This is a genomic window from Mesorhizobium sp. M0028 (genome assembly GCF_040323855.1).
Taxonomy (GTDB): domain Bacteria; phylum Pseudomonadota; class Alphaproteobacteria; order Rhizobiales; family Rhizobiaceae; genus Mesorhizobium.
This window is the reverse complement of sequence record NZ_JAMYVG010000006.1, coordinates 1-222816: the sequence shown is the minus strand read 5'-3', so window position 1 is coordinate 222816 and position 222816 is coordinate 1. Positions and strand designations below refer to the sequence as shown.

At 63.1% G+C, this 222816-nt stretch carries 229 protein-coding genes, 1 other RNA gene and 2 pseudogenes (1 of these 232 only partly in view); 80 read left to right on the top strand and 152 right to left on the bottom strand.

Annotated features, from left to right (window positions below):
• The 3 genes in view from NKJ93_RS15070 to NKJ93_RS15060 are tightly spaced (at most 56 nt apart) and all read right to left on the bottom strand, a layout consistent with a single transcriptional unit that may run on beyond the window.
• Window positions 1-1437, bottom strand: partial view of a sugar ABC transporter ATP-binding protein gene (locus NKJ93_RS15070; protein WP_352589909.1) — the 5' portion only. 90 nt of this gene lie to the left of the window's left edge; only the first 1437 of its 1527 coding nucleotides appear in the window; the start codon lies at window positions 1435-1437; the stop codon falls past the left edge of the window.
• A 56-nt stretch (window positions 1438-1493) separates the two neighbouring features.
• A complete protein-coding gene (locus NKJ93_RS15065; protein ID WP_352482899.1) occupies window positions 1494-2552 on the bottom strand; it encodes a sugar ABC transporter substrate-binding protein in 1059 nt (352 codons plus the stop codon).
• A gap of 41 nt (window positions 2553-2593) precedes the next feature.
• Window positions 2594-3583, bottom strand: a complete 990-nt coding sequence (locus NKJ93_RS15060; RefSeq protein ID WP_352482898.1) for a TIM barrel protein — start codon at window positions 3581-3583, stop codon at window positions 2594-2596.
• Window positions 3584-3874: 291 nt separating this feature from the next.
• Between NKJ93_RS15060 and NKJ93_RS15055 the strand changes: the two genes are divergently transcribed.
• On the top strand, window positions 3875-5308 hold the full coding sequence (locus NKJ93_RS15055) for an esterase-like activity of phytase family protein (protein WP_352589906.1): 1434 nt from the start codon (window positions 3875-3877) through the stop codon (window positions 5306-5308).
• Between the two features lie 147 nt (window positions 5309-5455).
• On the opposite strand, the gene NKJ93_RS15050 is transcribed toward NKJ93_RS15055, so the two are convergent.
• Complete coding sequence (locus tag NKJ93_RS15050) at window positions 5456-6244, bottom strand: L,D-transpeptidase (RefSeq protein ID WP_352481524.1); 789 nt, start codon at window positions 6242-6244, stop codon at window positions 5456-5458.
• A gap of 199 nt (window positions 6245-6443) precedes the next feature.
• Here NKJ93_RS15050 and NKJ93_RS15045 point away from each other — a divergent pair, with 199 nt between their 5' ends.
• Window positions 6444-7916, top strand: coding sequence for an MATE family efflux transporter (locus NKJ93_RS15045; RefSeq protein ID WP_352589903.1), 1473 nt, complete (start codon window positions 6444-6446; stop codon window positions 7914-7916).
• A 9-nt stretch (window positions 7917-7925) separates the two neighbouring features.
• Here NKJ93_RS15045 and NKJ93_RS15040 read toward each other — a convergent pair whose 3' ends face one another.
• Window positions 7926-9113 (bottom strand): MFS transporter, encoded by a 1188-nt coding sequence (locus NKJ93_RS15040; RefSeq protein WP_352589900.1) that lies wholly within the window; start codon window positions 9111-9113, stop codon window positions 7926-7928.
• Window positions 9114-9288: 175 nt separating this feature from the next.
• On the opposite strand from NKJ93_RS15040, the gene NKJ93_RS15035 reads away from it, so the two are divergent.
• Window positions 9289-9864, top strand: a complete 576-nt coding sequence (locus NKJ93_RS15035; protein WP_023721173.1) for a TMEM175 family protein — start codon at window positions 9289-9291, stop codon at window positions 9862-9864.
• Window positions 9865-9986: 122 nt separating this feature from the next.
• Here the strand turns inward: NKJ93_RS15035 and NKJ93_RS15030 are convergent, their stop codons facing one another.
• The gene (locus NKJ93_RS15030; protein WP_023721174.1) at window positions 9987-10268 is read right to left on the bottom strand and encodes a hypothetical protein; all 282 of its coding nucleotides are present in this window, start codon (window positions 10266-10268) and stop codon (window positions 9987-9989) included.
• 129 nt (window positions 10269-10397) lie between these two features.
• On the opposite strand from NKJ93_RS15030, the gene NKJ93_RS15025 reads away from it, so the two are divergent.
• A complete protein-coding gene (locus tag NKJ93_RS15025) occupies window positions 10398-11261 on the top strand; it encodes an SDR family NAD(P)-dependent oxidoreductase (RefSeq protein ID WP_352481527.1) in 864 nt (287 codons plus the stop codon).
• Window positions 11262-11301: 40 nt separating this feature from the next.
• Here NKJ93_RS15025 and NKJ93_RS15020 read toward each other — a convergent pair whose 3' ends face one another.
• From NKJ93_RS15020 to NKJ93_RS15010, 3 genes are all read right to left on the bottom strand, one after another.
• The gene (locus NKJ93_RS15020) at window positions 11302-11733 is read right to left on the bottom strand and encodes a low affinity iron permease family protein (RefSeq protein WP_031194582.1); all 432 of its coding nucleotides are present in this window, start codon (window positions 11731-11733) and stop codon (window positions 11302-11304) included.
• Window positions 11734-11820: 87 nt separating this feature from the next.
• Window positions 11821-12462, bottom strand: a complete 642-nt coding sequence (locus tag NKJ93_RS15015) for a DapH/DapD/GlmU-related protein (RefSeq protein ID WP_023721177.1) — start codon at window positions 12460-12462, stop codon at window positions 11821-11823.
• 96 nt (window positions 12463-12558) lie between these two features.
• On the bottom strand, window positions 12559-13047 hold the full coding sequence (locus NKJ93_RS15010) for a CreA family protein (RefSeq protein WP_023721178.1): 489 nt from the start codon (window positions 13045-13047) through the stop codon (window positions 12559-12561).
• 207 nt (window positions 13048-13254) lie between these two features.
• Between NKJ93_RS15010 and NKJ93_RS15005 the strand changes: the two genes are divergently transcribed.
• Window positions 13255-13833: an SCO family protein gene (locus NKJ93_RS15005; RefSeq protein ID WP_352589897.1), complete on the top strand. Its 579-nt coding sequence runs from the start codon at window positions 13255-13257 to the stop codon at window positions 13831-13833.
• 11 nt (window positions 13834-13844) lie between these two features.
• Window positions 13845-14717 (top strand): 50S ribosomal protein L11 methyltransferase, encoded by an 873-nt coding sequence (locus NKJ93_RS15000; protein ID WP_352589895.1) that lies wholly within the window; start codon window positions 13845-13847, stop codon window positions 14715-14717.
• 31 nt (window positions 14718-14748) lie between these two features.
• On the opposite strand, the gene NKJ93_RS14995 is transcribed toward NKJ93_RS15000, so the two are convergent.
• A complete protein-coding gene (locus NKJ93_RS14995) occupies window positions 14749-15093 on the bottom strand; it encodes a hypothetical protein (protein WP_348633244.1) in 345 nt (114 codons plus the stop codon).
• 36 nt (window positions 15094-15129) lie between these two features.
• On the opposite strand from NKJ93_RS14995, the gene NKJ93_RS14990 reads away from it, so the two are divergent.
• Window positions 15130-16974 (top strand): aminopeptidase P family protein, encoded by a 1845-nt coding sequence (locus NKJ93_RS14990; protein WP_352589893.1) that lies wholly within the window; start codon window positions 15130-15132, stop codon window positions 16972-16974.
• On the opposite strand, the gene NKJ93_RS14985 is transcribed toward NKJ93_RS14990, so the two are convergent.
• Entirely contained in the window at window positions 16964-17854 is an 891-nt protein-coding gene (locus tag NKJ93_RS14985) for a LysR family transcriptional regulator (protein WP_352589890.1), read from the bottom strand. The two genes, NKJ93_RS14990 and NKJ93_RS14985, sit on opposite strands and share 11 nt — an antisense overlap.
• A 114-nt stretch (window positions 17855-17968) precedes the next feature.
• On the opposite strand from NKJ93_RS14985, the gene NKJ93_RS14980 reads away from it, so the two are divergent.
• On the top strand, window positions 17969-18208 hold the full coding sequence (locus tag NKJ93_RS14980; protein ID WP_352481531.1) for a hypothetical protein: 240 nt from the start codon (window positions 17969-17971) through the stop codon (window positions 18206-18208).
• Between the two features lie 141 nt (window positions 18209-18349).
• Here the strand turns inward: NKJ93_RS14980 and NKJ93_RS14975 are convergent, their stop codons facing one another.
• The gene (locus NKJ93_RS14975; RefSeq protein WP_352589887.1) at window positions 18350-19867 is read right to left on the bottom strand and encodes a winged helix-turn-helix domain-containing tetratricopeptide repeat protein; all 1518 of its coding nucleotides are present in this window, start codon (window positions 19865-19867) and stop codon (window positions 18350-18352) included.
• 154 nt (window positions 19868-20021) lie between these two features.
• Here NKJ93_RS14975 and NKJ93_RS14970 point away from each other — a divergent pair, with 154 nt between their 5' ends.
• Window positions 20022-20468, top strand: a complete 447-nt coding sequence (locus NKJ93_RS14970; RefSeq protein WP_502904386.1) for a cupin domain-containing protein — start codon at window positions 20022-20024, stop codon at window positions 20466-20468.
• Between the two features lie 42 nt (window positions 20469-20510).
• Here NKJ93_RS14970 and NKJ93_RS14965 read toward each other — a convergent pair whose 3' ends face one another.
• Both NKJ93_RS14965 and NKJ93_RS14960 read right to left on the bottom strand, forming a co-directional pair.
• The gene (locus NKJ93_RS14965; RefSeq protein ID WP_023721187.1) at window positions 20511-20807 is read right to left on the bottom strand and encodes an AzlD family protein; all 297 of its coding nucleotides are present in this window, start codon (window positions 20805-20807) and stop codon (window positions 20511-20513) included.
• Window positions 20804-21532, bottom strand: a complete 729-nt coding sequence (locus NKJ93_RS14960; protein WP_352589884.1) for an AzlC family ABC transporter permease — start codon at window positions 21530-21532, stop codon at window positions 20804-20806. Before NKJ93_RS14960 ends, NKJ93_RS14965 begins: the two co-directional genes overlap by 4 nt.
• Window positions 21533-21774: 242 nt before the next feature.
• On the opposite strand from NKJ93_RS14960, the gene NKJ93_RS14955 reads away from it, so the two are divergent.
• Together NKJ93_RS14955 and NKJ93_RS14950 are read left to right on the top strand one after the other, a co-directional pair.
• Window positions 21775-22077 carry a hypothetical protein gene (locus tag NKJ93_RS14955; RefSeq protein WP_352589881.1) on the top strand — a complete coding sequence of 101 codons (303 nt, stop codon included), beginning with the start codon at window positions 21775-21777 and terminating at the stop codon, window positions 22075-22077.
• Window positions 22058-22573: a class I SAM-dependent methyltransferase gene (locus NKJ93_RS14950; RefSeq protein ID WP_352589878.1), complete on the top strand. Its 516-nt coding sequence runs from the start codon at window positions 22058-22060 to the stop codon at window positions 22571-22573. Before NKJ93_RS14955 ends, NKJ93_RS14950 begins: the two co-directional genes overlap by 20 nt.
• Before the next feature lie 16 nt (window positions 22574-22589).
• Here NKJ93_RS14950 and NKJ93_RS14945 read toward each other — a convergent pair whose 3' ends face one another.
• The 21 genes from NKJ93_RS14945 to mraZ form a co-directional block, all read right to left on the bottom strand.
• A complete protein-coding gene (locus tag NKJ93_RS14945; RefSeq protein ID WP_352589875.1) occupies window positions 22590-23282 on the bottom strand; it encodes a DUF2461 domain-containing protein in 693 nt (230 codons plus the stop codon).
• The gene (gene ligA, locus NKJ93_RS14940) at window positions 23282-25489 is read right to left on the bottom strand and encodes an NAD-dependent DNA ligase LigA (protein WP_023721191.1); all 2208 of its coding nucleotides are present in this window, start codon (window positions 25487-25489) and stop codon (window positions 23282-23284) included. Before ligA ends, NKJ93_RS14945 begins: the two co-directional genes overlap by 1 nt.
• A gap of 229 nt (window positions 25490-25718) precedes the next feature.
• Window positions 25719-27392, bottom strand: coding sequence for a DNA repair protein RecN (gene recN, locus NKJ93_RS14935; RefSeq protein ID WP_352589872.1), 1674 nt, complete (start codon window positions 27390-27392; stop codon window positions 25719-25721).
• A gap of 13 nt (window positions 27393-27405) precedes the next feature.
• Window positions 27406-28275, bottom strand: coding sequence for an outer membrane protein assembly factor BamD (locus NKJ93_RS14930; RefSeq protein WP_352456160.1), 870 nt, complete (start codon window positions 28273-28275; stop codon window positions 27406-27408).
• 204 nt (window positions 28276-28479) lie between these two features.
• Window positions 28480-29427 carry a UDP-3-O-acyl-N-acetylglucosamine deacetylase gene (lpxC, locus tag NKJ93_RS14925; protein ID WP_352481535.1) on the bottom strand — a complete coding sequence of 316 codons (948 nt, stop codon included), beginning with the start codon at window positions 29425-29427 and terminating at the stop codon, window positions 28480-28482.
• Window positions 29428-29706: 279 nt separating this feature from the next.
• On the bottom strand, window positions 29707-31377 hold the full coding sequence (ftsZ, locus tag NKJ93_RS14920) for a cell division protein FtsZ (RefSeq protein WP_023721195.1): 1671 nt from the start codon (window positions 31375-31377) through the stop codon (window positions 29707-29709).
• A gap of 67 nt (window positions 31378-31444) precedes the next feature.
• A complete protein-coding gene (gene ftsA / locus NKJ93_RS14915; protein WP_352589869.1) occupies window positions 31445-32752 on the bottom strand; it encodes a cell division protein FtsA in 1308 nt (435 codons plus the stop codon).
• The gene (locus NKJ93_RS14910) at window positions 32749-33690 is read right to left on the bottom strand and encodes a cell division protein FtsQ/DivIB (RefSeq protein WP_352589867.1); all 942 of its coding nucleotides are present in this window, start codon (window positions 33688-33690) and stop codon (window positions 32749-32751) included. Before NKJ93_RS14910 ends, ftsA begins: the two co-directional genes overlap by 4 nt.
• Window positions 33678-34604: a D-alanine--D-alanine ligase gene (locus NKJ93_RS14905; protein WP_023721198.1), complete on the bottom strand. Its 927-nt coding sequence runs from the start codon at window positions 34602-34604 to the stop codon at window positions 33678-33680. Before NKJ93_RS14905 ends, NKJ93_RS14910 begins: the two co-directional genes overlap by 13 nt.
• A gap of 314 nt (window positions 34605-34918) precedes the next feature.
• Window positions 34919-35884, bottom strand: a complete 966-nt coding sequence (gene murB, locus NKJ93_RS14900; RefSeq protein WP_352589864.1) for a UDP-N-acetylmuramate dehydrogenase — start codon at window positions 35882-35884, stop codon at window positions 34919-34921.
• Window positions 35881-37287, bottom strand: coding sequence for a UDP-N-acetylmuramate--L-alanine ligase (gene murC / locus NKJ93_RS14895; protein ID WP_292664387.1), 1407 nt, complete (start codon window positions 37285-37287; stop codon window positions 35881-35883). Before murC ends, murB begins: the two co-directional genes overlap by 4 nt.
• Window positions 37287-38411, bottom strand: coding sequence for an undecaprenyldiphospho-muramoylpentapeptide beta-N-acetylglucosaminyltransferase (murG, locus tag NKJ93_RS14890; protein ID WP_352589861.1), 1125 nt, complete (start codon window positions 38409-38411; stop codon window positions 37287-37289). The genes murC and murG overlap by 1 nt, the downstream gene beginning before the upstream one ends.
• Before the next feature lies 1 nt (window position 38412).
• A complete protein-coding gene (gene ftsW / locus NKJ93_RS14885) occupies window positions 38413-39564 on the bottom strand; it encodes a putative lipid II flippase FtsW (protein WP_023721202.1) in 1152 nt (383 codons plus the stop codon).
• Window positions 39564-40964: a UDP-N-acetylmuramoyl-L-alanine--D-glutamate ligase gene (gene murD, locus NKJ93_RS14880; protein ID WP_023721203.1), complete on the bottom strand. Its 1401-nt coding sequence runs from the start codon at window positions 40962-40964 to the stop codon at window positions 39564-39566. Before murD ends, ftsW begins: the two co-directional genes overlap by 1 nt.
• A gap of 8 nt (window positions 40965-40972) precedes the next feature.
• Entirely contained in the window at window positions 40973-42055 is a 1083-nt protein-coding gene (gene mraY / locus NKJ93_RS14875) for a phospho-N-acetylmuramoyl-pentapeptide-transferase (RefSeq protein ID WP_023721204.1), read from the bottom strand.
• A gap of 24 nt (window positions 42056-42079) precedes the next feature.
• On the bottom strand, window positions 42080-43513 hold the full coding sequence (locus tag NKJ93_RS14870) for a UDP-N-acetylmuramoylalanyl-D-glutamyl-2,6-diaminopimelate--D-alanyl-D-alanine ligase (protein ID WP_352495120.1): 1434 nt from the start codon (window positions 43511-43513) through the stop codon (window positions 42080-42082).
• Entirely contained in the window at window positions 43510-44964 is a 1455-nt protein-coding gene (locus NKJ93_RS14865) for a UDP-N-acetylmuramoyl-L-alanyl-D-glutamate--2,6-diaminopimelate ligase (RefSeq protein WP_023721206.1), read from the bottom strand. The genes NKJ93_RS14870 and NKJ93_RS14865 overlap by 4 nt, the downstream gene beginning before the upstream one ends.
• Window positions 44965-45018: 54 nt before the next feature.
• Window positions 45019-46746, bottom strand: a complete 1728-nt coding sequence (locus NKJ93_RS14860) for a peptidoglycan D,D-transpeptidase FtsI family protein (protein ID WP_352589858.1) — start codon at window positions 46744-46746, stop codon at window positions 45019-45021.
• A 14-nt stretch (window positions 46747-46760) separates the two neighbouring features.
• Entirely contained in the window at window positions 46761-47138 is a 378-nt protein-coding gene (ftsL, locus tag NKJ93_RS14855) for a cell division protein FtsL (RefSeq protein WP_023676771.1), read from the bottom strand.
• Between the two features lie 4 nt (window positions 47139-47142).
• The gene (gene rsmH / locus NKJ93_RS14850; protein WP_023721208.1) at window positions 47143-48174 is read right to left on the bottom strand and encodes a 16S rRNA (cytosine(1402)-N(4))-methyltransferase RsmH; all 1032 of its coding nucleotides are present in this window, start codon (window positions 48172-48174) and stop codon (window positions 47143-47145) included.
• Window positions 48171-48629: a division/cell wall cluster transcriptional repressor MraZ gene (mraZ, locus tag NKJ93_RS14845; protein WP_352481541.1), complete on the bottom strand. Its 459-nt coding sequence runs from the start codon at window positions 48627-48629 to the stop codon at window positions 48171-48173. Before mraZ ends, rsmH begins: the two co-directional genes overlap by 4 nt.
• Before the next feature lie 406 nt (window positions 48630-49035).
• Here mraZ and NKJ93_RS14840 point away from each other — a divergent pair, with 406 nt between their 5' ends.
• Window positions 49036-50151 (top strand): cystathionine gamma-lyase, encoded by a 1116-nt coding sequence (locus NKJ93_RS14840; protein WP_352495118.1) that lies wholly within the window; start codon window positions 49036-49038, stop codon window positions 50149-50151.
• Window positions 50152-50160: 9 nt separating this feature from the next.
• Here the strand turns inward: NKJ93_RS14840 and NKJ93_RS14835 are convergent.
• The 7 genes and pseudogenes from NKJ93_RS14835 to NKJ93_RS14805 form a co-directional block, all read right to left on the bottom strand.
• Window positions 50161-50453: pseudogene (locus NKJ93_RS14835) on the bottom strand (type II toxin-antitoxin system RelE/ParE family toxin).
• A complete protein-coding gene (locus tag NKJ93_RS14830) occupies window positions 50450-50734 on the bottom strand; it encodes a type II toxin-antitoxin system ParD family antitoxin (protein ID WP_352481543.1) in 285 nt (94 codons plus the stop codon). The pseudogene NKJ93_RS14835 and the gene NKJ93_RS14830 overlap by 4 nt, the downstream one beginning before the upstream one ends.
• Window positions 50735-50885: 151 nt before the next feature.
• Window positions 50886-51284, bottom strand: an RNA gene (rnpB, locus tag NKJ93_RS14825) — RNase P RNA component class A.
• 59 nt (window positions 51285-51343) lie between these two features.
• Window positions 51344-52087, bottom strand: a complete 744-nt coding sequence (locus NKJ93_RS14820; protein WP_352481544.1) for a lytic transglycosylase domain-containing protein — start codon at window positions 52085-52087, stop codon at window positions 51344-51346.
• Window positions 52088-52272: 185 nt separating this feature from the next.
• Window positions 52273-53040, bottom strand: coding sequence for an N-acetylmuramoyl-L-alanine amidase (locus tag NKJ93_RS14815; RefSeq protein WP_352481545.1), 768 nt, complete (start codon window positions 53038-53040; stop codon window positions 52273-52275).
• Entirely contained in the window at window positions 53037-53756 is a 720-nt protein-coding gene (locus NKJ93_RS14810) for a J domain-containing protein (RefSeq protein ID WP_023721214.1), read from the bottom strand. The genes NKJ93_RS14815 and NKJ93_RS14810 overlap by 4 nt, the downstream gene beginning before the upstream one ends.
• Window positions 53757-54037: 281 nt before the next feature.
• Window positions 54038-54244: a hypothetical protein gene (locus NKJ93_RS14805; protein ID WP_023721215.1), complete on the bottom strand. Its 207-nt coding sequence runs from the start codon at window positions 54242-54244 to the stop codon at window positions 54038-54040.
• Between the two features lie 172 nt (window positions 54245-54416).
• Between NKJ93_RS14805 and NKJ93_RS14800 the strand changes: the two genes are divergently transcribed.
• From NKJ93_RS14800 to NKJ93_RS14790, 3 genes are read left to right on the top strand one after another with little or no spacing between them, the layout of a single operon-like run.
• Entirely contained in the window at window positions 54417-58298 is a 3882-nt protein-coding gene (locus tag NKJ93_RS14800; protein ID WP_352589855.1) for a hydantoinase B/oxoprolinase family protein, read from the top strand.
• Between the two features lie 31 nt (window positions 58299-58329).
• Window positions 58330-59628, top strand: a complete 1299-nt coding sequence (locus NKJ93_RS14795; RefSeq protein ID WP_031194591.1) for a BtaA family protein — start codon at window positions 58330-58332, stop codon at window positions 59626-59628.
• Window positions 59625-60290: a class I SAM-dependent methyltransferase gene (locus NKJ93_RS14790; RefSeq protein WP_023721217.1), complete on the top strand. Its 666-nt coding sequence runs from the start codon at window positions 59625-59627 to the stop codon at window positions 60288-60290. The genes NKJ93_RS14795 and NKJ93_RS14790 overlap by 4 nt, the downstream gene beginning before the upstream one ends.
• 209 nt (window positions 60291-60499) lie before the next feature.
• Here NKJ93_RS14790 and NKJ93_RS14785 read toward each other — a convergent pair whose 3' ends face one another.
• Window positions 60500-61879 (bottom strand): serine hydrolase domain-containing protein, encoded by a 1380-nt coding sequence (locus NKJ93_RS14785; RefSeq protein ID WP_352481549.1) that lies wholly within the window; start codon window positions 61877-61879, stop codon window positions 60500-60502.
• Between the two features lie 318 nt (window positions 61880-62197).
• On the opposite strand from NKJ93_RS14785, the gene NKJ93_RS14780 reads away from it, so the two are divergent.
• The gene (locus NKJ93_RS14780; protein WP_352481550.1) at window positions 62198-62995 is read left to right on the top strand and encodes a glycoside hydrolase family 25 protein; all 798 of its coding nucleotides are present in this window, start codon (window positions 62198-62200) and stop codon (window positions 62993-62995) included.
• Between the two features lie 80 nt (window positions 62996-63075).
• Window positions 63076-64248, top strand: coding sequence for a lytic murein transglycosylase (locus NKJ93_RS14775; protein WP_352481551.1), 1173 nt, complete (start codon window positions 63076-63078; stop codon window positions 64246-64248).
• A gap of 87 nt (window positions 64249-64335) precedes the next feature.
• Here the strand turns inward: NKJ93_RS14775 and NKJ93_RS14770 are convergent, their stop codons facing one another.
• Window positions 64336-65229 (bottom strand): LysR family transcriptional regulator, encoded by an 894-nt coding sequence (locus NKJ93_RS14770; RefSeq protein WP_352481552.1) that lies wholly within the window; start codon window positions 65227-65229, stop codon window positions 64336-64338.
• A 123-nt stretch (window positions 65230-65352) separates the two neighbouring features.
• On the opposite strand from NKJ93_RS14770, the gene NKJ93_RS14765 reads away from it, so the two are divergent.
• Window positions 65353-66084 carry an SDR family oxidoreductase gene (locus NKJ93_RS14765; protein WP_352589852.1) on the top strand — a complete coding sequence of 244 codons (732 nt, stop codon included), beginning with the start codon at window positions 65353-65355 and terminating at the stop codon, window positions 66082-66084.
• Between the two features lie 136 nt (window positions 66085-66220).
• Here the strand turns inward: NKJ93_RS14765 and NKJ93_RS14760 are convergent, their stop codons facing one another.
• Window positions 66221-67441 carry an alanine racemase gene (locus NKJ93_RS14760; protein ID WP_023721223.1) on the bottom strand — a complete coding sequence of 407 codons (1221 nt, stop codon included), beginning with the start codon at window positions 67439-67441 and terminating at the stop codon, window positions 66221-66223.
• A gap of 224 nt (window positions 67442-67665) precedes the next feature.
• On the opposite strand from NKJ93_RS14760, the gene NKJ93_RS14755 reads away from it, so the two are divergent.
• Window positions 67666-68583 carry a DMT family transporter gene (locus NKJ93_RS14755; protein ID WP_352589850.1) on the top strand — a complete coding sequence of 306 codons (918 nt, stop codon included), beginning with the start codon at window positions 67666-67668 and terminating at the stop codon, window positions 68581-68583.
• An 8-nt stretch (window positions 68584-68591) separates the two neighbouring features.
• Here NKJ93_RS14755 and NKJ93_RS14750 read toward each other — a convergent pair whose 3' ends face one another.
• The 4 genes from NKJ93_RS14750 to NKJ93_RS14735 all read right to left on the bottom strand — a co-directional run bounded on the left by NKJ93_RS14750 (window position 68592) and on the right by NKJ93_RS14735 (window position 72242).
• Window positions 68592-69170, bottom strand: coding sequence for an RES family NAD+ phosphorylase (locus tag NKJ93_RS14750; RefSeq protein WP_352589847.1), 579 nt, complete (start codon window positions 69168-69170; stop codon window positions 68592-68594).
• 111 nt (window positions 69171-69281) lie between these two features.
• Window positions 69282-69719, bottom strand: coding sequence for an MbcA/ParS/Xre antitoxin family protein (locus tag NKJ93_RS14745; RefSeq protein ID WP_023676794.1), 438 nt, complete (start codon window positions 69717-69719; stop codon window positions 69282-69284).
• Between the two features lie 583 nt (window positions 69720-70302).
• Window positions 70303-71220 (bottom strand): methylenetetrahydrofolate reductase [NAD(P)H], encoded by a 918-nt coding sequence (metF, locus tag NKJ93_RS14740; RefSeq protein WP_023676795.1) that lies wholly within the window; start codon window positions 71218-71220, stop codon window positions 70303-70305.
• On the bottom strand, window positions 71220-72242 hold the full coding sequence (locus tag NKJ93_RS14735; protein WP_352495782.1) for an ArsR/SmtB family transcription factor: 1023 nt from the start codon (window positions 72240-72242) through the stop codon (window positions 71220-71222). Before NKJ93_RS14735 ends, metF begins: the two co-directional genes overlap by 1 nt.
• Before the next feature lie 139 nt (window positions 72243-72381).
• On the opposite strand from NKJ93_RS14735, the gene tsaA reads away from it, so the two are divergent.
• Both tsaA and NKJ93_RS14725 read left to right on the top strand, forming a co-directional pair.
• On the top strand, window positions 72382-72906 hold the full coding sequence (gene tsaA, locus NKJ93_RS14730; RefSeq protein WP_352589845.1) for a tRNA (N6-threonylcarbamoyladenosine(37)-N6)-methyltransferase TrmO: 525 nt from the start codon (window positions 72382-72384) through the stop codon (window positions 72904-72906).
• Window positions 72903-73214: a DUF2293 domain-containing protein gene (locus NKJ93_RS14725; protein ID WP_352481556.1), complete on the top strand. Its 312-nt coding sequence runs from the start codon at window positions 72903-72905 to the stop codon at window positions 73212-73214. Before tsaA ends, NKJ93_RS14725 begins: the two co-directional genes overlap by 4 nt.
• Window positions 73215-73322: 108 nt before the next feature.
• Here NKJ93_RS14725 and NKJ93_RS14720 read toward each other — a convergent pair whose 3' ends face one another.
• From NKJ93_RS14720 to NKJ93_RS14690, 7 genes are all read right to left on the bottom strand, one after another.
• Window positions 73323-73868 carry a gluconokinase gene (locus tag NKJ93_RS14720; protein WP_352495780.1) on the bottom strand — a complete coding sequence of 182 codons (546 nt, stop codon included), beginning with the start codon at window positions 73866-73868 and terminating at the stop codon, window positions 73323-73325.
• Between the two features lie 5 nt (window positions 73869-73873).
• Window positions 73874-74860, bottom strand: a complete 987-nt coding sequence (locus tag NKJ93_RS14715; protein WP_352495779.1) for an ABC transporter permease — start codon at window positions 74858-74860, stop codon at window positions 73874-73876.
• Window positions 74857-75837 carry an ABC transporter permease gene (locus NKJ93_RS14710; RefSeq protein WP_023721232.1) on the bottom strand — a complete coding sequence of 327 codons (981 nt, stop codon included), beginning with the start codon at window positions 75835-75837 and terminating at the stop codon, window positions 74857-74859. The genes NKJ93_RS14715 and NKJ93_RS14710 overlap by 4 nt, the downstream gene beginning before the upstream one ends.
• Complete coding sequence (locus tag NKJ93_RS14705) at window positions 75834-77375, bottom strand: sugar ABC transporter ATP-binding protein (RefSeq protein WP_352589842.1); 1542 nt, start codon at window positions 77373-77375, stop codon at window positions 75834-75836. Before NKJ93_RS14705 ends, NKJ93_RS14710 begins: the two co-directional genes overlap by 4 nt.
• An 80-nt stretch (window positions 77376-77455) precedes the next feature.
• Entirely contained in the window at window positions 77456-78580 is a 1125-nt protein-coding gene (locus tag NKJ93_RS14700; RefSeq protein ID WP_352589840.1) for a sugar ABC transporter substrate-binding protein, read from the bottom strand.
• 301 nt (window positions 78581-78881) lie between these two features.
• The gene (gntR, locus tag NKJ93_RS14695) at window positions 78882-79910 is read right to left on the bottom strand and encodes an HTH-type transcriptional regulator GntR (RefSeq protein ID WP_352589837.1); all 1029 of its coding nucleotides are present in this window, start codon (window positions 79908-79910) and stop codon (window positions 78882-78884) included.
• Between the two features lie 168 nt (window positions 79911-80078).
• Window positions 80079-81311, bottom strand: coding sequence for an MFS transporter (locus NKJ93_RS14690; RefSeq protein ID WP_352589834.1), 1233 nt, complete (start codon window positions 81309-81311; stop codon window positions 80079-80081).
• 176 nt (window positions 81312-81487) lie between these two features.
• On the opposite strand from NKJ93_RS14690, the gene NKJ93_RS14685 reads away from it, so the two are divergent.
• The 4 genes from NKJ93_RS14685 to mocR all read left to right on the top strand — a co-directional run bounded on the left by NKJ93_RS14685 (window position 81488) and on the right by mocR (window position 84683).
• Complete coding sequence (locus NKJ93_RS14685; protein WP_352481563.1) at window positions 81488-81775, top strand: DUF3175 domain-containing protein; 288 nt, start codon at window positions 81488-81490, stop codon at window positions 81773-81775.
• Window positions 81776-81893: 118 nt separating this feature from the next.
• Window positions 81894-82805, top strand: coding sequence for a myo-inosose-2 dehydratase (iolE, locus tag NKJ93_RS14680; RefSeq protein ID WP_352481564.1), 912 nt, complete (start codon window positions 81894-81896; stop codon window positions 82803-82805).
• 200 nt (window positions 82806-83005) lie between these two features.
• Entirely contained in the window at window positions 83006-83212 is a 207-nt protein-coding gene (locus NKJ93_RS14675) for a LacI family DNA-binding transcriptional regulator (RefSeq protein WP_352481565.1), read from the top strand.
• Between the two features lie 4 nt (window positions 83213-83216).
• Window positions 83217-84683: a rhizopine catabolism transcriptional regulator MocR gene (gene mocR / locus NKJ93_RS14670; protein WP_245274662.1), complete on the top strand. Its 1467-nt coding sequence runs from the start codon at window positions 83217-83219 to the stop codon at window positions 84681-84683.
• A 166-nt stretch (window positions 84684-84849) separates the two neighbouring features.
• Here the strand turns inward: mocR and NKJ93_RS14665 are convergent, their stop codons facing one another.
• The gene (locus NKJ93_RS14665) at window positions 84850-85293 is read right to left on the bottom strand and encodes an SRPBCC family protein (protein ID WP_352495776.1); all 444 of its coding nucleotides are present in this window, start codon (window positions 85291-85293) and stop codon (window positions 84850-84852) included.
• Between the two features lie 169 nt (window positions 85294-85462).
• Window positions 85463-86707 carry a DegT/DnrJ/EryC1/StrS family aminotransferase gene (locus tag NKJ93_RS14660; RefSeq protein ID WP_352589831.1) on the bottom strand — a complete coding sequence of 415 codons (1245 nt, stop codon included), beginning with the start codon at window positions 86705-86707 and terminating at the stop codon, window positions 85463-85465.
• 364 nt (window positions 86708-87071) lie between these two features.
• Between NKJ93_RS14660 and NKJ93_RS14655 the strand changes: the two genes are divergently transcribed.
• The 5 genes from NKJ93_RS14655 (at window position 87072) to NKJ93_RS14635 (ending at window position 92329) form a co-directional block, all read left to right on the top strand.
• Entirely contained in the window at window positions 87072-88046 is a 975-nt protein-coding gene (locus tag NKJ93_RS14655) for a polysaccharide deacetylase family protein (protein WP_352589828.1), read from the top strand.
• Between the two features lie 67 nt (window positions 88047-88113).
• Window positions 88114-89082 (top strand): rhizopine catabolism ABC transporter substrate-binding protein, encoded by a 969-nt coding sequence (locus tag NKJ93_RS14650; protein ID WP_023721243.1) that lies wholly within the window; start codon window positions 88114-88116, stop codon window positions 89080-89082.
• Between the two features lie 148 nt (window positions 89083-89230).
• Complete coding sequence (locus NKJ93_RS14645) at window positions 89231-90346, top strand: ABC transporter permease (RefSeq protein ID WP_352547088.1); 1116 nt, start codon at window positions 89231-89233, stop codon at window positions 90344-90346.
• Between the two features lie 32 nt (window positions 90347-90378).
• Entirely contained in the window at window positions 90379-91191 is an 813-nt protein-coding gene (locus tag NKJ93_RS14640; RefSeq protein WP_352589825.1) for an ATP-binding cassette domain-containing protein, read from the top strand.
• A 31-nt stretch (window positions 91192-91222) separates the two neighbouring features.
• Window positions 91223-92329 carry a Gfo/Idh/MocA family protein gene (locus NKJ93_RS14635; RefSeq protein ID WP_352589823.1) on the top strand — a complete coding sequence of 369 codons (1107 nt, stop codon included), beginning with the start codon at window positions 91223-91225 and terminating at the stop codon, window positions 92327-92329.
• 27 nt (window positions 92330-92356) lie between these two features.
• Here NKJ93_RS14635 and NKJ93_RS14630 read toward each other — a convergent pair whose 3' ends face one another.
• Entirely contained in the window at window positions 92357-93130 is a 774-nt protein-coding gene (locus NKJ93_RS14630) for a FadR/GntR family transcriptional regulator (protein WP_023721247.1), read from the bottom strand.
• Between the two features lie 30 nt (window positions 93131-93160).
• On the bottom strand, window positions 93161-94162 hold the full coding sequence (locus NKJ93_RS14625) for a LysR family transcriptional regulator (protein WP_023721248.1): 1002 nt from the start codon (window positions 94160-94162) through the stop codon (window positions 93161-93163).
• A gap of 110 nt (window positions 94163-94272) precedes the next feature.
• Here NKJ93_RS14625 and NKJ93_RS14620 point away from each other — a divergent pair, with 110 nt between their 5' ends.
• From NKJ93_RS14620 to NKJ93_RS14610, 3 genes are all read left to right on the top strand, one after another.
• Window positions 94273-94887, top strand: coding sequence for a nitroreductase family protein (locus tag NKJ93_RS14620; RefSeq protein ID WP_352481572.1), 615 nt, complete (start codon window positions 94273-94275; stop codon window positions 94885-94887).
• Window positions 94884-95741: an EamA family transporter gene (locus tag NKJ93_RS14615; RefSeq protein ID WP_023721250.1), complete on the top strand. Its 858-nt coding sequence runs from the start codon at window positions 94884-94886 to the stop codon at window positions 95739-95741. The genes NKJ93_RS14620 and NKJ93_RS14615 overlap by 4 nt, the downstream gene beginning before the upstream one ends.
• Window positions 95742-95910: 169 nt before the next feature.
• On the top strand, window positions 95911-96399 hold the full coding sequence (locus NKJ93_RS14610) for a nucleoside deaminase (protein ID WP_352589821.1): 489 nt from the start codon (window positions 95911-95913) through the stop codon (window positions 96397-96399).
• Between the two features lie 110 nt (window positions 96400-96509).
• On the opposite strand, the gene NKJ93_RS14605 is transcribed toward NKJ93_RS14610, so the two are convergent.
• The 4 genes from NKJ93_RS14605 to NKJ93_RS14590 form a co-directional block, all read right to left on the bottom strand.
• Complete coding sequence (locus NKJ93_RS14605) at window positions 96510-96989, bottom strand: hypothetical protein (protein ID WP_352589819.1); 480 nt, start codon at window positions 96987-96989, stop codon at window positions 96510-96512.
• Window positions 96986-97405 (bottom strand): helix-turn-helix domain-containing protein, encoded by a 420-nt coding sequence (locus NKJ93_RS14600; RefSeq protein ID WP_198030531.1) that lies wholly within the window; start codon window positions 97403-97405, stop codon window positions 96986-96988. The genes NKJ93_RS14605 and NKJ93_RS14600 overlap by 4 nt, the downstream gene beginning before the upstream one ends.
• The gene (locus NKJ93_RS14595; protein ID WP_156948174.1) at window positions 97392-97757 is read right to left on the bottom strand and encodes a hypothetical protein; all 366 of its coding nucleotides are present in this window, start codon (window positions 97755-97757) and stop codon (window positions 97392-97394) included. Before NKJ93_RS14595 ends, NKJ93_RS14600 begins: the two co-directional genes overlap by 14 nt.
• Window positions 97758-98088: 331 nt before the next feature.
• Window positions 98089-98985 carry an NAD-dependent epimerase/dehydratase family protein gene (locus tag NKJ93_RS14590; protein WP_352589816.1) on the bottom strand — a complete coding sequence of 299 codons (897 nt, stop codon included), beginning with the start codon at window positions 98983-98985 and terminating at the stop codon, window positions 98089-98091.
• A gap of 145 nt (window positions 98986-99130) precedes the next feature.
• On the opposite strand from NKJ93_RS14590, the gene NKJ93_RS14585 reads away from it, so the two are divergent.
• Window positions 99131-100069 carry an NAD(P)-dependent oxidoreductase gene (locus NKJ93_RS14585; protein ID WP_352589813.1) on the top strand — a complete coding sequence of 313 codons (939 nt, stop codon included), beginning with the start codon at window positions 99131-99133 and terminating at the stop codon, window positions 100067-100069.
• 668 nt (window positions 100070-100737) lie between these two features.
• Here the strand turns inward: NKJ93_RS14585 and NKJ93_RS14580 are convergent.
• Window positions 100738-101517, bottom strand: a complete 780-nt coding sequence (locus NKJ93_RS14580; RefSeq protein ID WP_023721256.1) for a FadR/GntR family transcriptional regulator — start codon at window positions 101515-101517, stop codon at window positions 100738-100740.
• A gap of 147 nt (window positions 101518-101664) precedes the next feature.
• Entirely contained in the window at window positions 101665-102654 is a 990-nt protein-coding gene (locus NKJ93_RS14575; RefSeq protein WP_023721257.1) for a sugar-binding protein, read from the bottom strand.
• Window positions 102655-103081: 427 nt separating this feature from the next.
• Here NKJ93_RS14575 and NKJ93_RS14570 point away from each other — a divergent pair, with 427 nt between their 5' ends.
• The 11 genes from NKJ93_RS14570 (at window position 103082) to NKJ93_RS14520 (ending at window position 113138) form a co-directional block, all read left to right on the top strand.
• Complete coding sequence (locus tag NKJ93_RS14570) at window positions 103082-103822, top strand: ATP-binding cassette domain-containing protein (RefSeq protein WP_023675804.1); 741 nt, start codon at window positions 103082-103084, stop codon at window positions 103820-103822.
• A gap of 34 nt (window positions 103823-103856) precedes the next feature.
• The gene (locus NKJ93_RS14565; RefSeq protein ID WP_023721258.1) at window positions 103857-104855 is read left to right on the top strand and encodes an ABC transporter permease; all 999 of its coding nucleotides are present in this window, start codon (window positions 103857-103859) and stop codon (window positions 104853-104855) included.
• 269 nt (window positions 104856-105124) lie between these two features.
• Window positions 105125-105952 carry an AraC family transcriptional regulator gene (locus NKJ93_RS14560; protein WP_352589810.1) on the top strand — a complete coding sequence of 276 codons (828 nt, stop codon included), beginning with the start codon at window positions 105125-105127 and terminating at the stop codon, window positions 105950-105952.
• 107 nt (window positions 105953-106059) lie between these two features.
• Window positions 106060-106512 (top strand): SRPBCC family protein, encoded by a 453-nt coding sequence (locus tag NKJ93_RS14555; RefSeq protein WP_023721260.1) that lies wholly within the window; start codon window positions 106060-106062, stop codon window positions 106510-106512.
• A 21-nt stretch (window positions 106513-106533) separates the two neighbouring features.
• Window positions 106534-107328, top strand: a complete 795-nt coding sequence (locus tag NKJ93_RS14550) for an FAD binding domain-containing protein (protein ID WP_352589807.1) — start codon at window positions 106534-106536, stop codon at window positions 107326-107328.
• A 32-nt stretch (window positions 107329-107360) separates the two neighbouring features.
• Window positions 107361-107843 carry a (2Fe-2S)-binding protein gene (locus NKJ93_RS14545; RefSeq protein ID WP_352481581.1) on the top strand — a complete coding sequence of 161 codons (483 nt, stop codon included), beginning with the start codon at window positions 107361-107363 and terminating at the stop codon, window positions 107841-107843.
• Window positions 107844-107856: 13 nt separating this feature from the next.
• Window positions 107857-109224, top strand: coding sequence for a xanthine dehydrogenase family protein molybdopterin-binding subunit (locus NKJ93_RS14540; protein ID WP_023721263.1), 1368 nt, complete (start codon window positions 107857-107859; stop codon window positions 109222-109224).
• A gap of 1 nt (window position 109225) precedes the next feature.
• Window positions 109226-110230: a xanthine dehydrogenase family protein molybdopterin-binding subunit gene (locus tag NKJ93_RS14535; protein ID WP_023721264.1), complete on the top strand. Its 1005-nt coding sequence runs from the start codon at window positions 109226-109228 to the stop codon at window positions 110228-110230.
• Between the two features lie 9 nt (window positions 110231-110239).
• Window positions 110240-111121, top strand: coding sequence for an AAA family ATPase (locus tag NKJ93_RS14530; protein ID WP_352589804.1), 882 nt, complete (start codon window positions 110240-110242; stop codon window positions 111119-111121).
• Window positions 111118-112251: a vWA domain-containing protein gene (locus NKJ93_RS14525; RefSeq protein ID WP_352495770.1), complete on the top strand. Its 1134-nt coding sequence runs from the start codon at window positions 111118-111120 to the stop codon at window positions 112249-112251. The genes NKJ93_RS14530 and NKJ93_RS14525 overlap by 4 nt, the downstream gene beginning before the upstream one ends.
• The gene (locus NKJ93_RS14520; RefSeq protein ID WP_352481707.1) at window positions 112251-113138 is read left to right on the top strand and encodes an amidohydrolase family protein; all 888 of its coding nucleotides are present in this window, start codon (window positions 112251-112253) and stop codon (window positions 113136-113138) included. The genes NKJ93_RS14525 and NKJ93_RS14520 overlap by 1 nt, the downstream gene beginning before the upstream one ends.
• 209 nt (window positions 113139-113347) lie before the next feature.
• Here the strand turns inward: NKJ93_RS14520 and NKJ93_RS14515 are convergent, their stop codons facing one another.
• From NKJ93_RS14515 to NKJ93_RS14415, 21 genes are all read right to left on the bottom strand, one after another.
• On the bottom strand, window positions 113348-113755 hold the full coding sequence (locus NKJ93_RS14515; protein ID WP_352481584.1) for a carboxymuconolactone decarboxylase family protein: 408 nt from the start codon (window positions 113753-113755) through the stop codon (window positions 113348-113350).
• 240 nt (window positions 113756-113995) lie between these two features.
• Window positions 113996-115492: a sugar ABC transporter ATP-binding protein gene (locus tag NKJ93_RS14510; protein ID WP_352589802.1), complete on the bottom strand. Its 1497-nt coding sequence runs from the start codon at window positions 115490-115492 to the stop codon at window positions 113996-113998.
• Entirely contained in the window at window positions 115492-116550 is a 1059-nt protein-coding gene (locus NKJ93_RS14505) for an SMP-30/gluconolactonase/LRE family protein (protein ID WP_023721269.1), read from the bottom strand. Before NKJ93_RS14505 ends, NKJ93_RS14510 begins: the two co-directional genes overlap by 1 nt.
• A complete protein-coding gene (locus NKJ93_RS14500; protein WP_352481586.1) occupies window positions 116547-118670 on the bottom strand; it encodes an ABC transporter permease in 2124 nt (707 codons plus the stop codon). Before NKJ93_RS14500 ends, NKJ93_RS14505 begins: the two co-directional genes overlap by 4 nt.
• 83 nt (window positions 118671-118753) lie before the next feature.
• A complete protein-coding gene (locus NKJ93_RS14495; RefSeq protein ID WP_352481587.1) occupies window positions 118754-119779 on the bottom strand; it encodes a sugar ABC transporter substrate-binding protein in 1026 nt (341 codons plus the stop codon).
• 59 nt (window positions 119780-119838) lie between these two features.
• Window positions 119839-120825: an ABC transporter permease gene (locus NKJ93_RS14490; protein WP_352589799.1), complete on the bottom strand. Its 987-nt coding sequence runs from the start codon at window positions 120823-120825 to the stop codon at window positions 119839-119841.
• Window positions 120826-121103: 278 nt separating this feature from the next.
• The gene (locus NKJ93_RS14485) at window positions 121104-122546 is read right to left on the bottom strand and encodes a DHA2 family efflux MFS transporter permease subunit (protein WP_352589797.1); all 1443 of its coding nucleotides are present in this window, start codon (window positions 122544-122546) and stop codon (window positions 121104-121106) included.
• Window positions 122547-122773: 227 nt separating this feature from the next.
• Window positions 122774-123574, bottom strand: a complete 801-nt coding sequence (locus tag NKJ93_RS14480) for a 3-methyl-2-oxobutanoate hydroxymethyltransferase (RefSeq protein WP_023675787.1) — start codon at window positions 123572-123574, stop codon at window positions 122774-122776.
• Window positions 123575-123611: 37 nt separating this feature from the next.
• Window positions 123612-123926, bottom strand: a complete 315-nt coding sequence (locus NKJ93_RS14475) for a MocE family 2Fe-2S type ferredoxin (protein ID WP_352481591.1) — start codon at window positions 123924-123926, stop codon at window positions 123612-123614.
• Window positions 123927-123968: 42 nt separating this feature from the next.
• On the bottom strand, window positions 123969-125057 hold the full coding sequence (locus NKJ93_RS14470; protein WP_023721275.1) for a fatty acid desaturase family protein: 1089 nt from the start codon (window positions 125055-125057) through the stop codon (window positions 123969-123971).
• A gap of 91 nt (window positions 125058-125148) precedes the next feature.
• Complete coding sequence (locus NKJ93_RS14465; RefSeq protein WP_023721276.1) at window positions 125149-126330, bottom strand: aldose 1-epimerase family protein; 1182 nt, start codon at window positions 126328-126330, stop codon at window positions 125149-125151.
• A gap of 34 nt (window positions 126331-126364) precedes the next feature.
• Window positions 126365-127147, bottom strand: a complete 783-nt coding sequence (locus NKJ93_RS14460; RefSeq protein ID WP_352481708.1) for an ATP-binding cassette domain-containing protein — start codon at window positions 127145-127147, stop codon at window positions 126365-126367.
• A complete protein-coding gene (locus NKJ93_RS14455) occupies window positions 127144-128148 on the bottom strand; it encodes an ABC transporter permease (RefSeq protein WP_352589794.1) in 1005 nt (334 codons plus the stop codon). The genes NKJ93_RS14460 and NKJ93_RS14455 overlap by 4 nt, the downstream gene beginning before the upstream one ends.
• Window positions 128149-128209: 61 nt before the next feature.
• Complete coding sequence (locus NKJ93_RS14450; RefSeq protein ID WP_352481596.1) at window positions 128210-129151, bottom strand: sugar ABC transporter substrate-binding protein; 942 nt, start codon at window positions 129149-129151, stop codon at window positions 128210-128212.
• Between the two features lie 37 nt (window positions 129152-129188).
• On the bottom strand, window positions 129189-130103 hold the full coding sequence (locus tag NKJ93_RS14445) for a sugar phosphate isomerase/epimerase family protein (RefSeq protein ID WP_352589791.1): 915 nt from the start codon (window positions 130101-130103) through the stop codon (window positions 129189-129191).
• Window positions 130104-130129: 26 nt separating this feature from the next.
• Window positions 130130-131233: a Gfo/Idh/MocA family protein gene (locus NKJ93_RS14440; protein ID WP_352589788.1), complete on the bottom strand. Its 1104-nt coding sequence runs from the start codon at window positions 131231-131233 to the stop codon at window positions 130130-130132.
• Between the two features lie 35 nt (window positions 131234-131268).
• Window positions 131269-132342 (bottom strand): ABC transporter ATP-binding protein, encoded by a 1074-nt coding sequence (locus NKJ93_RS14435; RefSeq protein ID WP_352481598.1) that lies wholly within the window; start codon window positions 132340-132342, stop codon window positions 131269-131271.
• Window position 132343: 1 nt separating this feature from the next.
• A complete protein-coding gene (locus tag NKJ93_RS14430; RefSeq protein WP_352481599.1) occupies window positions 132344-133435 on the bottom strand; it encodes an ABC transporter ATP-binding protein in 1092 nt (363 codons plus the stop codon).
• On the bottom strand, window positions 133432-134391 hold the full coding sequence (locus NKJ93_RS14425; protein WP_352481600.1) for a carbohydrate ABC transporter permease: 960 nt from the start codon (window positions 134389-134391) through the stop codon (window positions 133432-133434). Before NKJ93_RS14425 ends, NKJ93_RS14430 begins: the two co-directional genes overlap by 4 nt.
• Complete coding sequence (locus tag NKJ93_RS14420; protein WP_023721285.1) at window positions 134388-135248, bottom strand: carbohydrate ABC transporter permease; 861 nt, start codon at window positions 135246-135248, stop codon at window positions 134388-134390. Before NKJ93_RS14420 ends, NKJ93_RS14425 begins: the two co-directional genes overlap by 4 nt.
• Window positions 135249-135325: 77 nt before the next feature.
• Complete coding sequence (locus tag NKJ93_RS14415) at window positions 135326-136939, bottom strand: extracellular solute-binding protein (protein ID WP_352481602.1); 1614 nt, start codon at window positions 136937-136939, stop codon at window positions 135326-135328.
• Window positions 136940-137278: 339 nt separating this feature from the next.
• Here NKJ93_RS14415 and NKJ93_RS14410 point away from each other — a divergent pair, with 339 nt between their 5' ends.
• Entirely contained in the window at window positions 137279-138310 is a 1032-nt protein-coding gene (locus tag NKJ93_RS14410; RefSeq protein ID WP_023721287.1) for a LacI family DNA-binding transcriptional regulator, read from the top strand.
• Between the two features lie 63 nt (window positions 138311-138373).
• Here NKJ93_RS14410 and NKJ93_RS14405 read toward each other — a convergent pair whose 3' ends face one another.
• Both NKJ93_RS14405 and NKJ93_RS14400 read right to left on the bottom strand, forming a co-directional pair.
• Window positions 138374-138643, bottom strand: a complete 270-nt coding sequence (locus NKJ93_RS14405) for a hypothetical protein (RefSeq protein ID WP_352589785.1) — start codon at window positions 138641-138643, stop codon at window positions 138374-138376.
• Window positions 138634-139257, bottom strand: coding sequence for a heme/hemin ABC transporter substrate-binding protein (locus NKJ93_RS14400; protein ID WP_352589782.1), 624 nt, complete (start codon window positions 139255-139257; stop codon window positions 138634-138636). Before NKJ93_RS14400 ends, NKJ93_RS14405 begins: the two co-directional genes overlap by 10 nt.
• Window positions 139258-139507: 250 nt before the next feature.
• Here NKJ93_RS14400 and NKJ93_RS14395 point away from each other — a divergent pair, with 250 nt between their 5' ends.
• Together NKJ93_RS14395 and NKJ93_RS14390 are read left to right on the top strand one after the other, a co-directional pair.
• Window positions 139508-141640, top strand: a complete 2133-nt coding sequence (locus tag NKJ93_RS14395) for a TonB-dependent hemoglobin/transferrin/lactoferrin family receptor (protein WP_352589779.1) — start codon at window positions 139508-139510, stop codon at window positions 141638-141640.
• 2 nt (window positions 141641-141642) lie between these two features.
• The gene (locus tag NKJ93_RS14390; RefSeq protein ID WP_352496041.1) at window positions 141643-142725 is read left to right on the top strand and encodes an SIP domain-containing protein; all 1083 of its coding nucleotides are present in this window, start codon (window positions 141643-141645) and stop codon (window positions 142723-142725) included.
• On the opposite strand, the gene NKJ93_RS14385 is transcribed toward NKJ93_RS14390, so the two are convergent.
• The 10 genes from NKJ93_RS14385 to NKJ93_RS14340 all read right to left on the bottom strand — a co-directional run bounded on the left by NKJ93_RS14385 (window position 142722) and on the right by NKJ93_RS14340 (window position 151537).
• Window positions 142722-143144, bottom strand: coding sequence for an aconitase X swivel domain-containing protein (locus NKJ93_RS14385; protein ID WP_023721289.1), 423 nt, complete (start codon window positions 143142-143144; stop codon window positions 142722-142724). The genes NKJ93_RS14390 and NKJ93_RS14385 overlap by 4 nt on opposite strands.
• Entirely contained in the window at window positions 143141-144388 is a 1248-nt protein-coding gene (locus NKJ93_RS14380) for an aconitase X (RefSeq protein ID WP_352496039.1), read from the bottom strand. The genes NKJ93_RS14385 and NKJ93_RS14380 overlap by 4 nt, the downstream gene beginning before the upstream one ends.
• An 80-nt stretch (window positions 144389-144468) precedes the next feature.
• A complete protein-coding gene (locus NKJ93_RS14375) occupies window positions 144469-145536 on the bottom strand; it encodes an ABC transporter ATP-binding protein (RefSeq protein WP_023721291.1) in 1068 nt (355 codons plus the stop codon).
• Window positions 145536-146324 (bottom strand): ABC transporter permease, encoded by a 789-nt coding sequence (locus NKJ93_RS14370; RefSeq protein WP_031194613.1) that lies wholly within the window; start codon window positions 146322-146324, stop codon window positions 145536-145538. The genes NKJ93_RS14375 and NKJ93_RS14370 overlap by 1 nt, the downstream gene beginning before the upstream one ends.
• On the bottom strand, window positions 146324-147193 hold the full coding sequence (locus NKJ93_RS14365) for an ABC transporter permease (protein WP_352481611.1): 870 nt from the start codon (window positions 147191-147193) through the stop codon (window positions 146324-146326). Before NKJ93_RS14365 ends, NKJ93_RS14370 begins: the two co-directional genes overlap by 1 nt.
• Window positions 147194-147259: 66 nt before the next feature.
• Complete coding sequence (locus NKJ93_RS14360) at window positions 147260-148321, bottom strand: ABC transporter substrate-binding protein (protein WP_352481612.1); 1062 nt, start codon at window positions 148319-148321, stop codon at window positions 147260-147262.
• A gap of 53 nt (window positions 148322-148374) precedes the next feature.
• Complete coding sequence (locus NKJ93_RS14355) at window positions 148375-149349, bottom strand: PfkB family carbohydrate kinase (RefSeq protein ID WP_352589775.1); 975 nt, start codon at window positions 149347-149349, stop codon at window positions 148375-148377.
• Window positions 149346-150386 (bottom strand): ADP-ribosylglycohydrolase family protein, encoded by a 1041-nt coding sequence (locus NKJ93_RS14350; protein ID WP_023721296.1) that lies wholly within the window; start codon window positions 150384-150386, stop codon window positions 149346-149348. The genes NKJ93_RS14355 and NKJ93_RS14350 overlap by 4 nt, the downstream gene beginning before the upstream one ends.
• Before the next feature lie 3 nt (window positions 150387-150389).
• The gene (locus tag NKJ93_RS14345) at window positions 150390-151115 is read right to left on the bottom strand and encodes a GntR family transcriptional regulator (RefSeq protein WP_023721297.1); all 726 of its coding nucleotides are present in this window, start codon (window positions 151113-151115) and stop codon (window positions 150390-150392) included.
• 167 nt (window positions 151116-151282) lie between these two features.
• Window positions 151283-151537 (bottom strand): hypothetical protein, encoded by a 255-nt coding sequence (locus NKJ93_RS14340; protein ID WP_023721298.1) that lies wholly within the window; start codon window positions 151535-151537, stop codon window positions 151283-151285.
• Between the two features lie 204 nt (window positions 151538-151741).
• On the opposite strand from NKJ93_RS14340, the gene NKJ93_RS14335 reads away from it, so the two are divergent.
• The gene (locus tag NKJ93_RS14335) at window positions 151742-152143 is read left to right on the top strand and encodes a hypothetical protein (protein WP_352589772.1); all 402 of its coding nucleotides are present in this window, start codon (window positions 151742-151744) and stop codon (window positions 152141-152143) included.
• A 143-nt stretch (window positions 152144-152286) separates the two neighbouring features.
• Here the strand turns inward: NKJ93_RS14335 and NKJ93_RS14330 are convergent, their stop codons facing one another.
• Window positions 152287-152988, bottom strand: a complete 702-nt coding sequence (locus NKJ93_RS14330; RefSeq protein ID WP_352589769.1) for a hypothetical protein — start codon at window positions 152986-152988, stop codon at window positions 152287-152289.
• 276 nt (window positions 152989-153264) lie between these two features.
• On the opposite strand from NKJ93_RS14330, the gene NKJ93_RS14325 reads away from it, so the two are divergent.
• Complete coding sequence (locus NKJ93_RS14325; protein ID WP_023723028.1) at window positions 153265-153579, top strand: hypothetical protein; 315 nt, start codon at window positions 153265-153267, stop codon at window positions 153577-153579.
• A 124-nt stretch (window positions 153580-153703) separates the two neighbouring features.
• Here the strand turns inward: NKJ93_RS14325 and NKJ93_RS14320 are convergent, their stop codons facing one another.
• The 4 genes from NKJ93_RS14320 to NKJ93_RS14305 form a co-directional block, all read right to left on the bottom strand.
• On the bottom strand, window positions 153704-153934 hold the full coding sequence (locus NKJ93_RS14320; RefSeq protein ID WP_352589766.1) for a DUF2934 domain-containing protein: 231 nt from the start codon (window positions 153932-153934) through the stop codon (window positions 153704-153706).
• 83 nt (window positions 153935-154017) lie between these two features.
• Entirely contained in the window at window positions 154018-154230 is a 213-nt protein-coding gene (locus NKJ93_RS14315) for a hypothetical protein (RefSeq protein WP_352524156.1), read from the bottom strand.
• A gap of 123 nt (window positions 154231-154353) precedes the next feature.
• Window positions 154354-154659, bottom strand: a complete 306-nt coding sequence (locus tag NKJ93_RS14310) for a DUF1236 domain-containing protein (RefSeq protein WP_031195423.1) — start codon at window positions 154657-154659, stop codon at window positions 154354-154356.
• A 367-nt stretch (window positions 154660-155026) separates the two neighbouring features.
• Window positions 155027-155323 carry a hypothetical protein gene (locus NKJ93_RS14305; RefSeq protein WP_352589763.1) on the bottom strand — a complete coding sequence of 99 codons (297 nt, stop codon included), beginning with the start codon at window positions 155321-155323 and terminating at the stop codon, window positions 155027-155029.
• Between the two features lie 171 nt (window positions 155324-155494).
• Here NKJ93_RS14305 and NKJ93_RS14300 point away from each other — a divergent pair, with 171 nt between their 5' ends.
• The gene (locus tag NKJ93_RS14300) at window positions 155495-155770 is read left to right on the top strand and encodes a hypothetical protein (protein ID WP_023723033.1); all 276 of its coding nucleotides are present in this window, start codon (window positions 155495-155497) and stop codon (window positions 155768-155770) included.
• A 64-nt stretch (window positions 155771-155834) separates the two neighbouring features.
• Here NKJ93_RS14300 and NKJ93_RS14295 read toward each other — a convergent pair whose 3' ends face one another.
• From NKJ93_RS14295 to NKJ93_RS14270, 6 genes are all read right to left on the bottom strand, one after another.
• Window positions 155835-156134, bottom strand: coding sequence for a hypothetical protein (locus tag NKJ93_RS14295; RefSeq protein WP_023723034.1), 300 nt, complete (start codon window positions 156132-156134; stop codon window positions 155835-155837).
• A gap of 171 nt (window positions 156135-156305) precedes the next feature.
• The gene (locus tag NKJ93_RS14290) at window positions 156306-156629 is read right to left on the bottom strand and encodes a hypothetical protein (protein WP_036245970.1); all 324 of its coding nucleotides are present in this window, start codon (window positions 156627-156629) and stop codon (window positions 156306-156308) included.
• On the bottom strand, window positions 156629-156832 hold the full coding sequence (locus NKJ93_RS14285) for a hypothetical protein (protein ID WP_352589760.1): 204 nt from the start codon (window positions 156830-156832) through the stop codon (window positions 156629-156631). The genes NKJ93_RS14290 and NKJ93_RS14285 overlap by 1 nt, the downstream gene beginning before the upstream one ends.
• On the bottom strand, window positions 156817-157086 hold the full coding sequence (locus NKJ93_RS14280) for a hypothetical protein (protein ID WP_023723037.1): 270 nt from the start codon (window positions 157084-157086) through the stop codon (window positions 156817-156819). The genes NKJ93_RS14285 and NKJ93_RS14280 overlap by 16 nt, the downstream gene beginning before the upstream one ends.
• On the bottom strand, window positions 157086-157298 hold the full coding sequence (locus NKJ93_RS14275; RefSeq protein ID WP_023723038.1) for a hypothetical protein: 213 nt from the start codon (window positions 157296-157298) through the stop codon (window positions 157086-157088). The genes NKJ93_RS14280 and NKJ93_RS14275 overlap by 1 nt, the downstream gene beginning before the upstream one ends.
• A 1-nt stretch (window position 157299) precedes the next feature.
• A complete protein-coding gene (locus NKJ93_RS14270) occupies window positions 157300-158097 on the bottom strand; it encodes an N-acetylmuramidase family protein (protein ID WP_352589757.1) in 798 nt (265 codons plus the stop codon).
• Between the two features lie 87 nt (window positions 158098-158184).
• Between NKJ93_RS14270 and NKJ93_RS14265 the strand changes: the two genes are divergently transcribed.
• The 7 genes from NKJ93_RS14265 (at window position 158185) to NKJ93_RS14235 (ending at window position 164975) form a co-directional block, all read left to right on the top strand.
• Window positions 158185-160170, top strand: a complete 1986-nt coding sequence (locus tag NKJ93_RS14265) for an acyltransferase family protein (RefSeq protein WP_352589754.1) — start codon at window positions 158185-158187, stop codon at window positions 160168-160170.
• Window positions 160171-160264: 94 nt separating this feature from the next.
• Window positions 160265-160450 carry a hypothetical protein gene (locus NKJ93_RS14260; RefSeq protein WP_023723040.1) on the top strand — a complete coding sequence of 62 codons (186 nt, stop codon included), beginning with the start codon at window positions 160265-160267 and terminating at the stop codon, window positions 160448-160450.
• Window positions 160451-160942: 492 nt separating this feature from the next.
• Window positions 160943-161110 carry a hypothetical protein gene (locus tag NKJ93_RS14255; protein ID WP_352589751.1) on the top strand — a complete coding sequence of 56 codons (168 nt, stop codon included), beginning with the start codon at window positions 160943-160945 and terminating at the stop codon, window positions 161108-161110.
• A gap of 160 nt (window positions 161111-161270) precedes the next feature.
• Window positions 161271-161444 (top strand): hypothetical protein, encoded by a 174-nt coding sequence (locus tag NKJ93_RS14250; protein ID WP_023723043.1) that lies wholly within the window; start codon window positions 161271-161273, stop codon window positions 161442-161444.
• Window positions 161445-161948: 504 nt separating this feature from the next.
• Window positions 161949-162635 carry a GDSL-type esterase/lipase family protein gene (locus NKJ93_RS14245; RefSeq protein WP_352589749.1) on the top strand — a complete coding sequence of 229 codons (687 nt, stop codon included), beginning with the start codon at window positions 161949-161951 and terminating at the stop codon, window positions 162633-162635.
• Window positions 162636-162700: 65 nt separating this feature from the next.
• A complete protein-coding gene (locus tag NKJ93_RS14240; RefSeq protein WP_352589746.1) occupies window positions 162701-163747 on the top strand; it encodes an acyltransferase family protein in 1047 nt (348 codons plus the stop codon).
• A gap of 481 nt (window positions 163748-164228) precedes the next feature.
• Entirely contained in the window at window positions 164229-164975 is a 747-nt protein-coding gene (locus NKJ93_RS14235) for a hypothetical protein (protein WP_352589743.1), read from the top strand.
• A gap of 92 nt (window positions 164976-165067) precedes the next feature.
• On the opposite strand, the gene NKJ93_RS14230 is transcribed toward NKJ93_RS14235, so the two are convergent.
• From NKJ93_RS14230 to NKJ93_RS14170, 13 genes are all read right to left on the bottom strand, one after another.
• A complete protein-coding gene (locus NKJ93_RS14230; protein WP_352589740.1) occupies window positions 165068-165652 on the bottom strand; it encodes an acyltransferase in 585 nt (194 codons plus the stop codon).
• 41 nt (window positions 165653-165693) lie between these two features.
• Window positions 165694-168447 carry a phage head spike fiber domain-containing protein gene (locus NKJ93_RS14225; RefSeq protein ID WP_352589738.1) on the bottom strand — a complete coding sequence of 918 codons (2754 nt, stop codon included), beginning with the start codon at window positions 168445-168447 and terminating at the stop codon, window positions 165694-165696.
• A 153-nt stretch (window positions 168448-168600) separates the two neighbouring features.
• A complete protein-coding gene (locus NKJ93_RS14220; protein ID WP_352516071.1) occupies window positions 168601-168933 on the bottom strand; it encodes a hypothetical protein in 333 nt (110 codons plus the stop codon).
• Between the two features lie 1002 nt (window positions 168934-169935).
• Window positions 169936-170376 carry a hypothetical protein gene (locus NKJ93_RS14215; protein WP_023723056.1) on the bottom strand — a complete coding sequence of 147 codons (441 nt, stop codon included), beginning with the start codon at window positions 170374-170376 and terminating at the stop codon, window positions 169936-169938.
• Window positions 170376-172904, bottom strand: a complete 2529-nt coding sequence (locus tag NKJ93_RS14210) for a hypothetical protein (protein ID WP_352589736.1) — start codon at window positions 172902-172904, stop codon at window positions 170376-170378. Before NKJ93_RS14210 ends, NKJ93_RS14215 begins: the two co-directional genes overlap by 1 nt.
• Entirely contained in the window at window positions 172904-173395 is a 492-nt protein-coding gene (locus NKJ93_RS14205) for a hypothetical protein (protein ID WP_352589734.1), read from the bottom strand. Before NKJ93_RS14205 ends, NKJ93_RS14210 begins: the two co-directional genes overlap by 1 nt.
• A gap of 2 nt (window positions 173396-173397) precedes the next feature.
• Window positions 173398-174063, bottom strand: a complete 666-nt coding sequence (locus NKJ93_RS14200; RefSeq protein WP_352589731.1) for a hypothetical protein — start codon at window positions 174061-174063, stop codon at window positions 173398-173400.
• Between the two features lie 247 nt (window positions 174064-174310).
• Window positions 174311-176767 (bottom strand): phage tail protein, encoded by a 2457-nt coding sequence (locus NKJ93_RS14195; RefSeq protein WP_352589728.1) that lies wholly within the window; start codon window positions 176765-176767, stop codon window positions 174311-174313.
• A complete protein-coding gene (locus NKJ93_RS14190) occupies window positions 176764-177366 on the bottom strand; it encodes a phage connector family protein (RefSeq protein WP_352589725.1) in 603 nt (200 codons plus the stop codon). Before NKJ93_RS14190 ends, NKJ93_RS14195 begins: the two co-directional genes overlap by 4 nt.
• Before the next feature lie 286 nt (window positions 177367-177652).
• On the bottom strand, window positions 177653-177898 hold the full coding sequence (locus NKJ93_RS14185) for a hypothetical protein (protein WP_352589722.1): 246 nt from the start codon (window positions 177896-177898) through the stop codon (window positions 177653-177655).
• 213 nt (window positions 177899-178111) lie between these two features.
• Window positions 178112-179101, bottom strand: coding sequence for a hypothetical protein (locus tag NKJ93_RS14180; protein WP_023718156.1), 990 nt, complete (start codon window positions 179099-179101; stop codon window positions 178112-178114).
• Between the two features lie 87 nt (window positions 179102-179188).
• Window positions 179189-180097, bottom strand: a complete 909-nt coding sequence (locus NKJ93_RS14175; RefSeq protein WP_352589720.1) for a hypothetical protein — start codon at window positions 180095-180097, stop codon at window positions 179189-179191.
• Between the two features lie 280 nt (window positions 180098-180377).
• Window positions 180378-180950: a hypothetical protein gene (locus NKJ93_RS14170; protein WP_352589717.1), complete on the bottom strand. Its 573-nt coding sequence runs from the start codon at window positions 180948-180950 to the stop codon at window positions 180378-180380.
• 110 nt (window positions 180951-181060) lie between these two features.
• Here NKJ93_RS14170 and NKJ93_RS14165 point away from each other — a divergent pair, with 110 nt between their 5' ends.
• The 4 genes from NKJ93_RS14165 (at window position 181061) to NKJ93_RS14150 (ending at window position 182713) form a co-directional block, all read left to right on the top strand.
• On the top strand, window positions 181061-181249 hold the full coding sequence (locus NKJ93_RS14165; RefSeq protein ID WP_352496017.1) for a type II toxin-antitoxin system HicA family toxin: 189 nt from the start codon (window positions 181061-181063) through the stop codon (window positions 181247-181249).
• Between the two features lie 4 nt (window positions 181250-181253).
• A complete protein-coding gene (locus NKJ93_RS14160) occupies window positions 181254-181655 on the top strand; it encodes a type II toxin-antitoxin system HicB family antitoxin (protein ID WP_023718152.1) in 402 nt (133 codons plus the stop codon).
• Between the two features lie 194 nt (window positions 181656-181849).
• Entirely contained in the window at window positions 181850-182167 is a 318-nt protein-coding gene (locus NKJ93_RS14155) for a YMGG-like glycine zipper-containing protein (protein WP_023718151.1), read from the top strand.
• 243 nt (window positions 182168-182410) lie between these two features.
• Window positions 182411-182713, top strand: coding sequence for a hypothetical protein (locus NKJ93_RS14150; protein ID WP_352589714.1), 303 nt, complete (start codon window positions 182411-182413; stop codon window positions 182711-182713).
• 19 nt (window positions 182714-182732) lie between these two features.
• Here NKJ93_RS14150 and NKJ93_RS14145 read toward each other — a convergent pair whose 3' ends face one another.
• The 8 genes from NKJ93_RS14145 to NKJ93_RS14110 all read right to left on the bottom strand — a co-directional run bounded on the left by NKJ93_RS14145 (window position 182733) and on the right by NKJ93_RS14110 (window position 189604).
• Window positions 182733-183056: a Bbp19 family protein gene (locus NKJ93_RS14145; RefSeq protein WP_352589711.1), complete on the bottom strand. Its 324-nt coding sequence runs from the start codon at window positions 183054-183056 to the stop codon at window positions 182733-182735.
• Complete coding sequence (locus tag NKJ93_RS14140) at window positions 183053-184795, bottom strand: portal protein (protein WP_352589709.1); 1743 nt, start codon at window positions 184793-184795, stop codon at window positions 183053-183055. The genes NKJ93_RS14145 and NKJ93_RS14140 overlap by 4 nt, the downstream gene beginning before the upstream one ends.
• Before the next feature lie 270 nt (window positions 184796-185065).
• Window positions 185066-186217, bottom strand: a complete 1152-nt coding sequence (locus NKJ93_RS14135) for an acyltransferase family protein (RefSeq protein WP_352589706.1) — start codon at window positions 186215-186217, stop codon at window positions 185066-185068.
• A 320-nt stretch (window positions 186218-186537) separates the two neighbouring features.
• Entirely contained in the window at window positions 186538-187131 is a 594-nt protein-coding gene (locus NKJ93_RS14130; protein ID WP_352496074.1) for a hypothetical protein, read from the bottom strand.
• The gene (locus tag NKJ93_RS14125; RefSeq protein ID WP_352589703.1) at window positions 187128-187883 is read right to left on the bottom strand and encodes a phage terminase large subunit family protein; all 756 of its coding nucleotides are present in this window, start codon (window positions 187881-187883) and stop codon (window positions 187128-187130) included. Before NKJ93_RS14125 ends, NKJ93_RS14130 begins: the two co-directional genes overlap by 4 nt.
• 280 nt (window positions 187884-188163) lie before the next feature.
• A complete protein-coding gene (locus tag NKJ93_RS14120) occupies window positions 188164-188715 on the bottom strand; it encodes a terminase large subunit domain-containing protein (protein WP_352496073.1) in 552 nt (183 codons plus the stop codon).
• 79 nt (window positions 188716-188794) lie between these two features.
• Window positions 188795-189193, bottom strand: a complete 399-nt coding sequence (locus tag NKJ93_RS14115) for a hypothetical protein (protein ID WP_023718144.1) — start codon at window positions 189191-189193, stop codon at window positions 188795-188797.
• Between the two features lie 3 nt (window positions 189194-189196).
• A complete protein-coding gene (locus NKJ93_RS14110) occupies window positions 189197-189604 on the bottom strand; it encodes a hypothetical protein (protein ID WP_352481621.1) in 408 nt (135 codons plus the stop codon).
• A 399-nt stretch (window positions 189605-190003) separates the two neighbouring features.
• Here NKJ93_RS14110 and NKJ93_RS14105 point away from each other — a divergent pair, with 399 nt between their 5' ends.
• Entirely contained in the window at window positions 190004-190822 is an 819-nt protein-coding gene (locus NKJ93_RS14105) for a class I SAM-dependent methyltransferase (RefSeq protein ID WP_352589700.1), read from the top strand.
• Between the two features lie 214 nt (window positions 190823-191036).
• Entirely contained in the window at window positions 191037-191342 is a 306-nt protein-coding gene (locus NKJ93_RS14100) for a hypothetical protein (protein ID WP_023675713.1), read from the top strand.
• 76 nt (window positions 191343-191418) lie between these two features.
• On the opposite strand, the gene NKJ93_RS14095 is transcribed toward NKJ93_RS14100, so the two are convergent.
• The 3 genes from NKJ93_RS14095 to NKJ93_RS14085 all read right to left on the bottom strand — a co-directional run bounded on the left by NKJ93_RS14095 (window position 191419) and on the right by NKJ93_RS14085 (window position 193577).
• The gene (locus tag NKJ93_RS14095; RefSeq protein WP_023718140.1) at window positions 191419-191772 is read right to left on the bottom strand and encodes a hypothetical protein; all 354 of its coding nucleotides are present in this window, start codon (window positions 191770-191772) and stop codon (window positions 191419-191421) included.
• A 222-nt stretch (window positions 191773-191994) separates the two neighbouring features.
• A complete protein-coding gene (locus NKJ93_RS14090) occupies window positions 191995-192426 on the bottom strand; it encodes a DoxX family protein (RefSeq protein ID WP_352589697.1) in 432 nt (143 codons plus the stop codon).
• Between the two features lie 398 nt (window positions 192427-192824).
• On the bottom strand, window positions 192825-193577 hold the full coding sequence (locus tag NKJ93_RS14085; RefSeq protein ID WP_352481624.1) for a tryptophan 2,3-dioxygenase family protein: 753 nt from the start codon (window positions 193575-193577) through the stop codon (window positions 192825-192827).
• Between the two features lie 156 nt (window positions 193578-193733).
• On the opposite strand from NKJ93_RS14085, the gene NKJ93_RS14080 reads away from it, so the two are divergent.
• On the top strand, window positions 193734-194210 hold the full coding sequence (locus tag NKJ93_RS14080; protein ID WP_031193729.1) for an Lrp/AsnC family transcriptional regulator: 477 nt from the start codon (window positions 193734-193736) through the stop codon (window positions 194208-194210).
• 24 nt (window positions 194211-194234) lie between these two features.
• Here the strand turns inward: NKJ93_RS14080 and NKJ93_RS14075 are convergent, their stop codons facing one another.
• A complete protein-coding gene (locus tag NKJ93_RS14075) occupies window positions 194235-194708 on the bottom strand; it encodes an Lrp/AsnC family transcriptional regulator (RefSeq protein ID WP_352496077.1) in 474 nt (157 codons plus the stop codon).
• 111 nt (window positions 194709-194819) lie between these two features.
• On the opposite strand from NKJ93_RS14075, the gene NKJ93_RS14070 reads away from it, so the two are divergent.
• A complete protein-coding gene (locus tag NKJ93_RS14070) occupies window positions 194820-195386 on the top strand; it encodes an RBBP9/YdeN family alpha/beta hydrolase (RefSeq protein WP_352481625.1) in 567 nt (188 codons plus the stop codon).
• Between the two features lie 59 nt (window positions 195387-195445).
• Here NKJ93_RS14070 and NKJ93_RS14065 read toward each other — a convergent pair whose 3' ends face one another.
• The 5 genes from NKJ93_RS14065 to NKJ93_RS14045 all read right to left on the bottom strand — a co-directional run bounded on the left by NKJ93_RS14065 (window position 195446) and on the right by NKJ93_RS14045 (window position 198533).
• Window positions 195446-196399 (bottom strand): prohibitin family protein, encoded by a 954-nt coding sequence (locus tag NKJ93_RS14065; RefSeq protein WP_023718135.1) that lies wholly within the window; start codon window positions 196397-196399, stop codon window positions 195446-195448.
• Window positions 196400-196549: 150 nt separating this feature from the next.
• Window positions 196550-197257 (bottom strand): GIN domain-containing protein, encoded by a 708-nt coding sequence (locus tag NKJ93_RS14060; protein ID WP_352481626.1) that lies wholly within the window; start codon window positions 197255-197257, stop codon window positions 196550-196552.
• Window positions 197258-197303: 46 nt separating this feature from the next.
• Window positions 197304-197870 carry a DUF1700 domain-containing protein gene (locus tag NKJ93_RS14055; protein ID WP_023718133.1) on the bottom strand — a complete coding sequence of 189 codons (567 nt, stop codon included), beginning with the start codon at window positions 197868-197870 and terminating at the stop codon, window positions 197304-197306.
• On the bottom strand, window positions 197867-198193 hold the full coding sequence (locus NKJ93_RS14050; protein WP_023718132.1) for a PadR family transcriptional regulator: 327 nt from the start codon (window positions 198191-198193) through the stop codon (window positions 197867-197869). The genes NKJ93_RS14055 and NKJ93_RS14050 overlap by 4 nt, the downstream gene beginning before the upstream one ends.
• Window positions 198194-198362: 169 nt before the next feature.
• Complete coding sequence (locus tag NKJ93_RS14045; protein WP_023718131.1) at window positions 198363-198533, bottom strand: hypothetical protein; 171 nt, start codon at window positions 198531-198533, stop codon at window positions 198363-198365.
• 122 nt (window positions 198534-198655) lie between these two features.
• On the opposite strand from NKJ93_RS14045, the gene NKJ93_RS14040 reads away from it, so the two are divergent.
• From NKJ93_RS14040 to NKJ93_RS14020, 5 genes are all read left to right on the top strand, one after another.
• Window positions 198656-198910 carry a hypothetical protein gene (locus NKJ93_RS14040; protein WP_352589694.1) on the top strand — a complete coding sequence of 85 codons (255 nt, stop codon included), beginning with the start codon at window positions 198656-198658 and terminating at the stop codon, window positions 198908-198910.
• The gene (locus tag NKJ93_RS14035; protein ID WP_023675703.1) at window positions 198907-199215 is read left to right on the top strand and encodes a hypothetical protein; all 309 of its coding nucleotides are present in this window, start codon (window positions 198907-198909) and stop codon (window positions 199213-199215) included. Before NKJ93_RS14040 ends, NKJ93_RS14035 begins: the two co-directional genes overlap by 4 nt.
• A gap of 11 nt (window positions 199216-199226) precedes the next feature.
• A complete protein-coding gene (locus NKJ93_RS14030; protein WP_023675702.1) occupies window positions 199227-199409 on the top strand; it encodes a DUF3606 domain-containing protein in 183 nt (60 codons plus the stop codon).
• A gap of 209 nt (window positions 199410-199618) precedes the next feature.
• Complete coding sequence (locus NKJ93_RS14025) at window positions 199619-199816, top strand: hypothetical protein (protein ID WP_031193725.1); 198 nt, start codon at window positions 199619-199621, stop codon at window positions 199814-199816.
• A gap of 43 nt (window positions 199817-199859) precedes the next feature.
• The gene (locus NKJ93_RS14020; protein ID WP_023718128.1) at window positions 199860-200471 is read left to right on the top strand and encodes a hypothetical protein; all 612 of its coding nucleotides are present in this window, start codon (window positions 199860-199862) and stop codon (window positions 200469-200471) included.
• Window positions 200472-200486: 15 nt separating this feature from the next.
• On the opposite strand, the gene NKJ93_RS14015 is transcribed toward NKJ93_RS14020, so the two are convergent.
• The gene (locus NKJ93_RS14015) at window positions 200487-201392 is read right to left on the bottom strand and encodes a S1C family serine protease (protein ID WP_023718127.1); all 906 of its coding nucleotides are present in this window, start codon (window positions 201390-201392) and stop codon (window positions 200487-200489) included.
• A gap of 287 nt (window positions 201393-201679) precedes the next feature.
• Here NKJ93_RS14015 and yghU point away from each other — a divergent pair, with 287 nt between their 5' ends.
• The gene (yghU, locus tag NKJ93_RS14010) at window positions 201680-202567 is read left to right on the top strand and encodes a glutathione-dependent disulfide-bond oxidoreductase (protein WP_352589691.1); all 888 of its coding nucleotides are present in this window, start codon (window positions 201680-201682) and stop codon (window positions 202565-202567) included.
• Here yghU and NKJ93_RS14005 read toward each other — a convergent pair.
• Together NKJ93_RS14005 and NKJ93_RS14000 are read right to left on the bottom strand one after the other, a co-directional pair.
• Entirely contained in the window at window positions 202564-203358 is a 795-nt protein-coding gene (locus NKJ93_RS14005) for a hypothetical protein (RefSeq protein WP_352589688.1), read from the bottom strand. The genes yghU and NKJ93_RS14005 overlap by 4 nt on opposite strands.
• A 377-nt stretch (window positions 203359-203735) precedes the next feature.
• Window positions 203736-204890 (bottom strand): KamA family radical SAM protein, encoded by a 1155-nt coding sequence (locus tag NKJ93_RS14000; RefSeq protein WP_502895809.1) that lies wholly within the window; start codon window positions 204888-204890, stop codon window positions 203736-203738.
• Between the two features lie 424 nt (window positions 204891-205314).
• On the opposite strand from NKJ93_RS14000, the gene NKJ93_RS13995 reads away from it, so the two are divergent.
• The gene (locus tag NKJ93_RS13995) at window positions 205315-205746 is read left to right on the top strand and encodes an SAM-dependent methyltransferase (protein ID WP_352589686.1); all 432 of its coding nucleotides are present in this window, start codon (window positions 205315-205317) and stop codon (window positions 205744-205746) included.
• A 48-nt stretch (window positions 205747-205794) separates the two neighbouring features.
• Here the strand turns inward: NKJ93_RS13995 and NKJ93_RS13990 are convergent, their stop codons facing one another.
• The 3 genes and pseudogenes from NKJ93_RS13990 to NKJ93_RS13980 all read right to left on the bottom strand — a co-directional run bounded on the left by NKJ93_RS13990 (window position 205795) and on the right by NKJ93_RS13980 (window position 209195).
• Window positions 205795-207417, bottom strand: a complete 1623-nt coding sequence (locus NKJ93_RS13990) for an ABC-F family ATP-binding cassette domain-containing protein (RefSeq protein ID WP_352589683.1) — start codon at window positions 207415-207417, stop codon at window positions 205795-205797.
• A 162-nt stretch (window positions 207418-207579) separates the two neighbouring features.
• On the bottom strand, window positions 207580-208131 hold the full coding sequence (locus NKJ93_RS13985; protein WP_352481631.1) for an isochorismatase family protein: 552 nt from the start codon (window positions 208129-208131) through the stop codon (window positions 207580-207582).
• 159 nt (window positions 208132-208290) lie between these two features.
• A pseudogene (locus NKJ93_RS13980) lies at window positions 208291-209195 on the bottom strand (LysR family transcriptional regulator).
• A 102-nt stretch (window positions 209196-209297) separates the two neighbouring features.
• Here NKJ93_RS13980 and NKJ93_RS13975 point away from each other — a divergent pair.
• The 3 genes from NKJ93_RS13975 to NKJ93_RS13965 all read left to right on the top strand — a co-directional run bounded on the left by NKJ93_RS13975 (window position 209298) and on the right by NKJ93_RS13965 (window position 210838).
• Window positions 209298-210038: an SDR family oxidoreductase gene (locus NKJ93_RS13975; RefSeq protein ID WP_352589677.1), complete on the top strand. Its 741-nt coding sequence runs from the start codon at window positions 209298-209300 to the stop codon at window positions 210036-210038.
• 34 nt (window positions 210039-210072) lie between these two features.
• Window positions 210073-210276, top strand: coding sequence for a tautomerase family protein (locus NKJ93_RS13970; RefSeq protein WP_292656388.1), 204 nt, complete (start codon window positions 210073-210075; stop codon window positions 210274-210276).
• Window positions 210277-210373: 97 nt separating this feature from the next.
• On the top strand, window positions 210374-210838 hold the full coding sequence (locus tag NKJ93_RS13965; RefSeq protein ID WP_352481634.1) for a GFA family protein: 465 nt from the start codon (window positions 210374-210376) through the stop codon (window positions 210836-210838).
• Window positions 210839-210877: 39 nt separating this feature from the next.
• Here NKJ93_RS13965 and NKJ93_RS13960 read toward each other — a convergent pair whose 3' ends face one another.
• From NKJ93_RS13960 to NKJ93_RS13935, 6 genes are all read right to left on the bottom strand, one after another.
• Window positions 210878-211648 carry an exodeoxyribonuclease III gene (locus tag NKJ93_RS13960; RefSeq protein ID WP_352496062.1) on the bottom strand — a complete coding sequence of 257 codons (771 nt, stop codon included), beginning with the start codon at window positions 211646-211648 and terminating at the stop codon, window positions 210878-210880.
• Window positions 211649-211657: 9 nt separating this feature from the next.
• Window positions 211658-212302 carry an alpha/beta hydrolase family protein gene (locus NKJ93_RS13955; protein WP_352481635.1) on the bottom strand — a complete coding sequence of 215 codons (645 nt, stop codon included), beginning with the start codon at window positions 212300-212302 and terminating at the stop codon, window positions 211658-211660.
• 214 nt (window positions 212303-212516) lie between these two features.
• Complete coding sequence (locus NKJ93_RS13950) at window positions 212517-213611, bottom strand: tetratricopeptide repeat protein (RefSeq protein ID WP_352589674.1); 1095 nt, start codon at window positions 213609-213611, stop codon at window positions 212517-212519.
• Window positions 213608-214522 (bottom strand): non-homologous end joining protein Ku, encoded by a 915-nt coding sequence (gene ku / locus NKJ93_RS13945; RefSeq protein ID WP_023718114.1) that lies wholly within the window; start codon window positions 214520-214522, stop codon window positions 213608-213610. The genes NKJ93_RS13950 and ku overlap by 4 nt, the downstream gene beginning before the upstream one ends.
• Before the next feature lie 220 nt (window positions 214523-214742).
• Window positions 214743-217229, bottom strand: coding sequence for a DNA ligase D (gene ligD, locus NKJ93_RS13940; protein WP_352589671.1), 2487 nt, complete (start codon window positions 217227-217229; stop codon window positions 214743-214745).
• A 155-nt stretch (window positions 217230-217384) separates the two neighbouring features.
• Window positions 217385-217609, bottom strand: a complete 225-nt coding sequence (locus tag NKJ93_RS13935; protein WP_352589668.1) for a hypothetical protein — start codon at window positions 217607-217609, stop codon at window positions 217385-217387.
• Window positions 217610-217794: 185 nt separating this feature from the next.
• Between NKJ93_RS13935 and NKJ93_RS13930 the strand changes: the two genes are divergently transcribed.
• The 4 genes from NKJ93_RS13930 (at window position 217795) to NKJ93_RS13915 (ending at window position 222800) form a co-directional block, all read left to right on the top strand.
• Window positions 217795-218802, top strand: a complete 1008-nt coding sequence (locus NKJ93_RS13930; protein ID WP_352589665.1) for an aldo/keto reductase — start codon at window positions 217795-217797, stop codon at window positions 218800-218802.
• Between the two features lie 229 nt (window positions 218803-219031).
• The gene (locus NKJ93_RS13925; RefSeq protein ID WP_023718110.1) at window positions 219032-219982 is read left to right on the top strand and encodes a substrate-binding domain-containing protein; all 951 of its coding nucleotides are present in this window, start codon (window positions 219032-219034) and stop codon (window positions 219980-219982) included.
• A gap of 221 nt (window positions 219983-220203) precedes the next feature.
• A complete protein-coding gene (locus tag NKJ93_RS13920; protein ID WP_352589662.1) occupies window positions 220204-221787 on the top strand; it encodes a sugar ABC transporter ATP-binding protein in 1584 nt (527 codons plus the stop codon).
• Window positions 221784-222800, top strand: coding sequence for an ABC transporter permease (locus NKJ93_RS13915; RefSeq protein WP_023718108.1), 1017 nt, complete (start codon window positions 221784-221786; stop codon window positions 222798-222800). Before NKJ93_RS13920 ends, NKJ93_RS13915 begins: the two co-directional genes overlap by 4 nt.
• Window positions 222801-222816 lie beyond the last annotated feature (16 nt).

The window sequence follows — 222816 nt, the reverse complement described above, 5'->3', positions numbered from 1 at the left end:
TGCGCGGCCCAGTTCGGCGGCGACCGTGCCGTCGCGCATGACCAGCACCCGGTCGGCGAGCCGGATCACCTCGGGCAACTCGGACGAAACGACGATTGCCGAATGGCCTTCGGCGGCGAGCTCCTCGATCAGGTGGTAGATCTCCGCCTTGGCGCCGACATCGATGCCGCGCGTCGGCTCGTCGAACAGAAGGATCCGCGTTCCCGCCGCCAGCCAGCGGCCGATGATCGCCTTCTGCTGGTTGCCGCCGCTGAATAGGCGGATCGGCCGGTCGAGCAGGAACGGTCTGAGATTGACGCGTTTCATCTTCTCGGCTGCCACGCGCTTCAGCCGGCGGTGGTCGATGACGCCGCGCGGCGCGAACACGCCCATCGACGCCAGCGCCATGTTGCTGGAGATCGACCGCAACGGCACGATGCCTTCGCGCTTGCGCTCCTCCGGCACAAGGCCGATGCCGGCGGCGATGCCGCCGCGCGGACTGGAAAGTTTTATCGCCTTGCCGTCGATCTCCATTGTGCCTGATGACGCCCGGTCGGCGCCGGCCAGCAATCGCAGCAGCTCGGTGCGGCCCGAGCCGACCAGGCCGGCAATGCCCAGCACCTCGCCGCGATGCAGGTCGAACGAAACGTCATGGACCTTGGTCGCCGAGGCCAGGCCACGCACGCTCAGCCTGATCTCGCTGGAAGCATGCGAGCGGTGCTGTTCCTGCGCAAGTTCGCGGCCGACCATCATCGAAACGACGGCCTTTTCCGACACCTGCGCGAGATCAACGGTTTCGACCACGACACCGTCGCGCATGATGGTGGCGCGCTGGCAGATGCCGAACACCTCATCCAGCTTGTGCGAGACATAGACGACCGTGACACCGTCGCGCGCCAGGCCCGCAATCACTTCGGCCAGCCGTTCGAACTCGCTCGGCGTGAGGCTCGATGTCGGCTCGTCCATCGCCACGATCCTGGCGCGGTCGAGCAGCGCCCGGGCAATCTCGACGATTTGCCGCTGCGCCACCTTCAGCGAGCCAAGCGGGGCTGCCGGATCGATGGTCGGGTCGATGGCGGCCAGGGCTTCCGCAGCGCGGCGCTCCTGCTCGCGCCGTGCGACGAAGACGCCGCCGCGCGTCAGCGGATGGCCCAGGAACATGTTCTGGGCAACGCTGAGACGTGGCACCTGCTGTAATTCCTGATGGATCATCGCGACGCCCGCGGCCCGCGCCTGGACCGGGTTGTTCAGCGTCACCGGCCTGCCGTCGATGAAAACGCTTCCCGCTGTCGGCCGGTAGACGCCCGACAGGATGCGCAGCAGCGTCGACTTGCCGGCGCCGTTCTCGCCAAGCAGGCCATGGATTTCGCCGGCGCCGACCGAAAAGGACACGTCGCTCAGCGCCCGCACGGCCGGAAACAGCTTGGAAATGCCCTCGAATTGCAGCCGCGCTGACATTGCTTCGGTTCTCCAAGCAAGGGTGCCGACCCAAGGCCGGCACCCGCCGCCCTGCTCTATTGGCCTGCTGCCGCGTCCTCGAGCAGCGCTTTGCGCACGGCGTCGCCGCCGCCCGAGTAACGGTCGGCATTGTCCTTGGTGATCAGCGCCTGCGGGGTGGCAACAACACGCGGCAGCTTCTGCCCAGCCACCAGTCGCAGCGCCGATTCCAGCGCCACCTCGCCGGTCAGCACCGGGAAGCTGTCGACGGTACCGGTCAGCTCGCCGGCCCGGATCGAGGCATAAGCGTCGGAAATCCCGTCGGTGCCGAAGACGGCCACCTTGTCCTGCAGACCGGCCGCCTTGACCGCTTCGACGATGCCCAGCGCCATGCCGTCATTATTGGCATAGAAGCCGATCAGGTCGGGGTGCTGCTGCAGGATATTGGTGGCCGCGTCGTAGGAGGTCTGGCGATCCCAGTTGCCCGGCACGCTGGCGACGACCTCGAACTTGCCGCCTTCAGTGATCGTGCTCTTGAAGCCGTCGGTGCGCTGGACGGCGGCGTAGACGCCGGCCTGGCCTTCGACGATGGCAACCTTGCCGCCATCCGGCCGGTTCTTGATGAACCATTTGGCGACACGCACACCATTGTCGCGCTGGACATTGCCGACATAGTACTCGGCCTGCGGGATGACCGCGTCATTGACGTTGACCACCGGCACGTTGGCGGCCCTGGCCTGTTCCATGATCGGCTGCAAATTGGAGTCGGTCTGCGGTGAAACGAGCAGCACGTTGTAGCCTTGCGTGACCAGGCCTTCGGCGATGGTGAGCTGGCCGAGCTGGTCGCCCTCGCTCTGCGCCGCCTGGTAGACGACGGGCACGCCGATGCGGTCGCCGAACGACTTGTAGCCCTCACCCAGCGAGCGCCAGTATTCGTTGGTCAGCGTCTTGGAGACCGCACCCGCCTTGGTGCCCTCGGGCAGCTTGGGGAAAGCCCCGAACTTGGCCTCGAGCTGCGACCAGTCGATGCGATCCTTCTCGGTGTCGGAATTGAGCGGCGCGAGATCCGCGGAAAACACCGAGCCGATGGACAGCGTCATCAGGGCAGCGGTAGCGGTGACGAGCAGAAATTTCATGGTCTTTCCTCCCTTGTTGAAAAACGGTGATGGCGCCGGCCTCAGCTGTCCGGCCCGAGCATGGCTTCCTGGATGATGGCCTGCGACGCGACCGCGTCCTGACGATCGACGGCGGCTGACAGGCGGTTGTCCTTTTCCAGCCGCTCGACGACGCGCAGCATGCGCTTGACGGTGGCGATGTTGACTTCGCATTCGTGGACGGGATCGAGCCCGGTCATGTCGGGGAACGTGTCGAAGTAGATGGCCCCGGCATAGCCGTCGCGGCGGATCTGCCTGAGCAGCTCGATCGTCTGCAGCGTGTGCACGGCACCGACCATCAGGCCGTCGTCGCGCTTGGCGTAGCCGTCGTTGAGGTGCACGCCGAGCAGCTTGCTGTGCCGTGCTATGAGGGCGGCAGCGAAAGCCGGCTGCTCGTCGGCATAGAGCACGTGAGCGAAATCGAGCGTCACGCCGAGATTGGGCAGGCCGATCTCGCGGATCGCCAGCAATGTCGTCGCCGCATCGGGCATCAGGCTGTAGGAGCGCGGCTCGTTGGGTTTGTATTCAAGGCTAATCTGGCAGCCCGGATCATGCGCCGCTACTTCACGAATGCCATCGATTTCGTGTTGCCAGAGTGTTGCGTAGTCAGCCTGGAAGGCGTAGTCGAAGCCATCCTGCCCGAGCCACAATGTCATCAGGCTGGCGCCGGCCTCGCGCGCGGCGTCGATGCCGGCCTTGGTCAGGTCGATGGCCTCACGGCGAACGGAAGGATCCGGATTGGTGAAGGCGCCGAGCTTGAAGGCCGGATTAGAGTAGTAGCGCATGGCGAAGCCATTGATGGAAAGCCCGAGATCGCTGAGTTTGCGCGCCATTTCCGCAGGTTTTTCATCGACATGATCGGGGAAGTTGAGGTCGAGATCGGTCAATTCCGCAACCTTCGCCGCACGCGCCGCCATTTGCAGCATGGACGGTTTACCAACAAGATCAGGCCACTCGGCCTGTGGCCGCGAGGCAAAGGAATTGAGGCGGGTAGCGAAACGACAGACTGTCATCGGTGACCTTTCATTGTCATAACTTCACATAAGAATGATTATTTGTAAAGTTGTTAATTGCTCTCGGTGGCGACGGATTCGCCATGCCCGGGCTAGTTGCGACCACATGAGGCCCAGGCAAGCGCAGCACTGTCACGCAAGTATCATGTTCGCGTCCTAGATCGCTTCTCCGAAGGCTTTCGCGGCATTCTCGATGCGACGCGGCGCTTTTTCAGATCCCGGCTGTTTTGTCACAAAGAGGACTTCCATGAAAACCTGCACCGAAACGCGTCCCTCGCAGTCGCGCTGGCGATGTTCACCGCCTTGACTCCGGCCTTGGCTGAAAACGCAGCGACCGTCGGCGGCGTCAGCTTCGTCAACAAGGGCCTGGTCGGTGTCGGTCGCATCCCGGCCAGCCAAAGGGACAAGTTCGGCGAGACGTTTGGCTCCGGCTCGGGCATGGCGATCGACGCTGCCGGCTGGACGCATGGCGCCGATGGCTATAAGGGCTCGCTGTGGCTGCTGCCGGATCGTGGCTACAATGTCGTCGGCACCACCGATTACCGTCCGCGCATCAACACGATTGCCATCGAATTCGCCCCGATCGCACCGGGTGCGGCACCAGCCGCCGGCCAGGAACAGTCGGGCCTCAAGGCAACCCTTGCCGACACCATGCTTTTGACCGACGACAAGGGCGCCGACGCAACCGGCCTCGATCCGCTCAACGGCGTGCGCGCCGCGACCGACGACATGCCGATCCTGCCCGAAGCCAACGGCAAGCTCGCGCTCGATAACGAGGCGATCGTGCGGCTGCCCGACGGCACCATGTTCATCTCGGACGAATATGGTCCGAACATCTACCACTTCTCCGCCGATGGGCGTCTGATGTCGGTAACGCAGTCACCGGCGGCGCTTGTCCCGATGCGTCATGGAACGCCGAACTTCGCGTCCAACAATCCGGGACCGGGCGCGGCAGACCCAGATCCGACGGATCCCGAAACCGGCCGTCAGAACAACCAGGGCCTCGAAGGCATGGCACTGACGCCGGACGGGAAGTTCCTGATCGCTGTGCTGCAATCGGCCCCCAGACAGGATGGCGGCGATTCCGCTTCGACGCGCCAGAACACGCGCGCGCTGGTCTACGATGCCTCGGATCCGGCCCAACTCAAGCTTGCGCATGAATATGTTGTGCCGCTGCCGGTGTTCACCGATGCCAAGGGCAAGACCAAGATTGCCGCGCAGAGCGAAATCGTGGCTCTGTCGGACAAGACCTTCCTGATGCTGGCGCGCGACAGCGGCAACGGCCAGGGGGTGAAGGGCGACACCTCGCTCTATCGCGAGATCAGCGTCGTCGATGTGTCGGCGGCAACCGACATCGCCGGCACCGAGTTCGACAAGGACAAGCCGGTTGCGCCCAAAGGTGAGCTCGATCCCTCGGTGACGCCGGCCAAGCTGACGCCGTTCATCGACATCAACGACAAGACCGAGCTCGGCCGCTTCGGGCTGCACAATGGCGCGCCCAATGACCGCAACAACCTTTCGGAGAAGTGGGAGGCGATGTCGGTGGTGAGCGTCCTCGATCCAACACGGCCCGACGACTATTTCCTGTTCGTCGCCAACGACAATGACTTTCTCACCCAGGACGGCTTCCAGGTCGGCGCGGCCTACAAGGCCGAAGATGGCCCCGATATCGACACGATGTTCCTGGTCTATCAGGTCACGCTTCCAGGCCTCGCCGGGAAGTAGCGACACCCCCAGGCAGGCGGACGCGCCGAACGCGTCCGCCTGCCTGGCACGATCGAACGGTCGGGCCCTTCAGTTGCGGCTCGCCGGCACAAGGATTGTGTTCTAGTGGGTTTGCAAAACCTAAGACTGATGATCCGTCGAAGGCACTTACCTCAACATCTCCGCGTCCTTTGGCACGCCCGCATCGATCGGCTCGGCCGTCCTGTCCGACACGGCGGCGATCTTCCCGGCGGCCGACAGGTTCGGGCGCACGAAGACCGGCGCGACGCCGTCGACGCGGCTGTAGAGGTCGATAATGTCCTGATTCATGAAGCGCACACAGCCGGAGGAAGCGTTCTTCCCGATGGAGTCCCACTCCGGCGTGCCGTGCAGCCGGTACATCGTGTCCTTGCCGTCGCGGAAGAGATATAGCGCGCGTGCGCCCAGCGGGCTGTGGGGGCCGGGCGGCATGCCGTCCTTGTATTTCGCCAGTTCCGGCCGGCGCTGGATCATCTCCGGCGGCGGCGTCCAGACCGGCCACTTCTTCCTCGCCTGAACCACGGCGCTGCCGGTCCATCCGAAACCGGCCTTGCCGAGGCTGACGCCATAGCGAATTGCCTTGCCGCCGTCGCGCACCAGATAGAGGAAGTGCTCGGAGGTATCGACGACGATCGTGCCGGGTTTTTCTCCGGTCGGATCGGACACGATTTGGCGCACGAATTTCGGATCGACCTTGGCTACCGGGATTGCCGGCAGTTGATAGCCCTCGTCGACGCGCGCCGCATACATACTTGCGGCATCGCCGAAAGCCGGATCGCTTGGCGCCGCGGTCACTGGCGGCGCCGCTACGTCCGTCGTGGTGCACGCCGAAAGAGCCACGGAGGCCGCGCCCAAAGCGGATGCACCAAGAAACGCACGCCGGTTCAGGCGCTCAAAAAACAGCGGAATATCGGACATGAACCCCCGGCTTGCCCATGAGATCCAGGAAAGATGCGGCCCCACGCGTGCAGGATCAATATACGATTCCGGAAGCTTTGAGAACATGATTGGATCAAGGCACGCCAGGCGGAATTCGCAACGCTGCGTCGACCTGTCTCGTTAAATCGGCAATCATTGCGGACCGGACTCAAGATAAGCCTTCGCCGAGTTGCCTGCCATGGACGACAAGATGCCCGCGCGCCGGCGGACCAGCGACCTCACCAGTGGACCTATCCCGCGTACATTGCTGCTGTTCGCCCTGCCGGTGCTCGGCTCCAATGTTCTGCAGTCGCTCAACGGCTCAATCAATGCCGTCTGGGTCGGTCGTTTCCTCGGCGAAGCGGCGCTGACCGCCACGTCCAATGCCAACCTCGTGCTGTTTCTCATCCTCGGCACCGTCTTCGGCATCGGCATGGCGGCGACCATCCTGGTCGCGCAATCGGTCGGCGCCCGCGATATGCCCGAAGCCCGCCGCATCGTCGGCACCAGCGCCACCTTCTTCTTCCTTGTCTCGGTGGTGTTCGCGGTCTGCGGCTGGATCTGGGTCGATACAATCCTCAATGCGCTCGGCACCCCGGCCGATGCGTTGCCGCTGGCGCGCTCCTATCTGCGTATCATTTTTCTCGCCGTACCGATGATGAACCTGCTGTCCTTCGTCATGACGGTGCTGCGCGGCGCCGGCGATTCGCGCACGCCTTTCCTATTCATGGCGCTGGCCGTCGTGCTCGACGTCATTTTGAACCCGTTGCTTATTCTCGGCATCGGCCCGTTCCCCGAACTCGGCATCGCCGGCTCGGCCACCTCGACGCTGATCGGCCAGACGGTAAGCGTGCTTGCCATCCTGATCGTGCTTTATGCGCGCAAGCACCCGCTGCGGCTGGCCGGCGCCAATCTTGCTCTGCTGCGGCCGGACCCGGCGCTGCTGCGCATTGTCGTCTTCAAGGGCGTGCCGATGGGCCTGCAGATGATCGTCGTCTCGTCCGCGGCGCTGACTGTGATGGGCATGGTCAATGCCTACGGCTCGCAGGTCGCGGCTGCCTACGGCATAGCCGCCCAGCTCTGGACCTATATCCAGATGCCGGCGCTCGCCATCGGCGCCGCGGTCTCGTCCATGGCGGCGCAAAATGTCGGCGCCGGGCGCTGGGACCGGATCGGCCGCATCGCCGCGTCCGGCGTCGGCTTCAACCTTGTGCTTACCGGCGTGCTTGTCGCGCTGTTGTTCGTATTCGATCGCGCGGTGCTCAGCCTCTTCCTCAGCAGCGACAGTGCAGCGATCGACATCGCCACTCACATCAACAAGGTCGCATCCTGGTCCTTCATCCTGTTCGGCATCACCATCGTGCTCTTCGCCACTGTGCGTGCCACGGGCGCGGTGATGCCGCCGCTGATCATCCTGGTGATCTCGGTACTTCTGGTGCGCACCAGCTTCGCCTATTTCTTTCGAAGTGCGATCGGTGAGGAAGCGTTGTGGTGGAGCTTTCCGGCCGGCTCGATAACCTCGCTCGTGCTGGCCACGGCCTATTATCGCTTCGGCCGTTGGCGCAGCGTGCACATGATCGAGAGCCGGCCGGCTGCCGGCGAACCGCCGGATACCGGCCTCGGCGTGCCGCGCCAGCGCGCGCATCTTTCGCCCGAGACGCCGAACGGCTGAAAGGCCGGCTCAGCGCGCGTATTTCGCGCCAAACCCGAGCGCCACCAGGGAAAAGACGACAATCATGCCGGCAAAGACCAGGCTCGCCACGGTCGCGCTTGCCACGGTCGACAGGATGCCGATGCCGATGACCGGCAGCGCGTTGCCGCAAAAACAGCAGATGAAGAAGGCCGAGACCACTTCGGCACGCCGGTCCGCCGGCGCGATCTCGTTCACCACTTGCAAGCCGCCGCGATAGCCGAGCGCTGCCGACACGCCACACAGAGCACTTGCGGCGACCATGATGGCCATCGAGGCGAAGACCTGCGCCGCAACGATCAGTGCGACGCTGGGGATCATCAGCGCAAGTGCCGCAAACATCGCGGCCCGGCTCGAAAGACGCGTCGTCGCCACAATGGTGCCGGCCGCCACGATCGACAATTCAAAGAACAGAGCGCCGGCTACCGCATGGTTGGCTACCTGCAGTTGCTGCGCCAGGATGCTCGGCGCGAGTGCCGCATAAAAGCCGACGAGCGCCATCGCGCCAAAGCCGGTCACCGCCGGCGCAACGAAATTTGCGCGGATGTCATCAGGCACGGAAAGCCGCGGCCGCATCGAGACGTCAGCCAGTTTTCCCGGCCGCGAAACGGTTTCCTGCGTACGCCAGATCAGCAGGGTTACGATCGCTAGCATCGCCAGGTGGACGACGAATATCAGCCTGAGCGGCCAAGGTGCGTATTCTGCGAGCAACCCGGCCCCCAGCGCACCAATGCCGAGGCCGAGAAAATTGGTGCTGGTGGCAATCGTCGCCGCCTGTGACTTGTCGTTGGCCGAGAGCAATTCGGCGAGCCAGGCCGTCCCAGTCCCGGCGCCGACGCCAATTCCCAATCCGCTCAAAATCCGGGCGATGTCGAGCCACGCGACATTTTCTGCGAACAGGAAAAACACCGCGCTGACGACGGCCACCGCCATCCCGGCCAATGCCATCGGACGGCGCCCGATAACATCGGACACACGGCCCAACATCAGCAGCGCTGCCAGATTGCCGATGACATAGACGGCGTAGACCAGCGTCAAAGTGATCTGCGAGAAGCCGAAGACCTGCTTGTAGATGATGTAAAGCGGCGTCAGCGCCGTGCTGCCGGCGAAAAGAGCCGCGATCATGGCAGCCACGGCAGCCGCTGCGGCGCTGCCGCCGAGTTCGTGATCGCGCGTCATGACTTGAGCGTGAGCTGTCATTTTTCGACCTTTTGCTGTTCGGGATCTGACACCAAACGCCTTTTTCGCGTCAGCCGTTCCCCCTTCCCGACTTGCTCCTGACAAGTTTGGCAGCTTTGCCGATGGCGCTGAGCGAGATCCTCTTTTAACCTCAGCGGATTGTCAGGGGAGATTCATGGGCAAAGGACGGGTCGAGGCATTCACCGATGGCGTGGTCGCCATCATCATCACCATCATGGTGCTGGAATTGAAGGTGCCGCATGGCGAGGATTTTTCCGCGCTGGCACCACTCTGGCCGATATTCCTCAGCTATGTGCTGTCCTTTATCAATGTCGGCATCTACTGGAACAATTTGCACAACATGTTCCATACCGTGCAGCGGGTTGACGGCCGCGTGCTGTGGGCGAACCTCAACCTGCTGTTCTGGCTATCGCTGATGCCGGCGACGACAGCCTTCATGGGTGAGAACCATTTCGCGCCCGTGCCGGTCGCCGTCTATGGCGTCGACCTGGCGCTCTGCGCCATCGGCTTCAACATCCTCACCATGGCCCTGCATCGACTGCACAGCAGCGAAACCCTTTTCGCCAGGGCATTGGGCAATGACCTCAAGGGAAAGATCTCGCTGGCCCTCTATATCGCCGCCGTCGCACTGACCTTCGTCAATCACTGGATCGGTGTCTCGATCTATGTCCTGGTAGCGCTGATCTGGTTAGTGCCGGACAGGCGCTTCGAGCGGCTAATCGAGAAATAGACAGACCATGATCCCGAACCGAAGGACCGCGTCAGCGAAAAGTGGATGCCGGTTTTCGGAAAAGATCATGGTCCAACGAGAAGATAGAGCCCATCCCGAATTTTATCGGGATGGAACAGGCTCTAGCCTCGCATTTCCTTCAGCTTTTCCGCTACCGAGGCGGCAAGGTCGGCGTAGCGCTCCTCCAGCCGCTCGGCCGCCTTGATCACTGAAAAATCATGGCCGAACTTTTCCAGCGCCATACGCAGCTTTTCGACGAACTCCGCCTGTTTTTCGAGCGCCGAAAAAAGCGTTTTCACTTGCGCTTCGCTGATGTCGGGATTGGCAAGCATTTGCGGCACTTCGCGGCTCATCTGGTCGCCGGTTGCGGTCTGTTCTTTCAGGATCTCGATCCAGTCGGTCAATCGTCAGTCTCCTTTTTCGATATCAGCATGCGCAGCGCCCGCCGACGCGGTCAACCCGAAGATACCGGCATCGGCTTGCGCGAGCCTCGTTCCGCGCTAAGTTCGCCGCGGCCAGAACAGGAGAAAATCATGACCACCAACGCCGAGATCCAGACCGCCCTGCCCGCACTTGCCTCCGGTAATGTCGCCGTCATCACCGGCGCGGCCAGCGGCATCGGCCTTGCCGCGGCCAAACGACTAGCGGCGATGGGCATGAAGATCGTGCTGGCCGACATCGGCGGCGCACGCCTCGATGAGGCCCGACACGCCGTCGCCGCCATCGCCGGCGAGAGCGCCGTGCTTGCCGTTGCAACTGACGTCTCGAAAGCCGACGAGCTCGACCGACTGGCCGAACGGACATTCGGCGCCTTCGGCGACGTCTCGCTGCTGATGAACAATGCCGGCGTCGGCAACAACCCCGGCAAGCCCTGGGAGAACCGCGAGGCCTGGAAGCAGTTGCTGGACATCAATTTCTGGGGTGTCATCCATGGCGTCGAGGCCTTTGCGCAGCGCATGCTGGCGGCGGGAAAGCCGGGTCTAATCGTCAACACCGGCTCCAAGCAAGGCATCACCACGCCGCCCGGCAACCTCGCCTACAACGTCTCCAAGGCTGGCGTGAAGACCTATACCGAGGGCCTTGCACACGCGCTGCGCAACGAGCCCGGCGCCAATGTCGCGGCGCATTTGCTCATTCCCGGGTTTACCTTTACCGGCCTGACCGAAGGTGCGACCGAAAAGCCGGCCGGCGCCTGGACCGGCGAGCAGGTCATCGACTTCATGCTGGCCTCGGTGCTGCGTGGCGATTTCTACATCCTGTGTCCCGATAACGAGGCGACCCGGTCCATGGACGAAAAGCGCATGGCTTGGGCGATTGGCGACATCATCGAGAACCGCCCTGCCCTGTCGCGCTGGCACCCGGACTACAAGGAAGCCTTTGCAGCATTCATGAAATGATCCGGCGAACGTCGCGCAGGAACCCGGACAACAGGCTCCCTCACGCCGAAGCGTGCTTCTTCGCGTTGCGCTTCTTGGCCACGGCTTTGGGTGCGGCCATGTCGGCAACCTGTTCGTCGTGCCGCTTCGCCGCGCGTTCACATTTGGCCCGGATTTCCTCGACTTCGGATTCGGTCAGGTGCTCGATGCCGATAAAGGTATTCTTGGCTTTGCTGACGCGGATCAACTCGTCGAGCTTGGCCTGGATCGCTGCACTGTCGCGGTTCTGGGTGTTCTGGATGAGAAACACCATCAGGAAGGTGACGATCGTGGTGCCGGTATTGATGACGAGCTGCCACGTGTCGGAAAAGCCGAAGACCGGACCGCTTGCCGCCCAGACCACAATGATCAGGAAACAGACGGCAAACGTCGGCGGCAGACCGGCAAGATGGGCGATATGGTTGGCGATCCTGGTGAACAGCTTTTCGATCATGGCAGGGAGAAACAATCGGCAACTGCTTCGAGTTCCCTGCGAGGAGGAATTCACGGTCAAACAGCGCACGCGCCGCGCTCGCAACGATCAGGCGGCGTCGTTTTCCCAGCGGTCGAGGAAAGCCTCGATAGGCAAGGCCTGCATGTCGGGGACTGCCCTGGCCAGTTTCTCGACCGGCCAGTCCCACCAGGCAAGACGTTCGATCCGTGCCGCAGTTTCCGCGCTGAAGCGCTGGTACAATGGCTTGGCCGGAACGCCGGCGACGATTGCATAGGCCGGCACGTCGCGCGTCACCACCGCGTTGGCACCGACGATCGCGCCATTGCCGATCACTATGCCAGGCATGATCACCGCGCCATGGCCGATCCAGACATCATGGCCAATGCTGACGGCTTTCGCCCGCCGCCGGTCGCGGAACGCCTGATCGACACCCAGCCAGCGGAAGTACTCGTTGGGCCGGTAGCTGATCTTGTGTTGCGTCAGCCGCTCGACCGGATGCTCCAGCGCATTGATGCGGCTGTTGGCGGCGATCGAGCAGAACTTGCCGATCGTCGTGTAGATCGCCTCGGCGTGGCGCTCGAAGTAGGAGAAGTCGCCGACCACCACCTCGCGCAGGATGACCCGCTCGCCGATCGACGCATAGCGTCCAAGCTTGCAAGCCTTCAGCTCCGCCGTCGGATGGATGCGCGGCTCGGGATCTTTCAGGACAAGGTGTTCGGGACGGTCCATGCGCGCGCTTTACGCCGGCACGCATAGTCTCGCAAGCCGAGTGCAGCGCCGCGCATCCGTTTGGATGCGCCAAGGACCCTGTAGCACCTTCAGTCTCTATTTCGGCTTGCCGCTGGTCCACACCACGTTCTGGCCGTAGAGCGGCACGGTGGTGACCGACATTTTTGCCGAGCCATCCTGCACTTGGCGCGAATGCGAGAGGTAGATCAGCGTCTCGTTGGCCTTGTCGTAGATCCGGTTCACCACCTGCTTTTTCCAGATCAGGCTGATGCCTTGCTTGAACACCTCCTCGCCGGCCTCGCTCATGTCGATATCGCCAATGGTGATCGGCCCGGTCTGGCGGCAGGAGATCGAAGAATCGGACGGGTCCTCGAACCAGTTGCCTTTCTGCAGGCGGTCGATCATGCCACGGTCGAAATAGGAGACGTGGCAGGTCACGCCCTCGACCTTCGGATCCTTGATCGCCTCGACGATGATGTCGTTGCCGAGCCAATCGACGCCGACCTTGCCGACTTCCTCGGCGACGGCCGCGCCGGCACCAATGACCAGGCATGCGGCCAACGCGCCGCCAATCAATTTTCGCAAAGAGGCCTCCTGCGGTTCGAATTTTGCCGACCTCAGGTGGGACGAACGGCGGCGCTTTGCAAGCAGATCGCCTTCCCACAGCATTGCCGGTTGCGGCAACGCGACATCTTTGCGTCGGTGCGACTGAACCGCTAAGAGTGATCGCCAAGCTGGGGCCTTCACGGCGCCAATATGGCGGCCGATGGAAATCACGACGGACTTTCACTGATGATGCGTTCAATTCTGGTCGGCATTCTGGTCCTGATGGCCGCAGGCATCGGCTGGCTCACCTTCGACTGGTACCGCGGACATTATGGCGGCGAGCCGTTCGGAGCGCCGTTCACGCTGGTCGACCAGAAGGGCGCGCCGGTCACCGAAGCCGCCTTTCGCGGCCACCCCAGCGTCGTCTTCTTCGGCTTCACGCATTGTCCGGAAGTCTGCCCGACCACGCTTTTCGAGTTGGCCGGCTGGCTGAAGACGACGGGCGACGACGGCAAGAACCTGCGCGCCTATTTCGTTACGGTCGACCCGGAGCGCGACACGCCCGAAATCATGAACACCTATGTCAGCAATTTCTCCGATCGCATCCTCGGCATCACCGGCGATCCCGACAAGGTCCACGCCATGGCCAAGTCCTTCGGTATCTACTGGAAGAAAGTCGACACGAACGACGGCGACTACACGATGGACCACACCGCTTCGGTGCTGCTGCTCAATGCCAAGGGCGATTTCGCCGGCACCATTGCCTATGGCGAAAGCCCGGACGCCGCCATCGCCAAGCTCAAACGGCTGGTGGCGGAAGGTTGACATATCCGGTAATGACGCAGACGCGTTTGTATTTCACCGCGGGCAAGATCGAGGCTGATCGCATCTTCGCGGCGCTCGGTGCGGCGTTCGACGATGAGGGCCTGCCGGTTGCGGTGCTCGAGGTCGACGAGGACCGCGACATCCACGAAGTATCGCTCTATGCGGACGACAACGTCGATGCGGTCGAGGCGCGGCTTAGGGACATCCTTGCCGGACTGTCGCTGTCGAAATCGATAGAGCGCGAAGCGCTGCCCGACATCGACTGGGTGGCGCGCTCGCTGGAGGGGTTGAAGCCGGTGCGGGCCGGGCGCTTCTTCGTCCACGGCGCGCATGACCGCAGGAAGCGCCACAGCGGTGAGCTCACCATCGAGATCGAGGCCGGCCTTGCCTTCGGCACCGGCCATCACGGCACCACCGCCGGCTGCCTCGAAATGCTGGAGCAGGTCATAGAGCGCGAGCATCCGCGCAACGCGCTCGACCTTGGCACCGGCAGCGCGGTGCTCGCCATCGCGGTGGCCAAGCTCGCTCATATTCCAGTGCTGGCGACCGACATCGACCCGGTCGCCGTCAAGGTGGCCGCCGCCAATGCGCGGCTGAACCATGTCAAGGCGCTCATTGAAACGGTGGCTGCACCCGGTTTTCATCATCCGATCTTTGCCGCGCGTGCGCCCTTCGACCTGATAATTGCCAATATATTGGCGCGGCCGCTGATGCGGCTGGCGCCGCAAATGGCCGGGCATATCGCGCGCGGTGGCTCGATCGTTTTGTCAGGCATTCTCGAGCGCCAGCGCGACGCGGTGATCGCGGCCTATGTCGGCCAGAAATTCCGGCACGTCCGCACCTTGCACCGCGAAGGCTGGGTGACGATCCATCTCAAGCGCTGAGGCGCCGCGCCTTCAACGCATCCGCCCGGACCTAGCGAGAGTTCGCCGCTTTCTTCAGCTCTTCGCGATCGTAGCCGTGAGCTTTCAGCGTTTCGTCATCAAAGCCAAGCAAAACGCCGCTCACATACCGGCTCGCTTCGCGCTGGCGAGCTTCGATCAGCGCGTTCACAGCGCTTCTGAAAAATCCGCGTCTGGCTGAAATCGTGGACATGATGGTCTCCTTTGCAGGCAATAAGACACGTTCCTCCACGTTAAGAAGGTAAGCCTTGCTGACGCTTTTTGAAATCGCCGATTCTGCATGGCCTCCATGCGCAAAAAGAGGCTGTCGCGACCAGGCATGATCGTTCCGAAAATCGATTCCGATTTTCGAGGTCATGCGCTACGGTCGCGCCAGCATTCGAGGAGAGCCCACATGTTCCAGACCTTCGATTCCGCCGGCGATCCGGCCGTTGGCAAGCCGCGCGTGGCAATGCTACGCCAATGGTTGGCGGCGAATGGGCTGGACGGCTTCATCGTGCCCCGCGCCGATGAGCACCAGGGCGAATATGTCGCCGACCGCTCGGCACGGCTGAAATGGCTGACCGGCTTCAGCGGCTCGGCCGGCGTCGCCATTGTGCTTGGCAAGCGCGCCGCCATGTTTGTCGACGGGCGCTACACGCTGCAGGTGCGCCAGGAGGTTGATCTCGACATCTTTTCGATCGAGAGCCTTGTCGACAACCCGCCGGCCAACTGGATCAAGGACAATCTCGGCAAGGGCGTGCGGTTGGGCTTCGATCCATGGCTGCATACGATCAGCGACGTCAAGGCGCTGAGGGCCTCGGCCGTGAAGTCCGGCGCGATACTGGTGCCGCTCGAACAAAATCCGATCGACGCCATTTGGCAGGACCAGCCCGGGCCGCCACTGGCGCCGGTCGAGATCCACCCGATCGGCTTTGCCGGCGAACTGGCCAAGGACAAGCTGGTCCGGCTGGCGGCAGCCATCGAGAAGGACGGCGCCACCCATGCCGTATTGACCGACCCCTCCTCCATCGCCTGGACCTTCGACATCCGTGGCGGCGACGTACCGCACACACCGCTGGCGCTCGGCTTTGCCGTGCTCGCCGCCGACGGATCGCATCTGCTTTTCATGGACCAGCGCAAGTTCTCACGCATCGTCGCAGCCTATCTGACGCAGCTCGCCGAATTGCACGAACCCGGTGAATTCGAAACGGCGATCGTCACCTTGGCCAAGGGCGGTGCAAAAATCGCGCTGGACCCCGCTCTGGCGGCGGAGAAGCTCAGCATGCTGGTCGAGGACAATGGCGGCACCGTCACTGCCGCACCGGATCCGGCCCGCATCCCACGCGCAACGAAGAACAAAGCCGAGATCGCCGGCGCCCGCGCCGCGCATCGCCGTGACGGAGCCGCCGTCGCCAAGCTGCTGTGCTGGCTCGACCGTCAGGAACCCGGCACGCTCGACGAGATCACCGTTGTCACCAGGCTCGAGGAGACGCGCCGGCAAACCGGCGACGAAACACAGATGCCGCTGCGCGACGTCTCGTTCGACACAATCTCCGGCGCTGGTCCCAACGGCGCCATCATGCACTATCGCGTCTCCCGCGCCACCAATCGCAAACTGGAGCATGGCGAGCTGTTCCTGCTCGATTCCGGCGGACAGTACCAGGACGGCACCACCGACATCACCCGCACAGTGCCGATTGGCGCGCCGACGGAAGAGATGCGCGAGCGCTTCACGCTGGTGCTGAAAGGCATGATCGGCATATCCATGCTGCGCTTTCCACTGGGCACGCGCGGCTCCGAACTCGATGCCGTAGCGCGCCTGGCGCTATGGAGACACGGCTGCGATTTCGCCCATGGCACCGGGCACGGTGTCGGCTCCTATCTTGCCGTACATGAGGGCCCGCAGCGTATCGCCAAGACCGGCACCGAAAAGTTGCTGGCCGGCATGATCGTCTCCAATGAGCCCGGCTATTACAAGGAAGGTTCTTACGGCATCCGCATCGAAAATCTTGTCCTGGTCACTCCGGCTGAGATGGTCGAAGGCGGTGACATCGCCATGCATGGCTTCGAGACGCTGACGCTGGCGCCGATCGACAAGCGGCTGATCCGGTCGGATCTGTTGACGCGTGACGAGTTGCATTGGCTCGACGAATACCACGCGCGGGTGCTGGCCGAGATCGGACCGATGCTCGACGGCGAGACGCTGGCCTGGCTGGAAAAGGCAACCGCCCCGCTGCCGCACGACTTCAAGCAATAGCGGCGGCGGCAACGCCGGTTGACAGGCTTTGCTCCGCAAGCAGTTCTTGCAAAGCCGTGACGTTGGGAGAACCGGCTCCCTTGCGCCAGAACAACACCGTGACGGCGTTGTCTTCGTCAGAGGGCAGTTCGTGCAGCTTTAGCCAGCGGCTCTCCGGGAAACCCGAAAGCACACTTTTCGGCATCAGCGCTATGCCCATGCCAGCCACCACGCAACCAAGGATGGCATGGTATGAACCAAGCTCGATGGTTTTCTCGGCCATGAACCCTCTGCGCGCGTACCATTGTTCCAGCCGCTTGCGGTGCGGGCAGCCGTGCTCGAAGGCTATCATGGTTTTGGGCATGTCCAGGCGGTCGTCGATCGAAACGCGCGATGCCGCCGAGACAATGATCAGCTGCTCCTGGAATGCGGGCAGCTTTTCGAACGGAGCGTCGGCGATGGGCTCGGCGGCGAACGCCGCATCGAGCTCGCCGGCAAGCATGGCGGTCGCGAGAACCTGAGGATTGCCGGTGCGCAACTGGATTTCCACTTCGGGATAACGTGCGTGATAGTCGGCGAGCAGACTTGGAAGCCGGGCCGCGGCGGTGCTCTCCATGGCACCTAGGCGAAGCGTGCCGCGCGGGCGTGGATCGAGCATCGCCGTTCGCGCCTCCTCCGCAAGCGCCAGCAGCCGATCCGCATAGCCGACCAATTTGTGACCGGCCGGCGATACGTGCAGGCGCTTGCCCTCCCGGATAAACAGCTGCACGCCGAGATCCTCCTCGAGCTGCCGGATGCGTGTGGTCACGTTCGATTGCACGCGAAACAGTTTTTCCGCTGCCCTGGTGATTCCGCCCTCGCGCACCACCGTGCGGAAGATGCGCAGATCGGCCAAATCCATACATCTCTCCTGGAGAACGTAACGATCTTAATTATTCATTTTAGCTGATTAGCCCTTTCCCGTAAATCGTCGGTGTAGCTGCCTATCAAAACGGCAAACCAGGGGGAGATGGAAATGTCGCCCGAGCCCTTCGGCATCCAGCCGATCGATCTAAGCGCATTGACGCCAAAGCAGCGTGAAGCGCTCTATAGCGGCGCCGTGCGGCGCGCCCACCAGGAGAGAGCGGAGGCGATCCGGCTGAGCCTGTCGCAGGTCGCGTCGATATTCAAGAAACCTGCTGGCTGGGCAGGAGCTATTACATGGTTTGCAGCGCAGATGAGCGCTGCGGCGAAGCCGCACGATCAGAAGTGGTGATTTTCGCAATGGCGGTGGGTCGGCTATCGACCGGACCCCAGCATCACCCTGAGTGCGAAGCCGACCTGGCTTGTGCTGCCCAACAACTGCGTGACCGACATCACACAGACGACGCCAATCTGCAGGGGATTGACCGCAGCCTTACTGCTGCCAACCGGCTTTCTTCAACAGATCCGCCATCTGGTCTGCCCAATGTGGATTGCGCAGCCTGAGCGGCGCCAAGGCATCGCCTGTAGGGTTCTCCATCTCCCGCATCAGTTCGACGCAAGATCTTGCCTCCGGCAGACGGCCAAGCGAGACGTAGCAGCAGGCGAGTGTTTCATAGGTGGGTCGCCACGTGGGACCGACCTTGCGAGCCTCAATCGCCGCGACGAGCCCCTCGTTTGCCTGCCCCGCAAATAGATAAGCGAGCGCCAGGACATTAAACCAGACGAAGTTCTGCGGATCGTACCGGTTCAACATAAGGCCGTGTTCGAGCGGCGCTATCGCTTCGGATGCGCTGCCGCGGAAAAGCTGCCCCATTCCCATAGCCAGATGACCAAGGGCGAAACTTGGGCTGATCTCGATCGCTCTTTCCGCAGCAAGAACGGCTTGTTCCTGCGCATTGGCATAGATGCTGCAGATGGCGAGCGCATAATGCGAATAGGGATTTTTCTCGTCGAGCCGAACCGCCTTCAGGGCTGCATCCAGGCCTTCTCGGATATCCTGTGCCGGCTTGTCGCTCCAGACGTAAGCGACGATGCCGGCGCTCACCCGACCGAGCCAGAGATGGGCCTCTGCGAGTTCAGGATCGAGCTTGCACGCCAGCCGAAATAACTCGCGGCCACGCAAGTGAGTTTGACGGCCGACGTGGTGAAAATGCCAGGTACCTTGCCGCACCAGGTCCCAGGCCGTCGCATTTCCGCTGTTGCGTCCAACGGCTGGGAGCGACTCCGTCTTGAGCAGTTCGGGTTCGATCGCACCAGCCACCCGCTCGGCTATGGCATCCTGGACGGCGAACGCCTCCGTCAGTTCCATCTCGTATCGTTCGGCCCAGATCTGATTGGCCGAGGCGGCATCGACCAGTTGCGTCGAGACCCGGATCTGCTGGCCGGACCGGCGCACACTTCCTTCCAAGACATAACGGGCGCCAAGCTCGCGGGCCACCTGTTTGGAGTCGACCGACTTGTCCTTATAGACGAAGCTGGAATTGCGCCCGATCACCCGGAACCATCGGAACCTTGTCAGCGCGGTGATGATGTCCTCGGTGATGCCGTCAGCCAGATAGGCCTGTTCCCTGTCGCCGCTGACATTGGCGAACGGCAACACCGCAATGGACGCCCTTTCGGAGAGACCCGCCAGTTGGCTCGGAAGCGCATCGTCTGCAGCGGGGTCAAGCACATGAACACTGCCGGCGAAGCGATATCCGGTGCGGGGGACGGTGGCGATCCATTCGCTGCCGTCCGGCTGCGGGCCGAGTAGCTTGCGCAGGGCGGCAATCTGCACCGAAAGATTGCTTTCCTCGACGACGGCATCGGACCAGGCGGCCTCCATGAGGGCCGTCCTGCTCAGCGCCTGCGTCGGTGCCTCCACCAGGGCCTGAAGCAACGACAAGCCTTTTTGCCCGACCGCAACTGGCTTGCCCTCGCGAACAAGCGTCCCGCGCAGCAGGTCGAGCACGAACGGCCCGAACGCGAAGCGTCGCGGTGCTGAAGCATCTCGCTTTCCGGCTTCGGAAGAATTCGGAACTTTTCGCCTCCTGTTAAGGACTTCGGACGGGGGACTGATCATTCTGGCCGTCCTTCGCACAGACTAACACAAATGGAGGTTCAAGATGATGATGTTGAAACAGCCGGCCGCAATGGACAGTGCTGCGCCCAGCGAGGGAAAGGCTTTGGTTGTTAGGGGCGGCGAGGCTTATCGGGCCGAACAGGGGGCGGACTATCTGCCGGGAATAAGTGCTGAGACCGTCGGAGCGAAGGCCCTTTGGCTGGGCGTCGCCTCAATCCCGCCGGGCAAGCGGACCAAAGCCCATGTCCATGCGCGCCACGAAACAGCATTCTATATGCTGAGCGGAGACGAGTTGGAGATGTGGAGCGGGGACGAACTGCAGTTTCGCGACCTCGTGCATCCCGGCGACTATCTCTACATTCCCGCCAACGTGCTTCACGTTGCCGTGAACCGGGCAAGCACGCCGGCCACCTTTATTGGCGCCCGCAACGAACCGACCGCACAGGAGAGTGTCATTCTCTTCCCGAAGATGGACGGCAAAATACCATAGAGCGGCGATCTGGCAGGAAGACAGGCGTACTCCGTCGGTCCACTACCCGACGAGCTGCCGCGCAAGGATCAGCACGGCAGCACCCGCCAGGAACATCGCCATCAGCCCGCCGCGCAGCGAGACCAGGCCGGCAACAATCAAGGCTGCCCATTCCGCCGGTCCGGCGCTGAGCGCCGCCGGCGCCACCAGCGTGGTCAGCACCGCCGCCGGCACGGCGCTGAGCCCGGCCTCGACGCGCGGATGGATATGGTCGAAGCGTGAGATCACCAGATGACCGCCGATGCGGGTCAGATAGGTCGCGATCGAAGCGGCGACGATGATCCACAAGGTCGTGCTCATGGCCGTGTCTCCACGCCGCTGTGGCGGGGCGGCAGGATGATGGCGAGCAGCACGCCGGCCAGCGCACCTATGGAGACATGCCAGGGCGAGCCGACGGTTTTGTACGCAATGATGGAGGCGGCAGCGCTGGCGATGACCACCGGCAGCCACAGCGGCCGCTTGCGGAAGCTCATGACCAGGCCGAGAAAATAGATCGGCAGCAGGAAGTCGATGCCCAGCACATGGGTGTCGGGAATAAGCTTGCCGAACATCGCGCCGAGCGCGCTTTCGATGACCCAGAACACATAGACCGGCAGCCCAAGCCCCATATACCAGGTAAACCCGACGGTTTCGCCGGCCTCCGCCTTGCGCTCGGCCATCGCGAACTGCGGATCAGTGAGCACGAAATAGCCTATCGCCTGCTGGATCAGTGGCCAATGCGCGATGCGCCGGCCGATACCGGCCGAATAGAGCACGTGGCGAAAATTCACCGCGAAGATCGACAGCACGATCAGCCACGGCGCGACATGCTGGCCGAACAGCTCGATGCCGACCATCTGGCTGGCGCCGCCGAACACCGTTGCGCTCATCAGGAACGCTTCGAGCACGGAAAACCCGTTGTCGACTGCGAGCGCCCCGAACAGCAATGCAAACGGCGCCGATGCCACCACGACGGGCATGCTGAGCCGCACGCCGTCCCAGAAATCGCTTTTCGCACTGTTTTCGGAGATTGCTTCCGCCGACATCAATCGCCTCCTCGGGACGGTCGTATGTAGGGAGGGCCGCCCTGCTTGTCACACCAATTCGATTGAGGCAAATGATCAGCGGAAGTGATGGCTGAGGCGGGCGGCAAGGCGCTCCAGTGCCCAGTGGATAAAAATCAGACGCTTGGCACCTGGGAGGGCATATCCGTTTGCGCCCATCGGTCCTTGCCAAAAGTGGCGGCCACAGACCCAAGGCCAGAGGTGCTTCCCCAGAGGTGGTTGCAATGAGCGAATTTTTCATCGATCCAAAATTCGGCCGCCTGGCCTTCGGCGCCGATCCCGGCAGCTATCACGCGACGCGGCCTGGCTATCCTGATTGGGTATTCGAAATTCTATGTGAACGGTGCCGTCTCGCCCCTGGCACGGCGACGTTCGAGATTGGCGCAGGTACAGGAACTGCTACGCGCCGCTTACTCGAACTGGGCGCGAGCCCGATGCTCGCCATCGAGCCGGATTCTCGCCTCGCGACTTTCCTTTGCGAGACTTATTCAGGACAAGGCGCTCTCGGTGAGCGTCTCTGCGTTTGAGGATGCCGTCCTTGAGAAGGCCGGTTTTGATCTCGGCGTCAGCGCCACTGCCTTTCATTGGCTGGATGAGGACACCGCGCTGGTCAAGGTCGCCGAGCTGCTTCGGCCGGGCGGCTGGTGGGCAATGGTCTGGAATGTATTCGGCGACAACAGTCGCCCCGATCCCTTTCATGATGCGACGAAGGCACTGCTTGAAGGGCCTTCGAGCCCTTCGGCGGGCTCAAATGGTATTCCGTTCGCCCTTGATGCCGAGGCCCGCGTGGCGGCGCTGGAGCGAACCGGCGCGTTCGATTCCATCAAACATGGGACAAGTGTCTGGTCGCTCGTCCTCGATCCTGACCAGACGGTCGCCCTCTATGCCACTTTTTCCAACATCAACATCCGCAGCGACCGCGAAGCAATCCTGGCGGAGCTGGGTCGCATCGTCCGCGACGAGTTCCAAGGCTCCATAACCCGCAACATGACCACCAGCCTCTACACTGCGCGGCGCATTTGACTGTCTGATTTATCCGCTAGCGCGGCGAAGCCTTGCCTTCGATCGCCCTGCCCCAGTCGAGCAGCGGTTTTGCCCGCATGACGAAGTCGACGAATTCGTCGACCAATCCAGCTCCATAAATATCCGCCGGCTCGACTGCGTGCCGGACGGCAAAATGCCGATTGCGGATCGCGGCAGCGAGATCGGGCTCGGCGATATGCTCGAAGCCGCGCGGCGTGCGCTTCATGCAGCCGTCCGGGTCGAGCTCGAGGCCGTTCTTCTTCAGCGCCGCGACGAGGGTGCGGAATTCAGCCGGCCGCTTCGCGATCGCGTTGCGCAGCGCCAGCAATAGCTCCGGTCCGGGCTGCCACCAGGCAACGGCGGCAAAGCAGCGATCGAGCCCGATATGGACGTAAAACACGCCCTGTTCCATCTTGGTGCCGTCAGGCGAAAGGATCGCCGACAAATGCCGGTTATAAGGCCGTTTGTCCTTGGCGAAACGCACATCGCGATTAATCCGGAACAGCGACTTCTTGCGGTCGCCGCGCAGGCCGAGCCCCGCGGCCGTGAAGCGCTCGGAGAGCGTTTCGACCAGATCGCCGAAGGGGTCGCGCAGATCCCGTTCGAAAAGGTCGCGGTTTTCCAAAAACCACTCCCGGCTCTGATGAAAATCCAGCGCCTTGAGGAAGGGAATGGCCTTTTGCCCAAAACCGTTGAACGCAGCCGCCATCACGCGCCCTTGCCGATCCGCTGCAACCAGGTGTCCTCGTCGATCACCTCGATGCCGAATTTGGTCGCGTCCTTCAGCTTGGAACCGGCGCCCGGCCCCGCTACCAGGAGATCGGTCTTCGCAGAAACCGAGCCGGCGACCTTCGCGCCGAGACGTTCGGCCATCGCCTTGGCCTCGGGGCGCGTCATCTTTTCCAGCGTACCTGTAAACACGATTGTCTTGCCGGCGACCGCACTATCGGCTGAGACGTTCACGATGTATGGCTTCGGGTGGACCTGTGTGAGCAGCGCTTCAAGCACGGCGTCGTTGCGTTCATTGCCGAAGAAATCGCGAAGCGCACCTATCACCGTATCGCCGATGCCGTTGATCGAAGGAAAAACGGTGTGTGGATCGGCTGCCGCTGCTGTCTCCTTGCCAATGCGGATCAACTCCTCGATCGTCGAGAAGGTTCGGGCAAGCACAGCGGCCGTCGTTTCGCCGATATGGCGGATGCCCAGCGCAAAGATGAAGCGATCGAGTTCCGGTTCGCGGCGAGCGTCGATGGCAGCGAAGAGCTTGTCGAGGCCGTCGTAGTTGCGTTCCTCGACACTGCGTACATTCTTGCGCGTCTTGCCCGACGCGGCCTCACGCTGCCTGGCCTGCTCTTCCCGCCGCTCGGCCAGCGCCTTGGTAACGGCGGGACGACGATCCCTGAGCGTAAAGATATCGGCGGCTGTCTTGATCAACCCGGCGTTGAAGAACAGATCTATGTTTTCAGCGCCCAGGCCTTCGATATCCATGGCGCCGCGTGACACGAAATGGCGCAATCCTTCCACGGCCTGCGCAGGGCAGATCAGTTCGCCGGTGCAGCGGCGGCGGGAATCCTCCTTGCCGGTCTTCTCGTTGATCTCGCGCGTTGCGGGTGAGCCGCAGATCGGACATTTGTGCGGGAATTCGTAGGGCACGGCATCTGGCGGACGCTTATCGGCTACGACGCTGACGATCTGCGGAATGACGTCCCCTGCCCGCTGGATGACCACTGTGTCGCCGATACGCACGTCATAGCCGTCGCGGATCGGCTGGCCGTTGCTGTCCAGACCCTTGATGTAATCTTCGTTGTGAAGCGTGACGTTTTCGACCACTACGCCGCCGACCGTGACGGGTGCAAGCCGGGCAACGGGCGCCAGCGTACCGGTACGGCCCACCTGAATGTCGATCCTGAGCACGGTTGTCATCGCCTGTTCGGCCGGAAATTTGTGGGCGATGGCCCAGCGCGGTTCGCCAGTGACGAAACCCCATCTGCGCTGCAATTCCAGCTGGTCGACCTTGTAGACGACGCCGTCGATGTCGTAGCCCAGTGATGAGCGCTGGGTCTCGATCAGGTGATAATGCGCGACCAGTTCCTCGACCGATCTTGCCCGGACCATCAGCGGGCTGACCTTGAACCCCCACTCCGCGAATTTCTGCACGGAATCGTACTGGGTCGGAGCCGGATCCTTTGTGGTAAAGCCCCAGGCGTAGGCAAAGAACTTGAGGTTGCGGCTGGCGGTAATAGACGGGTCCTTCTGACGGAGCGACCCGGCCGCGGTATTGCGCGGATTGACGTAATCCTGGCCGCCGATCGCCGCCGAGCGCTGCTTCAACGCCTCGAATTCCGCGTAGGTCATATAGACCTCACCGCGTATTTCGATGACCTCGGGCCAGCCCGATCCCTTCAAGGTCTTGGGAATGTCGGCGATGGTCCTCAGATTGGCGGTGATGTCCTCGCCAACGGCGCCGTCGCCGCGCGTTGCCCCCTGCACGAACACACCACCTTCATAACGCAGCGAAGCCGACAGCCCGTCGATCTTCGGCTCAGCCGTGAAGGCGATGTCCAGATCCTTGTCGCGATCAAAGAACCGCCGGCCACGTACGATGAAATCGGCGACATCCTGGTCGGTATAGGCCTTGGCGAGGCTGAGCATCGGCACCGCATGACGCACCTTGGCAAAGCCTTCCGCCGGTGGCGCGCCGACCCTGCGTGAGGGGGAATCCTCACGCAGCAAAGCAGGGAAGCGCTGTTCGATGGCGAGATTGCGCCGCGTCAGCGCGTCATATTCCGCGTCCGTGATTATCGGCGCGTCCTCGCCATGGTAGCGCCGGTCGTGCTCGGCGATCTCCTGCGCCAACCGCTTCAACTCGCTTGCCGCCTCGCTTTCGCTGAGCGAATCGACTGGTTTTTCGTCCATACACTGCTCCCTCCACGGTGGCGCGACACAATAGAACAGGATTCTCTCATGAGGGAGAGATCAGACACGGAAATCATTCCTGAACAGCAGGATGGAGCCAGACCCTGACTCAGGTCACGAGCGCCGGAAACGAACTCGTCTAGAGCAATTCCAGGAAAAGTGTGAAACGGTTTTCCGTCCGGAATTGCGCAAAACAAAGAGGTAGAGCGGTTCGGCGTGATGAACCGCTCTACGCTGCCGCGATGTTCTCCCGCAGCAAGCGCTCGGCCGCCGCGCGCGCCTCGTCGGTGATGGTGGCGCCGGCGAGCATGCGCGCGATCTCCTCCTGCCGCGCCGCCCGGTCCATCTCGGCGATGCCGGTCGACACCCGGTCGGCCCCGCCTGACTTGGAGATCAGGAAATGCGTCGCGGCGCGCGCCGCCACTTGCGGCGCGTGCGTGACCGAAAGCACCTGCACGCGCTTTGCCAGCCGCGCCAGCCGCTGGCCGATGGCGTCGGCAACCGCGCCGCCTACCCCGGTGTCGATTTCGTCGAAGACCAGGGTCGGCGCCGAGCCGCGATCGGCCAGCGCCACCTTGAGTGCCAGCAGAAAGCGCGAAAGCTCGCCGCCGGAAGCGACCTTCATCATTGGGCCGGGCCGGGTGCCGGGGTTGGTGCGCACCCAGAACTCGACCTGGTCGATGCCTTCTTCCATGCGGCTCCCGGCATCGCTTGCGATCTCGACGATGAACTCAGCCCGTTCGAGCTTCAGCGCCGGCAGTTCGGCCATTACCGCCTTGGTCAGCCCTGCGGCCGCCGCATGGCGAAGCGACGACAGCTGGGCCGCCGTAATGTCATAGGCCTGACGCGCAGCTGCAGCCTGTCTCTCCAGCGCATGCAGGCGCTCTTCGCCAGCGTCGAGATCGGTAAGGTCGGCCGCCATGGTGTCGCGCAGTTGCGCCAGATCGTCGACAGCGACGCTGTGCTTGCGCGAGGCGGCACGCAGCGCAAACAGCCGCTCCTCGGCCTTCTCCAGCCGCTGCGGATCATATTCAGTGGCGCGAAGTGCTGCTTCCACGCCCGACTGCGCCGCGTCGAGCGACAGCATCGCCTCGTCGAGCGATTTGACGACCTCTTCAAGCAAGCCGGGCGCTTCCGTCACCTTGCGCTGCAGCCGCCTGAGCAGGCTGGCCAACTGCGGCAAGGGTGAGGACGGGCCCGAGAGCACATCCTGCGCATCGTGGATTTCCGAGGCGATCTTTTCGGCACGCATCATCGAGGCGCGCAGTTCGGCGAGCTCGGTCTCTTCACCCGGTTGCGGATCGAGCCTGGTCAATTCGGCGACCGCCGCACGCAGATAATCGGCCTCGCGGGAAGCCGCCTCGACTTTGGCCCGGTGCCGTGAAAATTCCTGCTCGCAGGCGCGCCAGTGCCGCCACGCCTCGCCTGTTGCACGCGCGGCGCCCAGATGACCGCCGAAGCTGTCCAGCAATTCCCGATGCGCACCGGGATCGACCAAAGCGCGCTCGTCGTGCTGGCCGTGGATCTCGACCAGCGCATGGCCGACGTCGCGCATCCGCGTCACGCTGGACGGCTGGTCGTTGACGAAAACGCGCGTGCGGCCGTCCGCCGTCTGGACGCGGCGCAGGATGATGTCGCCGTCGTCCTCGATGGCGTTCTCGGCGAGCAGCATACGGGCCGGGTGGTTGCGCGGCACGTCGAACACAGCGATGACCTGGCCTTGTGCCGCGCCATGCCGCACCAGCGAGGCGTCGCCGCGGGCGCCAAGCGCCAGCGACAAGGCGTCGAGCAGGATGGACTTTCCGGCGCCGGTTTCGCCGGTCAGCACCGAAAGGCCGGACGAGAAGTCGATGTCCAGCTTCTCGATCAGAACGATATCGCGGATCGACAGCCTGGAGAGCATGGTGACGCGCCGCTCAGGCGCCGGTGATCAGCTTCCCGGCCTTGGAGATCCACGATCCGGCATTCTCGCGCGGCTCGAGCCCACCACTCTGCAGGAGCTTATAGGAGTCCTTGTACCACTGGCTGTCGGGATAGTTGGTGCCGAGCACGGCCGCGGCGGTCTGCGCTTCCGACGTCAGCCCCATCGCGTAGTAGCTCTCGGTCAGACGCGCCAGCGCCTCCTCGACATGGCGTGTGTTGGAATAGTTCTCCACCACGTTGCGGAATCGTTTGACGGCTGCGATGTACTCGCGGCGCTCGAGATAATAGCGGCCGATCTGCATCTCTTTGCCGGCGAGCTGATCGTTGGCGAAGCGGATCTTCTCCTTGGCGTCGTCGGCATATTCGGACGTGGGCCAGCGCGTCACCAGGTCCTGCATCGTCTGCACGGTAAGACGCGCTTCCTTCTGGTCCTGGGTGACGTCCTTGATCTGGCGGTAGTAGCTCAGCCCGATAATATATTGGGCATAGGCTGCATCGTCGGTCGACGGGTAAAGGGTCAGGTAGCGCTTGGCCGAACCGATCGCCTCGTCGTAATTGCCCTGACGGTAGTCGGCAAAGGCGCCCATCACCATCGATTTGCGGGCGAATTCCGAATACGGATGCTGGCGGTCGACGGCATCGAATTTGCGGCTTGCCTCCTGCAGGCGCCCGGCATTCAGATTGGCGAGACCCTGATTATAGAGCACGTCGGCCGGCTCGGTCTGATCGACATAGGTCGATAGATCGACGTCCTTCTCGGACGACATGCAGGCCGACAGAAACAGCGATGGAACGACGACCGAAAGCGCCAGGAAAACAGCCCGCCGCGGCGCCTTCGATTGACCAACTCGCTTGAAAAACATGATTGGATTCCGCCCTTTCGGCGTCATTTCAGTCGACGGCAGCAGCCATAAACCATAACCGCCTTGCCCGGCAACGCTATCCCCGGCCAATCGCACATTTTTGTGGCGGTTTGGCGCCACCTGGAAAGCTGTGCGATTTGGCCGGCCAGTGATGCATCCTTGCAACACAGCTGATCGCAATAAGAGCCGCAAAAACGTTAAGAATCAGATCATCCAGGGCGCAAAGAGGGGGGCATTGACAGCGCTCATCTCGGCGGCACGGCCGCGCTCGCGGCGCGTCGTCTCGACGATCTCGAAAGCCGAACGGTCGGACAAGAGACGGCGCAGCGCCGCGGCGTTCAGCCTGTGGCCACCACGATAGGAGCGGAAGCAGCCGATAAACCGGGCACCGGCGAGCGCCAGGTCGCCCATTGCATCCATCGTCTTGTGCCGCGCGAACTCGTTGGGATAGCGCAGGCCTCCCATGTTGATCACGCGGTTGTCATCGCCGATCACCAGCGAGTTCTCCAGCGAGGAGCCGAGCGCGTAGCCAGCTGCCCATAGCCGCTCGACGTCCTTCATGAACCCGAAAGTGCGGGCCCGCGCGACGTCGCGGCGGAAAATGTCGGCATTCATATCGGATGCGAAAAGCTGGCGGCCGATCGCCGGGCTTTCGAAATCGATCTCGATCTCGAAGCGCGTGCCATCATAGGGCCTGAACTCCGCCCAGCAGGCGCCGTTCTCGATGCGAACCGGCTTGACCACCCTGATGTAGCGACGCTTGACCGGCAGCGTTTCGATGCCTGCCTGGTCCATGGCCTCGATGAACATGACCGCGCTGCCGTCGAGGATAGGCACCTCACGGCCGTCGATTTCAATGACGAGATTGTCGATCCCAAGCCCAAAGAGCGTCGCCATCAGATGCTCGACCGTGGCAATGTGCTCGCCTTGCGGATCGCCAAGCATGGTGCAGAGGTCGGTGGCACCGACCTCGGAAACGAGCGCGCGAAATTCGTGGCTTCCGCTTGCATTCGAAAGCTGGAAGACGATACCCGTATCGGCATCTGCCGGCAGGAAATGGACGGTGACCGGATTGCCGCTATGGACGCCGATACCAGTCAGCGTCGCACGCGATTTAAGTGTCGTCTGATAGTCGTGCAAAACAATCCCCATAGCCCGTACTGCCTAGGTCCGCTTCATCTGCCCTGAGGGCGCGGCTCTTGATTGATCGGCAGGCAGGGCCACTTCCCCGAGACTCCCAGCAAACCGACTTTGGTCGGTGGCGAAGATAATGGTCCCACAGGGAGACTCCAAATCACGGTTTCTTACTCTTTGTAACTGCGGTCCAGCGCGGGATTGCCCCATAAGTCCTTGTTTTAAAATCGCTTTTAATATTAACAGGCGAACAGTTTCCTGCTCGCCTGTTAACAACTGTTACGAACCGTCAACAGATCAATTGGCCTGCCGGCGCAGGAAGGCGGGAATCTCCAGCTGATCGTCTTCCTGGACAGCCCGGCTCTGCGGCGTCAGTCGGCCCTGCTCGTCCAGCTGGCCGCGGCGCGGCGCGTAAAGCTGCGGATCCTGGCTGGCTAGGCGGCGCACTTCCGCCGGCGCCTGGCGCAGTTTCGGTTCGCGCGGCTGCGCCGGCTGCAGCCGTGCAGGTTCCTCTTCGCGGCGGGTTAGGCCGTTGGTCAGGCGCTTGAGCAAGCCCATCGGGCCGCTGTTCTCGTGGTCGGCCGGGCGGGCCTTGGCTTCCACTTCAGCCTTCACCTGCGGCGGGAAATCCTCTACCCGCGGCATGCGCTGGGGTGCCGCGGCAATCGGCTGCGGCATTTCACGATGCGGAGCCGGCTGCATCGCTTGCTGAACCACTGGCTGCATCATCGGCTGCGGCTGAGCGGGAGGCGCCTGGAAGATCTTGCTCTGCGGACGGAAGTCTTCCGAATGCGCGACCGGTGCCGGGCGGGCCTGCGCCATCGCTGCCGCATTCGCCTCGGCGAGCTGAATGGCCTCGGCGACCGGATCGGCAGCACGTGGTTCATAGATCGGCTGCTGGACAGGCGCCGGGCGCATTTCCGTGACCTGAGCCGCCGGGCGGCTGACCGGCTTCGGCGGAGCCGTGCGGATGGCGATCGGCGCTGCAGCGATTTCGGCCGCCGATTTGTCGATGCCGGTGGCGACCACCGACACGCGGATAACGCCTTCGAGTTCCTCATCGAAGGTGGCGCCCAGAATGATGTTGGCGTCCTGGTCGACCTCTTCGCGAATGCGGGTTGCGGCCTCGTCGACTTCGAACAGTGTCAGGTCGCGGCCGCCGGTGATCGAGATCAGCAGGCCCTTGGCGCCCTTCATCGAGGTCTCGTCGAGCAGCGGGTTGGCGATGGCGGCTTCCGCGGCGGCCATTGCGCGGCCCTCGCCCGAAGCCTCGCCGGTTCCCATCATCGCCTTGCCCATTTCGCGCATGACCGAGCGGACGTCGGCGAAGTCGAGATTGATCAGGCCTTCCTTGACCATCAGGTCGGTGATGCAGGCGACACCCGAATAGAGCACCTGGTCGGCCATGGCGAAGGCGTCGGCGAAGGTCGTCTTGTCATTGGCCAGCCGGAACAGGTTCTGGTTGGGAATGACGATCAGCGTATCGACACATTTCTGCAGTTCCTCGATACCCATGTCGGCCGTCTTCATGCGGCGCTGGCCTTCGAAGTGGAACGGCTTGGTGACGACGCCGACGGTAAGGATGCCCTTTTCGCGGGCAGCGCGCGCGACCACGGGCGCCGCCCCGGTGCCGGTGCCGCCGCCCATGCCGGCGGTGACGAAGCACATATGCGTGTTCGAGAGATGATCGATGATCTCGTCGATGCACTCTTCCGCCGCCGCGCGCCCGACTTCAGGCTGCGATCCGGCGCCGAGACCCTCGGTGACATGCGCACCGAGCTGGATCAGCCGCTCGGCCTTCGACATCGTCAGTGCCTGCGCGTCGGTGTTGGCCACCACGAACTCGACGCCGCGCAAGCCGGCGGTGATCATGTTGTTGACGGCATTGCCGCCGCCGCCGCCGACACCAAACACGGTGATGCGCGGCTTGAGCTCGGTGATGTCCGGCTTCTGCAGATTGATGGTCATTGTCTTCGTCCTTTGCCTTTCCCGCCGCTTCGCCGCCGCGGCCGCCTATGGGGCTGTCCCCGTCAAATTAAAAACTGTCTCTCAACCACTGACTCATTCGATGCAGTTTTCCGCCTGTTCCGGTCATCCGAAGACCGGAAATTCCCTTCGCCGGGCGGCTCTCGAAGCTCGCCATCTGCGGGTAGATCAGAAGTCCGACCGGGGTCGAGAAAGCCGGCCCCTTGGCCGCCTCGGGCAGGCCTGCCACGCCGAGCGGGCGGCCAATGCGCACATTGCGGCCGAGAATGCGGCGTGCGGCTTCGGGCAGGCCGGCAAGCTGGCTGGCGCCGCCGGTCAGCACCACCCGCTTGCCGACGGCATTGCCGTAGCCGGACTTGTTCAGCCGGTCGCGCAGCAGTTCCAGCGTCTCGTCGATGCGGGCGCGGATGATGCGCGTCATCACCGAGCGCGGGATCTGCAACGGCACCTCGCCGTCTTCGCCGATCGGATGGATCGAGACCAGGTCGCGGTCGTCGGCGCTTCCTGGCAGCGCCGAGCCATGCATCACTTTCAGCCTTTCAGCGGCATCGAGCGAGGTCGACAGGCATTTGGCCATATCCAGCGTGACGTGGTTGCCGCCAATCGCGATGGCGTCGCCGTGGACGAACTTGCCTTCCGAAAATACCGAGATCGTCGTCGTGCCGCCGCCCATGTCGATGCAGGCCGCGCCCATTTCGAGCTCGTCGTCGACCAGGGCGGCTAGCCCGCTGGCATAGGGTGTCGCCACCATGCGCTCGACCGAGAGATGCGAGCGGTTGATGCAGAGCTCCAGATTGCGCAGAGGCGCCGCGTCGCCTGTCAGCACGTGCATGTCGACGCCAAGCTGGTCGCCAACCATGCCGCGCGGATCGCGCACACCGCGCTCGGCATCCAGCGAAAAGGCCACGGGAAGCGAATGGATCACCTCGCGCTCAGCCCGCAGCGCCTGCTTGGCGCCGGCGGCAAGCACGCGTTTGATGTCGGCCTCGTCTGCTTCATGACCGCCGAGATTGATGGTGGCCGAAAAAGCCTCGCTCTTCAGCCGGCCGGCGGTCATGTTGACGATCAGCGAATCGACCGTCAGTCCCGCCATGCGTTCGGCGGCGTCGACGGCAAGACGGATGGCGTGCTCGGCACGGTCGAGATCGATGACGACGCCCGATTTCACGCCTTGCGATTTCTGGTGGCCGATGCCGATCACCTGGATGCGATGCGAGCGTCCGCGCAGCAGCTTGCCATCGTCGCGCGGCTTGAGCTTGGCCACCACGCAGCAGACCTTGCTGGAACCGACATCCAGCACCGTCAGGATGCCGGACCGGCGCGACGAGGCATCGCTGTTGCCGCCAAGCCAGCTCATATCTTCGTCTCCGGCTTGCGCTTCAGCATCTTGGGCTTTTCGTTAAGCGCAGCCTCGCGCTGCGTCGCCGCTTCCGGCGTCAACTGGACGACCAGACGGTCGGAAAGGCGCATGTCGACGGCTGCGATGTCGCGCGTCAAAAGCCCGTTCTCGTGGTCCATCCTGACCAGGTCGGCAATCGCCTGGTCCTCACCGTCTTCGGGAAGCTTGACGGTGATGCCATTCTCAAGCTTGAGATCCCAGCGCCGTTCGCCGATGCGGATATAGCCTTTGATCCGCGCGGCAAGCTCCGGATAATTCTTGATCCTGGCCAGGAAATCCGGCGCCTTGGCCGGTGCGCCGGTGCCGATGATCAGCGGCAGCAATATCTGCTTGCCGCCGGAGAACGGCGCGATCACGGTGCCGGATTTCTCGATGACCGAAAGCGCGCTCCCTTGCTGCCACAGCGCGAACGGCTCGCGCTCCTCGACGCGCACTTCCAGCGTATGCGGGTAGACTTTGCGCACTGCCGCGGCTTCGACCCAGGGCAGCGTGGTGATGCGTTCGCGCGCAGCTTCGGCATCGAAGCCGATCAGCGAGGTCCAGCCGTCGAGTTCCAGCCTGTCGAGAATATCGATCTCGGAGGTTTCGCGGTTGCCGACGACCTTGACCTGGTCGACGGCAAAACCGGTGCGGGCGGTGACACTCTGGACGATGGCGTCGGCATGCCCGCCGAGATAGGCGCCATAGGCGCTGCTCGAAATAAGCAGTGCCGCCGACAGGATGGCAGCGCAATAGGGCTGCGCTTCGAAATCGCCCTCGCCGAGGCGCGCCAGCACACGCACCGGCCGGCGGAGCAGGCGTGGCAGCACGAAATGGTCGAACGACAACGGCATGCCGAACAGCACCGGCCCGGCCGCGCCCTTCCCCTTGCCCTGTCCCCACTTCAACGCAGACACGAAGCGTCCTCCACCATCCAACTCAACAAATCGCCGAACGAGTGTCCCGCTTGCGCGGCGATTTCCGGCACCAAAGACGTCGGCGTCATACCCGGCTGGGTGTTGACCTCGAGCCAGACAATTTCACCGTTTTCGGAGTGACGATCGTCATAACGGAAGTCCGACCGGGAAACCCCCCGACAGCCGATAGCTTGGTGAGCCTTGAGCGTCAGTGTCTGTATTTTTTGGTAAATATTCGGTGAAAGTTTTGCCGGGCATTCGTGTTTTGATCCGCCCGCGACGTATTTTGAATCATAGTCGTAGAAGGAATGGCCGGTCGGGATGATCTCGCAGACACCGAGCGCCACATCGCCCATCACCGCGCACGTCAATTCTCGCCCGTGCACATAACGCTCGACCATCACCGTATCGCCATATCTCCACTCGGACGAGCCGATGATCTGCGGTGGATGCGACTGGCCTTCATGCACGATGACGACGCCGAAGCTCGATCCTTCGTTGACCGGCTTGACCACATAGGGCGGCTTCATCGGGTGCTTGTTCTGGATGGCGAAGCGATTGGCCACCTTCGATTCCGCTACCGGAATGCCGGCCGCTTTGGCGACCTTCTTGGCCTGTTCCTTGTTCATCGCGAGCGCCGAGGCAAGCACGCCGGAATGGGTGTACGGAATGGCCAGATACTCGAGGATGCCCTGGATGGTGCCGTCCTCGCCGAAGGGGCCGTGCAGCGCGTTGAAGACGACGTCGGGCTTGAGCTCGACGAGCACCGAGCTGATGTCGCGCGAGACGTCGACCCGGGTGACCTGGTAGCCCTCCCCCTCGAGTGTATCGGCGCAGGCTTTGCCCGACGACAGGGACACGGGCCGCTCGGACGAGAATCCCCCCAGAAGGACGGCCACGTGCTTGCTTGTCATTCCCCGTCATTTCCTCTCACAGCAGGCCTGCACCATCGTGCATGGCCCGAAAAGCATCGCGCGCACTCAAATACGCCGAGCAGCTTTGCTCCCGTGTTTCCGCAACATTGAGTCCGAGTCTCCCGGCAGGTTGCCCCCCAGACGGAAACGCGAGTAACGCGTCGAAACGACTCAAATCAGGAAACGCTTCAGGGCAGAGAATCAGAGAGTTGATTCGCTGGCAAGTGCTTACGATTCCGATGGATTCACTTTCCGCAAAAACGGCAGCAAAATGTGAATTCATGAGGTCCGGAGGCAACGGTCTTCGGCTTGCGCTAAAGCAGCTGCCCGAGAAATTCCTGGACGGCATGGCCCGGCCGAAAATTGCCGATGCGCTTGATCTCCCACTGCAGCCGGATGCCCGATCTTTCGAGCACGCGCGCACGCACCGTCTCACCGAGATATTCAAGCTCGTAGCCTGTGGCGGTCCCGGTGTTGATCATGAAGTTGCAATGCATCGGCGACATCTGTGCCCCGCCGACCATCAGGCCGCGGCAGCCGGCCTTGTCGATTTCCTTCCAGGCCGAGGTGCCCTCGGGATTCTTGAAGGTCGAGCCACCGGTCTTTTCGCGGATCGGCTGCACGGTCTCGCGATGGTTCTGGACAGCATCCATCGCGGCCTTGATCGCCGCCTTGTCCTCCGGAACGCCTTCGAACAGCGCCGACGTGAAGATCAGCCCGGACGGCGCAGCTGAATGGCGATAGGCATAGCCCATGTCGGCGTTGCTCAGCACATGCACATTGCCCTTGCGGTCGAGCGCCCGCATCTCGACCACGCGCTCGCGCGTCTCGACACCGTTGGCGCCGGCGTTCATCCTCAGCGCTCCGCCGATGGCGCCGGGAATGCCGTGGTAGAAATGAAAGCCGCCGATGCCGGCCTCGTAGGCAACGGCCGCAACGCGCTTGTCGGGTGTCGCGGCCCCCGCCTTGATCGTGGTCGGCGCTATCACTTCGGTCTCGCCAAAGCCTTTGGCCGAAAGCCGGATGACGAAGCCCGCAATGCCGCCGTCACGGACAAGCAGGTTTGAGCCGACGCCGACGATGGTCAGCGGTATTTCCTCGGGCACCGCCTTCAGGAACGCGGCAAGATCGTCCTCGTCGGCCGGCTGGAACAATGCCTCCGCGAGCCCGCCGGCTCGAAACCAGGTGATCTTGTCCATCTCGGCATTGGGCGTGATGCGGCCGCGCAGTCCGGCAAGCCGGTCGCCAAGCTTGTCGATCAACGCCTGGCCGCGCATCATGAGATAGTCCCGCCGAGTTCTTTGGGCAGCGCATAGGCCCATTGGGTGATGTTGCCAGCGCCGAGGAAGACGACGAAATCGCCCGGCTTCGCCACCTCGCGCACGATCGGCGCAATCGCCGCCGGACCTTCGATGTAGCGTGCGTCGCGATGGCCGCCGGAGCGGATGCGCGACACCAGTGCGTCGGACGTAACGCCGTCGATCGGTTCCTCGCCGGCCGCATAGACGGGCGCCACCATTACCGTATCGGCGTCGTTGAAGCAGACGGAAAACTCGTCGAACAGATCGCGCAGCCGAGTGAAGCGATGCGGTTGGGTAACGGCGATGATGCGGCCCTTGGTGGCGCTGCGCGCGGCCTTCAGTACCGCCGTGATCTCGACCGGATGATGACCGTAATCGTCGAACACATCGACACCGTTCCACGAACCGGTATGGGTGAAGCGCCGCTTGACGCCGGCGAAGGACGACAGACCCTTCTTGATTGCCTCAGCCGAAAGGCCGAGCTCATGCGCGACGGCAATCGCCGCCGTCGCATTGGAGACATTGTGGCGCCCGGGCATGGGTAGCCGCAGACCTGATATCGTTATCTGGCCGTGCGTCTTGCGGTCGCGGATCACCACGTCGAATTCCGAGGTCGGGCCGTCCATGCGGTGATTGGTGAAGCGCACGTCGGCCTGCGCATTTTCGCCATAGGTGATGACGCGCCGGTCCTCGATGCGGCCGACCAGCGCCTGCACCTCGGGATGGTCGGTGCACATCACGCCAAAGCCGTAGAACGGCACGTTCTCGACGAACTGGCGAAATGCCTCGCGCACTTTGTCGAAGGAGCCGTAATGGTCGAGATGTTCGGGGTCGATATTGGTGACGACGGCAATCTCGGCCGGCAGCTTGAGGAAGGTGCCGTCGCTCTCGTCGGCCTCGACCACCATCCATTCGCCGTCGCCCATGCGGGCGTTGGTGCCATAGGCATTGATGATGCCGCCATTGATCACCGTCGGGTCGAGCCCGCCGGCATCGAGTAGCGTCGCCACCATCGAAGTCGTCGTTGTCTTGCCGTGCGTGCCGCCGATCGCGACCGCCTGCCGGAAGCGCATCAGCTCGGCTAGCATTTCGGCGCGCCGCACGATCGGCAGCAACTTCTCTCTCGCCGCCTTCAGCTCCGGGTTGGATTTCTTGATTGCGGTGGAGACGACGACCACTTCGGCCTCGCCGAGGTTCTCGGCCTGGTGGCCGACGAAGCATTCGATGCCCTTGTCGCGCAGCCGCTGCACATTGGCGCTGTCGGCCTGATCGGATCCCTGCACCTTGTAGCCGAGATTGTGCAGCACCTCGGCGATGCCGCTCATGCCGATGCCGCCAATGCCGATGAAATGCACGAGGCCGATCGTCTGTGGCATCTTCATCAATGCGTCTCCTTCCTGAATTCCGAAACGGATTTCCTGGACGCAATAGCCTCTGTCAGATCGGCGAGCAACCGCGCGGCATCCGGTTTACCGGACGATTTCGCCGCCGCAGCCATTGTCGCCGCCCTGCCTGGATCATCCATTAGCCCGCCGACAAGCGCAGCGATCCGCTCCGCCGAAAGCGTGGATTGCGGATGCACCTCGGCGCCACCCGCTGCGGCAAGGGCGGCCGCATTCGCCGCCTGGTCGTGGTCGAGCGCGTGCGGATAAGGCACCAGCAGCGCCGGCCTGCCGATCACCGCGATTTCCGATACGGTCGACGCGCCGGAGCGCGACATCACCAGATGCGCCGCCGCGAGCCGCGCCGCCATGTCGGTGAAGAAGGGCGACACCTCGGCCTCGATGCCAAGCGCGGCATAGGCGGCTTCCACCCGCGCCACATCGTCGGCGCGGGCCTGCTGCGTGATCGCCAGTCGCCTACGCTGTGCATCGGAAAACCGGGCGATCGCCGCCGGCACCGCATCGGAAAAGAACTGCGCGCCCTGGCTGCCGCCAAACACCAGAAACCGGAACGGCTCTTCGCCGGCCGATGCAGCATAGGGTGTATTCGCTGCTTCCAACACTTGCGGCCTGACCGGATTGCCGGTGGTCACCGTCTTGGCGCCAGTGGAACTGATGTCTTCCGGCAGGAACCCGCCGGCAACGGCGTCGACGCGGCCGGCGAGCGCCCGATTGGCGCGGCCCATCACCGCATTCTGCTCGTGGATCAGCGTCGGCACCTTGCGCCGGGTCGCCGCGTAAAGCGGCGGCAGTGTCGGATAGCCGCCGAAGCCGACCACGATGGCGGGCTTGATGCTGGCGATGACGGCCGACGCCTGCCGCACCCCGCGCCAGATTTTCCAAAACGCGGCGAGCATGGCAAAAGGATTCTTCGAGCCCATCGTCGCCGACTGGATCGGATGGATGGCGGTCGCCGGGAACTGCCCGGCAAAGCGCTCGGCGCGGTCGTCGGTGGCCAGATGTACCGCCCAGCCGCGCGCCTTGAGCTCATGTGCCAGCGCCTCGGCCGGGAACAGATGTCCGCCCGTTCCGCCAGCAGCTAGAAGGATGACCCCCTTCGCCATCTCACTCCGCCGGCATCGCACGCGGCGACGGCATGAAGCCCAGCTGCTTGCGCTTTTCCGGGCGCTTGCGCGTCAGCGCCAGCACCATGCCCATCGAGATGGCGATCGCGATCTGGGAGGAACCGCCATAGGAGATGAACGGCAGCGTCATGCCCTTGGCCGGCATCAGTTGCAGATTGACGGCCATGTTGATGACCGACTGCAGGCCGAAGACGGTGACCAGGCCGCCAACCGCGTAGCGCGTGAAATCGTCCTGCTCCTTGAGTGCCGTGTTGAGGCCGCGCAGCACGATGAAGCCGAAGATGGACATGATGAAGAAACACATGATCAGCCCGAATTCCTCGCCAGCGACCGAGAAGACGAAATCGGCATGGCTGTCGGGGATGACCCGCTTGACGGTGCCCTCGCCCGGCCCGACGCCGAACCAGCCGCCATTGATCAGCGCCTCGCGGCCCATGTCGACCTGGAACGTGTCGCCCTCGCCGGTCATGAAGCGGTCGATGCGGCCGGCAACGTGCGGGAACACCGCATAGGCGGCGAACACGCCGCCGACGCCGGCAGCACCCAGCGCGACGATCCACAGCCACGGCAGCCCGGCCATGAAGAACATCACCCCCCAGGTGCCGAGCACCAGCATGGTCTGCCCCAGGTCAGGCTGCGCCACTAGCAGCGAGATGACCAGCGCAAGCAGCAACATGGCGAACAGATTGCCCGGAATGTCGGGCTGGCGCTTGTGCTCGGCGAACAGCCAGGCGCAGATGATGACGAAGCCCGGTTTCAGGAACTCGGACGGCTGTATCGACAGGCCGGCAAGCGATACCCAGCGCCGCGCGCCTTTCACCTCGACGCCGATATAGAGCACCGCCACCATCAAAAACAGCGTGATGCACAGCATGACCAGCGCCATGCGCCGGATCTGCCTGGATTCAAGGAACGAGACGGCAAGCATCACTCCAAGTGCCGGAATGGTGAAGATGATCTGGCGTGTGGCGAAGTGGAAACTGTCTAGTCCGATGCGTTCGGCCACCGCCGGGCTTGCGGCGAAGGACAAAACGATGCCGAGGCCCATCAGCGACAGGAACGCCGCCAGGAACCAGCGATCGATCGTCCACCACCAGGTCGCCACGGGGCTTTTGTCGAGACGGCTTTGCATTATCGTGTCCCTCCGATGGGCTTCACGCCATCAATGGCGGTTGCGGCTTGCCTGAACGCCTCACCGCGGACTTCGAAATTCTTGAACTGGTCGAAACTGGCGCAGGCCGGCGACAGCAGCACCACCGCCTCGCCGCTACTATCCTTGGCCGCATCGCGGGCGGCGTGTTCGACCGCCGCAGCCAACGTGCCTGATATCTCGTAGGGCACCGCTTCGCCCAGCGTCGCCGAAAAGGCCGGTGCGGCTTCGCCGATCAGATAGGCCTTGGCGATACGCGGGAAGAAGCCGCGCAACGGCTCGATGCCACCCTCTTTCGGCAGACCTCCGGCAATCCAGTAGATACGCGCAAAGCTCGACAGCGCCGGTGCCGCGGCATCGGCATTGGTCGCCTTGGAATCGTTGACGAACAGCACATGCCCTTTGCGGCCGACCTGCTCCATGCGGTGCGCCAGCCCCGGGAAACTCTCCAGTCCGGATTGGATCTCGCCGAGCTCGAGCCCGACCTTGAGGCAGGCGGCGGCGGCGGCCAGCGCATTCTGCGCGTTGTGCTGGCCGCGCAACGAGCCGATGCCTTCGAGAAAGGCGACCCGGCTGTAGCGGCCGTGCACGGCTTCCATCAGGTTGGTGCCTTCGGCGAAATAGCCGTCGGTCAGCGGCAGGCGCTTGGAGATGCGAATGATCTGCCGGCCCGCTCGCTCCAGCCGGTCGGCGATCTGGGCGCACCAGGAATCGTCGACACCGATGATTGCCGTCTCGCTGCCGGCCACCAGCCGCTCCTTGATCGAGGCGTAGTGTTGCATCGTGCCATGGCGATCGAGATGGTCCGGCGTCAGGTTGAGCAGGATGCCGGCCGTCGGATTGATCGAAGGGGCAAGATCGATCTGATAGGACGAGCACTCAACCACATAGTGCCGCTCGGGCTGCGGCGGATCGAGCGTCATCACCGCGCGGCCGATATTGCCGCCCATCTGCGTGTCGCGCCCGGCCGATTTGAGGATGTGCGCCGTCAATGCCGTGGTCGTCGACTTGCCGTTGGTGCCGGTGATGGCGATGAAGGCTGCTGCCGGCGCCCGCGCCGTCCGCTCGCGGCAGAAAAGCTCGATATCGCCGATGATCTCCACGCCTGAGCCCCGCGCGAGCTCGACGGTCCAGTGTGGCTTGGGATGCGTCAGCGGCACGCCGGGCGACAGCACGAAGGCGGAAAACCTCGCCCAGTCCGCGCCGCGCAGGTCTGCGGTGGCGATGCCGACCGCGCCGGCCTTGGCAACGCTGTCGGGATTGTCGTCCCAGGCGAGGACGTCCGCGCCGCCCTCGATCAGCGCGCGCGCCGTGGCAATCCCCGAGCCGCCGAGCCCGAAGAGCGAAACGCGCTTGCCTGAAAAGGATGCGGCGGGGATCAAGCGGCCTCCTATCTGAGCTTCAGGGTCGACAGCCCGACCAGCGCCAGAATGACGGCGATAATCCAGAAGCGGATCACCACCTGGCTTTCGGTCCAGCCGAGCTTTTCGAAATGATGGTGGATCGGCGCCATCAGAAAGACGCGCTTGCCGGTCATCTTGAAATAGCCGACCTGGATGATGACCGAGAATATCTCGACGACGAACAGGCCGCCGACGATGACCAGCACGATCTCGTGCTTGGTCGCCACCGCGACCGTGCCGATCAGCCCACCCAGCGCCAGCGAGCCGGTATCGCCCATGAAGATTGCCGCCGGCGGCGCATTGAACCACAGGAAACCGAGACCGGCACCGATCACCGCTCCGAGGACCACGGCAAGCTCACCGGTGCCGGGAACGAAATGGATCTGCAGATATTCAGCGAACACCGCATTGCCGGAGAGATAGGCGATGACGCCGAAGGACGCCGCCGCGATCATGATCGGCACGATCGCCAGCCCGTCGAGGCCGTCGGTCAGGTTCACCGCATTGCCGGCGCCGACGATGACGAAGCACGAGAACGGGATGAAAAACCAGCCGAGATTGACGAGAAACTCCTTGGCGAAAGGGAATGTCAACGATGACGAGAACGGCACCTGGCCGTTATGCATGATCACCCAGGCGGCGATGCCGGCAATGACGAATTCGAGCCCGAGCCGCGCCTTGCCGGAAAAGCCGAGATGCGATTGCTTCGTCACCTTGAGATAATCGTCGTAGAAGCCGATCGAGCCGAACCCCAGCGTCACCAGCAGCACCACCCAGACGTAGATGCTCGACAGGTTCGCCCACAGCAGCGACGAACCGACGATGCCGGACAGGATCATCAGTCCGCCCATTGTCGGCGTTCCCGCCTTCTTGAAATGCGTCTGCGGCCCGTCGGCGCGGATCGGCTGGCCCTTGCCTTGCCGCAGCCTCAGCGAATTGATGATGGTCGGTCCGAAGATGAACACGATCAGCGCCGCTGTGATCAGCGCTCCGCCGGTGCGGAAAGTTATGTAGCGGAAGACGTTGAAGACCGAGATCTTGTCCGCAAATTCGACGAGCAGTGTTAGCATGCGCTTGCGTCCCCCGGACCGATCCTAGGTCTGTCTGCTGGTTGTGGCTTCCGCCGGAAACTTGCCGAGCAACGCCTCGACCAGCTTTGAAAAGCCTATGCCCTTCGACGATTTGATCATGACCACGTCGCCGGGCTTCAATTCCGACAGAAGCACCGGTTTCAGATCTTCCGCGCCGGCGCGGTATTCCGTCTTGATCTCGCCCGGCAGCACCTCGGCCAGCGCCCGCATTTCCGGGCCGCCGAGGAAAACCGTGCGCGTATCGGTGCCGACGATCAGGTCGGCAAGCGCGGCATGCAATTTCGCCGAATGGCTGCCGAGCTCGAGCATGTCGCCAAGCACGGCAATGCGCCTGCCCTCGCCCGACACTGGTGTGGTGTTGAGCAGTGCCATTGCAGCGGTCATCGACGCCGGATTGGCGTTGTAGCTCTCGTCGATCAGTGTGATCGGCCCCTTGGGATGGCGCAACACATAGCGTTTGCCGCGTCCGCGTTCGGGCGAAAGATCGGCCAGCGCCTGCGCAACCCTGGTGACGTCGGCGCCGACCAGATGCGCGGCACCCAGCACGGCCAGCACATTCTGCACCATATGGCGGCCCGGCGCGCCGATCCTGGCGACAATCTCGTGTCCGCCAATCTTGGCGGCTATCACGGAGTGATCGGCATTGAGCTCGCATTTGATCAGTTTGAAGGTCGCCCGTGCATTCTCGCCGAACCCGTAGACATGCTCGACGCCCGCTTCTTTCGCCATCTTCTCCAGCAGCTTCCAGCGCTGGTCGTCGCGGTTGAGAAGGGCGGCGCCACCGGGCTCCAGTCCCTCGAAAACCTCTGCCTTGGCCTTGGCGATCTCGTCCAGGTTGCGGAAGAAGCCGAGATGAGCGGCCGCGATCAGCGTAATGATGGCGACATGCGGCCGGACCATTTTGACGAGGGGCCGGATCTCGTCCGGATGGTTCATGCCGATCTCGAAGACGGCATAGTCGCAATCCTGCGGCATGCGCGCCAGTGTCAGCGGCACGCCCCAGTGATTGTTGAACGACTGAGCCGATGCATGCACCGTACCGACCGCGGACAGAGCGTGGCGCAGTGCTTCCTTGGTGGTGGTTTTGCCCGCCGAACCGGTCACGGCAATCACCCTCGCCTTCGAGCGTGCGCGCGCCGCAACGCCGAGCTTTTCCAGCGCGACGAGCACGTCCTCCACGACGATCATCGGTGCCGTCAGCCGCCCCAGCGACGGCAGCTTGCCCTCGGCGACGACAAGCACGCCGGCGCCCGCCTTGATGGCGGCGGTGACGAAATCATGGCCGTCCATCACCTCGCCCTTGATGGCGAAGAAGGCGTCTCCCGGCTGCAGGCTGCGACTGTCGATGGAAATGCCGGCGATGCCTTCAGGCATCGGACCGAGCGGCCGGCCATCCATGGCGGCAACCAGCGCCTCGGAGGTCCACAGATAGCTCACGCCGCTTGCTCCCTGAGCGCCGAGCGAACTTCCTCATGATCGGAAAAATGCAGCGTCTCGGTGCCGATGGTCTGGCCTTCCTCATGGCCCTTGCCGGCCACGATCAGCGTGTCGCCAGCGTGAAGCATCCCGACTGCCTCGTGGATGGCCTTGCGCCGGTCGCCGATCTCGATGGCGCCAGGTGCGGCCTCCAGGATCGCGGCGCGGATCGTCTCGGGAACTTCCGAGCGGGGATTGTCGTCGGTGACGATGACGACATCGGCCAGCCTTGTGGCGATCTCGCCCATGATCGGCCGCTTGCCCCGGTCACGGTCGCCGCCGCAACCGAATACGACGATGACGCGGCCGGTGGTAAAGGGACGCACCGAAGCCAGCACGTTTTCCAGCGCGTCCGGCTTGTGCGCGTAGTCGACATAGACCGGTGCGCCATTGGCGGCCGTCCCAACGAGGTCGAGCCGCCCCGGCGCACCCTTCAATTTCTCTAGCGCCATCAACGCCTTGGCAACAGATGTTCCAGTCGAAATGGCGAGGCCCGCCGACACCAGCGCATTGGCGATCTGGAAGTCGCCCGCCAACGGCAGGTCGACTTCATGGAGAACGCCGTCAACTTCGACCTCGGCGCGTTGGCGGTGGCGCTCGTGCTCGACCCGCTTCAGCCGCAGGAAATCGCCGTGGCGGCCGACCGTCAGCACGTTCAGTCCCGCTGCCCGCGCCGCCTTGATTGTCGGCTCCGACCACGGGTCGTCGGCAAAGATGACGGCCGGCGCGCCCTTCGGCAGCAGCGCATCGAACAGACGCAATTTGGCGCGATGATAGTCCTCGACCGTCGGATGATAGTCCATATGGTCGCGGCCGAGATTGGTGAAGCCGCCGGCCGCAAGCCTGACGCCATCGAGCCGGCGCTGGTCGAGGCCATGGCTGGACGCTTCCATCGAGGCGTGGGTGACGCCGGCCTCCGCCAACTCCTTGAGCAGCCTGTGCAGTGCCACCGGATCCGGCGTGGTCAGCGAGCCATATTCATTGCGGCCCGGCGCCACCACGCCGGTCGTGCCGATCGAAGCGGCGACCAAACCCGCCTGCTCCCATATCTGTCGGGTGAATGCGGCGACGGAGGTCTTGCCGCTGGTGCCGGTCACCGCGACCATGGTTTGCGGTTGCTTGCCGAAAATACGGGCAGCACTCAGCGCCAGCGCAAGGCGCGGATCGTCTACGACAAGAACCGGAACTGGCAGCCCGGCGACCGCACTGCCCTTGCCGACAACAATCGCGGCAGCGCCGCGGCTCGCGGCATCGGCGGCATAGGCTGCGCCATCCGCCTTGGAGCCGGTGAGCGCGAAAAAGACAACACCCGGTGTTACCTGGCGGGAGTCCGACGAAATCCCTGTAACCTCCATGTCGAAGGAAGCTGTCCCCTCGACAGGCAGGATACCGGCTAGATTTTTCAGCTTCATCGAACCCCGTTCATCGCAACAAAATAGCGCGCAGTTGCCGGCGCGCCCCAAGAATCACTGATAGGAAACCAGCGTTGCACCATTTTCATGGCTGAAATCTGGCTTCACGCCAAGCATGGAAGCCGCACGTCGGATGATGTTTGCAGCCATGATGCCCGCATTCGAGGCAGCCGTGGCACCCATGCCGGGCTTTTCCGGCTTCGGTTCGTCGGCGATCGTAAGCACTATGTATTGCGGATCGTCCATTGGGAAAGCCGCAACGAAAGCGTTGAAATTCTTTTCCTTCGAGTAGCGGCCGTTGACGACCTTCTCCGCCGTTCCCGTCTTGCCGCCCACCCGGTATCCTGGCACCCGGGCATTGCGGCCGGATCCCTTTTCGGCATTGAGGGCATAGAGATAGCGCATGCCCTCGACGGTCTTGTCGCTGACCACTTTCTTGGCCACCGCCATCGCCTGCTCCTGGGTGCGCGGCAGGAAGGTCGGGTCCATCAGATAGCCGCCATTCATCAGCGCGGCGCAGCCGACCGCCGTCTGCAGCGGGGTCGTCGACACGCCGTGGCCGAAGGCGATGGTAATCGAATTGACCTGCTTCCAGACCTTGGGCTCGGTCGGCCGGGCGACTTCCGGCAGTTCGGTCTGCATCTTCTCGAGGATTCCCAGGCGATGCAGGAATTCGCGGTGTCCGTCAATGCCAACCGCTTCGGCTTCCTTGGCAGAGCCGATATTGGATGAGTAGATGAACACTTCCGGCACCGACAGCACCCGGCCCTTGCCATGGAAATCATGGATGGTCTGATGGCCGATCCTGATCGGGCGCGATGCGTCGAAGCGGCTTTGCAGCGTTATCTTGCCGGAATCGAGCGCCATGGCGGTGGTGAAGCTCTTGAAGGTCGACCCCATTTCGTACAGGCCGGCGGACATACGGTTGAGCCGGTCCTTGTCCTGCGCGTTATAGGGGTTGTTCGGATCGAAATCTGGAACCGACGCCATCGCCAGCACCTCACCGGTCTTGACGTTGAGCACGACGGCACCCGCCGCGATCGCATGGTACTTTTCCATGCCGGTGGCGACCTCGTCACGTACGATATGCTGGACGCGCAGATCGATCGAGAGCTGGACCGGCTTCAAATCCTTGGCCACTGCCAGGCCCGACGCCTGAAGATCGCTCAAGCCCTGTTCGTCGATGTATTTCTCCATGCCGGAGATGCCCTGATTGTCGATGTTGGTGAGGCCGACAATGTAGGACGAGGTTTCGCCGGCCGGATAGAACCGGCGCTTTTCGGTGCGGAAGCCGAAGCCGGGGATGCCGAGCTGCATGATATCGGCCTGCTGCTTCGGCGTCAGTTGCCGCTGCAGCCAGACGAAGCCGGCGCCGCTCTTCAGCTTGTTGTATGTCTGCTCGTAGTCGATCTCGGGAAGCACCGTCGACAGCTTTTCGATCGCCTCGTCGGCATCGACGATGCGGCGCGGTTCGGCAAACAGCGACGCCGTCTTGATGTCGGTCGCCAGCACTTCGCCGTTACGGTCGACGATGTCGGGCCGCGATGCCGTCACCCGGCTCTGCGGCCCGCCCGACAGGTCGGGGTTCTGGAAACCCAGATAGACCAGCCGCCCGGCAATGGTCGAATAGATACCGAAGAACACCGCCATCGTCATGACAATGCGGGTCCTGCCCTTGCCACCGGTTGCCTTGCGGGCACCTTCGACCACGATCGATCCGCCCGCGCCGGGCTTCGAACCGCGCTTCAGCAGCCTGCCAATCTGTGGAAATCTGGCGGCCATTGGAAATCCGGTGATCATTGGACGATGCCTCCGGTCACCACCGGATCCTTGCCGCCAATATCAGCCATGCCGCCCAGCCGCTGCGATGAAAGGTCCTCGATGTTGACGGGTTTGGCCGGCAGATCGTCCAGCCCGACGATCTGGCGCGCATTGACCGGCTCCAGTCCGAGTTGCGATTTGTAGATTTCGGTGAGCTTCTGCAGGCGCGACGGCTGGGTAAGCAGGCTCCAGTCCGCCTTGAGCAGGTCGATCGTGTCCTCTTCATAACGGATCTGCGCCTGGATCTTGTGCACTGCCGCCAGTTGCTCCTCGGCCTCGCGCTTGGTCTTGTAGGTCAAGGCAGCCGCCGAAACCATGACGGCGATCAGGACTATGTCGCTGGTACGAAACACGTGTTCACCTCTCTCCCGGTCGATCAGCACCGGGAAGCTTTGGGCCAGGCAGTTTTGGCAGGCCGAAAATCGAAAAATCACCAGCGCGCGCCGGCGCCTCTGTACGGATCGCAGCGCGCAGCCTTGCCGAGCGCGCCCGCGGATTGGCCGAAATCTCGGCATCGCCAGGCGTCACGCCGCTGCCCTTCTTGGTGAAGGTGGCGGTGCGCGCCTGCGCCTCGGGCAGGTGCCGCGATCCGGTCGCTGAATCAGCTCTGTCGGCGATAAAGCGCTTGACCATGCGGTCCTCCAACGAATGGAAGGTCACCACGGCAAGCCGCCCGCCCGGTTTCAGCACGCGCTCGGCGGCAAACAGCGCCTTTGCCAGCTCGCCGAGCTCGTCGTTGACGAAGATGCGCAGCGCCTGGAAAACCCGGGTGGCTGGATGGATCTTGTCTTTCGGCGCGCGGCCGATATGCGTCTCGATGGCATCGGCAAGGTCGAGCGTGCGCTCAAAGGGGCGTTTTTCGCGACGGCTCTCGATCATACGGGCGATGCGCCCAGCATGGCGTTCTTCGCCGAGAAAACCGAAGATGCGGGCAAGATCGCCCACCTTGAAAGTGTTGACGACGTCGGCGGCGCTCAGGCCCGCCTGCGCCATGCGCATGTCGAGCGGTCCATCGGCGCGGAATGAAAAGCCGCGCTCCGGCTGGTCGATCTGCATGGAGGAGATGCCGATGTCGAGCACGACGCCATCGGCACTTTCAACCTGCTCGTCGAGCGTTGAGAACGGTGCCTGGACAAGCCTGAGCCTGCCGCCGGACTGCTGTTCAAGGGTCCGCCCCGCCGCGATCGCATCCGGATCGCGGTCGATGGCGACGACCGAGGCTCCGCTTGCCAGAATGGCCTTCGTGTAGCCGCCAGCACCGAACGTGCCGTCGACGAGCACCTCGCCTTTTGTCGGCGCCAGCGCCTCCAGAACTTCGGCAAGGAGGACCGGAATGTGACGGGCTGGTCCGCCAACGGCATGAACTTCATCGCCGTCGCCCGCCATCATTCCGGCCGCTCCCCGGGCTTCGTCCCCTGCCGAAGCTGCAAAAGCCGGGCGCGAGCTTCCGTCCCATAGGCGCTGAGCCGTCCCGGCTCCCAGATCTGAAAGAAATTGCCGCGGCCAACGAAGGCCACTTCCGCTGAAATGCCGGTATGCTCGCGAATGAAATCGCTCATCGTGATACGGCCGTCCTGGTCGAGCTTCAGAAACGTTCCATCGCCATGGCAGAAGAACGACATGTCGTCCGCCGCCTGCAGGAACGGGTCTTCCTGCGCGATGCGCTGCTCGTAGCGATCGAGCAGGTCGAGCCCACCGACATCCATCGCCGGGCGATCCAGGCAGCGTAGCGCATAAAGTTCCGAATAGCCGCGTTTCTGCACAACGGCACGGAAATGCGCCGGCACGGACACCCGTCCCTTCGCATCGATCCTGTTCACCGCGTTCGACAGAAACCGGTCCATTACGCCTTACGGCCGCTTGCGCCGCCGCACCCCTCTGCATCTTCCTGTCCGCGCCGCCCCGGCCCGGTCGCCGTCCAAAACCCACTTCATTATGACGGGCGAACGCAGGCAAACGCGCAGCCGCCGCGGCTGCCCGATTGGCGTACGCTTCACCCTGACACGGAACGAAGGCTTGAGTATCGGAATGGGATATCATGGGGTGTTATGGGCGTCAACGGGAACAGTCTTCAAAACGCGCCTGCCACGACTGGGGAGAGCAGCTTTGACGGCACTCCGGTCTTTATCCTCCATTAAGCCTAACGAAGGGTTTAGAGCCGTGTGGTCCAACCGGACGCGGCTTGCTGCGGATCGTTGCCGCGCATAGCCTCGGCATCTCCTTTTCCGGTCAGTAACGAGGTTTGAAGCCATGTCTGAAACAGCCAAGTCGCGCGCCGCGGCACTTCCTCATCTGCGTCGCGCCGGGCTGGCCAAGGGCGACCCAATTCCCTTGCCCTTGACCATGGCCGCCATTTTCCACGCGCCGGGTGACGCCACCGGCTACGATCAATATGGCCGCTTCAGCAATCCGACCTGGGATGCAGTCGAGCACATGCTGGCGCATCTGGAAGACGCCCCATGCGTCGCCTTTCCCTCGGGAATGGCTGCCATCTCGGCGGTGTTTTTCGGCCTGCTCAAAGCCGGCGACCGTATCCTGCTGCCGTCCGACGGCTACCATACGACGAGAGCGCTGGCAGACCGTTTCCTGAAGTCCTTCGGCGTCGCGTACGATGTCCGGCCGACATCGAGCTTCCTCGACGGCGGCTTTGACGGATACCGGCTTGCCTTCGTCGAAACGCCCGCCAATCCAGGACTGGACATATGCGACATCGCAGCCGTCGCCGAAGCCGTGCACAAAGCGGGTGCGATGCTTGTGGTCGACAACACGACGATGACGCCTTTCGGCCAGCGCCCGCTCGATCTCGGCGCCGATATCGTCATTGCTGCCGACACCAAGGCGCCGAACGGCCATTCCGATGTGCTGTTCGGCCATGTCGCCAGCCGCAACGCAGATATTATCTCGAGGGTGACCGACTGGCGCGAGACGTCGGGCGCCATCCCCGGGCCGTTCGAGGCATGGCTGGTACATCGCGGCCTCGAAACGCTGGACGTGCGCTTCGACCGCATGTGCGCTTCCGCCGAAATGATAGCGCGACGGCTGAAAGACCATCGCGCAATCAGCGGCTTGCGCTTTCCGGGACTGGAGAGCGACCCATCACACAATCTTGCCCGCGCCCAGATGGAGCGCTTCGGATTTCTCATCTCGTTCGTGCTCGCCTCGGAGGACAAGGCCGAGGATTTCATCAACAACTGCGCGTTGATGCAGGCAGCGACATCGTTCGGCGGCGTACACACTTCGGCCGAACGGCGATCAAAAAGGGGAGATGCCGTTCCGCCCGGCTTCGTTCGCTTGTCGATCGGCTGCGAGCCGGTGGAAGAGCTTTGGCAGGCGATCGAGACGTCGCTAGACCGCATCGGCACCTGAGCAGCGCGACTACGAATTCAGATCGCCGGCGTCGATCTTGCGCCGGCCGTGGAGAACGCGAACGATTTCGATCGCCTCTTCGCGGACACGATACAAAGTGAGGTATTCGCCGACGATCAGGTGACGGATGCCGGGCGCAATGTCTTCGCGCGGTGCACCTGAGAAGGGATGCAGGGTCAGCAAATCCACCGCCTTTGCAAGAGATCCACGAGGCGAACCGCCGCATTTGGATTCTGTTCGGCAATGTAGTCGACGATGGCTTCGAGGTCGATCAATGCCTGAGGAAGCAGGCGATATTTCACTCCTCAAGGCCTTTGGCCTCGGCCATTTTCAGATATTTGGCGCGCAGCCGTTCCATGATTGGCGGCCCGTCCAGCGCCGGTCCGCTGTCGATCCCCTCCTGCGCCATCTTGCGCAATTCCTCGACCGTGTAGCCGAGCAGGTCGCGCCTGTCCTTCCATTGCCTCAGTGCGTCGCGGATCACCTCGCTCGCCGAGGCATATTCGCCGGCGGCGACCACGTCGTCGACTGCCGCGGCCAACTCCGGCGACAGCGTGATGCTACGTTTATCGACCTGTCCCATGACGCGCTCCTGAATATCGTCATCAACTGGTACGATTTAATCGCACCATTTTCAAGGAATGTCGCGCTCGATTGCGGGTCGAAAAGTGAATCAACGGCTGCGCCCGAAGACGTAACCTGCTGATATCAGGAGATTTCCTTTTATCGGGGAAACTGCCAGCTGGCCTGTAAGCCGGGTTCTGTATGGCCCTCGCCCCGTACGGGGCGAGAACGTGGCGGCCATTCATCTTGGGCGCATGTTGCCATGCGCCTCACGCAACCTACCCGGACGGTGAGCCGGAAACAGCCCTCGAGGGTTTCCCCTCGCACCGCCCCTATTCGGTCTTGCTCCCGGTGGGGTTTACCGTGCCGCTCCTGTTGCCAGTCGCGCGGTGGGCTCTTACCCCACCCTTTCACCCTTGCCACGATTAGATCGTGGCGGTTTGCTTTCTGTGGCACTTTCCCTGGGGTCGCCCCCGCCGGCCATTAACCGGCACCGTGTCTCCATGGAGCCCGGACTTTCCTCACCCGCAGCCTTTCGGCTTCGCGGGTGCGGCCGCCCGGCCAGCTGGCAAGGCGTATAAAGGGGTTCAGGCCCGAAAACGCAAACGAAAAAGCAAGTTATCGCTTGTCAGGCGGGCGCTCCAAGTGCTGCCAGCTGCACCTTGACCTTGCCGCAATAGGCTGCGGACACCGGGTTCATCCGTGTGGCGCCGTGGCCGGCATTGTATTTCAGGATCGTGCCGCAGGTCGTGCCGCCGCCGAGATCCCGCGCCATGGCAAGGTACTTCATGCCGTATTTGATGTTGGTATCGGGATCGTAGAGACCCTGAACCGAACCGCTATAGCCCATCATTCTTGCCGTCGCCGGCTTGATCTGCATCAGGCCGATCTCGCCGGCGCTGCCGACCTGGTTCGGCTGGTAGTTGCTCTCGATCTTGATGACGGCATTGGCGAGCGACACCGGCACGCCGTAGCTGGCGGCATATCGCGCAATGATCGCCGAATACTGTCCGCTGCCGCCGACAACCGCCGCCTGGGGCGCTGGCCTGCTCTTCGGAGCGACTGACGCCGTTGCCATACGGTCGATGCGTTTGCGGTTACGCTTCACATGCTGTTTGGAGATTGTCTTTCTCGCAGCGGTCGGCCTTTTCGCGGAGACTGGCTTTTTCGTTCTTACCGCGGCCGCTTTTTCCACTTTTGCGGTGGTGGTCTTCTCTACTTTTGCACCACCTTTCGGCATGGCGGTTTTGCCGGCTGCGGCACTGAAGCCCTGATCGGCCCGTTGGCTCAGCGGTGCGCCGTTCGCCGCGCTGAAGGCAAAAGTCATTACGCCGGCAGCAATGGCTGCCGTTAAAACGGTCAATTTCTGCATGTGATCCTGTTCTGTTTGATCTGCACAAAGAACTTCGCGCAGATACCCTCAATCAACATCGGAACATCTGGGGGGATAGAGGTCCGACAATCTGTACGGATCGCCTTTGACGACGGAATTGGCGCCAAAGAAGGCGGCGCAAGTCACTTTAGGTAACAGATTGTAACTTTTAATCTGGGAAAAGATTATTTGAGAGAGGCTATCCTTGCGGAAGCGAGCAGCCTTTCCAGCGTGCGGATCGTCGATCCGTCAGCCATGCCATCGACCAGGCGCTGCCGGAAATGCCGCTGAAATGCCTCGACCACGATTTCGGTCTGCCGGTCGAAAGCGCCGGTGATCTCGACGCCATAACCATAGAGCGACAGCATCGACTGCAGCGCCTCGACCTCGGCGCCGGTATCATCTGGCTTCAGTACGGCGCCGCGCCGGATCGGTGCTGCCGGCACAACATGGCCGACACCGGCGGCAAACAAGGCTTTCCATGGAAATTTCTCGCCCGGATCGACCTTGCGCCCCGGTGCCACGTCGGAATGGGCGAGCACCCGCTGCGCCAGAATGGAATGGCGCTCGACAATGCCGACGCACAGGCCGATCACCGCGTCGATCTGCGGTTTTGGAAAATTGCGATAGCCGAGAGTATGCCCCGGATTGACGATCTCGATGCCGATCGAACAGGAGTTGATGTCGCTCTGTCCGAACCACCAGCTCTTGCCGGCATGCCAGGCGCGATCGCTTTCCCTTACCATCTGAACAATGCGGCCGTCCTCATGGACCAGATAGTGCGACGAGACCTCGCTTGCCGGATCGCACAACCATGCCTCGGCGCCGGCGCCGGTCGCCATGCCGGTGTAGTGCAGCACGATCATATCGGGTCTAAGCGTGCCGCGCCGCGGTCCGAAATTCGGCGATACCCTAACCTCGGCGCTCGGCTCGTCGGGCGGAAAGCCGCTCATGCGTGCCGCAGGCCTCGCTCGATCATCTCATAGGCCGCGTTGATCGCCGCCAGCCTGGTCGTCGCGATCTTGATGAATTCCTGCGGCAGGCCGCGTGCGATCAGCCGGTCCGGATGATTGTCGGAGACCAACTTGCGGTAGCGCCTGCGGACCTCCTCGAACGGCTTCCCACGCTCGATGCCGAGCACAACATAAGGATCGGCGGCGCCCAGATCGACATGCCGCGCCAGGATGCTCTGGTAGTGCGCCTCATCGATGCGGAAGATCTCGGCGATGCGATGCAGGAATTGGCGCTCGCGCTCATGCACCAGCCCGTCGGCCTTGGCGATGTGGAACAGCCCGTCGAGTATGTCCTCCAGCATCAGGCAATTCGAATGGCCCGAACCGCAAAGCTGCGCCATCCGCTCGGCATAGGTTTCGAAACCGGCAATGTCGCGTTTGGCCAAATCGTAGAGCCGCGCCACATTGCGCCTCTGTTCCTTCGGCACCTCGAATATTTCCTGGAAGGCGCGCACCTCGTCTTGGGTGACGATGCCGTCTGCCTTGGCCATCTTGGCCGACAGCGCGATCATCGCCACCGAGAAGGCGACGCGCCGGCGCAGATCGGCATCGCCGGAGAAAACCGTGCGCACGGCTTCGACCACTTCGGCGACGCCTGACGACGCTGAAGATGAAACGCGTGTGACGAAGTCGCCGAGGCGGTCCCAAATCGACATGAGGGTTTCATAGGGCCAACCGCCCATCGCTATCAAGCCAAGACAGTGCCGCAGGGGCTGGCCCAATCGATTTGGCGGAATGCCTGAGGCGGCTGGCGCTAGCGCTCACCCATGGAAAATCCGCAGACGGCAGCCTCGCCGCGCAAACGGCGAGCCTGGCGATTGGCGCCTTGGGTCGTCGTTTCGGCGCCAGCGTCGGCGCACTCGGCCGCAAGGCGCGGGTATCGTAAGCAGCAGAAAGGCCGGCGTGTGAGGCCGGCCTCTCTTGGTTGTCACATCAATTATTGCGCCGGGGCAGCCGGCGCAGGAGCGGGGGCCGGGGCCGGCTCGGCAGGTTTGTTGGCGTCAGGAGCAGCCGGCTTCATCGTCTGGTCGGATGCCGGCGGGTTAGTGCTCTGCGTCGTAGTGTTGTCGGTGCCGCTGTCGCTGCAGGCCGCAACGCCAAGCAAGGCAAGCGCCGAGACCGACGCAAGAATGAGTTTCTTCATGATATCTCTCCTCTAATCACGCCACCGTTACCGGCGACGATCGAGGACACAATGCATCAGGTCATGATGAGTTTCGTAACGTTGCGTTTCCGCGTGTAACATCAAGCGCTTGGCCGTACAAAGCGTTGAGCACTAACAGGATGCGTAAAATGAAAATGCCGGAGGCGCTGCCATGACCGCAAGATGGGATTTCTGGATCGACCGCGGCGGTACCTTCACCGACATCATCGGCCGGGACCCGGAAGGCGGGCTGCATCCCAGGAAACTCCTTTCGGAAAATCCCGAAGCCTATGCCGACGCTGCCATCCAGGGCATTCGCGAACTGCTCGGCGTCCAGCCCGGCGCCCCAATCCCTTCCGCTCTGATCGGCGACGTCAAAATGGGCACCACGGTCGCCACCAATGCGCTTCTCGAGCGCAAGGGCGACCGCGTGCTGCTGCTCATCACCAAGGGCTTCCGCGATGCGCTGAGGATTGCCTATCAGGCCAGGCCCGATATCTTTGCCAAGCAGATCATCCTTCCCGAACAGCTCTACGAGCACGTCATCGAGATAGACGAACGCGTGCGCGCCGACGGTCGTGTCGAACGCCTGCTCGACATCGCCTCCGTGCGTCCTGCCATCGAACAGGCCAAGGCTGACGGTATCGATGCGGTCGCGATCGTCTTCATGCATGCCTGGAAACATCCCGATCACGAAAAGGCGGTCGCCAAAGTCTGTCGAAAGCTCGGATTCTCGCAGGTCTCGGTCAGCCACGAGGTCTCGCCGCTGATCAAGCTGGTCGGCCGCGGCGACACCACGGTGGTCGACGCGTATCTGTCGCCGATCCTGGCAAGGTATGTGCAAAGGGTTGCGGCGGAACTGGGTGCCGCGCCAATCTCCCCCCTTGTGGGGGAGATGTCGGCGAAGCCGACAGAGGGGGGCGCTGTCCCGCCAACATCTCAGTCTGTCACGCCCCCCTCTGCCCTGCCCCCTTTGCCGCCACTTGGCATCTCCCCCACAACGGGGGAGATTGGCCAATCCCCCCGCCTTATGTTCATGATGTCGTCGGGCGGCCTCACCGCCGCCGACATGTTCCAGGGCAAGGATGCGCTGTTGTCCGGCCCGGCCGGCGGCGTCGTCGGCATGGTCGAGACGGCAAAACTCGCCGGTTTCGGCAAAGTCATCGGCTTCGACATGGGCGGCACCTCCACCGATGTCGCCCACTATGATGGCGACTACGAGCGCGCCTTCGACACCGAGGTCGCCGGCGTGCGCATCCGCGCGCCGATGATGCGCATCCACACCGTCGCCGCCGGCGGCGGCTCGATCCTGCACTATGAGGCCGGCCGCTTTCGCGCCGGGCCGGATTCGGCCGGCGCCAATCCCGGCCCGGCCGCCTACCGGCGCGGCGGTCCGCTTGCGGTCACCGACGCCAATGTCATGCTGGGAAAGCTGCAGCCCGACTTCTTTCCGGCCATTTTTGGGCCGGGCCAGGACGAACCGCTCGACGTGCGGACAGTTCGCGAGACGTTCACCGCACTTGCCGCCGAAATCGGCGACGGCCGCTCGCCGGAAGCCGTTGCCGAAGGGTTCGTCACCATCGCCGTCGAAAACATGGCCAATGCCATCAAGAAGATTTCGGTGCAGCGCGGCTACGACGTCACCGAATACCTGCTGAATTGTTTCGGCGGCGCCGGCGGCCAGCACGCTTGCCTCGTCGCCGATGCGCTCGGCATGGAGGCTGTGCTGATCCATCCCTTTTCCGGCCTGCTCTCGGCATACGGCATCGGCCTGTCCTCGGTGTTTGCGTCACGCCAGCAGGCGCTGCTGAAGCCGCTGGCGGACGATTCCGGGCCGGCGATCAACGAGCTCATCGCAACGCTGCGCAAAGCCGTCATCGACGAACTCGCCGCGCAAGGCATCACCGAAGACGCGGTCGCCTCGAAGCCGGTGCTGCAGATCCGCTATGACGGCACCGATACCGCGCTGCCTGTGAACTTTGGGCACGGCTCGATTGCGCAGGCCAAGGCGGACTTCGAACTGGCGCACAAGGCGCAGTTCGGCTTCGTCTATGACGACAAGCCGATGATCGTCGAATCGGTCGGCGTCGAAGGTACCGATACCGGCAGCACCGGCCGCGACGAAAGCGATTCATTTCTTGAACACAAGGCCGCAAGTCCTTCCGGGACGCGGAAAATTTTCGTCGACGGCATCTGGCGCGACGCTGGCATCTTCCCTCGCGAAACGCTGAAGCCCGGTAACAAGATCGCCGGCCCCGCTTTGATCATCGAGCCGAACCAGACCATCGTCGTCGAGCCCGGCTGGCAGGCCGAGATCACCGCCAAGGACCATGTACTGATGCGCCGCATCGAGAAGAAGCACCGGCAGGCCGCACTCGGCACCGAAGCCGATCCGGTGATGCTGGAGGTCTTCAACAATCTGTTCATGTCGATCGCCGAGCAGATGGGCGTAACGCTGCAGAACACCGCCTATTCGGTCAATATCAAGGAGCGGCTCGACTTCTCCTGTGCCGTTTTCGACCGGAATGGCGCGCTGGTCGCCAACGCGCCGCATATGCCGGTGCATCTCGGCTCGATGGACCGCTCGGTGGAGACCATCATCCGGCTCAATTCCGGCGACATTCACCCCGGCGACGTCTTTGCCCTGAACGCCCCTTACAATGGCGGCACGCATCTGCCTGATATCACCGTGGTGACACCGGTGTTTTCCCTCCCCCTCGAGGGGAGGGTGGCCGCGAAGCGGCCGGGTGGGGTCCTCTCAGAAGGCACCACAAATGCGTCGAGCACTGCCGCAACGACCCCCTCCGGCGGCTTCGCCGCCACCTCCCCCTCGAGGGGGGAGGAGATCCTCTTCTACGTAGCCTCGCGTGGCCACCATGCCGACATCGGCGGCACGGCGCCCGGCTCGATGACGCCGCTTGCCACTACCGTCGATGAGGAAGGTGTGCTGTTTGACAATTTCCGCATCGTCGATCGCGGCAGGTTCCGCAAGAAGGACCTGGAGACGCTGCTGACCGACCACCCCTACCCGGCGCGCAATCCGCACCAGAACATCGCCGACCTCAAGGCGCAGATCGCCGCGAACGAAAAGGGCGTCGCCGAGCTGCGCAAGATGGTCGCGCATTTCGGCCTTGGCGTCGTCGAAGCCTATATGGGCCATGTCCAGGACAATGCCGCCGAAAGCGTGCGTCGCGTACTGGAGCGGCTGCCCGACAGTTCCGAATACGAATATCCGACCGACACCGGCCAAATGATCAAGGTGAAGATATCGGTCGACCGGCACAAGCGCGAAGCGACCGTCGACTTCACCGGCACGTCGCCAGTGATGAAGAACAATTTCAACGCGCCAGAGCCGGTCGCCCGTGCCGCGGTGCTTTATGCCTTCCGCGTCATGGTCGAAGACAACATCCCGATGAATGCCGGATGTCTGCGGCCGATCAACATCGTCATTCCCGACGGCTCGATGCTGAAGCCCGCCTATCCCGCGGCAGTCGTCGCCGGCAATGTCGAGACCTCGCAGCACGTCACCAACGCGCTGTTCGGCGCGATGAGGGCAATGGCCAATGCGCAAGGCACGATGAATAATCTCACCTTCGGCAACAAGCAGTACCAGTATTATGAGACGATCTGCTCCGGTTCGCCGGCCGGCCGCATGAACGACGGCCGCGGCTTTCACGGCACCTCCGGCGTCCACACCCACATGACCAATTCGCGCCTGACCGATCCGGAAGTGCTGGAACTGCGTTTCCCGGTATTGCTCGAGGACTTTCATATCCGCGAAGGTTCCGGCGGCAAAGGCAAATGGAGCGCCGGCGACGGCACCAAGCGCACCATCCGCTTTCTTGAAAAGATGGAATGCGCGATCCTGTCCTCGCATCGCAACCGCCCGCCGCAGGGACTGGACGGCGGCGGCGATGGCGAGGCCGGCTCGACCAAGGTCCGGCGCAAGGATGGCCGCGTCGAGGTCCTGAAGGCCTGCGATCAGACCATCCTCGACGCCGGCGAGGCAGTCATCGTGACGACGCCGACGCCTGGTGGATTTGGCAAGGCCTGAACTCGCGTCAACAGGCTGTCACCGGCCTGTCATGACCCTGCGCTACCCGCTTGCGGCAAAGCAAACGGGGAATCGCCTTGCCATGACGGACATTTCTGGAGAACTGGTTTTTCGCCGCGGCAAGGAAGTTGGCAAAGCCGTCTACCAGAACCGCCCGCTGTCGAAAGCCGGCATCTCCGAGCGCTTGTTCGCCTTCCTGTTCTCCGGCCTTGTCTACCCGCAGATCTGGGAAGACCCCGAAATCGACATGGACGCGATGCAGCTCGGCAAGGGTCACCGCATCGTCACCATTGCCTCGGGCGGCTGCAACATCCTCGCCTATCTCACCCGGTCGCCGGAAAGGATCGATGCCGTCGACCTCAACACCGCCCACATCGCGCTGAACCGTATGAAGCTCGAAGCCGTCCGTCACCTGCCGTCGCAGGGCGACCTGTTCCGTTTCTTCGGCGCGGCTGAGACCGGGCACAATTCGCAGGCCTACGACCGCTTCATCGCACCGCATCTCGACCCGGTCAGCCGCCATTATTGGGAGCGCCGCAGCTGGCGCGGCCGTCGCCGCATCGCTGTCTTCGACCGCAATTTCTACCAGACCGGCCTGCTTGGCCTGTTCATCGCCATGGGCCATCGCACCGCAAAATTCTTCGGCGTCGACCCGGCCGACATCATGGACGCCAAGAGCATCGCCGATCAGCGCCGCTTCTTCGACGAAGAGCTGGCGCCGGTCTTCGAAAAACCGCTGCTGAAATGGGCGACTTCGCGAAAAGCTTCGCTGTTCGGCCTCGGCATTCCGCCGGCCCAGTACGATTCGCTGATCACCTCGGGTGACGGCACCATGGCCAGCGTGCTCAAGGCGCGGCTGGAAAAGCTCGCCTGCGATTTTCCGCTGAAGACCAACTATTTCGCCTGGCAGGCTTTTGCCCGCCGCTATCCCAATCCCGGCGAGGCCGCCCTGCCCGCCTATCTCGAAAAGCGCAACTACAAGACGATCCGCAACAATGTCGATCGCGTGGCAATCCACCATGCCAATCTGATCGAGTTCCTTGCCGGCAAGGATGCCGGTTCGGTCGACCGCTTCGTGCTGCTCGACGCACAGGACTGGATGACGGACGACCAGCTCAACGGGTTGTGGGCCGAGATCACCCGAACCGCCTCCACCGGCGCCCGCGTCATCTTCCGCACCGCAGCGGAACCCAGCCTGCTGCCCGGCCGCGTCTCGAATTCGCTGCTCGACCAGTGGCGCTACGAGAACGACGCCTCGCGCGAGTTTTCGGCGCGCGACCGCTCGGCGATCTATGGCGGCTTTCATCTCTACGTGAAGCAGGGCGCATGAGCACGACCGAGTTGCCGGCCAGTCATGCCGAGCTGATGGACGGCGTTTACCGCTGGCAGCGTCATATCTACGACCTGACCCGCAAATATTATTTGCTCGGTCGCGACCGGCTTATCGCCGGCCTGGATGTGCCGGCCGGCGGCACCGTGCTCGAGCTCGGCTGCGGCACCGGCCGCAACATCATCCTTGCCGCCCGCCGCTATCCCGGCGCGCGCTTCTTCGGCCTCGATATTTCGGCCGAGATGCTGGAGACGGCCACCGCCGCCCTTGCCCGCGAAGGCCTCTCCGGCCGCGTCACGCTGGCGCGCGGCGATGCCACGGATTTCGACGCAAAGGCGCTGTTCGGCGTCGAAAATTTCGACCGCGTCTTTGTCTCGTATTCGCTGTCGATGATCCCCGGCTGGGAGAAGACGGTATCCGCGGCTCTTGCTGCCCTGTCATCTGGCGGCTCGCTGCATATCGTCGATTTCGGCCAGCAGGAGGCCCTGCCCCGCTGGTTCCGCACGCTGCTGCGCGGCTGGCTGAAAAAATTCCATGTCGAGCCACGTCAATCGCTGCGCGCGGTTCTCGATTCGGAATCTGCAAGAACCGGTGCAAGCTTCCGTTTCCAAGCGCTTTATCGCGGCTATGCGTGGCTCGCTGTGATCGGCCTAGGTCGATAGCCAGGGTGTGTTGAGATTCAGGTCAGGCCGAGTCGAAAACGGTGGGCTCCGAGAACCGGCGCGGGGTGTACTTTTGGGTACGTGAGCACCGGCCTACGCCGGCCGTAGCCTTAACTGCCACGACCGCTCATGAGTGCTTTGGCCGGCGAAGGCCGGAAGCGCAGGAAACCGCCGTTTGCAGGCCGGTATCACCTGAATATCGATACAGCCTAATGCAGCGCCTTGACCAGCGCCGCCACCATTACCTGCGGCCGGTAGCCGAGCCTGGCCGGCGTCAGCCCGAGCCGCACCACAACCAGCTGCTCGGAGGGAATGATGGCGACCGTTTGCCCATCATGCCCCTCCATCCAGTAGGTGTCCTTGGGCAGGCCGGCGGCAATGCCGGCGCCGGGATTTTCCTCGTCGCCCGGCCCTTCGATCCATAATTGCCCCTTGCCGTAGACCTTCGAGGCAGTTGCCGGTTCCCGCATCCAGTCGACGAAGCCGGCGGGCAGGATCGCCTTGCCGTTCCAGACGCCACCCTGCAGCAGGAATTGGCCGAAGCGCGCCCAGTCGCGTGCCGTGGCATAGAGATAGGACGAGCCGACGAAGGTGCCGTGCTCGTCGGCCTCTAACACCGCGCTCCGCATGCCGAGCGGATCGAACAGCGCGACCCTCGGCCACGCCAGCGCCTTGTCCTTGTCGCCGATCGCGTCCTGCCACAATCGGGACAGCATCACCGCCGTGCCGCTCGAATAGGAAAACACCTTGCCGACCTCGCCGGTCAGCGGCTTGGATCCGGCAAATGCTGCCATGTCCGGTTCGAGATAGAGCATGCGCGTCACATCGGCGACGTCGCCATAATCCTCGTTGAATTCCAGTCCGCTCGACATTGCCATCATGTCGGCGAGGCTGATCACGGCACGGCCATCTGCTTGCCAGGGTCGAAACAGGCCCTGGTTGGTGATCGCCAGCTTGCCGTCCTTCATCAGCGTGCCGACGATCGCCGCATTCACCGTCTTGGTCATTGACCAGCCCAGTAGCGGGGTCTTTTCGGAAAAGCCGTCGCCATAGCGCTCTGCGACGATGCGGCCGTTCTTGACCACCACCACCGCCCGCATGCCAGCACCGGTCAATGCCGGATCGTCGAGGATTGCCGTGACCTCGGGATCCTGCGAGGCATCGGCCTTGTCGCCCTCCGGCCAGATCGCATCGGGCAGCGGCGCCGGCGTCGGTGCAACTCCCGCGACAGCCTTGGCGGCGGCAATATCGCTGTCGGGAACCGAGGCGCAGCCGAGCCCGTCGCGGGCGACCGCGACACTCTTGCCGAGCCCGCCGAACAGGCCCGCCGAAACCGTTCCCTTCTCCTTGTCCACCGACACTCTCATCAGCTTCAGCAGCGGATGGCCCGGCGCCTGCACATCGACGGCGAGCACGTCGTCGGCGTCTCGCCCTGCGATGAAGACGTTCGAACAGACGATCTTGGCCGAATAGCCGGAACCGACGCGGATCAGTTCCGGCGGCGCGAAATACAGCCAGCCGGCGAGCATCGCAGCGGCCAGCACAGCCAGGCCCAGCAGCCATTTGACGAACTTCAGAAGGATCTGCATTTTTTTCGAATTCCCCCCGAGCGCGATCTATGTCATCGATTTGCCGCCATTGTTTCGGCAAAATCGCGGCTCTTGTCGAGCGCCGTCAACCGAATATCAACCATGATCGGCGATCACGAGGGACTGGGCGATTCTGTGGGGTGATCGTCCGGCTGGGCTTGCATGCATGTGTCCCAAACTGCGCAACGGTTTGGGAATGCATGAAACGAAGATCCAGGCGCTTCGCGTAAGTCAGTTTCAAACGCGTCGCGCCCGGTCGAGGGGCCACCCGCGGAAAGACCCATCAGCGGCCGGCTGAAACCGGCTCGGGAAGTAGCGATGCGCCGTTTCGCGGTCCTCATCACGCTGATGCTGCTTGGTGCCTGCTCGACGGTCGATGATCTGACGCCATCGCTGTCGTCGTCCAGCGCCCCGACGGTTGCGGTACGCGCGCCCCGTTTTGCCGATTCCGACCCGCATGAATGGGATAGCGGCGCACCGTGGAGCTACGCCGTCCACGGCACCGACGTCTCCAAATACCAGACATCGATCGACTGGCCGGCGGCCAGGGCCAGCGGCATCTCCTTTGCCTTTATCAAGGCTACCGAAGGCGGAGACCGGTTCGATGAAGCTTTCAACGAGCATTGGAGCCGCACGAAGGCCTCGGGTATCCCCCGTGCCGCCTATCATTTCTTCTACTTTTGCACGCCGGCCGCTACCCAGGCGCGCTGGTTCATCCAGAACGTGCCCAAAGACAGTTCGGCGATGCCGCCCGTTCTCGACATGGAATGGAACCCGAAATCGCCGACCTGCAAGCTGCGGCCAGATTCCGCCACGGTACGCAGCGAGATGAGCACATTCCTCAAAATCGTCGAAAAACACTACGGCAAGAAGCCGATCATCTACACGTCGGTCGACTTCTTCGAAGATAATGGTCTATCGGGTTTCCGGGGCTACCCCTACTGGCTGCGCTCCGTCGCCGGGCACCCGCGCCAGAAATACGGCAGCCATCCATTCACCTTCTGGCAGTATACCGGAACGGGCGTCGTGCCGGGCATGGCCGGAAACGCCGACATCAACGTCTTCAACGGCTCCGAAGCCGCCTGGAAGAAGTGGTTGCGGCAGAACACCCGTTGACACCAGGCCTGCCGCCTGCTTTTCGACACAGCCAATGACGAATACCCGCAACCGCTGGTAATCTTCTCGGAAGGATGGCGATGCGATCGCGCTTTGGAATTCTCGCGGCGCTGCTCCTGACCGCCGTGCCGGCCGCGGCACAGCAATGCGGCGGCGATTTCGAGGCATGGAAGCAGGGCGTGGCGGCGGAGGCCAGGGCGGCCGGCGTCGGCGCTGCCGGCCTTGATGCGCTGGAAAACGCCACCCTCGATGAGAAGGCGCTGGCACGCGACCGCGCCCAGGGCGTCTTCACCCAGACCTTCATCGAATTCTCGAACCGCATGATCTCGTCGCATCGACTGAAGCAAGGCGCGGCCAATCTGCAAAAATATGCCGAGATCTTTGCCCGCGCCGATCGCGAATTCGGCGTGCAGGCGCCGGTCATCGCTGCTTTCTGGGCCCTGGAAACCGATTTTGGCGCCGTGCAAGGCGATTTCCACACACTGAACGCACTGGTCAGCCTCTCGCATGACTGCCGCCGCCCGCAGTTGTTCCGGCCGCAGATCGTGCCGCTGCTGATGCTGATCGATCGCGGCGTGGTGCCGGCCGACGTGACCGGTGCCTGGGCCGGCGAGATCGGCCAGACGCAGATGTTGCCTTCCGACTATCTCGGCCACGGCGTGGACGGCGACGGCAATGGCCTGGTCGACCTGCGCGGCAGCGCGCCTGATGTGATCATGAGCACGGCCAGCAAGATCCAGTCGCGCGGCTGGAAGCGCGACCAGCCCTGGATCGAGGAAGTCCGTGTGCCCGACGATTTGCCGTGGGAGCAGACGGGACGCACCAACAAGCTGCCGTTGATGCAATGGACCCAGTGGGGCGTTACCAGGCCAGACGGCACGCCGCTTCTCGACAACGGCCTGAAGGCCGGCCTGGCGCTGCCCATGGGTCGCAAGGGGCCAGCCTTCCTGACCTACGACAATTTCGACGTCTATCTCGAGTGGAACCAATCCTTCACCTATGCCCTGACCGCGGCAAATCTTGCCGCCCGGCTGGGGGGCGCGCCGCGATTCGATCCGCGCAACCCGGAACCCGGCCTCAACGGCGACGAGATGAAGGCGCTGCAGACCAAGCTCGAGGCGAAAGGTTATGACGTCGGTACCGTCGACGGCATCCTAGGCACCAACACCCGCGAGGCGATCCGCAAGGAGCAGATGCGGCTCGGCCTGCCGGTCGACGGCTGGCCGACGCTCGAGCTGCTGGCCAGGCTGTGAGGGCGGTGAATGGTGAATGGTGAAAAGAATAGCACCCGAGCCGCACTGAACACCAGAGCTACTACTATTCACTATTCACTATTCACATCACCGCCTGGCAAGCAAGAAATCGATGAAGGCTCGCAGCGGCGCGGGAACCTGCCGGGAACTTGCGTGATATAGATAAAAACCCGGAAATCTCGGCGACCAGGCTTCGAGAAAGCGGATGAGCTTTCCCGCTTCGATCCACGGCCGGACCTGGTATTCCAGCATGTACGCCACGCCGACCCCATCCAGAACCGCCCCGATCATCAGGTCCGTATCGTTGACCGTCAGGCCACCGCTGACGGCCACTTCCAGGGCACGTTGGCCTCGGGCGAACTCCCACCGGTAGAGATTGCCGCCGCTCGGCCACTGGAAATTGATGCACTGGTGCTGATGCAGGTCCGCGGGGTGACGGGGTATCGGGTGATGCTGCAGATACCTCGGCGCCGCCACTGCAGCCATCTCGAGCTCCTCGCTGAGCTTCACAGCCACCATATCCTTGTGCAGCCGCTCACCCAGTCTGATTCCAGCATCGAAGCGGCCCTCGACGATGTCGGTGAGCATGTCGTCGACAATGATTGTGAGGGCGATATCGGGATAGGCGCGGCGGAAATCGCCGAGGATCGGCGCGATGAAACGCGTGGCGGCGATGCGCGGAACATTGATGCGCAGCGAGCCTGCTGGCCGGCCGCGTGATGCATGCGCGTCCGCGACGGCGCCTTCCAGTTCGCCGAATGCCGGTGCGATGCGGGCAAACAGCTTCTCGCCCTCAGCGGTCGGCGACATGCTGCGCGTGGTGCGGTTAAGCAGGCGGATACCGAGACGCTCTTCCAGCCCACGTATCGTCTGGCTGAGTGCTGGAGGCGAAATCCTGAGCTTGGCCGCGGCGCGGACAAAGCTTCCCTCTTCGATGATTGCTGCAAATGCCGTGAGTTCGGAAAACTCGCTTCCTCGCATTATGTACCTCAGGCTTAACAAGTCAGTTAGATAATAGGCTATTCTCTGAGCAATAGCATGCCCCTAGCTTTTCCCCGGAACGCCGCTCGATCGAGGCGGCCGTAGCCAGACGAAGGAACAGCCATGCATCGTCCACTCGAAGGCAAGACCGCACTTGTGACCGGCAGCTCGCGCGGCATCGGACGCGCCATCGCCGAGGGGCTCGCGGCCAAGGGTGCTGCCGTGGTCGTCAACTATGTCGGCAACGAGAAAGCAGCCAGGGAAGTCGTTGCCGCCATTGAAGGGATTGGCGGAAAAGCCGTCGCCATCCAGGCGGACGTCTCCAGCATCCCCGACATTCGCAAGTTGTTCGACGAAACCGAACGGCAGATGGGGCCGATTGACATCGTCGTAGCCAATGTCGGCGTCGCCGTCATAAAGCCGCTCGTCGAGGCCACCGAAGCGGACTTCGATCATGTGTTCGGGGCCAATGCCAAGGGCACCTTCTTCACGCTTCAGGAAGCGGCGCGCCGCGTTCGCGACGGTGGCCGCATCATTGCCGTCTCCACCGGTGGAACGAAGATGTTCTTCACGCACACGGCGCTTTATCTCGGCAGTAAGGGAGCCGTCGAGCAGTTCGTCCGCGTCCTCTCGCGCGAACTCGGCCCGCGCGCCGTTACCGTGAATGCGCTTTCGCCAGGCTTCACCGACACCGACCTGCTTCCGGAGCGGGACCGGGCCGTGGCCGCCGGCATGTCGCCCTTCGGCCGGATCGGAGCGCCGCGCGACGTCGCCGATGTCGCGGTTTTCCTGGCTTCGGACGAAGCTCGCTGGCTGACCGGCGAGAACATCCAGGCCGGCGGCGGAGTAGCCTGACTGAATGGTGAATGGTGAATGGTGAATGGTGAATGGTGAATGGTGAATGGTGAATGGTGAAAAGAACAACACCTGAGCCGCGCAGAGCACAAGAGCTACTACTATTCACTATTCACTATTCACTATTCACTATTCACTAATCCGCCATCGTCTCGAGGCTGGCGAACCCTTGCGGCGCGTCGCCTTCGTCGAATGGCGTTGCCACCTCGACGAAGGTGTCGGGATAGAAGCCGTTGAACCGTGTCCTGAGCGACAGCGAGTAGGCGCCGATATGGCCGATCTCTATCCAGTCGCCGGTATCGACGGTTTCGGGCAGCCAGAACGGCCGCGACAATATATCGACGGAATCGCAGGTCGCGCCGCAGACCTTGAAGGGCACGATGGTCTTGTCCTCGCCATTGCGCGAGCGGATCGCCGGATCGGGGATGAAGCGCGCCGGCAGCGTGATCTTGCCGGTCCATGAATCCGACAGCGACGCCCAGATGCCGTCATTGATGTAGAGCCTTTTGCCCTTGCGCAGCAGCACGCGCACGATCAGCGACAGGCAGCGCGCCACGATCACCCGGCCGGGCTCGGCCACCAGCGGCATCTGGTCGAATTGGTACTCCTGGAGGTCGCCCGATAATCGCGACATGATCTGGCCGAGCGACGGCATCTCCGGCTTGCGGCTGTTCGGGTCATGGCCATATTCGGCCGGAAAGCCGCCGCCGACATCGAGCCCGGCAATGTCGAAACCGACGCGGTTGCGCACCCAGTCGGCCGAAGCCAGCGCCCGCTCATAGGTGTCGGGATCCTCGATCTGGCTGCCGACGTGAAAGCACAGCCCGACCTTGTAGCCGGTTCGGTTCAGCCGTTCGGCGAGTTCCACCGCATTGGCCGGTCCGGCGCCGAACTTCTTCGACAGTTCGTAGGCCGCCGAGCCTTTCGTCTGGATGCGCACGAACACGGTGATCGCGCCCGGATCGATGTCGAGCGCCCGCACCACCCTGGTCAGCTTGGTGATCTCGTCCTCATGGTCGAGCGAAATGACGCGGATGGCGTATTTCTCCAGCGCCAGCCTGATGTCCGACTGCGCCTTCACCGGGTGCATGTAGAGCATCTCGGCGTCGGGCGAGACGGCGCGCACGGCGGCGAATTCGCCGGGCGAGGCCACATCGAAGGCGCTGACGCCGGCCTCGACCAGCGCGTTGAGCACGATCTGCTCGCCATTGGTCTTGACCGCATAGGCGGTCTTGCCGGGAAACATGCCCATGAACTGTTTGGCGTCCGCCTTCAGCACCTGCGGGCGGAAGCAATAGATCGGATCGTCCGGGCGCAGCGCCAGCGCTGCCTCGCGGGCATTTTCGAATCGCTGCATGGACGAATCCCTTGACTGAGGCTGCGCACAATTAATCCAAGCTAGCGGCTAATGAAAACAATTCTATGTCTCGCCGCCCCGGCTTCGCGGCGCTACGCCTTTCTGTACGCCGGTTATGGGCGAGCTAGGCCATCGCTCAGGTTTCGGGTGGCCCTTGCGGCCGGATCGGGTATGGCGTGAACAGACGCCTGAAGAGCAAGGCATCTCGTCTGGGAGGACGACCAATGGCGATAGCTGCCACCACCACGATGCGCGGGCCGATGGTGCTCAAGGACTGGGCGCAGCTTCTGCTGCTCGGCGCCATCTGGGGCGGTTCGTTCTTCTTTGCCCGCATTGCGGTGGCGGAACTTCCTCCGCTGGTGCTGGTGCTGTTCCGCGTCACCATCGCGGCGGCGGCACTTCAGCTCTATCTTGCGGTTCGCGGCCCATCCTTTCGCCTCGCTTTGCCGCATGCCGGCCTGTTCTTCCTGCTGGCGCTCGCCAACAATGTCATCCCTTTCTCGCTGATCTTTGCCGGCCAGACCGAGCTTGGCGCCGGCGTCGCCTCGGTGCTCAATTCGACGACGCCGTTCTGGACGCTGATCCTCGCCAACGCCCTGACCAGCGACGAAAAGCTGTCCTGGAACAAGCTTGCCGGCATCGCCCTCGGTATCGCGGGAACGGCGGTGATGATCGGTCCCGGCCTCGTCGCCGGGCTCGGCGGCCCGGTCTGGGCGAAATTCGCGCTCATCGGAGCGTCACTATCCTATGCGATTGCGCTGATGATTGCCCGCCGCTTCAAGGGTGTGCCGTCACCGGTCATTGCCACCGGACAATTGACTTGCTCGACCATCATCATGATCCCGGTCGTTCTGTTCACCTACGGGACCGCCAATCTGTTTTCGGCTTCGCCGCCGGTCTGGGCGGCGGTGCTGGCGCTGGCGCTGCTGTCGACCGCGTTCGCCTATATCCTCTATTTCAACCTTGTCGCCTCGGCCGGCGCCACCAACGCCTCGCTGGTCACGCTCATCGTGCCGGCCAGTGCCATCCTGCTCGGCTTCCTGTTCCTAGGCGAGCGGCTCGAACTGTTCGAATTGGGCGGCATGGCGCTGATTGCGCTTGGCCTCGTCACCATCGACGGTCGCCTGTTCGGGCGGCGTTAGAGATGGCGCTATATGGGCGTGATCGCCGGAACAGATGAACCCTGCCATTCCAGACGCCAGATACCGCCTTGCCGGAGATTCTGAACGAGATCTGGATGGAAGGCGGCAAGGCAGGTCCCGCCAACATGTCTCACGGAAGGATAGACAAAACCGGTCGCGGGGTCTTGCTTGCGGAGTTGCTTCGCCAGCGCCTGCCCGGCAGGATAGGCTAAGGCAGTATCCGGATCGAGCACCGGGTCCTTGCTGAACTCAGCGCCGCGCAGATCGTGAAACGAGCCTATGAAGTCGGCAACGAGCTCCGCATAGTCGGTAACGTTTTCGAACCGTTCGATCGCAGCAAGCTCGCGCGTCAGATGAAACGAGACCTCGCCGAGCGCGGTTTCCGCATCGAACGCACAGTACCAGACGCCCCTGGCATCATCGTTGAAACGATTGCCGCCCGGACGGGTGTAAGCGAACGCCGCATTGATGAAGGTGTAGCCCGGCCTCCCGAAGACCAGTTCGCGCGGATCGAGGTCGGGCAATCCCCCTTGCTGCGCCTGAAGACGGCCGCTGGTGGCTCCTTCAAGCTCCGCAAGGTCCTCCATATCTCCATGATTCCTGGCCAACGGCATCAGGACCGGCTCCTTGAGCCTGCCTGTCGAAATCAGCCGGATCGTGTCGCGCTGGGAAATGTCGGCGCGCGGCGGGATCTGCATTCAAAGTCCGCCACGCAAAGCGTCGATGTGTTGGCGAACCTGCAGCAGCTTCGGAATGCCGCCCTCGATCATCACGTCCAGGGGGCGCCGGCCACCATACAGAGGTCCTTTGTTCGGCAACCGCACCCATTCATCGGCAAGCGCTTCGGAAAACAGAAGCCGCAGTCCCTTGAAGATGCCGATCAGGGCGCTGATGCGTGTCAGCGAATCCTGGGAGAGAACGCCCTCCCACTCGCCTTTCTTCATACGGAACCAGGTTCTCTCCGATACGTCGCCGATCAAGGTGCATATCTCGGTGCTGGTCAGATGCCAGATGTCTGCGAGCCTGACGATGCCGGCAACAGCCGCTGGCGTGAGCCGCGCCCGTGCCGAGGCATCCGCCAGATTTGCCGGCAAAGCCTGATTTGCAGGATCGCGAACCGCATAAGCGACACTCATTCCAACCTCCATCACTTGGCAGACAATATACTGCCAATTGGCAGGATATGCAAGTCCCGGCTATCCTCACAACGCGCTGCTGGTTGCCCCATCGCATTCGTATGGCGTGCAGCACCCGGTTGGACATGACGCTCTGACGCTCCGAACCTTCAGTCGGTCCGAAAATCGAATCCGATTTCTGGAGCGGTAGCGCTGCCATTCTCGTTACTGCCCCGGCTTTGCCACAGATTATTCACAGGTCCCGAGCCGGCTTTTGACAAAGAGTTTCAATGCCTAACGGCAAACGGCAGGTCGCAAATTCCACAATCTCGTCGCATTGCAGCAAAGTTTCTGCTTGCCTGTGGCACAAATGACCCTAGACTCTCGCCATAGCTCTTTAAGAGGAGGCTATGACATGGGACTGACGAGGCCGATCAACGCATTGATGATTTGTGCTGCGTTTGCATTCATCGGCGCCCTCATTATGGGCGTCCTTCCATAAGGCCGCTAAGCGGGGGAAGACCAGCACCGAATACTACAACCATTGAAAGGGCCGGGCATTTTGCCCGGCCTTTTGCATTCCCCCGATCTTTGACATTTCGCATTACGCCGCGGCCGATCCAGCCGCCTCGACTTCGTGCGACCTGATGCCGATCATGTGGCAGATGGCAAAGACCAGATCGGCCCGGTTCATCGTGTAGAAGTGGAAATCGCCGACGCCGCGCTCGACAAGGTCCAGCACCTGCTCGGCCGCAACCGCGGACGCCACCAGCGCATGCGTTTGCGGGTCGTTCTGCAGCCCATCGAAGCGCTCGGCCAGCCATGCCGGCACCAAGGCGCCGCAACGCGCCGAGAAGTTGGCGACCTGGGTGAAATTGTGCACCGGCAATATGCCCGGCACGATCGGTATGTAGATGCCGGCCCGCCGTGCCCGCTCGACATAGCGTTCATAAAGATCGTTGTCGAAGAAGAACTGGGTGATCGCCCGCGTCGCTCCATTGTCGGCCTTGCGCTTCAGCATGTCGAAGTCGGTGGCGAAATCCGGGCTTTCCGGATGCTTTTCCGGATAGGCCGAGACCGATATGTCGAAATCGCCGGCGCCCTTCAACGCGTCGACCAGCTCGGCGCCATTGGCATAGCCTTCCGGATGCGGCCGGTAGGCCGCGCCGACGCCCTCGGCCGGATCGCCGCGCAGGGCGACGAAACGCTTGACGCCCATATCGGCGAACTCTCGGATCACCGCATCGACCTCGTGACGCGCCGCATCGACGCAAGTCATGTGCGCCGCCGGCGTCAGCGTCGTTTCGTTGAGGATGCGCTTGACGGTGCGGGCCGTGCGCTCGCGGGTCGAACCACCGGCGCCATAAGTGACGGAGACGAATTTGGGCTTGAGCGGCTCCAGCCGGGTGACCGTATCCCACAGCCTTGCTTCCATCTCGTCGTTTTTCGGCGGAAAGAACTCGAACGAAACCCTGACCTTGTCGCCGATGTCGGGGCGGCGGGAGAAGCGGAACTGGTTCATCAGGCGGTTTCCCCTATCGGATACGCATTGGCCGGTTGTCTGTCGTTGGAAGGCTCGGCAATCAGCATGCGCCGATCGCGGCCGAGCCAGAGTTTGACGGTGAGCTTGGCCTCGTTGCCGCCGTGCGGCTCGAATTCCTGGCTGTCCTCGAGATTGAGGCCAGCCTCGGAAAACCAGTCGCCGATTTGCCGGTCGGAAAAGCCGAGACGCATATGCGCGTGCTCCTCGCGCAAGAACTCCAGCGTGTGCGGCGCGAAATCGACGATCACCAGCCGGCCGGCCGGGCGCAACAGCCGTGCCGCCTCGCGGATGGCGCGGGCAGGATCGTCGAGATAATGCAGCACCTGATGGATGGTAACGAGATCGAAGGCGTCGCGCTCGACCGGCGGCGCAAAAATATCGCCCTGCCGCACCTGCGCATTCGAAACGCCGGCCTTGTCGAGATTGGCGCGCGCCACCGTCAGCATCTCGCGCGACATATCGATGCCGACACCGCGCCGATAGAGCGGCGAAAAGATCTCGAGCAGGCGCCCGGTGCCGGTGCCGAGATCGAGCATCGACTGGAACGGCCGCTTGCCGACGAGCTTTACGAGTGCTGCTTCGACCGCGCGGTCCGGCACGTGCAGCGAACGGATATGGTCCCAGCTTGCGGCGTTGACCGAGAAGTATTGGGCGGCCCGGTCCTGCCGCTTGCGCTTGACCGCGGCCAGCCGTTCGAGATCACGCTCGACCTGTGGATCGGCGCCGCGGATGCCGGAGACCAGCCTGAGCACGAAATCGCGCGACGTGTCGGAATCCGAAAGCCGGAAGAAGGCCCACGAGCCCTCCTGGTAGCGGCCGATCAGCCCGGCCTCCAGCAGCAATTTCAAATGGCGCGAGACGCGGGGCTGCGACTGGCCGAGGATTTCGGTGAGATCGGAAACGGTTAGATCGCCGCGCGACAGCAGCGCCAATATACGCAGCCGGCTGGATTCGGCTGCCGCCTTCAACGTATCTACCATCGTGTCGAGAGCGACATGCATGCAAGCATTCTCTTTGAAAAGATATAAACATATGTTTATGTCGATTTTGATAGGCTTGCAAGCGCTATGTCGCTTCCGGACAAGAAAATGACGCATGCGTGGCGGATCGCGCAAAGCCGCAAGCATCGAGGCGAGAACCATGTTCGAAACGCGCAGCGGCGAAAAGCTTCTGGAAACCGACCCGGAAACGATGCCGCCGGATGGCCATGTCGTCTTCATCGGCCGCATCGCTTCGCCTTGGACGACACGGGAAACCTGCCCCAAAAACATGAGGGCCGCGCGGGAGACAGGACAGCCGGCGCACTTGGTCATCGACCCGCTCTACCGGGATGGCCTGCTTGGGCTGGAACGCGCCAGCCACGTGATCATCCTGTCCTGGCTGCACCATGCGCCGCGGCAACTGATTGTCCAGAAACCCCGCCATGCAGTTGAACCGAAGGGCGTCTTTTCACTGCGCTCCCCTGCCCGGCCGAACCCAATTGGGCTGCATGTAGCCAGGCTGGTTGCCGTCGACATCGATATCGGCCGCATCGATCTCGACGCCATCGACGTGCTCGACGGCACGCCGGTCATCGACATCAAGCCCTATTTCGCTTCGATCGATGCCTTCGCCGAGGCGACCATGGCCGGGCGGGACGAGTCACCCAGATCGGATGAGCAGTGAGCGCCCCGACCGGCCGCCGCCGCGCCATCGCCAAGGCACTGACAGCGCTCCTGCCGCTGGCGCCCTATGCCGACATGGAAAAAATCCGTGCCGATGCCGGCGCCGTGCATATGAAGACCTTGCCACCGAGCATTGCCGTATGGCTGGCGACAATAGCCCACATCCGCCATATGCACACCGACTACGAAAAGCTGCTGGCCGAAGGCTATGACCGCGATTCCGCGCGCTTCTTCGTCATCGAACAGACCAACATCGTGCTCACCCGCTGGCGCGCCACCCGCTTGCTCGACGATGGCGATGAGGCATAGAGCGATGCAAGCACACGCGTCGAGTTCTACGCTCTTCACCATTGTGATTGGCGAAATCCAGGGATGACAGCCAATCTCGAAAGTTGCAGGACTGAACGAGGCGCTAAACTAGCGTGCCAGCAAGCTCAAGGCAGTCGCGACGATGTCGGCGACCGGACGCGTGCCATCCAAGGTTATTGCCGCCTCGTCCGTCGCTGGCGCCTCCAGCGTGGCGAACTGGCTGTCGACCAGGCTTGCCGGCATGAAGTGGCCCTTGCGATTGCCGACGCGCCGCATCGCCGTTGCCGGGTCGATCTCCAAATAGACGAAAACGATATCCGGGCAAAAGCCGCGCAGGCGATCGCGATAGCTGCGCTTCAGCGCCGAGCAGGCGGCGACCACACGTTGCCCGCTTGCGATCGACGCGGCCATGCGCTGGCCGATCGCGTCGAGCCAGCCTGCGCGCAGCGCGTCGGTAAGCGGTTGTCCGCTCGCCATGCGCGCGACGTTTTCGGGCGGATGCAGCCTGTCGCCTTCGATAAAGAGGGCGCCCAATGCCGCTGCAAGCGCTTCGCCGACGACCGACTTGCCGCAGCCGGCAACGCCCATCACCACGATGGCGGGTATCGTTCGAACAGTGCTCGCCGGCTTATATGACACGTCGTTCCCGGTCATGCAGGTCAGCGGCTTGCCGGCGCGCGGCCATAGAGCAGCAGCATGGCGACGATGACGACGCCGTAGATGATCTGCCGCCCCGCCTCCGGCATCTGCATGACGGAAAGGATGGATTGCAGGAGCGTGATCAGGATGACGCCGGCGACGGTACCGAGATACGAGCCCCGTCCGCCGAGGATCGAGGTGCCGCCGAGCACCACGGCAGCGATCGACGGCAGCAGATAGGCATCGCCCATCGACTGTGCCGCCTTGGAGGCATAGCCGGCCAACAGCACGCCGCCGAAGGCCGAGAGCCCGCCCGAAACCGCAAAGGCGATCATCACCACGCGCCGTGTGTCGATGCCGGAAAGATAGGCGGCACGCTCGCGGTTGCCGATGCCGTAGACAGTGCGGCCGAAGCCGGTGCGGGTCAGCACGAACACCATTGCGGCGCCGATCAGCGCCCAGATGAGAACTGCGTTCGGCACGCCAGGAACGGCAAAGCCGGTCGCCAGATAGCGCATCGCACCGGTTGCCGAATCCTGCGGCGAGAAACCGCCCGTATAGACCACCATCAGCCCCTGCGCGACCGCGTTGGTGGCGAGCGTGATGATCATCGAGGGAATGCGCAGATAGGCGACGCCAATGCCGTTGACGATGCCGATCAGGACACCGCAGAAGATGCCGAACGGAATGGCAAGCGCCACGCCGACAGGGCCGTACGCGGCTGCGGCACAGGCCATCATGGCGCCGACCGCCACCGACCATGGCACCGACAGGTCGATCTGGCCGAGCAGGATGACCAGCATCATGCCGGTGGCGATGACGCCGAGAAACGAGGCCACCTTGAGCTGCTGCAACAGGTATTCAGGCGACAGGAAGCTGCGCGAATAGAGGCTGCCGAGGAAAAGCAGCAGCACGATACAAGCGAACGCCGTCAGCACCGCCGGGTCGGCGCGGCGGAGGAATTTCGGCATGCGGCCGGCGAGACCACTCACAGTCGTTTCGCTCACAGGAACCACTCCAGCCGGTTGCGGACCCGGAACAGGGCGAAGGCGCCGAGGCTGACCGCGATCAGCAGGATGACGCCCTGGAACAGAGGCTGCCAGAGCGGATCGAAATCGAAGACGAACAGCAGGTCGCCGATGGTGCGGAAGGCAAGCGCGCCGAAGATCGCGCCGATGGCGCTGCCCTTGCCGCCGAACAGCGACACGCCGCCAAGCACGACCGCGGCGATTGAAAACAGCGTATAGGCGTTGCCGCTCGCATAGGCCGCATCGCCGGTATAGGTGAAGAACGTCAGGAACAGCCCGCCGATCGCGGCAAGCAGCCCGGCAAGCGCATAGGCGGCGAACTTTCCACGCCGGATCGGCACGCCGGACATGTAGGCCGCCATCTCCGAGGAGCCGGCTGCATAAGCGGCGCGGCCGAGCACCGACCGGCTGAACGGCACCCAGACGACAAGCACGACCGCCACCAGCGCCACCAGGCTCGCCGGCACAATACCAAACAGGCGCCCGGTCAGCGCGTCGGCGAGCCCCTCATTGACCGAGCCGCCCGGAAACGGCCGCAGCAGCAGCGCGATGCCGAAATAGACCGCGCCGGTGGCGATGGTGGCGACGATCGGCTGCAGGCGCCCATAGATAACGATGGCGCCGTTGATTGCCCCGCACAGCAGCCCGGTGCCGAGCACGGCGATGACGCCGAAGGCGGTCTCGATGCCGGTGCCGACGACCAGCCACGACGCCAGGCAGTTGGTCAGCGTGAAGATCATGCCGACGGAGAGGTCGATGCCGGCGGTGATCACCACCAGCGTCTGCGCCATGGCGACGAAGGCGAGCAGCACGCCCTTGTTCGAAGCCGTCTGTACGACGTTGGCGGTGAAGCCCGCCGGATGGTTCGAGGTGTAGATGACGAACATGACGACGAAGATGCCGAACGCCAGCAGCGTTCCGCGCTGTTCGGCAAGCCAGTAGCGCCAATCCTTCACGCGTCCGCTCCTTGCTTTGGCATCTCTTCGTGAATGTTGAGCGCGCTGGCGATCAGCGCCCGCTCGGTGATTTCGGCGCCGACCAGTTCACGCTTCACCGCCCCGTCATAGAGCACCAGCACCCGGTCGCAGCAGCCGATCAGCTCGTCATAGTCGGTCGAATAGAACAGAATTGCCGCGCCCTGGTCGGCAAGCTTGCGCATCAACTGGTAAAGCTCCTGCTTGGTCCCGACATCGATGCCGCGTGTCGGGTCGTTGAGCAGGATGATCCGCGGCTGCCGCATCAGCCATTTGGCGATGACGACCTTCTGCTGGTTGCCGCCGGACAGCGCGCCGACCGGAATGTCGAGGCCGGCCGTCTTGATCGCCAGAAGACCGACCATGTCGTCGATCAGCCGCTGCTCGGCGGCGCGATCGATGATGCCGGCCCTGGACAGCCGGTCAAGGGCGGCGAAGGAGAGGTTTTCGCGCACCGTCATCGGCAGCATCAAGCCTTCGGTCTTGCGGTCCTCCGGGATCAGCGCCATGCCGATCCGGTCATCGCGCGCGGCGGCCGGGCTGGCGATCGCCACCGGCCTGCCGTCGATCAGGATTTGGCCCGACAGGCCGCGCAGCACACCGAAGAAGGCGAGCAGCAATTCGCGCTGGCCCTGGCCGTCGAGGCCGCCAAGCCCTACCACCTCGCCCGCCCCGACCGACAGCGAGACATCGTGCAGCCGATCCGTCCATGACAGGCTGCGCGCCTCGAGAACCGGCGCGGCTGTAGCAGCCGCCCGCGCGGGCTTGGCCGGAAAGATGTGGCTGTATTCGCGCCCGATCATCAGTTCGACGACCTCATTGTCGCTCTTGGTGCCGGCCGCATAGCTGGCGACATTGCGGCCATTGCGGAACACCGTGCACTGGTCGGCCAGTTCGGCGATCTCGTTCATGCGGTGCGATATGTAGAGCAGCGCCAGCCCTTCCGAACGCAACCGCTTCAACACGGCAAAAACCCTGGCGACGTCAGCGGCGGTCAGAGCCGAGGTCGCCTCGTCGAGGATCAGGATGCGTGGCTTGCGCGCCAGTGCCTTGGCGATCTCGACCATCTGCCTTCTTGAAAGAGGAAGATCCTTGACCAGCGCCAGTGGATGGATATCGGAGGCGCCGGCGCGAGCCAGGGCTTCTTCCGCAACGCGGCGCTGTGCCTTGCGGTCGATCATGCCGAAACGCTTGGGCGGATCGGAAATGGCGATGTTGTCAGCCACGCTGAGTTCGGGGACGAGCGACAGTTCCTGGAAGATGCACACGATGCCGGCCTGGTTGGCGGCGGCCGGCGAAGCGAAGGTCACTTCGCTTCCGTCCAGCATCATGCGGCCTTCGTCGGGCGCGACGACCCCCGCCATGACCTTGATCAGCGTCGATTTGCCGGCGCCGTTCTCGCCGAGAATGGCGTGGATGCTGCCTGGAGTGACCGACAGCTCGGCCTTTTCCAGCGCCCGCACGCCGCCATAGCGCTTGGATATGCCTTCCATGCGGAAGAGCGGAACCGCACCGTCCATCGGCCCTCCCCAGGCGCTTGGCAATCAGGATGTCGAGCGCCGACGCCGCGGGATTTCCCGCGGCGTCGGGCTGTTGGAGCTTACTGGTTTTCCTTGCTCTGGCCCATGATTTCCTGCGCCGTGAAATTGATGCCGCAGGTCGGGAAGGAATTGCCGACGAAGAAATTGTCGGACTGGTCGGGGAAGTAATCCTGGCCTGCCTTGAAGTTCGGATCCTCGACGATCGCCAGCGGCAGCTTGACCGCTTGCGGCACGACCTGGCCTTCAAGTGCCGCGATCGCTGTCTTGATGGCAACCGCAACCTGGGCCGGGCCGGTACCGGCCGACGAGCATTTCAGGCCGTCAGCGGCGAACTTGGCGCAGAATTTGCGGAAGCCATTCTCCGTCTCGCCGCCGAACGGCACGAACGGATGCTTGGCATCGATCATCGCCTGCACGATGCCGGTATCGCCGCCCTGCCCGGTAACGCCGTCGAAGGGACCATTGGTGGCAATGGCGTCGGCCGAAGCCTTTTGCGCAACGCCGTCATCCCATTTGCCGACGACCTCGGTGACATCCCACTTCTTGCCGGACGCGTCGAGAACCTCGTGGATGCCGTTGTGACGGTCGGTGTCGACGGACGTGCCGGCGACGCCGCGCACTTCCAGCACCTTGCCGCCGTTCGGCACATGCTTGACCAGCCAGTTGCCCCACAATTCGCCAAGGCCTTTCTGGTCGACATTGACGTTGATGGCATCCTTGGTGTCGAGGATGTTGTCGAAAGCGACCAGCACGACGCCGGCTTCCTTGGCCCGCTTGATGACAGGGCCGAATGCGGTCGGGTTCTGGGCGTTGACGACAATCGCGTCATAGCCGGAATCGATGAAATTGTTGATTGCCGAAATCTGGGCCGGCACGTCTTCGCCGGTCGAGACCACCTTGAATTCCTTGAGCTTGGCCGCGACCTCCGGCTGCGCTGCATAGGCCTTCGCCGTCTGCACCATCTGGATGCGCCACGTGTTGGCGATGTAGCCGTTGGCCAGAGCGATGCGGTATGGGCCGTCTTTTTTGGGGAACTTGAAGAACTGCGTATCGGCCGACCAGGGTGCGAAGCACTCAGGCTCGGCCGATGGCCCCTTGACGATTTCAGGCTCGGCGATCGCCGACGAGCTCAGCATGACAAAAGCAGTGGCGGCAACGATACCGCCAACGAGTGACTTGATCATCGATATTCCTCCCAGTTGCAGTTTGTTTGTTGTTACGTCGATGAATTTGCGCGTTCCCGGCCCGGCACCTCCCGCCATACCCGCTGCGCGTTCAGGTGACCGAATGCCGACCCGATTTCCTCCTTTATTGCCCGGCTAATCCCGTAAAAAACTATCATATTATACATAAGAAACAAGCATGAGCTGTCGCTTATGTATAATAAACAGATTCCACTCTTCGAGGCGAAATCCCGCCTATGAAAAGTGGTAGCGCTACCATGACGTTATGTAAAGCGCCATTTACATTGCGTTGAAGCTCGCTTCAGCGCGCCGTGCTCTCACGCCGCTTGAGTTCGAAGCCGAGGTCGACGACCCGCTGCTCCGGCCTGTTGCCCTCGATAGCCGCAAGCGCCATGGCGACAGCCCGCCGGCCGATCTCGTAGCGATAGGTCCGAACGCTGGTCACCGACGGGAAAGCAACCTCCATCATGTCGAGATCGTTGAAGCCGACGATGCCGATCGTCTTCGGCACGGCGATCGAAGCGCGATGGCATTCGAACAGCACGCCAAGCGCGATATCGTCATTGTTGCAGAATACCGCGTCGAGGCTCGGCACCTTGGCCAGCGCGTCGCGGAACAATTCGCGGCCGAGTGTCACGCTGGAGGGCACCGGCGTCGTGGTCGTGAGCCTCGGATCGAACAAGCCGGCCGCCTCCATCGCCGCGCGATAGCCGGCAAGCCGCCGCTGCGAACGCGGATCCATGCGCGCGCCGATGAAGCCGATCCGGCGATAGCCCGCCTCGACCAGATGTTCCGCCGCCGCCTTGCCGCCCTCGAAATGTGAGAAACCGACCATCATGTCGACCGGAGCGGGCCCGGTCTCCATCACCTGCACCACCGGACAGCCTGCCGTTTCCAGCAGTTTTCGCGAGGCCGGCGTCTGGTCGATGCCGGCCACGATCAGCGCCGCCGGGCGTTGCGGGCCAAACACCTGCAGCAGCCGCTCTTCCTCGAGGCCGGAATAGTGGGTGTTGCCGAGCTGGATGCGGAAAGGGCCGTCCGACAGGCTGTCGTAGATGCCGCGCACCACTTCGGCAAAGACGTTGTTGGTAAGCGACGGTACCAGGACGCCAAACACCTCGGCGCGCGCCGAAGCCAGCGCCCGCGCATTCGGGTCGGGCACATAGCCGAGTTCATTCACCGCAGACTCGATCTGGCGGCGCAGATCTTCCGAGACACGCCCCGGCTCACGCAAGGCCCGCGATACGGTAATGGCGCCGACGCCGGCCTTGCGGGCGACGTCGGCGATGGTCGGGCGGCCGCCGCCGCGGCGCGAGCGCGGCTTGATCACTATACTCGTCCCGACGCCGGGCAACCGCCCAGACGCGACCGTGAGACGATGTTCGGGGTCTTTGCCACTGCTGCCTTGCCAACCCGTTGCCACACCTTGTCTGGCGTCGCGCAGCCTTCGGCTATTGTCAAGCGACGGCCGGAGAGACTGTGCCCGTATCGCCGTGCTTCAGGCCGTCACAGCAGCGCTGCGCCGGGCCTTCCACAGCAGCAGCACCATGGCCAAAATGTTCAGCAGGTTCCAGGCAATGCCGTTGAGGAACGCGGCGGCATACGAACCGGTCAAATCGTAGATCCAGCCCGACATCCAGCCGCCGATTGCCATGCCGAAGATGGTCGCCATCATGACGATGCCGACGCGCTGGCCAGCCTCTTTGGCAGGCATATATTCGCGCACGATGATCGCATAACAGGGCACGATGCCGCCCTGCGACAGGCCGAAGACCAGCGAGACGACATAGAGCGAGGCAAGCCCGTCGAACGGGATGTAGAACAACAGCGACAGGCATTGCAGCACCGAGCCGATCAGCAGGGTTTTCACGCCGCCGATGCGATCGGCAAGGAAGCCCGAGCCAAGCCGGCTGACGACGCCCGCCGCCAGCATGATCGACAGCATATCGGCGCCATGCGCCACGCCGTAGCCGAGATCCATGCAGTAGGCGACGATATGGACTTGCGGCATCGACATCGCCACGCAGCAGCCGAGTCCGGCGACGATGAGCAGCGCCTGCAAGGCCGCCGGCGACAGCGAGATCGGCTGGACCACGCGGCTGCCCGGCGATCCGGGAGCCGCCTGGGGCGGTGCGCCGCGCCGGAGCAGCAGGATCAGCGGCACCATGGTGACCAGGCAGACGATGCCGATCGCGGCATAGGTGAAGCGCCAGCCTTCGGTCTGCATGACATAGGGCATCGCCGTCGGCCAGATCGCTCCGGCGAGATAGTTGCCGGACGCGGCAGCCGTCACCGCAACGCCGCGGCGCCGGTTGAACCAGTGCGAGATGTCGGCAATCAGCGGCCCGAAGATCGCCGACGAGCCGACGCCGATCAACAGGCCCTGGACAAGGGTGAACTGCAGGATAGAACTGGTCAGCGACGCCAGCAGGAAGCCGGCGCCAAGTGTAATCGCGGCAATCAGCGCCGGAACCCAATACCCCACGCGGTCGATGGCGCGGCCGAACAGCACATTGCCGGCGGCAAAGCCGACCATGGTCGCAGTATAGGGCATCGAGGCAGCGGCGCGATCGACGCCGAATTCTGCCTGCACGGCGGGCAGCACCACGACCACCGCCCACATGCCGACCCCGCCTATGGTTGCCAGCAGCATCGAGACGCCGAGCCGTATCCAGGCATAGGCACTGTCGATGCCGGAACTTGCTGCCTGGTTTGAGACGATGGGGGTCAAGAACGTTTCCTGTCCGCAGTTCTTAAATCGGCGGTTCTGACCACTATCAGCGCATTCGCATCGCGGAGCAGCGCCACGACGGGCCAATCCGTGGCTCCAGGGATGCGGGCCGAAGTGGAACAGTGGCGCACCATAGGGCGTTTTCTTTTCGAACGAGCTTGTGGAAGGAGTTTGCCATGACCGCGCAACGGAAATGGTCTGCCGACGTCACCGAGCATAGCGACGCGCTGGATCTCGAGGAGCACATCTTCGAATCCCACGATCCGAGGAAGATCGCCGCCTCGCTGAGGCGGTCGGCCGAGCACAGCGACCGGCGCAAGGCGGGGCCGTTTCAATCCGCCATGTCGATGCTGAATTTCTACATCAACCGCGCCGGCAAGAACCTGCCGGCGGCGCAGAAGAAAGTGCTGGAGGACGCAAAGGACGAACTGCGCGTCCTTTTTGGCCGCCCAAAGGAAGACTAGAATCGGTCACTATTGATTGGTTCTGCCAAATCAGGCTGAACTGGACCTAGTGACAGGGCCTCTTTGTCGCCAGTCTGCAGGCTGGCTTGCATTCGCAAGCCTGCAAAAGCCTGGCGTCATGACGGTCAAGATCGGCATCAATCCCATCACCTGGAGCAATGACGACGTCCCGGCGCTTGGCGGCGACACGCCGCTGCAGACCTGCCTGTCCGAAACCGCACAGGCCGGTTATCGCGGCACCGAGCTCGGCGGGAAATTTCCGCGCCAGGCTGAGGTGCTTGGGCCGCTCCTGTCCTCCTATGGCCTGGAACTCGTCTCCGGCTGGTATGATGGCCGCATCCTCGACCGCACGGTCGAAGAGGAATTCGCGGCGATTACCCCGCATCTGGCGTTGCTGCGCGACCTCGGCGCCAAGATCGTCGTCTACGCCGACACCTCGCGCGGTCGCCATGACGGCATTTTCGCACCGATCTCCGAGCGTCCGCGCCTCGGCGACGGCGACTGGCGGGCCTATGGCGAGAAACTGACCGCCCTCGCCACCCGCATGGCCGCATTCGGGGTCGGCATGGCCTTCCACCACCACATGGGCACCATCGTCGAGACGGACGATGAAGTTGACAGGCTGATGGCGGCGACGGGGCACAGCGTCGGACTGTTGTTCGATACTGGCCACTGCCTGTTTTCGGGCGGCGACCCGCAATCGCTGTTGCAGCGGCATCTCGATCGTATCGTGCATTTCCATTGCAAGGATGTTCGCAGGGCGGTCCTGGAAAAGGCACGCCGCGAGGACATGAGCTTCATGGCGGCGGTAGTGGACGGCATTTTTACCGTGCCCGGCGATGGCTCGGTCGATTTCCTGTCATTGCTGAAACCCCTCGCCGCGCGCGGCTATGAGGGTTGGATCGTTGTCGAGGCTGAGCAGGATCCGGCCAAGGCGCATCCGCTGACCTATGCCAGCAAGGGCTATTTCTCGCTGCTCGCCACCGCCCGGCAGGCCGGCTTCGAAGTGGCAACGCGGCAGGCAAACTGACCGGCCCGCATTGCGAGCCGGAGGAACATAATGGGCGCGCGCCTCGATGGGGTTAGCGACGCGAATGCGCCCGGCGATCCGCGCCGCCTTGCTCCCTGCGCGGCGCGGATCGCAGAATCCCGGCTCTGGATTTCAAACCCCGACGTTCGAGCTTGAGGCCGGCCGGAAGCCGTGCCTTGATGCAACCGAGGAGGAGCGACATGGCTTTCGAAGCTGCGCTTGGCATGGAACGGCTTTGCACCATCCGGGAGATTGCCGAGAAGGCGGAACTTGGCGCCGCCACCGTTCATCGCGCGCTGAAGAACAGCCGCGAGGTCCACCCCGAAACCAGGCGACTGGTGCTTGATACCGTCTGTCGGCTCAACGAGGAAAAGATCGCCCGCGCCGCCCGGTTCGTCGGGGAATAGTGCCTTGGCCGACCACATGCGCCTTTCCCTCGACATCATGTCGGTCGACCGCGCTTCGGAAGAACCGATGCATCGTCAGATCTACGGCGCCTTGCGACGCTTCATCCTTGACGGCCAAATCCCGCAGAACACGCTGCTGCCGTCGACGCGCTCGCTGGCCGAAGACCTCAAGGTCGGGCGCAACACGGTCATCGCCGCCTATGACCAGCTCCTTGCCGAAGGTTTTATCGAGGCGCGCGCCGGATCGGGCACCTGGGTAGCGCCGATCCAGCAGAACCGTCCCTTGGCATCGCTGCGCGCCGGACTGGCAGCGCCGCAAAAACTGTCGCGGCGCGGCCAGACCATCGTCAACGGCCCGCAACCGCCGCGTAATGCCGGCGTCATCAATTTCCATCCCGGCGTGCCTGAAACGGCGTCGTTTCCATTCACCATCTGGTCAAGCCTTCTGGTGCGCAATGCACGCAGCCGCGACGAGAGCCTGCTTGGTTATCTCTCCTTTGCCGGCCACCCCGGCCTGCGTCAGGCCATTGCCTCGACCATCGGCCTGTCGCGCGGCATCAGCTGCACCGCCGACCAGGTGATCATCGTCACCGGTGCGCAGGCAGCGCTCGATCTCGTCTCGCGCGTGCTGATGGACGAAGGCGACCATGTCTGGATGGAGGAGCCCGGCTATCTCGGCGCCAAGAGCGCCTTTCTCGCCAGCGGCGCCAGGCTGGCACCGTTGAAGGTCGACCGGCGTGGCTGGCATCTTGCCGATCCGGAGCTGCCGCCGCCGCGGCTGATCTATGTGACGCCATCCTGCCAATGGCCGTTCGGCACCATCATGCGCATCGAGGAGCGATTGCAGTTGCTCGACATCGCCGAACGCAACGGCGCCTGGATCGTCGAGGATGACTATGACGGCGAATACCGGTTCCGCGGCCGGCCGGTGCCGGCGCTGCGCGGGCTCGATCATGCCGACCGCGTCGTCTATATCGGCAGCTTCGGCAAGACGCTGATCCCGGCGCTGCGCATCGGCTATCTGATCGTGCCGCGCGAACTGTCGGTGCCGTTCGACCGGGCGGTGAGCATCACCGGCCAGTTCGCGCCGCTGATCCTGCAGGCGACCGTCAACGACTTCATCACGCAGGGCTATTTCGCTACACACCTCAAACGCATGCGCCGGCTCTATGCGCGCCGGCAGGCGAACTTCGTCAAGCTGTGCCAGGAGCATCTGGCCGAATGGCTGACCGTGACGGAAAACGATTCCGGCATGCAACTGCTGGCGAGCTTCGTCAGGCCCTACAAGGACAGCGACGTGGTGGCCGCCGCCGTCAAGGAGGGGCTCGACGTCCAGGGCATCTCGATCAACTATCACTCTACTGAACCCGAGCACGGCCTGCTGCTCGGCTATGCGGCAATGGACGAACGCCAGATCCTGCGCGCAGTGCTGGCGCTGCGCGCCGCGTTCCTAAGGTTGGACAGAAGCTAGACCCAGGCTTCGCTAATCCGGACTTTCCGGCGCCGGCGCATGTTGCCTGGGAAGACCGGGAATCCCTAGGGTCCCGGCTAGCGACGCCGATGCAGCCAAGGCAGCGCCCGCTTCAATCTCTTGGGGCGAAGAGATCGCCCCCATGGATCAGCCGCGCGCGCTTACCCTACTGCTTGATCTCGGGTTCGACGAGCTTCGCCAGATTTCGCAGCGACTCCTGCCAGCCGAGATAGCAGGCCTCAACCGGGATGGCGTCTGGAATACCGGCCTGCGTGATATTCACATCGGTGCCGACCGACACTTTCTTCAATGTCACAGTCACCTCGATCTCGCCGGGCAGGTTGGGGTCGTCGAACCGGTCGGTGTAGCGCAGCTGCTCATTGGGCACGAGCTCGACATATTCGCCGCCGAACGAGTGGCTGTCGCCGGTGGTGAAGTTGCGGAAGGACATTTTGAACGTACCGCCGACTTTCGCCTCGAAGTGATGAACCGTGCAGGTGAAGCCGTTCGGCGGAAGCCATTTCGCAAGTGCATCCGCTTCGAGGAACGCGCGGTAGACTTTCTCCGGGCTGGTTGTCAGAACGCGGTGCAGACGTACGGTGCCGGGCATATCGTTAATCCTCCGTGGTTGGTGATCGATGCCCCTAGGACGAGCGGGAGCCCGGCCTATCCGACACGGGCCTGCGGATTTTTGACGACCGGTTATGCCGGCCGGAATCCCCGCCCGGCCGCCGGACAAGGAACTCGGCCGCAGGGTAGCAAACCGTGTCGGAACTGGTCTAGTTCACACTGTCGAACTTCTGCAGATCAACCGGTGCCGCTTTGCGCAATTCGACATCATCCAGCGAAGCATTTTCCAGCGCCACCCGCGCCGCCGCGTCGATGTTGTGGATCATGTCCTGAATATCGGTATCGTCATGCGCCGGGTTCATGGCGATCATCACCGTGCGATTGAGGATGTCGAGCGAGCGCTTGCCGAGGTCGTCGGCGTAATCCAGCCGCAGGCCCTGGTTCTCGGGCAATGCATAAGGATTGAGCGCCGGATGATGCGCCCCTTCATGCATCAGCACCTGGTCCCACTGGGTGAAATTGTGACGGCCGGTCTTGCCGGCAACGACGCTCGGAATGGTCTTCGAAAAAGTCTGCGCCGCCTGCTCGCTCGGCAGTAGGTACATCACCTGTGCGGCGCAATCGTCGTCCGGGCTGTTCATCGGCGACGGTGTCAGACCGAGATTGCCGAGATGGCGGGTGCCGGCCAGCACCATCTTCTTCTCGGCGCGCATCGCCTCGATGATGCCGTCCAGTCGATCGAGTTGGACGTTGAGCATCGCCCCCATCAGTTCGGAAGCACGCGCGCCGATGCCGGCGAAGGGTTTGATGCTGTTGCTTCTGCCCTGCCAGTAGAAATGGCAAGGGTCGATGGCGCAGCGCGCCCGCTCCGCCACTTTCGGGTCGCTGGTGGCAATGCCGCCGCCCTCGCCCGAGGTCATGTTCTTGAAGTAGTTGAAGGAATAGGCGCCGGCATGGCCGATCGAGCCGAGCTTGCGGCCCTCATAGCCGCCGCCGATGCCTTGGCAGACATCCTCGAGCACCAGCAAGCCGCGCTTGGCAGCAATGTCCATGATCGCATTCATGTTGCAGGCCGCGCCCCACATATGCACCGGGATGACCGCCCTGGTGCGCGGCCCTATGGCATCGCGCAAGGCGACGGGATCGATGGTCAGGCTCTCGTCGATGTCGACGATGACGGGAATGGCCCCGACCGACAGCACCGCGGTCGCTGTCGCCATATAGGTGTGCGCGGGCACCAGGACCTCGTCCCCCGGACCGATGCCGAGCCCGATCAGGCCGGCCGCGAGCCCATAGGTGCCGCTGGCGGCCAGTGCGAAATGCTCGACGCCAAGATGCTGCGCATAGCGGGCCTCGAAGCGGTCGCATTCGCTGTCCTTGCCGTAACGAAACAGCGCGCCCGAGCGGATCACCCTGGCAATGGCTTCGATTTCCTCTTCGCCGGCGGTGTACATGGCAGGCCTCCAAGTTACTTGGTAGTTTGGGTCACTTGGTAATGTGGGTCGCTTGATGGTGTGGACAGCTGTAGGCTTGTGGGCACAGTTTGGAAGAACCACTCCGCCGCTATTCGACCAAGCCATCTGCGCCCGGAAGACGGTTCCTATGAGTGGTTTTGAACCCTGATTGGGGAAATCGGCAGCTAAGTGTCTCAGCCGGCAGGCAAATCGTACCCATCCGAATTCGCCAAAGTGGCCCTGTCGGAAAGCCAGCTTTCGGCGTTCCATTCCGGCCAGTTGGGCAAACGGTTGGTTCCATGAAATACGGGACACACTTTGGAAGACCCTCGAGACCGGCGCGCCGGCGGAAAGGCCGACATTCGTGAACGCCGCCGGCTCCAGCAAACGGATCGTGCTCCACGAGGACGATGTCGGCATGTGCCACGGCGCCAACAGCGCCTTTCTCGAATTGAGCGGGCTAGGTGTCTGCAGTTCCGGCGCGGTGATGGTGCCGTGCCCGTGGTTCCTCGAAATGGCCGAAAGCGCCGCAGCCAACCCTGGCCTTGACCTTGGCGTCCACCTGACGCTGAACAGCGAGAAACAGCACTACAAATGGCGGCCGCTGACCGCGCCGTCGCGGGCGGCCGGCCTGACCGACGAGTTCGGCTTCTTATGGCCCGACGTGGCGACCACGCGCCGCAAGGCGGTGCCGCAGGCGGTCGAGGCCGAGCTTCGCGCCCAGATCGACACCGCCTATCGCGCCGGCATCGACGTCACCCACCTCGACGCGCATATGGGCGCAGCATTGTCGCCCGAATTTTGCGACATCTACATCAAGCTCGGGCTCGAATATCAGCTGCCCGTGCTGCTGACCAAGACCCTGTCCGCTTATTCCCCCAACGACAATCTGGTCGGCGTCACCGAGGAGGCGTTCCAGCGCGGCGTGGCGCTGGCCCGCGCCGGCGGCTTTGCCATTTTCGACGCCGCCATCCAGACGACCTGGGGCCGGCCGCGCTCCAGGCCGATCGAGCCCGTTTACAAAGCGCTCATCGAGGGTGTGCGCGAGGGCCTGACTTTCTTTTGCCTGCATTGCAACGCGCCCGGTGAACTCGAGCTGATCGAGCCGCGCTCCGCCTATATCCGCACCGAAGAGTACGAGCTGTTCTGCGACCAGGGCTTTCGCGACTGGCTCGCCGCACAGCCGATCGATGTCATCGGCATGAAGCCGTTGCGCGAGGAGCTTCGCGCAGCACTCTCGGCCGGGCGATCGTCAACATCAGCCCGCGGCAACAACGCGGGCGAACAGCGATTGACGTCGGCAAAGGCCCGCAAAGCGGCCACCCGATCCGCGACGTGAGCCGATCGTCGCGGCCGGAAAACGGCGCCAGAGGGATTGGAACTGCAACGACAAATGGGAGAATAAGATGAAAACTCTTCTGAAAGCGGCATTGGGCGCCTTCGTCACGGCGGGCCTGATGACAGGCATTGCATATGCCGCGGGCCTCAAGGATCCGAAGGACGTCCACATCACGTTCGTCGTGCATGGGTCGGCGTCCGATCCCTATTGGTCGGTGGTCAAGCGCGGCGTCGATGACGCGGCCGCCCTCACCGGCGCCAAGGTCGAATATTACGCGCCGCAGGTCTTCGACGTGGTCGAGCAGGCCCGGCTTCTGGACGCCGCCATCGCCACCAAGCCGGACGGCATCGCGGTCTCCATCGCCGACGCCAATGCACTCGGCAAATCCGTCAAATCCGGGCTTGCCGCCAATATTCCGATGGTGGTTCTGGATTCCGGCGAGAAGGAAGGCGCCGAGCTCGGCACCACGCTCTATGTCGGCACCGTTTCCGAATATGATTCCGGCAAGAAGGCCGGCGAGCGGCTGGCCAAGGAAGGCACGCTCAAGGTCGTCTGCATCAACCACGAGGTCGGCAATGTCAGCCTCGACCAGCGCTGCCAGGGCCTCAATGACGGGCTGAAGCCATCCGGCGGCGGCACCGAGGTTCTGGCCGTGGCGCCAGATCCGGCCGACATCCAGCGCCGCACCGAAGCCTATCTGTCGGCGCATCCCGACACCCAAGCCGTCTTTGCGCTTGGTGCCACCGCCGCCAATCCGCTGATCCCGATGTTCCGCGACAAGGAACTGTTCGGCAAGCTCAAGCTCTACACTTTCGACATCAGCCCGGAGGTCCTCGACTCTGTCGTCGCCGGCGAAATGGGCTTCGGTATGGATGCCCAGCAATATCTGATGGGCTATCTGCCGGTGATCTATCTGGTCGAGCAGGCGACGCACGGCTTCTGGCCGCAGAACAACGCCTATACCGGGCCGCTGTTCATCGACTCGCCCGAAAAAGCCAAGGCGATCCTGGCCCTCGCCAAAGAGGGCATCCGCTAGGCCAGCACTCCGACGGAACGGGAGAATGCGCCAGGCGCTCTCCCGATCCGTTCGAAGATTGCGAATTGAGCGATTGGAGAGCCTAATGGCGGTCGTGGAAGACAAGGCGATACCTCCGGGCGAACTGAAGGCGACCGACCGCTTCGGCATGACGTCGAAGCGGGCCGCCGGCGCCGACGAGCGGCTGGCCAGCACCGGCAAGCTGACCCAGTGGCTGCGCCGGCCGGAAGCCGGTGCTGCCGGCGGGCTGCTTGCGACGATCATCATCTTTGCGCTGCTGCCGGGCGCGGCGAACCTCTATTCGCTGCAGGGGTCGATGACCTTCCTGACGCTGTCGGCGGAGCTCGGCATCGTCGCCACGGCAGCAGCACTTCTCATCATCGCCGGCGAGTTCGACCTTTCGGTTGGCTCCATGGTCGGCTTTGCCGGTGTCGTCATCGGGCTAACTGTGAAGTACTGGGGCCTGCCGCTATGGGGCGGCATCGCCTGTGCCTTCGCCGTTGCCATCCTCACCGGCTATCTCAACGGCCTGATCGTGGTGAAGACGCGCCTGCCCTCCTTCATCGTCACGCTCGCCACGCTCTATATCCTGCGCGGACTGTCGATCGGCATCACCCGCGCCGTCACCGGCCGCACCCAAATTCCCTACATCCTCGAAGGCGTACCGGACCCGGCGACGGCCGGCATTTTCAACGGCCATCTGCTCACCGGCCTGTTCCACTGGATGGGCGCGCAAGGCTGGATCGGCACCCGCAGCGACGGCATTCCCTTCGTCGCCGGCATTCCGATGTCGATCGTCTGGTGGCTTGGCCTGACGGCGCTGGCCGGCTACGTGCTCACCCAGACGAAATACGGCAACTGGATCTTCGCCACCGGTGGCGACCTGATTGCAGCTCGCAACGTCGGCGTGCCGGTCGATCGCGTCAAGATCAGCCTGTTCGTCTACACCGCTTGCGCGGCGACGCTGCTTGCCACCATCCAGGTGATGGAGGCGGGCTCCGCCGACACCACGCGCGGCCTGCTCAAGGAGTTCGAGGCGATCATCGCCGCCGTCATCGGCGGCGTGCTGCTCACCGGCGGCTACGGCACCGTCTATGGCGTGTTGTTCGGCGCGCTGATCTTCGGGCTGGTGCAGATGGGCATCTTCTACACCGGCATCGACACCGACTGGTTCAAGGTCTTCCTCGGCATCGTCATCCTGATGGCCGTGCTGGTCAACAACTACATCAGGCTGAAGGCGCTCGGCCGCGGAGGTGGCAAATGACCGAGCCGGCCCAAATGAGCGAACCGGCCCAAATGACCGAACCCGCAATGGAACTGCGCGGCGTCAGCGTCAATTTCGGCTCGGTGCGCGCCCTCCAGGACATCGACATCAAGGTCTACCCGGGCGAGGTCCACTGCCTGCTCGGCGACAACGGCGCCGGCAAGTCGACGCTGATCAAGGTTCTGTCCGGCGTCTACCGGCCGAGCAAAGGCGAAATCCTGGTCGACGGCAAGACGGTCACCTTCCGCAGCCCGCGCGACGCGCAGGAGCTCGGCGTGGCAACGGTGTTCCAGGACCTCGGCATGATTTCGCTGATGTCGATCACCCGCAACTTCTTCCTCGGCCGCGAACCGACCAAAAGCAGCCTGCCCTTCTCGCGCATCGACAAGGAGCGCGCCAACACTATCGCCAGGCAGGCAATGGCCGATATCGGCATCGATGTGCGCGACCCGACGCAAGCCGTCGGCACGCTGTCGGGCGGCGAGCGCCAGTCGGTGGCGATCGCCCGCGCCGTGCATTTTGGCGCGCGCGTGCTGATCCTTGACGAGCCGACCTCGGCACTCGGCGTCCACCAGGCGGCGATGGTGCTGAAGTTCATCATCGAAGCGCGCATGCGGGGCCTGGCCGTGATCTTCATCAGCCACAACATCCACCATGCCTATCCGGTCGGCGACACCTTCACGCTGCTCAACCGCGGCCGCAATCGCGGCACCTACGCCAAATCGGACATCTCGCGCGACGAGGTCATCTCGATCATGTCGGGCGGCGAGGATCTGAAGGCGGTCGAGGCGGAGATTGCCGGCCTGCTCGCCCAGATCGGCAACCGGCCGGCTGCGGCGGCTTGAGCTGACAATCGGACATCGCGGGAATGATCGCATGAGCAGGTTACGCGTCGGGGTCGTCGGCGCCGGCATGATCTCGCAGGTCGAGCATATTCCCAATCTGCTGCGCCTCGGTGAGTTGTTCGAGCTGGTCGGCGTCGCCGATCCCTCCAGGATTTCGCGGCAGTTCGTCACCGACACCCATGGCATCGCCAATTTCGAAACGATCGACCAGCTCTTCGACCACCGCCTCGACGCGGTAGTGATCGGCTCGCCGGACCCATTGCATCACGAACAGGTGCTGGCGGCGCTGGCGCGCGGCCTGCATGTCTTTTGCGAAAAGCCGCTCTGCTATTCCCTGGCGGAAATCGCGGAGATCGTCGCCGCGCGCGATGCCGCCAGGAAAATCATGCAAGTCGGCTACATGAAGCGCTTCGATCCGAGCTACCGGCTGGCGCTCGCTTCGCTGCCGGGGACATCGAGCACGCTGCGCTCGGTCTCGGTGGAAGTGAACGATCCCGACGCCTGGCCGTTCATCGCCCACCTGCCCTACAGGCGCGGCACCGATATCCCGAAGGACATGGTCGCCGCTGTCGCCGCCAAGCAGAAGCGCCAGGTCGAACAAGCCATTGGCGTGCCTTTCACTGATCTCGCTTTCCGTGGATTTACCGGCGCTTACAGCTCGGCCTTGATTCACGATGTCAATGCCGTTCACGGCCTGCTCGATGCGCTCGGTGTGCCGGACGGCGAGATCGTCGGCGCGCAGATCTTTGCCAATGGCGACGGCGGCCAGGGCGCCGTCAAGCTGCTGGACGGACAGGCGCTGTGGACCATGACCCATCTTACCGTACCTAAGCTCGCCGACTACAAGGAGCGGATCACGCTGTTCTTCGACGATGCCAGCCTGGAGCTCGAATTCCCCTCGCCCTGGCTCAACCATCATCCGACCCGGCTGACGGTGACGACCTCGCACGGTCACACGCTGTCGAAGAAAGATTTGCGCGCCGGCTACGCGGAAGCCTTCGTCGAGGAGATGCGTGGCTTCTGGGCGGCGATCGTCAATGGCGACCCCGTCGTCAACCCGCCCGAACACGCCGCCCGCGATCAGGCCTTGCTGCTCGGGCTGACCCGGCGGCATCTCGCGACCGGACCGTTCGACTGAGCACTCAAACCGGGAGCCGAACGGCGGCTACCTGGACTTGATGACGCCGTCGGTATTGGCCAGCAGCTTGCGCACTGCATTGCGTGCCGCGTCCGGCCGCTGCAGGCGGATGCTCTTCTCGATTGCCTCATGCAGCCTCTGCGCATGCTGCAAATCGTCGAGTTCCCGGGTCGTAAAAGCGAACAGATGATCGAACGCCGATTCGATCAGCACGCCGAGCGGCACCAGCAGATCGTTGCCCGAGGCGCGCAGGATGGCGAGATGAAACCGCGTGTCGGCGCGCGTCCGCTCCTGCAGGTTGGTCGCCTCGCCCATCTCGCGGCAGGCCTGGCTGATCTCGGCCATCTGCTCGTCGGTGCGCCGCATGGCGGCAAAGGCGCTGGCCTCCGGCTCGATGATGTGGCGGAATTCCTGCACCGTCCTGAGGAACACCTCGCGGTCCGGCGAGGTCGCGTACCAGGCCAGCACATCGCGATCGAGCAGGTTCCAGCGCTCCTTCGGCTCGACCCAGCTGCCGATTTTGGGACGTGACGACAAAAGGCTCTTCGCCATCAGCATCTTGATGGCTTCGCGCACCGCCGAGCGGCTGACGTCGAAGGTCTCGGACCATTTGGCTTCGTTGGGCAGGATGGTTCCCGGCGGATAGTCGCCGCGCACGATCCTCAGCCCGATTTCGTTGGCCAGCGACGCATGCACGCTCGACCCCGGCATGCGCGCCGCATCGGCGCGGCGAATACCGCTCGTGCGTTCGGCGAACGCCTCGGCCGCTGTCTTTCCCTTATTCGGCTTCGCGTCCTGCATGGCTCCACAAAGTCCGGATTTGGAGGCGTGTCAAGGAGATGAAATCGACGGCAATATCTCGGTTTGATTTTCCGTATCCGTCGCCTCGCCGACACAGCGCTTTGCCGGGCGTTCACGCCGGGGAGGCACGAACGGCTTCTCTTTGTCCCGACTGAATTCCTCGATCAGGAAATCAAGGAAGACGCGGATTTTCGGGGCAAGATGCTGCCGTGCCGGATAGACCGCGTAGAGTGTGGTTTCGACCTTGTCCCAGTCATCCAGAGCCGATTGCAGCCGGCCTGCTTTCAGGTCGCTTTCGACATAGGGATAGGGGATCAGGCTGACGCCGAAGCCGGCGCGCAGCGCATCGCGCACGGCAAGGCTCGAGGAGACCGAATATCGTCCGTCGATGGCGATCCGCTCGCTGCGGCCGTCCTTGCGGAATTCCCATATGTCCGCATGCCCCGAGAGGCTGAACCGGATGCAGTTGGCCGCCTTCAAATCGGCAGGCGTTTGAGGCCGGCCGTGCTGCTCGAAGTAGGCAGGAGCTGCACAAAGCACGTGCGGCATGACCGCAAGCTTTCTGGCGACCAGGCTGGAATCCTCGAGATTGTCGCTGCCGCGAATGGCAAGGTCAAATCCCTCCCGCACGATATCGACGCGCCTGTCATCAAGATGCAAATCGAGTTTCAAATCGGGATAGCGCGATAGAAACGCGGGAATGGCAGCCGAAAGCCGCGTCAACGTGACAGTCATCGGCGCGCTGACCCGCAACGTCCCGCTCGGCGCCGTCTTGATCGGGCCAAGGACCTGGTCGGCCCTGGCCAGCGCATCGAGCCCCTGCGTGACATGCTCCAGATAGATCCTGCCTTCTTCGGTCAGGGCCATCCGCCGCGTCGTCCGGTTGATGAGCCGCACCCCCAGATGCGCCTCCAGCTCGGCGATGTTCTTGCTGATCGCGGGAGGCGAGAGACCGAGCCGCCGTCCGGCTTCGGCAAAGCTGTTCAGTTCCGCCACATGACGGAAAACCTGCAACGCAGTCAGGCGATCCACTGCACCATTCTCTTCCAGTAAACAATGTCTTTCAATTGTCACATATTATCGTCTGTTGGTAAATTCCATATCTGCTTCCCGAACGGCTTTCTCATTTTCGGAATGACATGATGACCAACCCCACAATCTCCCTTATCGAGCGACGCATGTCGGCCAATCGGTTCGATGCCTCGTACGCATTGACGGATGCCGAGGTTGAGGAACTGGCACGTCTCGCAACGCGCGCGCCAACCGCCTACAACCTTCAGAATTGGCGGTTCATCGCCGTGCGGACGCCGGAAGCAAAGGCGCGGTTGCGCAGCGTGGCCCATGGCCAGGCCAAGGTGCAGGAAGCAGCGGTCACCTTCATCGTCTGCGGCGTACTGCCCGACCACGCCGCCCTCAATGCAAGGCTGCGTCCTTTCGTCGAAGCCGGCTTCATGCCGGCGGATATGGCTTCGGGCTGGCAGGAAGGCGCCCGCGCACAATATGCCGATCCTCGGGCTGCCCGCGACGAAGCGGTGCGCTCTGCAACGCTTGGCGCTGCAACGCTGATTTTTGCAGCCGAAGCGCTGGGGCTCGTCGCTGGTCCGATGGGAGGCTTCGATGCCGAAGGCGTGGCCCGCGAGTTTGGCCTTGGCCTGAATGAAGTGCCGGTGATGCTCATCGCGGTCGGCCGCGCCGCGCCCGGCAACTGGCCGCAAAAGCCGCGCCGCCCTCTTGCCGAAGTACTGGAAATCTTATGAAAACGCGCCGTTTCGATCTGTTGCTGACAGCCATTGCACCCGCGATATGGGGCAGCACCTATATCGTCACCACCCAGTTCCTGCCCAACTTTTCGCCGATGACGGTCGCAATGCTGCGTGCCTTGCCAGCCGGATTGCTGCTGCTGGCGATCGTTCGGCAACTGCCGACGGGCATCTGGTGGCTGCGCAGTTTCGTCCTCGGAGCCCTCAACATCTCGATCTTCCTGAGCATGTTGTTTGTCGCCGCCTACCGGCTTCCGGGCGGGGTCGCCGCGACGGTGCTGTCGGTCCAGCCGTTGATCGTGATTTTCCTTGCCGCTGCCCTGCTTGCCAGCCCTGTCCGTCGGTTGGCGATCGTCGCCGCCCTTGTCGGGATCGCCGGTGTTGCATTGCTGGTGCTGACCCCGAACGCGACGCTCGATGCGGTCGGCGTTGCCGCCGGCCTCGCCGGGGCGGCCTCCATGGCCTTCGGAAGCGTATTGGCCCGTAAGTGGCAACCGCCAGTATCGCTGCTTACCTTTACGGCATGGCAGCTGACCGCCGGCGGTCTGCTTCTCGTTCCGGTGGCCCTGCTTTTCGAGCCCTCCATCCCGCTCCCGACCGCGGCCAACCTGCTTGGACTGGTGTGGCTCGGCCTGATCGGTGCGGCGCTGACTTACGTCCTCTGGTTCCGGGGCATTGCGCGACTGGAATCTGCCGTGGTGTCATCGCTGCTTTTCCTCAGCCCGGTGACCGCCGTGCTGCTTGGATGGGTATTCCTGGACCAGACGCTGACCTTGCCTCAAATCGCCGGCGTCGTTTTCGTCATCGGCAGCATCTGGCTGGCTCAACGCCCCAATCGCAACGAGTCCTGATGCATGTCGCTCAAAAGTGTGCAGCGGGTTTGCGATACGACATGCATCAAAACAAGAACCTGAAGCGCGTAGCATGAGGCCGGTCGAACGCGACGCGTTTTAGGCCGCCGACTTGTGTCGGCGGATTGTTCGGCACTATGGTCCAGCGGCATAGCCGGAGGATCCGCCGATGCCACAACGCCCCTATGATGAGCGCCTGCTCCGTCAGGCGTTCGAAGTCGCGCGCAAGGCCCGCGATGCCGGCGAACATCCCTTTGGTTCGCTCCTCGCTGACAAGGACGGCAATGTTTTGCGCGAGCAGCCCAACGCTTACAAAGCCGGCGGGGGCGACCGCACCGCTCATGGCGAAAGGCTGCTGGCCTCATGGGCGGGGATGAATTTCAGTCTCGAAAAGCTGGCCTCCTGCACACTCTACACTTCGGCCGAACCTTGCGCGATGTGCTCCGGCACAATCTATTGGGCGGGCATCGGACGGGTCGTCTTTGGCCAGAGCGAACATGACCTCAAGGCATCGACGGGTGCACATGTCGAGAATCCTACACTCGACCTGCCCTGCAGGATCGTCTTCGAAGCTGGGCAGCGTCCGACTGAAGTCGTTGGTCCGCTGCTTGCCGATGAGGCGGCGCAACTCCAGGCCGAATTCTGGAAAGACAAGTAGCTTAATTGCCGCACGGCAGGAAACGAGTGAGGGCTAGGCTCAGAACTTATTGATCAAGGGTATTGCCCCTTCAACAAGTGAAGTATCGGAGAACCTTGACCCCTTTGGGCCTAAACAGCGGGGATGGGGTTGCCGGCTCCATCCCTACTCAACTGCGAGATGCGCAATCGGCCAGCTGAGGTTTCCTCCCCGTCCCGAACGACTACGACCACGAGTTTTGCAGGCTCTTGGAAGACCAAGGTTGACAGTTGAATGTTCATGCTAAGGGCCAATAATTTGACTGTATCCTTCTCAAATTCGAGGGGTCCTTTCTGGGGGATGATGTCGGTCTTCGGCACTGGAGCTTCTATCAAATCAACTACCCCACCGGCCTTGGATTCAAGACGAACTTTTATCGCGAGGGTAGGCAAAGTTTCTGGATACGGTTCAAGATACTTAATCAGACACCACAGCCCCGTGGGCAATGCCCACGGCAAAGGTCCGTCGAATAAAACGGCATCATTATAGACCCCTATGTGCAGCTGCTTCCCGTTGGCCTCCTGTCGAAGGTCATCGCAAAACACGACGCTAGCATGGGGGTTCAAAATCATGCTGCCTCAAGGCGTATTGACACCGCACTCACGGCATCGGTTCCCGGCAGGATGGAATGCTGCCCGGAACTTAGTGTGGTCCCCGCTCCGAGCGTAAGCGGCTGTATCTCGCCCGCAGGCCCAAACCGACGGTTCATTTTTCTGTCTACGACCACAACCTCTACGTCTACCTCAAGGGCAGTCGCGAGGTCCGCGATAGTGTCTATTTCCCAGTTCGGCTTTGTTCCTGAAAACCAGCGAGAGACCGCAGACTTGTTAATTCCGAGGCGATCGGCAAGCTGACTTAGGGTGAGCCCCGTTTCCGCTTTCCTGGCTTGAATGACCGCCCAAAAGGCGCTCACAAAAGCCGAACGAAGTATCCCGCGTTCGAACTCTTCAACGAACGCTTGGTCGGAAACCTTATTAGATTTTTTCATCCACATCTCGACATATTCCCTTCACGTACTCTAACGCCGTTGCTGCACGAAAAGGTTGCGCATTACCCATGGTGTTGCCCCAAAGATCGGGGATTCCAGCGACGGTTTCGCTATAGTTCTTTTTGATCCCTAGCCAATGTCGGCAATGCAGTCCTAAACCTATGAATACCCCGGCGTCGAGAAACCTACCGAACAGACGCACTTGGACATGCCTAGGCTTTCGCGCACAAATTACCCAGACCTCGTCAACAGAATGCAATCGTTCGATGTCTGGCCCCCGCTCGTCTGGGTCTCCTTTGAGGCTTGCCGTCACGAACCAACCGAAACAAAAAATTGCTATCAGTTCTTCCATTTTGGCCATCGGCAAATGGCTTAAGTCGGGATCCTTCCCAGCCAATCCTCTATAAACATTTGGCGTTACATACAGAAACCGCTTGGCCTCCACCTTTTGGTTAAGTGCAGGCCGCGCGACGAGCCGACCGGTTTCGACCGCTCGATACAGAATAGAGTTAGTTGCGTTTAAAGTCAACAATTCCCCGCAGGCCGCACCGTTCCTCTCGAAGGGGGAAACGTGTTATTACCAGCCAGCAGATAGCCTATGTCAAATTCGAGGTTGAGTCAGAGCCTTCTCAACGTTGCGCGTCGGGGCTGGCCCAGTGCCGGCTCCGTATCACGTACGCCCGTCAGGTCGTCTTGACATATTTCCGCCAGCTGTGTTCCGGCCGGAAGCCGAGCATGTTGCGCGCCTTGCGGTTGGAGAGCAGCGTCTCGTATTCGCCAAGTTCGCCCTTGACCGGCACATCGGGGTAAAACCGCTTCAGCAGTTCGGCTGTCGGCAGGTCGGACGAGGTGTCGTCATTGGCGGCGTTGAACACCTGATAGCCGAGCCCGTCCTTTTCGATGGCGCGCAGCGTGATCTGGCCGAGGTCGCGCGCGTCGATATAGCTCCAGGCAATGCGCTTGCGGAAACCCGGATCGGCGAACCATTTCGGAAACAGCGAATATTCATGCGGCTCGATGACGTTGCCGATGCGCAAGGCATAGATGTCGGAGCCATCGCGTTGTGCAAACGCCCGCGCGGTCTTCTCGTTGACGACCTTGGACAGCGCGTAGCTGTCCATCGGATCGACGTCGTACTCCTCGTCGAGCGGAAAATGCGTCGGATCGCGCGGTTCGTTGGCGAAGACCAGGCCGTAGGTCGTCTCGCTGGATGCGATCACCACCTTGCGGATACCGAGCTTCACTGCGGCCTCGATGACATTGTAGGTGCCGAGCGCGTTGATGCGGAACACCTCGTTGTCGGGCGTGATCATGATGCGCGGGATCGCCGCGAAATGCACCACGGCATCGACCGGCTGCGAACGCAGCGACGGATCGAATTCATGCAGGCCGATATAGCTCGACAGCGCGTTGAACACCTGCCCGCTGTCGGTGATGTCGGTGATCAGCGTGCGCACCTTGGGATTGTCGAGCGGCTTGGTGTCGATGTTGAGCACCTGGCAGCCCTGCTCGACCAGATACTGCACGACGTGGCGCCCGGCCTTGCCGCTGCCGCCGGTGAACATGATCCGCTTCGTCATTTTGCTCTCCCTGGAATTCACGTGTATTGTCAGACAATATCGAACTCTGCAATCGCCTGCCACGGCATGCGGCAAAAACCCGCTTCAACAATTCGCCGGCAAGGTGCAGCGCCGTCATCCATCACTGCAAATAGGACGAAACGACATGAACACTACCGCCGCGAGCGAAAAGATCGGCTTCATCGGGCTGGGCCTGATGGGGCACGGCATAGCGAAGAACATCGTCGACAAGGGCTATCCGTTGACGTTTCTCGGCCGCAAGAACCGCGCACCGGCGGAAGACCTGCTCGGCCGCGGCGCCAAGGAAGCGGCGACCTCGCGCGACGTCGCCGCGGCATCCGATATCGTCTTCATCTGCGTCACCGGCTCGCGCGAGGTCGAAGCCATCATCCGCGGCCCAGGCGGCCTCAAGGAAGGCCTGAAGCCGGGATCGGTCGCCGTCGACTGCTCGACCTCGGATCCTGTCTCGACGGTGGCGCTGGCCGCCGAACTCAAGGCGCTCGGCGTCGACTATGTCGATGCCCCGCTCAGCCGCACCCCGAAGGAGGCCTGGGAAGGCACGCTCGATGCCATGGTCGGCGCGCCCGACGCGGTCTTTGCCCGGCTGAAGCCGGTGCTCGACACCTGGGCCGGGCGCATCGTCCATATCGGCGACACCGGTGACGGCCATCGCATGAAGCTGCTCAACAACTTCATTTCGCTCGGCTACGCCGCGATCTATTCCGAGGCGCTGGCGCTGGCGCAGAAGGTCGGCATCTCGCCGCCGCGCTTCGACAGCGTCATCCGCAACGGCCGCATGGATTGCGGCTTCTACCAGACCTTCATGCGCTGGACGCTGGAAGGCGACCGCGACGCGCACAAATTCAGCATCGCCAACGCCTTCAAGGATCTCACCTATCTCGAATCGATGGCGGGTGCTGCCGGCATCGCCAACCCACTCGGCAACGCCACCAAAAACGCCTTCGCCGGCGCCTTCGCGGCCGGCCCCGCCGACCAATATGTGCCGATGCTGGCCACGCATATCGGCAAGGTCAACGGCGTCGACCTGATGCCGACCAGGGATGGCAAGAAGCAGACGATCTGAGCCGGCCGATCAGCTTTTGGCCACGCAAGCTTGCCGCAACATTCCGAGGCGTCAGCGCCACTGGCGAACCTGCCAATCTTCCCCCTTGAGGCAGTGCAATCGCATGTAGGCAAGAGCCCCCTCACCCGGATTGCCAACCGAATTGCGAAGGGCAATTCGGGGCAATCCAACCTCTCCCCGAGGGGAGAGGAGATCGCCAGCGCCGGCGTCAGCCTCTTCTCCCCAGCGGGGAGAAGGTGGCCGCGAAGCGGCCGGATGAGGGGGACTCCTTACGCGATTTGCCCTGCCTTGTTGGGGGAGATGCCCGGCAGGGCAGAGGGGGGGTGCTGTCCCTCAGACCTCAGATCGGCAACACTGCAATTTCAAAGCCGAAAACAAAAAACCCGCCTCGGTAGGCGGGTCGCCGGCGCCAATCAGCACCATAACCAGATTACTAGCATAGCTGCCGGCACAAAGCAAGAACAAAATACGCTGCGGCGGTAAAAAAGTCCGAATCCCTGGCCCATCCGAGGTCGCCGCCCTCATTGCCTAACGTTGATGATTAGCGAAAGCCGAAGTGGCATCCAATCTCCCCCCTCGTGGGGGAGATGTCCGGCAGGACAGAGAGGGGCGCGAAGGAATGCCGAGTTTTGCAATCGTTCGGAGCAATGCCAGCCCTGGTGCAACCATCACCGCCGCGACCGCCCGATAACATCGTCGGTGTTGGCGAGAAGCCTGTGCACCGCGGCACGGGCTGCGGCGGGCCGCTGCAGGCGGATGTTCTTCTCGATCGCCTCGTGCAGTGCCTGCGCCCGACGCTGGTCGCTGGTTTCGCGTGTGACGAAAACAAAGAGGTGATCGAGCGCCGATTCGATCAGCACGCCGAGCGGCACCAGCAGATCGTTGCCCGAGGCGCGCAGGATGGCGAGGTGGAACCGCGTGTCGGCGCGCGTTCGCTCCTGCAGGTTGGTCGCTTCGCCCATTTCGCGACAGGCCTGGCTGATCTCGGCCATCTGCTCGTCGGTGCGCCGCATCGCGGCAAAGGCGCTGGCCTCCGGCTCGATGATGTGGCGGAATTCCTGCACCGTCCGGAGGAACACCTCGCGGTCCGGCGAGGTCGCGTACCAGGCCAGCACGTCGCGATCGAGCAGGTTCCAGCGCTCCTTCGGCTCGACCCAGCTGCCGATTTTGGGACGTGACGCAAGCAGGCTCTTGGCCATCAGCATTTTTATGGCTTCGCGCACCGCCGAGCGGCTGACGTCGAAGGTCTCCGACCATTTGGCTTCGTTGGGCAGGATGGTTCCCGGCGGATAATCGCCGCGCACGATCCTCAGCCCGATTTCGTTGGCGAGCGAGGCATGCACGCTCGATCCGGGAAAGTGTGCGGCGTCGGCACGCCGAACGCCGGCCGGCCGCTCAGCCTCTGCCTTCAACTTGGCGGGTCGCTTTTTTGATGTCGCGTCCGGCATTCGTATTCCCCGGCAGCCGCTTGTCGAAAGCCTGAACTCAGGACACGACAAAGCAGCGGCCTACGCTCCAAAGCAGCGTCGCCTCGTGCGTTCGTATGGACGGTCTGTGACGGGGCGCCCGTCGAAGGGCGCCCCGAAACTGCGAACCTACTTCTGGATGCAGGTGTCGACCGTGTCCTTGGTGCATTCGTCGAGGCCGGTGAACACCGGATCGGCGACCGGCTTGCCTTCGACCAGGTCGATCATCACCGAGGGCGCCTTGTAGCCCATCTCGAACGGCCGCTGGCCAACCAGCGCGGTCACCAGCCCGTCACGGGCAATCGCCACCTCGTCGCCGATCGTGTCGGCGGCGCCGATGACGAAGGCGTTGCTGGCGATCTTGTCGGCCATCGGCTTGAACAGGTCGCGGTAGGGCTGCGGAGCGCCGAACAGCGGCCAGCCGCCCATGATGCCGAAGGCGTCGAGATCGGGATTGGCAGCGAGGATGTCGGTCATCGCCTGCACGCCCTTGGCGCCGTCGTCATTGGTGAACACCGGGCAGCCGGCAACTTCCGTCCAGCCGCCTTCGCCTGCCAGCGCGGCGAGGCCGTCCTTGCCCGAAAGCGCGTCACGCATGCCCTGCGCGCGGCGCAGGATGTTGTCGGCCGCCGGATTGCCTTCGATGGTGCAGATCTTGCCGCCATTCGGCTTGGCCTTCTTGATGTATTCGCCGATCTTGTGACCCATCAGGTAGTTGTCGGTGCCGAGGTAGGTCTTGCGCAGCGCCGCATCTTCCTTGCTGAGGTCGGCGTCGAGGGTCATGATCGGGATCGACGGATTGGCGCTTTTGATCGTCTGCGCGATCAGCGGCGCGTTCGATGGCGAAATCGCCATCGCCACAGTGTCGGGCTTGCTCAGCATGTCCTGGACGATCTGGGCTTCACCGGCTTCGTCCGAGGTCGATGCCGGTCCGGTGTAGAAGCACTCATATTCCGAGCTGGCGTTTTCCTTGTTCCATTTCTCGCAACCCTGGTGGATGGCCTCGAAGAATGGATTGTCGAGACCCTTCACGACGATGACGAGCTGTTTCTTGGCCATAGCCGGCCCGGCACCCAACGCCATGACGGCGGCGGCAGCGAGCAATAGTGATTTCCTCATGTCAGTCCTCCCTTTTGAAACAAACGGACACCACGTGCCCGCCACACACAGATCGACCCGGAGCAAGATGACAGAGGACGTCGCACTCGTGTCGCCAAGCCAGGTCGATAAGCATTTTCATATTCAGTCTCAGACCGGCACCGACAGATACTGCTGGTTACCAAATCCCTGACCGACAAACCTTCACCGATTCCTTCCGGCAACCCGGGAGATCGGCGCAAGCTCCTCCGACACTTAGCTAATATCGCCTTGTCGCCGACGTCAATGCTATTTGTCCTACAAAACTGATTTTTCGAAAGAAGCCGTGGTTGACGCCAAGGTGGCTTATGCGTAAATGGGCAAAATCGCTGCTTCCGGGAGGAACTGGGGAGAGCGAAAGGCCGCGGCAGAACCGCAGGCCGCAAAGCACGGGGAGGCAAGAAGGCTGGTGGCGGTTCTCGAACTCACCAACATCTCGAAGCATTTTGGCGCCATCCAGGCGGTCAACGACGTTTCGTTGTCGATCGAGGCCGGACAGGTTGTCGGCCTGATGGGCGACAACGGCGCCGGCAAGTCGACCCTGGTCAAGATGATCGCCGGCAATTTCCCACCGAGCCATGGCACGATGCAGATGGACGGCAAAGAGCTGATCCTGCACAAGCCGGTCGAGGCGCGCCAGCATGGAATCGAAATCGTCCATCAGGACCTGGCACTGTGCAACAATCTGACGGCCGCCGCCAACGTCTATCTCGGCCGTGAATTGCGCCGCGGCCTCGGGCCGCTTCGCATCCTCGACTATGCCGCGATGTACAAGCGTGCCGGCCAGATCTTCGCCGAGCTGAAATCCGAAACCCGCCCGCGCGACCTGGTCAAACAGATGTCGGGCGGCCAGCGGCAAGCGGTGGCGATCGCCCGCACCATGCTTTCGCAGGCCAAGATCGTGCTGATGGACGAGCCGACGGCAGCGATCTCGGTCCGCCAGGTCGCCGAGGTATTGAACCTGATCCGCCATTTGCGCGACCAGGGCATCGCCGTCGTGCTGATCAGCCACCGCATGCCCGACGTCTTTGACGTCGCCGACCGCGTCATCGTCATGCGGCGCGGCCGCAAGGTCGCCGACAAGACGATCGCATCGAGTTCGCCGGAAGAAGTCACCGGGCTCATCACCGGCGCTATCGAACAGGTATGATTGACGCCTCAACCATGAGTAAAAAAGGTCGATAATGGCAGTCACCCTTGATCAGACGATCGCGCACAAGCAGCACACCTTGCTGAGCAAGGTGTTTGCCAGCCAGACCTTCTGGGTGGTGATCGCGGTCATCCTCGCCTGCCTGTTCCTGTCCGTGGCCACGGATTCCTTCGCCACGACCAAGAACCTCTACAACATCACCCGCAACATCACCTTCGTCGCCATCGTGGCGCTCGGCATGACCTTCGTCATCATCACCGGCGGTATCGACCTGTCGGTCGGCTCGGTGCTTTGCCTGTGCTCGATGGTGCTGGCCGTGACCATGCATGCCGGCTACGGCATCGAGACCGGCATTGCCGCAGCGATCGCGACGGCGCTGATCATCGGCGCCTTCAACGGGGTTCTGATCGCCTATCTCGGCTTTCCGCCCTTCGTGGTGACGCTTGGCATGCTCTCGATCGCACGCAGCCTTGCCATGGTCGCCTCCAACAACACCGTCGTCTTCCAGTTCGGGCCGGACCACGACAAGCTGCTGGCGCTTGGCGGCGGCGCCTGGGTGTTCGGCATCGCCAATCCGGTGCTCTACATGATCGTGCTAGCGATGATTACCGGCTTCGTGCTGCGCTGGACGAAATTCGGCCGGCACATCTTCGCCATCGGCGGCAACGAGCATGCGGCGACGCTGACCGGCGTTCCGGTGCGCCAGATCAAGGTTGTCGTCTACATGATCTCGGCATTGGCGGCGGGCCTTGCCGGCATCATCCAGACCGGCTGGCTGGGCGCGGTCACCACAAATCTCGGCAACGGCATGGAGCTTCAGGTGATCGCCGCCACCGTCATCGGTGGCGCCAACCTGGCCGGCGGCATGGGCACAGCCTTCGGCGCAGTCGTTGGCGCGGCGCTGATCGAGGTCATCCGCAACAGCCTCGGCCTGCTCGGCATCAATGCCTTCTGGCAAGGCGTGTTCATCGGCGGCGCCATCCTGCTCGCCGTGCTGTTCGACCGCATCCGCAATTTCAGGCGCAACGACTGAACTTTTCCGCCGGCGGGGCAAAGTTGCTTCGCTGGCAAAAGTCCTTGCTCAGCCTCGAAGGGAGTGCCGGTTGCCGTCGACCGCACCGGTCTTGCCATACCGGCCTGGAAACGCTCGCCTTCTTCCTATCGCCGAGTCTGAAAATCCGCCGCTGCGGCGCATGGCCGGCGCCCGGGCGTGCACATCCGTCTTGACGCAAGCCCGAACTGAGCCGCACAATCGCTCGCAGCAGGCGAAGGGAGGCCAGTCGCCTGCGGGAGGATATACCCATGACGGAAGCGATCAGGCTCTACTGGGGCCGGTTCGGACATGTTTCTGTCCTGAACGTCGCCAGCGACTTCGTCACCCATGCCCATGTCGAGGCGCATATCATCATCTGGCTGGAAGGCACCGCCGGCGAGATGACCATCGGCCGCGAGACGGTGCGGCTTGGACCGGGCACCGCCGCCGGCATCAATTCCTTCCAGCCGCACAGCCACGCTCTGTCCCGCGACGGCACGCCCGGCCTGTTCCTCGCCTTTTACATCGATCCGGACTGGGCTCGAAGGCGCCGTGAGCTGCCTTCCGCCGCGCCATTGTTTTCAGCCCCGGCAATCACGCTCGAGCCTTGGCTGCACAAGGCAGCGGCCAACCTTCTCGACCATCTCAGCGACAATGAGAGCATCGACGACATCGCCAATTACGAGATCGAGCGCTTCATCGACAGCGTGCTCGATGCCGCCGACGCCTCCGCACCGCAGACGGTGCGCGCCCGCGTCAACACCATGCAGGACTTCCGCGTCCGCAAGGCGATCCAGCTGATGAAAGCCAATGTCTGCGAGCGCATCTGCTTCGACGACGTGGCGCGCAGCGTCGGCCTGTCGCGGCCGCATTTCTTCGCCCTGTTCAAGGAGCAGACCAATCTGACGCCCAACGTCTATTGGAACACGCTGCGCATGGAGGAAGCGGTACGGCAGTTGCAGTGGTCGCAGGAGCCGCTGATTTCGGTCGCCTGCAATCTCGGCTTCACCACCCAGGGCAATTTCTCGCGCTTCTTCCGCGACCATGTCGGCGTCCCGCCGACGCTTTACCGCGAGGCGGCGCGGGCGATCAGCTGAGCGCCCGTTTTTCAGACTAATTGATAGGCATTCAAGACGCATTGATAAGCGCCGCGTAGCCCGCCGCCCTACCCTCCCAAGCAGCTGATTTGCAAGGGAACGATCCTATGGCGAAAGTCACCATCTCCAGCGTCATCGATGCGCCGGTCGAAAAGGTCTGGGCGCGCATACGCGACTTCAACGGTCTGCCGAATTGGCATCCGCGCATGGTCGAAAGCCACATCGAGGACGGCAAGGACGCCGGCACGATCGGCTGCGTGCGCAATTTCCAGCTCGCCAGCGGCGCCCGCCTCCGCGAAAAGCTGCTCGATTTCTCCGACGAGAATTTCCTCGTCAGCTACTCCATCCTGGAGACGCCGCAACCGCTTACCAACCACAAGGCGACGCTGCAGTTGCGGCGGGTGACCGACGGCGACCGCACCTATGCCGAATGGACCGCCAGCTTCGACGCCCCTCCCGAAGAAGCCGACAAGCTGGCCGAAGGCATGGGCGCCAACGTCTTCCAGGGCGGCTTCAACGCCCTGAAGGCCCATTTCGCCGGCAAGGTTGAACTGAATTGAGCTGACAAACAGGAGCGTTCCATGGCGCTTGCACTGCAGACTTTCCCGACGGTGGAGGACGCTGGCGCGGCGCTGAAGGCCGCCGGCACCCGCTATCTCGGTGGCGGCACACTGGTCGTGCGCGCCGCCAACGAAGGCGACGTGTCGATTTCCGGTTTCATCCGGTCGACCGAACCGGCGCTGTCGATCATCCGCATTTCCGGCGGCGAGGTCCGCATCGGCGCTTCGGTGACCATGGCGGCGATCGCCCGTCACCCGGATCTCGCTCCACTGGCCCACGCCGCGCGCGCCGTCGGCGGACCGGCGATCCGCAACATGGCTACGGTCGGCGGCAATCTCTTCGCGCCAACGCCTTACGGCGATTTCACCGTTGCACTGCTGGCGTTGGACGCAACCGTCACCACCGACTACGGCGAGCTGCCGATCGAAACCTTTCTGGCAAAGCGCGAGAGCAATCACGCCATCGTCACTGCGGTCGGCTTCACGCTTCCGAAGGAAGGCGGTTTTCGCTTCCTGAAAGTGTCGCGGGTCAAGCCAAAGGGCGTCTCGGTGCTGAGCATCGCCACCATGCTGGAACACACGCCGGACGGCACTGTCACGTCAGCGCGGATCGCGCTCGGCTGCATGGCCGACCGGCCGATCCGTGCCAGGACGGCGGAGAAAGCCTTGATTGGCCGCAAACTCACCGCAGACGGCATCGCACCGGCACTGGCCGTTGCCCACGACGGCACTTCGCCGCCAACCGATCCGATCGCCAGTGCCTGGTATCGCAACGAAGTCCTGCCGGTCCATCTCGGCCGGCTGCTGCTCGCCTGAACGCCCTGGCTGCGGCGCAAGGAGTAATAAAGATGGCGAAGGTCCCGGTTCAGTTCACGCTCAATGGTGCCGAAAAGGCCGAGTTCATCGACAGCGGCACGACGCTGCTTCACGCGCTGCGCGACAAGATCGGCGACACCTCGCCAAAAGGCGGCTGCCATCAAGGCACTTGCGGCGCCTGCACGGTCATCATCGATGGCGAGCTCAGGCTGTCCTGCCTGACGTTGGCCGAGACCTGCAACGGTGCGGCCGTCACCACGACGTCGGGGCTTTCGGAAGGCGGCGTGCTGCATCCGCTGCAACGCGCTTTCCTCGATGCTTTCGCCACGCAATGCGGTTTCTGCACGCCGGGCATGATCATGGCAGCCAAGGTACTGCTCGATCACACGCCGAACCCCAGCCGCGAGGACGTGGTCGAGGCGCTGTCGGGCAATATCTGCCGCTGCACCGGTTACGAGCCGATCATCCAGGCGGTGCTGACCGCCGCGCGCTCCAATTCGCAGAACGCGGTTTGAGGGAGTTAAGAAAATGGAACTCCGCAAGAGCTATTTCGCCGACCAGCGCAAGGACGATCTGCACGAGATCGGCCAGCCGCGGCCGCGTTCGGATTCACCCGGCCATGTCACTGGCAAGACCACCTATTTCGCCGACCGCAATTTTCCCGGCATGCTGCACCTGAAGATGGTGCGCAGCCCGCACCATCACGCCCGCATACGCAGCATCGATACGTCCGAGGCGGAAAAGCATCCGGGTGTCGTCAAGGTGCTGACCGCCAAGGATGTGCCGCACAATGTCTACACCATCCTGATCCTGATCCAGATCGGGCCGGAGGACGAGACGGTGCTGGCTGACGGCAAGGTGCGCTGGAAGGGCGAGGCGGTGGTGGCGGTGCTGGCCGAGACCGAGCGCGCCGCGCAGGAAGCCGCCGCCAAGGTCAAGGTCGACTACGAGGTGCTGCCGGCCGTCTTCGACATGGAGGAAGCGCTGAAGCCCGACGCGCCGATCGTCAACGAGTATCACGGCCGGAACTATTACCTCTACGACAGCGGCGAATGCCGCAAGGTGCGCTTTGGCGATGTCGAGGCAGGCTTTGCCACAGCCGACCACGTGCTCGAACAGACCTATCAGTCCTCGCCGATCGAGCATGCGCCGACCGAGACGACCGGCTGCATCGTCGCACCGGAGGGCAACGACCGCTTCACCTGCTACACCAACACGCAGGCGATGTTCTTCACGCTCGACAACGCCTCGATCATCCTGCAGATGCCCGGCAACAAGCTGCATTTCGTCGGCGGCACCGTCGGCGGCGGTTTTGGCGGCAAGGTCGACGTCATCGTCGAGCCGATCGCCATCCTCGGCGCCAAACTAACCGGACGACCGGTTTGTTTTGTCTATAGCCGCGAGGAGGAGATGCAGATTTCCTCGCCGCGCGCCGCCGAGAAGGTCGTCATCAAGGACGGCGTCATGAACGACGGCCGCATCGTGGCGCGGAAAGTGACCGGCTACACCGATGCCGGCGCCTATTCGCGCCATTCGCCCTACGGCGCGCAGAAGGGCGCCGGGCATTATCCTGGCCCGTATACGATCCCGAATGTCTGGATCGACACCTACTGCGTCTACACCAACCGTACCCCGTCCTCGGCGATGCGCGGTTTCGGCGTCACCATCGGCGACTTCGCGCTGGAGGTGCAGATGGACAAGCTCGCCCGGCTGATCGGCATGGACCCTCTCGAATTCCGCTTCATCAACGCCTACCGCGACGGCGACATGAAGGCACACCGGCAGCCGACGGAGGGGGCGGCGCTGATCGAGTGCATGCAGGAAGCCTCGCGCGCCGCCAACTGGCCAGTGGCGGAGAAGTTCATGACGATGTCGTCTTACGCGAAGGGAGCTTGAGATGGCGATCAGGCGCGGACGCGGCGTCGCCGCGATCAATTATCCGACCGGCATGAATCTCGGCGGCGACCCGACGCAGGCGCTGGTGCATTCGACGCCGACCGGCAATTTCATGGTCACGCTCTCCAGCGTCGACCTGGGCCAGGGCATGAAGCAGATCATGGCACAGATCTGCGCCGAGACGATCGGCGTACCGACCGACCGCGTCGTCGTCGACACCGCCGACACCGACACCGGCCCGCACTGCATGGGCACCTTCGCCTCGCGCGGCACGCATCGGGCCGGCAATGCGGTCATCCAGGCCGCCAGGGAAGCCCGCCAGGTGATGCTGGAAGTGGCGGCCGAGGAACTTGAGGTAAACGCCTCGGACCTCGAGACCGATGGCGAGGGCAACATCCTGGTCAAGGGCGCGCCGCAAAGATCGATCTCGATCTTCGATGTCGCGCTGTCGGCGCATTTCAAGCGCGGCCGTTCGATTTCCGGCCGCGGCATGTTTTTGATCCCCCGCTCCTATCCGGAGAAAGAGACCGGAGCGATGAAGCCGTCTACCTGCTACGCCCATGCCTGCACGGTGGCGGAGGTCGAGGTCGACGACGAGACCGGCGAGGTCACCGTGCTGACGGTAAAGAACGTGTTTGAGATCGGCCGCGCGCTGAACCCGAAAATGGTCGAGCAGCAACTCGTTGGCGGCTCGTGGATGGGCATCAGCCATGCGCTCTACGAAACGACCGAGCCCTATTATCCCAACCGCGACCATGGCGGCACCGACTTCAACCAATATCTGATGCCGGGTCCTGGCGATCTCGCGCAAACCGAGATCATCGTGCTGGAACGGCCCTCGGCGGACGGGCCGTATGGCGCCAAGGGGCCGGGCGAAATGTGCGCCAACCCGCAGATCCCGGCGGTTGCCAATGCCGTCTTCGACGCTGTCGGTGTGCGCATCGATACGCTGCCGATCACGCCGGAGCGCATCCTGCGGGCGCTGAAGGCGCAAGCCCCGAACTGAGTGCTGAAAATGCCCAAGAGAAGCGCTGAGACAGTCGCGACCTCGCCTGAGGCGGTGGCGTCGCGCCTCGCCGCCTCGCGCTATCTCGCCGATGAAAGCCTGGCGACCGCCATCTTCCTGGCGATCAGGCTGGGAAAGCCGCTGCTGCTCGAAGGCGCACCCGGCGTCGGCAAGACGGAAGCTGCGAAGGCGATTGCCGAGGTGCTCGGGCGCGACCTGGTGCGGCTGCAATGCTACGAGGGCATCGACGCCGCACATGCGCTCTACGAATGGAATTACCAGCGCCAGTTGCTCGCCATCCGCCATGCCGGTGAGCACGAGGTCGACATCTACGACGACCGCTTTCTCATCGCGCGGCCGCTGCTGCAGGTGCTGAAAGCGCCGGAAAAGCGCGTGCTGCTGGTCGACGAAATCGACCGTTCCGACCATGAATTCGAAGCGCTGCTGCTGGAGTTCCTGTCCGATTTCCAGATCAGCATTCCCGAGCGCGGCACCATTCGCGCGACTGCGCAGCCGATCGTCATCCTGACCTCGAACCGCACCCGTGAGCTTGCCGAAGCGCTGCGGCGGCGCTGCGTCTACCACTGGATCACCTATCCCGACGCCGGGCGCGAAGCCGAGATCATCATGCTGCGCGCCGGCGACGTCGCCGAGGCCACGGCGCGCGCCGGGGCTGCCGCCGTGCGCGACATTCGCGCCCGCCCGCTGGCGAAGCCGCCCGGCATCGCCGAAGCGGTCGAATGGGCGAACGCCGCGACGATCCTCGAAAAAGGCGGCAGTCCGTGGCCGGAAGCGTTTCGCCGCGCCATTGGCGTGCTGATCAAGGACGAGGAGGACCTTTCCTGCATCGCGCCCGAGCTCGGCAAGATTGTCGAGGAGGCGCTGGCGTGAGCCCCGCGGCTCTGCCTCGAGGGGCGACGCCCTTCCTCGGCTTCGGCCGGCTGCTGCGCCGCTATGGCTTTTCAGTGGCGCCCGAGCAGGTCTCCGGCTTCATGCAAGCGGTGACGCTGCTTGGGCCGCGCTCGATGGCCGACATCCGCGAAGCGGCGCTCGCCACGCTGGCGCCGCCGCCCGACCGCCGCGACGAATTCGAGGCGCATTTTCGGAGCCATTTCTATGGCAGCACCGCGGCAGTGGTCGGAGGCGAGGCCGACGAGGAAACCCGCATCAAGGATGACGGCGAAACCAGCGAACAAGAAATCGAGGTGGTCCGCCAGGAGCAAGGCGGCGAACTGTCTTCGGCCAGCGAACAGTTGAGCGTCCGCGAATTCAGCCGCGATAGCGACGGGCTTGCCGCCTTCCGCCGCAAGCTCGCCACCGCTTTGCCCGCCCGCCGCTCCTTCCGCACGGTGCGCACGCATGCGCGCGGCAAGCTCGACCTGCGCCGCTCGCTGCGCGAAATCGTCAGTGCCGACGGCGATATCCCCTCGCCGCTGCTGCGCCGGCGGCAGACAGTGCCACGCAAGCTACTCATCCTGATCGACGTGTCGGGCTCGATGAAACTCTACACCTCAGACTATCTCAAGCTGGCGCATGCGGCCGTGCAAGGCGCCGACCGGGCGGAGGTCTTCACTTTCGGCACACGACTGACCCGTATCACCTCGGCGCTGCGCATTCGCGACCGCGACCAGGCGCTGGCCCGCGCCGCTGCCCAGGTCGACGACTGGGACGGCGGCACCCGCATGGGACCGACACTGCTTGCCTTCCTCTCGGTGCCGCGTTTTTCGGCCTTTGCGCGCGGGGCGGCGATCGTCATCCTGTCGGATGCGCTGGAGCGCGGCGATCATGCCGAGCTGGAGACGGCGATGCGCCGGCTGAGCGCCCGCGCTTTTCGGCTTTCGCTGGCGACGCCGTTGGCCGGCGATCCACGCTTTCGGCCGGCGACGGCAGCGCTTCGCGCCATCCTGCCAGTGCTCGACGACCTGGTCGACGGTTCGTCGATCGCCGGCCTCACCGATTTCATCCTGTCGCTCGCCCGCCCAGCCCCGGCGGCCGCGGCAATCTGGAGGAGGGTTTCGTGATGCAGAAGGCGATCGACGCGCATTTCCACATCTGGCGCCAAAAGGACCAGCCCTGGCTGGTCGGGCCGATGGTGCCGCGCATCTTCGGACCATATGAGCCGATCCGCCGCGACTATCCTATCGGGGAATTCCTCGCCGACCAGCAAGGCTCGGGCGTCGAGAAGGCGGTCTATGTCCAGACCAACTGGGCCAAGGAGGATTTCGAGAATGAGGTCGCCTTCCTGCAGAAAACCGCGGAAGAAACCGGCTGGCCGCACGCCATCGTCGGCTATGCCGACATGACCGTGGACGACGTGCGTTCCCAGATCGACCGGCTGATCAAATACCCCCTGCTGCGCGGCGTGCGCATGCAGCTGCACTGGCACGAAATGCCGGCCTTCCGCTTCGCTGCCTCGGCCGATCAGGTCATCGACCCGAAGGTGCGGGCCAATGTGGCGCGTCTGAAGGACTACGGCTTGTCCTTCGACCTGCAGCTTTTCCCCGCCCAGATGAAGGACGGGCTGACGCTTGTCGGCGAGAACCCCGAGACCAATTTCATCCTCACCCACGCCGGCATGCTGACCGACATGGAGCCGGAGACCACCGAGGCCTGGAAAGCCGGCCTGCGCACGCTGTCAGCGGCCCCCAACCTCTATGCAAAACTGTCCGGCCTCGGCACCTTCGTCCACCGCAACGACCCGGCGCTGATCAGCTATATCGTCGACGCCGCCATCGACATCCTCGGCAGCAATCATTTGATGTTCGGATCGAACTTCCCGATCGAGAAACTGTGGACCAGCCACGCCGAGCTGATCAGGGCGCACAGGGAAGCGGTGGGCAAGCACGGCGCGGCGGCAGAGGCCGACATCTTCTGGAACACGGCGGAGAAGGTTTATCGGCCGGTGTAGCGCGCATTCGCTTCTCCCCCTGTGGGAGAAGGTGGATCGGCGCGCAGCGCCGAGACGGATGAGGGGTGCTGGAAGAAACTCGGCGGTGGAAATCTAGGCAATTTGAAGCACTTACGTCTCCAGGCTAGCGATCCTTCCGGCACCCCTCATCCGACCGAGCTTCGCTCGGCCACCTTCTCCCACAAGGGGAGAAGGGAAGGCGCCGCACCTCACCTCACCTCGAACTCCGGATCGACCGGAATCTGCAGCGCTGTCACCATCTGGTTGGTCTGCCCGGCCAGCCCGATGATCGACACCAGCTCGCCATGCTGCGCTTCGGTCATGCCCTTGGCGCGGGCGGCGGCGGTGTGGGAGTGAACGCAATAGGAGCAGCCATTGGCTGTCGAGACGGCGATGTAGATCATCTCCTTGGTCAGCGGGTCGATGACGCTGTCCGCGACCATCACCGCCTTGAGCTGTTCCCACACCCGCTTCAGCGAGACCGGATCATTGGCCAGCCCGCGCCAGAAATTATTGACGAAATCGGATTTGCGCGTCGCGCGGATGTCGTCGAACACGGCCTTCACAGCGGGAATCGCCTCGACCTCGGCATCGGTCAGAAGTCTTGTGGTGGCCATGGGCAGGCTCCTTTCGGTTTGAATCGATGAGAGAGGTCGTTGAATCGGCTTGGTAGCGAATGCGGCTAACTTGCTCTGGTGATTCACGTTTTGCAGGCCGGCCCAGAACCCTGGAAATGCAGAGGCCCTCACCGTCGTCATCCTGGGGTCTGCGCCGCGTCGCTGCGCTCCTTGCTTCGCCCCTCGATGACGAATGGACTGGTGACTCCGCCAATTGTCGAAGTACGCATCGCCTGGAACCTAATGAACCGCCGCATACATGATCTTCTCCTCCGTCGCCTCGGCCGGCGAGAACTCCTCGACGATGCGGCCTTGCCGGCAGACCAGGATGCGGTCGGACAGGTTCATGATCTCCGGCAGGTAGGACGAGATGACGACGACGGCCAGGCCCTCATCGGCCAGCCGGTTGATGATCTGGTGGATTTCGGCGATCGCACCGACATCGACGCCGCGCGTCGGCTCGTCGAAGATGACGGTGCGCGGCTTCTGCACCAGCCCCTTGCCGATCACCACCTTCTGCTGGTTGCCGCCCGAGAGCTCGACCACCCGCGCATTGTCGTTGATCGCCTTGACGTTCAGCGTCTTGGTCCATTCGGCCGACAGCGCCCGCATCTCCTGCGCATTGATCACCCAGCCCTTTTCCCGCCCGGCCGCCAAAAAGCCGCCGAACAGGTTCTCGGCAACGTCCATGGTCTCGAAAATCCCCTCGCTCTTGCGGTCTTCGGTGACATAGACGATGCCGTCCGCCACCGCCTCGCTCGGAACGAGATAGCGCACCGGCCGGTCGTCCAGCTCTATGGTGCCGCCGCGCAGGAAGTCGCGCTTGTAGATGCCGGAAACGATCTTGAACGTCTCGGTGCGACCCGAGCCGATCAGCCCGAACACCCCGGTGATCTGGCCCTCGAAGATCGAGAAGGAATTGTTGCGCACGACATTGCTCATCGAGATGTCCTGCACCGACAGCACCTTCTTGCCGGCCTTGCGCAGCTTGGCCTCGTCGCGCTGGCTGTAGAGCTGCCCCGACAGCGTGCGCCCGACCATGGCGGCGACGACCCTGTCGCGATCGAAGGCGGCTGTGTCGTCGGTGATCACCAGTTCGCCGTCGCGCAGAATGGTGATGCGGTCGGCGACATCAAGCGCCTCTTCGAGCGCATGGCTGATGAAGACGATCGACACACCCCTTGCCTTGAGCCGGCGGATCAGCGCGAAGAAGTGCCGCTTCTCCTCCGGCGTCAGCGTCGCCGTCGGCTCGTCGAAGATGATGATCTCGGCATTGTGGTGGACGGCGCGCGCGATCTCGACCATCTGCCGTTTGGCCGCGCCCAGCGTCGCCACCATGGCGTTCGGGTCGACGGGAAAGTTCAACGACTGCAGGAATTGCTGCGCTGAAATGTAGGTGCCGCGCAGCCGGTTGAGAAAGCTTTCCGTGCCGAGATAAAGGTTCTGCGCCACTGTCATCGACGGCACCAGGCTGGTCTCCTGGAACACCATGGCGATACCGGCTTGAAGGGCCGCATGCGGCGAGGCGTAGGCGATCTCCTGCCCGTTGTGGAACATCTTTCCCGAGGTCGCGTCGACGACGCCGGCGATGATCTTGGTCAGCGTCGATTTTCCCGCGCCATTCTCGCCGAGCAGCGCGTGGATCTCGCCCTTGCGCAGCTCGAAGCTGACATTCTTCACCGCGGGCACGCCGCGATAGGTCTTGGTCACGTTCTCCAGGCGGACGATCGGTTCCATCAGCGATGTCCTCCTGGACCCAAGTCGATGGCCAGCAGGCAATCGCCGCCTTTCGAGGCAATGAACAGGCGACCGTCTTTCTCCGCCACGCTGCAGATGCCGTGGCGCGTGCCGTTGGCGCGGCTGTGCAGGCTGAATTGCGGCCGCATCTCCCGGTCGAGCCTGACCACCACGCCGTAGGAGCGGCTCGGCGACCATGGCTTGTGAATGCCCATGGTGCGAATGCCGCCGCATTGCAGCGGCTCGAGGAAGCTGCGGTTGGAGGCAAGTGCCGGCGCGATCCAGTGCTGCGGCGGCACTTGCGCCAGCATGTCGTTTCGATAGTGCGTTTCCTGCAGCACGAATTCGATCAGCCGGTTGCGGGGCGCAAACAGCGCCAGCCAGGCACCGCCACCGGCGGCAGGCGACAGGCGCGAGGGATAGCCGGGCAGATGCGCCAGCACCGTCGAGCGGCTGCCTGTCGCGCCGTCGAAGCGGATAAGTTGGTGCCGCCAGCTCTCGCTGACCAACACATCCTTGCCGGTTGGATGCAGCCCATAGGGAAAGGCGATGTCACCGGCGAGCTTGCGGAATTCGCTGCCTGCCGGTTCGCGCTTCCACAGCGAACCAGAAGCGCCCTTCTTCATCAGATCGGCGGCCCATTGCGACGGCCCGTGTTCGGCCGAGCCATTGGTCAGCCAAAGCGTGCCATCTTCTGCGTAGGCGAGCGCTGTGATGCAGCGGATTTCGGCCGGTAGCGGAGCGTCCTTACCCGCGATCAACAGCCTGCCGTTTTCGAGCCCGACCGTCAGTTCGCCGGCGGGCGAGCGCGCGAGCGCTGTGACCGGGGACGGAAATGTCTCGACTATCGTCGGCGCGGCACCGGCGGCGAGCGCATAGACGGCATTGCCGCTGGCCGCCAGCAACCGGTCCTTATCGATCAGCAGGTTGTCAGGCTCCGGCAGTTCAACAAAAGCCGGAGCATCGTCCAGCAGCGTATTCGGCCTGAAGGCGCCATCGAGCGGCGGGATTGTCACCGCCTTGCCGCGAAAGATGTCAAGGATCGGGTCCAGCATCATGGCTTCGCTCCCCAATAGGAAGCGGGGCTGGTCCAGTTCGGGTCGGCACCGGCAATCCGGTAGCGGCCGATCCGATTGTTGAGGATGCCGCCGACGAACAGATAGCCTTTGTGCTCGCGCATCGAGGTGACCATCGGATGCGCGGCGCCCGACAGGTCGCCCATCGCTTCGACGATGCCGCCCTTCTCGTTGAATTTGACCACACCGCCGGTGTTGATGTTGGGGAACAGCCATTCGTCCTGCGGCAGCCGGCGCGTCATGCGCTTGCGCATGTCGGGATGGCGCAGCGACAGGTCGAAGCTCGGCGTGCGCATGCCGAGCCAGGCCATCCAGTAGTTGCCGTTGGAGGCGCGGTTGATGTTGTCGGGGTAGCCCGGCATGTCGCGGATGACGCATTCGGCGGTGCCTGCTTTCGGCCCTTCCAGCCAGTAGCGGTGCACGCGGCAGGCCCAGCTTTCGGCAAAGAACAGCGACTTGCCGTCATGCGCCATGCACACGCCGTTGGTGTAGCGGTAGCCGTCGAGCAATGTCTTCGTCGAAGCGTCCTTCGGGTCATAGACGAGCAGCCGCCCGGTGGCGCGGTTCTCGATCGAGTCCAGCGCCCAGTCGTGGGCGTCATAGCGCTTGGTGGAATCGGTGAAGTAGATGCGGCCGTCCGGCGCGATGTCGCAATCATTGGGATCGCGCAGCCGCGCATCGTCGACGATCGAAGTCCAGGAGCGCGACGTTTCCGCCGATAGCCGCTTCACCTCCCGCTCCGGCGAGACCGAATAAAGGCCCATCGCGCCGACGCAGCTGATCAGATTGCCTGTTTTGTCGAAGGCCAGGCCGAGCGGAAAGCCGCCAATATGGGCAAAGACCTCCGAACGTTTGTAATCCGGCGCAAAGAAACGGACGATCTCGCCATGCCTGGTGCCGCAATAGAGATGGTCGTCGCGGTCGAGGATGACGTCTTCCGGCCCTTCCAGCTCGCCAAGCCCGATATGGTCGGCCTCCGATAGGCGATTGTCGAGCTCGTAAGGCGTGCCGGAGCCCGGTGCGGCCGACTGCGTTGCCCCCATCTTCAAATAGACCGGTGCGACATAGACCTCGTCCAGCACCTTGTGGCGGTTCTTCAGCCAGCGAATGTCGATGGTGACCGCCACGGCCAGCATGATGCCCAACACCATCTGGTTGGTGCCGGTGCCATAGCCCAGCCGGATCAGCCCGTTGGTCATCGTCAGCACGATGATCGCGCCCATCAGCCCCTTGATCACCGAACCGCGGCCGCCGCCCAGGCTGACGCCGCCGACGACCGCTGCTGTCAAAGCCATGACCTCGAGATTGAGCCCTGTGCCCGGCCCTGCCCCGCTCAGCCGGCAGGCGATGAGGAAGCCGCCGAGCGAGGCGCAGAAGCCGGAGAACACATAGGTCATGAACACGGTGCGGCGCACGCGGATGCCGGCATTGTGGGCCGATCGCCGCGACCCGCCCACCGCCTGCACATGCCAGCCGGGCCGCGAGCGCGTCAGCGCGACATGGGTGATGATGGCCAGGATAATCGCCGCCCACACCGCAACCGAAAGGCCCCAGAAGGTATCGTCGCCGATGAAGTCCAGCACATCCGATGTGGCATCGGAAAGCTGGACGTCGGCGGCATAGGTGGTGACCAATATGTCGAACAGCGCCCGCCCGAAGATGAAGGTGACCAGTGTCGTCAGGAAAGCGCGCAGCCTGAAATAGCCGATCAGATAACCATTGATCGCGCCGAACAGCAGCCCGGTGGCGATCGAGGCGGCCAGCGCCAGCCATACCGATTGTTCGAGGATGAAAAAGACGAACACGGCGGAAAAGCAGGACAGCGCGAAGATCGAGCCGACCGAAAGGTCGATGCCGCCGCCGAGCATGACCACCGTCATGCCGGTGACGACCAGCGAAAATTCGCCGAGCTGGCGGGTCGATTCCTGCAGCGACATCGGCTTGAAGAAGCCGGGAATGATCGAACCGAACACGCTGAGCGTCGCCACCAGCGCCAGGAACGGAATGGCGTTATCAGTCCAGCGTTTGCTTAGGATCTCGCCGACAAGGTGGTCGGGCACGAGATTGTAGCGCCAGGATTGAAGGCGTTCGCGAAAGGACATCGGTTGCTGCTGCCACTCAAGAGAGAAAGAGGCGGCCGAACAAGGTCCGGCCACCTCGTCGATGCTTGCAACGGACCCGCGGTTTACTTGGCCGCAGCTTGGGCTTGCAGTGCTTTCAAGTCCCAGCAGCTGTCTGGCTTGAGGTCGGCCTTGGTCGTCGCCTTCTCCAGCGTGTAGATGTAGGTGTGCGAGGTGCCGGCTGGCTGGCCACTCTGCAACAGGAACTTGATGACGGCGTTCATGTCGCCCGACTGGCGGGCAAGGTCGGTCATCACCACCGCGCCATAGGTGCCGTCCTGCAGCTTGTCGCAGTCGGCAGTCTTTTCGCCGCCGCCGGTGGTGACCAGAAAGACTTTGCCCTCGAGCTTGGCATCGCGGATCGCAGCAGATGCGCCCGTCGCGTCGCCGTCCCAGAAATCGATGATGGCGCAGATGTCGGGGTTCTGCTGCAGCATCGTCGTCGTCACGTTGCGCGAGGTCGTCGCATCCCAGTTCGAGTCAGGCTTGGCCACGACTTTGAAGTCGGGGTTCTTGTCCAGCACCTTCATAATGCCGGCATATTGATAGAGGCTCGACGAGTTGGCCTGGTCGCCCTGCACCAGCCCGATCTTCTTGGAGGAGTTCGGCCCACAACCCTTGATCGCCGCATCGGCTTCCAGCTGGCCGAGCCGATCCCAGTCGCTGCCGACAAAGGCATCGGCCGGGAAGTTCGCCGGATTGTCGACCAGCAGGACATAGGTGCCGGCGGCCTGCGCCTTCTTCATCAGCTTGGCATAGGAGTTGAGGTCCGGCGAATGGATGATCAGCACGTCCGGCCTGGTGTCAGACGAAATAGCGTCGGTTATCGCCTGCGCGCCGGCATCGACCACCCAGTTCGGGTCACGCGTCTCGAACACGCCGCCCCAGGCCTCGACCTCGGTCTTCAGGTAATGCGCCCAGCCCTGTGCCAGATCGAAGCCCATCGCCATCGGCACCAGCATCACGCGCTTGCCCTTGAGCGCTTGCGAATAGGCGCCCGGACCCGGATCTTCGGCGGCGAAGCCTGGCGCCACGAAGGCGGAGACGGCAAGCGCTGCCGCGGCGGCCATAAACGTCCTGATCATTTTCATGTCACATCCTCTGGTTTGGTCGTTGTCGTTCGCGGCCGGCCCCAACCGTTCGCGTCAGTCTAAATGTCGCCTTGCTGCGCGGTCTGCTCGTCGCGCGGATTGATGAACCCATCGACGATGATCGCCGCCAGCAGGATCGCCGCCTTGATCAGGTTCTGATAGAGCAGCGGAATGTCGATGATGGTCATGGCGTTGAGCAGGATGCCGATCAGCGCGGCACCCACCAGCACGTTGCGCACCCCGCCCCGCCCGCCCGATAGACCGATGCCGCCGATCACCGCCACCAGCACGATGTCGTAGAGCAGCGTGGAATTGACGATGCGGGTGTTGATCGAATGCAGGCTGGCGGCGGTGAGCAAGCCGGCAATCAGCGAGACCAAGGCCGACAACACGTAGCGCAGCACCAGCATCGGGCGCACTGGAATGCCGATATTGCGCGCCGCAACCGGGTTGTCGCCGGCGAAATAGACGTAGCGGCCCCATTTGGTGTAGCGCAGGAACAGGAAAAAGGCGAAAGCCAGCCCGGCGAAGACAAAAACCTCGACCGGGATGTCGAGGAACCGAAGCCCGCCCAGAAGCTCGACCCAATGGCCGGGCGGCACCGGCACGGCGTCCTGTGTGATCAATTGTGAGCGCACATAGCCGAAGACCAAGGACGCGGTCGCCAGCGTCACGAAGATCGCCGGAACCTCGGCGTAGGCGACCAAAATGCCGTTCAAAAGCCCGATGGCGAGAACGCCGGCTAGCACATAGGCGAAGGCCAGCCCGTCGGACATCCCCGAATTCAGCAATTGCAGATACCAGGCGACCGACATCGCCATGATCGCCACCGCCGACAGGTCGATGCCCCTGCCGATAATGACGACCGCCATGCCGAGCGCCAATATGCCCAGCACCGAGACCGAGCGCACGATGGCAACGAGATTGTTCGAATTGATAAACCCGGGCAGTCCGATCGCGGCGGCAATGAACAGCACGACCGCGATGGCAAAGACAATGCCCTCCTGGTTCAGGCTTCTCCAGTTTAGCCAGCCGGTCGCGTTCATTGCCCGCTTTCACCCGCGATGGCTACGCCCTGCTCCCTCTGCGGCCATCGGAACGAAAGCTAATCGGCTCAAGACCAATTCGTCAAATGAATCCGCATTGCAGGCCGGCTTGCGAGGAAATTCCGCGGTTGGACGCACCGATTGGCGAGGCTGGCGCAATGCCCGGAACTCAAGCACTTTTGCAATTGATCGTGCCGATCGAACCGCTGGTAAAGGTTTGCTCCCGGACGAGCGGAGCAGGCAGAATTCATGTCCGCGCTCGCCGCGCAGTTCCTGCATCAAATCCGCAAAACATGGCCCGAGACCTCGGCGCCGGCAGCCCTCGGCAGCGCCAGGAAGCGGAACGAGGCGACGAGCCCGATTGCGCCGATCACCAGGAAGGCCAGTCGGAAGTCGACGAGATCGAGCGCCGCCGCGCCTCTGGCGATCTGCGACAGGTTGAGCAGTGCCGCCGCGACCGCTACGCCGAACAGCATCGCCACCTGCTGCAGCATGCTGGACAACGTCGCCGCCGAGCTGCGCTGCGGTGAGGCCACATCGGCGAAAGCCAGCGTGTTGAGCGCTGTGAACTGCATCGAACGCGACAGTCCGGCGATCAGCATCAGCACCACCACCAACGCTTGCGGCGTCTGCGGCGAAAGCGCCGCGCAGGCCATGATCGACAAAGAGGCGATCACCCCGTTGACGATCAGCACCGAACGGAAGCCGAACCGCCTCAGCGTCGGCGTCGTCACCGTCTTCATGCCGAGATTGCCGAGGAAATAGGCCAGGATCATCATGCCAGCATCGACCGGGCTCAGACCGAAGCCGACCTGGAACAAAAGCGGCAGCAGGAATGGCGTGGCGTTGATGGCGATCCGGAAAATCGTGCCGGCCGAAAGCGTCGAGATGGCAAAGGTCTGCACCTTGAAGGCTGTGAGATCGAGCAGCGGATGGTTGGCGCGTCGCAGATGCCGCACCGCCAGCCAGCCGACCAAAATGCCCGTACCGAGCAGTGCCACGGTCGGCAACACCCCCCCTCGCGGATGCGCGATGCGCTCGAGGCCATAGAGCATCGCGGCGAGCCCTACCGAGGTCAGCAGGAAGCCCGGCCAGTCGAGCGGCTTGGCCCCAGCTTCGCGGTCGCCGGGAATGAAGCGGGCGACCAGCGCCAAACCGGCAACCCCAAGGGGAATGTTGATGAAGAAATTCCAGTGCCAGGAGACATAGGTGGTGATGAAGCCGCCAAGCACCGGCCCGACCACCGGCGCGAACAGCGCCGGCCAGGTGATCAGCGCCGTAGCGTTGAGAAGCTCGGATTTCGGCGCATTGCGCAGCACCAGGATGCGGCCGACCGGCGTCATCAGCGCGCTGCCCAGGCCCTGCACGGCACGTGCGGCGACGAATTCAGCCAGGTTCTGCGAGACGCCGCAGGCGAGCGAGGCCAGCGTGAACAGGGCAATCGCCATGAGGAAGATGTTGCGCGCGCCGAAACGGTCCGCGAGCCAGCCGGACAGTGGCACGAACACCGCCATGGTCAGCATATAGACGGTTATGCCGATGCTCATCGCCACCGCCGGCACGCCGAAGGATTCTCCCATCTGCGGCAGCGAGGTCGAGATGATGGTCGAATCCAGAAGCTGCATGAAGAAGGCGACGGCGACGATCAGCGCCACCCGCCGGGCTTGCCGCGCCGCCGGCGCGGTTTCGGGTAAGGCTTTGTCTTCGGGAATGGCGGTCATGCGTAGAACTGTCCGAAGGGGAATCTTCTCCCGCCCCATCGGCAGCCGCACAAATGTCCGGCAAACCGATGACGCACCGGTTTCAACAGCATTTGGCCGGTGCCGTCCAGACATGGACCAACAAACTTTCGTGTGGCATCGCAGCCCGGCTATGCGATGACCTGGCCCTGCCGCCGAACCGGCGTTTTACGATCCGCGATGGCGCTTCGCGCCACTGCCGGCGTGTCTCATGCGGCTTCGATCTTCTCCAGGAACAGGCTGAGCTGGTCCGGGTCCATGTGCACGACGTGCCTGTCTTCGGGATACGCCAGGCTGTTCACATCGGCGACATATTCGGAAAAGGCAGCGATGCGTTCGGCCTGCAGCCGATCGTATTCGGCGGCGAAATTGCGATAGACCTTGGAATGGCGCGGCATGTGGCCACGGTTCTGGCCGAGGATATCGTCTGCGAACAGGTATTGCGCATCGCAGCCGGTGCCCGCCCCCATAGACAACATGATCAGCGATGTGCGTTCCGAAATCGCCTTGGCCACCTCGACTGGCACCACCTCGATCTCGGCGCCGATCGCGCCGGCGGCCTCCAGTTGCTTCACCGCCTCGAACACCTGCATGGCGGTATCGGCGGTCTTGCCGACGGCCTTGAAGCCGCCGGTCCAGGTGGCGCGTGACGGGATGAGGCCGACATGCCCGATCACCGGAATTGCATCGTCGGCCATCCGTTTGATGGTGGCGTAGCCGGCGCTGCAATAGACCGCATCGGCGCTGGCCTTGTAGAGCCGGAACGCCCAGCGGACGAAATCATCGGCGGTGCCGATCTCGAAGAAATTCTCGCCCGGCATGGTGAACAGGCTGGGTGCCGCATCGCGATATTGCGGATTGAGCACCAGCTCCGGCGGCACCGAGACGATATCGACGCCGGCGCGTTCGGCGGCCTCGGCCTCGTCCATCGTCAGCACGCGCAGCATCGTCAGCTGCCGCTTGCCCTTCATGGCGCGCAGGTCGGCGACGGTCGGTCTTTTCCGGCTCATGGATTTTGGTCCCCTTTGCTACGTGACAGAAGGCCGGTCAGGCGATCTGGATCATCACCTTGCCAGCTTCGACCTTGACTGGATAGGTCGCGAGATTGACGCAAACGGGAGCGCCCTTCGCCTGGCCGGTCTTGTAATTGAAGCGGCCATTGTGCTTGGGGCATTCGATGATGTCGTCCATGACAAGCCCGTCGGCCAGATGAGCCTGTTCATGCGTACAAAACCCGTCGGTGGCGAAGAATTCATCGTCCGGCGAACGGTAGATCGCGAAGGTGCGGCCGCCATGGTCGAAGCGGATGACATCTTCCTCTTCGACATCGTCCACGGCGCACGCTTCGACCCAATCGGCCATCTCTGCTTCTCCTGAAATTTCTGCGTTGCGCTCGTGCAGTGCCTACTCAGCCGCTGCCGACATGTTCACTTCGTGGAACTCGCCACGATAGGGCCGTGCCGTTGGCGGCAGTTCGCGCTTAAGGAAATAATCCTCGTATTTGAGCTGCCTGAGCAGGACCGGCCAGACCTCGCGATAGGCATGCCATATCGACGGGTTCGCCTCGGGCAGATCGTGCTTGATCAGTTCATGCAGCCTGGGCAGCGCGTGATACGGTACCATCGGGAACATGTGATGCTCGACGTGGTAGTTCATGTTCCAGTAGATGAACCGGCTGATCGGATTCATGTAGACGGTCCTGGTGTTGAGCCGGTGGTCGACGACGTTGTCGGCCAGACCGATATGCTGCAGCAGGCCGGTCAGCACCATGTGCCAGGTGCCGTAGAGGCGCGGCACGCCGATGAGCACCACCGGTATCCACGACCGCATGAACACGGCGAGCGCGATCGTCGCGATGTAGATCGCGATATGCCAGCGCGCCGCGATGACGGCCTTGTGCTGTTCCATCTCGGGAACGTAGCTTTTCTCGTCGGGCGTCAGCTTGCCGAACGCCTGGCGTACCAGCGCCGGAAGCGAATAGCGAAAATCGAGGATGCCGGTGAAAGCCAGCGCGGCACGCAGCAGGTCCGGCGGGCGCATCACGGCGATCTCGGCGTCGCGGCCGACGATGATCGTGTCCGTATGGTGCCGGGCATGGCTCCAGCGCCAGGTCACCGGATTGCGCATCAGCATGAAGCTGGCGATCTGGTAGACGACATCGTTCATCCAGCGCGTGCGGAAAGCCGTGCCGTGGCCGCATTCGTGCCAACGCGAGTCGCTGGAGGAGCCGTAGAGCACGCCGTAGACGAAGAAGAACGGCACGCACCACCAGGTGCCCCAGAAATAGATGGCGCCGGCGGCGGAGCCGAGGATGGCGATGATCCAGATGATCGTGTCGCGGATCGCCGGGCCGTCTGAGCGCTGCATCAACTCCTTGATCGCCTTGCGGGGGACATCGGTGTGGTACCACTCCGCCGAGGCCAGTCCCGTCTCGATCGCCCTGCGCGTGCTTTCGCCGACCAGGCTGTAATCGCGCTTTACCGTGCCAGCCATTGTGACCTCCAATTCCAGCTCGGCCGCGAACCCTCCCCGCTCCGGCCGGGACCAGCCTCCCAACTGGTGTCTCGTATCGTCCTAGCCATTATCACGACCTGCCTCCAAGAACAGGAAAACGGCCCGACGGCTGGGGATAATCCTGCTGCGGCTGCCTGGCGATTGCCGCGATCCGGCTCTCGGCGGCGGCGATCTCGCCGGCGCCGTCGAGAACCCGGAACACCGCATCGTACGAGCGGCTCTCGCCGTGCTCCAGCCAGATCATCTCGCCGCGTTCGCGCGCCGCCAGATTTCCCAGCACATGATGCGTCGACGGCTCGATGCCAAGCGCGTACTGTCCAGCCTGGAAATTCTGCCATTGGTAGGTGCAGGGCAATTGGTCCTTGCGCGTGACCACCTCGAACCCGAGGCCGAGCCTATCGTTGACCACCGCCACCGGGACTTCGCCGGTGCTGCCAGCGCCGAGCTCGTGCTGCCAGACCTGTTCGCTGAAACGCGGCTGCGGCGCCGGGACCGTGCGATAGCCGACCTTTTGCGCCTCATAACGCTCGCCGGCATGCCCGGCCCAAACGACATCCCTTATCGGCGCCAGATAGCGCGCGCCCTCGTCAAGCACCGGATGGCTGACATTGATGTGGTAGAAAAACATATGCGGTGTTCGGTTGAAACCGTGATTGACGACACGGTCCGAAAGCCGGATCTCGTTGCCGCCGACATCGGCCTCGATCCGCCGCAATAGATGCAGATCCTCGCCGAATACAGTCGATTGCTGGACGATGCCTTCGGCCCACAACACGCAGCGGTCGCCGTCCCAGGTCTCGCCGTAGCCACTCAGCCGCGCCGGGATGGTGCTGATGCGGCCATGCAGCGAATGGCGCACCGTCTTCTTCGGCGGATAGTTGTAGGTGTCGGCGGGTACCTCGTTCATGAACAATATATGGTCGAGGCCGCAGGTCAGTAGAAGGCCGGAAAACGACCGCGCCCAGGCCAGCCCGTCCTCGCCTTCATACTCGTGCAGGCCGGGATTGCGAAAGCCGCTCGGCGAATGCCAGCCGATCGCCTGGCCCTTGAAGTCGCAATCGGCGATATCGAGCGCCCGGTCGACCAGCGCGGTGAAGCGCAGGCCCGAGCCGGTGCGGAATTCGAGCATGCGGATGCCGCGCTCGACGCCGTCGCCAAGCGTCATCAGTCGCACGCCGGCGAACTGCGACAGCATGCCCGAGCGTTCCGAGACCTGCCGGCGCGACAGCGTCTTGCCGTAAAGCTCTACCATGTGACGGCCAGTTCCTTCACTTTGCTCCCGTCCTTCACTTGGCTCTCGTCTCCTTGAGCAGGGCCGACATGTCGGCGCCGGTGATGATACTTTCCACGGTCAGCAGGTCGGTGTCGGCGACCGTCTGCTCGGCGACGATCTCGCCGCGCCGCATGACGATGATGCGGTCGGCGACCTGGAAGACGTGATGGATGTTGTGGGTGATCAAAAGCACCGAGTGACCGGCGTCGCGCACTTCCTTGACGAAGCGCAGCACGCCGTGCGTTTCCTCGACGCCGAGATTGTTGGTCGGCTCGTCGAGGATGATAACCTTGGCGGCGAACTGCATGGCGCGCGAGATGGCGATCGACTGGCGTTCGCCGCCCGACAGCGTGCTGACCAGCGCATCGGCGTCGAGCTTCTTCGAGATGCCGACGCGCTTCAAAAGAGCCGAGGCGGCATCGCGCAATTGCGCGAGATCGAGCGGCGCGAACACACCCAGCCATTTGAGGTTGACCGGCTCGCGGCCGAGGAAAAGATTGCGCGCGATGCTGAGGTCCGGTGCCAGCGAGGTGTCCTGGTGGATGGTCTCGATGCCGAGATCCATCGCATCGCGCGTCGAGCGGATGGAGACCTTCTGGCCGCGCACATAGATGTCGCCGCGGTCGACCGGAAACACCCCGGAGATCGCCTTGATCAACGTCGATTTGCCGGCGCCGTTGTCGCCGAGCAAGGCCACAACTTCGCCCTCGTTGAGCGTGAAGGAGGCGCTCTTCAGGGCGCGGACGCTGCCGAAGGACTTTTGCAGGTTGTGCAGCCGAAGCACTTCCATGGTCAGCTCCTGGCGGCGTTCTTCTGCAGCAAAGCGTGCAGAATGAGCATGGCAAGGATGATGACGCCGACGAAGATGTTGTAGGCGAGCCCAGGCACGCCGATCAGCACGATGCCGTTGCGGATGCTGCGCAGCATCAGCGCGCCGACGATGGTACCTAAAATGGTGCCGCGCCCACCGGTCAGCGCCGTGCCGCCGACCACCACCATGGCGATCACTTCGAGCTCGTAGCCGGTGCCTGCCACCGGCGAGGCGGCAGAAATGCGGAAGGCGCTGATCATGCCGGCGAGACCGGCCAGCACCGAGGTCAGGACGAACAGCCAGATCTTGACCGCATCGGCCGGCACACCACGCGCCACGGCGGCGTTACGGTTCGAGCCGATGGCGCTGATCCAGTTGCCGAGCTTGGCGTAGCGCAGCACATAGATCGCCAGTAGCGACAGGCCGATGAACCACCACAGCGAGGTATAGAAACGGAACGTTCCGATATTGAAGCTGCCGGCCAACAGCGTCACGAAGAACCCGGGCTGGTCCCAGGACTTCAGCGGAAAGCCTTGGGTGATGTAGAGGGCCGCGCCTCGCACCACGAGCAGCATCGACAGCGTCACCAGGAAGGAGGAGATGCCGATCTTGGTGACGATCAGCCCATTGATCGCACCGATCGCTATGCAGAGCAGCAGGCCGGCCAGCAGCGCCACGCCAATATCCACCCCGCCGTTCTGCACCAGCAGCATGACGACAACCGGCGCCAGTCCGAACACAGCACCGACCGAAAGGTCGAACTCGCCCGCCGTCAGAAGCAGCGTCATGCCGAGCGCGATGATGCCGAGCTCGGGCAGGAACGCCATCATGTTGGAGATGTTGAGCGGCGACAGGAAGTTCGCATCGGCGATCGCGAACACCGCCAGCAGGACGATCAGGATGACGAGCGACGAGAACTGCGGCGAGCGGATCAGGCTCGACCTGCGTTTGGCACGCGGCATTTCCTCTTCTGCGGCAATTGTCATGACAGCTCGAACCATACGCCAGGGTGAGGCCCGCCGCCTGCGCGGCGAGCGTCAGTTCCAATCACTTGTTGTAGAGTTTCAGGATCGGTTCGACGCTCGAGGCGTCGTAGAGGCTGAAAGTGTGGATGTCGTAGCCGATCGGTTCGCCGGCGGCGGCCAACCCGAGCAGCGCCACCGGCATGAAGCCCTGCGCCGACGGGAACTGCCAGGCAGCCGCGTTGACGAAACCGGCCTTGACGGACTCGGCCGTTTCCTTCGAATTGCCCCAGCCGACGACCGGAATCTTGCCGGCCGGCACGCCGGCGCCATCGAACACCCGCTTGACGCTGGCCGCGACGGAATCGCCGAGCGCGATGATTGCCGGCGGATTGTTGGCCACCATGTAGTCCGTCATCTTGGCGATGATGCCGGCCGGATCGGTGCCGCAATCGACCACGTCATATTTGATGCCGAGCGGATCGAAGACGCTGGCAATGCCTTCGGTCTCGAGCTGCTGGTAGCTGGCACCCGGCACTTCGACCGGCAGGAACACCTTGTCGCCCTGCTTCACCATTTTGTGGTCGACCAGATATTTCGCCCAGATGACACCGGCTTCCCTAAGGTCGGCGCCGACATAGGCTTGCCGGCCGGTTGCCGGATCGTCGGTGTTGAAGAACACGATCGGGATGCCGGCCGCCTTCGCTGCCTTGACCTCCTCGGTCCACAGGCCGGGCTGCGCCGAAGTCGTGGCGATGCCGTCCGGCTTGGCGGCGAGTGCCGAGTTGAAGGCTTCCTTCTGCGCCGCCATGTCGCCGCCGCTGAACGAGATCTTGCAGGTCACCTTGAGCTGGTCGCAGGCCTTGGTCGCGCCGGCATTCCAGTCGATCCAGAAGGCATCCGACGGGCCGCCATGCGACAACAGGTAGAACGTCTTCTGGGCGTCCTGCGCCACCGCCGGAGTACCCAGCGTTGCACCGGCTAGAACCGTCGCGGCAGCCGCGATTTTCAACGCGAATTTCAACATTTCTCTTCCTCCCTTGTTTCGTAGCCGAACCGCGCCATCACAGTCCGTTGGCGCGGAATTTCCCATCGAGGAATTTCTTGGCGCGCGGCACGTCGTCTTCCGAAAGATGCTCGATGATGACCGGGATGTTCGGGTGCTTTTCGGCCAGCCGCTTGAGATAAAGGTCGTAGTTCAGCGAACCGAGGCCGGGCGCCGGCAGCTCGATCTCACCGACGCCGCGGAAAGTGTGGCTCTCCAGCGCGTCCTCGTCGCCAATGTCTGCGTGCTTCTCCGACTTGTCGCCGCCGGAACGCTTGACGTCCTTGGCGTGGGCGATCTTGATCTTGTCGGTCAGCGTGTCGAACACCTGGTTCAGGATCTGATCCATCCGGTCGATATTGTGGGTTTCGAAATAGTTGGTCGGGTCCATCAACAGGCCGAGGCCTGGGTGGTCGACCTGCGCGAACATCCTCACCGTCTCCTCGACCGAGCCGACGACATTGTTGACATAGGTTTCGAGCAGGAAGGCCGCGCCGTGGTCATAGGCCGTCTGGGCAAGGTCGGCGATGACCTTGCGGCATTCCTCGAACCCTTCCTCGGTCTTGTTCTTCGGGTGATGCACCCAGTCGGATTCGGTGTTGTAGGTACCCGTTTCCGAGATCACGTAAGGGGTGCCGAAATGGCGCGCGTTGCGGATGATCTCCTTCAAATAGCCGACGCGCCTCTCGCGCTCGCCCATATCCGGATGGATGATGTTGGTGTAGCCCGACACACAGCAGATCGGCAGATTGTGGTCGCGGAACGTATCGCGGACGGTCTTGGCCTTGTCCTTGGTGATCTGCCCGGACGACAGGTCGATATCCCTGAAATGCAGGTCGAGCTGCACGGTGTTGAAATCGAGCGCACGGATCTTCTGCGCGGTTTCCTTGAGGCCATACGGGAAATAACCCGTGAAAATACCTGCCTGCATCATGGTGTGAATTCCTCCCTGTAAGTGATTCAGTCAGTTGATATTTCGGAAAGGTTGACCGTCCGGCCTTTGTCGATCGAGCGGTAGCCGGCTTCGACCAGCGCCATGGTCTTGACATTGTCCGCGACGGACAGCGCTGGCGGCTCGCCCGTCTTAACCGCGTGCTGAAGCTGCTCCATGACGCCGATGAAAGCATGCGGGAACCACATCGTGTCCCAGCTGGGTGTCACCCATTGACCATCGGTGGTCTCGGTCGAGGCGTAGGTCAGCGTCGACGCAGCGCCCGTCGGCCAGCCGATGGTGCCTTTGGCGACACCCTTGGTGCCGTCGACGCGCCAGTTGATGTGCTGGTCGTCCTGGTAGCCCTCCTGGCGCGGACCGGACCAGACATCCTCCAGCGATACGGCGAACACGCCGGACGGGAACCGCAGCGTCGACACGATGATGCCGTCCGAATGATCAAAGCGGGTGCGCGGATCCTTGCGGGTCAGGGTGGTGATCTCCAGGGGATCGCCGAACAGGAAGCGCAGTACGTCGAGATGGTGGACGCTCATATTGGCGAGCGTCAGCCGGTCATAGTCCTCGAGGAAGGTCTGCCAGTGCGGGATCGCATGCATGTCGATCTGGGCGAAGACGATGTCGCCGAGCGCGCCGCTGTCGATGATCTGCTTCAAGACGCGCATCGACTGGTCGTAACGCATGTTCTGGTTGACCGAGAGGATCTTGCCGGCCTTGGCCGCCTCGTCGCGCAGTTTGACGGCTTCATCGAGCGACAGCGCCAGTGGCTTCTGCGCCAGGATCGCCTTGATATGTGCTTGGTTCAGCGCATGGCGGATCAGCGCCGGCTGCTGGTCCGGCGGAAAGGCAAGATCGATGATCTCGACGTTCTTGTCCTCGATGAGTTGTTCTGGCGTGTTATGGACGGTCGGGATATTCCAGCGCTTGGCGACCTTCTCGGCGCTGGGCTTGGTGCGCGAGGCGATCGCCACCACCGGAAAACCGGCTTCCTTGTAGGCGGCAAGGTGACATTCGGCCATGATCATACCGGCGCCGACGCAGCCGATCCTGTATTCCCTGGTGCGGACTTTAACGTCCGGCTCGAAGCCGTTGCCCGCTATTTCTTCGCTTGCCATATGTTCCTCCCGAAGCTCGTTTCTTGCAGCCGCCGTCATCTTGCCAGCGCTTCCCCGCTTTGCCCGAAATAATGCACCCTGCCCGGCTCGCAGGATATCGCCACCATCGCGTCCGGCCTGATGTCCGGCTGGCCGCGCAACAGCGCCCGCAGGCGCGCCTGCCCGGCGGCGAGCGTCACCACGGTGTAGCCGCCGAGCGGCTCGACCTCGAACACTCGCGCCGGGCGGCCCGCGCCCCCGTCCGAGATTCCATCCGACCAGGCCTTGACCTTGATGTCTTCCGGCCTGAGCCCGATCTCGACGGCATCGGCCGGCGCCGCCTTGTCCGCGATGCGGATCGTGCCTTCGGCCGCCTCCACGCCTTCCGCGCCGTGCACCGACTTCAATATGTTCATCATCGGCGAGCCGAGCAGCCGCGCCACATAGGTGCTGGCCGGCCGGTCATAGATCTCGGCCGGCGCGCCGATCTGCCTGATCTTGCCGCTCTCCAGTATGGCCATGCGGTCGGCGACCGACATCGCCTCTTCCTGGTCGTGCGTGACATAGATCAGCGTCTTGCCGAGCTCGCGCTGGATGCGCTTGAGCTCGACGCGCGTCTCCTCGCGCAGCCGGGCGTCGAGCGCCGAGATCGGATCGTCCATCAAATAGGCAGCCGGATCACGCACCAGCGCGCGGGCGATCGCGACGCGCTGCCGCTCACCGCCGGAAAGCTGCGCCGGCGGTTTGTGCAGGATATGTCTGATATGCAGCTTGGCCGCGACATCGGCGACGCGTTTTTCGATCTCGGCTTCTGCCACCTTCCGCTCGACCAAAGGAAAACGGATGTTGTCGCGCGCGCTCATATGCGGGAACAGCGCCAGATTCTGGAACACCATGGCGACATTGCGCTCCGCCGGCGACACCGTGTTGACCGGCTTGCCGCCAATCAGGATCTCGCCCGTGTCCGGGGTTTCCAGCCCGAGCACCAGACGGAGTATCGTCGACTTGCCCGACAGCGGCGGCCCGAAGAAGCAGAAGAACTCGTTGTCGTTGACCGCGAACGAGGCATCGTCGACAGCCAGCGTGCCGCCATAGCGTTTTGTCACATTACGGAAAACGATATCGGCCATCTCAACCTGCTCTCAACGCAAGGCCGGTAGCGGCGTCGAAGACGCGCACCGCCTCCGCCGCAGGCGCGACGACGGCTGTCTGCCCGATCGCCAGCCCGACATCATTGTCGAACACCGCCTTCACCGCGGTCTCTCCCTCGCCAAGATGGATGATGGTGCGCGCGCCGATCCGCTCGACGAAACTCACCGGCATGCAGAGGCCACGGCCGCTTTCGGCCAGCGTCACCTGCTCCGGTCGAAAGCCATAAAACACCTCGCCGCGCATCCGGCTGGCGGCATCGGCGATCTCGACCGGCAGCGGCGGCGTCGCCCCGAGTGGGCCAAGATCGACGACCAGGCCACGGTCACTTTCCGCCAACCAGCCCTTGAGCAGGTTCATGCCCGGCGCACCGATGAAGCGGGCGACGAAGACGTTGGCCGGGTTGTTGTAGACTTCCAGTGGCGTGCCGACCTGCTGCAGCACGCCGTGGTCCATCACCGCGATGCGGTCGGCCATGGTCATCGCTTCGAGCTGATCGTGGGTGACGTAGACCATGGTCTGCCGGAACTGCCGCTGCAGTTGCTTTAATTCGGTCCGCATCACCGCCCGGAAGGCGGCGTCGACATTGGACAGTGGCTCGTCGAGCAGGAAGATCGCCGGCTCCATGATCGCCGAACGGCCAATCGCCACCCGCTGCAATATGTTGACCGAAAGCCGGTCGGCCTTGCGGTCGAGCAGCGGCGTCAGCTGCAGCATCTCGGCAATGGCGCCGACGCGGCGGTCGATCTCGGCCTTTGGTGCGCCGCGCATTTTCGGGCCGTAGGCGAGGTTCTGCCGCACGCTCATATGAGTGAAGATCGCATAGTTCTGGAAGACGAAGCCGACGCCGCGCCGCCCCATCGGCACGCCGGCCATGTCGCGTTCGCCGAACAGGATCTTGCCGCTGGTCGGCTCTTCCATGCCGGCGATCATGTTCATCGTCGTCGACTTGCCGCAGCCGGACGGCCCGAGCAGCGCCATGAACTCGCCGTCGGCAATGGCCAGATCCATCGTCTGCAGCGCAGTGAAGTCGCCAAATTTCTTGACAAGGTTTTGCAGATGGATCGTGCTCATGCCGCCACCTCGCGTACCCGGGCCATGCGTTTCATGGCAAACACAGCGGCGATGGACAGCACGATCAATATGGCCAGCGCGATTGCCGCCACATAGCTCCAGATCAGGTCCTGCGTGGTGAGCTTGTAGATGTAAACGGAGATGGTTTCGGTAGCGACCCCGGGACCGCCGCCGGTCATGATGTAGAGGGTGTCGAATATTTTGAAGTTCTCGATCACCCGGATCGCCAGCGCAATGATGATGATCGTCTTCATCTTCGGCAGCACGATGGTGACGAAGCGCTGCCAGGGGTTGGCGCCGAGCAGCGTCGCCGCCTTGATCTGGTCCTCCGGCACGCCGACCAGGCCGGCAAGCAGGATCAGGAACATTAGCGGCGTCCACTGCCAGATGTCGGCGACCATCACCGCGATCAGCGCCAGCGTCGGATCCGAGAGCCAGGCGATGGTGACGGGAAAGCCTGACATCGCCGACAGGATGTCGTTGACCGGGCCGCCCGACTGAAACAGCATGAAGAACATGTAGCCGGCCACCGCCGGCACCACCATCATCGGCATCAAGAGGATCGAATAGAAGATCCGCTTGCCGGGAAACTCGTCGGCAAACAGCGTCGCCAGCGCGAGGCCGAGCAGGAACTCCGCCGGCACGCAGACGATCATGACGATGGCCGTGCGCTTCAGCGCGCTCCAGAAGCGCGCGTCCGCGGCAAGGTCGGTGTAATTGGCGAAACTGTTCCACATCGACCAGGCATTCCACCAGCCGGTGCCCGACAGCGGCGACCAGTCGGTCAGGCTGATGTAGAGCTGCATCAGCAGCGGGAAGACGGCGATGAACAGCACCAGGATCTGCGCCGGCAGGGTCAGCCGGAATCCGAGCCGCGCGCCCTCGTCCGGCAACACCGACGCCGCCTTGGAGGCTTGCATGTCGCCCTCCGAAATCGTGGCTGTCACCGAGCTCATTGCTTGAGCGCCCCGAAGGTCAGCCCGCGCACCAGATGACGCTGGATGGCGATGCCCATGATCACCGGCGGCACCGCGGCGATCAGGCCGAGAGCTGCCTTGGCGCCGTAGAGCTGTCCGGTCATCGAGGAGGACAGCGAGGCCATGTAGACCGGGACCGTGACCCATTCGCGCGTCGTCAGAAGCAGCGCAATCAGATAGTCCGACCAGTTGAGGATGAAGACGAACAGCGCGGCACTGGCCAGCGGCGCCCGCATCATCGGCAGCGTGATGCGGGTGAAGACGCGCCACCGCGAACAGCCCTCGACCAGTGCCGCCTCCTCGATCTCGCGCGGCATGTCGTCGAAGAAGGTCTTCATCAGCCAGAAGGCGAAAGGCAGCGTGACGATGCCGTAGATCAGCGACAGCCCCCACCAGCTGTCGGTGAAGTTGAGGAAGGCCCACATGATCATCACCGGGGTCATGACCGCCATCGGCGGAAACAGGCGAAGCTGGATCAGCGCCAGCGGCAGGTTCTGGCCCGAGTTGAAGCGCGACAGCCCGTAGGCCGCCGCTGTGCCCGCCGACATGGCGATCGCCGTGCCGAACGTGGCCGACAGCAGCGACGACAGGATCGGCTTCAAAGCTGTGCGGTCGAGCGCGACGATAAGATTGTTGGTCGATTCACCGAAGACGAAGCGGAAATTGCTGAGTGTCGGGTTCTTCGGCCACCAGGTCAGGTCGGCGCCGGTCGCCGACCATTCGGCGATCGGCTTGAACGCCATCGACATCATCCACAGGATCGGCACCAGCGTCACCGCCATTGCCGCAAAGATCGCGGCATAGCGGAATATCTCGAAAGGAACTGAACGCTTCATCTTGCGGCTTTGCTGGGTCCTTCGTTATCGAGGGGAAGAGCAATCACTCCTCCCCTCTTTGGTAAGATCCGGGAGGATCAGGCGATCGGATCGAGAACGGTGGGCCAGGCCTCCTTGTTGGTCTTGATGGCTTCGAGAAGCTTCTCCTCGCCGGTGCGGCGGGCAATCTTCTTCCACTCGGCCTCGGTGTCGGCCATCGCCTGCTCTGCTGTCTTGGCCTTGGTCAGCGCGGCGACGAGGTTCTCGTCCAGCGCATTGTGGAAGGCGGTGGCGCCGGGATAGTTGATGGTGGGCACGGTGCGGGCGACCGTCTCGCGCACCACGTCCATGTGGTAAGCATGATAGGTCTGGCGGACCAGCGGATCGGAGAAATCCGACAGCCGGAACGGATCGAAGTAACCGCCCGGGTTGGCGGTCATCCACGCATAGATGCGACTAGATCCCAGCCATTGCAGGAACAGGTAGCAGGCCTCCGGGTTCTTGGCCTGCGAAGACACCGACGCCGACAGATTGAGCCACAGCACCGAACGGCTGACCAGCTTGCCGTCGATCTCGCGGCCGGGCGGCAGCATCGAGCCGATCTTGCCGGTGACAGCTGAATCCTTGTTGCCGGCATTATCGAGGAATTTCGGCAGATTGGAGAAGGCGCAGGTCATGGCCGCACCGCCCTTTGCGAAATTGCCGTACTGCTCCGGCCAGCCCCAGGAGATCGCATCCGGCGAATGGTGCGCAAGCGACGCGATGTACTCGCTGGTCGCCGCAATACCTTGCTCCGAATTGATCAGCGGCTTGCCGGTATCGTCGAACAAGAACTGATTGGGCGAAGCCATTGAGACATAACGCTGATACCAATTGGTATAGCCCCAGCCCTGGTTGCGCAGATCGGTCGAGCCGAACAGGCCCTTGTCCGGGCGCTGGAAGAAGGCTGCGATCTCGTCATGCTGCTTCCAGGTCTTCGGCGCCGCCAGTTCATAGTCGTATTTGTCGGAGAAGGCCTTCTTCTCGGCTGCGTCGCCGAACAGATCGGTGCGGTAGACCCAGGTCTGGAAGTCGCCATCCAGCGACACGCCATAGGTCGAGCCGCGATACTGATTGAGCAGCGAGACGCCCTTGGCGCCATTGACATAGCCGCGCTCGGGATCGTCCCATTCCGGCTTGTACTGCGCGACGAAGTCGTCGAGCTTGAGGATGCCCCCGGTTTCGGCGAGGTCGCCAAGACGGTTCCATTCGACCGCGTAGATGTCATACGCCCCACCCTTGGTGGAGATGTCCTGCATCGTCTTGGTGAATTCCTGGCCATTCGGCACACCGACGATCTCGAGCGGAATACCGGTTTCCTTCTCCCAGAGATCCTTGATCGACGGCGCACCGGCCGGAAACGGCTGTGTCAATTGGCCGATCGAACCATCGGACAGGCCAAGCACGATCTTGGCCGGCGCCTTGCCGGCGCCCTTCATCGCCTTGGCCGCCTCAATGGCGCGGCCCTCGGGCGTGTCGGCGCCATATTGATAGCGCTCCGAGCCGTCGAAGCCCGTCGGGCCACCGATCATGCCGGGCGCCAGGGCATCGGCCGCATAGGCACGGCTTGGGCGAATGAATTTCGGTGCGATACCTGCGGCAGCAACAAGGACTGCCGCCTTTCCACCGGACGCCAGCAAACGGCGCCGCGACACGCGGATCAAATTCGACATTGGAACTCCTCCCTCAGGGCCTTGTTCCTCCACGGCCCCTATGATGGATATTGACGGCACTATACGAAGCCTGTCAACATCATAAATAATCAAGACACCTCATAACATCTCATGGGAGGGGACGATGCTTGAATTTGAGGGAGCCAGGCTGCCCACCTCCCCGCTTTGGTCCGTTTCGGCATTTTGGTGTAGCGCGGCAGCTTGCGTATCGGCCAAGGCTGGTTACATCATTTCCCATCAGAATCGCGGCTGGCGATGAAGCTGCCGCTTCGACAGCGGACCCATGAAATGCGTAATCTCGATGCGCCCTTGGCGCATTTTGGAATGAGGTGATCGACAGTGCGGTCCACCCTGACAGACATAGCCCGGGAAGCCGGCGTTTCCGCCGCTACGGTCGACCGTGTGCTCAACAACCGCGCCGGGGTCAGGGCGCGCACCCGCGAGGTCGTGCTCGAAACGGCGCAACGGCTTGGCTATATCGCTGAAAATTCGAATAATCCGAACTCGCGCAACGCGATACCTGGTGAGGTTATACGGCTCGATTTCGCCCTGCCCGCCGGCACCAATTCCTTCATCAAGATGCTGCACCGCCAGATCGAGGCGCAGGCGCAGTCGCGGCCGGACCTCGACGTCCGCGTCGCCACTATCGAAGGCTTCAATCCGGACCGGCTTGCCCGGCTGCTGCAGGAATTGCACGGACAGACGCAAGGCGTCGGTGTGATCGCACTCGACCATCCGACGGTGCGCGAGGCGATCCGCTCGCTTTCGGCCAGCGGGGTCAAGGTCGTTACCATCGCTTCCGACATCCTGCATGTGCCGCGGGTCGCCTATATCGGCATCGACAACCGCGCCGCCGGCCGGCTCGCCGGCTACCTGCTCAACCGCTTCATGGGCGCCGGACGTCCGGGCAAGGTCGCGCTGTTCGCCGGTTCGCTCTCCTACCGCGGCCACGAAGAGCGCGAGATGGGCTTCCGCCACATACTGACGGAAGAATCGCCCAATCTGCAGATCGTCGAGATGCGCGAAATGCTCGACGATCGGGAAAAGGCCTATTCGGAGGCTTCCGCCCTGCTGGATCGGCACCCGGACCTGGCCGCCATCTACAATGTCGGCGCCGGCAACACCGGCATCGCCCGCGCGCTACGGGAACGCGGGCGGGCACTGTCGACGGTCTTTCTCGGCCATGAGGTAACGGAAGGCACCAAGGAGCTTTTGCTCGACGGCACGCTCGACGCGGTCATCGACCAGAACCCGCGCGTCGAAGCCCGCGAAGCGCTCAACACCTTGACCCATGCGGTCAGGGGATTGCCTTACGAACTGCACCAGCCAAGACTGCAGGTGATCTTCAGGGAAAGCATCCCGGAGATCTGAACGGAAGCTTGGGGCAGATGGGGCGCGAGTACCCACTGAACATGACGTCATAAAGTTCATGACTTAGTCGGCGCCTGTTGTCTCCGAATACAGCGCCTGCGCCAGGTCGCGGACCGCATCGGCGGTGCGCGGGCCAAAGCCGACCATATAGGCGCCGTCCAATACGATCAGCGCCTTTGCCTTCGCCGCCGGCGTGGCGCTCAGCGCGCGCGTGGCGAACACCTGCTCGGCGGTGGGTCCGCCCTTGCCGTCGCTCATCATCAGGATGACGTCGGGCGCCATTTCGATCAGCTTCTCCTCCGACGCTGCCTTGTAACCCTGCATTACGGCCATCGATTGATGCCGCCGGCATAGCGGATGATCGCGTCGGCCGCAGTGCCCGCACCGGCAGCACTCAGCCGCACGAGGCCGTGGAAGAACACCACCTTCTTGCGTCGCTCGGCCGGCATTTTCGCGGCGAGGTCGGTAGCGGCCTGGAAGGCGTCGAGCACTTGCCTTGAAACCTTCCTGCCCTTGTCCTCGAGGTGGAGCGAGGCGGCAATCAACGTAATCTTGTGGTCGATGCCTTGAGGACTGTTGTCTTCCGGGACAAGGACAATCGGGATCGCCAGCGATTTGAGCACTTCGATCGCCTCCGGCGGCCCGCTGTCTTCGGCCGCCAGGATCAGGTCCGGGCGAAGCGCAACCAAGCCTTCGGCGGACAACTGGCGCCGGTAGCCGACATTGGGCTTTTGCGCGACGGAAGCGGGATATTTGCTGCCGCGATCGACGGCGATGATCCGCTCGCCGGCACCCAGCGCATCGACGATCTCGGTAACATCGGAACCGAGTGTCAGGATCCTGGTTCCCGGACCGGTCGCGACGGTGCGCCCCGATGCATCGACAACCGTCTCGGCGGCCAGCGCCTTGAAGCCGCAAGACGGCGCAAGAGCAGAAAGCGCCAGCATCAGCACCGCCACCATCCCGCCCAATTGAAACCAGCGCGTCTGCCTCCACCGTCTACCGCTGCAGACCCCGCCGTTTCGCTGCTCCATTTTAGATAATTCGGTCATGGTCGCGGCCTGTAAAATTAAGTTGACTATTATCATCATGTTTTAATAAGTAGCCCTGCCCGGCCCGCGTGTCGAGGCTTCTCCATCATGCCAGCCAGGGCCAACGGCCGCCGCCAGCAATCTTTGCTTTTCCGGGGCTGCACGCATGAAACTGACAAGCAACAAAACCTTGATGGCGTGCACCGCGCTCGCCTTCGCGCTCGGCCTGTGTGCCGCGCCGCCCGCCGCAGCACAGGAGCCGGAGAAGAAGGGCGCCGCCGCCAAGGCCGACCGGCCGGTCAAGCCGCCCCAGCAGGCCAGGACTGGGCAGAACGAGCCGACCGTGCTCGACCTGATCACCATCTCGGCGACGATGATCAAGACGGCGATCATCGAATCGATGGCCGCCATCAGCGCCGTCGATCAGGAAGAACTCGAACGCATCCAGCCAGACACCGCCGCCGACATGTTCCGCACCACGCCCGGCGTTGCCGCCTCGATGAACGGCGACGATCCGGCGACCGCCATCAACATTCGCGGCCTCGAACAATATGGCCGCGTGGTGGTGACGCTCGACGGCGCCCGCCAGGATTACTGGCGCGTCGGCCACGGCTCGGGCTCATTCTATGTCGAGCCGGAACTGATCAAGGAAGCGACCGTCATTCGCGGCCCGGTCTCGAATGCCTATGGTTCGGGCGGCATCGGCGGCGTCGTCTCCTTCGAAACCAGGGATGCCGGCGATTTCCTCAAGCAGGAGGAACGCTGGGCGCTGAGCGAAAAGCTGGGCTATGAGGGTAATGGCGACGGCTTCACCACCAGCACCACCGGTGCCTACCGTTTCAGCGACGACGCCGACATCATCGGCAACGTCATTTACCGCGACCGCGACAGCTACACCGATGGCAATGGCGACACCGTGCCATGGACCGGAGAGAGCATCACCAGCGGCTATGTGAAGGCGACCCTGCGGCCCGCCGACGGCCACGAGCTCAAGCTCGGCGCGATCCTTCAGCGCTACAGCGACCAGGTCACCGGATCGAGCGGCTCGACCTCGCCGACGCTGAGCCGCTACGACACCGACACGACCAACCAGACCTACACGGCTGGCTATACGTGGAGGCCGGACGACAACGAGCTGGTCGACCTCAGTGTCAACGCCTACCACAACCGCACGCGCGCCGAGCAGACGCAGGTCTGGCCGGCAACGGCGATCGGCAACTTCCGCTACTACGACGTCGCCACGAGCGGCTTCAACCTGAAGAACTCCTCACGCTTCGATGCCTGGGAGATCGCTCACACCCTCACCTACGGCCTCGATTACTACTATCTGAAGGCTTCGTCGGACGCCGCGCATTTCGGCGCCGGCGAACAGCAGGGCTATGGTGGCTTCCTGCAATGGCAGGGCGACTATGAGAACTGGCTGCAGCTCATCGCCGCCATGCGCTATGACGGCTATCAACTCGACGGTGAGACAAAGACCGTGCCGCCGGCGGAAGCCTCGATTTCCGGCGACCGCTGGTCGCCGCGCCTCACCGTCGGGTTAACGCCATTGGAAGGTTTCCAGCTTTACGGCACCTATTCGGAAGGCTACCGGGCGCCGGGCCTGCAGGACGTCTACCGCGGCGGCGGCGCGCATGGCGGCGGCGACAGCTACCAGCCCAACCTGCTTCTGCAGCCCGAAACGGCGAAGAACTGGGAAGCCGGGATCAATCTTAGATATGACGATGTGCTGGCCGCGGGTGACCTGTTTCGTGCCAAGGTCAACGTCTTCCACACCGCCGTCGAAGATTATATCGACGTCGACCTCACTGTGTTGCCGCGCACGGCGATCAACATCGGCGACGCACGGCTGAAGGGCATCGAGGCCGAGGCCGTCTACGACTATGGCTGGGGTTTCGTGAACCTCGCCGGCGCCCTGATCGACGCCAAGGTCGTCAGCGGCGTTTACTCCGGCCAGGCGCTGAACAACACGCCGCTCGACCGCTTCTCGGCGACCGTCGGTTTCCGCATGCTGGAGGACCAGTTCACCGTCGGTGCGCAATATCTCAGCGTCGGCAAGATCACCCGGACAAGCCGCACCAACCCCGACGCGCCGCCCGTGGTCGATGAAGGCTTCGACCTGGTCAACGTCTTTGCCAACTGGCGCATCAATGACCATGCCAAGCTCGATTTCGGCGTCGATAACGTCTTCAACACCGCCTACACCGACCCGCAAAGCGCCTGGTCGACGACGGCGGCAACGGAACAGGGCAAGGGCCGCACCTTCAAGGTGGCGCTCACAGGCAGGATCGGAGGTTGAGAATGAGGCAAGCATCAGCGAGCGGACTGGCCTGCGAAGCGCGCTTGAACCTGCGCAACCTGCCGCATTACATCGACCGCATCAGCGACAGGCTGCAAAGCTTCGATGCCGATGCCTCGCGCGAGGGGCAGCGGCTCGACTTCCGCTTCGCCTTCGGCGACGCGTCCCTTGACATGGAGCGGCTGGTGATGCGGGCCAACGCCGCCGACCGCGATGGGCTGGCCCGCATCAAGGACCTGCTGGCTACCGCTGTCGAAGTCTATGCCAAGGAAGAAAAACCCGAGATCGTCTGGACCGGCGATCTCGCCGAAGAAACCCGCCTTGCGCAGTTCCGTGAGATGGTCGTCACCCAGGTCGGCGACCTGACCCCGCATATGCGCCGCATCCGCTTCGCCGGCGAGGATTTGACGCGCTTCGCAAAATTCGGCGGCATGCATATCCGCATGCTGTTCCCGACCAGGGATGTCCCCGATCCGCTCTGGCCCGTGCTTGGCAGCAATGGCTTGCCGGCCTGGCCCTCGGACGACAGGCGCCCGGTAGCGCGCGTCTATACCATTCGAGCCCTCGACGTCGAAAACGGCATCATCGACGTCGACTTCCTCATCCATCCCGGCGACAGCGTCGGCGCCTGCTGGGCCATGCAGGCGGCGCCTGGCATGAAGATCGGCATCATGGGGCCGGTCGGCCGTCCGGTACGACCGGCATCATGGTATCTCATGGGCGCCGACGAAACCGGCCTGCCGGCGCTGGCCCGCATGCTGGAGACGCTGCCCGCCGAGACCAAAGGCGTGGCCTTCATAGAGATCGCCGACGACGGCGAACGGCAGGCCATCGACAACAAGACCGGTATCGAGCTGCATTGGCTGCCGAGAAATAGCGTGCCGGCCGGGCTCGACGACAGGCTGGCGCGCGCCATCCGGTCGGTCGCATGGCCGACCGGTTCGGCATTCGGCTGGTTCGCGGCCGAAGCAGCCGCCGCCAGGACCGTGCGCGAACACTGGCGTGGCACGCTGACGCTCGGCCGCAACGAAACATTGGCGGCAGCCTACTGGCGGCGGGGCGCGGCGGGACTGATGGCCGGCTAGATCTTGCTCACCATCGCTTGGGCATCTTCGCCCAGATCGATTGCGATCCGGTCGCCGGAGACAATGCCTGATATCTCGCAGACGACCAGCGGCATGCTGATTTCATAGAGGAATTCGGCAACGATGGCGCCGACGGCAAGGATCGGGTCCGGCCGCTCCAGGATAATGCCGGCCGGCGCCGTGCCCCTGCGGATCGCTTCGGCCAGAACCGAAGACGAGGACGACGACCCCCGCCCGCTCGGCATCACCAGGATCTTGCCGGCGATGTTGCCGCCGAGGTTCGGGTGCGAATGGTCGATGATGTCGCCCGTTTCGACGTCGATTCCGCCCCAGAAGCTGAGCGCCTGCGAAAGCACCAGCGCCGGGCCTTGTGCCGAGCCGGCAAGGTGGAATGTACCTGTTCTGTCCGGCCCCCTCATGGCGCGCCTCGCACGACGCGGCCGGCAGCAGCCGAGCGGACGCAGTCCTCCATGTCACCGAAGGCCACCGAGACACCGATATTGCCAGGTGCGTAATGCGCCCATTTGCCCGAATTGGTCATCACCACACCGTCGAGCCGCTCGATGATCGTGGTGACGTAAGTGCAGGTGTCGGCGACCGGAACGAGGCCGAATGCTCCCATGCCGGCCAGTGCGCCTTCGTCCTGCAGCCGCGCCAGGGTGGCACGCCCTGTGTTGACATAGATCGGAACGCCTCTACCCGGCGCGACCTCGCGCAGCAACGGCAACAGGCGCATCCATTCCTCGTAGGAGAAATGCGGCGTGCCTAACGAGACGGCGGCAAGCAGCACACCGTCGGGGACGCTCGATAGCCTGGCCAGAGCATGGTCGATGTCGGCGCAGCTGATACGGATTTTTTGCTCCGGCACCAGGCCGTGCAACGCCTCATCGCGGGTCTTCGCCTCCGGTGTGATGCCGACGGCATGAAATAGCGCCACCGCGCCCGTCGTTGCCGCCGCCGCCCCCAGCGCCTTCAGTTGGTCCTCGTCGCGCGGCGGCGGCAGGCCCGATATCACCGGAATGCGGTCGCCACTCCTTTGCCCGACGATCAGCCCGACGCCGACAAACAGGGCGTCGGTAGGCTCGAGGCCGCCAGTCAGCTCGAACAGTACCTGGCCACGCCGGTTTTCGATCAGGTGCAACCCCCAGGCTGGCGCGCGCCCGGTGATTGCGCAGCACAAATCGATAAAATCGCCATAGCGGTTGGTCCGCGCACCGATCACCGAATTGGCAAAGACGATGGCGTTGGATTCACCCCAGGCAATCTGCTCGCCAAACCCTGGCCGAAACCGCGTCTGATAGGGCGCGCAGGTGAAAGTCGCCTGGCAGCCGAGTTCCAGATGCGCCTTCATCAGACGGCGCGCCGGCACTTCTTCCGCGGCTGTCATCTTCACCAGTCCAGGATGGATCAGATCGAACGAGCCGACATTCAGCGTCGTTGGCACTCGAACGCGGCCGCCGCCCTCGATCAGCCTTTCGACGAAATCGAGGCTGGCCTGGCCGTGATAGAGGCAGCCGTCGATATGGGCACCGGCAATGTCCAGCAATTTGCGCGCGTCGACCGCCTTCGCGAAGGCGACCAGGATCTTCATGGCGGCAGCCGCTGCCGAGCCTTGCTCGCCATGCAGCATCGACTGGTCGCCCGCATTCAATTCAAGGGGCATCGAGCATTCCGCTTCGGAGTTTGCCCGACCATGCTTTCCCCGATTGCCGACCGCCTGGCAAGACTGAAGGATTGGATCTGCTAGCTCGCGTCGATCAGCACCGTACTCTCGGACGACCAGCGCAGCACCACCTGTTGTCCTTCCGCCAGCTTTTCGATGCCGGTGTTCTGCACGATGACCTTGATTGTCTGGCCATCGCGATCGACAAAATATGTGCTGTTGTTGCCGGCGAAGATACGCTTGGAGACCCGCCCCGTGAGTATGTTGGCATGGGCTCGGTCCGGAACGCCGGCATTGGTGGCGATGCGGATTCGTTCGGGCCGCACGGCGCAGCTCGCCTTCATGCCGGCGACAAGCGTAACCCCCGCGCTTGCGGCAATCCCCGTTCCGTCAGGCAGCCGGATGCCCGTACCAGTGGCGTTGCCGCGAAGGATGTTCGCGTCGCCCAGGAAGGTGGCGGCAAACTCACTCTTCGGCCGATCGTAGATCTCCTCGGGCGGGCCTTCCTGCACCAGCTTGCCATCGCGCAGAATGCCGATGCGGTCGCTCATCGTCAGCGCTTCTTCCTGGTCGTGGGTGACGAAGATCGTGGTGATGCCGATCTCGCGCTGAATACGCTTCAATTCGATTTGCATGTCCACGCGCAGCGCCTTGTCGAGCGCGCCGAGCGGCTCGTCGAGGAGAAGCACGCGCGGCGTGGTGACGATCGCGCGAGCGAGCGCCACCCGTTGGCGCTGGCCGCCGGAGAGCTGGTGCGGCCGGCGACCACCGAGCGTGCCGAGTTGCACGAGGTCGAGTGCGCGCTGCACCTCGCTGGCAATCACCGCCTTGGGCTCGCCGCGCACCGACAGTCCGAAGGCGACATTGTCGGAGACGCTCATATTGGGAAAGAGCGCGTAGTTCTGGAACACCATGCCGATGCGCCGCTTCTCCACCGGCACCCGCTCAACACTTTCGCCGCCTATGGAGATGCGACCAGAGTCGGGAAAGTCGAAGCCTGCGATCTGGCGCAGCAGCGTGGTCTTGCCGCTGCCGGAGGGACCGAGCAGGGCGTAGAAGCCGCCGTCGGCGAAATCGATCGAGACATCGTCCAGCGCCTTGTGCGCGCCAAAACTGCGCGACACATTCGATACCTGCACGCCCGCCATTATTTCTCTCCGCCGAATTTGAAGAAGCGCGCCGTCAGCAGCATCAGCGCCATCGACACAACAATGATGATCGTCGAGACAGCATTGATCTCGGGCGTGAAACCCTTGCGGATCGCCGCGTAGATTTCGACCGGCAGCGTCGTTTGGCCGGGCGTCGACAGAAAGTAGGAGACGACGAACTGGTCGAAGGACACGGCGAAGGCGAACAGCCCGCCGGCAATGACGCCCGGCATGATCCAGGGCAGCGTGACGCGGTTCGTCACCTGCCATTGATTGGCGCCGAGCGAGCGCGCCGCCTCTTCGAGCTCTGGCGCAAATGTCTGCAGCCGGGCCGAGACGACGACGATGACATAGGGCAGCGCCAACGCCACGTGGCCGAGCAGGATGGCATGCAGCCCGCGGCCGATGCCAACGCCGAAAAAGAAAATCAGCATCGCCGTGCCAGTGATCAGCCACGGTATGGCGATCGGCGGAAACAGCAGCGCCTGCAGGAATTTCTTACCGCGGAAGTCGTAGCGATAGAGCCCTAGCGACGCCGCGGTGCCGAGCGCGGTGCAGATGATGGTAGTGATGACGGCGATCTCGACGCTGTTTCGCGTGGCCGCGATCAGCTGATTGTTCTGCCAGAGCGAGGCATACCATTCCGTCGTCCACTCGAACGGCAGTTGGTAAAAGGGCGAGACGTTGAATGACATCAGCGCCATGATGATGATGGGCAGGTACAGGAAGGCGAGCAGCATCAGAATGTAGACCCGGCCGAGCCATTCCAGGATTCGGGTCGTCGCCACTAAGCGGCCCTCCGCAGCACCGGCGAAGTAACCGCCAGGATGACCAGCACCACAGCCAGCAGGATGAAGGACAGTGCGGCACCCAGCGGCCAGTTGAACACGGCAACGAACTGGTCCTCGATGACAGTGCCGTAGAAGGTGCCGGTGCGGCCGCCGAGGATGCGCGGTTCCATGAACGAGCCAACGACCGGCACGAAGATGAGTACTGCGCCCGCCACTAGCCCCGGCATCGACAGCGGAATGATGACCCGCTTCAGCACCTGCAGCCGCGAGGCGCCGAGCGAGCGCCCAGCCTCGATCAGCGAGTCATCGATGGCCTGCAGGGTCAGATAGCAGGTCAGCACCATGTAAGGCACGTAGGAGTGCACCAGCCCGATGATGACGGCCGGATAGGAATACATGAGATCAATGTTGATCTTGAACGGCAGCACGGCGTTGAGCGCTGTGTCGAGAATGCCCCCTTCACGCAGCACCATCGCCCACGAGAAGATGCGCACCAGCCCGTTCGACCAGAACGGCAGGATGACGAGCAGGAAAATCGCCTCGCGGCTGCGGCCTTTCAGCACCTTGGCCAGCACGTAAGCGGCGGGATAACCGATGACGATGCACCACAGCGTCACCTCGAGGCCGAGGCGCAGCGAGGCCACCAGCAATGTCAGGTAAAGGCTTTGTGAAAAGAAGGCGGCATAGTTTTCGAGCGTGAATGCCCACGGCTTTCCCGATAGCGGCAGATCGGTCATGAAGGAGAAGAAGACCATGGCCGAGAGCGGCAGGAAAATTGCAACCGTCAGCCAGAGATAGGCAGGCGCCAACAGCGGCAAGGCCGATCTCAGCCCGCTGCGCGACGCGGCTGCGATCTGTACTGCCATGACATCTCCTCCCAGGATAGGAAGGATCAGCCGACATTGATGGTCGGCTGATCGCGGCTTCTGCTGTTACTTCACGTCGACCTTGAGCTGCTGCCAGAGCGCCAGATAGGTCTCGCGCTGCGCGTCAGTAATCGGCGCCTGGAACTGGATGCGCTTGGCGACTGCCGGGTCGCCCATCACCTTGCGGTTGAAGGAACCCTCTGGCAGCGCTTCGACCGCCTTGGTGTTGGCCGACACCGGCGCGCCGACCTTGGTAACCCATTCGACATAGAACTTTGGGTCGATCATGTAGTTGATGAAGGCTTGCGCCCCGGCGACGTTCTTGGAACCGACCGGAATGGAAAAGGCGTCAAGCCAGGCGACGGCACCCTCCTGGGGAATGACCAGCGAGACCGGCAGCTTGAAATGCGTCTTGGCGCGGTCGGCCGAGCCGCTCCAATAGGTGCCGATGTCGATCTGGTTGGAGGCAACCATCTGGTTCCAGTCGTTCTCCGAGCTCCAGAACGTCTTGATCTGCGGCATCAGCGAGGTCAGCTTCGCCTTGACCGCCTCCATGTCCTTGACGTCGTTGATGTTCTGGCCGGTAGCGATGGCGCCGAACTGCACGGCCTCGACGGCATCGTCACGGATGGTAACGCGGCCCTTGTGGGCGGGATCCCACATTTCGGCGATGCTGGTCGGCGGCTTGTCGAATGACTTGTCGTTGATGGCGAGCGCCGTCAGCCCCCAAACCCACGGCACCCCATAGACCTTGCCGTCATGGACAAGCATCGATGATCCGGCCTTGTCCTTGCTGATGTCGGCATAGTTCGCCAGCTTGGACGTGTCGATCGGCTGAATGAGCTTTTCCGCCATCGCCTGATCGTTGAAGGCGGCATTGATCATGACGACATCGTAAAGGCCGGGATTGGTCCTGAGCTTGGTCAGCATTTCCTGTTCGGAATTGAAAAAGTCGTTGACGACCTTGTTGCCGGTTGCCTTTTCGAAGGCGGCTATGGCCCAGGGCTCGTCGGCGCCATAGCCCTTCCAGTTGAGTACGTGCACCTCGTCGGCCCTGGCGGCCAGCGTAAGCGCCGAAGCGAAGACAGCGGTTGCCGTCAGAAAAGCAGTCAGTTTGGGCATGCGCATGTTCGTTCCTCTCATTGTTGCCCGGTTGGCGGGCTTGTTATCCCATTAGGCTGTCAGAAATGGGCCTCTTGTTTCCGGCCATGCACGGTCGTCGGTCGATCGTCATGGCTGAGGAATCGCTGGATCTCCTGGTCGTTCGGCGCCATCGACCCGCCATGGCGGGTGACCGAGAGCGCCGCCGCCGCATTGGCGTAACGCGCCGCTTCGAACGGCGACACGCCGTGCGAGAGCGCGCTGACGAAGGCGCCGATATGAGTGTCGCCGGCGCCGTTGGTGTCTACCGCCGCGACCTTGAACCCGGGCACATCTTGGGCGGTGCCGTCGGCCAGCCGCACGAAGCAGCCTTTTGCGCCAGCGCGGACGACCACGCCTGCCGCGTTGGGGCAGTGGCTGGCCAGCAGCCGGGCAGCAATAGCCTCGACATCGCCGGTGCCGGCGATCTCAGCCGCTTCGGCGGCGTTGCAGCTCAGCCAGCTCGTGCGCGCCAGCACCCGGTCGAGAATGGTGCGCGGAATGTCTGAAATGATCGGCGTCGGATCGAAGACCAAAGGAATTTCCGCCGGCAGCACCTCGATCCAGTCGACAAGCGCCTCTCGGCTTCCCGGATAGCTAACCGTATAGCCGGAGGTGAACACCCAGTCGCCCGGTGCGACCGAAATGAGCGCCATCATGTCAAGGCTGAGCAAACTCTCTGCACCAGGCCACGAGACAAAGGTGCGCTCGGCATCGCTCGAGATTATGGCGACGCAATTGCCACTGTCCAGAACCGGCGATGCCCGCGTCAGTGTCTCGATCCCCTCCGTGGCTAAGGCCGCGCGCAGGAAGTCGCCATTGGGTCCGCTGCCGAGCTGGCCGCCGAACACCACCTTCATGCCGGTGCGGCTGGCCGCGACCATCATGTTGAAGCCGCCGCCGGCGACTTGTGCAAAGCTCGATGCGGTCTTCTCCGTGCCCGGTGCCGGCAAGGCATCGATGCGGTAGACATAGTCGACTACCGCGCTGCCGATGTGGACGAGACGCCCGCTCATGCTGCCGCATCCTTGCCGGACCTGCTCTTCGCCGTCCGCAGGGCGACCAAGTCGGCGGCGAGCGCGCGCACCCGCCCAATGTCTAGGCCTTTGATCCGGGCGATGTGTTTTTGTGGCAATCGGGAAAAGCCGGTGCAGGCACCGGCCATGCCGGCCGCGATGGCGCCGATCGTGTCGGTGTCGCCACCGAGATTGGCGCTGATGACTGCCGCTTGCCAGGGATCGCCGCCGGCGACTTCCAGCACCGCGAATGCAGCCGGAACGGACTCCTGACTGGCGACGCCGGTGCCGACCAAATCGGTGATCAGCCGGATCGCGTCGCTCGTCTCCTTGCCGCGTACGAGCTTCTGCGCCCACCCAATGCGCGCGGCGATGTCACCGCCGGTCACCCAATAGCCGAGCGTTGCCCCGTGCCTCGCCCCGGCGATGGCTCTGTCGGAAGCGGCGCGCCAGTCACCGCCAGCGATGCCGCGACTGATGGCGGCAGCGACCGCTGCGGCCGAAGCGATTGCGATTGACGTGTTGTGCGTCGCCCTGCAAGTTTCGGCCACTTTGCCGACCAGTGCGTCAAGCGGCTCTGGCGGCATCATGATGCCGACTGGCGCGATGCGCATGGCTGCACCATTTGTGTCGCCGCTGCGTCCCGCTTCCTCGGCTGGCATACCGTTATTGATGGCGTCGATGGCGCGTTTGGTTGATGGTCCCAGCAGATCGTAGCTGCCGCGCGCCTTGACATCGCGTTCCCAGTCGAGCAGCGCGTTGACCCACCGCGCATGGTCGAACCGGTTACCGGATTCGACCAGGATACGGCCAAGCAGAAGCGCCTGTTCTGTGTCGTCGGTGATCGTCCCGGCCGGGAGTCCCTTCGACACCGGATGGTCGGCGAAAGGAGCAATGAAGTCCTCGACATGACCGTAGAGTTCGGCAATCCGCGCCGGCGACAAAAGCTGCGTCGGCATTCCCAGCGCATCTCCCAGTGCCCCGCCCACAAGCGCTCCCATGGCCCGATCGGTTATGTTCCCGGTGTCGTCCGGCATCACTCAGAACCTCATATGCAGCGCAAAATGCGCCGGGTTGAGCAGGCTGGTCACATATTCGATCGGCCGGTCATCGGCGGCGCGGGTCAAGCGGCAACCGCGCAGGAACGGCGTGCCTTGCGGGCAGCCGAGGATTGCGGCGTCCTCTGGGTTGAGCATTTCGATGCCGACCCATTCCTCGCCATGGTCTGGAATGAGACCGGCGCCGCGGAGCGTCTGGTGGAGCGAGCCTTCGCGCAGACCGCGTAACGGCACGTCCTCCAGTTCGGGTGACAATGGCAGGCGGCTGCGCTCAATGGAGATAGCGTGGCCGTCGCTGGCATTGGTGCGCACCCGATCGACAGCGATGAAAAACGGGTTTTCTATACCAAGCAGTGCGGCAAGATCAGGGTCCTCGATCACCTCGAGCCGCAGCGTCCGCGTCTCGGCATTTGCGCCGGCGTTGGCGAGCGCCCGCGACCAACCGATTGAGTCATCGACGGGCTTGCCATCGAAGGTGACGAAAGAGCCGATGCCGACCTTGGTGGTGATCAGCCCGCGGCTGGACAGTTCCTCGAGGCCCTTGCGAACGGTGTTGCGGCTGACGGAGAAACGCTGGACGAGCTCGTTCTCGCTTTGCAACCGGTCGCCGAAGCCCAGAACACCGGAGCGGATTTCATGTTCGAGAACCGTGGCGATCTGTTCGGGCTTGCCCGTACCGGGAGACGATGGGACCACGCGGCGGACCATAGGCATACCTGTTCATTGCACCTGTATAGTCCTGTGCAATGTATCTGCAACGCCAGCTCTGTCAACCGACGGCGGAGGGGCCACACAGATAAACCAAGCTGCTTGATGATACCCAGTGGCCGTGAAGGCCATGCGAGGTGCGGCGGGCGAACGGGGTCGCTGGAGATTCACTGTTCGCTGCTGGAAGACCCCTCGGCTGCCCCGTCACCATCGGCAGAATGCGGCAGAATGCCGAAGTCGCGCGACTTGGTCCCGTGCGCCGCCGTCAGGAAACCATCGGCTGTGAGGCCTCGCCTCAAAAGTTCGCGTACCGCGGCCGACCGGCTCGGCATGCGCTTGTCGAAGCGCCAGTTCTCCAACGCCGCCAGTTCATCGACGGTCAGCATGATCTGCAATCGTTCCGGGCGTTCCAGTTCGGACATCTCGGCCTCCAGCCATACCAGGCTATAACTAGCTGAGTTAGTATGTTCCTAATTCTTTGTAGAGTTAGGTATGTTGGCAGAGGACGTCAAGGCCTCCAGATGCGTGATCCGTGCAGAAATCCAATGAAGCGGATCAAGCATCAACTGCACAATCGACAAAATACACTAACTATTTGATACTGCACGATTTTTCAAGATTTTCGCTTGTCAATCGCCGCCCCTGGGCGCATGGTGGAAGCGAGGGATAAACCGCTCCTGAAAGGAAGGTTTTCCATGCGCTACAGATTTTCGGTTCGTCTGCATGACGACGTCAATTCCCGAGTTCGGGCTACATTGCGGTCCAGGATTGCCATCAATCTGACTGCCGTCGCCGAAGCCGTGCGACTGCAGAACCTCGCCGAGAATGTTGCGCGCGAAGACATCGAATGGCTCGTCATGCAAGCAGCCCAACTCCAAGGCGCAGCTATCGAGTTCGACGGCTTCACGCAAGCCGATCTGGCGGAGTTCGCGTGCCCCGAACCGATGCAAAGCAGTCCCGCGCTGGGTCGGGACGCCTTGGAGGGCGGGGTGACCGTTTCGCCGGATTTTGGCCGTCAAGCGCATTGAGGCGCGTGCTCTTGTGAGCCCCCGTCATGCTGCCGCCACGTGCTCGGCAAAAAGCCCGCCATAATGGCGGGCTTTGGACTGATGGAGGTTTGGTGGACGAAGGCCTCTCGGCCGGTCCGACATTTCATTCCGATGTATCCGCCCTAGCGGCGCGCGATCAGCAGGCACAACTGGCGCAAATCGCTGTCATAAGTGCCTTCGCTGCTGAGCACGTCGACGCAGCGCCTCTTCATCCTGGCCAACTTGTCGCTCGACATGTCGGCGACGACCTGGGGTAAGTTGGGATTGCTGGGATTGTTGGGATTGTTGGGATTGGACGGGCTGCCCGGGTTGGACGGATTGCTCGGATTGGTACCACCGCCGATCCCGACACCGGCGCCGACATTGATGCCGCTGCCGATCCCGACCCCCGCGCCGGCCCTGACGCCGCTGCCGACACCTACCCCCGCGCCGGCGGCAATGCCACCGGAACCGCCGATCGTGGCGCCGGCACCGGCGTTGATGCCGCTTCTGCCCCCGACCGACGCGCCGGCGCCCGCGGCAATGCCGCTGGAACCGCCAACCGTTGCGCCGGCGCCGGCGTTGATGCCGCGACTGCCGCCCAGCGACGCACCGAGGCCGGCCTTGATGCCGCCGCTGCCCCCAACCGTTGCGCCGGCACCAGCGTTGATGCCCTGGCGGCCACCAACCGTCGCGCCGAGGCCGGCTTTGATGCCGCCGTTGCCGCCAATGGAAGTGCCAACACCAACGGCAATTCCGTCCGCGGCATTCACGGGCATCGAGAGCATGAAAACAACTGCGCTGCCCGCCACCGCATCGGTGATTGTTTTGATTATGATGGTCATAACACTCTCCTTGCTGTAGTTGCGCTGAACAGCCCGCGACATCGCCGGTTGCATACCTACTAATTTGCAAGAAGATTATCGGTTTCTTTGCCGATCAACTTACTGGCCTCATGGTATCTGTTCACACAACAGCCGAGTGAAGTTTGTAGTGAAATTTTCCGAAAGTTTTACTTCGGGAAGGTCCTCTGCCGGGTGAAGCAATGCGAGCGTCAACTGACGGGCGCCGCGATAGACGAACGTCGCCCCAACGGTCGGTCGCCATGCGACGACAACCGAATGATGGAGATCAACATGCTTACGAAAATCCTGACAGCCTCCATACTTGCAGCCGGTCTGGCGACCGCGGCGATGGCCCAGAATGCCGGCTCGGACAACAATGCGCCTGGCAGTGAGAAGAGCATCGTCGTCCAGCCCAAGCCGAATGGCATCGACCTTGGCACGACCAGCAGCACGATGGGCACGACGGGTGCCATGAACTCCAATGCGGATCAAAACTGCCCTGCAACCCCGCAAGGTGCCCAACCCGATGCGTCCAACAAGCCTGCCGGGACGGTTTCCCCGACTGTCAACGACAACAATTGCGGTAAGTAGTAAGCCACGACAATCCGGCTTACCATCGCGGGTGGGCGGCAGCGGGACTGGTTAGGACTGGTCCCGCCTTACGATGGGCCAACCGAACCACGAGATCCAGCGATGCAATCAAATCCGCTCGAGTTCACGCTTTGCGCGGTCGCGCCTTGGGTTTGGTTCCCTCCTTGGCGGCCGGCGTCGGCTTAGGCTGGCGTGCTTTCGGCTTCGGCCGGCTGGCGGTCTCCTGCGCGGCGGTTTCTGCGTCGATCTCGGCGGTAGCCTGATCCCAATGCTGCTGATGCGCCCCGTCGGGCCTGCCTGCCTGTTCCCAGATCGCGTGTGCCCGCTGGCGAATCCGTTCCTGCCTGTCCGTCACTGTTGCCTCCGTCGGCTCGGTTCATGCGTAAGCAACTTTGTTCTAGCCGAAATTTCGACCCGCGTCTTGAGCGGCAGGCACCGTTATTGAGCCTCTCTGTCACACAGGACAGCAACGCCGAGGAGCGCCGCCTTCTTGATGATCAGCCCTTCAAGATCGGCGTCCGAGCGCTCCGTTCCGGTGCGTTCGCGCAACAGCGCAATCGCTGCCTTCATCGACAGCAGGCCATCGCCTCGTTCAGCAAGCAGTTTGTCGACGGCTGCGGCCACGTTGGTCGGCTCGACATGCGGCAGCATGGGAATGGCTCCTTTCCTTGTTTCGAGACGACAGCGGCTCCATCCCGATCCTTCGGGATGGAGCTCTTTTGATAATTTAGCCCGTGACCTTTCCAAATCCGGTTCGCAGTTTGGGAACGCCGGTCACTCGATGACGTGCACGATCCTGCGCGTGCCGGGGTCGACGAGCACGGTGCGACCGTCGACGACGACGTATCTGTATTGCACGTCGGGAACATCGATCGGTTGCAGCTCGACCGTATCGGGCAACGTGGAACCGATATTGAGCTCCACCCCCAGAAGATTGATCGACGCCAACGGGTGCTTGTGGACGTATTCGCGGATGACCGTCTGCTGTTCGGGTGTGACAATCACCTGGTCTGCGGTGGCCACGCCGACGCCGGCGAGCAACACCAATCCCGCCGCAGCAGGAACAAGGTGGATTTTCATCGTCTACTCCTGTTGTTACGGGCCTCGCCTTTACGGTTGCGACGCGGCATTCCGGTCGAAGCGGCGAACCCTCTAGGCAAACGCCCAGGCCACCTTGTTGTTCCGTAAGTGGCGGCTAATCGAATAGCGGTGAAGTGCCCGTGCGGTGCGGCGAATGGACTGCGGATGAACTGCGGTGGCCCGCATCGCAAGACGCGGGCCGATCGGTTTCCCGATCAGCAGCGATACCGGAGGGGGTGATATCGGCTGCGTCTAAAACAACATTTAGGACAAGCTAATGTTCCTGGGCGACTGCAACAAACCTGCCGGCTCGAACGGCGCGGCGTTACCGCCCGTCGCAGCCCCATGGGCAGCCCCTATGAAGCGGCTACTGCTTGGGCGGCTGTGGCGGCACATCGCCGGGCTTGATCACCGGGGTCCTACCCTCATCCGGCGGCGGCGCCGCCATGCCCTGATCGCCCGTTGGCGGCGGCTTCAGCACCCCACCGCATGGCTCGAGCGTATCGGACAAATTGTTGCCGGCCGGCTGCTGCTGCTGGCTGTTCTTGTCCGGCGGCTCGACCTTGCAGCGGTCGGATTGCGACTGTTCGCCCGGCTGCGCGGACGCTGGCACCGCCAGCACCAGCGCGCCTAGCATGTACGGCAAGGAAATGAGCGGTCTCATGTCGAGCTCCTTTCGCGCCAGGATCGTCTGACTTGTGAAGGCAGGCAGGCGCGATTGGTTCCGTCGTGCGGCAATGCGCCCGGACCGCAGTGTCCCGGGAACCGGCCACCAGACTTATGAGTTCAACCATTGAGCCAGTTCAGGTGCCACCGACATTATGGAGAACCAGCGATGGAACCGCGCAGGAAAGAACGAACCGACGACGAGACCGAGAGCCCGACGATCCAGCAGCAGGACTGGGACGCCATCCGGAGCGGGAGAATTCTCCCAGACGGCGTGCCGCAAAACGGCGACATCCGTTACGACGTCGAGAAAGACGGCGAACTGCCGGAGGAGGATGACGATAACGCTTACCAGGAAAGCGACGAGGCGTTGCCGGACGATACCGATGAACGCGTTATTTCACGCGATCTCGCACGCGAAGGTGGTCCTTTCGACGAAGAATGAGCCACCGCCTTTCGCACTGCCCTCGCTGTCCGCGTCGGCGGCCGGATGAAAAAGCCCCTGCTTTTCAATTCGGGAGGTCGAAGACCGGCTCCTGGCAGCGATAGACCAGACATTGACCGTCACGCGTCTTGATATAAGCGACGCGCGGCATCTGCGGCCAGTCGCATTCATTGCCGAATTGGCGCACGTATCGGTCGTAGGTGTTCCGTCCGGTGGTCAGCACCACCGAGCGGTGCCTCTGGATCAGAAGCTGTGTCTGTTCGCACGTCATCGCGCGGCTGTCCGGCCGGGCATGGGCCGTCGCGGCAAACAGAAGCGCCCCGGCTGTCAGGACTGCCGCTTGTGTCAGGACTCTGGCAAGCATGACACCATCTCCCGTGAAGCCTAACGCGCATCTTGGTTTCGCAAGCGCCGGATCGAGCCGCCCTCGCAGAGAAAAGATCGTACAGATTGCCAGGGAAAATGCAAAAGCCCGCCGCACCTTTCGGCGCCGCGGGCTTCAACTGAACGTCACTCTTTTGTCAGCTTGGGCGGCTTACTCCTCCTTCACCGGCCCGAACCGGCGCACGATCACCTCGAAGACGATATCCGAGATCCACATCGCCGAGACGCCGATGAGGAACGCGGCGGCGAGCGTCGTGGTGTCGTCGTCCGGAGAAGGAATGGGCAGGCCGGCGGCGCGGAAATAATGCACGACCGGCAGCGTCAGATAGGCCGCCGCCAGCGCGCCGCAGATCGGCGAGGCCACCATTTCGCGGACCTTGTAGCGATGACGCGACAAAGCCCGCAAAATACCGCCGGAAAGGCCGGCGACCAGCACCGGCGCCTTGATGCCCAGAACGTCGAGCAGCTCATGCATCATGGCGTCCACCCGCACCATCTGGCACCCTGCCCGTTGAAGGCGTTCATCTCGTCGAGCTCGGGCCGGGTCACGGCGGCAACGACGGCCGCCGATGGCCGGCGCGGCTGGTTGTGGTCGCACCAGACCTGGCGCGGATTGCCGGCCGGCGCGGTTGTCGTGCAGCCGGCGAGCACCAGGCAGAGGATCAGCGCTTTGCCCATTTCCCAGCCTCCGCTCGTGCTGCCGCATCGGTCATGCCGGCGGCCTTGCGCTCTTCTGCGGCGGCCTCGCGGTTCATTTCGAGGCGATCTTCTCCGGCCGCGACTTTTGCCTCGGCCTGTTTGGCCGCCTCCTTCTTCGCCCGGTTGATGCCGCCCGCAACATAAAGGCCGATGCCGCCGGCCACAGCAGCGAATATCGTCATGACGAGCTTGTTGCCGATGATGGCGCCGAGAATGGCGAGGAGTGCGGCCATCACAAATCCTCCGCGCGGCGGCGGCGCAGGAACTCGGTCAAAACGCCGTTGACCACAAGAAACCAGGGGAACCATTCGCCCGGAATGATCGGCGAAAGAACCTGCGGGTCGACATAGGTGACGATGCTCGCGATGACGCCGATGGCGGCCTGAAGCCGCGCCCAGAATATTGTCTCGCTATCGCAGAAAAAGCTCTTGATCCGGGTCCACATGTCATTTCCTTCCAAACAGTTTGAGGATGGCTGATAGTTTCAGGACGGCGGCAATCAGCGCTGCCCGGAAGCCGGGCTTGGCGACAGCCACAGGAGGCGCAGAGAGCGCGGCGGCCGGCGGTAGAACGGCAATCGGTTTTGCTGACTCTGGCGGAGCTGCGGGGACGACCGCCGATGACACCGGACCGGCAGACGGCCACGGCGTGTCCTTGATGCGCGACCATTTGCGATAGGCCTCGGCAAGCCTGGTGTCGTAGGAGTTCTTGCGATAGCCGGAGCCGTTGTAGCCCTTGGCGAATCCCGCCCAGTCGTGATTGCGCAAATTGTCGTCGAGCCGCTTCTCGACGATGAAATCGATCGCTGCGCCGAGCTGCAGCGCCTCGTCCGCCATCATCGCCTCGACCATCGCCTGCACGGTAGGAAAGCCGGCGGCTTTGAAATTCTCGCCGAGAACCTGGCCCAAGCCCCATGAGGCGGATTTGAGCGCCGCGGTTTCGTCGATCGCACAAGCTGCCCTGAGCCGTGGGTAGCTATCCCTTGGATAGGGCTTCTCGCCCCATTTCGGATAGGCGAGGCCGGCGGCTACCGCTTTTGCCCGCTTGGCACCCGACAGGTTGCGGTAGAAGACGTGCGGTTCGAACAGGATGACCGGCCGGCCAACGGCGTCGAAGCCGTGCCCGCTGGTTTCAACATCGAGGAACGCGTGGATCTCGTCCTCGCCGACGCCGATCCGGGCGCCGAGTTTCGGCAAGTCTATGTCATCGAGGCGCCTCGCGGCGCCCTTGAATGAAAGGTCCATGATTAATCTCTAATGTTGGAGGGGGTCTGTTGAATTACGGCCCTCGGGCCTCTAAAGCTTCCGGCGACTACCCCGGGAACGAGAGTTATGGCCGTCTCTTCGATTAGCACGTTTGAAAAAGCTGAAGGGGCGCTCGCACCCAGCACTTCCGTGCATAGTAAAGCATACCGAAAGGACATCGACGGCCTCAGGGCAATCGCTGTCATTTCCGTAATCATAAATCATCTGTATAGCGGCGTGCTGCCGGGTGGATACTTGGGAGTCGACGTCTTCTTTGTTATTTCAGGATACGTGATTACACTGTCTTTTGAGCGAACCGGCCATTTGTCGTTGAGGCAGCACCTGCTTCAATTCTATTCCAGACGCATAAAACGACTCGTCCCGGCCTTGCTGGCCATGGTTCTCATCACGAGTGCAACGGTACGCCTGTTTAATCCTGAAGCGATGGTTTCGACGCTGACCGGGATGGCATCCATTTTTGGGTTCGCCAACTTCTTCCTGTTCACCCAGGCCATTAATTATTTCGGAGCCAGCGCGCAGCTCAACCCCTTCAATCATACATGGTCGCTTGGCGTCGAAGAGCAGTTCTATTTTTTCTTTCCGTTCCTGATCCGATGGCAATCCCGCACCGCTGCCCTGGCAATACTCTCGGCCGCCTCGTTGCTGATGTTCATCGCCACCTACGACACAAATCAGCCCGCTGCCTACTTTCTGATCCCGTTCCGTTTCTGGGAGCTGGGAATTGGCTGTCTGCTCGCTCTGGCCACCAGCAAAGGCGGCGGGTCGCTGACGATCAATGCGGCCATACCGATTCTGGCAGCGGCGGCGGCGATGTTTCTCGCCAAGGATTATCCGATAGTTTGCACGGTCGTAGTCGTCATATCGACCGCGATGTTGATTGGCTCCGTCCGCCACGGAACGGTGGTTTATCGCCTTCTGTCCAACAGGGTTGCCTCCTATGTCGGGAAGATCTCCTATTCCTTGTACCTTTGGCACTGGCCCGTCATCTGCATAAGCCATTGGACCGTCGGCATTCACCTCTGGTCGCTGCCTCTGCAGATCGCCGCGATGCTCTTGCTGTCGATCGCCTCCTACCACCTCATTGAGAACCCCTTTCGGCGAACTCTGTGGATCGGAGGGCGCTGGGGCGTGTTGGCAGCTGGCCTGCCTCTGATGGTGGCCACGGCATTTTTGATCCTTCTTGGGCAACGCTATTCCATCCCTTCATTCTCCGGAGACAAAACTGCCGAGACCGGGCGCGGAGTGGTCCCCGGATATGTCGGCAAATACACAAAGCGCAAACTCACTGATTGTTCGGCCGTCAGCATTGGATCGGATGAGGGTTTCGAACGGAACCTCGCTAAATGCACTGCCGAGTTGAGCGGAAAGCCGAAACTTATCTTCGTCGGCGACAGCCATGCCGCGGATATGTTCCCGATGGCGGAAGAAATTTACCGGGATGGCCTCGCCTCGGTGCTCAACGTTTTCCAGACGGGTTGCCGCACCCCGCCGATCGTCGGAGAACCGGACTATTGCAAGTACCCACAGCTGATAATGAAGCACGTCTCCTCGAACGACCGGAATATTCTGGTCATCCGAAACAATTACTCACCCCGTAGGCTCGACGGGTCTCTGACTGCTTTCTCGCATCAGCTCGAAGAACTGCTGTCGGAGTCGGACAAGGCCGGTTTGAAGGTAATCTACGTCTTGCCCGCCCCAAAATATAACAAGGTCGGGCCGACGGGTTTGTGCAGCCGCCAATGGTACCGGCCTGATTGGGCGATGTCGGCAGAATGCCACACAGGCATTGTCGAGGACCGGAATGAGCAGTTAGCCAGGCGCCGTGATGTTACCGATTACTTGCTGGGTCTCAGCCGTACCAGAAGCAGCTTTTTCGTGTTCGATCCCTTTGATGCCCTGTGTGGGGGGCCGACTGGCGACTGTACCCCTGTTAGAAATGGCCGCGTTGTCTATCGCGACGACAGTCATCTCACTGAAGAGGGATCTGAGATTCTGACGGCTCCTTTTGAAGCTTTCCTGAGCAGCCATGGATTGATTACCCCGAGGAGTTAGGCCACTGACAGCAAGGGCCGCTTGAGCGTTCTGGCCCGCGATCGTAAACACGGGGCCTTGGCGCGGTCCGGCACAGGCCATAGGACGTCTGCATATGCCTGATGATGAACAAACCGCTGCGGCGCGCTGGTCGGTGAGGTCCGAGCTCCGCGCCGTCGGTCGCGACAAGCCGCTGCTCGCGGTGCTGGCAGCGATCCTCTGCCTTTATTGTGCGTTTATCGCCGGACCGATCGTCTATGCGGTGCTGGCCATCAACGGCATTGCGGATTTCTTCAAATAGAGCCGGTTCCGGCGATCTCGCGTCGGTCCGGCGCGCTGTATCGGCCCCGAAATTGCTCGGCCTGGATGAAATTGCTTAGCCGGGATGAAACTGTTCGCGTATATCGTTCGTACCTGTAGCGGGTGCGGGAGGACACGTGACGATAAGAATCAGACTCCCAGGCGGGACTTTGAAGATCAAGAAAAGGGACGAGCTGCGGCGCCGCGAGCAGAATCGCGAGGTGCCGGTTTGGCAGGTCGGCAATTACTTCGTCATCTGGTGGCCGAGCGGCATGTCCGATCGCCCATCCTCGCCCAGAAAATCCTCGCCCAGGAAATAGCCCGCGCACCGACGATCCCGACTGGGCAATGACGCCTCCGTGCGGGATCAGGAACCGCCGCGCCCGCCCAAACCTCAAGACCGCTCGACTAATCCCAGAAATAGTCAGCGGGCAGGCGTTGACTCTTCCGCCGCGGAAGGTCTCTTGTGCTGCACAATGGGGTGGCGGAATCGATGGCGGTGCGTATCAGAATGCCTGGCGGCACGCTGAAAGTGAAGGTGTACCGCGAATTGCGCGACCGCGAACGCGCCCGCCGCATACCCGTCGTCAGGCTCGGCCGGGTCTATTTCACCTGGTGGTCGAACCGCCAGCGCCTGATTGACGATCAGTCGCCAGGATGAAGCTCCTTCGGCCGAGCATGCGCCTTGCCCGCCCGGCGCCGCGAAGCCTCCGCAGCTCGCAAAATAAGTTGATGATCCTGCTGTTGACTCTTCCGTAACGGAAGGTCTCTACTTACCGCATTGCACACAATTGCTGCGTTGCACAACGGGAGTTGGACCGATGGCGGTGCGTATCAGGTTGCCGGGCGGCACTCTGAAGATGAAGACCTATCGTGAGTTGCGAGCCCGGGAACGCGACCGCCGCGTGCCTGTGATGAAGATGGGATCGCTGTATTTTGTCTGGTGGTCGAAAGGCCAGGAACCGCACGAGAAGCCGCAGGACAGCAGACGGTAGCTGCTGGGTCCGTCGGCGAAGTGTTCGCTGCTCGGCTTTTTCTAGTGTCGTGACTCTAAATGTCTAGGCAGATTGTTTGGCTAGCGAGGGACCCGATCCTCCGGCGAGATTAAATTGCTACTGCGACGAGCAGAGCGCTCCAGTTAGCTCCGCCCTAGCGGGCAGGTTGTTAGGTCTGTATTTTCACAGGGATTGACCACTCGGATGGCCTTTTGATTCGGCACGAATTTCGTCGTCGTCGACGCCGATCAATGCCCCGACGCGCGGGATATGCGATCGGTGATGCGCGCTTCGCAGGTCCTCCTGGGACGCAGTGCCCGTGGTCACCCTCCAATGTTGTGGAAGGCTATATTGAATTACTGCCCTAGGGCATCTAAAGCTTTCGGCGATCATGAGAGCTTCCAGAGGGCTCAAGGACTGGTCGGCCGAGCAGTTAGGGCTCTAGCCGGTAGGGGGCTTGCTTGAGCCACCCTGATGTTTCGGGATTTCACGTAGGGGCTAAGGATGCGAAAGACTTCCATCCTTGTTGCCGGGTTCCTCGCCGGCTCGGCGTTCGGTCATTGGGGCTACATGCCGCTAAAGGCTTCCATCTGGCCTGAAGCGGTAAGCGTTCCGGCAACCACGTATCAGGCGGCCCGCAACAGCATCTTTGCGGCCCGCCGGAGTTCTGGTGACGCTGTGATGATCGGCGACTCGATCACGGAAATGGGCGATTGGGACGCGATCTTTCCTGATTACCGGATCATCAACCGCGGCGTCTACAGCGACAACACGGCCGGCCTTCTGGTTCGAACCGATGAACTTTCCCGCGTCGATGCCGATATTGCCTTCGTGATGATCGGCACGAATGACTTCACGATCAGGCTAGACGCGAATGGGACCTTCGGGCGCTACAACAGGATCATCAAAGCGCTGGCTCCAAAGCGGGTAGTGGTTCAATCTACACTGTTCCGAAGCGACCGATATCCCAAAATAAATGAAGCCACCGCGGAGCTGAACCGGAAGCTGCAAGCCCTATGTTCCGGCTCGGTCTGCGACTATCTGGATCTCAATGCGACCCTTGCGCCGAATGGCGTCTTGCTGCCGAAGTATTCAGTCGATGGTACGCATATTACGGGAGCCGCATATACTTTATGGGCGGAACAGATTAGGGCGTTTCTTCCTGCGAAGCCGCGCCAGAATAGCAATTGACGTTGCGCATTCAGTTGCCGGATGGCACACCTTGCGGTTTAGCGACGAACTCACAGCGGGGACTAATGCGCAATCAGACAGTCGATGCCCTTCGCGGCATGGCCGCCCTCATGGTGTGTGTTTTCCACGTCGTTGGCACTGCCGGAATTGGAAACGGCGTCGATGACGTGTGGAGCTACGGCCGGATGGGCGTGCCGCTGTTCTTCGTGATTTCAGGCTTTATCGTTCCGCTTTCGATGGACCTTGCCGGGCATCGGATCGGCGATTATTTCCGCTTCATCGCCAGACGCATGGTCCGCCTCGAACCGCCCTATTTCGCGACAATCGCGTTCATCCTGATCAGCGGCGTGGCGCTGGCGCACTTCCCGCAACTCAACACCTCGCACCCGCCCTACACCGTCATCAACGTGCTTTTGCACATCGGCTATGTGAACGCCTTCGTTGGCCAGCCCTGGCTTAGCGGGCCGTTCTGGACACTGGCGATCGAGTTTCAATATTACGTGGTGATCGGGCTGCTTTTCCCGATCCTGGTCAGCAGCCGGACGGCAGGCTTGGCAATGCTTGGTGTGTTTGCCGGGCTCTCTGTCGTGAGCGCCGGATATGTCGAATTTCTGCCGGCCCATTTGAGCGTCTTTGGCACCGGCATCCTGACCTTCATGTTCTGGACGAAGCGGGTCGATCTCAACACCTTTTGCGTCGGGATCGCCATCCTTTGCGCCGTGGTGTGGTGGACGCTTGGACCGGAGCGGGCAATCACCTGTCTTCTAGCCTCGACTGCGATTGCAATCTCTTGGGTGCCGGCGTCGTCCCTGTTCAGCAGGGTCGGGATGATCTCGTATTCGCTTTACCTCGTGCACGTCCCTATCGGCATGAGGTTCGTAAAACTATCCGAGCGGGTGTTCCCCGGCTCCCCATGGCTGGCATCGGCTATTGCGCTTGCCGCGTGTTTCGGCGCGGCTTTGTTGCTCTGGTATTTTGTCGAAGAGTGGGCCAAGAAGCAGTCGAAGAAGATCGACTATGGCAGCAAAGCGCGCCGCGCTGCGCCAAATATCGTAAAAGCGCCCATCTCAGATGCGGAACCACAGGCGCCCTTGCTGCCATCAGAAGGCTAAGGACCGACCTTTATCCCAACAGGTTCGCCAGAGGAACTGAGCAAGGGTCGCCGTAGGACTATGGTTGCGTCGCGAAAGCTTTATAGGTGGAACCGGCTTGAAGCGACAAACCGCAGAATCCCACCCTCAACAAGCGCAACTGCTGAATCTGCGCCATCTGCGGCAAGGCATTGCACGACAGCAGCTCACCCAATTTAGCGCCAATGTTCCGATCGCAAGGCGTTCCTGAGCCGACAGCTTTTCAGGTTAGTGAAACGCTCTGGTAGTCTCGGCGCCTCGGCCATCAACCTCAGCCGGAGCGCCTTTTCCGGTCAAATGCCTTTGCAGATGCGACTCGCGCCGCTCTCGAGCGCAGTTCTTCTTTTCGGCGGTTCGAACGAAGCGTCTGGCAGGCAGTCGCGGTCGTTGCGCAAGGTTGCAAACCGTCGCTGTTTGTTGCAAATAATTTGCTGCGGGCGGGCGATCGAGGAGTCATCTGGCGATGAATGTCCAGTCGCGCGTGCATGCCTTTCTTCGCGCAACCCCGCTCCGCTATTGTTTTCACCTCGCAAAAGCTCACCTTGGTGGGTCTCCACAATCCGACGAGAGCGTGATCCTGGCGCGGATCGTTGGTCAAAGCCCGAAAACATTCTTGGAGTTTGGTTTTCATCCCACGGAATACAACTGCATTGGGCTTAGCGACTTCAGGGGTCTGCTCGTCGACGGCGACGCAACGACCGTGCGGTTGGCCCGCTCGCTGCTTCCAAAGCGAATCGAAGTGCGCGAGAGCTTCATCGATCTTGACAACATCAAAAACCTCGCCACGCATTTTCCACAGCTTGGAGTGCTTTCCGTCGACGTCGACGGCAACGACTACTGGTTTCTGCAAGCCCTGCTGCCAGTGCGTCCGGCTGTCATTGTCGCGGAGTACAATGCCAGTTTCGGTCTCAACCCAATCACCGTGCCCTATGATCTCGCGTTCGACCGCACGGCCAAGCATGACAGCGGCTGGTATCACGGTGCATCGATCACCGCCCTGACCAAGCTATGCAAGACGCACGACTACAAGCTCGTTGCCGTCTCGGCCGCCGGCGCGAACGCGTTCTTCTTACCTGACGCTTCGGACATACCGGAATTAGAGCCTGCCCAGGCCTATCGAGAGAACGTCCTGCGTAACCGCTGGTCTAGAACTACGGCTAAAGACCAATGGGAGCGCATCAAGCATATGCCTTTTATCGAAGCGCCCTGAGATCGAGACGAGAAATGTAGACTGGACGACCGGCTCGACATGCAGTGCGATACGACGGCACGACCCTCGTTGATGAGCGGCAGCGACAGGCATCACTTCACTAGGTCTGCTGGCCGCACCAATGCATCGGCCGGAACGTCGTATCGAACAATTGACCCGGCCGAGATAATAGCCCGATCGCCGATGGTGACACCCTTCATGATCATGGCGCTATTGCCGATCCAGACGTCATCTCCAATCACAATTGGCGACGATCGGATGCCGGGGTCGACGCGCGGGTGACCTTCCTTGAAGATGGCCTGCATTTGCGCAAACCGCTTCCGAGGGTCCATGGGATGCGAGTTGGTATCGTGGATCGCGACCCCCCATGAAACGTGCACCCGCTTGCCGATCTTGATCCCCACCGGATCAGACGACCAAACCGTTGAGCCGGGTCCAAGGTAGAACCAATCGCCGATCTCGATGCGGCCTGCATGGGCGAAGATTTGCAAATGTCCATCCAAATGGCTGTCGGCACCGATCGAAACCCTCGCTCGGTCGCCGTGGATGTTGAAGATTTCCGCCCCTGCACCGAACCGCGTCCGGGGTCCGACGATCGCATTCTCCCTGGCAGCGCCGGTGGCGATCCATGACCAGAAGAGACGGCGAAAAGCGAGGACGGTCGAGAAGATACGCATCCACCGGTATCTGCCACAAGCGAGCGAAATTTCCAACTAGATCAAGTGCCAAAGAATCCAACCCGCGATAGCGCGCGCAGCTTATCGGCAACGAAGCTGGCGTATCTCTCCCCGCCGACGCTGTTGAGGTGCAATTCGTCCGACATGTAGAGTGTCGAGGTCAGGTACCCGATACCACTGCCGCCGCCGACGTCGATGAAGCCCATCCCCATCATTTCACAGACCTCGCGTTCCCTCCGCATGAACTGGTCGAGAGTGTTCCCCTGACTGTTTGTCCTGAAAAGCCTATGAGTAGCGTGGCCAGGACCACCGCTGTAAGTACCGAGGCATATGATCTTGGCAATAGGGCCTCGGAGGCGCATGGCCTTGAAGGCATCAACCATGGCCCCGGTGAAGCCGGAAGCAAGGGTTTGATCCCCCAGGTCGCCTAGAACTACGTCGGCCGCTCCGAAATTATTCGGACCCGGCTCTAAAGTGATGATCTCGGCATCTACCGGAATAAGGGCAATCTGGTCGTAGATCTTTTGCGACCCATAGTGCCCATTGGTGGCAATTCCCAGGGACCCACCGCTATAGGCAAGATTTGTCGGAACCATGCCGGTCTTCACGGCCAGCGGTCCCCTATAGAACGCCTGGGCTGTGATGCTCGAACCGAGCAGCGTCCATTTCTTGCCGACAAGCGCTGCCCGACCGTCGTCGGCATCCGCGTCAATCGCGCTCGGATCGAGTGCGCCGACATAGCGGATGGTGTTGGCGGCAACCGGCGGCATTCCAGCAGCCTTGATCCAGGCTGCGGACGAAAAATCGCGCGGCGAATTGAGGATGTTCGCGCCCCCGTTGATGCTCAGGCTAGAGCTTTGGAGACCGAGGCCCGACACGCCGTCGCCGACGTAAGGATGGCCACCGGCGGCCGGGAACACGCGATGCTGGACATTGGCGATGCCGGTGCCGTTCGCAGTGCCGGTCACCCGGCAACGATACCAGTTGGCGCCGATCGCCTGCGTCGAAACGGTGCCGAATGCCGCGCCGCTGCCGGAAGCGGTGCCACCTGCAAGATCGAAGGTGCAGTCGAAGGCGCAGGCCCCGTTGGAAAACAGGTTAAGGCGTGTCCTCTCGGCCTTTTGGGCATACACATCCCAAACGAAGGTCTGACCGATCACCCATGCGATGGCCTGATATACAGACGGGCTGCCCGAACCGGATTGCTCGATGATCTTGTCGGCCGTTAGCCGGCCATTGACCAGCACATCGATGACGTCGACCAGCGCCTGCAACTGCGGCACCACCCTGACTTCCGGGACGGTCGCGGCTGCGGCTGTGCAGCTGGTCTTGGTGAAGACGGCGTTCGTCGGGTCGCTGCTCGGAAACAGATTGGTGGTCGTTGACGGAAGCCGCAGGACGATGTTCCGCACGTAAACGCCGGAGGCGCCATCGCCGGTGAAGGGGAACACGCCGGCCGGCGAAAACCGCGTCTGGACGTTGGCAGCGCCGTTCGCAGTCGGCGTGACTACCGCTCTGCATTCGTACTCGCCACCGCCCAGCGCGATCATAGAGAAGCTGGTGAGTGCCGGGCCGGTACCGGTGCAGGTACCGTCCGACAGATCGAAATTGGCGGTATAGACAGCTGGCCCGTTGGAAAGCAGCTGCAGCAGCCGGCGCTCGGATGCCCTGGCGGTCACGACATGCTCGACTACGACGCCAGTCGAGAATGTATAGGTTCGGAAACAGGTCGGCGCGACGGAACCAGTGCCCTCGGTCAGCTTGATCGTAGTGACCGCAAGCCCTTCTATGCGCGACAGCGCATCGACGTTCGTCACAATGCTGGCCGTCGATGAACGAACTCCTATGTCGGTTGCAACCGGCCCGGCGTCAACTCGGAATAGGCCAAGCATGCCGGCGCTGACCTCCGTCCAAAAATACTCGCCGACATCGACATTCCTGCCAAGCACCGCCACCGCCGCTGCGCCGGCCAGCCCTGCCGACGCCACAAAGCTGAGCGTCGGCGCCACCGTGTAGGAGCCCGGCGCCGTGATCAGTATCTGCGTCAGCGCCCCGCCGGCCACCACGAAGCGGCCGGCGGCGCCCGAACCGGTGCCGCCGGCAAACGCCAGGTCGAACGTGCCATTGGCGCCGCCCGAGCCTGCCGTGATCGCACCATTGCCGACGACGCCGAAGCCGATTGCCGCCGCAGTCGTCGGGAAAATGCCCTTGCCGTAGAACGAAGCGTCGCGTGCGGCCTGGGCGCTGACGACGGCCGCCGCGGCGGCGACGGCATCGGAATTGGTGGCAGCCCGGTCGGCCGTGGTTTGGCTGGCATTCGCGGCGGAAGCGGCTGCGCTGGCCGATGCCTGGCCGGCGCTGGTTTCCGCAGCATCCTTCAAGGCCTGGGTTTCATCGCGCAGCGCTTCGACCTCTTCGACTACGTCGGCGATGTCGGGCGGAACGGATGCGGCGATGGTGATGGCATCGGCGCCGACGGCCGGCTCGTCGGCGGTGAATTCGAACACGCGGTCGGCATTGACCGATCCGATCTGGATGTGAACCGTCGTGCCCTTCTGCACGGTGCGCGTCGTGCGGGCGTCGGCGGCACGGAACCAGTCGCCTGCGCTCGCCGTGTAGATGCCGTTTTGCGTCGGGTCGGCCTGGTCCTTGACCAGCACGCGGTCGCCGATTTCGGCCGGCACGCCGTCGATGGCCTGCAGGCCGTGCAGGAGGATGTCGGCCGTGGTTGCGAGGCGCACGGGTTCGCGTTCGCCGGTCAGGAGACGAACGGCGGCAGTTGCAGGTCGGGACATGAGGGGTTGCTCCATAAAAAAAGCCCCGCATAAGCGAGGCTGGAAGGGGTTCGGTGCTGGCGGTGGGAAATCTAAGCTAGCCTGCCGGACACCGCGTTATCCGGCGCGGCAGGCACGGACGATTTTGCGGACAGCGAGCAACGCGGTCCAGGCCTATAGCAATCCGCCAACAAGCCTTCTTGTGCCGCCGATCGCCGCCAGCCCGCAGGCCATGCCGGCGCAGTCGGCGACCCAGTCGAGGATATCCATATCGCGCGCGATCAGCTGCACGCCCTGAAGCAGCTCGATCGCCGCGCCGGTAATGGCAAGGAGCACGACCAGCCTCGTCTTGTGTTCCGGCCAGCCGAGGCTTCCGAGCGCCGCCAGCACAGCGAACGCCGCGGCGTGGTTGAGCTTGTCATGGTGGAAGGTGAAGCCCATGTCCAACTCCTGCAGGAAGCGCACCGGCGAAAGCGCGAGCAGGAGAACAGCGGCCAAGGTAAGCAAAAAAGCGATCCTTGCCATGGTCGCAAAAGAGTCGGTACGCAACAGGTCAATCCTTCATCTGAAACAGGGGGCGATCCAAAAGGCACCGCCAACTGACCGCTCTGCGGTTAGCGGGCCATAAGCCAGCATCGTGAAAGCACTAAAAGATTAGTATAGCTGGTTGAACCAAGCTGCTTTGCCGCGGCTCTTTGCGATCGAAGTCTGGGCAATGCGCCTGCTTGCTGCTCGAGTTCGGGGCTTGCCGATGATCACCGCACGGTAGAACCTTTAGCTAGCTGACGGCGCTTGCAGAGAAGCGCCTATACATCACTTCGGAAGTAACGGAAGCACATTCTCATCAAGGAACTTGAGACGGCTACCCACATTTCGGCGTTGGCTGGGCTAGCCGGCACATCGACCGGGATTAGATCCGCCACCGGGTCCCCTCGTCGCGCAGCTTCGACCCACTCTTCCATGGCGCCGACATATCCATCCAGCGCCTCGTATGGAGTCTTGGCGTCCTCACAAGTCAGGTATGTCGGAGGCACATCGCCTACGATCACCCATACTCACGGATCCACTTCCGGCCTGCCAGGTACAATCTCGAAAAGGAAAATATATATTATGCCGTCGGCCCCATACCCAAGATATTCTCCCTTGATGTCTGAAACCAGTCATAAAACTCAAGATATTTTCGGGCTTCCCAGACGTGCAGCATCAAGCTCTTCATCGCCTGTGCTTTTGTCAGCCGACGGCAAGCGGGTGACGCTAGTCAAGTCGGGTTTGACGTCGCTACAATTTCGCTCGACCACTTGTGTTCCCTTTCATTTCTTGCTTGAGCCATCTTCTTCTTGCCCAGCGAGCATAGTCTCCTGCATCGCTATGGTGTTTAATATGATCTGCTCTCGCACGATGCGTGCCCCCGGTCGGCCAGCGCTTTCTCGTGAGACACATCCATATTCAGCGCTGCACAGGCTTGTCGCGAGTGCGCTGCACGGCTCTACCGGAATGGGCTCGCAAAGCTCAACGCTGCTCATGCCAAATGTCGAACGGCTTGATGGTAGCTGAAGGGAGACCTCGTTCATCAAACACATCGAAGACTCGCTCTGATAAGACGAGGTCAAGGTTCTTGGCGATGCCGAAGTCATCGTGACCCGCCTTCCCGCTCACCTTCAGCCACACGAAAGATGGAAGCTCTACCTCGGGCTGCTGTTCGCGAAAATCTTCGGACGTTATGACTTCAACAGGGGCGAATGCCGCTCCGGTGAAGCCGATTTCTGACAATGCGTGCGCGGCCTCTTCCGTCACGAGGAAACATGGAAAGCTTGTTATAAGAACATCACCGATCCATCCCTCCATCTGGTACACAAGCTTGCTCACGATAGGAGGGTGGACACTGGTATCCATGACAGTGCCGTCGCCCAATCCGCCGGCCACATCGGGCAGAATGTCAAAGTATCTCATCAGTCACCTATTGGTAGATAGAACAAATGTCCATACTTCTTGTCGATTTCCGTAACATGGTCAAGGACATTCTGGCGAGTAGCATGAGGGTTTTTCTTATAGAAATATTCCCACTCGTTCCGAATGACCTTCTGGTGCAAATTTATGTCGAACTCGTTCCGGATTCCACGAAGATTCTCGATTGAATGCAGCTCTTGCTCTGCAAAAAGCCCGGGATACCTTTTAAAAACTCCCTGCTCGACGCCATGATGCACTATATAGTCGCTTTTGTTGAGACTAGGATTCGCGTCGAAAAAGGTTTTTCGATAGTCCTTGGATGGAGCCCACCCAACCTTCGCCCCGGCATGTTTAACTTTGGACGTATCCCTAGCAAGCATCGCACCTAGTAACGCGGTATCAAAGGCACTATCGGACATTTCACCGGCTCGCGTCTTCCGGCGTGGGATTGGTGGCGAGACCGAGCGCGCAAGCGCTTGCTGGTGCCTAAGGGTTTCGGCATCGACCCCACGAACAAGTGCCTCGCCGCCTTCGACTAGGTCAGTCGGCCGCCTCGAAAATATTGAGAGTTTCTCTACCCAGGGCTTGGCAATCTTCGCCGCGGCGCGTTCCAGGGCCACCACCGCCAACCTATCGCCAGGAATTGCGCCCGCGGCATTGAGCAGTGTTTGGTCGTAGTTGCCTTCCAGCGCTGCATTTCCAGCCTTCTCCAGTGCAAATGACGTCCCCAACGGCGTGAAGTCGGCCACCGAGATGCTGTCTTCGCCAAGCCCATCGGAGCCCACGAGTTTTTGCGCGAGAAGACGCCATAGGCTCCCCCGCTCACTGTCGCCGGCTATCAATCTCCCGAGCCACTCTTGATTCGTCGGTAAGTAGTTGGTGAGTTCCGCGTTTGATACCGATCGTCCTGGCTCGACAGTGTTGGCTAAATCGAGCAGCATCATCGGGTCGACTACAGCTGCCCGGACCGACCTGTCCGCGATGCTGTTGTCCGTTTGGGACGCGCTGGTCTGAAACAGGTGGCTCAGCACCGCTTCGCGCGCGGCTTGATTCGGTAGCGCGGCGAACACATTGCGCAGCTCTGCGGTCTGGTGTTGCGGCTGGGCCTTGAGTCTGCCGACAATGTCCTCAGCGACAGAGTTGGGTAGCGGCTGGGCGGTCTCAAAACCCAACTGTTGCTGGGCGGCGATGGAGCCAATGATCGCCGCCCGATAGTCTCCCGGCTTCGACAGGTTGCTCCAGGCCGCATCAAGGTTCGCGAATGCCTCGCGGACATAGCCGCCCGGATCGGCCTGCCTGGCCTTGAACGTCAGGTCCGCGGCGGCGGCGATAGCGTCATGGCGTGCCTTGTCCACTTCCGGCGTTGAACTATCTGCGGTGGGGTCGGCGTCCTTGACCATGGCCCGCACGGCGTTATTCGACAGGTCGCGCATGCCGTGGAATTGGCGATTAACCTCAACGGTCCTGTTGAACGCCTCGAAGCGCCCGGCGCCTTCGGTAGCGCCATAGAGAGCGACGAATTGTTCCGGCGTTGGGATCGGGCCGGAATAGGTTCCACTGTCCCTGATGTCGGCCGGCGCATTCTGCTCGGCCAGGATAATGTTTGTGCGTTTTTCGACTTGCCGCATCGCGTCGGCGGCTCGGGCCTGCTGGACCAACCCTGGCCGCTCTTCGGGGGCAATGTCGTCCCCAAAGGCCTGCGCCGACCTTTCGTCCGGCGTAAGCTTGCCTACCCGGTCACGGAGCGAAGCCGGTGCGGCAGTTCCATCCGCCGGAGGCCCACTCACAGCCTCGACGGTATCGTCCTTGGTCTTGCCGTCCGTTGCGGCCAACACCGCCCCCAGCATCTCGGCAGCGCGCTTCGGATCCTGGGCGATCATCGCCTGGACGAGCGCCTTTGCCGCGTTGCTGCGCCAGGCAGCCTCGGCCGCTTGCCGGGCCACCGGGCTGCCCATCTTGCCGATCAGTTCGAGCCCGCTCCGCCTGATCGCCTCGAATGTGTCGCTGTCGTCCGGGTCGCCCTGCGCGATGGCGCTTGTGTAGCCGTGCTCGACCTTGGTCCACTCGGCCTGCTCGTAGTTCTGGCGGCGCGCGTGCTGCTGCGCGGCCATGCGCGCCGAGCCGGCGAGCCGCAACGCCTGCTTTTGCGCGAGGAAATTGGCGCGTTCGCCCTCCGGCACTTTCGCCACAGTGTCGTCGAAGATCTGGTCGAACAGGCCGGGCTTGACGACGCCGTCGCTGTGCGGATCGAGCTGGCCATACATGAAGTCGTGCAGGCCGCCGCCGTCGGCCGGCGCGGTCTGCACGGCCACGGCCTCGGCGTGGGCGATGCGTGCGTTCAGCTCGCGGCCGATAATGTCGGCGTCGAACGCATCCTGCTGCTTCTGCTGCTGCCGAAAGCGCTCGGCCACCGCCGAGAGCTCGTCGCCAAAGCCTTGCATGGCCGCGCCCACCGGCGAGCCGTTCGGATAGGAGGCCACAGTGCCGGTATCGAGCCGGCGCTGGGCAAGCTGGAGCGGGATGGTGGCCATCAGTAGAGGCCTCCGCCCGGCGCCGGCGGGAAGGCGCTTCTGCCGAACGTCACCGCCTTGGCCGGGTCGTAGAGCCCGGAGATGCCCGATACGAGATTGCCGCCGGCCTTGAAGATCGAGGCGCCCACCGCCTGCCTGCCGGAAAAGCGCGCGATCGCCGCCTGCGTGCCGAGACCGTTCTGGCGCAGCTGCGAGCCGTACTGGATCGCCTTGAGGTCGAGCTGGCCCTGCCTGGCATTGGCGGCCAGCACCTCGGTCGGCGAGCCCGCCATGGCGACGCCCGAAGCGCCGGCCTGGGCACGCGCCTGCGCCTGCAGCAGGTCCTGCTTATGGCGCTCCTGGCCCTGCTCGAAGGCGGAGCTTTGAGCGTCGGCCCGCGCCTGCTGTTCATAGGCTTTGGCCTGGTAGTCGGCCATCTGCCTGGACTGCTGGCCTTCCGCCAGCGCGCCGCCGACGGAAAGCGCCGTGCCGATAAGAGCTAGTGTGCACATGGTCAGCCTCGTTCGCCGGCGGGAATGAATTTGCTTTTGATGCCGTTGACCGGCGCGCCGATCGAAGGCCGCCGGTCGAGCACGCCGCCGGGGCTGAGGAAGGACAAAAGCAGCCGGTCGGCCTGGATCGCCGGGCGGCTGAGCCGCGTGGGTGCTGTGGCCCGCGGGCCGGCCATGGCCGTGCGCCGGATGGTGGTCAGGTTGACTTTGACCCCGGCGGCGCCGTCGGACACGCCGTTGGCGGCGGTGACGGCGCGGCTCAAGGCATCGGCCGCGAACAGCTCCTGGCGCAGTTGCTCGATCAGCCAGTGGACCGTGCGCCAGCGCTCGCCGAGAGCCTCGGCGTTTGTCCTGACCTCGTCGCCGTGCGGCGGCGTGTCAGCGCAGGGTTCGGCGGGGGGTTCGTCCAGGGGGGCGCCAACGCGGCGCTCGTCCGCGTCCTCGATGGTTTTCTCGATCAGCGCAATTTCAGCGGTGCAGTCGTCCAATGCGGCACGCGCCGCCGTCAAATTGCCGGCGCCGAAGATCGCGTGAAACTTTTCCGTTTCCAGCTCGCCCTTGCGGGCGATCGCATTGTTGAGGTCGGTGTCGAGCAAGGCGATGACGGCGGCAAAATCGGCAGCCGTCCGCGCCCTGCCGAGGTCTTCGGCATGGGGGAGTTGGGTCACTGGAGAATTTCCTTCTTGAGGGAGGACATCGCAGCTGCCAATCTCCCCCCTTGTGGGGGGAGATGCGCGGCAGGGCAGAGGGGGGCGCGAAGGATCGCGGCTTTACCTAACTGCGGTCAGGCCAGAATGGATAAGGACGTAATTACGATTGGTCGGCGGGACAGCGCCCCTCTCTGTCCTGCCGGACATCTCCCCCACGAGGGGGGAGATCGGCCGTCGTCAAGAGTTTCGCCAACCTGCAATGCGTCTAAGGCTCGGCGTCGAACACCGGTGTCATCGCCCTGATCGTGCAGGGCGTCGGATTGACGTGGCGGATCTTCACCCGCCCCTGCCCTTCCCAGCTGTCGTCGATCGGCACCTCGACATTGCCGGTGAACAATTTCGCCATGGCACCCGGAGCAACCACGGACGGGATGCGAACCTGCTCCCATCGGCCGCGGATAAACGACTGGACCTGAAGCCCGGCGATGTCGGTTTCCAGCAGCGAAAGAATGAGCTTGGCGACCTTCTTGCGCCGGCCGACGATCGAGCCGTCGCGGCCGCCGACGTCCAGCTCCAGCGTGTTGGCCTCGGACTGGTAGCCGAGCCCGACCTGCCATTTGGCGGCGGTGGCGCCGCCGGGCAGCATCACCTGGCCGGAAGCGACCGTGAGCCCTTTGTAGACCTTGCCGCCGGCCAGCACGTCGACCGCCTGGCCTTCGAGATGATCGAGGCCGGAGACGACATTGACGGCAGCACCCGAATAGGTCAGCCCGCAGTCGACCTCGAAAGCGTCCTCGATTGCCGCATATTCGAACGGCACGGTCTTTATTTCGATATAGCGCCTGGTCACGCCGCCGATCGTGCGCTTGACGATCAGCCACAGGTCGTCATTGCCGTCCTGGCCGGGCGTCACCACGGCGCTTTCGACAACGGCCCAGTTCGATCCGGCGAAACTTCCGGCGATCTGGTGGATATGCATGCCGCGCACGTCTTGCGACGGCTGGTGCGTGTAGCCGCCGAGTTCGCCATTCCCGAGCGGGAACCAGAGCAGCGGGTCGGGGTCGGTCTGAAAGGCGAGTTCGACGACGCCTTTCTTCGGAATGTGCTCCGATATTTGACCGACGTCGTCGGAGGTGAAGCGGCCGGTGGCGTTTTGTGTCAACTCGGCGATCGATTTGCGGGAGCGGGTGACATAGAGGAACGACTGCCCCGCATCGACAGGACGCATCGGGGCACAGCCGAAGGTCCGCGACCGGCGGTTCTTGAACGAGGACGGTGTCAGCGCCTCGTCGATGCCGGAGCCGGACAGCGCCCTCACCCCGCCAAGCGTTCCGATGATCAGCGCACCGTCCGATTCCGCCACCCACGTAATGTCATTGGCCTGACCGCCGCCGGCCTGCACGAATTCCAGCGCGTCGGTGTCTTTCTCGCCGGTGGCGAAGTTGTCGAAATCGCCGGTTTGCGAGGCATAGACCGAGAATTTTCGGCTGAACGCCAGGCGCTCCTCGTAAAGCGAACCGCTCTGCACGTACCTGCCGGGCACGAACGTGCCGAGACGCCAGCGGATGATCGGGCTGAGATCGGGAAGAGCATGCCCATACAACTGGACGGTGACCACCGTCATGCTGGTGCGGGCAGTGACCTTGGCCCAGCGCCAGAAGCCATCTGCGCCAAGCAGACGAATGGCGCGGCCGACATCGCTGGTCTGGAATCCAGTGCCGTCGTTGATGCCGACGACCGAGGAGGCCGAGAGATCAAACGGCGTTTGCGACGGCGCGTATTCGTGCAGGGCCAGTTCGGCGATAGCGGTTCCGTCGCTGTCGCCGCCCGAAAACAGCAGCTGATAAAATTCGTAGGCAACCGTGTTGTTGAAGCCGTCGAAGAAGCGGGTTTCCGATTTGGACCAGCCGGTCTCTCCGTCCCGGCTGTCGAGCGTCGTCCAGTCGGTGCCGTTGTGCGAGGCCTGGAACTGCCACTGGGTCGGCGAGACAGTGTCTGAGTGATCATTCGTCGCGGTAATCCAGTAGGCGTCGACTGCCCTGGCCTCGTCGCCGCCGAACTGGTAGCGCAGATACCCGCTCGGAAATCCCGCTATGTCCACCCCCTCCTGCTTGTCGCCGCCGAAAGCCTGCCACACGTCGGATGAGCCGTTGCTGTTGCTGACCGTGCCGCTTGGCAGCGTATTCGAGGCCATAACCGGCATGGCGTTGCCGGTTGCGGCCGGCGTCAAGGTCGTGGCGGTGGTGTTGATCTTGTCGTATGGGCCGTCGAGAAAGACAAAATCGGCGAGCGTCCAAGTCGTGTGCGCGGTGCGCGTCAGCACCTTGACCGGATAATCCTTGTGGGTGATCCACATCTGGTCTGCCGACTGGACGAACTGCAGGTCGAAGAGATCGGCCTCGAGATAAGGGGCCGCCACCTCGACCGTACCGACGCGGGCGCCATAGGCGTAGACGCGGATGTAAAGGTCGCCGAATTCGAGCGCATAGGCCTGATCGGCCGAGAAGATGAACGGGATCAGCCGTGTCGCCTTTGACGGAGCATTCACCTCCGCGCAAAAATAGGTGCCGCCGCGCTTTCTGATGCCGCCCTGCGGCAGCGTGACGAAGTTCGTGCACTTGGACAGCGCCGCCCGGTAGAGCTCAAGCGAGGCGCGAGCGTGCAAGCGGGGAGAAATCTCGCCGCGGATGAAAGCGTCCTGGACCGGATAGAGCGTGGTCATCGGCCGACGAACCTGTTGTCGCCGCGCTGGAAAGCCCAGGAAATCGCGGACAATCTGCCGCCCCGCTGGATGGCATTGGCCGAGTAGGCGGCATCCAGCGCCCTGTCATAGGCGCTGCGGGCGACGTCGATCATGCCGGCCTTGTGGGTCAAGGGATGCGCGATCTTGATGGCGAGCGCCGCAACCAGCACCTCGGTGAACAGCGCGTCCCAGTCGTTGGGGTCGGTCAGGTTAGCGATATAGCGGATGAGGCGCGGCCCGGCCTGATCGGAATAGACCAACCCGGCCTCCTGCCGCCATGAGAGCGGCACGCCGTCCGGCTCGCCATTATGGGTCAGCGGCAAGGGCCGCAGGCAGTCGGCGGGAAGTTCATAGGCAAAGTTCAGCGTGCCAGCGCCGCTGCCGGTGTCGAAGCCGGCGACCGAGGCCGCCAGGATAGCGAAGACATAGGCGTGCTTGGTCAATTCGGCCTCGCGGGTCAGGTCGAAGTGCAGATTGAGCAGACGCGCCGCCTTGGCGTCCTGGTCGAGACTGTCGATCGGCGCCTCGTCGAGCACGGCGAGCGCCATGTTGGCGATATCGAGCGGGGTGATGGCCATGGCTCAGGCCTCTGTCTGTGTGGTTGGTCGGGGAAAACGGGGCATGGTGCCTCCACGGCAAAAAGCCGCTTCAAGGCGGCTGGGGATTCTTTGTGATTGTTGCTTGGGCAGAACGTTGCACGTCTCGTGCATGGAGCCGTCACGATGCCAGCCGCCCGTCAGGGAATGGGTGGCACGTGCTGCGTGATCCGTCTTTTTCCATTCGAGCGAGGAAGACGGCAATGCTTCGGTTGTTGCAGTTTCACGACACCGCCGCGCAATGCGGCGATGTCTTGCCTGGATTGTGTCAGCCGATGCGTGCGCCGGTCGAGATCCCTGTTTCGGCTGACTTGGCAAAGACGCTTGCTTTCACCCTTCCGGCACCTCCCGCCAGAGCCAAGCCCTTGTCCAGGGCATCTTGAAGACTTGGTGTGTAGTAGGCGGTGTCCTCCAGACCGCTGAAGAAGTTTATGCGATGAACTTCCCCCTTCTTGCTCATGACAATGCCCGCTTTTCGGAGCACTTCCTGAACTGTTTTGTACTTCACGTTCATAGTTACCTCCCTTGCTCAGACAAGGCAGCATCGCCCTTTCTTGTAACTGTTTGGTGCCGTCGATTGGCCAAACGAGCAACATGAACGTTGTGGCGAACCGCAAAATTCGCATCACTCCGGCGCGGCGCAGCGGGTGAACTTGGGATTCGCCACACCGGCCGACCTGGTGTCCAGAAGGGGCGGGACGTCTGATGCCCGCCCCTTCCGGCCGGATCAGGCCTCCATCGTCTTCAGCGCGATGAACGTCATGTGCTTGACGCTCGACGCCGTGCGGTCCCAGTTTGCTGCCAGTGCCAGCTCGGCATCGGTGGCGAATTCGCCGGCCGAGGACGCGTCGAGGAAGCGGGTGCCCGGCACATGCGGCACGAAATGCCGGCGGCCGACCATTTCGGTGACGCCGCCGCCATGGCCCTGCCGCGGCTTGCGGTCGAACTCGAGCGGGCCGCCTTCGGTGTTGACCGGCAGCTCGTTCCACAGGATCGCCTTGTCCTTGAACATGAAGGCGGTGTAGACGCCGCCGGCGACCGGAATATCGTCATCGACGACGGCCCTGAGCCCCATGTAATAGGGGATCAGCGGCCCGCCCTGCTCGGACGACGGCACATAGTCGATGAGGTCGGCGAGCTTCAGCGCCTTCATCTGTTTCGAATGCATCCAGATCGTCTTGAACTTGTCGGCGCGGTCGCCCATCAGATAGGCGGCCTCGATGATGTCGGTGTCGACGATGGAAGCACCGGTAACGCGCACCAGATCGCTGCCGTCATTGGCGATGTTGTCGGCCAGCACGCCTTTCAGGATGCCGAGCAGCGTCAGCTTGTTGGCGCGCTGCCAGTAGTCGGTCTGGCGACGCACGATGAGCTTCTGCGGATCGTCGCCGGCAAGGATCGAAGTCAGGTCCGGGATGCCCCAGGCCTGCGCACGCACATTGCGGGCCGCGACTTCGCGGCGCGCACCGATCTTCTTCATCTCGATCGAGTCGGCCGGGTCGTCATTGACCGGCTCCGAGGGATCGTTGCCGAGATCCTTCCAGCCGGGCATGTCGACGGAACGCCCGCCCATGGAGAGCTTCGAGGCGATGGCCGGGTCGGAAAACAGGATCCCGGCCTGGTAGATGTCGAGCGACTGGACATGCTCTTCGAACGAGTATTGCGCATAGACGGACGGAACGATCGCGTCCGCGATGCGGGTATAGGCGTCTGCCATTTTTGTCTTCCTTCAGGTTTGTGGAGATTGGCGGACCATGATCCAGAAAAGTGGAAACCGATTTTCGGAAAAGATCATGATCCAATTTCAGAGAGGGTTGTTGGGCATCCATAGATCGGGGTTTTCGCCGGCCTCGCGTGCCAGCCGCCGGGCACGGGCGGGGTCGCTTTTGACCAGCGCCGAGATGCCGGTCAGGTTGCGCTCGCCGGCAGCATTGCGCTTGAAGGGATTGCCTCCACTCAAGGCCGCGCCGCCGTCGATCGTGTCTTCGCGGAACATCGCCTCGCCGATGGCGTGGAACGCCTTGGCGATCTGCGGGTCGGTCAAGGCGCCATCCGGCAGAAGGATGCCCTTCGCCTTATAGGCATTGACCAGGCCGAGCTTCTTCATCGCCCTGTTGGCGACCTCGAGCTTCTGGCGAAAGCCATCGCTGCCGGTCGGTCCCCAATCCCGCACAAGGTCGTCGTGGGTCGTCTCGACCGAGCGGGCAACGGCGATTTGCTGTGCCTTGGCCTGCTCGGCCATGTAGCCGACGAAGCGGTCGTGATAGGCCTGCGCGACCTTCGGGGTAGCACCTGCCTCGACTGCCCAGGCCTTGGACGCATTGGCGAGCTCGTCCGAATAGGCGAAGTTTTCGGGGAGCCCGTCGGGGCGCCTGTACTCGACCTTGTCGGGCGAGGTCAGCGGACGCATCGCCTCGGGCAGTCGGGCATGGAACCTGTCCCAGTCTTCCGCGGCTGCATCGGCTGCCGGAACGCGCAGGCTCTCACCCTGCTGCCGCTCCAGCTCCGCATAAGAGGTGAGAACCCGATCGAGGCTTTCAGGCTTGGTCCAGCCCTTGGTTTCAGCAAGCTTGCGGTTGCCTTCGGAAAGACCGTCAAACCAACTTTTGGCCGTAGGCGGGGCGGACCCGTTGTCCCCGTTGGCCGGTGGCCGTGCAAGGTTGCCCGCCGGTGGCGCCGCCACCACGGACCCGGCGTCTGCCAGATCTGTCATGAGAAGATTCCTTTTGTTGAGGTTTCAGAGGAGAGCCGATGGCGAAGCTGCCAATCTCCCCCCTCGTGGGGGAGATGTCCGGCAGGACAGAGGGGGGCGCGAAGGAACGCGAGGATCCGGTGCACTTCGTCACCAACGCCCCGGGAAAGATTGCAAGCACGAATCAGCTGGATAAGCCGGCGGGACAGCGCCCCCCTCTGCCCTGCCGGGCATCTCCCCCACGCGGGGGGAGATTGGCCGTCACTTCCGCTTTCGCCAATCACCCGTATCTGGAGGGAACCTAGATATTGTCGCCCCAGTTCTCCCAGAGCAGCGTGATAGTGCCGGTGACGGCAACCGTGCCGTCAGCGTCGATATCCGTGCCGGTGGCAAACGCCAGGTTGAGATAGAGGTCGACCGGCGTCACGGTGCCGTCGAGCGTAGCGGCTGCGGCAACATCGGCAATCGACGCGTTCGACAGCGCGGCACCCGCGCCATCCAGCGTACGGCCGGTCGCGCCCAGCACATTGACCATGGTGCCGGCGAGCGCAGCACTCGACGCCGCCGTCGAGCCGAGCGACCAGGTCAGCGCGGCATTGTCGTTGATGGTCGAGGCTCGCGGCGTCAGCACGGCGAACTGCAACCTTGCCGTGCCGCCCTTGATCCGCACCTTGCCGTCGAGGAAATCGAACAGCTTCTGGCTGGCATAGGCCAGCGCATCTGCTACTGGCACCGGCATGGCATTGAAGGAGAAGACGGTGCGGTAGGCGCCGCCCTGCCCGGTCGTCCTGGCGGTAAGCCCCGCCTTGGGCGGGGCAAGGCCGGCTTCTCTGGCGGCGGCACGCGAAAGCGTCCGGGGAAGACCTCGGGTCATCTGGTATCTCCATTTTTTGGGGATTTGAGGAAGGTTCAACTGGACCGCGGCACGTAATCTGCCGCAAATCTCATGGACATTTGGCCCTTCTGTGTGTATCTATACACAACATGAAGAGCGCCGATGTCATTCATAGGCTGCTGGCGGATGGCTGGTACGAAGTGGCTCGAAAAGGAAGTCACGCCCAGTTCAAGCACAAAGCCAAGCCGGGCCGGGTGACGGTTCCGCATCCCAAGCGCGACATCCCGATCGGCACTCTCAAGAGTATCGAAAAACAATCCGGCTTGAAGCTGAGGTAGAGAAATGCGGAACTACATCGGACTGATCCACAAGCAAGCGGACAGCGACTTCGGCGTCTCCTTCCCCGATTTTCCGGGCCTGGTGACAGCAGGCGTCAATCTGGATGATGCCCGCGCCATGGCCGAGGAAGCACTGGCCTTTCATGTCGAGGGGCTGGTCGAGGATGGCGAAGCAATTCCCGAGCCGTCGTCCCTGGAGGAAGTGATGTCGGACAAGGACAATCTGAGCGGTGTCGCCATCCTGGTTCCCTTGAAAGCCGAAGCGGCGAAAGTCGTGCGCGTCAATGTCACCATTCCGGAAGATATCCTCGATCAGATCGATCGATATGCAGAGCGCCACGGCTACAGCCGATCCGGATTTCTGACCGCTGCGGCAAAAAAGGTGATGCAGATCGAGGCAGCGTAGCCCCTTGAAGGTCGATTTGAGATGAAGCTCCGTCGTCTTGTTCGGTTACATTTCTTTCCGAAACCGAGCTGTCAGACTAAAACAACCATGTCTTATTTCGTGAGGCCCAGTGCCTATGTTCCGCCGCAAATGCCACCGCACTTGGCAAAATCGGCCCGTGTATTAGTTCATAGACTTCAAGGGAGTACCAGACGATGACCATTTCCAGAGCCATTGCCGCCATGCTCGTAACCGCCGCATTGGCAGGCTGCGCGCAGACCGAAGCACAGCAGAGAACCAGCACCGGTGCGCTGCTCGGCGCCGGCGCCGGTGCGCTTGCCGGCCAGGCGATCGGCGGCAACACCAAGAGCACGGTCATCGGTGCCGGAGCCGGCGCCTTGCTGGGCGCCGTCGTCGGCAACGCCACCACGCCGCAGCCGCGCGGCGAACAGCTTTGCCGTTATCAGGATCGCAACAGCGGCCGCATCTACACCGCCCCCTGTGACGACCGCTATTATAACGGCGATTATTGAGCGTGCCCCCTTCTCCCCGTTCTGCGGGGAGAAGGTCCCGGCAGGGGGATGAGGGGCAGCGCAAACTTCTGACATGCCGGCTCCGCCCCTCACCTGCCTGCCGGCATCATCTCCCCGTAGAACGGGGAGAGGGGCGCAGCTTCAGCCTCGGCGCATCCTTTTTCCCCGATGATTTGGTCCTTCCGCTGATTAAACGTCGGCGCTATCGTCTGCTATCCAAAGGGGGCGACGATGCGATTTTTGATGACCTCACTGCTGGCTGTTTGTTCGGTTTCCGCACACGCCAGACAGGCTGTCAGTGTTGAGCGGATTGACGAATGCCTGGTCTTGCCGGTGGCCGCTGTCGACAATCGTGTCAAAGCCACTTTCGAGGTGACACTGGACAAGGCCGGCAAGATCAAGTCGGTTACGGTTGTATCCTACGAACCTCATTCGGAAGCAGCGGCCGAAGCGGCCCGACAACTTTCGAAATCGGTCCAGAGGTGTTGGCCGCCAGGCGTCAAAACCAGCCCGTTGCGACTCACCGTAGATTTGAGCAAGACTTAGCCACAGGTCCTCCACCACCCTACCTCCCCTCCAGCCTCGCCGCCTTTGCCAGCGCCGCCAGCTGCGCTTCGTCCAGCGTCAAAAACCCCATAATGTGCTGCACCACTTCGGCCCGCGCATTGCTCAGCGCACTGTGCAGCTCGAAGCCGTTCGGCGTTTTTGTCTTGGCCAGCCACTCGCCATAGGACGGGCGGCGGTAATAGCCGGTCGCAGCCGTGAGGTCGGCCAGCACCATCTCGCCGTCCTGGCCTGAGAACACCCTGAGATAGGCCTTGGCCAGCGCATCTTGCGCCTTGGCCGGGCCGCCGGCCTGGCTGGAATGGGCGAAGCGTTTGCCACTCATACGCCCTGCCCGCCCGAAGCATCTTGCACACCCTGCGGCATCAGCTCGCCGAGTCCATCCAGCAGGCCGCTATCGCGCGCCTGTACGGCCGCCGGCACCGCATCCCTGGCGACCTTGCCGGCGGCGGCGACCGCCGCCATGCCGGCCTGTTCCTGCTGGGCCTTGGCACGAGCATCGCGAATACCGGCCACCTCGTCCTGGCGGCGAAAGATGCGCTGCGGGCTGCGGCCCGCGCCCTGCACGATCTTCAGTGCTTCATCGCCGTCGATATTGTCCATGATGCCGGGATCGAATTGCGCCATCTGCATGGCCGTCGTCACCACCTGGATGGTGTCGCGGGCTTCGGCCGAGCGGCGCAGCACGTCGAGCGGGCCGGTGAAGGTCGGCCGCAGCGCCTTGCCGGCGAGGCTCGCCGGCGGCAGGAAGCGGCTGTCTTCCTCGTAAAGTCCCTTGTCTTCCAGAATACCCAGCTCGCGGTCGAGATTGCTGGCAAAGCCGGCCTGGATGATCGAGCCGGACGGCCCGAGCAGCGCGCCCTTCTCCTCCTGCCGGATCAAGGCCTCGGTCGCCGTCATCTGCGGGTTCTGCACCAGCGTCTGGAACAGGTTGACGAACATCATGTCCCGGATCTCCTCGGCCCGGCTGTCGGCATAATTGAACGCATAGGTCGGGTTCTGGCCGGTGGCGATGGGCGCGATCAGCGGCCGGCCGGCATCGTCGATCAGGCCCGGATAATTCTCGCCGGGATTGAGCACCGGCACATAGTCGAGCCGCGCCTTGGACGCGGTCGCCGGATCGGTGATCTGCTGCAGGGCGCGCAGGCCGGAGCGCCGCACGGCGTTCTCCTCGCGCACCGTCGTCAGCGCCTCGATGGTCGGCGAGATGCCGTAGGGATCGCCCTCGTAGCGGCGCCAGTTGAAGCACGATACCGGGAACGAGCGAAAACCGCTTTCCCTGACGATCACCTCCTCGTCCTCGATGACGTGATAGGAAGCGAACGCCGTATCGAGATACTGATAGGTGCCGCTCAGACTGTACATTTTGCGCTCGTCGCGCGGCTGGATGCACTGGATCAGCGAGATCTTCGTCTCGCATTTCGAGGGGTCGTCGACCAGAACCTTGATCCGCATCGGCAGCTTTTCATAGCCGAGCAGTTGCGCCGCCTGCCGCGCCGTGCGCTCGTAGCGGCGGTGGAAAATATCGACCTGGCCCCAGCGGTTGCGCGAGAGATAGCCCTCGACCACGGGGATCGAGGCATAGCGGATCAGCGTGCCGCCAAAACCCTCCTCGGCGTAGAGATAGGCTGGGCCGTAGCGCACGACATTGCGCAGGCATGCCTGTGTTGCCGGCACGAAGTTCGAATTGGCGGAGTAGCGCAGCGAAAACAGGAAATCGCGCAGCGCTTCCGCCCATTCCTTTTCCTCGTCGGTTTCCTCGTCGTTGATTGCCGCGGTCGACAGCCCATGCCATTTCTCTGACTGCGGGATGATCAGGCTTTCCAGCCCGGCGGCCAGCCGGTTGGCGGCCGAGTTGATGGTGTTGGCGTAGACGCGCGCACCGCGCCGCTCCTGCCGTTCGGCCTGCGAATCCGTGCCGGCCTGGCGGCGGCCGCTCCACATATCGGGCGCATCGGGGTCGCAGAATTCGGACACCGCCTCCCAGACATGCTCGTACTGGCTGCGTTCGCTCTCCAGTTCTGCCTGTCGCGACAGAATATCGCGAGCACGGGAATCGCTCATGGTCAGCCTCGCTTGATGGATTTGATTGAAAAGAAGCGGCGGGACGCCGAAGCTGCCGACCTCCCCCTTGTGGGGGAGATGTCCGGCAGGACAGAGGGGGGCGCGAAGGATCGCAAGCCTGCGTTTTTTATGTTTTTCCGACCGGATTCGCCCAACCGGAATTCGCCTAACGTCGCGTTACAAATGATCCACAAGCCGGCGGGACAGCGCCCCCCTCTGCCCTGCCGGGCATCTCCCCCACGAGGGGGGGAGATCGGCAGTTTCAGCTGATCATGCGCTGCCCTCGAGCGCCGGGCTCCGCCCAAAACGCTGCACCACGAAACGTCCCATCTTCTGGCCGGGCACTTCGATCAGCGTGTAGGTGATCCAGGACAGCAGGCACACCACCGGCAGAACGACGACAGTGACGACCGCAAAGCGCAGCGGCGCCGACAATTCGTGGCCGAACTGGGTGATGACCAGGGCCGCGACCGGCTGGAGAACCAGCAGATGGATCAAATAGATGCTGAAGGAAAGCTCACCCATCAGATGAAAGAACCTGTTGGCGAGCGTCATGGCGATCTTTCTGGCCACGATGCCCATCATTCCCGGCAGCATCCGGTAGAGAACCAGGGCAAAGAAACCCAATACGAGCGCTTCCCGCATCAAAAGCTTGCCAAGCCCATAGCCGCCGCCGAAGGGCAGCGCGGCCAGAGCCATGGCCAACGCCAGATATGCGAAGGGCCGCTTTTGCCTTTGATGGACGACGCCCGCCAGCAGCATCCCGCACAGGAAAATCTGCATCTTCAGCGGCAGGAACGACGGCATCGGAAAATGCACCGACAATTGCCCCATCAACAACACGATCGCGCTGCCGGTGGCCGCTACCAGAATGGCGCTCCATACCCAGTCAAGCCTGCGCACCAGCAGCATGATCGCCGGAAACACCGCATAGAACTGCATCTCCAGCCCGAGGCTCCAGTCCGGCAGCGGCGTGCGATAGGCGAAATTCGGCACCAGGCCGAACAGGAACAGCAGATGGGCGCCAATATTCTTCAGGCCGCTGTCGAGATAACGCTCGGGCGCCTGCGGCGACCTCAGCAGGAACTCGTCGATGACCATCCTCGACTGGTAGAGATAGGGGCCAAGCGCCAGGGCAGCGCACAGCATGATGTAGAACAGCGGCGCTATCCTGAAGTAGCGGCGGGTCCAGAATTTCAGCCAGGTTTCCGGCCTTTGCCAGGGCTCCTTGTCCTGGCGCAGCTGGTAATGGAACACCATCAGGAAGCCGGACAGCATGATGAACAGATCGACGCCGAGGTCCGGTTCGCCGAGGATAGGAACCTGCCAGCCGGTCAACAGCAGGCAGTGCCCGATAAGCACCCAGATCGCGGCGAGCGCCCGAAGCCCGTCCAGGCACTCGATGCGCGATGTTTCCGTCATGCCGAACTTCTCGATAGCCATGTTGCAATGCAGCATGGCGGCTGAGGGAAGAATGTCAACCGTGCGGAAGGAACACGATTTGCGCTCGGTTGTTACGGAAAACGCGGAAGCTGCGATCTCCCCCCACGTGGGGGGAGATCGGCAGCATCACCCGCCTCTCTTCTTCACCAACCTTGCGTGCCGGCGCCAGTACCACCACGCCAGCACGCGGTTGCGGAACACTCTTCTCATCGCGCCCATGTCAAACCCCCAGCAGCACGCGGCGCTGGCCGGTGAGCTCACTGGGCGACAAATCGGTCTTCACCGTTCCCGCGGTCCCATCATTGGCCGCCAGCTGGGCCCGCAACGCGGCCTCGCGCGCCTGCACGTCCTTGTCGGCAATGGTCGGTGTCGGCGGCAACGGCTTCAGCGCCGGCGGCTTTTGAAAAAGGCACATGGTTTTCTCCAAAGTGAGAGATTCTCGTCCAGTCGTAGAGCAGAAAATCCTCGCCGTTCCGGCCGTAGCCCGGCAGGCGGCAGCGTTGCGTGGCACCAAGCCGGGCCAGCCAGCGCAGCGCCAATTCATTGGCGGCCAGCGCTCGCGCCTCGACCCGCCAGGCGCCGTGCGCCGCAACCTGCGGCCCGAGCACGGCGTGAAAGAATTCCGTAATCCCAGGCACGCAGCGCCTCATGCGGCGCGTGCCCCAGCTCCAGGCGATCCACAGCCCGCTGCGCTGTTCGGCGGCGCCGAAGCCGGCCTCCGGATTGCCGTCGAGCTCGGCAACATAGGCAAACCCCTGCAGCGCCGTCAGCGCCAGCAAAGCCGGCGACCACTCGTCGAACTGGCAGTCGATCTCGGCTCGGTCCTCCGGCCGCAGGTTGGCGGCGATATAGGAGAGATCGCGCAGTGTGGCGGGGATGATGCGGATGGTCACCGAAACGCCCCCAGCGGATCGGCCTGCCCCGCCTTCCGCCGCGCGGCTTTGAACACCGCCGGGTCGACCACCGCTTCCCTCAGCATCATCACGCCATAGCGGGTCGCCGCCATCAAATCGTCGCGCAACTTCACCACCTGGCCATCCCGGCGGTGATAGAGCCGGAACTCCTCGAACCACGGCAAAAGCGTCGAAAACACCTTGAAGCGGCCTGATTGCATGCGATCGAGCATGTCCATCAGCCCGGCCTCGACCGATACCGAACCGTCGGCGAACTGCGCATGGCTGGCGAGCATGTTCAGCCCATGTGCCGAATATTGCTTGGCAAGCGCGGTGCCGGCACCCTCCAGTGTCTCGCGGCGGCCGTCGCGCGGCCATGCCCATGGCAACCATTCGCCCCACGGTTTCAGAGTCAGCGCCTGCATGGCGGGAGTCTGCTGCGAAGCGCGGCAGGCCTTTGTGATATAGACGACGTCGGCCTCCGTATCCCAGGCGAGCTCGACCGCCGCCGAGGGATGGTCCCAGCCGAAATCGAGTGCGCCGAGCCGCGGCCAATAGCGCGGCAGCGGGAACGGCTCACAGGCGATCAGCTCCTCGGCCACCGGAAATATGCGGCCGGAGCCGAGCACCGGAATGCCTTTGGCCCGCGCCTCACGCTCATGCGCCGGATAGGCGGCAATGATCTCGGCGCGCTGCTGCGGCGTATAATGCTCGGCATCGTCGATGGTCATGAAGGTGACGTGACGGGTCATTGTTTTTCACCCTCGCGGCATTGAATCATGGTGGCAGGTGTTGGACGTATGCTGCTGTTCGGTAAGATGTTTTCATGATGGCGGGACAGCGCCCCCCTCTGTCCTGCCGGACATCTCCCCCTCAAGGGGGGAGATGGCAGCTTCAGCGTCTCGCTTATCCGCAAGCATTGGAGATTGGCGAAAGCCAATGCGACATCCAATCTCCCCACTAGAGGGGGAGATGTCCGGCAGGACAGAGGGGGGCGCGAAGGAACGCGAGTTGCGCGATTTCGCAGCGCTGTCATCCCCTCCCCATCCCTCCCACCTGCTCCGCGGACAAAAACAGCAGCACCACGTCCGACATGCCGAGCAGCGGCGTGAAGGTGACGATGGTGATGCCGCCGGTGGCGTTGGTGCGGGTCAGCCCTTCGGAATAGATGTCGAGCGGCGGCTCCTCGTCGAACCAGACGCCGTGCAGCGTTTCGCCCTGCCATTTCTCGCGGCCTTTCTCGTAGCTCTTGAACGACAGCACCGATTCGTCGGCCTGGACATCGCCGCCGCCGCCCCAGCGCACCACGACGCTGTCGAGCGCGCCCGGCGCCCGTCCCGCCATCGTGCTGACGAGGGCGTCGGCCGGGATCATCCCGGTGCCCCAGGCCGCCTGCTGCTGTGGCGGGCCGATCAGGATGCGCTGCGGGTTGTCGCGCGTGCTTTCACCGGTGACGCCGGCCGCCCACATCCGTACCGCACAATCGAAAACCTTGCCTTGCCACCAATCGGGATAGCGGCCGGTGAGGTGCATCGCCCACTCGGCGCCGCCCGCCCTGGTCTTGCCGAGCTGGTTGCCGGCCATGAACAGGCGCTCGCGATTGGTCGCGCCGGCTGCGTGAAATTCGGCCTGTCGGGGATAAGGCCGATAGGCGGCAAGCTGGTTAGTGCGGCGCCTCCGGTCCAGCTCCGCCAGCAGGCTGAGATATTCCTTCCTTGCCGCCCGGCTGGGCGAAGCCTTTTGCGAAGTCCGGCTTCTCGAGGAACGGCCTAAGGACGGCTTCGAGGCCGCGGATGCGCTGCCTGATTTCGTCATCGCTCAATGCATCCAGATTGTTGATGTTGACACTAAGATCCTTGGGCAGCACCGAGAGCACGAGCTTCAGATACTGATCGGGCTTTTCGGCGCGCACCTCGGCGATGACGCCGGCGCCATGGGCGCGGAAATCGGCGCGGATCGCTTCGAGGAAGCCGTCGGCCAGCGTCTTCTTCGCCCGCTTGGTTCGCTTGCCGGGTGCTTGATCGTGCGGCTGGGGATCGCCGGTGGAAGGAGCCTTGGCCATGCCCTACTCTGCCGTCCCGGCGGAGATCGCCGGCTTCTTGTTGGCTGGCCGCACAATGCGCTTGCGCGGCTTGGCCTTCTTGCCGGCGCGTGCCGACTTCGGCTTGTGCGGCTGGCTCGCCGGCTTCGCATCAGTCGGCGTGCCGGGCTTCATCGCACCGGCGTCAGGCAAGGCATTCAGCCGTGCCCTGAGAATTGCCACCGCCTTGCCGTCGAGTGCTTCCGACGGGAAGCCGAAGCCGCCGACCGCATCGACGGTACCGCCACGCAGCATACCGATCCGCACGCCGGCGGCGACCAGTTCGAAGCGGCCGATGCGTGCATAGGGTGCGGCGCCGGCGAACTCGCCAATGGCGCTGACGACCTCGTGGCCGTCATCGTCGGTGATGATGGTGGCGTAACGGTTGGACATGGGGATGTTCTCTGGGGTGGGCGCACGAGCGCGTTGCGGGATTCATGGTTGGTGATTTCGCGGTTCCGACGATCGTCAGGTCGCGTTCCTTCTCGCCCCTGTCCTGCCGGCCCCACAGCTGGCAGCTCACGTAACGTTTGGTCGAAAAAGAAGCCTGAAACAAAAAACCCGCCTCGGCGGGCGGGTCGTTGGAGCCAATTGGCACCATACCCAAATTAGTAGCATAGCTGCCGGCACAAAGCAAGAACAAAATGTGGCATCAGCGGAAAAAAATGCACTGACGACCTCGCACCCTTCATCGGTGGACGGCTGGAAAGAGGGGTTCTTTGGCGAGAAAGGCGGGGCATTGCGTGAGACTTGCGTTGATGGGATGGTGTTTGCGCTTGAGGGGAACGCGTCATGGGCAATGTCACCGGTCACTACGGCAGCGACGGCATCGTCGATCGCATATTGGCCGCGATCCCGGACGCCGACCCGGCCGGCAAACTCGCCGCCGCGCAACTCTATCCATTCGATCAGCTCCATGGCCGCGAACTGATCGCCACGCGGGAGCATGCTGCCCGTCTTGCGCCTTCGCCGATAGATCGGATCTTGGATATCGGCAGCGGCATTGGCGGGCCGGCAAGATTTCTGGCCTCGACCTATGGCTGCCAGGTCGACGGCATCGACCTGACGCCGGCCTTTGTCGCCGCGTCGAGCCGACTGACCGCACTCAGCGGATTGTCCGACAAGGTTCGCTTCCATCAGGCCGACGCGACGAAATTGCCTTTTGGCGACAGCACGTTCAATGCGGCGATCTGCTTCTATGTCGGCATGAACATCGAGAATAAGGCCGCGGTCATCGACGAGGCCTGGCGCGTGCTGAAACCGCGAGGCAGGCTGATCTGGACCGAGGCCGTGCTCGCCGGCGGCGCGCCATACTACCCCATGCCCTGGGCGGTTTCGCCGGCGACCAGTCACCTCGCCGATCGGGAAAAATTGAAAACCCTGTTTGCAGATGCCGGGTTTCGCATCGACGAGATCGTCGACGAAACCGGCGAACATGTTGAGCTGGCGCTGCAGAGAGCCAATTCCGGCATCGTGCCCTCGCCGGCGCAGCAGCAGGCAAATGAAATCGTCATGGGCGCGGAATTCCTGCAGCGCCGCCGCAACTACATCCGAAGCCTGAGCGACGGAAAGCTCGCCTCGCTCGCCGTGATCGTCTCCAAACCGGCCTGAAACAAAAAACCCGCCTCGGCGGGCGGGTCGTTGGAGCCAATTAGCACCATACCCAGATTAGTAGCATAGCTGCCGGCACAAAGCAAGAACAAAATACGTTGCGGCGGCAAAAAATGCGAGGTGGTGGGCGAAGCACACCGGCCGGCGAGACGCCACCGTCCGGATCAGAACAGGCATTCGCGCGTTTGAAGCTTAGCCAATGGGAGCAAAAGCCATGAACGTCGCCAATCTGCAACTCGAAGGCCTGCTTATGGCCATCGCATCGATCAATCAGGTCCTGGTCCGCAAGGGCGTGCTCTCTGTCGAGGAGATAGACATCGCCTTGCGCAAGGCCGAAGCCAGCGAGACCAACGAGGAAAGGTCCGAAGGCATGTCGGCGTCGAGCCGCGACGCCGTCAACTTCCCGATCCGACTGCTGGAGTTGGCCAATCAGTGTCAGCCGGAGACGGACATGCCTTCCTTCTCGAAACTGGCGCGCATGGTCGGTCAGATCAAGGAACCTTACAACGACCAGATGTGACGCGGCGATCATAACTGGCGCCGCGATCGGAGTTGACACAGCGATAACGGCTGCCGTGCCGGGCTGGCGGCGACTGCTAGCGGCCCTGCATGATCCTGATGACCTTGCTGTTGTCGGCGGTTGGCGAATGCAGCTTCACATAGTCGGCGTAGGTCAGTCTGCCACTGGCAATGGCATTGCTGATACGGCTGCACAGGGCCGTCTCGTACTTCGCCACGCTCACATTCATGAACGCAGCGTAAGTCTTCTTTTCGCCGAGCGACGTGGATTTCTCTCTTGCAATGCAGTCCTTGATGACCAGGCGCTTCACGGCAGGGCTGCCTTCAAGCGTGGCATGCATCGTGTTGAATTCGCCTTCGGTCAACGTGGTGCAGCCGGCAAGCAGTGACGCGCCGATCATGGCGGCAGCAAAACGCGTGGCGATGTTCATGAATTCCCCCTCAAGACCCGTGTCTTGCTTAGCCCGTCGAAAGTTTGAAGTACAGAGGGAATGCAGGCGCCTCTACAAAAAGCATAAACCTAGAACGCCCGTTACTTTAGCTGTCGCTTTTATTGCAGTCGACCTGCGATGGCCTGAATGACGGGACCCGGCCGTCCTCGATGTCACGACGATGCTGGTGCGGATCGAGACGCCGGATCCGAAATTCCGGCATCACCCCCTGCCAAGCTTCAGCGCCAGGACGCGGCCTGGCCCGTGCACGGCGGCAAACAGCAGCCCGGCCAGGAAGGTGAAATGGTCGACGAAGAAGCCGAACTCCGCCTGGTTGCCGGCCCAGTGCGATGGCCCGTGGAAGGCGAAGCCCAGGAACAGCACATAGGCGCCGGCGGCGAGTGCTGCCCAGGAGAAGAAGGCGCCGGTCAGGAAGCATAGGACGAGGACGACCTCGAGCAGGGCTGCGCACCAGGCCAGGAACAGCGGGAACGGAAATCCGGCCGCCGCGATATAGCCGGCGGTGGCGCCGATATCGATGAATTTGAAGGTCACGGCCATCAGGAAGACGGCGGCAAAGATCAGGCGGGCGACAAGGATTGCCGCGGTCTGCCACGGCGACTGAACGGATGATTGAGTGGTTTCCAAGGTCATGATGTCCTCCCAAGAGTTGCGACGGTTTCGCCCCAAGGACGCACCACCAGCCGCAAGCCCGACATCATCCCCCGAAAAACCTGCAGGATACAAGCGCGTAGCGGGCCAGACATTGCAGAACCTGGTTCCTCGCCCAATGGAGGCAGGGCGCATATGGGCAAGTGCCCCCTCACCCGGATTGCCAACCGAATTGCGAAGGGCAATTCGGGGCAATCCGACCTCTCCCCGAGGGGAGAGGAGGTCGCCTGCGTTGATGCCAGCCTCTTCTCCCCAGCGGGGAGAAGGTGGCCGCCCACGGGTCTTGCCTCCGGCAAGCCCGAGGACAGGCTCCGCGGCCGGATGAGGGGGACTCCCTATCGATTGTCTGCCTTTACTAGGGCGAGGAACCAGGTTCAGGACTACCCCACCTTGGCCCCCGGCTTGCTGATCGGCTCCCGTATCGTTCCATACTGGCTGCCCCAGCGGTCGGTCATCGCCCAGCGTATGTCCCAGAGCTCCGGGAAGAAGCGGTGGCGGGCGCCGGCCTCCAGCAATTCGACCGGCCGGCCCTTCAGCGATTTCGCGCCGAGGCCGATCGTGCGGTGGATGAGGTAGAGGTGGTTGGCGCGGAATTTCTGGAACAGCTCGTCGAACTCGACCAGCGCTTCGGCAACGACATAGCTGTCGCCGTGATCGTAGCCGGCATCGTAGACGTCCTCGACCGAGAGCCCGCGGCCATCGAGGTAGGACGCCTTGAAGGCCCGCCACAGATCGGGCGGCAGCCGCAGCAGCTGCTTGAAGCCCGGCGATTCCTGGCCGCTGCCATTGCCGAGCTGCAACCGGATCTGCTGGTATTCCTTGGGCGACATGGTTTCGAGCAGGTCGAGCTGCGCCGTCATCATGCGCATCAGCCGGTGCACGCGCCCCATCAGCGTGACGATGCGATGCGTGTCCTGCTTTTCCAGGAAATCGACGACGTCGACCAGCGTATAGGCGATGAGCTTCATCCACAGTTCCTCGACTTGATGCACGATCTGGAACTGCAGCTCGTCGGCATTGACCATCTCGGCCAGCGGCTTCTGGCAGGCGAGCAGCCTGTCGCATTTGAGGTAGACGCCATAGTCGCGCATCTCAGGCGTTTCGATGCGGGCATAATAGTCCTGCTTGTCCATGGCCATGCTCCTTGCCCCGGCCGTCGGGCCGCAGGCGCTTGTTGGGTCCCGGTCCCCGAGTCTAATCGCTTTCTTGCCGAACATTGTCCCTTTCTGTTATTCGGCTGGCGGGAAACAAAGGACAAAAACTGCATCTGAAGCGGAAGGAAAGAACGAATGCTGCTGGATGCGGTCGACCGGAAGATCGTCGCGGCGCTCGAACGCGATGCCCGCATCTCCTTTGCCGCGCTCGCCGACGAGGTTGGCCTGAGCAAGACGCCGTGCTGGAAGCGGGTCAAGGCGCTGGAGGACGCCGGCGTCATCCGCGGCTACTCGACCCGCATCGACCCGGCCAAGCTCGGCTTCGGCATCGAAGCCTTTATCCAGGTGTCGATCGATTTCGAGCTGTCGGACGCCTTCGAGGCGGCGGTGCAGAAGCATCCGCTGATCCGCCGCTGCCACGCCACGACAGGCGAGGCCGACTATCTCCTGCAGATCGTCACCGTCGACATGATGGCGCTCGACAGGATGCTGCGCGAGGAGCTCAGCCGGTTACCCGGCGTGCGGCGCACGATCACCTCGATGGCGATGCGCGAGATCAAGGGCGGCATCTCGTTCGCCAATGCCGTCGGGCATACGCAGACAAAGCGATAGACGGGCGGCGGGGCGGCGCCCCGGTCAGGCCCTCGTCACCAATTCGCGCCCCAGCCGCTTCGGTGGCTCGGCGCGCAGAACCACATTTGTCGTCACCGTGCCGTAGTGGCCGATGCTGTCGACGATGCTTTCAAGGTCGGGCGGTGACGGGACCACGACCTTGACCAGAAAACAGTCCTCGCCGGTCACCCGCAGTACCTCGATCACCTCCGGCAACTGGGCGAACTTCTTCAGGCAGGCCTGGATATGCTCATGCGTGGTGCGCAAGCGGATGACCGCCATGGTGCCGAGCCCGAGCGCTGCCGAATTGATCACCGCCTTGTAACCGGTGATGACGCCGCGCTCCTCCAGCCGCTTCACCCGTTCCGAAGCGGCGGGCTGGGACAGGCCGACGCGGCGGCCAAGCTCGGAGATGCCGATGCGGGCATCCTCCTGCATGATCTCGATGATCGCCAGATCGGTGGGATCGAGCCTTGGCCGATAATCGCCGTTCCGCATGATCACCTTTAATCCATCGGATTTCTTCGCTGCTTTCCGATGATCTCTCATTCCGCCGCCTGGGAGAAGACCTAGAATTGCGCGCGTTGCATCAGGAGAGAAGGGCTTCGCATGACCGAATTCATCATTGTGCCGGGCATCGGCGGATCGGGCAAAGCCCACTGGCAGACACGTTGGCAACAGGCGGACCTGGCGATGCGGCGGTTCAGCCCGGCGAGTTGGGACGCGCCGGACTTCGACGACTGGGTGGCTGCGCTGGAAGCCGCTGTAGGCCTGGCAAGGACACCACCGGTGCTCGTCGCCCATAGCCTCGGCTGCCTGCTAGTCGCGCACTGGCAGCGGATCTCGCCCCGCGAGGTCGGCGGCGCGTTGCTGGTTGCGGTTCCGGACCCTGCGTCGCCGGCCTTCCCCTCCTCCGCCCGCGCCTTCGCCGAGACACCGCAACAACGGCTTCGCTTTCCCTCGCTGATTGTCGCCAGCACCAACGATCCCTACGGCTCGCTGGACTATGTCAGGGCAAAATCCGAGCGCTGGGGCAGCGATCTCCATATCGCCGGACCGCTTGGCCACATCAATGGCGACAGCGGGCTCGGCGACTGGCCGGCGGGAATGGAGCTGCTGACGGCTTTTCTCGGGCAAACGCAAGCAAGCGCCCGAGGCGCCGTGCTTCAGCCGTGACCGCATCAGGACGGCTACCGCGCCGCCGCCCTGACCTGGTTGCGCCGCGATGCCGCGCCTCAGTTCGATGCTGCGGCCGGCGAGCTGAGTTCGAGGAACGGTACGGTTGAGCCCGGGATCATCGACTTCGGCAATTCCCCGTTCCATCTCTCCGCCTTGGTCAGTTCGACCAGCAGCGGATTGTTGGCGATTGCGGCGGCGCGGGCCTTGATGGCTTCCGCGGTCGCCTCGCCTTCGATCCTGGTCTTGTAGGCGCTGGCTTCGGCTTCGGCCTTGACGCTGTCGGCGCGGCCCTTGGCCTGGGTGACGGCGATGTCGGCCTTGATCTTTTCCTGCTGCAGGTTTTGTTCCTGCTTCTGCACCTCGACCTGCGCCGTCATCCTGGCTTCGACCGCCTGCTCGTAGGCGTCGGAGAAGTCGATGTTCTCGACCTGCACGCTGTCGATCATCACCGGGCCATCGGTTACCGCCGCAATGGCCTCGGCGACGTCCTTGTTGAACTTCGCCCGGTTCTGGATCACCGACACCGCGTCGTACTGGCCGAACACCGTCTTGATTTCCTGCGGTGCTTTCCTGGCGATGACACGGTCGGCCAGTGCCTCGATCGACCCGTAATTGGTGTAGACGTTGCTGACTTCGGCGGCCGGCACGTGGAAATTGACGGTGACGCGCATGTCCGCCGGCTGCTGGTCGCGCGAATAGGCCTGCATGGCCGGCAGGCCGCTGCAATCGTTCTGGTTCTCGCAGCCCCATTTGAGCACCTGCTGGCGCAGGCTGATCTTCTCGACGCGCTGCAGCCATGGCAGCTTGAAATGCAGCCCGGGATCGACGACCGAGCTCAGCGCCCCGTTGGTCAAGAGCACGCCGCGGTCGCCCTGGTCGATCGTGTACCAGGATCCCAGGAGCGCAAAGACGCCGAGCGCCACGATGACGAGGGCGATCAGGCCGGAACCGATCGACGCCGTCCCCGGCTTGCCCTGCGGACGGCCCGAATTGCCTTGCGTATCGGTCATTGCCCCACCCCAACTTGATTGCCCGTGCTGGTTTTGCCCACAATAGTGGCGGCATTGCAATCCTCTGGACATGGAAGGATGTTCGCGCCGGCCGGTCGGACCGGCCGGGTGGTTCGGCCGGCCAGGGCAATTCCCTACGCCGAAATTGCTTTACGGCACCTGCGTAATGCTGCCGCTGCCTCTGACCTCCGAACGCCGCATGGTCGGGTGCCCATAGACGTCGACGTCACCGCTGCCGGAAATCGTGACGTCCGCATACGCTTGTGCGGTAATCTCCGCATCGCCGCTGCCGCGGATCTCGATCCGCGCGGATTGGGCGATAAGGTTCCTGAGCCGGCCGGTGCCCGAACCGCGGATATCCAGATCGACCGTCTGGGCGGTTCCGGTTGCGGTAACGCTGCCGCTGCCGCGGATGTTCAGCTGCAGCCCGGGCTGATTGATCTGCGACAGGGCAAGGTCGCCGCTGCCGACCACTTTCCAGTCTGAAATTGCCGGCCCCGACACGCTGACATCGAACCGGGACGCGAACCAGCCCGGTTCGCAATCCAAGGTGAGCCTGCTGCCTTCCATCCGCACATGGTCGATCAGGGTCGACTCGCCGCTGACGACGGCCTCGGCCTTGTCACCCGGCTGATAGCGGACTGAAGCCGGCAAAGCGATCGTGAAACTGCCGTCGTTGCGGAACGGCAGCGTGACCTCTTTTCTGGTCGATGTGGTTGCTCCGCAGGTGGATTGTCCGCCAATCCATGAACCCCCGGCGTTGATCCAGTCCGGCCCGGCCAGCCCGATGCCGACGGCCAGGAAGAGCGCGGCGCCGGCCAGTCCCGCCGCTGCGACGAATGCCAGTTTTCCAGTCATGGTCCGTTTCCTTCAACGTGATGACAAATTGCGATCTTGGCACAGCTCAAGCCTGGTTGCGGTCCGGGTGGGTCAGACGGGAATGCATCCGGGCATAGCGCCCGAAGACCTGTATGCCGGCGCTCGACCCCAGCAACAGCAGGGCGCCGCCGCCGAGGAACCCGCACACCAGTCCGGCGCCGATGAAGACGCGGCCAAGCATCGCCGTGAGCGTGCCGCCGGGCTCGAACAGCAGCGTGGTCAGAATGATCTTGATGCCCAGCGCACCGATGGCGACAAGCGTGATGCCAAGGCCGAGCGCAAGCACGACCGCGGTGATGAGCAGCGGCAGCAGGAAGACGATGTCGACGAAGGCAAGGCCGGCAAGCGCGAACGTCGCCGCCAACATGTTCGACACGCTCCAATGAGTTTCAAAACGGCGCAGCCCAGCTTCGGCGCGGAGTTCGCGGGCAAGCCTGGCCGGGTCACCCAGGGCCGCCGCGACCTCCGCTTCGCTGCGGCCCGAGGCATCGGCGAAATGGGCGGCGTAGTCGCCAATAATATCCTCGATCTCCTGAGTTGGCAGGCCGGCGAGCCCCAGTCTCAATTTTCGCAGGAAGGCATCCCTGGTCATGGCAAATCCTCAAGAAGTTTGTCGACTGCGCCCGCGAGCGAGCGCCAGTCGCGGCGATGAGCTTCGAAAGCCTGCTGGCCGAGCGGCGTGAGCCGGTAATATTTGCGCGGCGGCCCGCTGCTCGACTCGACGATGCGGGTGGCGACGAGGCCGTCATTCTGCATCCGCCGCATCAGCGGATAGATCGTGCCTTCTCCCATGTTCACAGCGGCGACCAGCGTGCTGGCGATCTCGTAGCCATAGCTTTCGCCCCGCGACAGCACGGCCAGGACGCACAACTCGAGAGCGCCTTTTCGCAACTGCACCTGGATCGAGTCGGTCATGCGTAACTTCCAATTCAATGGCTGTATATAACATGCTACCTGTTTATGCAAGGTAGCGATTGGTAGCTCGCCATCAGGCTAGGCGGACAATGGAGATTGGCTTTGAAAACCGTTTGTCTGTTTGACGCAGTTTCGGACGGAAAACCGCCGACACTTTTCTGGAACCGCTTTAGCGGACTTCCACTCCAGCCGCAGCGTCGCGCTGGTAGGCGTTGCCTGACGCGTCCTTCTGCCGTTCGGCATCGCTTTTGCGCTTCGGGCAATCCTCGTAATTGTGGTCCCGCCCACCGCAGTAGGAGCAGCATTTTGCCGGCGCGTCGGAGCGAAGCATCGTTGGCATGCACAAGAATGCACGAAAACCCGACAGATTGCTAAGGCTGCGGCACCGGCAAGGTCGATTTCGCCACGGAACCGCTGCCGTCGCATGAAAGTTATCTGCTCATTGCAACCGGAGCACAGGACATGGCCGACGACCAGAACCGCTACGAGACCGGAGCGAGGAAATATCCGGCAAAGACGAGCCCCGACGCGGCCGACGAATTCTCGCAGGATGCGGCCGGCAACAAGCCACCTCCCGGCGGCATGGGATTGACCAGGCCGGCTGACGATTTCGACGACAAGACCCGGCATTCGGAGGGCCAGAACCCGCCGCGCGCAGCGATCCGTCCAGACGGCAAGGCTACCGGCAAGAAGCCCGGCAAGGATGCAAGACGATGAACGTCGCCAATCTCCAGCTCGAAGGACTGATGATGGCAATCGCGGCCGTCAACAACGCGCTGGTCCACAAGGGCCTGTTATCGGTCGACGAAGTCGACATGGCGTTGCGCCGGGCCGAGGCGGCGATGACCAGCGACGAGCGTCTCTATGAAGACATGTCGCCGTCCAACCGCGACGCCGTCTGCTTTCCGCTCAGGCTGCTGCAGGCGGCCAACAATGCCCAGGGCGAAACCGGCGTGCCGTCCTTTGCCGAACTGGCCAGGATGGTCGGCCGGACCAAGGAGCCCTATAACGACCAGATGTGATGGAGGACGCCATGGCCGACGACAAATCCAAGACCAAGCAGGATCGCAAACTGGTCTCCGGCGAAGAGCCATACGAGGTCGCTGCGTTTGCCCGCAAATACGGCATACCGCAAAGCGAGGCCGCGACCATTATCAAGCGCTACGGCCCCTCGAGGAGGAAGCTCGACGCGCATATGGCGAGCCGCAACGCCTGATCCACGTTGGCGGCCGGCGCCGCTCACGCCAGAAGCGTCCCTGCCCTGCCGCCTTGTCGAGATCCGCCCCGCCGGGCGGCCTGCTGTGTGTCAGGCTCGCCGCTGCGGGATTCAACGCCTGGTTTTGATAGCCGTGGAATACTCTCGCGGCGCAACAACTCATTTACCTCGACACTGTACCAGTCCGGTGAGCAAAGCCGGGGGGTCGGATGCAGGAACAACTATTGCGCTACGAATGTGTCTTGGAGCCGAACGGACGATGGATGGTGTGGGACATCGTTCACGATCTGCCGGCGCAATTTTCGCAGATCGCGCTGATCGGCCTGAGCCGTCGTGAAGCGGTTTCGCTCTGCCGGCTGCTCAACGAGACGAGCCGTTCCGAGACGCGGCAGAGCCGGGCCTCCTGAGAAGCGCGTGCGTCTCAGGCCTGCCCAAGCTCGGGGGATTTACATGCGATCGACAATATTCGGTCTGGTCCTGTTGCTGCCGGCCGCCGCCCTGGCGGAGCCGATCGAGACCCAGAAGATCATCACGGCGGCGACCGGCGACTGGAACGGCGATGGCGCCGCCGATCTGGCGATGATCGTCGAGACCGAGCCCGGCTATTCCATGGACCTGCATTTGTTCCTCAGGGACCGCGACGGCAATTTTCTCAGGCCTGCCGGGGTCGTGCATGAACAGATTTACGCGGAATGGAAGGACTACGACCGGCCAGGCCCCGCCACATCCGACGCCGAGCCCGAACTCACCGCGCTCCCCAACGGCTCGATCAAGCTCTATATTCCGGCGATGGAGATCGGCAGCGAGCGGACCAACAAGACGCTGACGCTCGCCTGGCGCAACGGCACGTTCGTCGTCGCCGGTTTCGCCTACGAATATTGGGATTACATGGACGACAATGTTGCCGGCGACTGCGACTACAATGTGCTGACCGGCAAGGGCAAAAGCAGCAAGAAGCTGGCGGACGGCACCACCAGGCACGCGACCGTATCGGTCGAAGGCAAGGTCATCCCGTTCGCGGAGTGGACCCCAGGCACTGGCTTCAGCGCTTGCGGAGCGTGAGAGGTTTCGGTTGCCTCACTGCAGCGGCGGCTTCCACAGCAGGCTGTTGCGATCGGCGGATTTGACGCGCAGCCAGGTTTCGCGGCCGTCGCGCAGCACGCGGATCGGGATCTCGGCGCCCGCCGGGCCGCTCTTCCACAGCTTGCGATAAAAATCGGCGAGCCCGTCGACCGCCGCGTCGCGGACATCCGAGATGACGTCGCCCTGGCGCAGGCCCGCCTGGGCGGCCGGGCCGCCCTCGGCGACGCTCATCACCACGACCTTGCCGTCGCTCTCGGCCGAGAAGGCGCCGAGCCACGGCCGCGGCGGCCTGGCGACCTGGCCGCGCGTCAGGAGATCGTCGAGGATAGGCGGCAGCAGATCGATCGGCACCACCATGTTGATGTCGGCGACCTCACCGTTGCGGCTCATCTGCAGGCGCAGCGAACCGATGCCGAGCAGCCTGCCATCAGCGCCGATGAGGCCGGCGCCGCCCCATGAGGGGTGGGCCGGCGCCGTGAAGATCGCTTCGTCGAGCAGATATTCCCAATAGCCGGCGAATTCCTGCTTGGTGACGATCTGCGCCCGCACCGAGCGGCCGACGCCGTCGGCGAGCACGACGGGATCGCCGATCTTCGCCCTGGACGCATCACCGAGCGCAATGGCGGGCAGTCCGAGCGGCGCCAGCGCCTGCACCAGGCCGAAGCCCGATTCCTGATCGTAGGCGAGCGCATGGGCGGGCACCACGCGGCCGTCCTGGTCGGCCAGCCAGACCTCCTCGGCCTCGGTGATGAGATAGCCGATGGTGAGCACCAACCCGTCGCCGCGGATGACGACGCCGCTGCCTTCGCGGCGGGTGCCCAGCGCGTCTGCCGTGAAGGCGTCTTCGGGGACGGTGGCGCGGACGGCCACGATGGATCGCAAAAGGGGCTCGATATTCATGCTTTGGTTCCTGGCAATGTTCGCAGGCTGATATGAGGTTCGCAGGCCGATATGGGCTATAGGTATGGCGCAGGTGACCAGGCGCAAGAGGCGGCGCCGGCTTTGGTGTGGACCGGCGCCTCGCCGTTGGCGCCGGGGTTTTGCAACAGCGCCGGCCGCCCTATCTGTACCTACGGCTATCCGAAGCTGTCCTATGCAAAGTTCCTCCTCCATCACCCAAGTTGATACCCTGAGATCCTCCCCAATCCTTCCAATCCCCAATCCTTCCAATCCAAAGGCCTCCCGACATGAACGACTACACAACGGACCAATATACGCCGCCAAAAGTCTGGACCTGGAACAAGCCAAATGGCGGCGCTTTCGCCAGCATCAACCGGCCGATCGCCGGCCCGACGCATGACAAGGAACTGCCGGTCGGCAAGCATCCGCTGCAGCTTTATTCGCTGGCGACGCCGAACGGCGTCAAGGTGACGATCATGCTGGAGGAGCTTCTGGCGCTCGGCCACAGCGGCGCCGAATACGACGCCTGGCCGATCAGGATCAATGACGGCGACCAGTTCGGCAGCGGCTTCGTCAAGGTCAACCCCAACTCCAAGATCCCGGCCATGATGGACCGCAGCGGCGAAAAGCCGATCCGCATCTTCGAATCCGGTTCGATCCTGCTCTATCTCGCCGAAAAATTCGGCGAATTCCTGCCGACAGAGCAGCCGGCTCGTGCCGAAACCCTGTCATGGCTGTTCTGGCAGATGGGGTCGGCGCCCTATCTCGGCGGCGGCTTCGGCCATTTCTATGCCTATGCGCCGATGAAGATCGAATATGCCATCGACCGCTTCGCCATGGAGACCAAGCGGCAGATGGACGTGCTTGACCGGCGCCTGGCCGAAAGCGAGTATTTAGGCGGCAGCGACTACACGATTGCCGACATCGCGGTGTGGCCCTGGTATGGCGGGCTGGCCAAGGGCCGCATGTATGATGATTCCGGCGAGTTCCTGAAGGTGGAAGAGTACAAGAACGTGCAGCGCTGGGCCGACGCCATCGACGCCCGGCCGGCGGTCAAGCGCGGCCGCATGGTCAACCGCACCTTCGGCGAGCCTTCGATGCAGCTGCACGAGCGCCATGACGCCAGCGACTTCGAGACGAAGACGCAAGACACGCTCGAGGCGGCCAAAAGCTAAGCGGACGACGCGCCGATCTCCCCCCTCGTGGGGGAGATTGGCAGCTTCGGCTGGCTCGCCTCCACCGCCGCCATCCACAGCCGGTCGATATCGGCCAGGAATTTCTCGTCGAGCTTGTCGAGGTGCTTCCAGTACATGCCGTCCTCGAAGAAATAGCCGAGTTCCTTCTCGATCCTGTCGGCCTCCTCCGCCTGATCGAGTTGCAGGCCGGCAAGCATCTCCGCCTTCATTTCCGAAAGCTGCGAGGAAGACAGCGCGCCGAGCTCGTCGAGCGTCAGCCGCGGGAAGATCAGCCGGCTGCGCGGCAGGTCGGATAGGTTGACGCACAGGCACCCGCGCCGGAGCGCATGGATGAGCAGGCGGGCCGACTTCGCCTCGAGGTTGCGCAGCGTGACGTCGTTGCGCAAAGGGTCGGCGCGGCCGACGCCGTAAAAATGCGTATTGCCGGGCTGGTCGTAGATCATGTCGCAGCCAAGGAATGCCAGCACGTCGGGCTTCTGGCTGTGGATCGTCCAGTAGGCCGCCGTCATCGACATGGTGCCGCCGGCATAGACGAAGCCGCCAAAGCTGTTTTGCGCCGGAACGTAATGCGAGGCGCTGAAGATCTGCGCCTGCTGCAGGGGATCGCCTTGCGGCATCCGCTCCGCCGGGAAATCGCCGGCATGGACGAGGAAATCCCAGTCGGGGCGCACGCGCCAGGCATTGTTGATGGCGACGATCTTGCCGAAGGCCTGCTTGGGCCAGGCCGCGCAGCGCACCACATCGGGGGCGCTGCCGATCAGCAGAATCACGTTTGGCGTTCCGTCGATCACCATACCCCCTCTCGACCGACCGAAATGCATCTCAAGGCCGCCCGGTTGAACGGCTTTATAGCCTCAACGCCGCATCGAAACACCAGCCGGATTTAGGCTGACATCAACAAAAGGGAGCTTTGCCAGCCGGTTGTAAAGTGTGGCCTCAGGCACCGTCGTACAAGCAGGAGGCAGGTTTTCCCGCTAGCCCAAAACCGACGATATGAGTTGGGCGATATATATTAGTTGACTAAACTAGCGGAACGTCCAATGCACATTCCCAGAACCGAACATGTCCTGTCTAGACCATGATATCTATATGGGACATTACTACATAAGCTGAACGCGACCTCGACGGTTCGGTGGCTGCGCGTCCCCTACTCCCCAGCAACCTCCCTGTACGCCCTCACAACCCCATCAAGCCCACGTATCTGCCACGTCTCCCCGTCCCGCGCCTCGAGATAGGACCGGCCGAGCGGCACTTTCCCTCCGCCGTCCGGCAGGTCCAGCACATAGACGGGGTTGCAGATGCCCGACAGGCGCGCACGCAAGGCGCTGACCAGCGCCTGGCCCTCGGCGATCGTGGTGCGCCGGTGCGCCATGCCGCGCGCGAGATCGCCGTGGTGCAGGTAATAGGGTTTGACGCCAAGGCGGTACATCAGCTCGCGGCACAGCTCTTCCAGCACCTCGACCGTGTCGTTCACGCCTTTCAGCAGAACGCTCTGGTTCAGCAGCACGAAGCCGCCCTGCCTTAAAGTACGGCAGGCCCGCTCGGTCGCCTCGGTGATCTCGCGCGGATGGTTGAAATGGGTGACGACCGTGACCATCAGCCGGCCCTGCAAGGCTTGAACCAGCCCGCCGGTGACGCGCGAGGGCAGCGCCACGGGCACGCGGGTGTGGATGCGCAACAGCCGCACATGCTGGATCGCCTCGACGCGGGCGCGGATTTCCGTCAGCGTCTTGTCCGGCAGGGAGAGCGGATCGCCGCCGGTCAGAATCACCTCGCGGATTTCCGGATGGGACTCGATGTAGGCGAACGCCGGCTCCAGCGCCTCGCGCGAAAAACCCCGGCCGATCGAGGTCAGCGACTCCTTGCGAAAGCAGAACCGGCAATAGACCGCGCATTGATAGGTCGGGAACAGCAGAACCCGGTCGGCATGGCGATGCGTCAATCTCGGCACCGGACTGAAGGCGTGGTCGGCGATCGGATCGTCGAGCTCGCCCTCCTGCTCCGTCAGTTCATTGGGCGACGGGATGACCTGAAGCCGTATCGGATCGGCCGGGTCGCTCCAGTCGATCAGGTCGAGATAGGCCTTGGGAATGCGAACCTTGTGACGCGTGGCCGCGGCTTCGGCCGCCGCGCGCTCGGCAGGCGACAGCGGCAGGGAATCCAGATCGCCTATGTGCCGCACGCCCTCGCGAACATCGTCCTGCCATGCGGCATCCGCCTCGTCGGCACGCTCGTCATCGGCTGTCATGCCGGCCGCATCGACGGCCATGCTGGCGTCGGGGATGTCGGGATGTGAGGTCATGGAGGCTCCTTGAATTCGGGCTGGGTACAGCATTGGAGCCACGACTTGAAGGCAATAAGCGGTGTTGGGCCGGTTGGAGTGCGCGGCCAGGAGGCGGCGGCCGTCCACTGATCAGAAACCAACGTCCCGCCCGCTGACGCATAACATTAGCTTGCTCTTATATTAGCTTGAGCGTATACACATAAACGGCCGGTAATCTACCCCCCACCGGTTAGGCTCGGCGCCAGTCCCTCCCTACCCCTCAGGTCAACGACGCCGGGCCGCTCGGCCGCCGCAATTGAGGCGACCGACCAGTTCTCTTCGATGTTGATCATGTCCCTCCTCGACCCGGCAGCTGGGTGAATGCATCGGCGATGTCCGCGTCTCTTCCCGTCGCCGGCCGCGGTCGCTAATCTCGGATCGCGAAAAAGCTGGAGAACAGGGAATGGCGAACGACTTGTCGCCAAGGCTTTTGGCGATCATCAACGCGCTGCCTTTGCGGCCGGGCATGCGAGTGCTGGAGATCGGCTGCGGTCCAGGTGCTGCAGCGCGCGAGATCGCGCGCCGGATCGGCGGCGGGCATGTGCTGGCGATCGATCGCTCGGCCAAGGCCATCGCGCAGGCCAGGGCCGCCTCGCGCGCCGAGATTGCGGCAGGCCGGTTGAGTCTTCGCCAGGTCGCGATCGAAGATTTCGAGTTGGAGGCCGACGAGAAGCGCTTCGATATTGCCGTTGCGGTGCGCGTCGGCGCGCTGGATGGGCGTCATCCCGAAGCAGGAAAAATCGCCCTGCGGCGGCTCGGCGCCGCGTTGACCGCGCAAGGCCAGCTGTTCATCGACGGCGGCGATCCGCTGCGCGAAATTGCGATACACGGCTGAACAGCTCGTGCTTAGCCTCCGGAATCGAGCGGCAGCTGGGTCCGCGCCTCAGCTCCTCAACCCCGGCGCCTCCTGCCCGGTGCGCTCGACATATTCGGTGTAGCCGCCGCCATAGGTGTGGATGCCCTCGGGCGTCAGTTCCAGCACCCGGTTCGACAGCGCTGCCAGGAAATGGCGGTCATGCGAGACGAACAGCATGGTCCCCTCGTACTGCGACAGCGCCGTGATCAGCATCTCCTTGGTGGCGATGTCGAGGTGGTTGGTCGGCTCGTCCAGCACCAGCAAATTGGGCGGGTCGAACAGCATCAACGCCATCACCAGCCGCGCCTTCTCGCCGCCCGACAGCACGCGGCATTTCTTCTCGATCTCGTCGCCGGAAAAGCCGAAGCAGCCGGCCAGCGCCCTGAGCGGCGCCTGGCCGGCCTGCGGAAACGCGTCTTCCAGCGTCTGGAACACGGTGCGCTCGCCCTCCAGCACTTCCATGGCGTGCTGGGCGAAATAGCCCATCTTGACGCTCGGGCCGCGCGCCACCATGCCATTATCCGGCTCGGAAGCGCCAGCCACCAGCTTCAGCAGCGTCGACTTGCCGGCGCCGTTGATGCCCATCACGCACCAGCGCTCGCGGCGACGCACCTGAAAATCCAGCCCCTCGTAGATCGAGCGGCTGCCATAGCTTTTGTGGATGTTCTTCAGCGTCACCACGTCCTCGCCGCAGCGCGGCGCCGGCTGGAAGTCGAACGACACTTTCTGGCGGCGCTTGGGCGGCTCGACACGGTCGATCTTGTCCAGCTTCTTCACCCGGCTCTGCACCTGGGCGGCATGTGACGCCCGCGCCTTGAAGCGCTCGATGAAGGCGATCTCCTTGGCCAGCATCGCCTGCTGGCGCTCGAACTGCGCCTGCTGCTGCCGGTCGGCAATCGCCCGCTGCTGCTGGTAGAATTCGTAGTTGCCGGAGTAAGCGGTCAGCGAGCCGCCGTCGATCTCGACCACCTTGTTGACGATGCGGTTCATGAACTCGCGGTCGTGCGAGGTCATCAGCAGCGCGCCGTCATAGTTCTTCAGGAACTGCTCCAGCCAGATCAGACTTTCGAGGTCGAGATGGTTGCTCGGCTCGTCGAGCAGCATGGCGTCGGGCCGCATCAAAAGGATCCTGGCCAGCGCCACGCGCATTTTCCAGCCGCCGGACAGCTTGCCGACGTCGCCGTCCATCATCTCCTGGCTGAAGCCGAGCCCGTCCAGCACCTCGCGAGCCCGCCCATCCAGCGCATAGCCGTCGAGCTCCTCGAAGCGGTGCTGCGCCTCGCCGTAGCGGGCGATGATCTCGTCCATCTCACCGGCGCGATCGGGGTCGCCCATGGCGTGCTCGAGCTCGCGCATCTCGGCCGCCACTTCGCTCACCGGCCCGGCGCCGTCCATCACTTCGGCGACGGCGCTGCGGCCGGACATGTCGCCGACATCCTGGCTGAAATAGCCGATGGTGACGCCGCGATCGACCGAGACCTGGCCCTCGTCGGGCTGCTCCTCGCCGTTGATCATGCGAAACAGCGTCGTCTTGCCGGCGCCGTTAGGCCCGACCAGCCCGACCTTCTCGCCCTTCTGCAACGCGGCGGAGGCTTCGATGAAGACGATCTGCCGGCCGTTCTGCTTGCTGATGCTTTCGAGACGAATCATGGTTTTCCGGGAAAGGCCAAAGGAGCGTTCCCGCGCCAATACGCGATAGGCCGCGCTTGCGGAAGCCCGCAAGTGGTGAGGTGCCCCGCGCCAAATTGTCTGAACCCGCCAGTTTCTTCCCGGCTGGATCAGGCTTTGACGGCGTAGGGATGAGCCGGCGGATCAGCTATCGGTCAGGGCTTTTGTCGTCACCAGTTTAACCCCGGTGGCGGCAAATGCCGCATTGTGCCGGGCGATGATCTCCGCGGCCGTCTCGCTGGCGGCGTCGAGCGTGCTGTGGGCGTCGGAAACCACCGTGACGCCCAGGCCCGCTGCAAAGGCGCCCTTCACCGTGGCCGCCACGCAGAAATCGGTCTGCGCGCCGATGAGAACGACCTCGCCGGCGCCCTGCCCGGCCACCCATTCTGCAAGGGCTGCATTGCTGAACGCATCGCCGACACGCTTGGCGAAAGTCGGCTCGTCCTCGGCCTGGCCAAGCGCCGGCCACACCGGCCAGCCCGGCTCACCCGGCGCCAGAGGATCGCCCTGCGGGCCGTCGTGCCTGATGAAAGCGACCTTGCGCCCGCTGCGCCGTGCCCATTCGATCAGCGCGCGGGTCCGGGCAACCATGCCGTCGGCATCATGGATCGGCGGCTCGGCAACGCCGTCGAACATGCCGGTCTGAAGGTCGATCACGATGAGCGGTGCGGTGGCCGCGGGGCTGGTCCCTGACATGGATGCGAGCATAGCGTGGGTGGTAGGTGGGTCAAGGATGCTCGGCGCCGCCGTTGAAGCCGCCGATCTCCCCCCTCGTGGGGGAGATGTCCGGCAGGACAGAGGGGGGCGTGAAGTATCGCGGCCCTTCGCAAAGTAGCCCGGCGGCCCCGGTGCATTTCACACCCGGCCCGATGTCCCATCCTCGCCAAAAATCCCGGTCACCCAGTCGATGAACACGCGTACCCGCGGCGCGAGCTGGCGGTTCTGCGGGTAGAGCGCCGACAGCGGTGTCGGCGACGGCGGGTACTCCGGCAGCACTTCGACAAGCGTGCCGCGTGCGAAATCCCCGGCGAAGCGGTAATGCGGCGCCTGCACTAGGCCGAAGCCAAGGCGCGCCAGCTCCGCCATCGTGTCGGAGCCGTTGACCGTCACCCGGTTGGGCAGGCCGACATAGCGCAACGCGCCGCCGACGGTGAATTCGAGCGGCATGACCTCACCGGTTCGCGACGAGCGGAAGCCGACCATAAGATGGCCTTCGAGACCGTCGGGGGTTGCCGGCATGCCGTGCTTTTCGAGATAGGCGGGGCTGGCGCATGTGACTTCGCGCAATGTTGCCACCCGCCGAACGATCATGCCGCTGTCGGCCTGTTCGCCGGAACGCAGCACGCAGTCGATGCCCTCGCGCACCAGATCGACCAGCCGGTCGCCGTCGCCGATATGCAGGTCGATCCCGGGGTAGCGGTCGAGGAACTCGGAGAGCCGCGGCAGGATGAAATGGCGGGCCATGAAGCCATGCACGTCGATCCTCAAAAGGCCCTGCGGCTGCGCCGATTGAAAGCCTGCCTCGGCATCCTCGACATCGGCAAGGATGGCGAGGCAGCGCTGGTAATAGGCCTGGCCGTCCAACGTCGGCGTGACATGGCGCGTGGTGCGTTCGAGCAGCCTGACCCCCAGCCGCGCCTCCAGGCCCTTGATCGCCTCGGTGGCGGTCGATCGCGACATCGACAGATCGGCGGCCGCCGCAGTGAAGCTGCCGCGCTCGATCACACGGGCAAGCAGGCGCATCGGTCGAGACTGTCCATCGCCATTGTTCGCCATATCCGAATGGTGTTGGCAAGTCCCGGGCGATTATCCCGCAAGATTTATCACCTATTTTCAGTCGACAAAAATTTTGGAGAGCTGACATGATTACGCGGAATGGAAAGGTGGCACTGGTAACCGGCGCCTCGAAGGGCATCGGTGCCGAAATTGCCAGGCGGCTGGCGCGCGACGGCTTTTCGGTCGTCATCAACTATGCCAGAGGCGCAGAAGCCGCCGAAGGCGTGGTGCGCGAGATCGAGGCGGCAGGCGGCACGGCGATCGCAGTTCAAGCCGATGTCGGTGATCCCAAGGGGGTCGCGCATCTGTTCGACGCAGCCGAGCAGGCCTTTGGCGGCCTCGACGTGCTGGTCAACAATGCCGGCATCATGAAGCTCGCGCCGATCGCGCAGACGGACGACGCCGGTTTCGAGCAGCAGATCGCGGTGAACCTCGGCGGCGTCTTCCGCGGCATGCGCGAGGCCGCAAGGCGGCTGCGCGAGGGCGGCCGCATCATCAGCTTCTCGTCCAGCGTGGTCGGGCTCTACCAGCCGAGCTACGGTGTCTACGCTGCCACCAAGGCCGGCGTCGAGGCGATGACGCATGTGCTGGCCAAGGAACTCGGGCCGCGCGGCATCACCGTCAATGTCGTGGCGCCGGGGCCGGTGGCCACCGATCTGTTCCTCGGCGGCAAGTCCGAGGCACTGGTCGAGACGATCACCAGGATGATCCCGCTCGGGCGGCTCGGCCAGCCCGCCGACATCGCCGGCGTGGTGTCGTTCCTCGCCGGACCGGACAGCGGCTGGGTCAACGGCCAGGTGCTGCGCGCCAATGGTGGCACGGTCTGACTTTACCTCCAACAACCAACAGGAAACCGACATCATGCCGTTTGCAAATTTCAAGGTGCCTGAGCGCGCGCTGTCCGCCGGACAGAAGGAGGACCTCGTCCACAAGACCACAGCCCTGTTCGTCGAGATGTTCGGCGAAGGCGTGCGCCCCTACACGATGGTGCTGATCGAGGAGGTCGCCGATGGCGGCTACGGCCGCGCCGACGTGGTGTTCACGATTCCTGGGGGAAGGACGTGAAGCTGCCGATCTCCTCCCTTCTGGGACCCTCAAGGGTGAGATTGCAGCTTGGCGGTCGCGCGCTAGATCGCTGGCAGAGGCTAAGGCGAGGCCAGCGATGGACGATTGGAAGCTACCTTGGGACGGCGGTTGCTTGTGCGGTGGAATACGCTTTCGCATCAGCGCGCCGCCCTTGCTGACGACGGCGTGTCACTGCACCGGCTGCCAGAAGCTGAGCGCCAGCGCGTATTCCCTGACCATCGCCGTGCCCAGCGACGGTTTCGCCATAACGCAAGGCGAGCCGGTGGTCGGCGGCCTGCACGGCCCGCACCGGCAGCTCTATTGCCCGCACTGCAAGAACTGGATGTTCACGCGTCCGCATGGCCTGGATTTCCTTGTCAACGTGCGCGCGACCATGCTGGACGAGCACCATTGGTACGTGCCCTTCGTCGAAGTCTTCACTTCGGAGAAGCTGCCCTGGGCTTCGACCGCCGCTACCTACAGTTTCGCTACTCAGCCCGACCTTGAGGGATACGCCCCTTTGATCGAGGCGTTCGCCCGCGAAGCGGCGCGGCCAACCTGACTGGTTGCCGCCCGGAAAGGCGGCGCCAGCTTTCGTGCCTCACTTCAACTCCAGCCAGACCGGCGCGTGGTCGCTGGCGCCGACCTCGCCGCGCACGTCGCGGTCGATGCCCGCCGCTACCAGCCGGCGCGACAGCTTCTTGCTGAGCAAGATATGGTCGAGGCGCAGGCCGGCATCGCGCGGCCAGCGATTGCGGCGATAGTCCCAGAATGTGTAGAGCGTCTCCGTCGGGTGCTTCTTGCGCAGCGCATCAAGCCAGCCCTGGTCGAGCAGCCGCTGGAACGATGCCCGGCTTTCCGGCTGCACCAGCGCGTTGTCGTCATAGGAGCGGGTCGGGTAGATGTCGCGCGGCTCGGGCACGATGTTGTAGTCGCCGGCCAGCACCACCGGCAGGCCGGTGTCGAGCAACTGCGCCGCATGCGTCTCCAGCCTTTCGTGCCAGGCCAGCTTGTACTGGAATTTCGGGCCGGGCTGCGGATTGCCGTTCGGCGCGTAGAGGCAGGCGACGACGATGCCGTTGACCGCCGCTTCGATGTAGCGCGCCTGCTGGTCGCCGTCGTCGCCGGGCAGCGCCTCGCGGGTCAGCACCGGCTCCGAGCCACGCGAAAGGATGGCGACGCCGTTCCAGGTCGGCTGCCCGACCCACACCGCCCCGTAGCCGGCCGCCGCAAGCGCGGTGCGCGGAAACTGCGTCTGCCTGGCCTTGAGCTCCTGCAGGCAGGCGATGTCGGGTTTGGCGGCGGCCAGCCATGCGAGCAGGTTTGGCAGCCGGCCGTTGATGTTGTTGACGTTGAAGGTGGCGATCTTCATCGGCCTGCTTCAGCGCACGATCCGTTCGGTCCACGCCTTCACTGCATCAGCCAGCGTCTTCAGATGATCGGCGGTGGAGAAGCCGGAGATGTTTTTGCGCGGCTTCAGATCATGGTCGCCGTCTTCCAGCCAGAAGATCTCGATTGCGTCGGACAGAGCATAGGTCGCGACCTCGTCTTTGGTCCCGAACTCGTCGCGCGTGCCCTGGAAGACCAATGTCGGCGTCTTCAGATCGGCGAGATGCTTCGTCCGAAGCTGCGTCGGTTTGTCCGGCGGATGGAAGGGATAGCCGAGACACAGCAGCCCTGAAATCTCGCCCTTTGAAAACATCTCGTCGGCGATCATCGAAGCGACGCGTCCGCCCATCGACTTGCCGCCGATGATGAGCGGACCCTTCACGCCCTTCGCCCTGAGATCGGCGATTGCCTTGATATATTCCGGGTTCACCGTCTCGGCGCGCGGCGGCGGCTTGCGATGGCCGTAGCGGCGGGCCGCCATGTAGTGGAACTCGAAGCGCGCAACGCGGAAGCCGGCCTCGGCCAGCGCTTTTGCCGTCGCGGTCATCGAGGGCGAATCCATCGGCGCCCCGGCGCCATGGGCGAGCAGGATGGTGATTGGGGCGGTGTCGGGGCCGTCGAAGAGGAAGGTCGTCATGGGGTGGCCCGCAGATGAAGGCCGAGTTCCTTCGCACCCCCCTCTGTCCTGCCGGCCATCTCCCCCGCAAGGGGGGAGATTGGATGTCGCCATCGCTTTCGCCAATCACCAACGTTGGAAGGCGGGCGGTAAGGAGAAGCTGCCGATCTCCCCCCTTGCGGGGGAGATGTCCGGCAGGACAGAGGGGGGTGTTCAAGCGTGACCAAATGAAGCCCTAACCCGCCGACATCCGCGCCAGCTGCAAATCGACGAACTGGATACCCTTGGCCGCCATACGTGCCCATTCGGAATCCGCGTCGAGTTCGAGGTAGCGCGCCCAGTTCCGCCGCGCTTCGGCTAGATTGCCGGCGTCGAACTCCAGCCTCGCAAGGTTGAACACCGCATCGGCGTACTTCGCATCTAGCGAAATCGCCTTCAGCAGATGCCGCCGAGCCGACGCCACCCGCCCCTCTTCGCTCATCAGCCCGGCCAGATTGAACCATGCCTCGACGAACACCGGGTCGCACTTGATGGCGCGGGCATAGTCGTGCGCCGCCTCGGCCGCGTGGCCGGAGGCGCGCAGGCAGTTGGCGCGGTTGAAGGCGGCGATGGCATCGCTCGGGTCGATGGCTAGGCAGCGCTGGTAGAGTGCCGCGGCCTGCTCGTGGTCTTCAGCCTCTTCCGCCGCCTCGGCATCGGCGAACAGCTCTTCCAGCGTGTCGTCATCCTGCGTTCCCAGATCGAACAGCAGCTGGCCGTTGACTTCGCTCTGGCCGCCCTCGAGATAGATCGCGTCGGCCCGCCCGTGCTGCGAGCCGACATTGAGCGATTTGGCGGTGAGCGAGGCGATCGGGCCGGAGCGATGCACCGACCGCACGATCGCCCCCCATGAGGCGCCGCCGGCGACCAGCCCGGCATATTTGCGGGCGAGGATCAGGTCGCGGAAGGAATACGGTTCGCAATCATGCTCGGAGGCGTCGAACAGCGACAAAAGGTCGAGATCGGCGCCGGTCAGCCGCGACTGATCGATCAGCGACTGCCGCGACAGCGTCGAGGCTTCCGGTGCCTTCATCAACCCGAGCAGCCGCAGGAAGCCGTTCTCGCTGACCAGCCTGCGCCCGGCTGCACGTTCCGCAGCGACGCGGCGCTCGATCTCGATGTCGCCGGCCCTGGCGAGCAACATGCGGCCCAACACGACATGCGTGGTGCGCCGAGTGACGCCGCGCCGCAACTGGCCGTGCTGGCGCGCGACCTCGCGCGCCGCCAGCCTGAGCGGAAAGGCCGCCAGCGCGCCGACGATGCCGAAGACCGTGCCGGCAAGAGCCGTCACGCCTTGCTCTTGCCGACGGCTTTGAGAAGGTTCGCCTTGAGCGGGTTTTCCTTGGCCGCGCCAGCGCCGGCCTTGGCGGATTTCGCCGCAGGCTTGGCTGTTTCATCGGCCTTGCTCTTCGACTTGGCCGGTGGCTTGGCCGACTGCGACAGGCTCGCCTTCAGCGCATCCATGAGATTGATGACGTTGCCGCGCTCAGGTGCCGCCGCGATGATAGGCTTGTGGCCCTTGAGCTTCTCGCGGATCATCGTCATCAACGCGATCTCGTAGCGGTCCTCGTAATTCTTCGGGTCGAAGGTGGTTTCCTTCTGCTTGATCAGCGCTTCGGCTAATTGCAGCATTTCCGGATCGGGGTTTCCGGCCGGGATATTGCCGAAATATTCAGCCGTGCCACGCACTTCGTTCGGATTCCTCAAGGTGCAGACGAACATGCCGTTCTCGCGCGCGCCGATCGTCACCACGCGCTCGCGGCTGGACAGCACGAGGCGGGCGATCGCCAGCTTGCCGGATTTGCGCATCGCTTCGCGCAACACGGCAAAGGTCTCCTCGGCCATTGCGCCATCCGGCGCCAGGTAATAGGGCGCGTCCTGGTAGATGACGTCGACCGAACGCTCGTCGACAAAGGCCTCGATGTTCATCGTATGGTTGGATTCGATGCGCACCGCGTCGAGATCGGTATCGTCGATGATGATGTATTGCTTGTCCTCGTATTCGTAGCCCTTGACCAGGTCCGAACGCTCGACCAACCCGAGTTCAGGGTCGACCGGCTTCATGTTGATGCGGTTGTGCGTCTTCTTGTGCAGCTGGTTGAAGCTGATGCGCTCGCTGGCACTGGTCGCCGGATAGAGCCGGACCGGACAGCTGACCAGACTGAGCTTGAGGTAACCTTTCCAACTTGCCCTGGGCGCCATGAAATACTCCTACGCGGCCTTGTGCTGTCGAACTGTTCGCAGCGCTGTTTCGTCCGGAGGACGAATGCGGCTGCCGAAATCCTACATTGCCCCTTACAATACCGGCAAATCCCTAGCGAAATCTTCCTCCGCTGGGAGCCGCCTGCAGGCAAGAGGTCCGTGGCGAAGAATAATTCAAATTTTCCGGAGCGTCGATGGAGTCTGGGCCGCGCTCGCAGAACTACGTCGCGGTGCCTATCGCCGGCAAATCCCTGGCGAAATCTTCCATGTCGGCCCAAGGGTCGCCTGACGTCGCCAGAAGGCCCGGCAGCGAGGAATAATTCAGATCCTGTGGAGCATCGATGGATTCCAGATCGCTCCAGCTGACCGGCGTCGAGGCCGGCAAATTGGTGCGGGCGCGCAGTGAATAGGGAGCCGCCGAGGTGTGGCCGCGCGCATTGCGGTGAAAATCGATGAAGATGCGCCGCTTGCGGTTGTCCTTGCCCATGGTGGTGGTGAAAGTGTCGGGCGCGGTGGCGGCAAGATGCGTGGAGATGGCGCTGGTCGCCTGGTGCAGTTTCTTCCAGTTCTGCTTTTGCGTCACCGGCACGGTGATGTGGATGCCGTGCCCCCCGGAGGTCTTGGCGAACGGCACCAGCCCTAGCGCTTCCAGCTCGCCCTTAATGTGCACCGCCGCCTCAACCACCTCGCGCCAGGCGATCCCTTCGCCCGGGTCGAGGTCGAAAACGATCAGGTCCGGCTTGTCGAGCCGCGTGCGATGGGTGCCCCAAGTGTGGAACTCGACGACGCCGAACTGCGCCAGAGCCAGATAGCCCTTGGCGTCTTCCACCGAGAGATAGGATTTGGTCTCGCCCTCCGAATTCGTCGCCTCGAAGGTCGCCACCGAGGAAGGCATGCCGGTGAAGGCGTGGCGCTGGAAGAAACAGTCCTGCGGCTTGCCGGTCGGGCAGCGCACCAGCGAGACCGGCCGGCCGAGAATGTGCGGCAGCATGAAATCGCCGACCAGCGCGTAATAGACGGCGATGTCGAGCTTGGTCGGGCCGGTCTTGCCGAACAGCCGCCGCGTCGGGTTGGTCACCCAGATTGTGGCGAGGTCGGCCTCGGCGATCAGCCGCTTGCGCTTGGCCGAAACCGGCGTCGACAGGCCGACGTCACGCAGGCCGCGGAACACGGCATGGCGCAGCGCATTGTCGGTGGTCCGGTTGGCGTAATGGATATGCGCCGAAAGCAGCGGCCGCACCCAGTTCATCTCGCGCATGATCTCGCGCGGAACGCCCTCGGGCGCGGATGCACCGGCCCGCAACGGCTCCAGCCGCGCCAGCAATTCGCCTGCGGTCGCGGCATCGAAGCCGGTGCCGACCTTGCCGCGATAGTGCAGCTCGCCGTCTTCGAATTCGCCGAGGCCAAGTGCAGCGAGTCCCTCGGCCGCGTCGGAGACGGTGTAGCCGGCGATGACAAAGTCGCCGGTCTGGAGCGCCTTGGTCTTGGTCCAGGTTTTGGTGCGGCCGCTCTGGTAGACCGCCGTGGCGCGTTTCGACACCACACCCTCCAGCCCCATCTCGGATGCCTGGTCATAGAGCGCCTGGCCGTCGCCTTCGACATGATCGCTGAGCTGGATGGCGGAGTTGGCGCCGAGACCGGACAGAAGTTGCGAAAGCAGCGCCTTGCGCCGCCGAAGCGGCGCTTTTGTCAGGTCCCAGCCGTCGAGATAGACGAGGTCGAAAGCGTAGAAGTGAAGCTTGTTGCCGGCGCCTTCGGCCAGCGCGTCCTGCAAAAGCGCAAAGCGGCTGATGCCCTTGGCGTCGAGCGCGACGACCTCGCCGTCGATGATCGCCTCCCGGCACGGCAGCCTGGCGAAGGCAAGCGGCAGGTCGCCATAGCGCTTCGTCCAGTCGAGGCCGGCGCGGGTGATCAGCCTGACCGCACCGTCGGCCAGGTGCGCCATGGTGCGGTAGCCGTCGAACTTGATCTCGTGCAGCCATTCCTCTCCAGTATCCTCACCGCCCGGCGGCTTGGCCACGGAGGTCGCCAGCTGCGGCTCGATCCGGGAAGGCGGCGGCGCCTTGACGGCGCCCGGCAAAGCGCCGGGTTTCAGCACCACCGGCCTGACAGGTTTGGCGGCCGGCTTCGGCGGTGCCACCAGTTCCTCGATGCGACGGCCGGATTTGACGCTTTCCGGCCGGGCTTCCAGTATGTCGAGCGTGGCATCGGCGGCGAGATCGCGCTCCTTGAACAGCAGCCAGTTCTTCTTGCCCTCATCCTCGCCGGGCTTCGGTTTCAGCCGCGTCAGCATCCAGCCGCCATTGAGCTTCTCGCCGGCGAGCCGGAACTTGAAGGAGCCGGTGCGCAGGCTCTTTTCGACATCGTCCATCGGCGCCCACACGCCGGTGTCCCAGACGATCATCGGTCCGCCGCCATATTCGCCTTCGGGAATGACGCCCTCGAAATCGATATATTCGAGCGGATGGTCTTCGGTCTCGACCGCCAGCCTTTTGTCGGCCGGGTTGAGCGACGGGCCGCGCGGCACCGCCCAGCTCTTCAGCACGTCGCCGACCTGCAAGCGCAAATCATAGTGATCGGCGGTGGCGTGGTGCTTGTGGACAACGAAGCGGTTGCCTTCACCGGCAGCCAGGCCACCGGCCGGTTCCGGCGTCCTCGTGAACTCGCGCTTGGCGCGATAGGCCTTGAGCTTCGAAGGAGCTGGCATGGACTAGGCGTAGGTGGTGGGCAAAAGCAACGAGCGCAGCATCAAAATCCCATCGCAGCGGCGCTCCAATGTCACGGCATGGATCCCAGGGTCTCCGCGACGTCGCTTCGCTCCTGCTCCGCCCTGGGATGACGAAGGATGGGAAGTCACGCCGCTCAATCGTCGGTGGCCGGCGTCAATTCGAGCTCGGCCGGCGACAAGCCCTGCTGCAGCTGGCTGAGCCGGAATTCGTCGACCCAATAGGCCTCGCCGTCGACCAGCACTCGCGCACTGTAGCCGCCGGCGGAAAAACGCTGCGCGGTGATGTAGACCTTGTGGCGGTCGAGCGCCTCGCGCACCGCGGCGCGCTTGGATTTCTGGCTGGTGACGGAACTGGCCATGCTGGTTACTCACGCACAAAGCCGCAAGGCGGCATGCCTAAGGATGGCCGAGAGCGGGTCGGCTGTCAATTTGGCGACCGCTGCGAACCCTCGCGCGGCGGCGTCTCTCGCTCTGTGGAAACCGAGCCGGCGCGCTATATTGAACGTGGCGGCTTGGAACGCGCTGCTGACCTGGAGAACTTTACATGACGTTGACGACACGCAAACTCGGTGGCCAGGGGCTGCAGGTTTCCATGATCGGCCTCGGCTGCATGGGCATGAGCCAGTCCTACGGCCCGGCCGACGAGGCGGAATCGACCGCCACGCTGCACCGCGCCATCGAACTCGGCTGCACCTTCCTCGACACTGCGGAAGTCTATGGGCCGTACGCTAACGAGGAACTGCTCGGCCGCGCGCTGAAGGGCCGGCGCGATGAGGTGACGATCGCGACGAAGTTCGGCTTTCGCATCGAAAACGGCAAGCAAGTCGGCACCGAGCGCGACAGCCGGCCGGAGCATATCCGCGAGGCTGTCGAAGGTTCGCTGAGGAGGCTAGCCACCGACCACGTCGACCTCCTCTATCAGCACCGCGTCGATCCGGCGGTACCGATCGAGGAGGTGGCGGGTGCTGTCGGCGAGCTGATTGCTCAGGGCAAGGTCCGCTTCTTCGGCCTCTCGGAGGCCGGCGCCGCCAATATCCGCCGGGCGCATGCCGTGCATCCGGTGTCGGCAGTGCAGAGCGAATACTCGCTGTGGGAGCGCAATCTCGAGCCGGAAATCATTCCCCTGCTGAAGGAGCTCGGCATCGGCCTGGTTCCGTTCTCGCCGCTCGGCCGCGGTTTTCTCACCGGCGATGTCAGGCGCGCCGAAGACTATCCAGAGGGCGATTACCGGCGCGGCGATCCGCGCTACCAGGGCGCCAACTATGACGCCAACATGCAGGCGGCAGCCACGGTACTCGACATCGCCGCGGCCAAGCGCGTCAAGCCAGGCCAGATCGCGCTGGCCTGGCTGCTCCACAAGGGGAGCGACTTCGGCATCGACATCGTGCCGATCCCCGGCACCAAGCGCAGAAAATATCTCGAGGAGAACGTCGCCGCGGCTTCGATCAGGCTCGACGCCGCCGAGATGCAGGTGCTCGACGACGCGCTGGCGCCGGGCAAGGTCGCCGGTCCGCGCTACGGCGAGCGCACCATGGTGATGATCGATCGGTAGGTCTTGCCTTCTCCCGTTCTTGCGCAAAGCTCCGGCCTTGGCTAGCATCCGCCGGCAGGCACCGAGCGGAGGAGAACGTCGCGGTGGACCGGCTGGAGCGCCGTTGCGTCCCTTCAAACACGAGTTGGGCGCTCGAAGGACACTCCATTTTTGAATCGACGCAAGGAACCTTCCGGAAAACCCATTCCGGTTTCGGGGTCGTGCGCTCATCTGGGAGGAGACTAAATTGATCAACAGACGTGAATTCCTGCTGTCGACCGCGGCGATGGGCGCCTTGGCGCTGGCCGCTCCGCAATTGGCTTTCGCCCAGGACAAGCTGACCATCCTCGGTTCGGTGCCGAGCCTCGGCTTTCCGTTCTTCGTGCACATGCTGAACCAGATCAAGGCTGAGGCGCAGGCGCAAGGCGTCAACCTGGTCGAGAGCGACGGCCAGAATTCGGCGCCCAAGCAGACCGCCGACATCGAGGCGGCACTGGTGCAAAAGGTCAACGCCATCGTCATCTCGCCGCTCGACGTCAACGCGCTGGCCCCAGCCATCGAGGAAGCGGTGAAGGCCGGCGTTCCCGTCGTCACTATCGACCGCCGCGTCGAGGGCGTCGAAGGCATCCTCGCCCATGTCGGCGCCGACAATGTCAAGGGCGGCGAGGCCGAAGCACAGGCCATGGTGGCAGCGTTCCCGAACGGCGCCAAGATCTTCCATCTGCAGGGCCAGCCCGGTGCCGGCCCGGCGATCGACCGCAACAAGGGTGTGCACAACGTCCTTGATCCCATGAAGGACAAGTACCAGATCATCTTCGAGCAGACCGCCAACTTCGCCCGCGCCGAGGCGCTGTCCGTCACCGAGGCCGGCCTTGCCGCCAACGGCAAGCCCGACGCGATCATCTGCGCCAATGACGACATGGCGCTTGGCGCGGTTGAAGCCTGCGCGGCGCGCAACTTCACCGACGTCAAGATCTACGGCTTCGACGCGCTTCCCGAAGCGTTGGTCGCTGTGCGCGACGGCAAGCTGGCCGGCACGGTCGAGCAATTCCCCGGCGAGCAGTCGCGCACCGCCGTGCAGATCGCGGTCGCCTACGCCAGGGACAAGACCGAGCCGAAGGAAAAGCTGGTGCTTTTGACGCCGATCGTCATCGGCAAGGACAATCTCGACAAGGCGGAGAGGCTGGGCGAGACGAAGTAGGCGAAGCCGGCGGGACAGCACCCCCCTCTGGCCTGCCGGCCATCTCCCCCTTGAAGGGGGAGATTGGATGTTACCCGGGCTTTCGCTAATTTTCGATCTTGCAGAAGAAGCGAGGCCAACGAGGCTGCCAATCTCCCCACTTGAGGGGGAGATGGCCGGCAGGACAGAGGGGGTGCTCTCCCGCCAGCCTTGCGTACAACCGAATGATCGAGGAGCAAACTTTGCCCAAGGCAGCCGCTATTGTGCCCTCCCCCGCCCTGCTCACCGTCGAGGGCGTGACCAAGCGCTTTGCCGGCGTCACCGCGCTGAACGACGTTTCGCTCGAAGTCCGCCCCGGCGAGATCCTCGGCCTGCTCGGCGAGAACGGCGCCGGCAAATCGACGCTGCTCAAGATCCTGTCCGGCGTGATGCCGCCGTCCAGCGGTCGCATCGTCTTCGACGGCGTCGAATTCAATCCGCACAATCCGCAGGACGCCAAACGGCTCGGCATCGTCACCATCTACCAGGAACTGAGCCTGATCCCGACGCTGACCGTGGCGGAAAACATCTTCATCGGCTGTGCGCCGCTCGGCCGGTTCGGGCTGGTCAGCTGGCGAAAGATGGTGGAAGACTCACGCGCGATCATCGCCCGCGTCGGCCTCGACCTCGACCCGGCGACGCCGGTTTCCGCATTGTCCGTGGCCGAGCAGCAGCTGGTCGAGATCGCCCGCGCGCTGTCGCTGAAGAGCCGTCTCATCATCATGGACGAGCCGACCTCGGCGCTGACCGAAACCGAAGTGCAGAAGCTGATGGCGATCATGGGCCGGCTGCGCCGGGACGGCGTCGCCATCATGTTCGTCACCCACCGGCTGGAGGAGGCATCGGCAATCTGCGACCGTATGACGGTGCTGCGCGACGGCAGGCTGGCCGGCCATCTCGACCGCGAAGGTGGGCCGATCAAACTGCCGAAGATCATCGAGAAGATGGTCGGCCGCGCCGCTTCCGAGCTCTATGCGAGGCCGACGCAGCGCGATGTCGCCGGCGACGTCCGGCTCTCGGTGCGCGGCCTGCGCACGGTGCGCGATCCGCAGGCGCCGCACGCCATCGTGCTCGAAGGCGTCGATCTCGACCTCAAGGCGGGCGAAATCCTCGGCGTCGCCGGGCTCGTCGGTTCCGGCCGCACCGAGCTCGCCCGCGCCATCTTCGGCGCCGACCGCATTGCCGCCGGCACCATCAGGCTCGATGGCAGGCCGATCGCGCCGGCCTCACCCGCCGATGCCATCGAGCTCGGCATCGGCCTGGTGCCGGAAGACCGCAAGCACCAGGCGATCTTCGCCGCACTCGGCATTCTCACCAATTTCTCGATCGCCGCGCTCGACCGCTACTCCAATGTCGGTTTCATGGCCGAGCGGCGCGAGCGAGAAGCGCTGGCGAACTACAGGAAGATGCTGTCGATCCGCATGGCCTCGCCCGAGCAGGCGATCGAGGGACTGTCCGGTGGCAATCAGCAGAAGGTCATCCTTGCCCGCTGGCTGGCACGCGATCCCAAGGTGCTGATCGTCGATGAACCGACGCGCGGCGTCGACGTCGGCGCCAAGGCGGAGGTTCATCAGATCCTGGTAGAGCTCGCCGCGCGCGGCATCGCCATCATGATGATCTCGTCCGAGCTGCCCGAAGTGCTTGCCGTGTCGGACAGGATCGTCACCATGCGGCGCGGGCGCATCACCGGCGAGATGCCTGGCATCGAGGCGACCGAGGAGAAACTGATGGAACTGATGGCGCTCGACCAGAAGCAGGAAGCCCAGAATCAGGAAGCAACGCAATGACCAGCACGACCGAACGGAGCCAGCGCGGCGGCGTCAATCTTGCGCGCCTGCTGATGAGCTTCGGCCCGCTGATGTTCCTGGCGGTGCTGATCGTCGTCTTCACCGTGCTGAAGCCGAGCTTCATCGACCCGATCAACCTGTTCAACATCATGCGCCAGATCTCGATCACCGGCCTGATCGCGCTAGGCATGACCTTCGTTATCCTCACCGCCGGCATCGACCTGTCGGTCGGATCGCTGCTCGCCTTCTGCGGCATGGTCGCGGCGGTGGTGGCCAAGGGCGGCACCGCCAACACGCTGTCGCTGTCGACAACGGGCACGCTGGGCTATGGCTGGTTCGCCGCCCTTCTCGCCGCCGTCGTCGTCGGCGCCGTGGCCGGCGGTGTCCAGGGCTTTGCCATCACCAGGCTGAAAGTACCGCCCTTCGTCGTCACGCTCGGCGGCCTCACCGTGTTTCGCGGCCTAACGCTGACGATCTCCAATGGCGGCCCGATCTCCGGCTTCGACGCCTCGATGCGCTGGTTCGGTACCGGCCTGATCGGCCCGGTGCCGGTGCCGGCGATCATCTTCGCGATTGCCGCAATCCTGTGCCACATCGTGCTGCGCTACACGCGCTACGGTCGCGCCGTCTACGCCGTCGGCGGCAATGCCGAGGCCGCGCGGCTCTCCGGCCTGCGCGTCGACCGCATCCTGATCTCGGTCTACATCATCGTCGGCTTCTTCGCCGGCCTTGCCGCCTTCGTTTTGTCGGCGCGGCTCAACTCCTCCGAAGCCGTCGCCGGCATCGGCTACGAGCTGACGGTGATCTCGGCGGTCGTCATCGGCGGCACCTCGCTGTTCGGCGGCATCGGCAGCGTCGGCGGCACGGTGGTCGGTGCAGGGCTGATCGGCGTCCTGCAGAACGGGCTGCAATTCAACAACGTCTCGTCATACACGCAAAGCATCGTCATCGGCCTGATCCTCATCCTCGCCGTCGCCTTCGACCGCTGGCTGAAATCGCGGGTAAGGCGGTGATCCAGGTCAGGTCGGC

Excerpts from the sequence above, each read along its gene's own strand:
- NKJ93_RS15065 (WP_352482899.1), bottom strand. The coding sequence starts at position 2,552 with ATGAAATTTCTGCTCGTCACCGCTACCGCTGCCCTGATGACGCTGTCC.
- NKJ93_RS15060 (WP_352482898.1), bottom strand. The coding sequence starts at position 3,583 with ATGACAGTCTGTCGTTTCGCTACCCGCCTCAATTCCTTTGCCTCGCGG.
- NKJ93_RS15055 (WP_352589906.1), top strand. The coding sequence starts at position 3,875 with ATGTTCACCGCCTTGACTCCGGCCTTGGCTGAAAACGCAGCGACCGTC.
- NKJ93_RS15050 (WP_352481524.1), bottom strand. The coding sequence starts at position 6,244 with ATGTCCGATATTCCGCTGTTTTTTGAGCGCCTGAACCGGCGTGCGTTT.
- NKJ93_RS15045 (WP_352589903.1), top strand. The coding sequence starts at position 6,444 with ATGGACGACAAGATGCCCGCGCGCCGGCGGACCAGCGACCTCACCAGT.
- NKJ93_RS15040 (WP_352589900.1), bottom strand. The coding sequence starts at position 9,113 with ATGACGCGCGATCACGAACTCGGCGGCAGCGCCGCAGCGGCTGCCGTG.
- NKJ93_RS15035 (WP_023721173.1), top strand. The coding sequence starts at position 9,289 with ATGGGCAAAGGACGGGTCGAGGCATTCACCGATGGCGTGGTCGCCATC.
- NKJ93_RS15025 (WP_352481527.1), top strand. The coding sequence starts at position 10,398 with ATGACCACCAACGCCGAGATCCAGACCGCCCTGCCCGCACTTGCCTCC.
- NKJ93_RS15020 (WP_031194582.1), bottom strand. The coding sequence starts at position 11,733 with ATGATCGAAAAGCTGTTCACCAGGATCGCCAACCATATCGCCCATCTT.
- NKJ93_RS15015 (WP_023721177.1), bottom strand. The coding sequence starts at position 12,462 with ATGGACCGTCCCGAACACCTTGTCCTGAAAGATCCCGAGCCGCGCATC.
- NKJ93_RS15005 (WP_352589897.1), top strand. The coding sequence starts at position 13,255 with ATGATGCGTTCAATTCTGGTCGGCATTCTGGTCCTGATGGCCGCAGGC.
- NKJ93_RS15000 (WP_352589895.1), top strand. The coding sequence starts at position 13,845 with ATGACGCAGACGCGTTTGTATTTCACCGCGGGCAAGATCGAGGCTGAT.
- NKJ93_RS14995 (WP_348633244.1), bottom strand. The coding sequence starts at position 15,093 with ATGACCTCGAAAATCGGAATCGATTTTCGGAACGATCATGCCTGGTCG.
- NKJ93_RS14990 (WP_352589893.1), top strand. The coding sequence starts at position 15,130 with ATGTTCCAGACCTTCGATTCCGCCGGCGATCCGGCCGTTGGCAAGCCG.
- NKJ93_RS14985 (WP_352589890.1), bottom strand. The coding sequence starts at position 17,854 with ATGGATTTGGCCGATCTGCGCATCTTCCGCACGGTGGTGCGCGAGGGC.
- NKJ93_RS14980 (WP_352481531.1), top strand. The coding sequence starts at position 17,969 with ATGTCGCCCGAGCCCTTCGGCATCCAGCCGATCGATCTAAGCGCATTG.
- NKJ93_RS14970 (WP_502904386.1), top strand. The coding sequence starts at position 20,022 with ATGATGATGTTGAAACAGCCGGCCGCAATGGACAGTGCTGCGCCCAGC.
- NKJ93_RS14965 (WP_023721187.1), bottom strand. The coding sequence starts at position 20,807 with ATGAGCACGACCTTGTGGATCATCGTCGCCGCTTCGATCGCGACCTAT.
- NKJ93_RS14960 (WP_352589884.1), bottom strand. The coding sequence starts at position 21,532 with ATGTCGGCGGAAGCAATCTCCGAAAACAGTGCGAAAAGCGATTTCTGG.
- NKJ93_RS14955 (WP_352589881.1), top strand. The coding sequence starts at position 21,775 with ATGAGCGAATTTTTCATCGATCCAAAATTCGGCCGCCTGGCCTTCGGC.
- NKJ93_RS14945 (WP_352589875.1), bottom strand. The coding sequence starts at position 23,282 with ATGGCGGCTGCGTTCAACGGTTTTGGGCAAAAGGCCATTCCCTTCCTC.
- ligA (WP_023721191.1), bottom strand. The coding sequence starts at position 25,489 with ATGGACGAAAAACCAGTCGATTCGCTCAGCGAAAGCGAGGCGGCAAGC.
- recN (WP_352589872.1), bottom strand. The coding sequence starts at position 27,392 with ATGCTCTCCAGGCTGTCGATCCGCGATATCGTTCTGATCGAGAAGCTG.
- NKJ93_RS14930 (WP_352456160.1), bottom strand. The coding sequence starts at position 28,275 with ATGTTTTTCAAGCGAGTTGGTCAATCGAAGGCGCCGCGGCGGGCTGTT.
- lpxC (WP_352481535.1), bottom strand. The coding sequence starts at position 29,427 with ATGGGGATTGTTTTGCACGACTATCAGACGACACTTAAATCGCGTGCG.
- ftsZ (WP_023721195.1), bottom strand. The coding sequence starts at position 31,377 with ATGACCATCAATCTGCAGAAGCCGGACATCACCGAGCTCAAGCCGCGC.
- ftsA (WP_352589869.1), bottom strand. The coding sequence starts at position 32,752 with ATGAGCTGGCTTGGCGGCAACAGCGATGCCTCGTCGCGCCGGTCCGGC.
- NKJ93_RS14905 (WP_023721198.1), bottom strand. The coding sequence starts at position 34,604 with ATGACAAGCAAGCACGTGGCCGTCCTTCTGGGGGGATTCTCGTCCGAG.
- murB (WP_352589864.1), bottom strand. The coding sequence starts at position 35,884 with ATGATGCGCGGCCAGGCGTTGATCGACAAGCTTGGCGACCGGCTTGCC.
- murC (WP_292664387.1), bottom strand. The coding sequence starts at position 37,287 with ATGAAGATGCCACAGACGATCGGCCTCGTGCATTTCATCGGCATTGGC.
- murG (WP_352589861.1), bottom strand. The coding sequence starts at position 38,411 with ATGGCGAAGGGGGTCATCCTTCTAGCTGCTGGCGGAACGGGCGGACAT.
- ftsW (WP_023721202.1), bottom strand. The coding sequence starts at position 39,564 with ATGCAAAGCCGTCTCGACAAAAGCCCCGTGGCGACCTGGTGGTGGACG.
- mraY (WP_023721204.1), bottom strand. The coding sequence starts at position 42,055 with ATGCTAACACTGCTCGTCGAATTTGCGGACAAGATCTCGGTCTTCAAC.
- NKJ93_RS14865 (WP_023721206.1), bottom strand. The coding sequence starts at position 44,964 with ATGAAGCTGAAAAATCTAGCCGGTATCCTGCCTGTCGAGGGGACAGCT.
- NKJ93_RS14860 (WP_352589858.1), bottom strand. The coding sequence starts at position 46,746 with ATGGCCGCCAGATTTCCACAGATTGGCAGGCTGCTGAAGCGCGGTTCG.
- rsmH (WP_023721208.1), bottom strand. The coding sequence starts at position 48,174 with ATGATGGCGGGCGACGGCGATGAAGTTCATGCCGTTGGCGGACCAGCC.
- mraZ (WP_352481541.1), bottom strand. The coding sequence starts at position 48,629 with ATGGACCGGTTTCTGTCGAACGCGGTGAACAGGATCGATGCGAAGGGA.
- NKJ93_RS14840 (WP_352495118.1), top strand. The coding sequence starts at position 49,036 with ATGTCTGAAACAGCCAAGTCGCGCGCCGCGGCACTTCCTCATCTGCGT.
- NKJ93_RS14830 (WP_352481543.1), bottom strand. The coding sequence starts at position 50,734 with ATGGGACAGGTCGATAAACGTAGCATCACGCTGTCGCCGGAGTTGGCC.
- NKJ93_RS14820 (WP_352481544.1), bottom strand. The coding sequence starts at position 52,087 with ATGCAGAAATTGACCGTTTTAACGGCAGCCATTGCTGCCGGCGTAATG.
- NKJ93_RS14815 (WP_352481545.1), bottom strand. The coding sequence starts at position 53,040 with ATGAGCGGCTTTCCGCCCGACGAGCCGAGCGCCGAGGTTAGGGTATCG.
- NKJ93_RS14810 (WP_023721214.1), bottom strand. The coding sequence starts at position 53,756 with ATGTCGATTTGGGACCGCCTCGGCGACTTCGTCACACGCGTTTCATCT.
- NKJ93_RS14805 (WP_023721215.1), bottom strand. The coding sequence starts at position 54,244 with ATGAAGAAACTCATTCTTGCGTCGGTCTCGGCGCTTGCCTTGCTTGGC.
- NKJ93_RS14800 (WP_352589855.1), top strand. The coding sequence starts at position 54,417 with ATGACCGCAAGATGGGATTTCTGGATCGACCGCGGCGGTACCTTCACC.
- NKJ93_RS14795 (WP_031194591.1), top strand. The coding sequence starts at position 58,330 with ATGACCCTGCGCTACCCGCTTGCGGCAAAGCAAACGGGGAATCGCCTT.
- NKJ93_RS14790 (WP_023721217.1), top strand. The coding sequence starts at position 59,625 with ATGAGCACGACCGAGTTGCCGGCCAGTCATGCCGAGCTGATGGACGGC.
- NKJ93_RS14785 (WP_352481549.1), bottom strand. The coding sequence starts at position 61,879 with ATGCAGATCCTTCTGAAGTTCGTCAAATGGCTGCTGGGCCTGGCTGTG.
- NKJ93_RS14780 (WP_352481550.1), top strand. The coding sequence starts at position 62,198 with ATGCGCCGTTTCGCGGTCCTCATCACGCTGATGCTGCTTGGTGCCTGC.
- NKJ93_RS14775 (WP_352481551.1), top strand. The coding sequence starts at position 63,076 with ATGCGATCGCGCTTTGGAATTCTCGCGGCGCTGCTCCTGACCGCCGTG.
- NKJ93_RS14770 (WP_352481552.1), bottom strand. The coding sequence starts at position 65,229 with ATGCGAGGAAGCGAGTTTTCCGAACTCACGGCATTTGCAGCAATCATC.
- NKJ93_RS14765 (WP_352589852.1), top strand. The coding sequence starts at position 65,353 with ATGCATCGTCCACTCGAAGGCAAGACCGCACTTGTGACCGGCAGCTCG.
- NKJ93_RS14760 (WP_023721223.1), bottom strand. The coding sequence starts at position 67,441 with ATGCAGCGATTCGAAAATGCCCGCGAGGCAGCGCTGGCGCTGCGCCCG.
- NKJ93_RS14755 (WP_352589850.1), top strand. The coding sequence starts at position 67,666 with ATGGCGATAGCTGCCACCACCACGATGCGCGGGCCGATGGTGCTCAAG.
- NKJ93_RS14750 (WP_352589847.1), bottom strand. The coding sequence starts at position 69,170 with ATGGAGGACCTTGCGGAGCTTGAAGGAGCCACCAGCGGCCGTCTTCAG.
- NKJ93_RS14745 (WP_023676794.1), bottom strand. The coding sequence starts at position 69,719 with ATGAGTGTCGCTTATGCGGTTCGCGATCCTGCAAATCAGGCTTTGCCG.
- metF (WP_023676795.1), bottom strand. The coding sequence starts at position 71,220 with ATGAACCAGTTCCGCTTCTCCCGCCGCCCCGACATCGGCGACAAGGTC.
- NKJ93_RS14735 (WP_352495782.1), bottom strand. The coding sequence starts at position 72,242 with ATGCATGTCGCTCTCGACACGATGGTAGATACGTTGAAGGCGGCAGCC.
- tsaA (WP_352589845.1), top strand. The coding sequence starts at position 72,382 with ATGTTCGAAACGCGCAGCGGCGAAAAGCTTCTGGAAACCGACCCGGAA.
- NKJ93_RS14720 (WP_352495780.1), bottom strand. The coding sequence starts at position 73,868 with ATGACCGGGAACGACGTGTCATATAAGCCGGCGAGCACTGTTCGAACG.
- NKJ93_RS14705 (WP_352589842.1), bottom strand. The coding sequence starts at position 77,375 with ATGGACGGTGCGGTTCCGCTCTTCCGCATGGAAGGCATATCCAAGCGC.
- NKJ93_RS14700 (WP_352589840.1), bottom strand. The coding sequence starts at position 78,580 with ATGATCAAGTCACTCGTTGGCGGTATCGTTGCCGCCACTGCTTTTGTC.
- NKJ93_RS14685 (WP_352481563.1), top strand. The coding sequence starts at position 81,488 with ATGACCGCGCAACGGAAATGGTCTGCCGACGTCACCGAGCATAGCGAC.
- iolE (WP_352481564.1), top strand. The coding sequence starts at position 81,894 with ATGACGGTCAAGATCGGCATCAATCCCATCACCTGGAGCAATGACGAC.
- NKJ93_RS14675 (WP_352481565.1), top strand. The coding sequence starts at position 83,006 with ATGGCTTTCGAAGCTGCGCTTGGCATGGAACGGCTTTGCACCATCCGG.
- NKJ93_RS14665 (WP_352495776.1), bottom strand. The coding sequence starts at position 85,293 with ATGCCCGGCACCGTACGTCTGCACCGCGTTCTGACAACCAGCCCGGAG.
- NKJ93_RS14660 (WP_352589831.1), bottom strand. The coding sequence starts at position 86,707 with ATGTACACCGCCGGCGAAGAGGAAATCGAAGCCATTGCCAGGGTGATC.
- NKJ93_RS14650 (WP_023721243.1), top strand. The coding sequence starts at position 88,114 with ATGAAAACTCTTCTGAAAGCGGCATTGGGCGCCTTCGTCACGGCGGGC.
- NKJ93_RS14645 (WP_352547088.1), top strand. The coding sequence starts at position 89,231 with ATGACGTCGAAGCGGGCCGCCGGCGCCGACGAGCGGCTGGCCAGCACC.
- NKJ93_RS14640 (WP_352589825.1), top strand. The coding sequence starts at position 90,379 with ATGACCGAACCCGCAATGGAACTGCGCGGCGTCAGCGTCAATTTCGGC.
- NKJ93_RS14635 (WP_352589823.1), top strand. The coding sequence starts at position 91,223 with ATGAGCAGGTTACGCGTCGGGGTCGTCGGCGCCGGCATGATCTCGCAG.
- NKJ93_RS14630 (WP_023721247.1), bottom strand. The coding sequence starts at position 93,130 with ATGCAGGACGCGAAGCCGAATAAGGGAAAGACAGCGGCCGAGGCGTTC.
- NKJ93_RS14620 (WP_352481572.1), top strand. The coding sequence starts at position 94,273 with ATGACCAACCCCACAATCTCCCTTATCGAGCGACGCATGTCGGCCAAT.
- NKJ93_RS14615 (WP_023721250.1), top strand. The coding sequence starts at position 94,884 with ATGAAAACGCGCCGTTTCGATCTGTTGCTGACAGCCATTGCACCCGCG.
- NKJ93_RS14610 (WP_352589821.1), top strand. The coding sequence starts at position 95,911 with ATGCCACAACGCCCCTATGATGAGCGCCTGCTCCGTCAGGCGTTCGAA.
- NKJ93_RS14605 (WP_352589819.1), bottom strand. The coding sequence starts at position 96,989 with ATGATTTTGAACCCCCATGCTAGCGTCGTGTTTTGCGATGACCTTCGA.
- NKJ93_RS14600 (WP_198030531.1), bottom strand. The coding sequence starts at position 97,405 with ATGAAAAAATCTAATAAGGTTTCCGACCAAGCGTTCGTTGAAGAGTTC.
- NKJ93_RS14595 (WP_156948174.1), bottom strand. The coding sequence starts at position 97,757 with ATGGAAGAACTGATAGCAATTTTTTGTTTCGGTTGGTTCGTGACGGCA.
- NKJ93_RS14590 (WP_352589816.1), bottom strand. The coding sequence starts at position 98,985 with ATGACGAAGCGGATCATGTTCACCGGCGGCAGCGGCAAGGCCGGGCGC.
- NKJ93_RS14585 (WP_352589813.1), top strand. The coding sequence starts at position 99,131 with ATGAACACTACCGCCGCGAGCGAAAAGATCGGCTTCATCGGGCTGGGC.
- NKJ93_RS14580 (WP_023721256.1), bottom strand. The coding sequence starts at position 101,517 with ATGCCGGACGCGACATCAAAAAAGCGACCCGCCAAGTTGAAGGCAGAG.
- NKJ93_RS14575 (WP_023721257.1), bottom strand. The coding sequence starts at position 102,654 with ATGAGGAAATCACTATTGCTCGCTGCCGCCGCCGTCATGGCGTTGGGT.
- NKJ93_RS14565 (WP_023721258.1), top strand. The coding sequence starts at position 103,857 with ATGGCAGTCACCCTTGATCAGACGATCGCGCACAAGCAGCACACCTTG.
- NKJ93_RS14560 (WP_352589810.1), top strand. The coding sequence starts at position 105,125 with ATGACGGAAGCGATCAGGCTCTACTGGGGCCGGTTCGGACATGTTTCT.
- NKJ93_RS14555 (WP_023721260.1), top strand. The coding sequence starts at position 106,060 with ATGGCGAAAGTCACCATCTCCAGCGTCATCGATGCGCCGGTCGAAAAG.
- NKJ93_RS14550 (WP_352589807.1), top strand. The coding sequence starts at position 106,534 with ATGGCGCTTGCACTGCAGACTTTCCCGACGGTGGAGGACGCTGGCGCG.
- NKJ93_RS14545 (WP_352481581.1), top strand. The coding sequence starts at position 107,361 with ATGGCGAAGGTCCCGGTTCAGTTCACGCTCAATGGTGCCGAAAAGGCC.
- NKJ93_RS14540 (WP_023721263.1), top strand. The coding sequence starts at position 107,857 with ATGGAACTCCGCAAGAGCTATTTCGCCGACCAGCGCAAGGACGATCTG.
- NKJ93_RS14535 (WP_023721264.1), top strand. The coding sequence starts at position 109,226 with ATGGCGATCAGGCGCGGACGCGGCGTCGCCGCGATCAATTATCCGACC.
- NKJ93_RS14530 (WP_352589804.1), top strand. The coding sequence starts at position 110,240 with ATGCCCAAGAGAAGCGCTGAGACAGTCGCGACCTCGCCTGAGGCGGTG.
- NKJ93_RS14520 (WP_352481707.1), top strand. The coding sequence starts at position 112,251 with ATGCAGAAGGCGATCGACGCGCATTTCCACATCTGGCGCCAAAAGGAC.
- NKJ93_RS14515 (WP_352481584.1), bottom strand. The coding sequence starts at position 113,755 with ATGGCCACCACAAGACTTCTGACCGATGCCGAGGTCGAGGCGATTCCC.
- NKJ93_RS14510 (WP_352589802.1), bottom strand. The coding sequence starts at position 115,492 with ATGGAACCGATCGTCCGCCTGGAGAACGTGACCAAGACCTATCGCGGC.
- NKJ93_RS14505 (WP_023721269.1), bottom strand. The coding sequence starts at position 116,550 with ATGATGCTGGACCCGATCCTTGACATCTTTCGCGGCAAGGCGGTGACA.
- NKJ93_RS14500 (WP_352481586.1), bottom strand. The coding sequence starts at position 118,670 with ATGTCCTTTCGCGAACGCCTTCAATCCTGGCGCTACAATCTCGTGCCC.
- NKJ93_RS14495 (WP_352481587.1), bottom strand. The coding sequence starts at position 119,779 with ATGAAAATGATCAGGACGTTTATGGCCGCCGCGGCAGCGCTTGCCGTC.
- NKJ93_RS14490 (WP_352589799.1), bottom strand. The coding sequence starts at position 120,825 with ATGAACGCGACCGGCTGGCTAAACTGGAGAAGCCTGAACCAGGAGGGC.
- NKJ93_RS14485 (WP_352589797.1), bottom strand. The coding sequence starts at position 122,546 with ATGACCGCCATTCCCGAAGACAAAGCCTTACCCGAAACCGCGCCGGCG.
- NKJ93_RS14480 (WP_023675787.1), bottom strand. The coding sequence starts at position 123,574 with ATGAGCCGGAAAAGACCGACCGTCGCCGACCTGCGCGCCATGAAGGGC.
- NKJ93_RS14475 (WP_352481591.1), bottom strand. The coding sequence starts at position 123,926 with ATGGCCGATTGGGTCGAAGCGTGCGCCGTGGACGATGTCGAAGAGGAA.
- NKJ93_RS14470 (WP_023721275.1), bottom strand. The coding sequence starts at position 125,057 with ATGGCTGGCACGGTAAAGCGCGATTACAGCCTGGTCGGCGAAAGCACG.
- NKJ93_RS14465 (WP_023721276.1), bottom strand. The coding sequence starts at position 126,330 with ATGGTAGAGCTTTACGGCAAGACGCTGTCGCGCCGGCAGGTCTCGGAA.
- NKJ93_RS14455 (WP_352589794.1), bottom strand. The coding sequence starts at position 128,148 with ATGACAATTGCCGCAGAAGAGGAAATGCCGCGTGCCAAACGCAGGTCG.
- NKJ93_RS14450 (WP_352481596.1), bottom strand. The coding sequence starts at position 129,151 with ATGTTGAAATTCGCGTTGAAAATCGCGGCTGCCGCGACGGTTCTAGCC.
- NKJ93_RS14445 (WP_352589791.1), bottom strand. The coding sequence starts at position 130,103 with ATGATGCAGGCAGGTATTTTCACGGGTTATTTCCCGTATGGCCTCAAG.
- NKJ93_RS14440 (WP_352589788.1), bottom strand. The coding sequence starts at position 131,233 with ATGGCAAGCGAAGAAATAGCGGGCAACGGCTTCGAGCCGGACGTTAAA.
- NKJ93_RS14435 (WP_352481598.1), bottom strand. The coding sequence starts at position 132,342 with ATGGCCGATATCGTTTTCCGTAATGTGACAAAACGCTATGGCGGCACG.
- NKJ93_RS14430 (WP_352481599.1), bottom strand. The coding sequence starts at position 133,435 with ATGAGCACGATCCATCTGCAAAACCTTGTCAAGAAATTTGGCGACTTC.
- NKJ93_RS14425 (WP_352481600.1), bottom strand. The coding sequence starts at position 134,391 with ATGAGCTCGGTGACAGCCACGATTTCGGAGGGCGACATGCAAGCCTCC.
- NKJ93_RS14420 (WP_023721285.1), bottom strand. The coding sequence starts at position 135,248 with ATGAAGCGTTCAGTTCCTTTCGAGATATTCCGCTATGCCGCGATCTTT.
- NKJ93_RS14415 (WP_352481602.1), bottom strand. The coding sequence starts at position 136,939 with ATGTCGAATTTGATCCGCGTGTCGCGGCGCCGTTTGCTGGCGTCCGGT.
- NKJ93_RS14405 (WP_352589785.1), bottom strand. The coding sequence starts at position 138,643 with ATGGCCGTAATGCAGGGTTACAAGGCAGCGTCGGAGGAGAAGCTGATC.
- NKJ93_RS14400 (WP_352589782.1), bottom strand. The coding sequence starts at position 139,257 with ATGCTGGCGCTTTCTGCTCTTGCGCCGTCTTGCGGCTTCAAGGCGCTG.
- NKJ93_RS14395 (WP_352589779.1), top strand. The coding sequence starts at position 139,508 with ATGAAACTGACAAGCAACAAAACCTTGATGGCGTGCACCGCGCTCGCC.
- NKJ93_RS14390 (WP_352496041.1), top strand. The coding sequence starts at position 141,643 with ATGAGGCAAGCATCAGCGAGCGGACTGGCCTGCGAAGCGCGCTTGAAC.
- NKJ93_RS14385 (WP_023721289.1), bottom strand. The coding sequence starts at position 143,144 with ATGAGGGGGCCGGACAGAACAGGTACATTCCACCTTGCCGGCTCGGCA.
- NKJ93_RS14380 (WP_352496039.1), bottom strand. The coding sequence starts at position 144,388 with ATGCCCCTTGAATTGAATGCGGGCGACCAGTCGATGCTGCATGGCGAG.
- NKJ93_RS14375 (WP_023721291.1), bottom strand. The coding sequence starts at position 145,536 with ATGGCGGGCGTGCAGGTATCGAATGTGTCGCGCAGTTTTGGCGCGCAC.
- NKJ93_RS14365 (WP_352481611.1), bottom strand. The coding sequence starts at position 147,193 with ATGGCAGTACAGATCGCAGCCGCGTCGCGCAGCGGGCTGAGATCGGCC.
- NKJ93_RS14360 (WP_352481612.1), bottom strand. The coding sequence starts at position 148,321 with ATGCGCATGCCCAAACTGACTGCTTTTCTGACGGCAACCGCTGTCTTC.
- NKJ93_RS14355 (WP_352589775.1), bottom strand. The coding sequence starts at position 149,349 with ATGAGCGGGCGTCTCGTCCACATCGGCAGCGCGGTAGTCGACTATGTC.
- NKJ93_RS14350 (WP_023721296.1), bottom strand. The coding sequence starts at position 150,386 with ATGCCGGACGACACCGGGAACATAACCGATCGGGCCATGGGAGCGCTT.
- NKJ93_RS14345 (WP_023721297.1), bottom strand. The coding sequence starts at position 151,115 with ATGGTCCGCCGCGTGGTCCCATCGTCTCCCGGTACGGGCAAGCCCGAA.
- NKJ93_RS14340 (WP_023721298.1), bottom strand. The coding sequence starts at position 151,537 with ATGTCCGAACTGGAACGCCCGGAACGATTGCAGATCATGCTGACCGTC.
- NKJ93_RS14330 (WP_352589769.1), bottom strand. The coding sequence starts at position 152,988 with ATGACCATCATAATCAAAACAATCACCGATGCGGTGGCGGGCAGCGCA.
- NKJ93_RS14325 (WP_023723028.1), top strand. The coding sequence starts at position 153,265 with ATGATGGAGATCAACATGCTTACGAAAATCCTGACAGCCTCCATACTT.
- NKJ93_RS14315 (WP_352524156.1), bottom strand. The coding sequence starts at position 154,230 with ATGCTGCCGCATGTCGAGCCGACCAACGTGGCCGCAGCCGTCGACAAA.
- NKJ93_RS14310 (WP_031195423.1), bottom strand. The coding sequence starts at position 154,659 with ATGAAAATCCACCTTGTTCCTGCTGCGGCGGGATTGGTGTTGCTCGCC.
- NKJ93_RS14305 (WP_352589763.1), bottom strand. The coding sequence starts at position 155,323 with ATGAGACCGCTCATTTCCTTGCCGTACATGCTAGGCGCGCTGGTGCTG.
- NKJ93_RS14300 (WP_023723033.1), top strand. The coding sequence starts at position 155,495 with ATGGAACCGCGCAGGAAAGAACGAACCGACGACGAGACCGAGAGCCCG.
- NKJ93_RS14295 (WP_023723034.1), bottom strand. The coding sequence starts at position 156,134 with ATGCTTGCCAGAGTCCTGACACAAGCGGCAGTCCTGACAGCCGGGGCG.
- NKJ93_RS14290 (WP_036245970.1), bottom strand. The coding sequence starts at position 156,629 with ATGCATGAGCTGCTCGACGTTCTGGGCATCAAGGCGCCGGTGCTGGTC.
- NKJ93_RS14285 (WP_352589760.1), bottom strand. The coding sequence starts at position 156,832 with ATGGGCAAAGCGCTGATCCTCTGCCTGGTGCTCGCCGGCTGCACGACA.
- NKJ93_RS14280 (WP_023723037.1), bottom strand. The coding sequence starts at position 157,086 with ATGGCCGCACTCCTCGCCATTCTCGGCGCCATCATCGGCAACAAGCTC.
- NKJ93_RS14275 (WP_023723038.1), bottom strand. The coding sequence starts at position 157,298 with ATGTGGACCCGGATCAAGAGCTTTTTCTGCGATAGCGAGACAATATTC.
- NKJ93_RS14270 (WP_352589757.1), bottom strand. The coding sequence starts at position 158,097 with ATGGACCTTTCATTCAAGGGCGCCGCGAGGCGCCTCGATGACATAGAC.
- NKJ93_RS14265 (WP_352589754.1), top strand. The coding sequence starts at position 158,185 with ATGGCCGTCTCTTCGATTAGCACGTTTGAAAAAGCTGAAGGGGCGCTC.
- NKJ93_RS14260 (WP_023723040.1), top strand. The coding sequence starts at position 160,265 with ATGCCTGATGATGAACAAACCGCTGCGGCGCGCTGGTCGGTGAGGTCC.
- NKJ93_RS14255 (WP_352589751.1), top strand. The coding sequence starts at position 160,943 with ATGGCGGTGCGTATCAGAATGCCTGGCGGCACGCTGAAAGTGAAGGTG.
- NKJ93_RS14250 (WP_023723043.1), top strand. The coding sequence starts at position 161,271 with ATGGCGGTGCGTATCAGGTTGCCGGGCGGCACTCTGAAGATGAAGACC.
- NKJ93_RS14245 (WP_352589749.1), top strand. The coding sequence starts at position 161,949 with ATGCGAAAGACTTCCATCCTTGTTGCCGGGTTCCTCGCCGGCTCGGCG.
- NKJ93_RS14240 (WP_352589746.1), top strand. The coding sequence starts at position 162,701 with ATGCGCAATCAGACAGTCGATGCCCTTCGCGGCATGGCCGCCCTCATG.
- NKJ93_RS14235 (WP_352589743.1), top strand. The coding sequence starts at position 164,229 with ATGAATGTCCAGTCGCGCGTGCATGCCTTTCTTCGCGCAACCCCGCTC.
- NKJ93_RS14230 (WP_352589740.1), bottom strand. The coding sequence starts at position 165,652 with ATGCGTATCTTCTCGACCGTCCTCGCTTTTCGCCGTCTCTTCTGGTCA.
- NKJ93_RS14225 (WP_352589738.1), bottom strand. The coding sequence starts at position 168,447 with ATGTCCCGACCTGCAACTGCCGCCGTTCGTCTCCTGACCGGCGAACGC.
- NKJ93_RS14215 (WP_023723056.1), bottom strand. The coding sequence starts at position 170,376 with ATGAGATACTTTGACATTCTGCCCGATGTGGCCGGCGGATTGGGCGAC.
- NKJ93_RS14210 (WP_352589736.1), bottom strand. The coding sequence starts at position 172,904 with ATGGCCACCATCCCGCTCCAGCTTGCCCAGCGCCGGCTCGATACCGGC.
- NKJ93_RS14205 (WP_352589734.1), bottom strand. The coding sequence starts at position 173,395 with ATGTGCACACTAGCTCTTATCGGCACGGCGCTTTCCGTCGGCGGCGCG.
- NKJ93_RS14195 (WP_352589728.1), bottom strand. The coding sequence starts at position 176,767 with ATGACCACGCTCTATCCGGTCCAGGACGCTTTCATCCGCGGCGAGATT.
- NKJ93_RS14190 (WP_352589725.1), bottom strand. The coding sequence starts at position 177,366 with ATGGCCATCACCCCGCTCGATATCGCCAACATGGCGCTCGCCGTGCTC.
- NKJ93_RS14185 (WP_352589722.1), bottom strand. The coding sequence starts at position 177,898 with ATGAACGTGAAGTACAAAACAGTTCAGGAAGTGCTCCGAAAAGCGGGC.
- NKJ93_RS14180 (WP_023718156.1), bottom strand. The coding sequence starts at position 179,101 with ATGGCAGACGCCTATACCCGCATCGCGGACGCGATCGTTCCGTCCGTC.
- NKJ93_RS14175 (WP_352589720.1), bottom strand. The coding sequence starts at position 180,097 with ATGACAGATCTGGCAGACGCCGGGTCCGTGGTGGCGGCGCCACCGGCG.
- NKJ93_RS14170 (WP_352589717.1), bottom strand. The coding sequence starts at position 180,950 with ATGACCCGAGGTCTTCCCCGGACGCTTTCGCGTGCCGCCGCCAGAGAA.
- NKJ93_RS14165 (WP_352496017.1), top strand. The coding sequence starts at position 181,061 with ATGAAGAGCGCCGATGTCATTCATAGGCTGCTGGCGGATGGCTGGTAC.
- NKJ93_RS14160 (WP_023718152.1), top strand. The coding sequence starts at position 181,254 with ATGCGGAACTACATCGGACTGATCCACAAGCAAGCGGACAGCGACTTC.
- NKJ93_RS14155 (WP_023718151.1), top strand. The coding sequence starts at position 181,850 with ATGACCATTTCCAGAGCCATTGCCGCCATGCTCGTAACCGCCGCATTG.
- NKJ93_RS14150 (WP_352589714.1), top strand. The coding sequence starts at position 182,411 with ATGACCTCACTGCTGGCTGTTTGTTCGGTTTCCGCACACGCCAGACAG.
- NKJ93_RS14145 (WP_352589711.1), bottom strand. The coding sequence starts at position 183,056 with ATGAGTGGCAAACGCTTCGCCCATTCCAGCCAGGCCGGCGGCCCGGCC.
- NKJ93_RS14140 (WP_352589709.1), bottom strand. The coding sequence starts at position 184,795 with ATGAGCGATTCCCGTGCTCGCGATATTCTGTCGCGACAGGCAGAACTG.
- NKJ93_RS14135 (WP_352589706.1), bottom strand. The coding sequence starts at position 186,217 with ATGACGGAAACATCGCGCATCGAGTGCCTGGACGGGCTTCGGGCGCTC.
- NKJ93_RS14125 (WP_352589703.1), bottom strand. The coding sequence starts at position 187,883 with ATGACCCGTCACGTCACCTTCATGACCATCGACGATGCCGAGCATTAT.
- NKJ93_RS14120 (WP_352496073.1), bottom strand. The coding sequence starts at position 188,715 with ATGGCCGGCAACCAGCTCGGCAAGACCAGGGCGGGCGGCGCCGAGTGG.
- NKJ93_RS14115 (WP_023718144.1), bottom strand. The coding sequence starts at position 189,193 with ATGGCCAAGGCTCCTTCCACCGGCGATCCCCAGCCGCACGATCAAGCA.
- NKJ93_RS14110 (WP_352481621.1), bottom strand. The coding sequence starts at position 189,604 with ATGTCCAACCGTTACGCCACCATCATCACCGACGATGACGGCCACGAG.
- NKJ93_RS14105 (WP_352589700.1), top strand. The coding sequence starts at position 190,004 with ATGGGCAATGTCACCGGTCACTACGGCAGCGACGGCATCGTCGATCGC.
- NKJ93_RS14100 (WP_023675713.1), top strand. The coding sequence starts at position 191,037 with ATGAACGTCGCCAATCTGCAACTCGAAGGCCTGCTTATGGCCATCGCA.
- NKJ93_RS14095 (WP_023718140.1), bottom strand. The coding sequence starts at position 191,772 with ATGAACATCGCCACGCGTTTTGCTGCCGCCATGATCGGCGCGTCACTG.
- NKJ93_RS14090 (WP_352589697.1), bottom strand. The coding sequence starts at position 192,426 with ATGACCTTGGAAACCACTCAATCATCCGTTCAGTCGCCGTGGCAGACC.
- NKJ93_RS14085 (WP_352481624.1), bottom strand. The coding sequence starts at position 193,577 with ATGGACAAGCAGGACTATTATGCCCGCATCGAAACGCCTGAGATGCGC.
- NKJ93_RS14080 (WP_031193729.1), top strand. The coding sequence starts at position 193,734 with ATGCTGCTGGATGCGGTCGACCGGAAGATCGTCGCGGCGCTCGAACGC.
- NKJ93_RS14075 (WP_352496077.1), bottom strand. The coding sequence starts at position 194,708 with ATGCGGAACGGCGATTATCGGCCAAGGCTCGATCCCACCGATCTGGCG.
- NKJ93_RS14070 (WP_352481625.1), top strand. The coding sequence starts at position 194,820 with ATGACCGAATTCATCATTGTGCCGGGCATCGGCGGATCGGGCAAAGCC.
- NKJ93_RS14065 (WP_023718135.1), bottom strand. The coding sequence starts at position 196,399 with ATGACCGATACGCAAGGCAATTCGGGCCGTCCGCAGGGCAAGCCGGGG.
- NKJ93_RS14060 (WP_352481626.1), bottom strand. The coding sequence starts at position 197,257 with ATGACTGGAAAACTGGCATTCGTCGCAGCGGCGGGACTGGCCGGCGCC.
- NKJ93_RS14055 (WP_023718133.1), bottom strand. The coding sequence starts at position 197,870 with ATGACCAGGGATGCCTTCCTGCGAAAATTGAGACTGGGGCTCGCCGGC.
- NKJ93_RS14050 (WP_023718132.1), bottom strand. The coding sequence starts at position 198,193 with ATGACCGACTCGATCCAGGTGCAGTTGCGAAAAGGCGCTCTCGAGTTG.
- NKJ93_RS14045 (WP_023718131.1), bottom strand. The coding sequence starts at position 198,533 with ATGCCAACGATGCTTCGCTCCGACGCGCCGGCAAAATGCTGCTCCTAC.
- NKJ93_RS14040 (WP_352589694.1), top strand. The coding sequence starts at position 198,656 with ATGGCCGACGACCAGAACCGCTACGAGACCGGAGCGAGGAAATATCCG.
- NKJ93_RS14035 (WP_023675703.1), top strand. The coding sequence starts at position 198,907 with ATGAACGTCGCCAATCTCCAGCTCGAAGGACTGATGATGGCAATCGCG.
- NKJ93_RS14030 (WP_023675702.1), top strand. The coding sequence starts at position 199,227 with ATGGCCGACGACAAATCCAAGACCAAGCAGGATCGCAAACTGGTCTCC.
- NKJ93_RS14025 (WP_031193725.1), top strand. The coding sequence starts at position 199,619 with ATGCAGGAACAACTATTGCGCTACGAATGTGTCTTGGAGCCGAACGGA.
- NKJ93_RS14020 (WP_023718128.1), top strand. The coding sequence starts at position 199,860 with ATGCGATCGACAATATTCGGTCTGGTCCTGTTGCTGCCGGCCGCCGCC.
- NKJ93_RS14015 (WP_023718127.1), bottom strand. The coding sequence starts at position 201,392 with ATGAATATCGAGCCCCTTTTGCGATCCATCGTGGCCGTCCGCGCCACC.
- yghU (WP_352589691.1), top strand. The coding sequence starts at position 201,680 with ATGAACGACTACACAACGGACCAATATACGCCGCCAAAAGTCTGGACC.
- NKJ93_RS14000 (WP_502895809.1), bottom strand. The coding sequence starts at position 204,890 with ATGACCTCACATCCCGACATCCCCGACGCCAGCATGGCCGTCGATGCG.
- NKJ93_RS13995 (WP_352589686.1), top strand. The coding sequence starts at position 205,315 with ATGGCGAACGACTTGTCGCCAAGGCTTTTGGCGATCATCAACGCGCTG.
- NKJ93_RS13990 (WP_352589683.1), bottom strand. The coding sequence starts at position 207,417 with ATGATTCGTCTCGAAAGCATCAGCAAGCAGAACGGCCGGCAGATCGTC.
- NKJ93_RS13985 (WP_352481631.1), bottom strand. The coding sequence starts at position 208,131 with ATGTCAGGGACCAGCCCCGCGGCCACCGCACCGCTCATCGTGATCGAC.
- NKJ93_RS13975 (WP_352589677.1), top strand. The coding sequence starts at position 209,298 with ATGATTACGCGGAATGGAAAGGTGGCACTGGTAACCGGCGCCTCGAAG.
- NKJ93_RS13970 (WP_292656388.1), top strand. The coding sequence starts at position 210,073 with ATGCCGTTTGCAAATTTCAAGGTGCCTGAGCGCGCGCTGTCCGCCGGA.
- NKJ93_RS13965 (WP_352481634.1), top strand. The coding sequence starts at position 210,374 with ATGGACGATTGGAAGCTACCTTGGGACGGCGGTTGCTTGTGCGGTGGA.
- NKJ93_RS13960 (WP_352496062.1), bottom strand. The coding sequence starts at position 211,648 with ATGAAGATCGCCACCTTCAACGTCAACAACATCAACGGCCGGCTGCCA.
- NKJ93_RS13955 (WP_352481635.1), bottom strand. The coding sequence starts at position 212,302 with ATGACGACCTTCCTCTTCGACGGCCCCGACACCGCCCCAATCACCATC.
- ku (WP_023718114.1), bottom strand. The coding sequence starts at position 214,522 with ATGGCGCCCAGGGCAAGTTGGAAAGGTTACCTCAAGCTCAGTCTGGTC.
- ligD (WP_352589671.1), bottom strand. The coding sequence starts at position 217,229 with ATGCCAGCTCCTTCGAAGCTCAAGGCCTATCGCGCCAAGCGCGAGTTC.
- NKJ93_RS13935 (WP_352589668.1), bottom strand. The coding sequence starts at position 217,609 with ATGGCCAGTTCCGTCACCAGCCAGAAATCCAAGCGCGCCGCGGTGCGC.
- NKJ93_RS13930 (WP_352589665.1), top strand. The coding sequence starts at position 217,795 with ATGACGTTGACGACACGCAAACTCGGTGGCCAGGGGCTGCAGGTTTCC.
- NKJ93_RS13915 (WP_023718108.1), top strand. The coding sequence starts at position 221,784 with ATGACCAGCACGACCGAACGGAGCCAGCGCGGCGGCGTCAATCTTGCG.